General features: G+C 63.8%; 208 protein-coding genes, 12 pseudogenes and 1 riboswitch (1 of these 221 cut by a window edge). Of the genes and pseudogenes, 99 read left to right on the forward strand and 121 right to left on the reverse strand.

All coding sequences use genetic code 11. From position 1 onward, the window contains the following. From EV641_RS29595 to EV641_RS11425, 3 genes are all read right to left on the reverse strand, one after another. Nucleotides 1-256, reverse strand: a 256-nt coding sequence (locus EV641_RS29595) for a hypothetical protein (protein WP_206752019.1), incomplete at its 3' end; no start/stop codon positions are given. 303 nt (nt 257-559) lie between these two features. Further along, a complete protein-coding gene (locus tag EV641_RS11420; RefSeq protein ID WP_132472141.1) occupies nt 560-769 on the reverse strand; it encodes a hypothetical protein in 210 nt (69 codons plus the stop codon). After that, entirely contained in the window at nt 769-1,017 is a 249-nt protein-coding gene (locus EV641_RS11425; protein WP_132471886.1) for a hypothetical protein, read from the reverse strand. Before EV641_RS11425 ends, EV641_RS11420 begins: the two co-directional genes overlap by 1 nt. A 47-nt stretch (nt 1,018-1,064) precedes the next feature. Here EV641_RS11425 and EV641_RS11430 point away from each other — a divergent pair, with 47 nt between their 5' ends. From EV641_RS11430 to EV641_RS11450, 5 genes are all read left to right on the forward strand, one after another. Further along, on the forward strand, nt 1,065-1,661 hold the full coding sequence (locus tag EV641_RS11430; RefSeq protein WP_132471887.1) for an SLATT domain-containing protein: 597 nt from the start codon (nt 1,065-1,067) through the stop codon (nt 1,659-1,661). Nucleotides 1,662-1,663: 2 nt separating this feature from the next. Next, complete coding sequence (locus EV641_RS11435; RefSeq protein ID WP_132472142.1) at nt 1,664-2,977, forward strand: nucleotidyltransferase; 1,314 nt, start codon at nt 1,664-1,666, stop codon at nt 2,975-2,977. A gap of 528 nt (nt 2,978-3,505) precedes the next feature. Further along, nucleotides 3,506-3,745 carry a DUF2188 domain-containing protein gene (locus EV641_RS11440; protein WP_132471888.1) on the forward strand — a complete coding sequence of 80 codons (240 nt, stop codon included), beginning with the start codon at nt 3,506-3,508 and terminating at the stop codon, nt 3,743-3,745. A gap of 489 nt (nt 3,746-4,234) precedes the next feature. Next, nucleotides 4,235-5,389 (forward strand): nucleotidyltransferase, encoded by a 1,155-nt coding sequence (locus tag EV641_RS11445; RefSeq protein WP_132471889.1) that lies wholly within the window; start codon nt 4,235-4,237, stop codon nt 5,387-5,389. Nucleotides 5,390-5,865: 476 nt separating this feature from the next. Continuing rightward, nucleotides 5,866-6,399 carry an SLATT domain-containing protein gene (locus EV641_RS11450; protein ID WP_132471890.1) on the forward strand — a complete coding sequence of 178 codons (534 nt, stop codon included), beginning with the start codon at nt 5,866-5,868 and terminating at the stop codon, nt 6,397-6,399. 110 nt (nt 6,400-6,509) lie between these two features. Here the strand turns inward: EV641_RS11450 and EV641_RS11455 are convergent, their stop codons facing one another. From EV641_RS11455 to EV641_RS11465, 3 genes are read right to left on the reverse strand one after another with little or no spacing between them, the layout of a single operon-like run. After that, nucleotides 6,510-7,067 carry a hypothetical protein gene (locus EV641_RS11455; protein WP_132471891.1) on the reverse strand — a complete coding sequence of 186 codons (558 nt, stop codon included), beginning with the start codon at nt 7,065-7,067 and terminating at the stop codon, nt 6,510-6,512. Next, a complete protein-coding gene (locus EV641_RS11460) occupies nt 7,064-7,870 on the reverse strand; it encodes a hypothetical protein (RefSeq protein WP_132471892.1) in 807 nt (268 codons plus the stop codon). The genes EV641_RS11455 and EV641_RS11460 overlap by 4 nt, the downstream gene beginning before the upstream one ends. Further along, complete coding sequence (locus EV641_RS11465; RefSeq protein WP_132471893.1) at nt 7,863-8,297, reverse strand: HD domain-containing protein; 435 nt, start codon at nt 8,295-8,297, stop codon at nt 7,863-7,865. The genes EV641_RS11460 and EV641_RS11465 overlap by 8 nt, the downstream gene beginning before the upstream one ends. Before the next feature lie 246 nt (nt 8,298-8,543). Between EV641_RS11465 and EV641_RS11470 the strand changes: the two genes are divergently transcribed. After that, nucleotides 8,544-12,575 carry a DEAD/DEAH box helicase gene (locus EV641_RS11470; protein WP_132471894.1) on the forward strand — a complete coding sequence of 1,344 codons (4,032 nt, stop codon included), beginning with the start codon at nt 8,544-8,546 and terminating at the stop codon, nt 12,573-12,575. A gap of 434 nt (nt 12,576-13,009) precedes the next feature. Further along, the gene (locus tag EV641_RS11475) at nt 13,010-13,966 is read left to right on the forward strand and encodes a phosphatidylserine/phosphatidylglycerophosphate/cardiolipin synthase family protein (RefSeq protein WP_132471895.1); all 957 of its coding nucleotides are present in this window, start codon (nt 13,010-13,012) and stop codon (nt 13,964-13,966) included. Nucleotides 13,967-14,192: 226 nt separating this feature from the next. Here EV641_RS11475 and EV641_RS11480 read toward each other — a convergent pair whose 3' ends face one another. Further along, nucleotides 14,193-14,897: an RES family NAD+ phosphorylase gene (locus EV641_RS11480; RefSeq protein ID WP_132471896.1), complete on the reverse strand. Its 705-nt coding sequence runs from the start codon at nt 14,895-14,897 to the stop codon at nt 14,193-14,195. After that, nucleotides 14,897-15,505, reverse strand: a complete 609-nt coding sequence (locus tag EV641_RS11485) for a helix-turn-helix domain-containing protein (protein WP_158289146.1) — start codon at nt 15,503-15,505, stop codon at nt 14,897-14,899. The genes EV641_RS11480 and EV641_RS11485 overlap by 1 nt, the downstream gene beginning before the upstream one ends. A 112-nt stretch (nt 15,506-15,617) precedes the next feature. Between EV641_RS11485 and EV641_RS29195 the strand changes: the two genes are divergently transcribed. Then, the gene (locus tag EV641_RS29195) at nt 15,618-15,773 is read left to right on the forward strand and encodes a hypothetical protein (protein WP_158289147.1); all 156 of its coding nucleotides are present in this window, start codon (nt 15,618-15,620) and stop codon (nt 15,771-15,773) included. A gap of 74 nt (nt 15,774-15,847) precedes the next feature. Here EV641_RS29195 and EV641_RS11490 read toward each other — a convergent pair whose 3' ends face one another. Beyond that, the gene (locus tag EV641_RS11490; RefSeq protein ID WP_132471898.1) at nt 15,848-16,909 is read right to left on the reverse strand and encodes an IS110 family transposase; all 1,062 of its coding nucleotides are present in this window, start codon (nt 16,907-16,909) and stop codon (nt 15,848-15,850) included. Between the two features lie 294 nt (nt 16,910-17,203). On the opposite strand from EV641_RS11490, the pseudogene EV641_RS29720 reads away from it, so the two are divergent. Further along, nucleotides 17,204-17,499: pseudogene (locus EV641_RS29720) on the forward strand (IS3 family transposase); the annotation flags it as partial. 66 nt (nt 17,500-17,565) lie between these two features. Here the strand turns inward: EV641_RS29720 and EV641_RS11500 are convergent. After that, a complete protein-coding gene (locus tag EV641_RS11500) occupies nt 17,566-19,206 on the reverse strand; it encodes an MFS transporter (protein WP_132471900.1) in 1,641 nt (546 codons plus the stop codon). Between the two features lie 110 nt (nt 19,207-19,316). Here EV641_RS11500 and EV641_RS11505 point away from each other — a divergent pair, with 110 nt between their 5' ends. Continuing rightward, nucleotides 19,317-19,811 carry a MarR family winged helix-turn-helix transcriptional regulator gene (locus tag EV641_RS11505; RefSeq protein WP_241997098.1) on the forward strand — a complete coding sequence of 165 codons (495 nt, stop codon included), beginning with the start codon at nt 19,317-19,319 and terminating at the stop codon, nt 19,809-19,811. Nucleotides 19,812-21,114: 1,303 nt separating this feature from the next. On the opposite strand, the gene EV641_RS11520 is transcribed toward EV641_RS11505, so the two are convergent. The 4 genes from EV641_RS11520 to EV641_RS11535 all read right to left on the reverse strand — a co-directional run bounded on the left by EV641_RS11520 (nt 21,115) and on the right by EV641_RS11535 (nt 25,302). Further along, entirely contained in the window at nt 21,115-21,888 is a 774-nt protein-coding gene (locus tag EV641_RS11520) for a 3-hydroxybutyrate dehydrogenase (RefSeq protein WP_132472144.1), read from the reverse strand. 373 nt (nt 21,889-22,261) lie between these two features. Continuing rightward, nucleotides 22,262-23,725, reverse strand: coding sequence for an NAD(P)/FAD-dependent oxidoreductase (locus EV641_RS11525; protein WP_132471902.1), 1,464 nt, complete (start codon nt 23,723-23,725; stop codon nt 22,262-22,264). Between the two features lie 159 nt (nt 23,726-23,884). Further along, on the reverse strand, nt 23,885-24,514 hold the full coding sequence (locus EV641_RS11530; protein WP_132471903.1) for a 3-oxoacid CoA-transferase subunit B: 630 nt from the start codon (nt 24,512-24,514) through the stop codon (nt 23,885-23,887). Further along, on the reverse strand, nt 24,511-25,302 hold the full coding sequence (locus EV641_RS11535) for a CoA transferase subunit A (RefSeq protein ID WP_132471904.1): 792 nt from the start codon (nt 25,300-25,302) through the stop codon (nt 24,511-24,513). Before EV641_RS11535 ends, EV641_RS11530 begins: the two co-directional genes overlap by 4 nt. Nucleotides 25,303-25,614: 312 nt before the next feature. Here EV641_RS11535 and EV641_RS11540 point away from each other — a divergent pair, with 312 nt between their 5' ends. Further along, nucleotides 25,615-26,487, forward strand: coding sequence for a phytanoyl-CoA dioxygenase family protein (locus EV641_RS11540; protein ID WP_132471905.1), 873 nt, complete (start codon nt 25,615-25,617; stop codon nt 26,485-26,487). A 103-nt stretch (nt 26,488-26,590) separates the two neighbouring features. Continuing rightward, complete coding sequence (locus EV641_RS11545; RefSeq protein ID WP_132471906.1) at nt 26,591-27,541, forward strand: alpha/beta hydrolase; 951 nt, start codon at nt 26,591-26,593, stop codon at nt 27,539-27,541. Nucleotides 27,542-27,632: 91 nt separating this feature from the next. Here the strand turns inward: EV641_RS11545 and EV641_RS11550 are convergent, their stop codons facing one another. The 10 genes from EV641_RS11550 to EV641_RS11600 form a co-directional block, all read right to left on the reverse strand. Then, nucleotides 27,633-28,415: an SDR family oxidoreductase gene (locus tag EV641_RS11550; RefSeq protein WP_132471907.1), complete on the reverse strand. Its 783-nt coding sequence runs from the start codon at nt 28,413-28,415 to the stop codon at nt 27,633-27,635. 75 nt (nt 28,416-28,490) lie between these two features. Then, nucleotides 28,491-29,792 carry an aspartate aminotransferase family protein gene (locus tag EV641_RS11555; RefSeq protein WP_132471908.1) on the reverse strand — a complete coding sequence of 434 codons (1,302 nt, stop codon included), beginning with the start codon at nt 29,790-29,792 and terminating at the stop codon, nt 28,491-28,493. 195 nt (nt 29,793-29,987) lie between these two features. Continuing rightward, nucleotides 29,988-31,250, reverse strand: a complete 1,263-nt coding sequence (locus EV641_RS11560) for a Glu/Leu/Phe/Val dehydrogenase (protein ID WP_132471909.1) — start codon at nt 31,248-31,250, stop codon at nt 29,988-29,990. Nucleotides 31,251-31,621: 371 nt separating this feature from the next. Next, a complete protein-coding gene (locus EV641_RS11565) occupies nt 31,622-33,112 on the reverse strand; it encodes an aldehyde dehydrogenase family protein (RefSeq protein WP_132472145.1) in 1,491 nt (496 codons plus the stop codon). Between the two features lie 41 nt (nt 33,113-33,153). Continuing rightward, complete coding sequence (locus EV641_RS11570) at nt 33,154-33,918, reverse strand: gamma-glutamyl-gamma-aminobutyrate hydrolase family protein (protein WP_132471910.1); 765 nt, start codon at nt 33,916-33,918, stop codon at nt 33,154-33,156. Beyond that, on the reverse strand, nt 33,915-35,024 hold the full coding sequence (locus EV641_RS11575) for a Zn-dependent alcohol dehydrogenase (protein ID WP_132471911.1): 1,110 nt from the start codon (nt 35,022-35,024) through the stop codon (nt 33,915-33,917). Before EV641_RS11575 ends, EV641_RS11570 begins: the two co-directional genes overlap by 4 nt. Beyond that, nucleotides 35,021-36,376 carry a glutamine synthetase gene (locus EV641_RS11580; RefSeq protein WP_132471912.1) on the reverse strand — a complete coding sequence of 452 codons (1,356 nt, stop codon included), beginning with the start codon at nt 36,374-36,376 and terminating at the stop codon, nt 35,021-35,023. Before EV641_RS11580 ends, EV641_RS11575 begins: the two co-directional genes overlap by 4 nt. Beyond that, on the reverse strand, nt 36,369-37,004 hold the full coding sequence (locus EV641_RS11585; protein ID WP_132471913.1) for a hypothetical protein: 636 nt from the start codon (nt 37,002-37,004) through the stop codon (nt 36,369-36,371). The genes EV641_RS11580 and EV641_RS11585 overlap by 8 nt, the downstream gene beginning before the upstream one ends. A gap of 942 nt (nt 37,005-37,946) precedes the next feature. After that, nucleotides 37,947-38,984: a dihydrodipicolinate reductase gene (locus EV641_RS11595; RefSeq protein WP_132471914.1), complete on the reverse strand. Its 1,038-nt coding sequence runs from the start codon at nt 38,982-38,984 to the stop codon at nt 37,947-37,949. 121 nt (nt 38,985-39,105) lie between these two features. Beyond that, complete coding sequence (locus EV641_RS11600) at nt 39,106-39,747, reverse strand: TetR/AcrR family transcriptional regulator (protein ID WP_132471915.1); 642 nt, start codon at nt 39,745-39,747, stop codon at nt 39,106-39,108. 294 nt (nt 39,748-40,041) lie between these two features. On the opposite strand from EV641_RS11600, the gene EV641_RS11605 reads away from it, so the two are divergent. The 3 genes from EV641_RS11605 (at nt 40,042) to EV641_RS11615 (ending at nt 44,685) form a co-directional block, all read left to right on the forward strand. Then, a complete protein-coding gene (locus tag EV641_RS11605) occupies nt 40,042-41,949 on the forward strand; it encodes an NAD(P)-binding domain-containing protein (protein WP_132471916.1) in 1,908 nt (635 codons plus the stop codon). 80 nt (nt 41,950-42,029) lie between these two features. Beyond that, entirely contained in the window at nt 42,030-43,487 is a 1,458-nt protein-coding gene (locus EV641_RS11610; protein WP_241997101.1) for an APC family permease, read from the forward strand. A gap of 301 nt (nt 43,488-43,788) precedes the next feature. Beyond that, a complete protein-coding gene (locus EV641_RS11615) occupies nt 43,789-44,685 on the forward strand; it encodes a phytanoyl-CoA dioxygenase family protein (RefSeq protein ID WP_132471917.1) in 897 nt (298 codons plus the stop codon). A gap of 305 nt (nt 44,686-44,990) precedes the next feature. Here the strand turns inward: EV641_RS11615 and EV641_RS30105 are convergent. Beyond that, nucleotides 44,991-45,128, reverse strand: a pseudogene (locus EV641_RS30105) (IS630 family transposase); the annotation flags it as partial. A gap of 168 nt (nt 45,129-45,296) precedes the next feature. Continuing rightward, entirely contained in the window at nt 45,297-45,938 is a 642-nt protein-coding gene (locus EV641_RS29730) for a hypothetical protein (protein ID WP_241997103.1), read from the reverse strand. Nucleotides 45,939-46,320: 382 nt separating this feature from the next. Here EV641_RS29730 and EV641_RS11635 point away from each other — a divergent pair, with 382 nt between their 5' ends. The 5 genes and pseudogenes from EV641_RS11635 to EV641_RS11655 all read left to right on the forward strand — a co-directional run. Next, nucleotides 46,321-47,403: an IS630 family transposase gene (locus EV641_RS11635; protein ID WP_132471920.1), complete on the forward strand. Its 1,083-nt coding sequence runs from the start codon at nt 46,321-46,323 to the stop codon at nt 47,401-47,403. Continuing rightward, nucleotides 47,331-48,287, forward strand: a complete 957-nt coding sequence (locus tag EV641_RS11640) for an alpha-hydroxy-acid oxidizing protein (protein WP_132471921.1) — start codon at nt 47,331-47,333, stop codon at nt 48,285-48,287. The genes EV641_RS11635 and EV641_RS11640 overlap by 73 nt, the downstream gene beginning before the upstream one ends. A 122-nt stretch (nt 48,288-48,409) precedes the next feature. Further along, entirely contained in the window at nt 48,410-49,309 is a 900-nt protein-coding gene (locus EV641_RS11645; RefSeq protein ID WP_132471922.1) for an NADP-dependent oxidoreductase, read from the forward strand. A gap of 286 nt (nt 49,310-49,595) precedes the next feature. Beyond that, nucleotides 49,596-50,078: a VOC family protein gene (locus EV641_RS11650; RefSeq protein WP_132471923.1), complete on the forward strand. Its 483-nt coding sequence runs from the start codon at nt 49,596-49,598 to the stop codon at nt 50,076-50,078. A gap of 303 nt (nt 50,079-50,381) precedes the next feature. Beyond that, nucleotides 50,382-51,578 (forward strand): annotated as a pseudogene (locus EV641_RS11655) (IS110 family transposase); the annotation flags it as partial. Here EV641_RS11655 and EV641_RS11660 read toward each other — a convergent pair. Continuing rightward, nucleotides 51,569-53,146, reverse strand: a pseudogene (locus EV641_RS11660) (protein kinase); the annotation flags it as partial. The pseudogenes EV641_RS11655 and EV641_RS11660 overlap by 10 nt on opposite strands. Nucleotides 53,147-53,807: 661 nt before the next feature. Here EV641_RS11660 and EV641_RS11665 point away from each other — a divergent pair. The 14 genes and pseudogenes from EV641_RS11665 to EV641_RS30260 all read left to right on the forward strand — a co-directional run bounded on the left by EV641_RS11665 (nt 53,808) and on the right by EV641_RS30260 (nt 69,733). Continuing rightward, nucleotides 53,808-55,145: an MFS transporter gene (locus EV641_RS11665; protein ID WP_132471924.1), complete on the forward strand. Its 1,338-nt coding sequence runs from the start codon at nt 53,808-53,810 to the stop codon at nt 55,143-55,145. A 356-nt stretch (nt 55,146-55,501) separates the two neighbouring features. Continuing rightward, on the forward strand, nt 55,502-56,380 hold the full coding sequence (locus tag EV641_RS11670) for a crotonase/enoyl-CoA hydratase family protein (RefSeq protein WP_132471925.1): 879 nt from the start codon (nt 55,502-55,504) through the stop codon (nt 56,378-56,380). Nucleotides 56,381-56,791: 411 nt separating this feature from the next. Continuing rightward, nucleotides 56,792-59,131 (forward strand): LuxR C-terminal-related transcriptional regulator, encoded by a 2,340-nt coding sequence (locus EV641_RS11680; RefSeq protein WP_241997104.1) that lies wholly within the window; start codon nt 56,792-56,794, stop codon nt 59,129-59,131. A gap of 469 nt (nt 59,132-59,600) precedes the next feature. Further along, nucleotides 59,601-60,800 (forward strand): cytochrome P450, encoded by a 1,200-nt coding sequence (locus EV641_RS11685; RefSeq protein ID WP_132471927.1) that lies wholly within the window; start codon nt 59,601-59,603, stop codon nt 60,798-60,800. A gap of 46 nt (nt 60,801-60,846) precedes the next feature. After that, a complete protein-coding gene (locus EV641_RS11690; RefSeq protein WP_199233235.1) occupies nt 60,847-62,400 on the forward strand; it encodes an aldehyde dehydrogenase family protein in 1,554 nt (517 codons plus the stop codon). A 56-nt stretch (nt 62,401-62,456) separates the two neighbouring features. Next, nucleotides 62,457-63,569 carry a Zn-dependent alcohol dehydrogenase gene (locus tag EV641_RS11695; protein WP_132471928.1) on the forward strand — a complete coding sequence of 371 codons (1,113 nt, stop codon included), beginning with the start codon at nt 62,457-62,459 and terminating at the stop codon, nt 63,567-63,569. A 172-nt stretch (nt 63,570-63,741) separates the two neighbouring features. Next, nucleotides 63,742-64,095, forward strand: a complete 354-nt coding sequence (gene fdxA, locus EV641_RS11700; RefSeq protein ID WP_132471929.1) for a ferredoxin — start codon at nt 63,742-63,744, stop codon at nt 64,093-64,095. Between the two features lie 20 nt (nt 64,096-64,115). Continuing rightward, nucleotides 64,116-65,462, forward strand: a complete 1,347-nt coding sequence (locus EV641_RS11705) for an FAD-dependent oxidoreductase (RefSeq protein WP_132471930.1) — start codon at nt 64,116-64,118, stop codon at nt 65,460-65,462. Between the two features lie 124 nt (nt 65,463-65,586). Continuing rightward, complete coding sequence (locus tag EV641_RS11710) at nt 65,587-65,859, forward strand: hypothetical protein (RefSeq protein WP_132471931.1); 273 nt, start codon at nt 65,587-65,589, stop codon at nt 65,857-65,859. 236 nt (nt 65,860-66,095) lie between these two features. Then, nucleotides 66,096-66,989, forward strand: a complete 894-nt coding sequence (locus EV641_RS11715; RefSeq protein WP_158289150.1) for an NADP-dependent oxidoreductase — start codon at nt 66,096-66,098, stop codon at nt 66,987-66,989. A gap of 95 nt (nt 66,990-67,084) precedes the next feature. Next, a complete protein-coding gene (locus tag EV641_RS11720; RefSeq protein WP_132471933.1) occupies nt 67,085-68,080 on the forward strand; it encodes a PDR/VanB family oxidoreductase in 996 nt (331 codons plus the stop codon). A gap of 228 nt (nt 68,081-68,308) precedes the next feature. Beyond that, nucleotides 68,309-69,337 (forward strand): annotated as a pseudogene (locus EV641_RS11725) (NAD(P) transhydrogenase subunit alpha). Further along, complete coding sequence (locus EV641_RS11730) at nt 69,334-69,480, forward strand: hypothetical protein (protein ID WP_199233219.1); 147 nt, start codon at nt 69,334-69,336, stop codon at nt 69,478-69,480. The pseudogene EV641_RS11725 and the gene EV641_RS11730 overlap by 4 nt, the downstream one beginning before the upstream one ends. Nucleotide 69,481: 1 nt before the next feature. After that, complete coding sequence (locus EV641_RS30260; protein ID WP_347238232.1) at nt 69,482-69,733, forward strand: proton-translocating transhydrogenase family protein; 252 nt, start codon at nt 69,482-69,484, stop codon at nt 69,731-69,733. A 117-nt stretch (nt 69,734-69,850) separates the two neighbouring features. Here the strand turns inward: EV641_RS30260 and acs are convergent, their stop codons facing one another. From acs to EV641_RS11825, 18 genes are all read right to left on the reverse strand, one after another. Further along, on the reverse strand, nt 69,851-71,836 hold the full coding sequence (gene acs / locus EV641_RS11740; protein ID WP_241997106.1) for an acetate--CoA ligase: 1,986 nt from the start codon (nt 71,834-71,836) through the stop codon (nt 69,851-69,853). 238 nt (nt 71,837-72,074) lie between these two features. After that, nucleotides 72,075-72,704, reverse strand: coding sequence for a PaaI family thioesterase (locus tag EV641_RS11745; protein WP_132471935.1), 630 nt, complete (start codon nt 72,702-72,704; stop codon nt 72,075-72,077). Between the two features lie 11 nt (nt 72,705-72,715). Continuing rightward, nucleotides 72,716-73,141, reverse strand: a complete 426-nt coding sequence (locus EV641_RS11750; RefSeq protein WP_132471936.1) for a Zn-ribbon domain-containing OB-fold protein — start codon at nt 73,139-73,141, stop codon at nt 72,716-72,718. Beyond that, the gene (locus EV641_RS11755; protein ID WP_199233220.1) at nt 73,141-74,220 is read right to left on the reverse strand and encodes a thiolase family protein; all 1,080 of its coding nucleotides are present in this window, start codon (nt 74,218-74,220) and stop codon (nt 73,141-73,143) included. Before EV641_RS11755 ends, EV641_RS11750 begins: the two co-directional genes overlap by 1 nt. Nucleotides 74,221-74,347: 127 nt before the next feature. Beyond that, on the reverse strand, nt 74,348-75,763 hold the full coding sequence (locus tag EV641_RS11760; RefSeq protein ID WP_132471938.1) for an MFS transporter: 1,416 nt from the start codon (nt 75,761-75,763) through the stop codon (nt 74,348-74,350). A gap of 77 nt (nt 75,764-75,840) precedes the next feature. Next, nucleotides 75,841-77,013, reverse strand: a complete 1,173-nt coding sequence (locus EV641_RS11765; RefSeq protein WP_132471939.1) for an acyl-CoA dehydrogenase family protein — start codon at nt 77,011-77,013, stop codon at nt 75,841-75,843. Next, complete coding sequence (locus EV641_RS11770) at nt 77,013-77,807, reverse strand: enoyl-CoA hydratase-related protein (RefSeq protein ID WP_132471940.1); 795 nt, start codon at nt 77,805-77,807, stop codon at nt 77,013-77,015. The genes EV641_RS11765 and EV641_RS11770 overlap by 1 nt, the downstream gene beginning before the upstream one ends. A gap of 14 nt (nt 77,808-77,821) precedes the next feature. Then, entirely contained in the window at nt 77,822-79,000 is a 1,179-nt protein-coding gene (locus EV641_RS11775) for an acyl-CoA dehydrogenase family protein (RefSeq protein ID WP_132471941.1), read from the reverse strand. A 37-nt stretch (nt 79,001-79,037) separates the two neighbouring features. Next, a complete protein-coding gene (locus EV641_RS11780) occupies nt 79,038-79,820 on the reverse strand; it encodes an aspartate/glutamate racemase family protein (RefSeq protein WP_132471942.1) in 783 nt (260 codons plus the stop codon). 125 nt (nt 79,821-79,945) lie between these two features. After that, nucleotides 79,946-80,695: an SDR family NAD(P)-dependent oxidoreductase gene (locus EV641_RS11785; protein WP_132471943.1), complete on the reverse strand. Its 750-nt coding sequence runs from the start codon at nt 80,693-80,695 to the stop codon at nt 79,946-79,948. An 11-nt stretch (nt 80,696-80,706) separates the two neighbouring features. After that, a complete protein-coding gene (locus tag EV641_RS11790) occupies nt 80,707-81,483 on the reverse strand; it encodes an enoyl-CoA hydratase/isomerase family protein (RefSeq protein ID WP_132471944.1) in 777 nt (258 codons plus the stop codon). A gap of 51 nt (nt 81,484-81,534) precedes the next feature. Continuing rightward, a complete protein-coding gene (locus tag EV641_RS11795; protein WP_132471945.1) occupies nt 81,535-82,290 on the reverse strand; it encodes an SDR family oxidoreductase in 756 nt (251 codons plus the stop codon). 121 nt (nt 82,291-82,411) lie between these two features. Then, nucleotides 82,412-83,602 carry a thiolase family protein gene (locus EV641_RS11800; RefSeq protein ID WP_132471946.1) on the reverse strand — a complete coding sequence of 397 codons (1,191 nt, stop codon included), beginning with the start codon at nt 83,600-83,602 and terminating at the stop codon, nt 82,412-82,414. Nucleotides 83,603-83,750: 148 nt separating this feature from the next. Further along, nucleotides 83,751-83,945: a hypothetical protein gene (locus EV641_RS11805; RefSeq protein WP_132471947.1), complete on the reverse strand. Its 195-nt coding sequence runs from the start codon at nt 83,943-83,945 to the stop codon at nt 83,751-83,753. Continuing rightward, nucleotides 83,942-85,651 carry an AMP-binding protein gene (locus tag EV641_RS11810; RefSeq protein WP_132471948.1) on the reverse strand — a complete coding sequence of 570 codons (1,710 nt, stop codon included), beginning with the start codon at nt 85,649-85,651 and terminating at the stop codon, nt 83,942-83,944. Before EV641_RS11810 ends, EV641_RS11805 begins: the two co-directional genes overlap by 4 nt. A gap of 368 nt (nt 85,652-86,019) precedes the next feature. Beyond that, nucleotides 86,020-86,604, reverse strand: a complete 585-nt coding sequence (locus EV641_RS11815) for a TetR/AcrR family transcriptional regulator (protein ID WP_277874488.1) — start codon at nt 86,602-86,604, stop codon at nt 86,020-86,022. A gap of 328 nt (nt 86,605-86,932) precedes the next feature. Then, complete coding sequence (locus EV641_RS11820) at nt 86,933-87,421, reverse strand: nuclear transport factor 2 family protein (RefSeq protein WP_132471950.1); 489 nt, start codon at nt 87,419-87,421, stop codon at nt 86,933-86,935. After that, the gene (locus EV641_RS11825; protein ID WP_132471951.1) at nt 87,421-88,599 is read right to left on the reverse strand and encodes an NADH:flavin oxidoreductase/NADH oxidase; all 1,179 of its coding nucleotides are present in this window, start codon (nt 88,597-88,599) and stop codon (nt 87,421-87,423) included. Before EV641_RS11825 ends, EV641_RS11820 begins: the two co-directional genes overlap by 1 nt. A gap of 203 nt (nt 88,600-88,802) precedes the next feature. Here EV641_RS11825 and EV641_RS11830 point away from each other — a divergent pair, with 203 nt between their 5' ends. Then, the gene (locus EV641_RS11830) at nt 88,803-89,753 is read left to right on the forward strand and encodes a phosphatidylserine/phosphatidylglycerophosphate/cardiolipin synthase family protein (protein ID WP_132471952.1); all 951 of its coding nucleotides are present in this window, start codon (nt 88,803-88,805) and stop codon (nt 89,751-89,753) included. A gap of 322 nt (nt 89,754-90,075) precedes the next feature. Further along, nucleotides 90,076-90,321 (forward strand): hypothetical protein, encoded by a 246-nt coding sequence (locus EV641_RS11835; RefSeq protein WP_132471953.1) that lies wholly within the window; start codon nt 90,076-90,078, stop codon nt 90,319-90,321. Nucleotides 90,322-91,136: 815 nt separating this feature from the next. Here EV641_RS11835 and EV641_RS11840 read toward each other — a convergent pair. Together EV641_RS11840 and EV641_RS11845 are read right to left on the reverse strand one after the other, a co-directional pair. Continuing rightward, complete coding sequence (locus EV641_RS11840) at nt 91,137-91,406, reverse strand: sigma factor-like helix-turn-helix DNA-binding protein (protein ID WP_132471954.1); 270 nt, start codon at nt 91,404-91,406, stop codon at nt 91,137-91,139. After that, complete coding sequence (locus tag EV641_RS11845) at nt 91,403-92,302, reverse strand: replication initiation protein (RefSeq protein WP_241997114.1); 900 nt, start codon at nt 92,300-92,302, stop codon at nt 91,403-91,405. The genes EV641_RS11840 and EV641_RS11845 overlap by 4 nt, the downstream gene beginning before the upstream one ends. Nucleotides 92,303-92,543: 241 nt before the next feature. Between EV641_RS11845 and EV641_RS11850 the strand changes: the two genes are divergently transcribed. The 4 genes and pseudogenes from EV641_RS11850 (at nt 92,544) to EV641_RS11860 (ending at nt 95,213) form a co-directional block, all read left to right on the forward strand. Next, nucleotides 92,544-92,984 (forward strand): hypothetical protein, encoded by a 441-nt coding sequence (locus tag EV641_RS11850; protein WP_132471955.1) that lies wholly within the window; start codon nt 92,544-92,546, stop codon nt 92,982-92,984. Between the two features lie 115 nt (nt 92,985-93,099). Beyond that, entirely contained in the window at nt 93,100-93,261 is a 162-nt protein-coding gene (locus EV641_RS29210; protein WP_158289151.1) for a hypothetical protein, read from the forward strand. 218 nt (nt 93,262-93,479) lie between these two features. Beyond that, nucleotides 93,480-94,447 (forward strand): annotated as a pseudogene (ligD, locus tag EV641_RS11855) (non-homologous end-joining DNA ligase). A gap of 226 nt (nt 94,448-94,673) precedes the next feature. After that, nucleotides 94,674-95,213, forward strand: a complete 540-nt coding sequence (locus EV641_RS11860) for a hypothetical protein (RefSeq protein ID WP_132471956.1) — start codon at nt 94,674-94,676, stop codon at nt 95,211-95,213. 126 nt (nt 95,214-95,339) lie between these two features. On the opposite strand, the gene EV641_RS11865 is transcribed toward EV641_RS11860, so the two are convergent. The 32 genes from EV641_RS11865 to EV641_RS29455 form a co-directional block, all read right to left on the reverse strand. Next, entirely contained in the window at nt 95,340-96,341 is a 1,002-nt protein-coding gene (locus EV641_RS11865; protein WP_241997116.1) for a GAF domain-containing protein, read from the reverse strand. Between the two features lie 94 nt (nt 96,342-96,435). Beyond that, nucleotides 96,436-97,797, reverse strand: a complete 1,362-nt coding sequence (locus tag EV641_RS11870; protein ID WP_132472152.1) for a cytochrome P450 — start codon at nt 97,795-97,797, stop codon at nt 96,436-96,438. A 439-nt stretch (nt 97,798-98,236) separates the two neighbouring features. Continuing rightward, a complete protein-coding gene (locus EV641_RS29450; protein WP_199233222.1) occupies nt 98,237-98,398 on the reverse strand; it encodes a hypothetical protein in 162 nt (53 codons plus the stop codon). Nucleotides 98,399-98,516: 118 nt separating this feature from the next. Further along, complete coding sequence (locus tag EV641_RS11875; RefSeq protein ID WP_132471957.1) at nt 98,517-99,074, reverse strand: hypothetical protein; 558 nt, start codon at nt 99,072-99,074, stop codon at nt 98,517-98,519. Next, nucleotides 99,071-99,802, reverse strand: coding sequence for a hypothetical protein (locus EV641_RS11880; protein WP_132471958.1), 732 nt, complete (start codon nt 99,800-99,802; stop codon nt 99,071-99,073). The genes EV641_RS11875 and EV641_RS11880 overlap by 4 nt, the downstream gene beginning before the upstream one ends. Nucleotides 99,803-99,869: 67 nt before the next feature. Next, complete coding sequence (locus tag EV641_RS11885) at nt 99,870-100,304, reverse strand: HD domain-containing protein (RefSeq protein ID WP_132471959.1); 435 nt, start codon at nt 100,302-100,304, stop codon at nt 99,870-99,872. 211 nt (nt 100,305-100,515) lie between these two features. Beyond that, complete coding sequence (locus tag EV641_RS11890) at nt 100,516-100,881, reverse strand: hypothetical protein (RefSeq protein WP_132471960.1); 366 nt, start codon at nt 100,879-100,881, stop codon at nt 100,516-100,518. A gap of 345 nt (nt 100,882-101,226) precedes the next feature. Beyond that, complete coding sequence (locus tag EV641_RS11895) at nt 101,227-101,769, reverse strand: hypothetical protein (protein ID WP_132471961.1); 543 nt, start codon at nt 101,767-101,769, stop codon at nt 101,227-101,229. A 175-nt stretch (nt 101,770-101,944) separates the two neighbouring features. Further along, nucleotides 101,945-102,226 carry a hypothetical protein gene (locus EV641_RS11900; RefSeq protein ID WP_241997117.1) on the reverse strand — a complete coding sequence of 94 codons (282 nt, stop codon included), beginning with the start codon at nt 102,224-102,226 and terminating at the stop codon, nt 101,945-101,947. A gap of 98 nt (nt 102,227-102,324) precedes the next feature. Next, nucleotides 102,325-102,717, reverse strand: a complete 393-nt coding sequence (locus tag EV641_RS11905) for a DUF6573 family protein (protein WP_132471963.1) — start codon at nt 102,715-102,717, stop codon at nt 102,325-102,327. Nucleotides 102,718-102,748: 31 nt separating this feature from the next. After that, nucleotides 102,749-103,597 carry a DUF6884 domain-containing protein gene (locus EV641_RS11910; RefSeq protein WP_241997118.1) on the reverse strand — a complete coding sequence of 283 codons (849 nt, stop codon included), beginning with the start codon at nt 103,595-103,597 and terminating at the stop codon, nt 102,749-102,751. A 194-nt stretch (nt 103,598-103,791) separates the two neighbouring features. Beyond that, nucleotides 103,792-104,133 (reverse strand): hypothetical protein, encoded by a 342-nt coding sequence (locus EV641_RS11915; RefSeq protein WP_132471964.1) that lies wholly within the window; start codon nt 104,131-104,133, stop codon nt 103,792-103,794. Next, complete coding sequence (locus tag EV641_RS11920) at nt 104,130-104,513, reverse strand: hypothetical protein (protein WP_132471965.1); 384 nt, start codon at nt 104,511-104,513, stop codon at nt 104,130-104,132. Before EV641_RS11920 ends, EV641_RS11915 begins: the two co-directional genes overlap by 4 nt. Nucleotides 104,514-105,097: 584 nt before the next feature. Further along, nucleotides 105,098-105,277 carry a hypothetical protein gene (locus tag EV641_RS11925; protein WP_132471966.1) on the reverse strand — a complete coding sequence of 60 codons (180 nt, stop codon included), beginning with the start codon at nt 105,275-105,277 and terminating at the stop codon, nt 105,098-105,100. A 118-nt stretch (nt 105,278-105,395) separates the two neighbouring features. Next, nucleotides 105,396-105,992 (reverse strand): hypothetical protein, encoded by a 597-nt coding sequence (locus EV641_RS11930; RefSeq protein WP_132471967.1) that lies wholly within the window; start codon nt 105,990-105,992, stop codon nt 105,396-105,398. Nucleotides 105,993-106,106: 114 nt separating this feature from the next. Next, nucleotides 106,107-106,502 (reverse strand): hypothetical protein, encoded by a 396-nt coding sequence (locus EV641_RS30110; protein ID WP_277874489.1) that lies wholly within the window; start codon nt 106,500-106,502, stop codon nt 106,107-106,109. Nucleotides 106,503-106,522: 20 nt separating this feature from the next. After that, nucleotides 106,523-106,882, reverse strand: a complete 360-nt coding sequence (locus tag EV641_RS30115; protein ID WP_277874490.1) for an ADP-ribosylglycohydrolase family protein — start codon at nt 106,880-106,882, stop codon at nt 106,523-106,525. Then, entirely contained in the window at nt 106,767-107,189 is a 423-nt protein-coding gene (locus EV641_RS30120; protein ID WP_277874491.1) for an ADP-ribosylglycohydrolase family protein, read from the reverse strand. The genes EV641_RS30115 and EV641_RS30120 overlap by 116 nt, the downstream gene beginning before the upstream one ends. Continuing rightward, nucleotides 107,186-107,374, reverse strand: a complete 189-nt coding sequence (locus tag EV641_RS11940; protein WP_132471968.1) for a hypothetical protein — start codon at nt 107,372-107,374, stop codon at nt 107,186-107,188. Before EV641_RS11940 ends, EV641_RS30120 begins: the two co-directional genes overlap by 4 nt. Nucleotides 107,375-107,429: 55 nt before the next feature. Continuing rightward, nucleotides 107,430-109,577, reverse strand: a complete 2,148-nt coding sequence (locus EV641_RS11945) for an ADP-ribosyltransferase (RefSeq protein ID WP_132471969.1) — start codon at nt 109,575-109,577, stop codon at nt 107,430-107,432. Between the two features lie 281 nt (nt 109,578-109,858). Beyond that, a complete protein-coding gene (locus EV641_RS11950; protein WP_132471970.1) occupies nt 109,859-110,389 on the reverse strand; it encodes a hypothetical protein in 531 nt (176 codons plus the stop codon). Between the two features lie 170 nt (nt 110,390-110,559). Then, nucleotides 110,560-110,700 (reverse strand): hypothetical protein, encoded by a 141-nt coding sequence (locus EV641_RS29735; protein WP_241997120.1) that lies wholly within the window; start codon nt 110,698-110,700, stop codon nt 110,560-110,562. Nucleotides 110,701-110,819: 119 nt separating this feature from the next. Beyond that, nucleotides 110,820-112,808 (reverse strand): cutinase family protein, encoded by a 1,989-nt coding sequence (locus EV641_RS11960; RefSeq protein ID WP_132471972.1) that lies wholly within the window; start codon nt 112,806-112,808, stop codon nt 110,820-110,822. Nucleotides 112,809-113,007: 199 nt separating this feature from the next. After that, nucleotides 113,008-113,802: a hypothetical protein gene (locus EV641_RS11965; protein ID WP_132471973.1), complete on the reverse strand. Its 795-nt coding sequence runs from the start codon at nt 113,800-113,802 to the stop codon at nt 113,008-113,010. After that, on the reverse strand, nt 113,803-115,614 hold the full coding sequence (locus EV641_RS11970) for a hypothetical protein (RefSeq protein ID WP_132471974.1): 1,812 nt from the start codon (nt 115,612-115,614) through the stop codon (nt 113,803-113,805). Then, complete coding sequence (locus EV641_RS11975) at nt 115,614-116,834, reverse strand: DUF2637 domain-containing protein (RefSeq protein ID WP_158289152.1); 1,221 nt, start codon at nt 116,832-116,834, stop codon at nt 115,614-115,616. The genes EV641_RS11970 and EV641_RS11975 overlap by 1 nt, the downstream gene beginning before the upstream one ends. A 189-nt stretch (nt 116,835-117,023) precedes the next feature. Beyond that, a complete protein-coding gene (locus EV641_RS11980) occupies nt 117,024-117,449 on the reverse strand; it encodes a hypothetical protein (RefSeq protein WP_241997121.1) in 426 nt (141 codons plus the stop codon). Continuing rightward, entirely contained in the window at nt 117,449-118,237 is a 789-nt protein-coding gene (locus EV641_RS11985; protein ID WP_158289153.1) for an AAA family ATPase, read from the reverse strand. The genes EV641_RS11980 and EV641_RS11985 overlap by 1 nt, the downstream gene beginning before the upstream one ends. Before the next feature lie 331 nt (nt 118,238-118,568). After that, nucleotides 118,569-119,180, reverse strand: a complete 612-nt coding sequence (locus tag EV641_RS11990) for a hypothetical protein (protein WP_132471977.1) — start codon at nt 119,178-119,180, stop codon at nt 118,569-118,571. 102 nt (nt 119,181-119,282) lie between these two features. Further along, on the reverse strand, nt 119,283-120,701 hold the full coding sequence (locus EV641_RS11995) for a hypothetical protein (protein WP_132471978.1): 1,419 nt from the start codon (nt 120,699-120,701) through the stop codon (nt 119,283-119,285). Between the two features lie 409 nt (nt 120,702-121,110). Further along, entirely contained in the window at nt 121,111-121,422 is a 312-nt protein-coding gene (locus tag EV641_RS12000) for a hypothetical protein (RefSeq protein WP_132471979.1), read from the reverse strand. Then, nucleotides 121,419-122,015, reverse strand: coding sequence for a hypothetical protein (locus EV641_RS29455; RefSeq protein ID WP_199233223.1), 597 nt, complete (start codon nt 122,013-122,015; stop codon nt 121,419-121,421). The genes EV641_RS12000 and EV641_RS29455 overlap by 4 nt, the downstream gene beginning before the upstream one ends. A gap of 415 nt (nt 122,016-122,430) precedes the next feature. Here EV641_RS29455 and EV641_RS12010 point away from each other — a divergent pair, with 415 nt between their 5' ends. Further along, nucleotides 122,431-122,946, forward strand: a complete 516-nt coding sequence (locus EV641_RS12010; RefSeq protein WP_199233224.1) for a helix-turn-helix transcriptional regulator — start codon at nt 122,431-122,433, stop codon at nt 122,944-122,946. A gap of 346 nt (nt 122,947-123,292) precedes the next feature. Here EV641_RS12010 and EV641_RS12015 read toward each other — a convergent pair whose 3' ends face one another. The 8 genes from EV641_RS12015 to EV641_RS12050 all read right to left on the reverse strand — a co-directional run bounded on the left by EV641_RS12015 (nt 123,293) and on the right by EV641_RS12050 (nt 133,393). Continuing rightward, complete coding sequence (locus tag EV641_RS12015) at nt 123,293-123,889, reverse strand: hypothetical protein (RefSeq protein ID WP_132471980.1); 597 nt, start codon at nt 123,887-123,889, stop codon at nt 123,293-123,295. Nucleotides 123,890-123,901: 12 nt separating this feature from the next. Beyond that, a complete protein-coding gene (locus EV641_RS12020; RefSeq protein WP_132471981.1) occupies nt 123,902-124,492 on the reverse strand; it encodes a hypothetical protein in 591 nt (196 codons plus the stop codon). 219 nt (nt 124,493-124,711) lie between these two features. Beyond that, nucleotides 124,712-126,322 carry a peptidoglycan DD-metalloendopeptidase family protein gene (locus tag EV641_RS12025; protein ID WP_132471982.1) on the reverse strand — a complete coding sequence of 537 codons (1,611 nt, stop codon included), beginning with the start codon at nt 126,320-126,322 and terminating at the stop codon, nt 124,712-124,714. Beyond that, a complete protein-coding gene (locus tag EV641_RS12030; protein WP_132471983.1) occupies nt 126,319-127,170 on the reverse strand; it encodes a hypothetical protein in 852 nt (283 codons plus the stop codon). Before EV641_RS12030 ends, EV641_RS12025 begins: the two co-directional genes overlap by 4 nt. After that, nucleotides 127,170-129,308 (reverse strand): hypothetical protein, encoded by a 2,139-nt coding sequence (locus EV641_RS12035; RefSeq protein WP_241997170.1) that lies wholly within the window; start codon nt 129,306-129,308, stop codon nt 127,170-127,172. Before EV641_RS12035 ends, EV641_RS12030 begins: the two co-directional genes overlap by 1 nt. A 242-nt stretch (nt 129,309-129,550) precedes the next feature. Then, complete coding sequence (locus EV641_RS12040) at nt 129,551-132,601, reverse strand: ATP-binding protein (RefSeq protein WP_199233225.1); 3,051 nt, start codon at nt 132,599-132,601, stop codon at nt 129,551-129,553. Further along, the gene (locus EV641_RS12045) at nt 132,598-133,044 is read right to left on the reverse strand and encodes a hypothetical protein (protein WP_241997123.1); all 447 of its coding nucleotides are present in this window, start codon (nt 133,042-133,044) and stop codon (nt 132,598-132,600) included. Before EV641_RS12045 ends, EV641_RS12040 begins: the two co-directional genes overlap by 4 nt. 43 nt (nt 133,045-133,087) lie before the next feature. Beyond that, complete coding sequence (locus tag EV641_RS12050; RefSeq protein ID WP_132471985.1) at nt 133,088-133,393, reverse strand: hypothetical protein; 306 nt, start codon at nt 133,391-133,393, stop codon at nt 133,088-133,090. Between the two features lie 1,227 nt (nt 133,394-134,620). Here EV641_RS12050 and EV641_RS12055 point away from each other — a divergent pair. The 10 genes from EV641_RS12055 to EV641_RS12100 all read left to right on the forward strand — a co-directional run bounded on the left by EV641_RS12055 (nt 134,621) and on the right by EV641_RS12100 (nt 143,489). After that, on the forward strand, nt 134,621-136,771 hold the full coding sequence (locus tag EV641_RS12055) for an FtsK/SpoIIIE domain-containing protein (RefSeq protein ID WP_132471986.1): 2,151 nt from the start codon (nt 134,621-134,623) through the stop codon (nt 136,769-136,771). A gap of 111 nt (nt 136,772-136,882) precedes the next feature. Continuing rightward, nucleotides 136,883-137,233, forward strand: a complete 351-nt coding sequence (locus EV641_RS12060; RefSeq protein ID WP_132471987.1) for a hypothetical protein — start codon at nt 136,883-136,885, stop codon at nt 137,231-137,233. A gap of 2 nt (nt 137,234-137,235) precedes the next feature. Next, nucleotides 137,236-138,636: a ParA family protein gene (locus EV641_RS12065; protein ID WP_132471988.1), complete on the forward strand. Its 1,401-nt coding sequence runs from the start codon at nt 137,236-137,238 to the stop codon at nt 138,634-138,636. Between the two features lie 66 nt (nt 138,637-138,702). Next, nucleotides 138,703-139,992 carry an insoluble domain protein gene (locus EV641_RS12070; RefSeq protein WP_132471989.1) on the forward strand — a complete coding sequence of 430 codons (1,290 nt, stop codon included), beginning with the start codon at nt 138,703-138,705 and terminating at the stop codon, nt 139,990-139,992. Nucleotides 139,993-140,016: 24 nt separating this feature from the next. Beyond that, nucleotides 140,017-140,682 (forward strand): hypothetical protein, encoded by a 666-nt coding sequence (locus EV641_RS12075; protein WP_199233226.1) that lies wholly within the window; start codon nt 140,017-140,019, stop codon nt 140,680-140,682. Between the two features lie 47 nt (nt 140,683-140,729). Beyond that, nucleotides 140,730-141,251, forward strand: coding sequence for a hypothetical protein (locus EV641_RS12080; protein WP_241997124.1), 522 nt, complete (start codon nt 140,730-140,732; stop codon nt 141,249-141,251). A gap of 59 nt (nt 141,252-141,310) precedes the next feature. Then, entirely contained in the window at nt 141,311-141,778 is a 468-nt protein-coding gene (locus EV641_RS12085; protein ID WP_241997126.1) for a hypothetical protein, read from the forward strand. Beyond that, a complete protein-coding gene (locus EV641_RS12090; protein ID WP_132471990.1) occupies nt 141,775-142,128 on the forward strand; it encodes a hypothetical protein in 354 nt (117 codons plus the stop codon). Before EV641_RS12085 ends, EV641_RS12090 begins: the two co-directional genes overlap by 4 nt. A gap of 245 nt (nt 142,129-142,373) precedes the next feature. Continuing rightward, entirely contained in the window at nt 142,374-142,847 is a 474-nt protein-coding gene (locus EV641_RS29460) for a helix-turn-helix transcriptional regulator (protein ID WP_199233227.1), read from the forward strand. A gap of 3 nt (nt 142,848-142,850) precedes the next feature. Then, a complete protein-coding gene (locus EV641_RS12100; protein WP_132471991.1) occupies nt 142,851-143,489 on the forward strand; it encodes a zeta toxin family protein in 639 nt (212 codons plus the stop codon). 142 nt (nt 143,490-143,631) lie between these two features. Here EV641_RS12100 and EV641_RS12105 read toward each other — a convergent pair whose 3' ends face one another. Then, entirely contained in the window at nt 143,632-143,901 is a 270-nt protein-coding gene (locus EV641_RS12105) for a transcriptional regulator (protein ID WP_132471992.1), read from the reverse strand. 189 nt (nt 143,902-144,090) lie between these two features. On the opposite strand from EV641_RS12105, the gene EV641_RS12110 reads away from it, so the two are divergent. From EV641_RS12110 to EV641_RS12160, 12 genes are all read left to right on the forward strand, one after another. After that, a complete protein-coding gene (locus tag EV641_RS12110; protein ID WP_132471993.1) occupies nt 144,091-144,672 on the forward strand; it encodes a hypothetical protein in 582 nt (193 codons plus the stop codon). A 56-nt stretch (nt 144,673-144,728) separates the two neighbouring features. Then, nucleotides 144,729-145,751: a DUF3560 domain-containing protein gene (locus tag EV641_RS12115; protein WP_132471994.1), complete on the forward strand. Its 1,023-nt coding sequence runs from the start codon at nt 144,729-144,731 to the stop codon at nt 145,749-145,751. A 103-nt stretch (nt 145,752-145,854) separates the two neighbouring features. After that, nucleotides 145,855-146,007, forward strand: a complete 153-nt coding sequence (locus EV641_RS29215) for a hypothetical protein (RefSeq protein ID WP_158289154.1) — start codon at nt 145,855-145,857, stop codon at nt 146,005-146,007. Nucleotides 146,008-146,063: 56 nt separating this feature from the next. Continuing rightward, nucleotides 146,064-146,699 carry a 3'-5' exonuclease gene (locus EV641_RS12120; protein WP_132471995.1) on the forward strand — a complete coding sequence of 212 codons (636 nt, stop codon included), beginning with the start codon at nt 146,064-146,066 and terminating at the stop codon, nt 146,697-146,699. Nucleotides 146,700-146,756: 57 nt separating this feature from the next. Then, nucleotides 146,757-146,836: riboswitch (ZMP/ZTP riboswitch) on the forward strand. 23 nt (nt 146,837-146,859) lie between these two features. Beyond that, nucleotides 146,860-147,705, forward strand: coding sequence for a bifunctional 5,10-methylenetetrahydrofolate dehydrogenase/5,10-methenyltetrahydrofolate cyclohydrolase (locus EV641_RS12125; protein ID WP_132471996.1), 846 nt, complete (start codon nt 146,860-146,862; stop codon nt 147,703-147,705). 240 nt (nt 147,706-147,945) lie between these two features. Beyond that, nucleotides 147,946-148,158: a hypothetical protein gene (locus EV641_RS12130; protein WP_132471997.1), complete on the forward strand. Its 213-nt coding sequence runs from the start codon at nt 147,946-147,948 to the stop codon at nt 148,156-148,158. A 45-nt stretch (nt 148,159-148,203) separates the two neighbouring features. Continuing rightward, complete coding sequence (locus tag EV641_RS12135) at nt 148,204-148,683, forward strand: hypothetical protein (RefSeq protein ID WP_132471998.1); 480 nt, start codon at nt 148,204-148,206, stop codon at nt 148,681-148,683. Nucleotides 148,684-148,788: 105 nt separating this feature from the next. Then, nucleotides 148,789-149,010: a hypothetical protein gene (locus tag EV641_RS12140; protein ID WP_132471999.1), complete on the forward strand. Its 222-nt coding sequence runs from the start codon at nt 148,789-148,791 to the stop codon at nt 149,008-149,010. Between the two features lie 107 nt (nt 149,011-149,117). Next, entirely contained in the window at nt 149,118-149,555 is a 438-nt protein-coding gene (locus EV641_RS12145; protein WP_132472000.1) for a helix-turn-helix domain-containing protein, read from the forward strand. 119 nt (nt 149,556-149,674) lie between these two features. Beyond that, nucleotides 149,675-150,490 carry an N-formylglutamate amidohydrolase gene (locus tag EV641_RS12150; protein ID WP_132472001.1) on the forward strand — a complete coding sequence of 272 codons (816 nt, stop codon included), beginning with the start codon at nt 149,675-149,677 and terminating at the stop codon, nt 150,488-150,490. Then, a complete protein-coding gene (locus tag EV641_RS29740; protein WP_241997128.1) occupies nt 150,483-151,607 on the forward strand; it encodes an FUSC family protein in 1,125 nt (374 codons plus the stop codon). The genes EV641_RS12150 and EV641_RS29740 overlap by 8 nt, the downstream gene beginning before the upstream one ends. 260 nt (nt 151,608-151,867) lie before the next feature. Further along, nucleotides 151,868-152,896: a PDDEXK nuclease domain-containing protein gene (locus tag EV641_RS12160; RefSeq protein ID WP_132472002.1), complete on the forward strand. Its 1,029-nt coding sequence runs from the start codon at nt 151,868-151,870 to the stop codon at nt 152,894-152,896. Nucleotides 152,897-154,194: 1,298 nt separating this feature from the next. Here EV641_RS12160 and EV641_RS12175 read toward each other — a convergent pair. Beyond that, the gene (locus EV641_RS12175) at nt 154,195-155,997 is read right to left on the reverse strand and encodes a DUF262 domain-containing protein (RefSeq protein WP_132472003.1); all 1,803 of its coding nucleotides are present in this window, start codon (nt 155,995-155,997) and stop codon (nt 154,195-154,197) included. Nucleotides 155,998-156,220: 223 nt separating this feature from the next. Continuing rightward, nucleotides 156,221-158,458: a hypothetical protein gene (locus EV641_RS12180; protein WP_158289155.1), complete on the reverse strand. Its 2,238-nt coding sequence runs from the start codon at nt 158,456-158,458 to the stop codon at nt 156,221-156,223. Between the two features lie 140 nt (nt 158,459-158,598). Here EV641_RS12180 and EV641_RS12185 point away from each other — a divergent pair, with 140 nt between their 5' ends. Next, nucleotides 158,599-159,174, forward strand: coding sequence for a transposase (locus tag EV641_RS12185; protein ID WP_132472005.1), 576 nt, complete (start codon nt 158,599-158,601; stop codon nt 159,172-159,174). Nucleotides 159,175-159,240: 66 nt separating this feature from the next. On the opposite strand, the gene EV641_RS29465 is transcribed toward EV641_RS12185, so the two are convergent. Next, the gene (locus EV641_RS29465; RefSeq protein ID WP_199233228.1) at nt 159,241-159,792 is read right to left on the reverse strand and encodes a hypothetical protein; all 552 of its coding nucleotides are present in this window, start codon (nt 159,790-159,792) and stop codon (nt 159,241-159,243) included. Nucleotides 159,793-160,500: 708 nt separating this feature from the next. Between EV641_RS29465 and EV641_RS12195 the strand changes: the two genes are divergently transcribed. Continuing rightward, nucleotides 160,501-161,064, forward strand: a complete 564-nt coding sequence (locus EV641_RS12195) for a hypothetical protein (RefSeq protein ID WP_132472006.1) — start codon at nt 160,501-160,503, stop codon at nt 161,062-161,064. Nucleotides 161,065-161,085: 21 nt separating this feature from the next. Here the strand turns inward: EV641_RS12195 and EV641_RS12200 are convergent, their stop codons facing one another. The 3 genes from EV641_RS12200 to EV641_RS12210 all read right to left on the reverse strand — a co-directional run bounded on the left by EV641_RS12200 (nt 161,086) and on the right by EV641_RS12210 (nt 164,632). After that, nucleotides 161,086-161,745 carry a hypothetical protein gene (locus EV641_RS12200; RefSeq protein ID WP_241997129.1) on the reverse strand — a complete coding sequence of 220 codons (660 nt, stop codon included), beginning with the start codon at nt 161,743-161,745 and terminating at the stop codon, nt 161,086-161,088. A gap of 172 nt (nt 161,746-161,917) precedes the next feature. After that, the gene (locus EV641_RS12205) at nt 161,918-163,003 is read right to left on the reverse strand and encodes a reverse transcriptase domain-containing protein (protein ID WP_241997131.1); all 1,086 of its coding nucleotides are present in this window, start codon (nt 163,001-163,003) and stop codon (nt 161,918-161,920) included. Between the two features lie 1,113 nt (nt 163,004-164,116). After that, nucleotides 164,117-164,632 (reverse strand): hypothetical protein, encoded by a 516-nt coding sequence (locus tag EV641_RS12210; RefSeq protein ID WP_132472007.1) that lies wholly within the window; start codon nt 164,630-164,632, stop codon nt 164,117-164,119. A gap of 100 nt (nt 164,633-164,732) precedes the next feature. Between EV641_RS12210 and EV641_RS12215 the strand changes: the two genes are divergently transcribed. The 3 genes from EV641_RS12215 to EV641_RS29225 all read left to right on the forward strand — a co-directional run bounded on the left by EV641_RS12215 (nt 164,733) and on the right by EV641_RS29225 (nt 166,455). Further along, complete coding sequence (locus tag EV641_RS12215) at nt 164,733-164,963, forward strand: hypothetical protein (RefSeq protein ID WP_132472008.1); 231 nt, start codon at nt 164,733-164,735, stop codon at nt 164,961-164,963. Between the two features lie 1,028 nt (nt 164,964-165,991). Beyond that, complete coding sequence (locus EV641_RS29220; protein ID WP_158289156.1) at nt 165,992-166,285, forward strand: hypothetical protein; 294 nt, start codon at nt 165,992-165,994, stop codon at nt 166,283-166,285. Then, the gene (locus EV641_RS29225) at nt 166,282-166,455 is read left to right on the forward strand and encodes a hypothetical protein (RefSeq protein ID WP_158289157.1); all 174 of its coding nucleotides are present in this window, start codon (nt 166,282-166,284) and stop codon (nt 166,453-166,455) included. The genes EV641_RS29220 and EV641_RS29225 overlap by 4 nt, the downstream gene beginning before the upstream one ends. Nucleotides 166,456-166,536: 81 nt before the next feature. On the opposite strand, the gene EV641_RS30125 is transcribed toward EV641_RS29225, so the two are convergent. Further along, nucleotides 166,537-166,659, reverse strand: a complete 123-nt coding sequence (locus tag EV641_RS30125; protein ID WP_277874492.1) for a hypothetical protein — start codon at nt 166,657-166,659, stop codon at nt 166,537-166,539. 200 nt (nt 166,660-166,859) lie between these two features. On the opposite strand from EV641_RS30125, the gene EV641_RS12225 reads away from it, so the two are divergent. The 7 genes and pseudogenes from EV641_RS12225 (at nt 166,860) to EV641_RS12255 (ending at nt 170,839) form a co-directional block, all read left to right on the forward strand. After that, the gene (locus EV641_RS12225) at nt 166,860-167,183 is read left to right on the forward strand and encodes a transposase (protein ID WP_132472010.1); all 324 of its coding nucleotides are present in this window, start codon (nt 166,860-166,862) and stop codon (nt 167,181-167,183) included. Between the two features lie 83 nt (nt 167,184-167,266). Next, nucleotides 167,267-167,638 carry a transposase gene (locus EV641_RS30130; protein ID WP_277874497.1) on the forward strand — a complete coding sequence of 124 codons (372 nt, stop codon included), beginning with the start codon at nt 167,267-167,269 and terminating at the stop codon, nt 167,636-167,638. Between the two features lie 279 nt (nt 167,639-167,917). After that, nucleotides 167,918-169,141: an IS110 family transposase gene (locus tag EV641_RS12235; protein ID WP_132472012.1), complete on the forward strand. Its 1,224-nt coding sequence runs from the start codon at nt 167,918-167,920 to the stop codon at nt 169,139-169,141. A 22-nt stretch (nt 169,142-169,163) separates the two neighbouring features. Beyond that, nucleotides 169,164-169,682 (forward strand): annotated as a pseudogene (locus EV641_RS12240) (DDE-type integrase/transposase/recombinase); the annotation flags it as partial. Nucleotides 169,683-169,714: 32 nt separating this feature from the next. Continuing rightward, nucleotides 169,715-170,095, forward strand: a complete 381-nt coding sequence (locus EV641_RS29750) for a hypothetical protein (protein WP_241997133.1) — start codon at nt 169,715-169,717, stop codon at nt 170,093-170,095. 208 nt (nt 170,096-170,303) lie between these two features. Next, the gene (locus tag EV641_RS12250; RefSeq protein ID WP_132472014.1) at nt 170,304-170,579 is read left to right on the forward strand and encodes a type II toxin-antitoxin system Phd/YefM family antitoxin; all 276 of its coding nucleotides are present in this window, start codon (nt 170,304-170,306) and stop codon (nt 170,577-170,579) included. Nucleotides 170,580-170,587: 8 nt separating this feature from the next. Then, nucleotides 170,588-170,839: a type II toxin-antitoxin system RelE/ParE family toxin gene (locus tag EV641_RS12255; RefSeq protein WP_241997135.1), complete on the forward strand. Its 252-nt coding sequence runs from the start codon at nt 170,588-170,590 to the stop codon at nt 170,837-170,839. Nucleotides 170,840-172,318: 1,479 nt separating this feature from the next. Here the strand turns inward: EV641_RS12255 and EV641_RS12260 are convergent. Together EV641_RS12260 and EV641_RS12265 are read right to left on the reverse strand one after the other, a co-directional pair. After that, nucleotides 172,319-173,083, reverse strand: a complete 765-nt coding sequence (locus tag EV641_RS12260; RefSeq protein ID WP_158289160.1) for an N-formylglutamate amidohydrolase — start codon at nt 173,081-173,083, stop codon at nt 172,319-172,321. A gap of 439 nt (nt 173,084-173,522) precedes the next feature. Next, complete coding sequence (locus EV641_RS12265) at nt 173,523-175,355, reverse strand: plasmid pRiA4b ORF-3 family protein (protein ID WP_132472017.1); 1,833 nt, start codon at nt 175,353-175,355, stop codon at nt 173,523-173,525. A 609-nt stretch (nt 175,356-175,964) separates the two neighbouring features. On the opposite strand from EV641_RS12265, the gene EV641_RS12270 reads away from it, so the two are divergent. The 3 genes from EV641_RS12270 (at nt 175,965) to EV641_RS12280 (ending at nt 180,915) form a co-directional block, all read left to right on the forward strand. Next, nucleotides 175,965-176,216: a hypothetical protein gene (locus EV641_RS12270; protein ID WP_132472018.1), complete on the forward strand. Its 252-nt coding sequence runs from the start codon at nt 175,965-175,967 to the stop codon at nt 176,214-176,216. A 2,998-nt stretch (nt 176,217-179,214) separates the two neighbouring features. Then, complete coding sequence (locus EV641_RS12275) at nt 179,215-180,246, forward strand: hypothetical protein (protein ID WP_132472019.1); 1,032 nt, start codon at nt 179,215-179,217, stop codon at nt 180,244-180,246. Between the two features lie 3 nt (nt 180,247-180,249). Further along, nucleotides 180,250-180,915 (forward strand): RES family NAD+ phosphorylase, encoded by a 666-nt coding sequence (locus EV641_RS12280; protein WP_241997136.1) that lies wholly within the window; start codon nt 180,250-180,252, stop codon nt 180,913-180,915. A 293-nt stretch (nt 180,916-181,208) separates the two neighbouring features. On the opposite strand, the gene EV641_RS12285 is transcribed toward EV641_RS12280, so the two are convergent. Both EV641_RS12285 and EV641_RS12290 read right to left on the reverse strand, forming a co-directional pair. After that, nucleotides 181,209-181,502, reverse strand: a complete 294-nt coding sequence (locus EV641_RS12285) for a HepT-like ribonuclease domain-containing protein (protein ID WP_132472020.1) — start codon at nt 181,500-181,502, stop codon at nt 181,209-181,211. After that, the gene (locus EV641_RS12290) at nt 181,499-181,828 is read right to left on the reverse strand and encodes a nucleotidyltransferase domain-containing protein (RefSeq protein WP_132472021.1); all 330 of its coding nucleotides are present in this window, start codon (nt 181,826-181,828) and stop codon (nt 181,499-181,501) included. The genes EV641_RS12285 and EV641_RS12290 overlap by 4 nt, the downstream gene beginning before the upstream one ends. 634 nt (nt 181,829-182,462) lie before the next feature. Between EV641_RS12290 and EV641_RS12300 the strand changes: the two genes are divergently transcribed. Continuing rightward, nucleotides 182,463-182,978, forward strand: coding sequence for a hypothetical protein (locus tag EV641_RS12300; protein ID WP_241997138.1), 516 nt, complete (start codon nt 182,463-182,465; stop codon nt 182,976-182,978). 7 nt (nt 182,979-182,985) lie between these two features. Continuing rightward, entirely contained in the window at nt 182,986-183,522 is a 537-nt protein-coding gene (locus EV641_RS12305) for a DUF6036 family nucleotidyltransferase (RefSeq protein ID WP_132472022.1), read from the forward strand. 217 nt (nt 183,523-183,739) lie between these two features. Here EV641_RS12305 and EV641_RS12315 read toward each other — a convergent pair whose 3' ends face one another. Continuing rightward, on the reverse strand, nt 183,740-184,081 hold the full coding sequence (locus EV641_RS12315; protein ID WP_132472024.1) for a PadR family transcriptional regulator: 342 nt from the start codon (nt 184,079-184,081) through the stop codon (nt 183,740-183,742). 301 nt (nt 184,082-184,382) lie between these two features. On the opposite strand from EV641_RS12315, the gene EV641_RS12320 reads away from it, so the two are divergent. The 4 genes from EV641_RS12320 to EV641_RS12330 all read left to right on the forward strand — a co-directional run bounded on the left by EV641_RS12320 (nt 184,383) and on the right by EV641_RS12330 (nt 187,832). Next, nucleotides 184,383-185,183 carry a transposase family protein gene (locus tag EV641_RS12320; RefSeq protein ID WP_132472025.1) on the forward strand — a complete coding sequence of 267 codons (801 nt, stop codon included), beginning with the start codon at nt 184,383-184,385 and terminating at the stop codon, nt 185,181-185,183. Nucleotides 185,184-185,482: 299 nt separating this feature from the next. Next, nucleotides 185,483-185,620 (forward strand): hypothetical protein, encoded by a 138-nt coding sequence (locus EV641_RS29230; protein WP_158289161.1) that lies wholly within the window; start codon nt 185,483-185,485, stop codon nt 185,618-185,620. Between the two features lie 600 nt (nt 185,621-186,220). Next, nucleotides 186,221-187,486, forward strand: coding sequence for a class I SAM-dependent methyltransferase (locus EV641_RS12325; RefSeq protein WP_132472163.1), 1,266 nt, complete (start codon nt 186,221-186,223; stop codon nt 187,484-187,486). A gap of 19 nt (nt 187,487-187,505) precedes the next feature. After that, nucleotides 187,506-187,832, forward strand: a complete 327-nt coding sequence (locus EV641_RS12330; RefSeq protein ID WP_132472026.1) for a hypothetical protein — start codon at nt 187,506-187,508, stop codon at nt 187,830-187,832. A 130-nt stretch (nt 187,833-187,962) separates the two neighbouring features. On the opposite strand, the gene EV641_RS12335 is transcribed toward EV641_RS12330, so the two are convergent. The 10 genes from EV641_RS12335 to EV641_RS12380 all read right to left on the reverse strand — a co-directional run bounded on the left by EV641_RS12335 (nt 187,963) and on the right by EV641_RS12380 (nt 196,359). Continuing rightward, on the reverse strand, nt 187,963-188,436 hold the full coding sequence (locus EV641_RS12335) for a hypothetical protein (RefSeq protein ID WP_132472027.1): 474 nt from the start codon (nt 188,434-188,436) through the stop codon (nt 187,963-187,965). 249 nt (nt 188,437-188,685) lie between these two features. Then, the gene (locus tag EV641_RS12340) at nt 188,686-190,875 is read right to left on the reverse strand and encodes a hypothetical protein (RefSeq protein ID WP_132472028.1); all 2,190 of its coding nucleotides are present in this window, start codon (nt 190,873-190,875) and stop codon (nt 188,686-188,688) included. Continuing rightward, nucleotides 190,868-191,380 carry a hypothetical protein gene (locus EV641_RS12345; protein WP_132472029.1) on the reverse strand — a complete coding sequence of 171 codons (513 nt, stop codon included), beginning with the start codon at nt 191,378-191,380 and terminating at the stop codon, nt 190,868-190,870. The genes EV641_RS12340 and EV641_RS12345 overlap by 8 nt, the downstream gene beginning before the upstream one ends. Continuing rightward, a complete protein-coding gene (locus EV641_RS12350) occupies nt 191,377-191,661 on the reverse strand; it encodes a hypothetical protein (protein WP_132472030.1) in 285 nt (94 codons plus the stop codon). The genes EV641_RS12345 and EV641_RS12350 overlap by 4 nt, the downstream gene beginning before the upstream one ends. Nucleotides 191,662-191,910: 249 nt before the next feature. Further along, nucleotides 191,911-192,129, reverse strand: a complete 219-nt coding sequence (locus tag EV641_RS12355) for a hypothetical protein (protein ID WP_132472031.1) — start codon at nt 192,127-192,129, stop codon at nt 191,911-191,913. Next, the gene (locus EV641_RS29470; protein WP_199233229.1) at nt 192,086-192,556 is read right to left on the reverse strand and encodes a hypothetical protein; all 471 of its coding nucleotides are present in this window, start codon (nt 192,554-192,556) and stop codon (nt 192,086-192,088) included. The genes EV641_RS12355 and EV641_RS29470 overlap by 44 nt, the downstream gene beginning before the upstream one ends. Nucleotides 192,557-192,686: 130 nt before the next feature. Next, complete coding sequence (locus EV641_RS12365) at nt 192,687-193,616, reverse strand: DUF2637 domain-containing protein (protein WP_132472032.1); 930 nt, start codon at nt 193,614-193,616, stop codon at nt 192,687-192,689. A gap of 93 nt (nt 193,617-193,709) precedes the next feature. Next, nucleotides 193,710-194,195, reverse strand: a complete 486-nt coding sequence (locus EV641_RS12370; RefSeq protein WP_132472033.1) for a hypothetical protein — start codon at nt 194,193-194,195, stop codon at nt 193,710-193,712. Between the two features lie 121 nt (nt 194,196-194,316). Further along, nucleotides 194,317-195,528 carry a helix-turn-helix domain-containing protein gene (locus EV641_RS12375; protein WP_132472034.1) on the reverse strand — a complete coding sequence of 404 codons (1,212 nt, stop codon included), beginning with the start codon at nt 195,526-195,528 and terminating at the stop codon, nt 194,317-194,319. Between the two features lie 612 nt (nt 195,529-196,140). Further along, on the reverse strand, nt 196,141-196,359 hold the full coding sequence (locus EV641_RS12380) for a hypothetical protein (RefSeq protein ID WP_132472035.1): 219 nt from the start codon (nt 196,357-196,359) through the stop codon (nt 196,141-196,143). Nucleotides 196,360-197,173: 814 nt separating this feature from the next. Here EV641_RS12380 and EV641_RS12390 point away from each other — a divergent pair. Continuing rightward, a pseudogene (locus tag EV641_RS12390) lies at nt 197,174-198,378 on the forward strand (IS4 family transposase). Between the two features lie 430 nt (nt 198,379-198,808). Here EV641_RS12390 and EV641_RS12400 read toward each other — a convergent pair. After that, nucleotides 198,809-198,988 (reverse strand): annotated as a pseudogene (locus tag EV641_RS12400) (integrase core domain-containing protein); the annotation flags it as partial. Nucleotides 198,989-199,090: 102 nt separating this feature from the next. On the opposite strand from EV641_RS12400, the gene EV641_RS12405 reads away from it, so the two are divergent. The 3 genes and pseudogenes from EV641_RS12405 to EV641_RS12415 all read left to right on the forward strand — a co-directional run bounded on the left by EV641_RS12405 (nt 199,091) and on the right by EV641_RS12415 (nt 202,701). Then, on the forward strand, nt 199,091-200,320 hold the full coding sequence (locus tag EV641_RS12405; protein WP_132472164.1) for an IS256 family transposase: 1,230 nt from the start codon (nt 199,091-199,093) through the stop codon (nt 200,318-200,320). A gap of 782 nt (nt 200,321-201,102) precedes the next feature. Further along, nucleotides 201,103-201,558 (forward strand): annotated as a pseudogene (locus tag EV641_RS12410) (RES family NAD+ phosphorylase); the annotation flags it as partial. A 192-nt stretch (nt 201,559-201,750) separates the two neighbouring features. Further along, nucleotides 201,751-202,701, forward strand: coding sequence for a phosphatidylserine/phosphatidylglycerophosphate/cardiolipin synthase family protein (locus EV641_RS12415; protein WP_132472038.1), 951 nt, complete (start codon nt 201,751-201,753; stop codon nt 202,699-202,701). Between the two features lie 509 nt (nt 202,702-203,210). On the opposite strand, the gene EV641_RS12420 is transcribed toward EV641_RS12415, so the two are convergent. Both EV641_RS12420 and EV641_RS29760 read right to left on the reverse strand, forming a co-directional pair. Next, nucleotides 203,211-204,272 carry a hypothetical protein gene (locus EV641_RS12420; protein ID WP_132472039.1) on the reverse strand — a complete coding sequence of 354 codons (1,062 nt, stop codon included), beginning with the start codon at nt 204,270-204,272 and terminating at the stop codon, nt 203,211-203,213. Nucleotides 204,273-204,709: 437 nt separating this feature from the next. Further along, complete coding sequence (locus tag EV641_RS29760; RefSeq protein WP_241997141.1) at nt 204,710-205,096, reverse strand: Lsr2 family protein; 387 nt, start codon at nt 205,094-205,096, stop codon at nt 204,710-204,712. Between the two features lie 6,489 nt (nt 205,097-211,585). On the opposite strand from EV641_RS29760, the gene EV641_RS12435 reads away from it, so the two are divergent. From EV641_RS12435 to EV641_RS12455, 5 genes are all read left to right on the forward strand, one after another. Next, nucleotides 211,586-212,293, forward strand: a complete 708-nt coding sequence (locus EV641_RS12435) for a ParA family protein (protein WP_132472041.1) — start codon at nt 211,586-211,588, stop codon at nt 212,291-212,293. Beyond that, the gene (locus tag EV641_RS12440) at nt 212,293-213,219 is read left to right on the forward strand and encodes a peptide transporter (RefSeq protein ID WP_132472042.1); all 927 of its coding nucleotides are present in this window, start codon (nt 212,293-212,295) and stop codon (nt 213,217-213,219) included. Before EV641_RS12435 ends, EV641_RS12440 begins: the two co-directional genes overlap by 1 nt. 134 nt (nt 213,220-213,353) lie before the next feature. Beyond that, nucleotides 213,354-213,644 (forward strand): hypothetical protein, encoded by a 291-nt coding sequence (locus tag EV641_RS12445; protein ID WP_132472043.1) that lies wholly within the window; start codon nt 213,354-213,356, stop codon nt 213,642-213,644. Continuing rightward, a complete protein-coding gene (locus EV641_RS12450) occupies nt 213,637-215,496 on the forward strand; it encodes a hypothetical protein (RefSeq protein ID WP_132472044.1) in 1,860 nt (619 codons plus the stop codon). Before EV641_RS12445 ends, EV641_RS12450 begins: the two co-directional genes overlap by 8 nt. Continuing rightward, complete coding sequence (locus EV641_RS12455) at nt 215,497-216,291, forward strand: hypothetical protein (protein ID WP_132472045.1); 795 nt, start codon at nt 215,497-215,499, stop codon at nt 216,289-216,291. A 231-nt stretch (nt 216,292-216,522) separates the two neighbouring features. Here the strand turns inward: EV641_RS12455 and EV641_RS29475 are convergent, their stop codons facing one another. From EV641_RS29475 to EV641_RS12470, 3 genes are all read right to left on the reverse strand, one after another. Beyond that, nucleotides 216,523-216,735: a hypothetical protein gene (locus EV641_RS29475; protein ID WP_199233230.1), complete on the reverse strand. Its 213-nt coding sequence runs from the start codon at nt 216,733-216,735 to the stop codon at nt 216,523-216,525. A gap of 543 nt (nt 216,736-217,278) precedes the next feature. After that, on the reverse strand, nt 217,279-217,980 hold the full coding sequence (locus tag EV641_RS12465) for an RES family NAD+ phosphorylase (RefSeq protein ID WP_132472046.1): 702 nt from the start codon (nt 217,978-217,980) through the stop codon (nt 217,279-217,281). Further along, the gene (locus EV641_RS12470; protein WP_241997145.1) at nt 217,974-218,561 is read right to left on the reverse strand and encodes a helix-turn-helix domain-containing protein; all 588 of its coding nucleotides are present in this window, start codon (nt 218,559-218,561) and stop codon (nt 217,974-217,976) included. The genes EV641_RS12465 and EV641_RS12470 overlap by 7 nt, the downstream gene beginning before the upstream one ends. A gap of 1,897 nt (nt 218,562-220,458) precedes the next feature. Between EV641_RS12470 and EV641_RS12475 the strand changes: the two genes are divergently transcribed. Together EV641_RS12475 and EV641_RS12480 are read left to right on the forward strand one after the other, a co-directional pair. After that, a complete protein-coding gene (locus tag EV641_RS12475) occupies nt 220,459-221,313 on the forward strand; it encodes an antitoxin Xre/MbcA/ParS toxin-binding domain-containing protein (protein WP_132472047.1) in 855 nt (284 codons plus the stop codon). Further along, a complete protein-coding gene (locus tag EV641_RS12480) occupies nt 221,313-221,723 on the forward strand; it encodes a hypothetical protein (protein ID WP_132472048.1) in 411 nt (136 codons plus the stop codon). Before EV641_RS12475 ends, EV641_RS12480 begins: the two co-directional genes overlap by 1 nt. 62 nt (nt 221,724-221,785) lie before the next feature. On the opposite strand, the gene EV641_RS12485 is transcribed toward EV641_RS12480, so the two are convergent. Next, the gene (locus EV641_RS12485) at nt 221,786-223,180 is read right to left on the reverse strand and encodes an IS1380-like element ISRer1 family transposase (protein WP_132472049.1); all 1,395 of its coding nucleotides are present in this window, start codon (nt 223,178-223,180) and stop codon (nt 221,786-221,788) included. 90 nt (nt 223,181-223,270) lie between these two features. Between EV641_RS12485 and EV641_RS12490 the strand changes: the two genes are divergently transcribed. Next, the gene (locus EV641_RS12490; RefSeq protein ID WP_132472050.1) at nt 223,271-223,705 is read left to right on the forward strand and encodes an RES domain-containing protein; all 435 of its coding nucleotides are present in this window, start codon (nt 223,271-223,273) and stop codon (nt 223,703-223,705) included. 630 nt (nt 223,706-224,335) lie between these two features. Here the strand turns inward: EV641_RS12490 and EV641_RS12495 are convergent. The 3 genes and pseudogenes from EV641_RS12495 to EV641_RS12505 form a co-directional block, all read right to left on the reverse strand. Next, nucleotides 224,336-224,527 (reverse strand): hypothetical protein, encoded by a 192-nt coding sequence (locus EV641_RS12495; RefSeq protein ID WP_132472051.1) that lies wholly within the window; start codon nt 224,525-224,527, stop codon nt 224,336-224,338. A 156-nt stretch (nt 224,528-224,683) separates the two neighbouring features. Then, nucleotides 224,684-224,893, reverse strand: a complete 210-nt coding sequence (locus EV641_RS12500; protein WP_132472052.1) for a hypothetical protein — start codon at nt 224,891-224,893, stop codon at nt 224,684-224,686. 196 nt (nt 224,894-225,089) lie between these two features. Beyond that, nucleotides 225,090-226,304 (reverse strand): annotated as a pseudogene (locus tag EV641_RS12505) (ISAzo13 family transposase); the annotation flags it as partial. A 510-nt stretch (nt 226,305-226,814) separates the two neighbouring features. On the opposite strand from EV641_RS12505, the gene EV641_RS12510 reads away from it, so the two are divergent. Beyond that, complete coding sequence (locus tag EV641_RS12510; RefSeq protein ID WP_132472053.1) at nt 226,815-226,994, forward strand: DUF1508 domain-containing protein; 180 nt, start codon at nt 226,815-226,817, stop codon at nt 226,992-226,994. 1,604 nt (nt 226,995-228,598) lie between these two features. Here the strand turns inward: EV641_RS12510 and EV641_RS12515 are convergent. Further along, nucleotides 228,599-228,850, reverse strand: coding sequence for a hypothetical protein (locus EV641_RS12515; RefSeq protein WP_132472054.1), 252 nt, complete (start codon nt 228,848-228,850; stop codon nt 228,599-228,601). A gap of 893 nt (nt 228,851-229,743) precedes the next feature. On the opposite strand from EV641_RS12515, the pseudogene EV641_RS12520 reads away from it, so the two are divergent. Together EV641_RS12520 and EV641_RS12525 are read left to right on the forward strand one after the other, a co-directional pair. Further along, a pseudogene (locus EV641_RS12520) lies at nt 229,744-230,397 on the forward strand (hypothetical protein); the annotation flags it as partial. Then, a protein-coding gene (locus tag EV641_RS12525; protein WP_347238233.1) for a hypothetical protein crosses the window boundary here: on the forward strand, nt 230,398-230,686 show its start. 548 nt of this gene lie beyond the right edge of the window; the window shows 289 of its 837 coding nt (coding positions 1-289); the start codon lies at nt 230,398-230,400; the stop codon falls past the right edge of the window.

A 230,686-nucleotide genomic window follows, 5' to 3' on the forward strand; every position in this document is an offset into this window, starting at 1 on the left:
CGCGGCGCTCTCCCCGGCGCTCCGCGCCGGGGAACGGGCGGGTCGCTGCGCTCCCCGCTCGGGAGCCGCTGCGCGGCTCGGAGGTGGTCCAGTCACGTTGCCGTCGCCCGCGTCGCTGCGCTCCGCTCGACAGCGATGTTCCATGTGCACCAACATTTTTCATCGTCACCTCACATGCCACACCGGAGAGCATCGACAGGCCGGGACGCGCTGCGCACACCACCGCCGCGCTGCTGACTCCCCGTCCCGACATCATGCTCCCATCATACCCCACGCCCGAAAACAGAACCAGAAAAGCAGAAACACGAACAATCACCAATTACGTTACACACCAAGCACATAACCCGATAACATCAAACCATCATGCGCATTACAACAATAAAACCATGCACATCAACATGATTCACAGCACCCATTGCGCCACAACACATTTCAAAAACACACCGAAAACAACACCCCACCACCTCACCACCCCACACACCCCCGACACCCACCCCCACCACCACCGCCAACACGGCAGAAGGCCGGACCGCCACACACGACCCGGCCCCCCACCCCATCAACAACCGAACAACTCTTCAGCCCCAGGATCAGGCACATCCCGAAACCGCACCACGATCCCCTCCCGCACCACCCCGAGGAAACCGTCATCCTCGAGCGAACCCAGCGCATCACCCAACTCCACGACCTCCGGATCGAAATCCGCAGGCACATTCACCACCACACAATGCGACGACACCCCAGTCCACTCGATCACCGCCGAACGCATCACGCCCCCACCTCCGCCTCGTCCACCGTCGCATCCACCACGACCGCACCACCCAGACCCGCCGTCGTCAGCAACGCCTCCACCTGCCCCTCACGCAAGCTCAGCGTCTCCCCCTCGTCGTCCACCGAGGTGAACACCACCGCACCCACATACCGCTGCCACACGAAGCGGTGGGCCTTCGCAATCAGCGTCGCCACGGTACGCAGTTCCGACCTGTCGGCGGCCACCGCCATACTCAGAACCGGCACGCTCGCTGTCGAGCGTGCTCTCAAGGTTCACAGGCGATCGGAGCGAATTGACCAACGAGCACGTTGCGGTCCCGGACCGCGATCCCTACCTGCTTGCGCAGGTGCGCGAATCATTCGGGCGAGTGGTGTATAGCCACAAGACTCACGAGAAGCAGGCCGACATCTGCTTCACCAAGCATCGATGGCAGCAAGGTATTCTCATCGCCCTCACCGCGGTCAGCTCCGGCGCCTTCCTCGCCGCAGTAGTCGGCCTGCTCGGCAATGCGATGCTGACCACTCTCGCGACCTCGTTCATTGCACTTCTGGTCAGCTGGATGAGCCTGGGGGCGACGACCTTCAATTTCAAGGAGGAGGCCGACGCCCACCGGGACGTCGCCTCCCGCATCTGGGACGTGCGGGAATCCTACATCTCACTCATCGCCGATCTGATGTCCGGCGAGATCTCCGATGCGGACGCCCGGTCGCGCCGCGACAGGTTGCAGGAAGCGGCGCGCGAGGTCTACGCGGCCGCGCCGCGGACAAGCGGCACAGCGTTCTCCCGCGCCCAGGACGGACTGAAGAACAACGAGGAAATGACGTTCACCTCGCGCGAGATCGACCTCTTCCTCCCGACGGCGCTTCGGCTCGATGAGGGCGGGGCGTGACTATGAAGACGTCCGAAATCTTCGACACGCTGCTGGCCAACCTCAAGGTAGGGGAAACCGCAGCAGCGGTGGCCGCGCGCCGGGACGAGATCACCAAGGCACTCAACAAGGACTTCCGCTCCAAGAACGCCTGCACCGACTACAAGCTGATGGTCGGATCGTTCGGCCGGCACACCGCTATCAAGGGCGTGTCCGACCTCGACATGATCTTCATCCTCCCTCCCGGGATCCGCTCCGGCTACAGCAACGAGACCGGCCCGCGCCGGATGCTGGAGCGAGTCCGCGACGACCTCAAAGCTCGGTACCCGAACACCTCGGTCCGGGTCGACCAGTGCGTCGTACGCGTGCAATTCACGAGCAACGCCTTCAAGTTCGAGGTCCAACCCGCGTTCGAGAACGCCGACGGCAGTCTCGACTACCCGGACACGAAGGCCAAGGACTGGAAAGTCACCAAGCCGCGCAAGGAGATCGCGGCGACGAAGGAATGCAACGACCGCACCTCGACGAACATGCGCCACCTCGCGCGGATGGTCCGGGCGTGGAAAAACGCGAACGGCGTGAACATGGGCGGCCTGCTCATCGACACCCTGGTCTACAACTTCTTCGCGCAAACCAACGACTACGACTCGGCGGGCACCGGCTCGTTCGACCTCATGGCCCGCGACTTCTTCGCATTCCTCAAAGACGCACCGGAGCAGGACTACTACCTGGCGCTGGGCAGCCGACAGCGAGTGAACGTCAAGGCAAAGTTTCAACCGAAGGCCAAGAAGGCGTACCACCGCTGCCTCGAGGCGATCGAGGCCGAAGGCAAGGCCGCGGCGAACAAGAAGTGGCGCGATATCTTCGGGACGTCCGTGCCACTGGCCACGACCGCGAGCGAGGCAGCCAAGTCGTACCGGAACACCGAGCAGTTCATCGAGGACCGCTTCCCCGTCGACGTCACAGAGACGGTGGTCATCGACTGCGAGGTAACACAGGCCGGCTGGCGTCCGACCTGGCTCCGAGCAATGCGCCGCGGCGGGCTCCTCCTCAAGGCCGACAAGAGCCTGAAGTTCGCTGTCACCAGCTGCTCGGTCGAAGAGCCCTACACACTGAAGTGGAAGGTACTCAACCGTGGGCCGGAAGCCGAACGACGAGACGCGATTCGAGGTCAGATCGTCGAATCGACCAGGCCCAACACCCGGGTGGAACACTCGGACTTCAAGGGCGAGCACGTCGTCGAGTGCTACGTCATCAAAGACGGCGTCGTCGTCGCCCGCGACCGGATCGAGGTGCCGATCAGCAACACGAGCATCAAAGGCTCTGTCGTTTCGTAGACATCTCGTCACAAGATCAAAGTCGAGCTCAGGGTTCGCTCCGGTAGACGGTCCCGCAGATCCCGTCTATGACTCAGTGCGCCAAAAGGATGGAGCAATGGAACGGCTGGTCAACTTCTCGCGCGATCGGCACATGCTGTGCGGATCGCACAGGCAACGGTTCCTCGTCGATCTGGACTGGCTCAACCGATGGGGACAGTGACAGGAGAAATGCCCCGGCTGTGCCCTGACGTGTGAGTCGATCGCCCCCGCAACACGCCGATAGATGCCGTGAACGCCGAGATCTGAGATGTACGACCTGCGAATATCAACCTTGTAACTCACAAGATCCTGTGTTCTATGTATCCGTCGGACACAAGGTGTAGTGTTTCAAACGACCGAAAGCCCCGGACCATCCGGGAGCCGGATCGGTACGGAGCTGTCGGGTGAACTGTAGGAGGTTCTAGCCCAACGTAACTCCTCGTCCCTGCTTGGCGCAAAAGAACGCGTCGATCAGCCGGCTGGTCTCGCACAGAAAGTGAGCCACCCATGGCCACTTCCAACCGACGGCATGTCGTGCCAGACCCCAATGGAGGCTGGAAAGTCAAGGCGCCCGGCGCCCAACGTGCCAGCGCACACACCAGGACCCAGGCGGAGGCACAAGCCGCGGCTCGCAAGATCCTTGGCAACAACGGCGGAGGCGAGCTCGTCACCCATGGTCGGGACAGCCGGATCCGTGCATCCGACACCGTCGCGCCGGGCAACGATCCCTTCCCTCCCAAGGGGTGATCGCGATGATTTCGCGAGGCATCACGATCAAACCCGGCCAGCGTAAGACCATCACGTTGCCGGCACCCATCCGCAAGGTCACGATCAAGCCGGTCAAGCATTAGGGCGTAGCCGCCCCGGGGCGCCTGTGGGCATCCGGGGCGGCACCCCGTCGCAACATGGGTTCATCTGAACTTCATTGACGTCATCCAACAGCCAGTCACTCATGGTCGTGGGCACCGCGCCGGAGGCCTGCACGCAGGACCACGAGCTGCTGGCGCAGGCGGCGGCCGAGGGACGTATCCGCCGTCCCACCGGGTCAGGCGTCCATTCCCCCGGTCGCGGTCGGTTAGTCGTTGGGTCAATGCTGCCGAGAGCTTGGAAACACAACATGTCGTGTCTGAAATGAGTGCAAGGACGTGATCATCCAACGTATTTCGGACCGGCCGCGGCCTTCTCCCTACCCGTAAACCCAGCAGGCGCATAAATCACCGAGAGGGACCTACAGGTATGACTCTGGTAACCACTCACGCGATGCCGAGTGACCTCGATCAACTGCTAGTTGGGGGTTTGCGCGAGCTGGACATCACCTCCGTAGAACGCGACGCTGTCGTGCAGCGGTACGAGGAACTCGGCGTGGTCCTGGATGAGCTATGGGCTTCCACCCGTGGAGCCAACAAGGTATTCGCGCAGGGATCGTTCATGCTCGGAACCGTCGTACGTAACGTCAACCGAAACGACGACATCGACATCGACCTCGTCGCGGTACGCGACATCACCAAGACCTCGATCTCGCAGGAAGAGCTCAAGGACGAAGTCGGCAACGCAGTCCGGCTCTACGCGACACGCGCGGTAAGTGGCTTCCCCGAGGTCGAGGAGAGCTCCCGCTGCTGGACGCTCACATGGCCAGGCATGCACATGGACGTGCTCCCCGCGATCCCGAACACGGAGGCAGCGGGCGACAACCTGCTCATCACCGACAAGGACGTCCACCGCTGGCTTCCCTCCAACCCCTTGGGATACGCCCAGTGGTTCCGCACACAGGCACGCCGGCGACTGATGGCTAGCCATGAGATGGAGGAGAAACGCCTCGAGGTTCAGCAGGTACCCGAATGGCGGCAGCGATCGGTGCTACAAAGGGCAGTCCAAGCGCTCAAGCGCCACCGAGACATCCATTTCTCAGATCGACCCGACCAACGACCCTCCTCGATCGTCCTCACGACACTGGCAGCGCACGCCTATCGGGGTGGGACGGACCTGCACCAGGCACTGCGCCAGATCGTCGCCTCGATGCCGGAGCACCTCCACGCGGAAGCCGGTCACTGGAGCCTGCCCAACCCGGCCCAGCCCGACGAGAACTTCACGGAGTACTGGGCCACCGAGCCGCAGCGTGCCGCCCGGTTCTTCGAATGGCTTGACGCCGCCGCGACGACGTTCAGCGGACTGGAAACCAAATCTGGTCTGGACCAGACGATCCCGTTTCTCAAGGAAGCATTCGGCAGCCGCTTCGCCACAGGGGCCGTGCAAACTCTCGCTGGCGACCTGCGCAGCGCACGGGACGACGGATCACTGCGGCTGCATACCAACACTGGACTGCGCGTCGCCCCGGACTCGGCCGCCACGCGCCGCGTGAGGGGGCACAGCTTTGCCGGCGGACTGCGCTGAGGTAAGCCTCGCACTCCAAGCCCTGTGGCTGCGACGAAGCTTCCCCGACAGCACAGTCAGTCTGACAGCACGACGCCTGACGTGGACCGCACGCGTCCAGCCCCTACAAATCAGCCGCGCCTACTCCCTGCAGCTGATCGCCGACCATGCAAGGACGCCGTCGATCTACGTCACGGATCCTCCGCTTCGGCCTGATGAAACCGGACGGCTTCCACACGTCTACGACGACGGGAGCCTGTGCGTGGCGGAACCAGGCGACTGGAAGCGCCACATGCTCTTCGTCGAGACTTTTGTCCCGTGGGCACTGGAGTGGCTCGTCTATTACGAGCTGTGGTGCGCCACCGGCATCTGGCACGGCGATGGGCCCGACCGGACCGATCGCTTCTCTCAAGCCCGAGTGCTCCACCCCTATGTGACCCCCAAGATGCCTCGAACACGGCGGGACAACCGCCCCCAGCGACTACAGAGAGCCGTAGATGACTGAGAATGCCGATCACCTCAGTGCCTTGCTCGCCGCCGCGACGCAGGAGCTCGAAGCCCTCGAGGAAGACCTGTTATGGACCGAGAAGGCGCATTTCGCCTCCGCCGAGGTTCTCGCCCGCTGCAACTTCTGGGTGGGTATCGCGTCGACCGTAGCTGCCAGCGTTGCTGCAGCGACAGTGCTCACCGAGGCTGCTCCGGCTGTCACCGGCGTCGCCGCGCTCATCGCGGCCATCGCATCCGGACTGCTCACCTTCTTGAAACCCAAGGATGCCCAGGAACGACATCTCAAGGCCGGGCGCCGGATGAACGCTCTTCGCGTGCAAATTCGGCAGGCTCTACGCCTGGATCTGTCGCCGGCCCTGAACCCAGCCCCGGAATCACTGCGCAACCTCGCGCGGGAATTCGCCCAGGAGAAAGCGCAAATCGACGCCGAGGCTCCAGCCACCTCCAACCGCGCCTTCAGTGCCGCTCGAAAGAAGATCGAAGCCGGCCACTTCCAACATGCCAGCGATACCGCCACGGCCTAGATCGACACCGACGGCAGCACCACGATGGCGGTGTGACGCTGGTCCCCTACTGCGTCCTTTCCTCCCACCGAGGGTTGGGCGTGCGTCCCTTCCGGCCGGAACACCTTCGTTCAAGCGGTGCGGGCGATCTCCACAGCGAAGCGACCATCGACGGTCGAGGTGACGCGGGAGTCGATGCGCAGACCGGACTTGCGGACCGCGGCGATCTTCCCGGTACGCAACTCGCGGGCGGCGACGCTGGCCGCCTTGCGCTTGTCGCGGTCGTAGACCTTGTAGGTCAGCCACTTGCCCGGCGCGGCGGCGGCCAAGGCATTGATCTTCGCCGTAGCGAACTCCTGCGGGGTGGGTATCCGATCGGGCAACGGCTGAGCGCCGAACACCTCGTCCACGGCGCGGCAATCCGGTTCGGCGGCCAACTCGTTCAGAAGGTCACTGTGCCGGCTGCCATCGAGCTGGCCGAGCTGCCCGGCCTCGACAATGCCGTGGCCGGCCGCAGCATCGACCGGGGTCCAGTCGAGTTCGTTGTCCCAGTAGAAGTCCTGACCGAGCTGGCGGTGCAGCACGAACCGACCCAGGTTCGGGACATAGGCGTAGATCCGGGCGGCCTGAGTGTCCTCGTAGGCGAGCCACTGATCCTGACCGAGGTAACTGACGGTGTAGAGGCTCATCGTGCGTCCCTTCCGCGATTCATCTTCCGTGGGGCATAGTTCTTCGGTGTGACCGGGCAACCGCCGAGATCGGTCAGTTCCGCGAGTCCGGGTGGGGTGGGGACCTGCGCCCAGCGAGCGGTCATCTTCTCGATCAGCGCGGCCCGCTCCGCCGCGGGAACACCGGTGTCGCGGGCGCGCTCGTAGTCGACGTGGGTATCGTCCTTGACCTGCTGTGAGGCGTCGGTGTGGAACTGGAACTCAGCGACCAGGCCGTCCGGATGACGGGCAAGCATGTGCAGGCCCTTGTACTGATTGCCGTCGAGATAGGACTGCTCGGCCACGACGATCGTCCAACCGCGATCGGACAACTGTGCGACCAAGGAGGCGGCAGTAGCGACGACCTGCTCTGGGCGCGAGATCGCGGTGTAGCGGACGACGTCGGTGATCTTCTCGACGATCCGTTCCGGATCCACGAACGGCGCTGCCTTGACGCGGTCGGCGAGTTTACGAGCGAGCGAGGCCGGACTTTTCATCCGGAACTCGAGTCCGTGCATCCGGGCACCGTCGGGGAGTACGGCGAGCACGTCAGCAGTCATCGCGGCCTCCTGCTGCTTCACGGCAGTCATCGTGTCGACGACCAGCGCAGCGACGTGGGCCGGATAGTCGACGTAGAGCTGCTGCGGGGTGCTGGCCGGGTCGGTGGCCCAGTCGACGTCCGGCCGGTCCTGTGCCGGGTCGGGGCGCACATCGTCGATCGACGTCGCCTCGTGCTGTCGGTGATCGATGCATCTGCGGCCGCCTTCGTCCTCGGCCCTACCCACCGGCGGTCAGCTCGGCCCGCGCGCGGGCGTATTTGGCGATCAGGCGATCCCGGGTGGCGGCGTCGAGCCGGGCCAGGCGCTGCGGGTCACTGTTGTCGGCCATGTCCGCGAGTTTGACCGTCAGGGCCAACGGCACTGCCCGCACGCGGGAGTAGTAGTCGGCCGGAGCCTCACCTGGGCGGCGGGTCAGCGCATCGACTGCGATGGTGACCTCGGCCGGGAACGATTCCTCAAGGTCGGCGAGGGTGACCGCGGTGTCTTCGACGACGTCGTGCAGCCAGGCGGCCGCGACGGCGTTCTCATCGCCGGCGACGCGGGCTGCGACGCGGGCGGGGTGGGTGATGTACGGCTGGCCGGCTTTGTCGACCTGACCGCAGTGAGCTGCAGTAGCGATCTGCTCGGCACGCGCGGCAAGTGCCCCTCTCATATCTTCCTCCATCTTCCCTCATCATACCGTGTCTTCATTCGGGTGAGAACGGCCGCGGGGAGCGCTGTGCGGATCGGGGGGGGTCCAAACAGGCTCTCGTCTACGAAGCGGTACCGGAAACCCCGCCGACGTCCTGCCGTGCGCGCACTCATTCACCGCTTGAATCGAAAATCTTCACGTGCCGACGGCTACCGCTTCAGAGGCACCTACCAGGATTGCGAAATCTGCACGCTAATCTCCCTCGTTATGGCGGCACTCGGCAATCTGTTGAACCAGTTGGACACCGATCCAGTTCGCCGTGGCAGTCAGTTTGAGCGCATCTGCCAGTGGTTCCTCACCCATGATCCGATCTACGCACATGAGCTACGCCGAGTGTGGCTCTGGAAAGACTGGCCTCAGCGGTGGGGCGCTGACGCAGGCATTGATCTTGTCGCCGAGGATCGTCTCGGGCGTCTATGGGCGATACAGGCCAAGGCATACGACACAGCCGTCTCCATCACCAAACGCGACGTGGATACCTTCCTGACCGAGTCGGGGCGGTCCGAGTTCTCCTTCCGACTGCTGATCGCGACAACCGACCTGATCGGACGTACCGCCCGGCGCACTCTGGAGGCGCAGGAGAAACAAGCCAGTGTCCTTCTTCGCGGTGACCTCGAGGTCGCCGAGGTTGACTGGCCGCCATCTCCAACCCATCTGCAGCCGCCGCGACCGGTGCAGAGCCAGCCGCGCCCTTATCAGCGCGACGCCATCGACAAGGTGGTGAAAAGTTTCGATCAGCACGACCGCGGCCAATTGATCATGGCTTGTGGCACAGGAAAGACCCTGACCGCGCTGTTCGTCAAGGAGACGCTCGCTGCCGAACGCACACTGGTACTGGTGCCCTCGTTGTCACTGCTGGCGCAAACGCTGCGGGAGTGGACCGCGCACAGTACGCAGGCGTTCGATTTCCTCCCGGTGTGTTCGGATGAGACGGTGGCCGAGCCGGATGCGGTGGTCGCGAACACGAGTGACCTGGGTTTCCCGGTAACGACCGACCCCGTAGAGATTGCGACCTTTCTGCGGCGACGCTCGGGCCCTCGGGTGGTGTTCGCCACCTACCAGTCCTCCCCCGAGATCGCCGAAGCGTTCCAGTTGGGTCGGGTACCTGCCTTCGATCTGGTGATCTCCGACGAGGCGCATCGTTGCGCCGGCCGCGTCTCCTCCAGTTTCGGCACCGTCCTCAGTTCTGAGTCGATCAAGGCAGACCGGCGACTGTTCATGACCGCAACCCCGCGCTATTTCACCGGTCGGGTCGTGCGGCAAGCCAAGGAAGCCGACTTCGAGGTCGCCTCCATGGACGACGAAGAGGTGTTCGGGCCGGTGTTCCACCGCCTAGGATTCGCGGAGGCGATCGAACGCGACCTGCTGACCGACTACCGGGTGGCCGTCGTAGCAGTCGATGACCCCACCTACCGGGACTGGGCACAGCGCGGCCGGTTCGTCACCACCGACGGCACCGAGGTGACCGACGCGCGCACTCTCGCCGGACAGATCGGTCTCGCCCAAGCGATGCGCCGCTACGGCTTGCACCGCACGATCACCTTCCACTCGCGGGTCAAGCGCGCCAGAGAGTTTGCCCAGTCCCTCCCTGAGGTGATCGCCTGGATGCCTGAGCAGCAGCGCCCAGTGGGGCATCTGTGGTCCGATTATGCCTCCGGTGAGATGTCAGCCGGACAGCGCCATGCGCTCCTGCACCACCTCGGCGGGCTCGATCGTGGCCAGCGAGGATTGCTCGCCAACGCGCGCTGCCTCGCCGAGGGAGTTGACGTCCCTACCCTCGACAGTGTGGCCTTCATCGACCCGCGCCGCTCCGAGGTCGACATCGTCCAAGCCGTCGGCCGCGCCATCAGGCTCGCCCCCGACAAGACCATCGGCACCATCGTCATTCCGGTTTTCGTCGACGCCGACGAAGACCCGGCGGTCGCGCTCGACAGCTCGACTTTCAAACCGGTGTGGGATGTGATCAAGGCGCTCCGGGCGCACGACAGTCAGCTCGGCGAGCACCTCGATGAACTCAGGCGACAGCTCGGTCGACGGGGTGGACAGCCACAACTGCCCTCCAAACTTCATCTCGACCTCCCTGAAACGGTCGGTGCCGACTTTGCCCGCGCTTTCGATGTGCGGCTCGTGGAGCAGACCACTGCGCCCTGGGAGTTCTGGTTCGGGCTCTTGGAGGAGTTCGTCAAGGATCACGGCCACGTGCGCGTCCCACACTCCTACATCGTCGACGGATACCGGCTCGGTACGTGGGTCAGCAAGCAGCGCAGCCAGCGCACCGGCGGCACCCTCGATATCGATCGCGTGCACCGCCTTCAAGAATTGGCAGGCTGGACATGGAATCCCAAAGCTGATCAGTGGGAGGGAGGCTTTCGTCGACTCCTGGAGTATGTCGATCTTCATGGTGACGCCAGGGTCCCGGTGTCCTGCACAGTTGAGGGTTACCGGCTCGGCCATTGGGTCAATATCCAACGCACAGGACATGCCAAAGGCATCCTTGAGGCTGACCGGGAGCGCCGGCTTCAAGCCGTGACCGGCTGGACCTGGAGCTCTCGGACAGACCAATGGGAAGAGGGTTTCCACCGTCTCCTCGACTACGTCGACATCCATGGAGATGCCCGCGTCCCGGCGTCCTGCACCGTCGACGGCTACCGGTTGGGCCTGTTCGTCAATAACCAACGCCACTTCTACGCCAAGGGAACTCTTCGTACCGATCGAAGGCAACGACTCGAGGCCCTGGCCGGCTGGACGTGGTCACCTCGAGCCGATCAGTGGGAGGAAGGCTCCCACCGTCTCCTCGACTACGTCGAAAACCAGGGAGATGCCCGCGTCCCCGCGTCCTACACCATCGACGGCTATCGCTTGGGTACGTGGGTAAGTGATCTTCGCGGTAAACGTATCGACGGCACTCTCGACGTCGACCGGCAGCGGCAACTCGAGGCGCTGGCCGGTTGGAGTTGGGACCCCAAGACCGACCAGTGGGAGGAAGGCCTCCGCCGCCTCCTCGAGTATGTCGAGCACCACGGAGATGCCCGCGTTCCAGCGACCTACAAGACCGAGGACGATAACTACCGGCTCGGCGTATGGGTCGGCACGCAACGCACGAACCGCGCCAAAGGCACCCTCGACCCCGACCGCGAACGCCGACTCCAGCTCGTGACCGGCTGGACCTGGGACACCAGAGCCGACCAGTGGGAAGAGGGTTTCAACCGCCTCCTCGAGTATGTCGAGCACCACGGAGATGCCCGGGTCCCGGCGCGATACACAACCGACCGCGACAGCTACCGGCTCGGCGTATGGGTCAATTCGCAACGTGCGAACCGCGCCAAGGGCACCCTCGACCCCGATCGCGAACGCCGACTCCAGGTCGTGACCGGCTGGATCTGGGACGCTCAAGCGGACCTGTGGGAGGAAGGCTTCCGCCGCCTCCTCGACTACAGCGAACTCCACAAAGACGCCCGTGTCCCGCGGACCTTTTCGATCGATGGCTACCAACTCAGCGCATGGGTCGGGACCCAACGCGCGAGCCATGCCAAAGGCACCCTGGACGCCGACCGTAAACGGCGCCTCGAGGAACTACCCGGTTGGACCTGGGACACCAGGGCCGACCTGTGGGAGGAAGGCTTCCGCCGCCTCCTCCACTACGTCAACACCCACAAAAACGCCGGCGTCCCTCAGTCCTTCAAGGTCGACGGTTACCGGCTCGGGTCGTGGGTCGCAACGCAGCGCACGAACCGCGCCAAAGGCACCCTGGACGCCGACCGCGAACGGCGCCTCCAAGAACTGCCCGGCTGGAGATGGGACGGCCGCATCGACAACTGGGAAGACTATTTCCGCCGGCTCCTCGATTACATCGAGCGCCACCTCGACGCCCGCGTCCCTTACGCCTACTCGATCGACGGTTGCCAGCTCGGTGCATGGGTTGCCACACAACGCGCGAACCATGCCAAGGTCACCTTGGCCGCCGACCGTAGACGTCGCCTTGAGGAGCTACCCGGCTGGACCTGGGGTGCCCGAGCCGATCAGTGGGAGGAAGGCTTCCGCCGCCTCCTCGACTACGTCAACGTCTTTGAGGACGCCCGCGTCCCTCAGTCCTATGCGATCGACGGTTATCGACTCGGTGTCTGGGTCAGCAAACAACGTGCCGCATATTCCCGAGGAACCCTGACGCCCGACCGGCAACGTCGACTCGAAGAAGTGACCGGCTGGTTGTGGACGCGATCACCCTCCAACCGGCCGTGACTAGAGCCGCCACACGCCTTTCGTACTTGCGGCCCTGCGCACGGGTGATCTCCAGCAACCGGTCCGGTTCGGCGAAGAACACCAGCTGCCAACCGCCGGCGACGAGTTCGGCATCACCGGCGCCGGCCCCCGACCGGCACCGTCCACGCGGCATCGGCGAGGGCGTGCACATCTAACCGAGGTCGCGGCCGGATTCGATCCAGGCACCGAAAAATGCTCCCGGCTCATCCACACTCCGTACATCCCGCTCCTCACTCCACCGGCTCGGCCTGTAGCCGAACCGCCCGCACCCCGCTGTCCGATGCACAGTGTGTCCCAGAGAGTGGTGCCGAGCAGGTAACGGGTCGACACCCCGTCCGCACCGCCGCCGACAGCGATCGTCTCGGTGCTCATCCGCCCCATAGACCACGTCGTCGTTCGATACCGTGCCGACTATGGGCACGACCCTGCGCGCACCCCACCCCTGGCCGCACATCACCGCGACCCTCCGCGGTCCCGGTCCTCATCGTGTGGCCGTCGCCTACCTCGACCACACCGCCCCCGAGCTGCTGTCGCTGCACGCCGGGGACCAGTTGATCGTCAACGCCGCCCGGCCCGCCGTACGTGCGCACGCCACCTCCCCCACCGCCCTCGCCCGATTCCTCGACGCCGGGGTGCGGGTGCTGTCGACCCCGAACCTGCACACCGGCCTGATCGTCACTCCCGGCCAGGTGATCGTCGGCCCCGCCAGCGCCTCACACAGCTCGACTCTCGCCGACGAATCCGCCCTGGCCACCGACGATCCCGACGCCCACGCCGCGGCCCACGTCTTCCTCGACGGTCTCGACGACACCACTGAGGTCGACGAGGTGTTTCTCGACAGCGCCACCGAGATCTGGCGGATCGGCCGTGTCGTGCCGCTGGCCGGGATCGGCAGCAGCACCCGCATAGGCCACGACTTCCTCCCCACCCCGGTGCGCCGAATGTTCCTGCGGCATCTCGGCGACTACACACCGACCGCCGAGGCCGAGGCCGAGCGCACCTGGGCCACGTCCGCACCGGAAACGAATGGCCCGAACCCGCGGTACCGCACCCAGTGGCTGCGCGACGACACTCCTGGCACCGACCGTCGCAGTCGCCTCGCCCCTGGCGACGTCGTGATCCGGATCAGCGACGACGACACCTGCCTTGACCCGCCAGCGGTCGTCGATACCGGGCCGGTCCACATTCCCCATACGCGCAGCGCCGTGGCCTACCGGCTACGCTCCCGCACCGACCTCGATCCTCTCGCGGTGAACGACGCCGCGCGCATCCTCGCCGAGGATGGGCATCCCAACCCGCGCGTGCACCATGACCATCGCGTCATCTCCCCGGGTCTGCGCGCGGCGCTGCTGCGACTGTGGAAGCTGTGACCAGCGGCGGCGGCCCCCTCTGTGCGGCCCCCTTTGTGCGGACGACACGTCGCAGCGACACACCCATAGCCCCATAGGGGTTATAGGGATGGCGCTGATCGGGACTGATCCTGCCAGTGGAGAGCGACCGAAAACCGTTTGAACAGTGGTAATGACACGTCCCCCATAGGGGTGATGACTATGCCAGCCACTGCGCACATCGCATCCAAACTCGTAATATTCCGTCCTACAACGAATTACGGCACTTGACGCAGTCCGCATCCGGGACCGGCGTGACCGGAATACCGGTCCCCTGCAGTGCCTTCAGAAGCAGCCGGCGGCCGAGGCCGTGATCAAGTGGAAGATCCAGCGGCAGCCCACGGCGATCGGTGACCACCTCGACGCCGTCCGGACAGTCCCACAGCGCGAGTGCTCGGCCGCCGCGATAAGCCGACCGGTAGTGAATTCCCTCGACCTTCGCCGTGGCAGGCTGATCCTCCCAGATCGCGCAGGCCCACTGCTGGGTCAGCTCGCGGTTCTCATTGCCGGACGCGAGCGCGGGCAGCGCACCGATCGCCATCGCCGCGCCGGGCCGGTCCAGGTCGTACGTGTCGATCTCGCGCAGCGGACGCAACTGGGCGACCCGCCAGTTCGAGCACAGCGGCGCGACCCCAGCCTCACCGAACACCTCACACGCGGACGTCGCAAGATCGACCGCCAGATAGAGCACCGAGCGCCCATCCGGGTCGACCGCCGGTGCAGCGAAAGGCGGGCTGTGGTGATCGAATCGGGCAAGCGGCCCGAACGACCGGAACACCGCCCCGCTCGGGGTGAACCGATCGCGGTGATAGATCCGGTACCACGGCGCTGCGGCACCATCGGCCGGTGTCCACGCCCACCGATGATCTGCAGCGGGCAGTGGCCGCGCCGGTGCCCCGAGAGGCTTGGCCATCAGGCGGCTGCCAACGTTTCGACAACCGCGAACACGTGGTCACGGTCGCGGACCATCTCCTGCGCGGGCGTGCGGCCACCGAAGTTGTCGTTCGGCCGGCTCATCCACCGCGACAAGCTCACCACCCCGCCCGGGAAGGCCTCGACGAGCCGACCCAGATCCGGCAGCACCGGCTCCGAGTTGTCCGGGGTGAACTGCCATGCCGGGAAACGCCACTCACGCCCGTCCTTCAACCCGACAAGGCGGTGCTGGGCAACCCACTCCGACACCGTCTGCGGAGAAATCCCGAGCACATCGGCCGCCTGCACCCGCGAGAACGACACATTCAACTGCTCGCGCCGCTGCTCCACCTGCAACTGCAGGTTGGCCTGTTCGAGCTCGGCGGCCTCCTCAGCGGACATAGCCGGTCCCCAGTCGTCCTCAACACCACCGGTGTCGGTCGCGGCGTCGACACGCGCGGGCGGAAAGCTGGCGGCCAGGTACCGGATCGCACGCAGCGCCGGAGCATCCTTACCGAGCAACGTCTCGAACTCGGCAGCCAAATCGTCGAGCGACTTCGACACCCGCGCCTGCACCTCGATCGACGTCACCTCTGGTCGTGTCGTCACGGAACTCACCTCCTGATCCCACCACCAGCATACGCGGGATACGCGGGATGTGCGGACACTGCGCCCACCCGGCCTCACCTGGGGGCTCATCACAGGAGCGTGACCTGCGCAAATGCCCTCTCCCTACGCGGTGCCCACCGGATACCGATCCGCCCGGCCCGCTCAGCCCTCCCGAAGCACACGCTGGTTGGACATTCTCGTGTTGTGGCACGCGATCATGGCAATCCCGAATGAGCACGACACCGCGGGATGGGCATTCGCGTTGTAGCGAGGAAATCCAGGCCGGCTCCATCCTTCACAGGTTCGAGAGCCTCCGACAGACCCGGGATGCTTCTATATCTGTCAAGCGTTGCCGAGATTCGGGTGAGCTGCTGAGAGGGTTCGGAAAAGTTGCCTGGTGACGTAGCGTTTGAGGCATCGCATGATCTCCTTCGTCGTGCGACCCTCGGCTCGTCGGCGGGCAACGTAGGCTCTGGTGTCGGAATCTGTTCGCATCCGGACGATCACGATGGTGGTTAGTGCACGGTTCAGTCGACGGTCTCCACCCCGGTTGAGTCTGTGGCGCACCGTGTTCCCCGATGATGCAGGAATTGGGCAGGTGCCGGCGAGGGCGGCGAATGCAGCCTCGCTGCGGACACGTCCCGCATGTGACCAGGCTATGAGAACGGATGCCGCGACCACCGCACCAACTCCCTTGAGTGCAGACAGCTCCGGCGCGGTGGTCTTCACGGCGGCGTCGAGGCTCTTGCGGTTGCCCTTCAACTCGCTGTCGAGCGCCTTGATTCTGCTCGCCAGACGGACCGCTTCGGCTCGGCACGTTTGCAGCGTGCTGCTCTCACCTCGCGTGCGCCAGGATGCGATTGTCGTTATCTGAGTACTGGTCAATGACTTTCGTGCATCCACACCGAGCTCAACTGTGCGTACCAATGCGGTCAGGGCGTTGATCGCTCGGGTGCGTTCGCACGTCATCTGTTCCCTGGCCACGACGAGAACCCGCATCGCCACGCGAGGGCCTTCGGTCCGCGGTCTGCGGAGTCGATCGATCTCGACGGCCAGCACCGATCGCGCGATGCGGACAGAATCGAGAGCATCGGTCTTACCCACTCCACGTCGATCTGCGGCAGCCATCGCTGCAGGTTCGACCACCGGCAACCCCGCAGCGAGCACACGGTCGGCCAAGCCGGCCCCGTACGAACCGATACCTTCGACTACGACCAATGACGGTCGGGACGCGGCGCGGCGTGTGATCCACGCACGCGCACGGTCCAGCCCCGCAGGGTTCGCGGGAAAACTCACCTGAGCATCGACGGCGCCGGTTGCCGTCGTGATGATCGACAAGGTGTGGCTTGCGGCGTGGGTGTCAACTCCGATGACTAACTCGTACTGATCTGCAACGATGGTCATTGCGGCGGGTTGTCCTTTCCCATAGGCGGCGTCGCGTGTCGGCGTCGGCCCGGGAAGAGCACTTCGAGGCAGGCCTGTAACGGGCCACGACCCGAGGCAACGGGTCGGGCAGGCTTCTAATCAAGCCACCGAAGCAAGGCCGGGTCGGCGTCGCCGCCACGACCAGTGGACAGATCCCGGGAAGTGCATCCCATCAGGAGCAACACGATTCATGAGTCACACCGATCCCGGCGACGACACCGATCCTGTCAGCCAGCCGCGGGCTGGCCAACACAAACACTTACAGGCGATTCAATCAGCATCACCCCGTCCACCTACTACAAGGCGGAGACACGCGGACGTGTCTCCGCCGAGGTGGCCGACGTCATGCCGCGAACGCCGTATACGCGGTGTACGTGGCCAATCGGCGTGTCTACGGTGTCCGCAAGATGCGGCACGTGATGAAACACGCTGGTCACGACATCGGCCGCCATCAGGTAGCCCGGCTGATGTCGATCACCGGCTTCACCGGAGCGGTCCGCGGCAGATGACGCACGGTCACCACCGAGAGCGATGAGCGAGCCCACCGGGATCCGGACCTGATCGAGCGGTGCGGCGGTCCCAGGGATTGAAGCTGGGGCCGGATCTCTCGAGATTCCGGCCCCAGTGATCGGAGATCAGGGCCGAGAGTGCACGACGCCCCCTGAGCCATCCAGCAATTCGGTCGGCTCAGGCCGAATCTTCTGCGTATTCGGTATCACCACGGTCGCAATGACTCCGAGAACCAGGAACCCCGCCGCAAGGCATGCACCCACGGCGAGTCCATGCGTCATGGCCTCTCGCGCTGCATCAGCGATGAACGCAGTGGCGGGATTCGCTGCAAGCGGATCGATCGCGGCCCCCGCGCTATCGGTCACGGCGTCACCGAACCTGGCCACTTGATCAGCCGGAAGGCCGGCATCGGAGAGTCGCGCTCTGAGGTTCGAACTCAACGTGGAGAAGAACACTGTGGTCAATGCCGCGATACCGAGTGCGGACCCAAGCTGACGGAACGTGCTCTGAATACCGGAACTTTGACCGTCCTCATCCTCGGGCACATCAGCGAGAACCACGTTCGTGACCTGCGAGGTGGCAAAGCCTACGCCGATCCCATAAGAGAAGAGCACGACAGAGATGAGCCACCATTGGGCATCAGTGAAGGCAGCAACAGCACCGAGCCCTGCGAGGCCCACAACTTCGAGCACCAGACCGATACGAACCAAGCCGAGCGGCGAGATTCTCGCCATCAAAGGGAAGCTGATTCCGCTGGCCACGAAGCTTCCGATAGCGATGGGCACCAAGACAAGCCCCGCCTCGAGCGCAGTGTAATCCATTGTGAAGACGAGCCAGAGCGGAATGACGGCAATGATGCCGTACTCGCCCAATCCGATGATCGTGGTGGCGATGTTGCCGTTGCGGAATGAGGCAATCGAGAACAGTTTCGTGTCCATGAACGGCTCACGTTCGTTGGTGGTCCGACCCGCAACGACTTGACGCCGGACGAACACTGCCGTGAGGATCACCGAGAGCACCAGGGCGACGAATGCCGGCGACAATCCGGAGTTCCAAGTGAAACCGGGTAATTCGAAGGCACGTTCGCTGACGACCCACCCATAGGTGCGGCCCTCTATGAGGCCGAACGCGAGCAGCCCAAGTCCCAGAATCGACAAGATCGCGCTCGACACATCAACCCTCCCCTGCTTGCGTGGCGTGGGAACGAGGAAGAACGCCGCCAGGATGAGAATCAGGACGGTGAGAGGGATGTTGATGCCGAATGCCCAGCGCCACGAGAAGTTCTCGGAGAGCCATCCGCCGATGACCGGCCCGAGTGCAGTTGCAGCTCCAATGGTGGAGCCCCAGATCGCGAAGGCTTGACCGCGCGCTTTTCCGGTGAACATCCGGTTCAACAACGCCAGCGAGGTCGGGAGGATCAGTGCTGCCGCCACGCCTTGGAGAAATCGGGAGAGGATCAGGATCTCACCATTGGGTGCCACACCCGCAAGGAGACTTGTCACGCCGAATCCGATGACACCCCAAAGGAATACTGCGCGTGCTCCGAGGAGGTCTGATACGCGTCCGACGAGCAGTAACAGTGCGGCGAAGATGATCGCGTAGGACTCTTGAATCCACTGCGCCTGGGTCGAGTCGATGCCGATGTCTTCGATCACCGATGGCGTGATCACATTCACGATCGTGGTATCGACCACGATCAGCGCCACCCCCAACGCGATGGCGATCAGCCCCAGCCAACGCCGGGCTTGTGTCGATATAGGCGTCATCCATCAACCTCCATAACACTTCATGAGTAGATATCTTTACCATGAAGCTACTACGCCGCGTGATAACTTGTCGAATAGTTGAGCCGGCGACAAAGAGCGGAGAGACACCAGTGAACCGAGGCCCTGATGAGGAAAACACCGTGGATGTCCCAGACCCTCGAGACCGGGTACTGGATGGCCTTCGCGCCTATGGGGCCATCTCCGCAGAGATCGGCAAGCGCTTCGCTGGAAGCCTCGACCTACATCCGACAGATGCATCTGCGCTGATCGAGATCCTCGAAGCCGAAGAGCGAGGAACACCCCTCTCGCCCGCACGGTTGAGCGAGAGGATCGGCTTGACCTCCGGCGCAACGTCGTCGCTTCTCAACCGACTTGAAGAAGGTGGCCACATAGAGCGAAGTCGCGTGCACGCCGACAGACGCATCGTCACGTTGCGCTCCACTCCGGGCGTACAGGAAGTCGCCGATGCATTCTTCGATCCATTGGCGGTTCAGCTGAACACGATGATGAGCGCTTACCCAGATGATCTCTTGACGCAATTCGAGTCGTTCTTGGCTGAACTGAGCTCCACGACGGAGGCATACGTGCGCAGCCTTCCCTCCTGAGCGTCACCCCGAACGACGCAGCTGGTCTCCATACCTTCGAGGGGCACCGGGATCTTGGAAGTAGATATCGGCGAATGTGATTCTGGGTGAATTTGATGCAGGCATCGAGACGGCGCGGCGACCGAGGAGCCGGGCGCGTACGGACTGTTGTTTAGCGAGGTCGGCCGCGACTACGCGGCCTCGTTCATCGAACGCGACGTGCACCTGGCACACGAGTACAACTCGTGCTCGTGGGAGCACACTCCTCAAGACGCTGCGCGCCTGGTTCGCCTCCGAGGGCAGCACGTCCGGCACCGCGGACCGGCTCTTCGTGCACGTCAACACCGTCTACCAGCGATTCGACCAGCTCCACTCCGCCCTCGCGGCCCCGATTCGCGGACCGCGATCGAGCTCCGCCTGGCGCTGCAATTGTGGGACCTCATGGAGGGCCGACAGCCTCGCTCCAGAGGCTGACTCCTGTACCTCGATCGGCCGTGGTCACGGCCGCCTCCCAATCTATTCGCTACCCACACACCAGGAGTAGCGGCTGTCGCGGGAGGGTAGCGGATCCCAGCGGGGCGTCTTACCAGGAGTCAGTCAGTCCGTCGGCGCCAGCATCTCCTCCTCGAATGGTCGCCGAGAAGCACCCTCACGGCTCAAGCACTCGAAGTTCTCTCACACTCTCGGCGCTCGGCAGCCGGTCATCTCGGCAAATCACCGCACAGCGCCACTCATCGATGACGCCACCTATGGCACGCAGGTGCCGACGGAAGGTGGCGCCCCCGCGATCACGTAGGGACAAATAGTCGGAAAAGTGAACTTGCGTGCGGAAGCTGGTCCCGTTCCGCATGCGGGCCGCCTGTTTCTCGCTCGGTCTCGCGGATTGACTTCGCGGCGGCAACGATATCTGCGGCCCGGGCGAGGGGCAGGAACAACACACCATCGTCGTCGCCGAGAACGAAGTCGTCGGCAGTGATCCGACGCTCCCCGACGTGCACAGCGGTGAGCGTGTTCGGCAACTGGGGTTCCAAGCGCTGGGGGCCGCGGGCAATGCGCCGCAGCTGAATACAGGTAAGCGGATCGGGCGTAACTCACTGGAGTCACGATGAAGTCTCCCAGATGACGATTCCGGCAAGTCGGGCATGGTGCACTTCGAGCACAACGAGGTCTCCGACACAGGCTTCGTCGTCGCGATCGTCGTTGTCGACTACGAGGACGTCTCCGGCGCTTGAGTGATCGACGGCTTCGAGGAACACATCCACGCTGCCGATCTGTCGGGCCGGTTGGGCGGAGTCTCACCCGATAGCTGGACTCGTCGATCCAATCAGCGAGCGCTCCAGCCGCCGTCCATGGTGTAGGATGCACCGGTGATCATCGCAGCGTCCTTGCCGGCGAGAAACGAAACGAGAGCGGCAACTTCATGCGGCTCGATGAGACGGTCGATCGCACTCTCTACGAGCATTACCTTCGTGATGACATCACTTTCGGCAACGCCATGCACTCGCGCCTGATCGGCAATTTGACGCTCCACCAGGGGAGTTCTGACATATGCAGGGTTCACACAATTGCTGGTGACACCATATAGACCACCCTCGAGTGCAGTTGTCTTCGACAGTCCTTCGAGTGCGTGTTTTGCAGCGACATAGGCAGCCTTGTTTGCTGATGCGCGAAGCCCATGGATCGAAGACACATTGATAATCCGTCCAAAGCCGTTGCTGTACATGTACGGCAGGGCGCTTCGGATGAGAAGGAACGGCGCCTCGACCATGAGCGCGAGCATGCGACGAAACATCTGCGGGTCAAACTCATGAATCGGCGAGACATGTTGTACACCTGCATTGTTGACAAGTATATCGACTTCGAGCGGGTGCGATGCCAAAGAGTCGCCGTCCGAGAGGTCCACTGCCCATAGGTTGCCGCCGATCTCATCAGCCAACGTTCGTGCACCATTCTCGTCGCGATCAGCGATCGTGACGCGTGCCCCCTGCGCAGCTAGGTCACGAGCGATGGCCGCCCCAATGCCACTGGCGCCGCCTGTCACCAGTGCAGTGCGGCCTTCATGCAACGGCCGACTGCCAGTTCGCTGCTCCGACTTCATTCCACCGACGTCGCGCACCGTGGAACTCAACTGTCCGTCGACCGAAGCTCCAGTGGGTGGAACGGGGCGGGAAGACCTGTTGTCGATCATTCACAGCAGCCTTTCATTCAGAGAGTTCAAACTCGTAGTGCACTACTCCGCCAGCACTCGATGAGCAAGTTGCAGAACGTCTTTGGTCTTGAACAGGCGTCGAAAACGGACGCCCAATCCTTACCTGCCAGCAGGACTCGCCGTCGATCCCGGCGCCTTCATCATTCGTAGAGGTCGACTGCGGTGAAGCTCACGCCACAGAGGTTCGACCAGAGGCCAGGCCCCAGTTCGGCCCGTCAGTGCCACACGTATTGCTCCATCAGTACGGACGCTGCAGTGGCGGTCAGCAGTGAGCGAACTTGAGCACACCATCATCGATACGCGCGGTAAGCAGCTTCTTGGTGGCAGCGTGGTTCTGCGGGTTGATCCATGGAGCACGGTTACCCTGTCGGGGTAGCACTCCGTTGGCACGTTGAAAGTAGCCTGAGGTGAAGCCCTCTACGAACGACTCTCGTGGCATGAAACTGTCGCCTGGACGCAAAGTCGGGGTCACCGAGGAGGCACCGGCCTTGTCCATGTGGTTGAGAAGTCGGGACACGAACTTCGCAACGAGCTCGGCTCGGACTGTCCATGAGGTGTTGACATATCCAAACGTGAACGCGAGATTGGGAATACCGGAAAAGGCAAGTCCCTTATAAGTCCATCGCTTAGAGAAGTCGATCAGCTCCCCATCCACGACAAAGTCGACCTCACCTAGCGAAACGAGTTCCAAACCGGTCGCAGTAACGATAATGTCGGCGTCGATCCGCTCGCCGGACTCTAGCTCGATACCACTCTCCGTGAACGTACGGATTTTTCCGGTTTCGACGTCCGCTCTTCCAAACTTGATGGCCTGAAAGAAATCTCCGTCAGGTATGAGGCATACCCGCTGATCCCACGGCTGATACGTCGGGGTGAAGTGCTTGTCCAGATAGTCTTGCCCGACCAACTCACGAATGTCCTTGAACAACGTCTCTTTGAACTGGTCCGGTCGAGACTGGGCAAACTCATATGTCCTCTGCTGACGTTTGGTGTTCCTGAAGCGGATCAATGCGTAGCCGATTCGATCACCGAACAGCCTGCGAATGCGGAGGGCTCTCTGATCGATGGCCTGGTCAATCGCCAAGTAGGAAGGTGATCGCTGAACCATCGTCACCTTCTCAGCCTTGGTCGCGAGATTCGGGATCAGCGTGATGGCAGTTGCACCCGACCCGATGACGATGATCTTCTTCCCCGCGTACTCCAGGTCCTCAGGCCAGAACTGGGGATGGACCACCGTTCCAGTGAACCTCTCCCGTCCGGGGAACTCCGGTGTGAAACCTCGGCGGTAGTTGTAATAGCCGGAGCACATGAACAAGAACTTGCAAGTGATGTCGAAGGTCTCCCCTAGATGAACCACGGTCACGGTCCAGACCTGCGCTTCACTCGACCACTCAGCACGCCGAACATGATGACCGAACCTGATGTGCTGCTTGAGCTCGTTCTCAGATACGGTCTCCCACAGGTAGTCGAGGATGGATTCCCCGTTCGCGATAGCCCGCTCCTTGGTCCACGGCTTGAAGCCATACCCCAGCGTGTACATGTCGCTGTCCGAACGGATCCCTGGGTAGCGAAAGAGGTCCCACGTTCCACCTAGATTGTCGCGACCCTCGATTATCGCCAGCTTTTGGTTCGGCGATTCCTTTTTGAGGTGGACGGCAGCACCTATACCAGACAGGCCGGCCCCTACGATGAGGACGTCGAGGTGTTCAGATCTTGACTTGGTCACGGCGGATTCCTAAGGGTTTCTGGTCTGACGTATTAGACTTGATCAACTGATCGTGTTGGGCACGAATTCCCGTCAATGGTGTCGCGAGCTATTGGCCACAAACGTCTTTCAACCGCTGCGTGAGCGATTGCGCGAGAGTCCATGCGAGATCTCGCCGACTCACCAAATCAGCGCGCAACCAGTGGAGGCTTCGACATGTTCTATTCTGACCCCCAGAGCGAGTTCGACGACCCGTAACCCGTCGGGGACAACGTCGATGACGGCTAGGTCAGTGATAATCCGTTCGACAACGCCTCGGCCGGTGTACGGAAGGGTGCACTGCTCGAGAATCTTGGGGGATCCGTCTTTGGCCACGTGCTCCATGAGGACGATGACACGCTTGGCGCCGTGAACCAGATCCATAGCACCGCCCATTCCCTTGACCATTTTTCCTGGGACGAGCCAGTTGGAAATATCACCGCTCCTAGAAACCTGCATGGCGCCGAGGATGGTCGCATCGATCTTGCCGCCGCGAATCATCCCGAATGATGTTGAGGAGTCAACAATCGAGGCTCCGGTTTGCAAGGTGACCGTCTCCTTCCCCGCATTGACCAAGTCGGGGTGCTCGTCGCCCTCATAGGGTGCCTGACCCATTCCGAGCAGGCCATTCTCCGACTGCAGAACGATGTGACGTTCCGGTGGAAGATGTGCGGGAACAAGCGTCGGCAATCCGATACCGAGATTCACATACCAACCGTCGTGTAATTCCGCCGCTGCACGGGCAGCCATTTGTGGTCGCGTCCAGCTCATCGCACAGCCTCCTGATCTGGTCGCGGTTGTGTCACAAGCCGTTCAATGCGCTTGTCATCGGCCTGCTCGGGCGTCAGTTCGACAACTCGGTGAACGAAGACTCCGGAGGTATGGATGAAATTGGAGTCGAGATCTCCGGGTTCGACAAGCTCTTCGACCTCAGCGATGGTGACGGCGCCACACATCGCCGCGACCGGGTTGAAATTGCGTGCCGCATCCCGGTAGACCAGATTGCCGTGCCGGTCACCCTTCCATGCCCGCACCAGGCCGAAGTCCGCGGTGATGGCCCGCTCGAGAACGAACTCTGTCAGCCCGTTTGGGGTGTCGAAGTGCTGCGTCTGCTTCGCCGGAGATGCAAGTGCGACCTCGCCGTACGTGTCGTAGCGCCAGGGCAATCCACCTTCGGCGACGTGAGTGCCGGTGCCCGTCCGAGTGAAGAACCCAGCTATGCCCGAGCCTCCTGCCCTCATCCGCTCGGCAAGAGTTCCCTGCGGAGTAAGTTCGACTTCAAGCTCACCGGACAGGTATTGGCGGGCGAACTCTTTGTTCTCTCCGACGTACGAAGACACCATCCGCCGGATCCGGCGGGCCGCGAGCAACCGCCCCAGGCCCCAGTCGTCGACACCGCAGTTATTGGATACGACTTCGAGGTCGTAGATCTCCGCGCGAAGGAGCGCGTCGATTAGGACCGACGGGATCCCGCACAGCCCGAAACCACCCACCGAGATCGTCATCCCGTCAGCTATATCGGCGATCGCTTCCTCTGCCGAGGAAACTACCTTGTCCATGGGTGAACTCCATTCCGTACCACCACTCGCGCTACCCGGCCGCGATGAGGATGTGATCGTTTGACTAGATCGTTGACTATAAGACCGGCCTCAACGGCAACTTGTCAACCCCCGACGACGGAGAATCGGCCTTGGGAGTCCGCGTCTGAGGAATTCCCCTACTTCTTGTTAAACCTGCGTGTCTTCACCCGATTTGAGCCAGTTTCTCCTTGACACCGAATCCAGAAGGGGTAATCATGGTCACACGATCAAACGACCTAATCATATGATCCACTTCAGGTCGTCACGCCGACGAAGTAGAGAGCACACGCCATGACCAGCACCGAATCCAAGACCGGCCTCACGCTGCGCCACGTCACGCCGGAGACACCTGTCGACGAGATCCTGAAGATCGTTGATGCCGATGGCGGGGTCATCATCGAGCGATTCCTCACCGAGGACCAGGTCAGGCGGGTCAACGAAGAGGTCGATATCCCGCTCGCCGAACTCGATGCCGGTTCCAAGCACGACGATGAGTTCGCAGCCGAGTTCCACGGCGCGCAGACCAAACGGCTGACGAACATGATCACCCTTAGCCCGACGTTCCGCAACGAGATCATTGATCACGATCTGCTCCACGGTCTCGGCGAAGCGGTCTACCGCGAAGAATCCGGTGACTACTGGATGACCACCGCCCAGGTCATCGATATCGGGCCAGGCAACAAGGCGCAGATGCTGCACCGCGACCTCGAGAACAACCATTTCGCTGTAACAATGGGCAAGAGCGGCCCGATGGTAATGGTGAACTTTCTGATTGCACTTACCGACTTCACCGACGAGAACGGCGCCACGCGCATCATCCCCAAGAGTAATCAATGGGATAACTATGAGGATCGTGGCACTCCTGAAATGACCATCCCAGCCGAGATGAAAGCTGGCGACGTCATCTTCTTCAACGGCAAGGTAGTTCATGGTGGTGGCGCCAACGTGACCAAGTCCGAACGCCGCCGCGGCCTGACCATCCCTCTGCAGCCGGCCTTTCTCACGCCGGAGGAGGCATACCCCTTCCTTCTCGACCTGGATCTGGTCAAGACCCTGACGCCACGTGTGCAGAAACTGCTTGGATTCCGCTCTCTCTACCCGAAGGGCTCCCCCGGACTCTGGCAGAGCAACTACGAAGACATCTCTGGTCTACTCGAACTCTGAATCAACCAGTCCGGATAAGGGGTGGAACCGCAATGCGCGTTCCACCCCTTATCTATTCACTCAGCAGAACTCCAATCTGCTACTCACACAGATGGATATATTGATGCTCGATCCCGATGCGAAGGTGGCAGCAGACTCGCTGTCCTCGATACTCCCCGCTCCGATCTACACACTCGGAGTAGCCAAAGCACGTGAATTGCTCGACACTCCATCGGGCAAGGTGCCACTCACGGCCGTCCGCGAGGTCAAGAATGTCACCATCCCGGCCGATAGCCACGACATCACCGTGCGGATCTACCGTCCCTGCGATGCCGACAAGCTGCCGGCGCTCGTGTACATACACGGTGGCGGCTGGACGATCGGAGGACTCGACGGCGCCGACGAACTGTGCCGCGCCCTCGCGACGAAGACAAACTGTGTCGTCGTTTCCGTCGAGTATCGGCTTGCACCAGAGTATCCCTTTCCGGCTGGTCTCGATGACTGTGTCACCGCGTTCAACTGGGTCGCACACACCACCTCCGAGCTCGGCGTCGATCCGAGCCGAATCGCGATTGGAGGGGACAGCGCCGGCGCAAATCTCGCCATCGCCGTCTGCCAGCTTGCGATGCGCACCGATGACCCGCTCCCCTGCTTCCAACTCCTGGCCTACCCACCGACCAACTTCGAATCGCAGCGGCCCTCGTGGACCGAGCACGCCAACGCGCCACTGTTGACCGCAGCCGACGCCCGGTGGTTCATGTCCTTGTACCTCAGCGATGAGAACGACACGACCAATCCGCTGGTGTCGCCTGAGAAGGCACCGTCGCTGGCCGGGCTCCCACCCGCACACATCATCACTGCAGACGTTGATGTACTCCGCGACGACTCCGAAGCTTTCGCCGAACAACTCCGCAATGCCGACGTTAATGCCACCATAACCCGGTACCCTGGTGTGTTTCACGGATTCTTCACCGAGGTCGGCACCTACGCACGCACAGCACAAGCGATCGATGAAGCAGCGGAGCGCCTAGTCGAAGCTTGGTCGATCACGATCGATACAGAAAGCAACCCCTGACACGCGAGCACACCCGTATGACTCGAACCAATGAGGGCGGGCACCACCGGTGCCCGCCCTGCCTGCCTGTCATCACGGAACCCTGGGGTTCTCAGACCAGGGTCTCCTGGATGTACAGGTTCGCGAGCGTTCCTCCATCGACAATCAGGTCTGTGCCCGTGATACCGGAAGCGAGCGGGCTTGCCAGGAAGACTACCGCGTTGGCGACCTCCTCAACCGTCACCATCCGCTTCATCGGTACTCGGTCGAAGTGTTTTGTCATCCGCGCGAGCATCGCCGGTCCGAGTTCCTCGGCAACCATGTCGGTCGACGCATAGCCGGGACTCACCGAGTTCACCCGAAGCCCGAGGGGAGCGAGCTCCACAGCTGCCGACTTGGTCAGGCTGATAAGCCCGGCCTTGGCCGCGTTGTAACTCGCAAATGTTCCGTCCGCGGCGCGAGCATCGATCGAGGAGATGTTTACTACCGCTCCACCCGAGTCCATCCGGCGAGCTGCCTGCTGAATCACCAGGAACGGCGCCGTGAGCATGACCCTCAGATCTTGTTCCCATTCCTCAACCTTCTCGTCAACTATTGGCGCCTCGTGGCCAATGCCTGCGTTGTTGATCGCAATGTCGATCTTCCCGGCCCAGCCGATCACCACATCAAACATTCGCTCGATGGCCGCGAAATCAGATACATCAGTAGGAACGGCCAGCACCTCGACTCCCTCAGCCGCCATGGTCGCCGCAGCATCATCAAGCGTCTCCTTGGACCGCCCGGCGATCACAACTTTGGCGCCCGCCTGGCCAAGGCCTCGTGCCATGGCCAGTCCCAGGCCTCGACCCCCACCGGTCACTACTGCGACCTTGTCTTCCAGCTGTTTCTCGGGCATAGCTCATTTCAGTTCAGTAGATCCTCGGAAGGACTGTCCGTAGTCTGTGTCTGCAACTCGCACGACAAACACCGACTACCCATCGTGGACCAGTTCGTCGACAACCTCACCCAATACCGCGACCGTGCGATCGACATCCGCGAGCGTGTGCTCAGTGGAAAGGAAAATCTTGCCTGTCGGCAGAAATGCGACCCCCCGCGCCAGCGCCCCTGCGGTAATCCGGTCCCAAATATCCTCTGGGGCTGCAACTATCGATCCTGCAGATTGCGGAACGAAGGCGGCGAACGACCCGACGCGACTCAGCGTCGGGCGAAATGGAAGTCGGTCGAAGACCGACTGGATGCCGGACTCGAAGTAGGCCGAGACCTCTTCGAGTCGATCGAAAACTCCTGGTTCAGCAAGAACCTCCTGAGTTGCTTTTACCGCCGCCAGCGCCACGGGGTTGCCGTTATACGTTCCTGCGTGTGACACACCGCGCTGAACCTGGTCGATCAACGTCGCGTTCCCGACGACAGCGCTCTGCGAGAAACCGCCCGCGATAGCCTTGCCGAAAGTGGAGAGGTCAGGGGTCACTCCGTAGCGTTCCGTGGCGCCACCGCGTGCGATGCGGAATCCGGAAATGACTTGGTCGAAGACCAGGACAACACCATACTCATCGCACAACTCGCGCAGGCGCTCGAGATATCCGGGAGCAGGCGGGATCAGGCCGGCGTTACTCATGATCGGATCGATCAGCACTGCTGCGATGTCACGCTCTCGGGCCTCGCTGAGGATTCGCTCAGCAGCCGAAATGTCATTGAATTCGGTGACGATGAGATCGCGGATTGCGTTGAGGCTTTGGCCCGCACTGCTCGGCACGGCCGCCTCGGCTGTGTTGTTCGCGCCCATGCTCGCATACACCGAGTCGTGCCAGCCGTGGTAGCTCCTGACGAACTTGACGATCTTGCTGCGCCCGGTGCCGGCGCGTGCAAGGCGAAGTGCGATCTGGACTGCCTCGGTCCCTGAATTCGTCCACAGCAAACGTTCTGCACCGGGCACAGCATCAAGCACCAACTCGGCGGCCTCGTATTCCAACGTATGTCCCATGCCTACCATCTGCATGCGAGGGACAACCTCCATCACGGCGTCGACGACATGCGGATGGCTGTGGCCGACGATACTAGGGCCCCAGGCCATGACATAGTCGATGAACTCAGCGCCATCCAAGTCCCACACATGGGCACCACTTGCCTTCGTGACGAACAGGGGGTGCGGCTTCGTCGCGGCCCGCATGCCCGAACTTACTCCGCCGCCCACGCTGAGCTTGGCACGCTCAAACGCCATTCGCGAGGCATCCAGCGAACGTAGGCTACTGGGCTGCGTATCCGAACTCGACATCAGATCACTCCTAGTGAGGGCGAACCCTCAGATCGGGCACCGCCGACGCGATGCGACCAGACTTCTAATGTGCCAATCTCATGCCCACCTGACCCAGTGGAGGTCTATCAGTGAAATCGCAGGCGCAGACTCGATCACGGACTTGGTCGAACCCACGACTGATCGACTACTCGTCGATCTGACCTACGGCTCTGACTATGGGTACAGACCCCGGGCAAGGTGTGCGGTGGTGACCGTCTCGACGGCCAACGACGTCGCGGCTAAACGTAACGGGATGTCATGCAGGACTGCATGGTCTCTCACCCTCTCCCACGCCCGGACCATACGCTCCTCCAGTCGCTTCTCGACTTCGGCCTCAGCCCACCAGTACGCTTGGTTGGCCTGGACCCACTCGAAATACGACACGATCACTCCACCGGCGTTTGCCAAAATATCGGGGACTACGAGTTGTCCTCTTGCGGTGAGTATGTCGTCCGCCCCTGGCGATGTGGGTCCGTTCGCACCCTCGACCACCACTGCCGCCCGAACACGCCGAGCATTCGATTCGGTGATGACCCCCTCAACGGCGGCCGGGATCAACAAATCAATCTCCAAGTACAACAGGTCATCGGGCTCGTCCAAAGCTTCCGACTCCGTGAACCCCGCTACAGAACCCGTTGCATCGACATGGGACTCCAGCGCGCGGATATTCAGACCCTGCGACGCGTGCACGGCACCGTATTGATCGCTAGCGGCAACAACCTTGACCCCGGCTTCCTCCAGGAAACGCGCTGCGCCGCGACCAACCTTACCGAAGCCCTGCACCGCGGCCGTCGAGGCGGCAGGCTCGAGGCCTTGGTGCCGCATAGCGGCCAAGGCTACGTACACAACGCCGCGAGACGTCGCACTCGCCCGCCCAAGCGACCCACCGAGCGCAACCGGCTTGCCGGTCACAACACCGAGCACTGTATGACCGCGGTTCACCGAGTAGGTGTCCATCATCCAGGCCATGATGTCCTCGTCGGTACCGATGTCAGGTGCAGGGATGTCCTGCGACGGGCCAATCATCGGCATGATCTCCGACGTGTAGCGGCGTGTAACCCGCTCAACCTCGCTGCGGGAGTATTGTCTCGGGTCGAACCGCACGCCACCCTTGGCACCACCGTAGGGTACGTCGACCAACGCGCACTTCCACGTCATCCACATCGCGAGTGCCCGCACCTCGTCCAACGTCACGTCGTGGCTGTACCGCAGCCCACCCTTGGATGGACCACGGGATAGGTTGTGCTGTACTCGATGTCCCACCAGCAGCTCTACCGTTCCGTCATCGCGACGCAGCGGAACGCTGACCGTCAACTCCCGCCGCGGCGTCGCCAACATGTCATACATCCCCGCCGAGTAGCCCAACACCTCCACAGCGCGCGACAACTGTGTATGCGCATCCAACAGGGGATTCTTCACTTCGACTACAGCAGTCATTTCTATTCCTCTCGTGATCCCATACGCAGCGTTCAGCGACCTGACTCGAATCTCTCACCCGCCTCGCCGACCCGGAATCCCTTTGGGTGCAGCTGCTTCCACACTCACCCTGTCCGAAACGAAAGTCAGTCCCGCATGCGAGATCTTGCCAACCCTGTCGCCGTTATGGAGATCGACGTGCTGGGCCCTTCGAATGGAAGTCTTGACCAACGCATCAATCACCACTACCTCGTGAGGCGCCCTGCATCGGGCGATGTAGCGTCAACCCTTGTCGATACCGCATTCATGATGAGGTTCTCCACGCCCGTGCACGTAAGCTTCATTGCTTACGCACACTCGAAGTTGACGACTATCAGTTGGCCGGCAGTCCATCAGACGGCCATCCAGGTAGTTTTCGTCGTTGTGAACTTCTCGAGACCGTGAACGCTCTTGTCGCCGCCATGGCCCGACAGTTTGCGACCACCAAAGGGAACCGAGTAGTCACCTTCTTCGAAACAGTTAACCCATACCAGCCCGGCGTCGAGCCGGCGTGAGATCTGGGTGGCACGGGACAGGTTGGACGTCCACACCGCGGAGCCCAGCCCGTAGGCGGAATTGTTTGCGATCGCGATAGCTTCGTCTTCGTCGTCGAAGGCAAGGATCGAGACCACCGGACCGAAGATCTCGTGCTGCGCCAGACGGTCATCAGCCTTCACACCTGTGAATATCGCAGGCTCGACAAACCAGCCGGCCCTGTCGAGAGGCTGGTCGCTGCCCAGCACAAGCTTCGCCTGGGTCTGCACACCCTTGCTGATCTCTGCTAGTACGTCGTCGCGGTGACGCCGTGAGGCGAGCGGGCCGAAGTCGGTCTCGGGGTCGAGTGGGTCCCCGACCTTCAGCGCACGGAGATAGTCGGTGACGCCGGTGACAACCTCATCGTGAACGTCACGGTGAACCAGCAAACGTGAACCCGCGGTGCACATCTGACCGGAATTGAACGCGATCGCCCAACCTGCGGTCTTGATGGCCTCGGCCATGTCGGGGGCATCCGGAAAGATTATGTTCGGCGATTTGCCGCCGAGCTCGAGCCACACCGGCTTCGCGTTGGACTCAGCCGAGTAATGCAGGAGTTGCTTACCAACATCGGTGGACCCGGTGAACGTCAACGTCGCTACATTGTTATCGGTGGCCAGTGCCGCGCCGGTGACCGGACCACTTCCGGTAATCACTTGCAGCACGCCATCAGGAAGACCGGCCTCGGTTGCGAGCTGTGCCGCTCGCAGTACCGACAACGGCGATTGGCTCGCCGGCTTGAGGACAACGGTGTTACCCGCAACCAGGGCGGCCGGCATCTTGAACGTCGACAACGTCATCGGGAAGTTCCATGGGGTAATCGCAGCAACCACACCCACCGGCTCACGAGTTACCAATGCAAGAGCGTCGCCCTTACCTCGCGGAGACTCATCCATCAGCTTGTCAGCCAGCTCGCCGTACCATCGGATCAGCCCGATTGTCGTCTTCAATTCCACATTCCAGGCAACCGAGACCGGCTTACCCATCTCCAGTGCGATCAGCAAAGCCATCTCGTCTCGATGCTCCTCGAGGAGTTCAGCCCACCGGATCAACACCAGGCCACGCTCACGGGGCGACACCCTGGACCAGATGCCACTGTCGAAGGCCGCCCGAGCCGAACTCACCGCACGGGCTACATCGCCTGCACTCGCGGCCGGAAGACGTGTGAGGACCTCCCCGTCGCGGGGCGACACCAAGGGGCTCGTCGCACCGTCTTCGGCGCTTACGCTTCGGCCATCGATCCACATTCCACTAGGTAGGTTTGTGTCATCGCGCAGTTTGAGCCAGTCGTCGAGTTGTGTCAGGTTCATCAAGAATCCAATCGGTGGTGCGGAAGAGCGAGCGCTGTCGTTTACGCCGATCCCACGTGCTGGCGTTCGAACGCGGTCGACACGATCCAGTCGAACGCCGGATCCGGAGCGACCTGCCATTCCGGGTGCCATTGCACCCCGAGCACCGGATGGCCCGGCAGTTCTATCGCTTCGACGATTTCGTCGGAAGCGGTTCCGGAAACGACGAGTCCGGAACCGACCAGATCAACAGCCTGGTGGTGCCACGAATTGACGACACGAGTTGGTCCGTACAGCGAGTGCGCAAGGCTGCCCGGCACGAAGGAGACCACATGCTCCGGACGACCTTCCGTGGGCGCTGCATCCGTCAGATAGTGCTCGACCGACGAAGGTGGCAGGTCCGGGATCAGTGTTCCTCCTCGCACCACGTTGAGTAGCTGGTGGCCACGGCAGATACCTAGAACCGGAACCGACTGGTCGATGGCCGCCCGAAGTAAAGCCGACTCGTACGAATCGCGGTCAGCATCGAGCGCGAACCCACTCGTCCGCGACGAGCCGACCGGAACGCTCGCATCTTCCACGGAACCACCCCACATCGCCGGATGCACATCTTGGCCACCCGTGATGATGAGAGCGTCGATACGATCAACCGTTTCCTCATGTCCGGCCTCGTAGGGTAGCAGGACCGGAATCCCTCCTGCCGCTGCAACTTTGCTTGCGTAGTCGGTGAAATAGAAGTCGATGTCACGCTCGGCGTATCGACTGTCCATGTGAGTGATGACCGAGGACTGCAGCCGTCGGCCGGTGATTCCTACCAGTGGCTTCATCGTTTTCCTCCCATGGCAAGGACGACTCTTGTAGCGCCGCCGGCTTTGAGAATCTCAAATCCCTTGTTGATGTCGTCCAGGTCCAGCTGTTCACTGATCATTTCGTCCAACATCAGTCGCCCCTGCTTGTAGAGCTCGACGTACCGAGGGATGTCGACCTTGAATTGGTTGGAACCCATGAATGAGCCTTGCAATTTCTTCTCTTGCAGAAACAGTTCCGATCCCCGGATCTCGATTGGTGTTGCATCGGGGATCATTCCGATCACTGTCGCAACGCCTGCGGGTGCCAACATCGAGAATGCCTGTCCCGCAGTCGAGGCACGTCCGACGGCCTCGAAGCTGTAGTCGACCCCGCCGTCGGTAAGGCTCTGTACCTCCGCAACTGGGTTGATCGTCCGTGAATTGATGACATCGGTGGCGCCGAATCGGAGGGCAGCCTCGAGTTTCGACGGCACAACGTCGATGGCGATGATCTTGCTGGCGCCTGCGATCCGGGCCCCCTGGATCGCCATCATCCCCACCCCGCCTGTACCGATAACGGCGACAGTCGCCCCTGCCTGTACCTGCGCGGAACGGAACACTGCGCCCAGGCCAGTTGTGACTGCGCATCCGAGGATGCTCGCGGGGGCGAAGGGTACGTCATCCGGGATGACCGCTACTGCATTGCGGTGCACCGTCATCGCTTCGGCGAATGCACCGATCCCGGCTGTCGGGCGTACGTCATTGCCGGCGTGGTTGACCAGCCGCGGCCGCGGCCTTGCGTGAGAAAGTTCGTGGCGGTGGATGCACAGCGACAGATGCCCGTTAGTACAGTACCTGCATTGCCCGCAGAACGCGGAAAGGCAGCTGACGACGTGGTCACCGACCTTGATGTCGCGAACATTGTCCCCAACCATCTCCACGATTCCCGCTGCTTCATGTCCTAGGAGAATCGGCGGCTCGGTCTCGAAAGTACCGTCGATTTCATGCAGGTCCGAGTGGCACAGACCGGCATTCACGATGCCGACGAGAACCTCATCAGGCCCGGGCGCGTCGAGCTCGAGAACTTCGAGGTCGAGTTGACCCGGTGCCTTGTTGAGAACTGCTGCCCGTATCTGCCTGCTCATGGCAGCTCGAAGTAGCGGTCGGACTCCCACTGCGTGAGACCAACATCAGGCTCGCCGCCACCGGTGTGGAATTGCAGCCACTCCCACTCTCGGGTGCCGACCCAGTAGTCGATGAGGTCCTGTCCGAGGACTTCGGCCAGTAGGGTGTCTCCTTTCAGCGCTGCGACTGCCTTGCTCAGGGTGTCAGGGATTCGCTCGACGCCTTCGGGTAGGCACCAGGCCATGTCCCGGAATGGTGCGGGTGCAGAGATCTTGTTCTTGAAGCCGGCGATGCCGCCGGCAAGAATGACAGCGAGGACCAGATAGACATTGGAATCGGATCCGGGGGTGCGGTATTCGATACGCGCCTGCGTCTTGTGGCCGACGACTGCCCGGACGGCCGCGGTTTTGTTGGCGATTCCCCACGTCGCAGTGGTGGGAGGGCCGTCGAGGTCGACCAGACGGCGATACGAGGTGATCATCGGTAGCGCGAAAGATGTGGCCGGGACCAGTGTGGCCATGAGTCCGCCGATGAATTCGTCCATCACCGAGGACATTCCGTCCGCGGCGTAGAACGCATTGTGGCCGTCGCGTTCAAGGGAGACGTTGAGGTGTGAAGATTGACCGTATTCGTCCGAGTACTTCGCCATGAATGTGACAGTTTTGTTCATGGCAAAAGCTGTTTCGCGCATGATCTGCCGTGTGCGCGCCCAGTGATCGGCGGTGGAAATCGGGTCCGAGGGCGAAATGTTGAACTCGACCTGACCTGCGGCTGCCTCGTCGTTGTATGCCTCCCAGGGAATTCCCACTTCGTCGAGTCGTTCGACTACCGCTCTCATGTACTCGGTCCAGTCTGCCGACTTGGCAAGGTGGTAGCACGAGCCGGCGGTTCCGCCGAGTGGTGTGAGGTTGCGATATCCCTTGGCGCGAGCCTCGTGGATCGATTCCTCGAAGAGGCTGGCTTCGATTTCGACCGCAGACTTCACCTCGTAGCCCAGTCCGCTCAGATCTTGGACCATGCGTCGCAGCGCTGCACGCGGACACGCCGAGATCGGCTCCCCATTGGGCTTGTGGAACTCACCGATGACGGACGCACATCCAGGCGACCACTCGATGAGCGTATCTGTATCTACGTGCAGGTAGATGTCGAGAAGGTCGCCCCGCCAGTCCGGCATCGCGAATCCGAATTGCGCATTGTTGGACAGGTCCAATCCAAAGGCGACGTCGGCGAATGCGAATCCGGATGTCAAGCCGGACAGGAACTTCGCGGGAGAGACAAACTTTCCGATAAGCGAGCCCTCGAGGTTCGTCCCCTCGACACGCACCTCTCGGATATTGTGATCGGCCAACCATGTGGCAATTGATTCAGACATCGAACCTCATCGTGTTGAAAGCGCCGGTCATCACCGACAACTGTGGAAAACTTCCTTGAACGGCGATGTCTCCGGCGTCTAGCGCTTCGAGAAAGCCCACCGTGCCGGTACACAACCGGGAAAGGACGTCGCGGTCTGCAACGATCCGGTATGTGGGAAGCCCCTCCCCCAACACAACCCGGTCCTGAGTCTGTGCACATTCGAGAATCAGTTCGTTCGGCATCCCCGGCGCACCAGCGGTACGCAGCCAGAACCCGTCCGCAGCAGATTTCCAATCTGACGGCGATGGCGAATTCAGCAGTGTTGCGATACTTTTGATCAAATCAATATCGCCAATCGACGCGTCGACGTCCACAGCAAGATCGTAGGCATCGACCGCCACGGTCGCCATTGCAGCCTCCACGGCTCCGTGGCTGATCTCAATTCGACCATCAGCCAGGATGCACGTCGCCGACTGCGGGCTCCCCTTCGCTGAAATCACCACAGTCTGCGGACTGGTGGGCACGCCCAAACTCGGCGACGTGCCCTGCCGCAGTGCTGAGCGAATAGATCGCGCGACGGTACGAACGAAGGGCGTCGCGTCATCTTCGGTGACGACGCCGGCACCGATCTGGTCAACTTCGGTCATGAACACTTCCCCTCGTGATGGTTCTCTATGGCGACAAGCCCAACAGTCATCTTTGACGTATGACTGGATCATATGATCAGGATGCTGGCAGCGAGCGCAGATGTCAATCGTTGAGTGTCAAATCTTCGTCAAAACGAATAGTTTGACCGATTACGCCATCAAGAGGATCGCGTGCCGTACGACTCCTAATGCCGCACCCATCAACCTTCGCCCCCCTTATAGCCGACACACCGCCTGGTTGCGGTCATGCGGCCAAGGGATCGGTCAGCCTGGGGAGACAACAGAACAAGTACGAGTACGAGTACGAGTACGAGTGCGAGCGCGAGCGCGAGCGCGAGGGAAAGGGCTCGAGCACGACAAACGCTTTGTGCCCGACTCCGGTGAGCCATAGGAGGTCGTCTATCTCGATGAGTTCGGGCCCTTGAAACTGCAACCGCATCCGGGCCGGCAGTGGGCCGAGCGTGGGGGCAAGCACAAGGATCCGGTCCGCGAGCCGAGGCGCCGCCGGCGGGCGACCTACAACCGTCCGCACGGGTGCCGCATTCGTTCGCCGCGTACGACCTCGACAAAGACAAGCCGTACGGGCACGTCAAGACCACCAAGAACCGCACCGCGCTTTCTACCCGGCGGAGGTACGCATGGCGATCGTCTGCGAAAGCTTCTCACCGCACCTGATGACCACACAGAAGTGTCAACGGATCGCTCAGTGGGCGGACAGAGCAATGTCGAGATCGCGTAACCCCGAACAGTTCGTGGCTCAACCGCATCGAGGCGCAGTTCACCGCGTTGCTGTACTTCGCGCTCGATGGCACCGACCACGGCAGTCAGCGGGAGCGGCCGTCGATGATTCGTCGATACATCATCTGGTGCAACAAGCACGCCGAGGACCAGCGCCCACGCGATATCGTCGCCAGGGCATACGTTGCGTGATGCGGCTCTGGATCAAGAAAGCTTGCCGCCGTCAACGTATCGATGGAGCGGGAGCGCCCGGTAGGACAGTGGGGGCATCTCATCGATCGTCACAACCCCGGGTCGGGCATTGATCACGTCGGGCACGCGGTTAACCCATTGCGTGCACGTCGTCGTGTAGCTCGGAACGACACCGTTCCCGAGGTACAGGTCGGGTTCACCGTAGACGTTCCATTCGTTCGTATCGGATTCGCCTGCGCCGTACACGTAACCGGCCATCTCGAACGTGAAGACGGGTCCCTCTGCGGTACGCATCGTGTCCACATCGGAGTATCCGATCACTGTACCGGCGCTCAGGGTCCGACCCAGCGACCGCGAGGTTCGGTCTTGGTCGACAATGACAGGGCGGACCGTTGCCTCCCAGCCCACCGGGGTCAGAGAACTCGCCTGGGCCAGTGCACCGAGGACGTTCCGGCCATATGTCGGGGGCGCATCGCCTTGACCGACCGCGTGTTCGAAGGCTTCCAAGGTCTCACCAACATGCTTTGTCGCAATGACGTCGGGTCCGTAGTCATCGGCGTTCCACGTGGCAAACCCCTTGACCGAGTCGATCCGGTGCGAGGCGCCCATCAGTGCGCCGACCTGGTGAATCCAGAACGAATCCTGATGGCCACCGCCGGTGACAGTCACTCCATGGATCCTTGCAAGGCGATCGAGTTGCGCGGTGAGAGTGGGAGATGTGTTCCACGGGAAGAAAGTCTCTTCAGCGAGCGTCAAGACATTTGCGCCCGATCGGATGCACATGGCCAGCTGATCGTAGATCTCCGGGATAAAGCTCTGAGTGGCCAGCATGACGACGTCGGGACGGACACTCCCCAGGACGCGTTCGGCGTCGGTATCGACCAGGACGCCGAGCTTGTCCACGCCGGCCAGAGTTCCGAGGTCCACGCCCTTCTTGGCATCGCTGCGAGCGATGGCGCCGACGATCTGAGCGCCCTTTTCTTTCAACATCCGGGTAGCGAGCAGGCCCATCGTGCCGGCTCCGTAGACAACAACTCTGACTGGGCGCATGAGCAGACTCCTGGGGAGAGGGAGGTATCCAGACCAAACCTAATCGGTCGACTTGACCAAATGATCAGACGATCATCATGCCAATCCCAATTGGATGTCAATCGGAGCGACGCCCGCGCAGTTAGCTTGCTGCGGCGCGCGCCTGCGCGGCGACCGATTGCGCAGCCCCGCGGGAGGCGCTCACATACGTTGAGATCATGGTGGCCGCAAGTTCGACATCGCCTTGCAGTCGCACGGTGTCTGGGTTGCTCACCCATTGCAGTGTCAGGCCGTCGATGATGCTCAAGACCACCCGCGCTAACGGTTCCACCAGCGCAGGGTCATCATTAGGCCCCACTGATTCCCGCAGGATTCGGACGTAGGGGTCGGTGAACACCCCGTACACTCGCTCGGCCCACTGTTCATCTTTACTCTCCCGGCGGAGACCCCATAGCAACAGATCGAACTGCACGCGGCTGTAATTAGGGTGCTGGGTGGACCATTCCAATGTTGTTCTTACGATTCGCGCAGCGGCTACCGCCAGGTCCCCATGACCACCGAGCGCTTCCGTCTGACCCTCCAGGATGTCGACAGACATGTGTTCGAACACAGAGAAGAACAGTTGCTCTTTGGTGTGGAAGCAGTAATGCAACGTAGCCAGCGGAGCATCAGCCGCTTCGGCAATCTTGCGCGTTGTTGCCCCGTCAATTCCCACTTCCGCGATGACACGGACCGCCGCTTCGATGAAGTCCTGCCGCCGCTGCTGTGCGGGCACCCGCGCCATCACGTCTCCCTGTCCCGTCTAGGTCATCTGACAAAGGAATTCTAGCGTAATTTCGCCAGGTCGCACTGTGCGGGAACACCCAAGACGACGCGTTAAGCATGTGCCGTCGGCGTAAAATCTACGTTTCAGTGCTTGACGTCACACTGCGATGGCTCCACACTGGTCGTGCTCCGTTCATATGACCAAGTCATTCGACCGATTCCTGAACCCTTCCATCTACAACCCCCACCCCACTCGGTCTGGATACAGGTCCGCAGGCCGCCCTTGAGTTTCCATCACGAAAATGAGCTCCCTATGCCCCCGCTGGACACGACAGATGAGACCGCTTCGGCACAGACACCGCGGGTCGCAGTGCCCGGAACCGGGTTGATGGCCAGTGCCATCGCGCGCGCTCTGCTGAATCGCGACAATCCAGCCTCGGTGCGGAATCGCACCGCGTCCCGCTGCGAGCCGCTCCGCGGTCGTGCAGCCCGGCGTTGCGACACCGCCACCGTACGTGACAACGACCTCATCCTGATGTTGCCGGACGACGCGACCACTCGTGCGCTGCCCGCGTATGTAGCTGATGTCCTTCGCGGCAAGGCAATAGTCAATCCGCCCTCCGGTTCGGCCGCTGAAGCGAGCAACCTCGGAGCGTGGGTGAGTGAGCGGGGTGCCAGCTACCTGGACGGAATCCTCGCCTCCAATCCCGACGAGATCGGCCAACAGTCCACGCTGTCCTATTACGCGGGAAGCGCCCGGAACTGGACGCAGTGCAACCTCCACCTGCAATTCCTATCCGCTGCAACGTATGTCGGTCCAGCCCCTTCGGCTGCCAACGCACTCGACGCCGCCATGACGGCCACATTCCACACGGTGTCGCTTGGTGCGTGGCGCCGCGTCCTGATGCCATCGCGGCCGTTTCCCGGGGGAATGTCATGCGCACGCTCCGTCGGTCTTGACCTCAATGAGATCCAACGAGCTCTGTCGTACCGGCTCGATCTGCTGCCCCAAGAGATCGATGCCGCCCTCAACAACGTCCAAGCTGGCTCTCACACCACTGATCAAGCAACGCTCGACACGTATTTGGTAGCGCTACGCACGATCAATTCAGCGATGATCAGTGACGGAGAGCGGGGCAGGGCAACTACAAGGGTTATCCTGCTCTACGGAAAGCAGGCACCGATGGCCGTCCCCACCGAGTTGGTGTTGACGAGCAGACCTGACGGGATATCCTTTTGCGCTGACTTTACTACCGTGCAAGTTCAACCCCCCTCCCTCGGCCCAGGGCAGGTCGAAATCGAGAATCTGCACTCCTCCGTAGATCCGTATATGCGGGGCCGAATGACCGGGGAGAACAGTTATGTCACCGGGTTCAGGCTGGGCGAGACGATAAGCGTCAAAGCTGTCGGACGGGTCACTGCCTCGAAAACTCTCACTCTATCCGTCGGCGACCTGCTCATCCACGACTTCGGGTGGCGCACCCACCTCTCCGTCGATGCATGCGGGTGCCAGCTGGCCACGGACCCTCCCGATGTGCACGCCTCGGCATACCTCGGAGCCCTGGGGATGCCCAGCTTCACCACCTATGTCGGGCTCATCGACATTGCGGCCTTACGGTCCGGTGACATCGTCTTGGACCGCGACGCCTCCGGTGCCGCCGGCCGCGCGGTCGGCGAGTTCGCAAAACTCAGCGGCTCACAACATGTCATCGGCAGCGTCGGATCGGCAACAAAGGCTGCCACGCTCAAGGTCGAGTACGGCTTCGACGAAACCTTCAACTACCACGACCGGCCGTTGCCCGACCTCCTGCGTACCGCAGCGCCCAATGGACTCGACTTCTACATCGGCAACGTGGGCGGCGACCATCTGCAGCCGCGTTCGAAGCGATGCGTACCCGCGGCACGATCACGCTGTGTGACGCAATCGTCGAGCACAACAGCGCGATATCGTCAGTCTTCAATGACCTCAGCTCCGCAATTGACCGCCGAATCTCGTTGTGCGGATTTATTTTCCACGATCATGAACACCTCTGTATCGATTTCGAACAGCAGATTGGTCAGCGGCTTGCCGATCGACAGCTACAGCGCACAGAAACAATATTCGACTCGATCGAAGAATTGCAGTCCTTTTTCATCGGAAACAAAGTGGGGGAAGGTCGTCATCAAAACTTCCTGGGCTACTGCGGCGATGCAATTCTCGATCCCGATACCGTCAACGTAACTCGTTTCCAGAAGGTAAGCGCATTGTTCTTTTTCGGCTGCTTGGTCGGTCCCCTCCCCCTCTTTTCAGGAGTTTTCTAAATGGCCGCTTCTCGCTCTCAGACAGAAGTTGTAAGTAAGGGCTCAGTGTTGAGTCGAAGGCAGCTGGTCGCTCTGGCGTTGTCGTCTTTCATTCCAGCGGTGGGTATTGCTTCATTTCCGGTCTTACTCATTGGTACAGCGGGTTATGGAAGTTGGGTTGCGGCTCTTATCTCTGCGATAGCGGGATTCGCAATTGGTAGGTCGATCATCGTTTTCGCCCGTCGGTACGTTGTCTCCGGATCTCTTTCTACATACGTTGGGGAGGTGTTTGGTCCGTGGGCGAAAGCTGCCGCCGGGGCGGCCCTTGCTTTAGGCTATGTGGGGCAGCTTATGTGCGTCATTGTGTTGTTCTCGATGTACGCCAGTAGCTTTCTGATCGGGATCGGATATGAATGGGCTGGTGAGCCAACCACAATGGTTGCGCTCATTTTGGCCGTAGCAATTATTTCTGCGGTTGTGGCGTGGCGCGGATTGGATACGTCGGTCAAGACCGCTGTCGCACTTACTGTGATATCGGTTCCGTTGCTTCTTGTCGTCAGCTTTGCTAGTGCATGGAGCACAGGACTGGAACTGCCCAAGCAACTGTCTCTGGATGGTTCATCTGTTCCTGGGATCTTCATTGGTCTTGCTGCCGGCGCCGCATGGCTTGCGAGTTTCGAGAGCGCAGCATCACTCGCGACCGAAACCAGTGACCCCAAGAAGAATGTCCCAGCAGCGGTCATGGCATGGCCGAAGGTTTTGGGCCCTCTCTACATTCTGGTGACGGTTCTACAGGTCCCTGGACTAATGAAGACCGGGGAGCAGCTCGAAGCCGGCATGTCAGCACCAGCGGCGCTGGCTGTGAATGCGGGCCTTGGCACATGGTTTGGACAGATTACAGACTTGTTGCTTGCCATCTCGGTATTCGCCGCTGCCATCGGTTTCATGAACTATGCTTCACACGTAACCAAGTCCTTCGCGGCTAGCGGAATGATTCCCCGGAGCCTCGGAAAGAACAGCCCCCGGTTCGGCACTCCATACCGCGCAATCATTTTGAACACGGTACTCGCCGCAGGAATCTTGACTGCAACCATGATAGTCAAGCCGAGTTCGATCTTCGCAATGTATACGATTGTGGCGACTCTGACTGTTTACTTCTGGGTACTGCCATACGTCCTGATCTGCGCTGGCGCCGTTGCATTACTCATTCGCGAAAAAGTACTCACGGCGAGCACCGTTCTTTGGTCGGCTGTCGGCATAGCAACGATGTCTTGGCTTCTCATCAATAGCTTCGTTGATCCCCCGGAATCGCCTGTCGATATAATGACCTACGTGGCGATCATCACCGTGGCAGTATTGGGTGCGGTGTTCTACTTGGGAGGTCGTCGATACTCAAAACGGATAGATGGCAATGCGACTCCCGTGCAGGACGGTCCGCAGCCGGATACCGACCTCTTAACAGCCGACGAACAAGCATGAATCCGACTTGCATTTGCGAAGAGGACGAGTTCTCCGCTTGCCCTCTCACGCGGTTCGATAGCTTTTCGCAGCCTCGCCCGGAGCGTGTCCGACCCTTCGCATCGAATTCACCCGCAAGGACGCCCGGGCGCCGAATGAATACGCCGCAACCGCAGTATTTTTCGAAACAGGAAACAAACTCTTGCCTCGATCACCTTCCAGGACATCACTCGTCCATACGATCCAGTTATCTGATCGCCCACAGTCGAATCAAGTGGATCCGACACCAAAACCACCCACTATCCACCATGGAGTTACACAAATGAGCGAGACACAGACCCCCGAAACGAACTACCGTGACACGGTAATTCGGCGTGTTCCTGCCGACACCAGTCCGCAGCAGATTGCAGAGATCGTGGAGAGTGACGGTGGAGTAATCCTCACCAGATTCTTCACCGAAGACCAGGTTCAGCGCTTCAACACTGAGATCGATCCACATCTCGAGAATCTCAGCCCTGCGGGTTCGCCGGACAAGATCGATATTCTTGAGGACTTTCACGGTGCCAACACCAAACGGCTCACCAATGTCGTGACTCACTCCAAGACGTTCCGCGAGGAAATGCTCCAAGATCCACGCATACTCGCCATTGCAGACGCGCTTCTTCTTCCCATCGCGGATAGCTACCAGATGACGGCCGCCCAGGTTATCGAGATCGGACCTGGGAACAAACCCCAGCCACTGCACCGCGACCTCGAAAACTGGCCCATTTTCCGAGAACTGGGCCCCAATGTCTACAACGTCACCATCAACTTCCTCACCGCGCTCACCGACTTCAGCGAGGAGAACGGTGCGACGCGCGTCATCCCTGGAAGTAGCCATTGGGACGACTACGAGAACCGCGGCACCCCTGAAGAGACCTTCCCGGCTCTTCTCGACGCTGGCGATATCCTGCTGATCGACGGGAAGGTCTCTCACGGTGGCGGCGAGAACAAGACGTCCGACGAATACAGGCGCGCTATGGCGTGGTCGTTCACCATCGGCTGGCTGACCAGCGAAGAAGCGCACGCCTTCCTGGTCCCGCTTGACCTTGTCAGGACACTTCCCCCAAAGATCCAGAACATCCTCGGGTTCCGCTCGTTCCACAACGCCTCGAAAGAGGGCGGTACGTTGTGGCAAGCGAATTTCGATGATATCGCCAAGTACCTGGATCTCCAATAGCCTGCGCGTGAGATTGTTGAGTACCGGGCGAGTGAGTCGCCGATTTCGTCGGCGTGGGGTTGACCCCGTCCAGCGGACACGGGGTCAGGCGGCCTCAGCCGTTTGAGTGAATCGACGCTCGAACTCCACGGGACTGATCATCTCGAGGCTCGAATGACGCCGACGGCGGTTGTAAACCCGCTCGATCCAATCACCGACAGCGACTCTAGGTGTTTCGTGTTGTTGATTGATTTACGTTTGATCTTGTCGATCAGATGACTGGCCGTCTTCGTCCATGCGAACGGCTTCGCGCGATCGTTGTAGCTGTCGATGTAGTCGGTGATCGTCGATTCGAGGTCGGTGACCGACGCGAAGGTGCCGCGCCGAATCGCCTGCCGGGTGATGATGCCGAAGAAGATCTCGACCATGTTCAGCCACGAGCAACTCGTTGAAGTGAAATGCATTGTCACTCGTGGATGTGCGGCGAGCCAGTCGCGAACGTTCTGGTGCTTGTGAGTGGCGTAGATGCCCCTATGGATGTCAAGCAGCCACAGAGTCTGTGGTGGCGTCGGGCCGAGGTTCGGTGAGGATCTGGTAGATCTCTCGGGCGATGTAACGTTTGAGGCACTGGATCACCTCCCGCCGGGTCTTGCCCTCCGCGAGGCGCCGTGCCAGGTAGGCGCCGGTCGGGGCATCCCAACGCAGACGGGACAGGACGATGCGGTACAGCGCGGCGTTGGCCTGTCGATCTCCACCTCGGTTGAGGCGGCGACGTGTGGTCTTGCCGGAGGATGCGTCGATTGGATTGACGCCGCACAGGGCGGCAAAGGACGCCTCGCTGCGCAACGGTCGGGGTTGTCGCCGGCGGTGATGAGCAACGCTGCTGCACTGTCGGGGCCGACACCGCGGCGTTCGAGCAGTTTCGGGGCATGTTCTGCAATGACATCGGTGATCCGGCGTTCCAGGTCGCGGATTTCCGTGCTCAACTCGAGGATGCGGCGGGCCAGCAGTCGCAGCGTGTAGGTCGCGGCCGTGGTGACATCGTGGGGAGTGTGCGCCTCGAGTTCCGCGCAGCGGCGGAAGAGCACAGTGCTGCTCAACCCGGACAGCGCCTCGCGCAACTCCGTATCGGCGGCGACGAGCACCGCCTTGAGTTGGTTGATGGACTGGGTACGTGCCTTGATGGAAGATGCCTTGGCCAGCTTTAACATTCGGGTCATCTCGACCGGCCCGTCGGCGTCCTTCGCCCGGGCGGTGGCGCGGCCTGTCAGCACCGCGTGGGCGGCTGCTTCGGCGTCGAGGGCATCTTCTCCGAACTAACAAATGATCTTGCAAGTGGGGCGAGTGTCGTGTTCGGCGAGGTCAGGGATGGTTCTGGTGGCGGGATGGGGTCGTGACAGACCCTGCAGGCGCTCACAAGAGAGCGCTTCACCCTCGGACTGGGCCGATCGGCAGATTGGCGGCGGAAGGCATACGGTGTGCCGGCGCCGACCATTGCAGTCCTCTCCGACACAGCGCGGATCCTCCGCTCGCTCTGGGCCGGCGAGACCGTTACCTACAACGGTCCCGCGGGCACCTAATCCTTCACTCAGACTCCCGGTCCATCTAGTGGTGTGTCTCTCAAATAAATGATTGTTAGTCCGGTAGGATTCCCGCATGAGAAAGCCGGTACCTGCCCTGGAAATGACCCCGGGGCAACGTGAGGTGCTCGAATCGTTGGCGCGGTCGCAGTCCGGGGCGCACCGAGAAGTGGTGCGCGCGAAAGCCTTGTTGATGGCGGCCGACGGCCTGGCCAACACGTCGATCGCGCGAGCCTTGTCCGTCTCGCCAGGGTCGGTATCGAACTGGCGGGCACGGTTCACCGAGGACGGAGTGGCGCGGTTGGGTGAAGTCCGCAAAGGACGCGGCCGCAAGGCTTCGATCCCGCAGGAGACGATCGAGAGGATTCTCGATCTCACACAGAACTATCGACCCGAGGGTGAAACCCATTGGAGTTGCCGAACGATGGCCGAGGTGGCCGGGGTCTCGAAGGACACGGTGCAACGCGTGTGGTCGGCGCGGGGCCTCAAGCCGCACCGCGTCGAGACGTTCAAGTTGTCGAACGATCCTCGCTTCGAGGACAAACTCGTCGACGTGGTCGGGTTGTACCTGAACCCGCCGGAGAAGGCGATCGTGTTGTGCGCGGACGAGAAGTCGTCGGTGCAGGCTCTCGATCGCACGCAGGCGTCGTTGCCGATGATCAAGGGCCGCGGCGAGACGATGACCCACGACTACAAGCGGCACGGCACCACCACGCTGTTCGCGGCCCTCGACGTTCTCACCGGCACGGTGATCGGCCAGTGTCTGCCTCGGCACCGGCACCAGGAGTTCTTGAAGTTTCTGCGTACTATCGATCGGCAGGTACCCAAGGGTCTGGCGGTCCACTTGATCCTGGACAACTACGCCACGCACAAGCACCCCAACGTGCGAGCGTGGCTTGCGAAGCATCCTCGGTTTCATCTGCATTTCACTCCCACCTCCTCTTCCTGGCTCAACCTCGTCGAACGTTGGTTTCGCGAGTTGACGGACAAAGCGTTGCGGCGTGGGGTTTTTCATTCGGTGCCCGACTTGATCGACTCGATCCAGGAATATCTCGATGCGCACAATGACAATCCGCGTCCGTATGTGTGGACCGCTACTGCCGAGTCCATCCTGGCGAAAGTTGCGCGTGGGCGCGTCGCCTTCGAAAAGATCAGCTAATTCAGAGACACACCACTAGCAGCCGATTCGAGGATGTCGTCAAGGACAATTCCAACGCCATCTATCAGCTTTACTGGGCTGGAACCCGAGACGAGATCACCCAGCGGATCGGCCGTGCCGCGGCAGCGGGCTCCAAGGCACTGATCGTGACGATGGACGCGCTGCCGATCCAGGCCCGTGACTGGGGCTCACCTGTAATTCCGGCACAACTGGACCTCAAGACAATGATCCAATTCACCCCGATGGGGCTTTCTCGACCCGGCTGGCTCCTCAGCTACCTCCGGCGCCGGAAGCTACCCGATCTGACTGTTCCCAATTTCGGGGACGGCACGGGCAGCGTTCCGACGATGGCGCAGGCGTTTATGCAATGGCTGGCCACGCCGCTGCCTACCTGGAAGGACCTCGAGTGGATCAGGAGTCTGTGGCAGGGACCGCTCATGGTCAAGGGCATATGGCATCCGGATGACGCACGCCGCGCGATCGACGCGGGTGCGACCGCGATCGGGGTTTCCAACCACGGTGGCAACAACCTCGATTCGACGTTGTCGCCGCTGTGTGCTCTGCCCGCGATCGTCGACGCTGTCGACGGGCAGGCAGAGATCAGCTTCGATGGCGGGGTTCGGCGGGGTGGTGACGTCTTCAAGGCTCTTGCTCTTGGGGCCGATGTCACACTGATCGGCCGTGCATGGCTGTTCGGTCTGAGCGCAAATGGCGAACGCGGCGTCTCTGAAGTGATCGCTGCTCTGCGATCCAGTTTCGACAAGATCATGCTGGGCGTCGGACATAATTCCCTCTCCGAGATCAGCATTGAAGACCTCGTCGTTCCCGAAGGCTTCGTCCTCGAGAGGTCCGCGTTTGGGGCTCTACCTCGCATCACCACCTAGAGGCCACCGCGAGGGATGCGATCGTCGCCCCCGGCGGAACCATCACGCATCCTCACGCGGCCGAAGTCACCGACCGCCCGGGGCATCCCGGGCATCAACCCAGACACCTACAACTTAGGGATATGAACTTGTTCGCTGTTCAGTTTGGTTCCCCCGGGGACATCGACGTCCTCCAGCTACGAGACATTCCCGTTCCCAGTCCAGGGGACGGCGAAGTACTCATCGCCCTCGAGGCCTCAGCGATCAATCCCGCGGACGTGAAGATCCGTAACGGGTCGATCACCCCACGTCAGGGAAGTACGCCGTTCACTCTCGGATACGACCTCGTAGGCACCATCCGGGAGGCAGGCCCGAGTGCTGACCGATTCTTACCCGGAACCCGGGTCATCGGAGTCTCGACGTTGGCTGTCACCGGGAAAGGGACCTGGTCGGAGTTCGTCTGTCTCCCCGAAACGTCCCTTGCTCGCGCCCCTGAAGGCGTCTCCCCGGCGGTCTTGGCCCAGTTGCCGCTACCCGGGTTGACAGCGCTCCAGGCTGTCGAGGCATTGCAGTTGAGTCAGGGAGCCGAAGTACTCGTTTCCGGAGCCGCCGGGGCGGTCGGACGTATCGCACTGCAGCTTCTCCACACCCGCGGATACCGCGCGCACGCGTTGATTCGACGGGCCGAGCAGACAGAATCGTTGCCGGCCGGCGTAGCCGAGGAGGTACATATCGGTTCACCGCCGGCCTCCTGCGTCGACGGAGTGATCGACGCTGCTGGGATCGATCTGTCCGCCGCATTACGGCCCACGGGACATTACGTCACCGTTGTCCCGGGTAGCCCGCCCCACAGCATTTCAGAGAAGAACGCGACGCTGGTCATCGCTCACGAGTCCGGCGCGATGTTGCAGACACTTGCCGAGCTCCTGACCGCCGGTGAGCTCAACCTTCCCGAGCCGACAACATTCAAGATTTCAGAGATCGAGGCTGCTCACCGCGAGTACGAACGTCGGCTGGGACGCCGCATCGCCCTTGTCGTCTGACCCGCAGCGCCCTCGCTCCTCCGGGAATCACCGGCCCGCTTCATCTCCGAGCGATCCCACGTCGACATCACCCATCTCGTAGAACCATACGCCCGGATGTAGAGATGCAGCACATACCAAATACTGACTCCGGACAATGCGGCCGCAGAACACGATTAAAAAGCACGAGTTCTGCCTCCAGATGACCAATGAGAACAAATGAGATCAGGTGAAGAATTAGGAGAAGGTAGGAGTTGCACCGCCTTCCGGCCGTCCAATTTGCTCGCACGTCTCGAAAGGAACACAAATGGAATCACCGAACGTCTATCACTACGGAATTCTCGTCAAAGACATCGACCGCGCAATTGATCTCTACGGCCAGCTTTTTGGACTTACCTTTCACGAACCGACTGAAATCCACCTCAATAGACTGGTCGATCCCGACGAACACGAGTTCAACCTGCGAGCAACATACTCTCAACAAGGACCCCCTTATATGGAGCTGCTCGAAGCCAAGGGCAGCGGAGTTTACTCCGCTGGTCACGGAGAAGGCCTACATCACATAGGTATGTGGGACCCAAAAATTGACGAAAACAAGAAACGATATATCGATTCCGGAGTGGAAGCGGATGGCGAGGTTTTGAACCCCGATGGAACCACATTTGCGTGGTACACGAACCCGAAAACTACCGGCGGGGTTCGCTTCGAGTTCGTTGATGAATCCGCACGAGAAGATCTCGAGAAATGGATTCAAACCGGGATAATGGGATCCGGAGGATTCGTCGTCTAAGGCCAACAGCCTCCCGGCCTAATGGGAGCTACCGGCCAGGCCACGACTGTGGCAGGGTTCGGTACTGGTAGCGGCCGACGGGACAGCACTCTTCCGGCCTGGCGTGCCCTTCCTTGGGAAGGCGCCTGAAGTCAGATCGTGCGCCCGCCGGTCGTGAGGAAGCCCATGATCGCTGATGGGATGACGTGCCCCTGCTTCCGCGCTCGGGTGAGGCCGGTGAGCACTCGAACCATCAGGTCGCCGACGTCTTCCCCTCGCTGCCGAACAAAAGTATTGAATAGCAGTCTGTTTGGAGGTCACTCCATGTTGTTCATCGGCGATGACTGGGCGGAAGGACATCACGACATCGAGGTCGAAGATGACACCGGGCACCGCCTGGCGCGGATGCGATTACCGGAAGGTGTCGACGGCCTTGCGCGCCTGCACGAGGTGGTGGCCGAGCATCTCGACACCGATACCGTCGGCGGGCCCGAGGGTGTGGTCGTGGTCGGGATCGAAACCGATCGCGGGGTATGGGTCTCGGCGCTGCTCGCCTGCGGGTAGGTGTTTGCGATCAACCCGATGTCGGCAGCCCGCTACCGGGAAAGACACTCCACGTCCGGGGCCAAGTCCGATGCCGGCGACGCCCACCTGCTCGCCGAGATCGTCCGGCTGGACCGGGACCACCACCGCCAGATCGCAGGAGACTCCACCCAGGTCGAAGCCCTGAAACTGCTCACCCGGGCCCATCAGAGCATGATTTGGGACCGCACCCGACACCTGCAACGGATGCGGTCGGCGCTACGCGAGTACTTCCCGGCCGCGTTGACCGCGTTCGACGAGCTCACTGCCCCGGACACCCTGGCACTGCTGCAGAAGGCCCCCGATCCGTCCCGCGCAGCACGACTGACCGTCGGGCAGATCACCGCAGAACTCGCGCGAGCGCACCGGCGCGGTGACCGCACCGCCAAGGCCACCCGCCTCCGGGAGGCGTTGCGGGCGCCGGCGCTGCGGCAGCCGGCTCCGATCGAGGAGGCCTACGCGGTCGTCGTGGCCGGGCAGGCCCGCATGCTCGCGCACCTGGCCGAGCAGATCGATGAGCTCGAGGAGGTGGTGGGGCGCAGTTTTCGTCAGCACCCGGTCGCTGAGATCGTCCGCAGTTGTCCCGGTCTGGGGGACGTGCTGGGCCCCCGGGTGCTCGCAGAGTTCGGTGACGACCCTTCGCGTTATCAAGATGCCAAGGCCCGCAAGAACTATGCCGGTACCTCCCCGATCACCCGAGCGTCGGGAAAGAGGAAGACGGTGCTGGCGCGCTACGCCCGCAACAAGCACCTGGCCGATGCGTGTCACCAGTGGGCGTTCTGCTCGACGAACGCCTCACCCGGAGCTCGGGCCTACTACGACGCTCTCCGGGCCCGCGAGATCGGGCACCATGCGGCGTTGCGTCAGCTCGGTAACCGGCTCGTCGGCATCCTTCACGGATGTTTGAAGACCGGCACCATCTACGACGAGATCCGAGCGATGGTGACCCGGTTCTCCTCGGTGACCTCGAATCCCGGGGCCGCGGCGGCTCCGCGTTCGGCGAACAGGGTGATCGCGTCGTTGCCCGCCATCGCCCGCGGTAGGTGGTCGGGATCCGGGACGCCGAGCGGTGGCACAAGCAGCACCGCTTCCCCGCTGATGCCGAGCGGTTCGCGACTGGTGGCGAGAATCCGCAGCCGTGGGCAGGTTCGAAGCAGGGTTTCGGTGAGCTTGGCGACCGCGGACACCAGTTGCTCGCAGTTGTCCAGGATCAGCAGCTGTTCTCGCCCGGCGAGGAATTCGACAAGCACCTCGCGAAGAGGTCGCGCCGATTGGTCACGTAAGCCCAGCGCGTTCGCCACCACCCCCGCCAACAGCAACTCATCCCGCAACTCCCCAAGTTCCACCAGGGTGGTGCCGTCGGCGAAGTCTCGGCGCACCTTGGCGGCGATACGAAGCGCCAGACGGGTCTTACCCACCCCACCGGTGCCGGTCAGGGTCAGCAGCCGCGCGCTCGACAACGCGTTCCTCGCCTCGGTCAACTCCGTGCGCCGGTCGACGAAGCTGGTCAACTCCAGCGGGAGTTGACCCCCTCGACCCGAATCGGTCGACCACGACGGTACAGGCCACGCATCTTTCTCCGAAGGTGCCTCGCGCCCTGCTTCCGGCTCGGTGGTGACGGCGATCTCGTCGACCGCGAATCCATGGCGTAATTGGGCTTCGCGCAGATGTTGGCTCACCTCCGCGGCGGACGGGCGAGTGTCGGGATCACTGGCCATGGCCTGTTCGATGATTGCGCTGATGTCCTCGGGAACGCCGTGCTCGCGTGGGTTCGGAACCGGCTCGGTCGTGATCCGCAGGAACTGTGCCATCAAGTGCTCGCCGCTGCGGCGTTCGAACGCGGCGTGACCGGTGAGCGCCGCGAATAGGGTGGCGCCGAGCCCGTAGACGTCCGCGGACGCGCTCGGAGGGAGCCCGGCCACCGCGTCGGGTGCAATGAAAGCCGGTGACCCGGTGACGATTCCGGTGGTGGTCTCAAACCCGCCGGTGATGTGCGCGATGCCGAAGTCCGTCAATGCCGGCTCGCCGTAATCGGTGAGCAGTATGTTCGCGGGCTTGATGTCGCGATGGAGGATGCCGAGATTGTGCGCGGCTTCCAGGGCACCGGCCATCTTCACACCGAGCCGGAGCACGTCGGCCAGCGGAAGCGGGCCATGATGCCGGATTCGGGCATCGACAGAGCCCCGGGCGCAGTAAGGCATCACGATGAACGGGCGACCGTTGCCGGTGACGTCGGCATGAAGGATGTTGACGATGTTGGGATGACCGGTCAGCCGGCCAGCTGCGCGCTGTTCTCGCATGAACCGTTCCCGGTGCTCGTCGTCGAGATCCGCAGTCAGGACCTTGACAGCCACCGAACGTTCGAGCGTCGCCTGCGTGCACTTGTACACGATTCCGAACCCGCCACGACCTATCTCGACAGCATCCTCGAACCCTGCCGCGGCGAGCTCCGCCGTGACCGCGCCGGACCCGTCGCGTTGGGTCGCGAATGGATCCACGTTATTCATCGACACATCTCTTCATGGTGCACGCCGAACGGCCTGAGAACCCTATGGAGTAACACCCAAGGATATCGCCAGGCGGTCCCATCGCAGTCGAATCCGATACCGCAGCGTCAGGGCCGGTCGATCGACGCGGGTCGGGTGTAAGTGACTCATCACCTTCGGTGGACTGCGCCCGAACGCCCCCGGATACCCAACCGCGTAAGTACCAGCGCATCTGTCCCTCGTTCGCGAGCGCACCATCGTCTGCGGTGGTCGTCATCGGTCGCGGTACCGATCTATGGCCTGTGGACTTGCGTCTATGGCCTGAGGACTTGCGACACGTAGGTCGGCGTGATGGTCACGGCTTCGCCCGTTCGCACTGAACCTCGTCTACGAGCTCCTATCGAAGACAAGACTATCTGAGCAACTTCGCAGGCGAGAGGGGTGATTCAACCCGTCTCCTCGCCTGCTACCGCCGCCCACGACACACGCAGAATGTGTCTTGACTCACGTTCCCCGCGAACCTACACTTCGGATTATTGAATCGGTTGCTCGATTCAATACTGGTCCACGATGGCTTCTCGACTCGGCGACTTCGTCGAGGAGAGAAGTGAACTGCGCCCATTGCGTCACGTGCCCGCCGATGCCTCAATCACCGTCCGTCAGCACCTACGAAAGGGTCGCCATGGCCGCCGAACCACACATCAAACGACCGCCACTGCACAGGTTCCAGGTGATGATCGTCCTGTTGTGCGCGCTTCTCAACGCGCTGGACGGCTATGACATCTTCATCATGGGATTCGCGATCCCCTACTTTCCGGATGATTTCGCCTCCAGCTCCATGCAGGGGTACCTGATCAGTGCCGCTTTGGCGGGAATGGGCATCGGGTCGGTTGCTTTTGCGCCGCTGGCAGACCGATACGGTCGTCGCCTCGTACTGATGGCGGGGCTCACCCTCAACGCTGTTGGCCTGACCGTCTCTGCTCTGGCGCCGAACTATTGGGTTCTCCTCGGCTCACGGGTCATCACGGGAATCGCGGTCGGAACGATCGCGACCGTTGTCGTAGTCCTCGCACCCGAAGTGGTTCCTCGGGCCTGGCGAAGCTTTGCGGTCGGCACCGTGATGTGCGGATATCCGCTGGGCAGCACCATCGCCGGCTTCGCCGGTGCGGCGCTCCTCGCCGCGGTCGGAGGGTCCTGGCAGGGCATGTTCTGGGTGGGGCTGGTCCTGTGCATCATCGCGCTGATCGCCACGGTCGTGTTCATGCCGGAATCGACTGCCTTCCTCCTCAGTAAGGGCGATCCAGAATCGTTGCAGAAGGCGGCCGTCACGCAGAGTCGTCTCGGCTTGGAAGACGACGCGCCGGTGGTTCAGGCCGACGAAGACGAGGTGCGCAAGAGTCCCGCGACCGTCCGGTTGCTCGGACGCGAACTCCGTACGCTGACATTGCTGCTCTGGACCACCTACACCGCACTGTCCGCGTCCTTCTACTTCATCAGTTCGTGGACACCCAAGCTGATTACGGATGCAACGTCCGACAAGGCAGAAGGAGCACTTGCCGGTCTGATGATCTCGTTCGGCACATTGGCAGGAGCCGCGTTGTACGCGACCGTCGGACATAAAGTCTCACCACCTCGGTACATCGTGGCCGGGTCGGTCGTTGCAGTGGTGGCGTTGATCGGATTCGCGTCCACACTCAATGGGGGGTTCGCGCTCATGATGGCTGCAGTCATGGGGATCACCGTGTATGGAGCGATGGCGGCAACGGTGACGAGCACTCTGGTTTATCCGGTACTTGCGCGAACACGCGGCATGGGCACGATGATCGGCGTGGCACGAGTCGGTGCGATCCTCGCGCCGATCCTCGCTGGCTATGCTTTGTCGTTCGTATCCATCCGTAGCCTGTACTTCTCGGTCGTCGTACTTCTGGTCCTCGCCCTTCTCGCTGCCGTTTCTCTGCTCAGCCTTTCCCGGAAGACCAAACAGTCCAGCGAAGTGCAAAGTCTGCAGACCAGTCGGTGAGCTGCTCCACAAAGCGAGTCGACGTACCCCATCCGGGATGACGGTATGTATTGCACACGATGTGTGGTGCGGGGGGCACCGCCAGTGCCACCATCCGGACTGATCGGCCGAGCCACAGTATGAGCCGAGCCGCCCGGCCCTCACATTCCAACGAGGACCGGGCGACATCGTGTTATCGACGCCGTGAAACGGCGTCGGATAGGTGTCGACCTATCCTCGGCGGCCAGGCAAAACACCTCAGCGAAGCAGGGTTTACCTGCACGACAATTACTTCGGACGCCTTTTGTGGCGTCGAGTCGGCCACCGGCAGGCGGAGCGAGAACCTCGGCGGCTGACCTAGAGCACTGGGAGTGGACATGCAATTCACCACGATCCGACATGAAATCGAGGATGGAATTCTCACTGTCATCCTCAATCGGCCGGAGAAACTCAATGCCTTCACCGTCGAAATGGCCGACGAGCTCGAACGCACCTTCGTGGCCGTCAACGACGACGACTCCGTGCGGGCAGTGATCGTCACCGGTGAGGGGCGCGCATTCTGCGCCGGCATGGACCTGTCGAGCGAAGGCAACGTGTTCGGGCTCGACGGGTCGAAGACGCCGTCACTGGATGACATGACCGACCTCGACGACCCCGAGCTGGCTCGCGTCCGTGACACAGGAGGCCGGGTGACACTGGCGATCTACGCATGCCGCAAGCCGGTGATTGCCGCGATCAACGGCGCAGCCGTCGGAATAGGCGCGACGATGACGCTGGCCATGGACGCGCGCCTCGTGTCGACCCAGGCTCGATTCGGTCTGGTGTTCGGGAGGCTGGGTATCGTCCCGGAGGCGTGTTCGACGTGGTTCCTTCCCCGGATCGTCGGTCTGCCCACCGCGTTGGACCTGGTGTATCGCGCCGACATCCTCGATCCGAACGCCACATGTGAGACCGGTCTCGCACAGGCCGTACACGAACCGGACACACTCCTCACCGAGGCACGGGCGCTGGCGAACTCATGGACGAGGAACCGATCCCCGGTGTCCGTCGCACTCATGCGTCAGATGCTCTACCGGAACTCAGCCGCGCGGCACCCCGCCGAGGCGCACCGGGTCGATTCACTGGCCATGTTCTACACGAGCATTGGCGATGGCAACGACGGCGTACACGCCTTCCTCGAGAAGCGCGACCCACTCTTCCAGGGGCGGGCGTCGGAGATGCCCCCGTTCTACCAAGAGTGGATTCGAGACGAGTAGCGGCGATGCACGAACCGCACCGCAACCTCCATGGGGTGTGCGACGGCACACTCCAGGCCCGGCGACTGCAGGTTACCGATGATGTGATACTGGTTACACATGGAGCGATTGTTGTATCGCCGAGGGTCGAGAGGAAAACGTGCGGAGCACATTCGAGCCGAGTATGACAGCCACCCTGGTCGGCCCCGCCCCGACTGCACAGTTACCTCTGAACTCGAAATTACTTACCGCCACCGGTCGGGCTTCACTGACTGTCGCGACGCCGGAACAACAGGGCACCACATCACGTCTTTTACGTCTTCATATTGCGCCCCACAGCAACTTGACCAGAACGATCATCACGCATGAATTGTTCGATATTGCGGAGCGCTGCTCCGAAGATACCGACGACCATATTCCAAGGAGAATGTGATGGCGGCGGATAACCAACTCCTTCCCAACACCCACGGGTTTTCGTGCGAAGTGACAAGTTTCGTCGGACGCCGAAATGAGGTCGCCGCGGTAAAGACGCGTCTGTCGGGCTCTCGGATACTGACGCTCACCGGATTCGGTGGGGTAGGAAAAACCCGGCTGGCTTGCCGGGTCGCCTCGGAAGTACGCAGGAGCTATACCGACGGCATCTGGTTTGTGGACCTCGCCTCGATCTCTAATCCTGAGCTTGTCACCACCACAATCGCCGAGGCGCTCGACATTCGGGAAGGGTCGAGTCCGGGCCATATTCACACTCCCTTCGAATTCCTTAGCGGAAGACATGCGCTCATCGTTCTGGATAACTGCGAGCACGTGATCGAGGCCTGCGGAACGGTCGCCGCCGAGATCGTTCGACGGTCAACCGGCGTGCAGATTCTGGCAACCAGTCGGGAGCCTCTCGGAGTGCTGGGCGAAACCGTGTTCGAGGTCCCCCCCATGTCGGTTCTGGACGGCACGCAGTTAGCCGAGGGACGAGAAGGTAAAAGCTTCCATAGCGAGGCGGTCGATCTTTTCGAGCAACGCGCTGCCTCGGTTGTCCCGGGATACACCATCGATGATGAGAGCCGCGTGGCGGTTGCCCGTCTCTGCCAGCGACTGGACGGCATCCCTTTGGCTATCGAACTCGCCGCCGTCCGGATCAGGTCCCTTCCCCTCGATCGAGTCCTGTCACGAGAGGGTCCACTTTTCGATCTTTTGACTCAAGGGAACCGGGGCGGCCCGGTGCGGCATCAAACGCTGCGGGGCGCCATCGATTGGAGCTTCAATCTGTGCTCGCCGGACGAACGGGCCCTATGGGCCCGGCTGTCGGTATTTGCGGGTGGTTTCGACTTCGATGCAATCGAGAACGTGTGCACTGATCCGGAAATTGTTCCGGACGCCTTCGAAGTAATCTCCAGCCTTGCCGAAAAATCGATCATTGTCACTGCTCACTCCGGGCCTAAAGTTCGATATAAATTACTGGAAAGCATCAAGGATTACGCGGCCGAGAAGCTTGCCGCCCAAAACGACGAAGAGACCTGGCATAGAAATCACAGGGATTATTTCCTGCGTTTGTCCGAACTCAGCGAGAGTCAGTCACTGGGATCAGGACAGCTGGAGTGGAATCGTCGACTCCAGCATGAGCGGGCGAATCTGCGTGCGGCGCTGGAGTACAGCCTGTCCACCCCCGGTGAGGCCCGCACCGGTCTCCGGATGGCGAGTTCGCTGTGGTTCTTCTGGAATGCGAGTGGCCTGCTGCAGGACGGGCGGTACTGGTTGACCCGCGCCTTGGAGACCGACCGGCAGCCGAGCCGGGAGAGAGCGAAAGCGCTCTGGGTGATCGGTTGGTACGCACTGGTCCAAGGCGACAACGCCACCGCCAAGCGATACTTGCTGGAAAGCAGCGCCGTAGCGGAAGCGATCGGTGATCGAACCGCCCAGGCGTTTGCACTCCAGTTCCGGGGCACGGTAGAGCAGATCGACGGCAATCTCGACGTAGCGTTGGAGCTTCTCAACGCCGCCATGGAACATCACGCCGCGTCCGGGGACGTCAATTCACTGACGCTGCTGGGCGGTGCTCAACTCGCTTTCGTGCACTGCCTGTCCGGAAACCTGGACCAATCAATCGCTTCGGCGGAGGACACCATCGCCCTGGGCAAGTCGCTGCGGGAGCGTTTCGCCACCTCGTGGGCGCTGTGGTCGCGCGGACTTGCCCTGTGGACCCAGCGCGAGTTCGCGGACGCCTCGGACTCGCTGAAAGAAGCGATCGAACTGAAGCAGTCCTTGAGCGACTGGTTGGGCGTGTCTGTATGCACTGAGATTCTCGCGTGGATCGCGATCGAGGAAGGAAACCCTGTTCGATCCGCACGTCTGTTGGGGATCGGGCGGACGCTGTGCGGCGAAATGGGGAGCTCTCCGCTCTTCGGAAGTGACGCGTTGGTCCGGACACGGACCCGTTACGAGAAGCGGACCCGTCAGTTGCTTGGTGGTCCGGCGTTCGAGAGAGAATCCCGGGCGGGTGAAGGGCTCGAACACCACGAGTCGATCGAATTCGCTTTGCAGAAGCGCACATCGGAGCCGGCTACGCCCGCACCTGCTTCGGCGGAGGTGAAACTCACCCCGCGCGAGAAGGACGTCGCGAAGCTGGTGACGGAGGGGCTGACGAACAAGGAGATCGCGGAAAGATTGGTCATCTCCCGCCGTACCGTCGAGGGACACGTGGACCGCATCCTCGCCAAGACCGGCCACAGGTCCCGCTCGCAGCTGGCCGCCTGGATCGCCCGCGACGAGAGCGTCGAGTAGGCCCCGAACCTGTAGTTCGTGTTCCGATTAGGACGACCCTCCTGCCGCAACACCTGCTGGCGACGAGCTCCGGGTCCCCGTGTTGCGGCGCTTCATTCCGGCGACGACAACGCTGCACTGCGCCTGCTTGCACAGATCGGTTTGGTCCTGCAGTGGGTCCACGGCCCGGCGACCGTGACTCTCCTGCTGTGTGCGACCCGGCCCGGGTTCTGGCCGGTTGGCGCGCACAGGGGGTGACTCCGCGTTCCACGGACATACCTGCGTAGGGAATACAGGTAGTGAAGCAGGTATATCTCGCCCATCACCCCGGCACCACAATTGAGATCCTCATCACTGGATGTGGCAGTGACTCGGACTTACGTCAGAGGCCAAGCACGACTCGTCGGAGCGAAGTGCACCGGTCAGGTCCTCGACCACCTCTTACCCTACGAAGAGAAGCGAGAATGTGGTGACGACAAGTATCCCCGCGATGCCGGACATCCTGTCGGATGAATTCGCCCGGGACCCACACAGGTACTACAAGATCATGCGCGATCACTATCCCCTGCTCCATCACGAAGCTAGTGGTTACTACTTCGTCAGTCGGTACGACGACGTAGCACGGGTGTACCGCGATTCCGATGCCTTCAGCAACGAGAACTACGCGTTCCAGATGGAACCTGTGATCGGCCGGACGGTCATCCAAATGTCTGGCCGGGAGCACACCGTCAACCGGCAGCTGATCACTCCGGCTCTGCGGGGAACCTACCTGGATGACCTTCTTCCGCAAGTCGATCAGCTCGCGACCGACATGATCGCCGCCCTTCCGGACTCTGGACCGGTCGACATTATCGAGGATTTCACGAAGTGGTTCCCGATCAATGTCATCGTCAAGATGCTGGATCTGCCCAAGCAGGACCTACCCAAGTTTCACGAGTGGTACTCCTCCCTCATGGCATTCCTCGCCAACCTCACCCAGGACCCTGAGATTCAGGCGTGGGGCATGCGCACCCAACAGGAGTACCCGGCATACATCTTGCCGATCATCGCCGAACGACGCCGGAACCCTGGAAACGACCTGATCTCCCGGCTCTGTCAGGCCGAGCTGGAGGGTGAACAGCTATCTGATGAGCAGATCAAAGCCTTGATCGGACTTCTTCTCATCGCTGGCGGCGAGACGACCGACAAGGCGATCGCCAGCACACTCAAGCATCTGCTGCAGCATCCCGACCAGCTGGAAGCGGTGCGCGCGAACCCAGCACTGGCCACCAATGCCCTCGTGGAAAACCTGCGCTACCACCCTCCCGTCCAGATCATTCTCCGAACCGCGACTGCAGACGTCGAGGTTGCAGGTGGAATCATCCCGGCCAACAGCGTCGTTGCCTGCGTCAACGGGGCCGCCAACCGGGACGAGCGCAGGTACGCCGACCCGGACAAGTTCGACATCTTCCGCGAAGACATCAACATGGATCGTGCCTTTGTCGGCGCTGCCGATCACATCGCATTCGCACTCGGCCGACATTTCTGCGTGGGATCTCTTCTCGCGAAGCGCGAAGCCGAAACCGCGCTCACGCAGTTGTTCGAGAAGTACCCCAACCTTCGCTTCGCGGACGGTTTCGAACCTGTGGACGTTGGTTTGTTCACTCGTGGACCAGAAAAGCTCCTCCTCGAACTCGGTCCGGAGCGTTGAACGAGTCGATGGATCAAGCGAACACCAGACGGAGGCGGACAGACCGATGACCACCACGGCGCAACCAAGTACTCAGGACAACTCTACTGTCGCCCCGACCCACTACCAGATGTTTATCGACGGTAAATGGGTCGACAGCGATGACAAGTACAACCTGACCGAGCCGGCCACCGAAGAGGTATTTGCCACGGCGGCCAAGGGCGGAACACAGCACGCCGAGGCTGCGGTGCAGGCGGCGAAGCGGACCTTCGAGGCGGGGGTTTGGCGAGACATCTCCCCCAAGGGTCGAGCCGAGATCCTCGATCGGGCTGCTGACGCATTGGAGGCCCGAGCTGACGAGCTGACTATCTTGGGGACTCGAGAGGGCGGTGCCCCCCACTACCTCTCCCACGCATTCAGTGTCGGCATGCCGGTGAGCAACACCCGGTATTTCGCTGACGTACTTCGCAGACAAGATTTCGAGCGGCCGGGGCCTCTCGTCGGGCCTGTTCTGTCCGGTGGGCTGGTTCGGCGCGAGCCGATCGGTGTCTGTGTGGCGATCGTGCCCTGGAACTTCCCGTTGGCTCTGGCCGTATGGAAGGTGATGCCGGCCCTCGCCGCAGGCAACTCGGTGGTGCTCAAGACGGACGAAAAGACGCCTATTGGAGCACTTCAGCTCGCGAAGGAGCTGCAGGCCGCTGGTGTGCCCGACGGTGTATTCAACGTGGTGACCGGGGACGGGGAGGACGTAGGAGCTCACCTCGCCGCCCACCCGGACGTCCGCAAAGTCTCGTTCACCGGCTCGACCGCAATTGGTAAGGAGATCGTCCACGCGGGCGCCGGAAACCTCAAGAAGGTGACCCTCGAGCTCGGCGGCAAGGGCGCCAACATCATCCTCGACGACGCCGACTTGCGGACGGCTGTCGACGGATCGATCTGGGCCTTCCTGATGCACGCCGGCCAGGCCTGTGAATCGGGAACCCGGCTGCTGGTCCCGTCCTCGCTGCACGACGAGTTCGTGAACCGGATGATCGATCGGCTGCAGACACAGAAGATCGGCGACCCACTCGAGCCCGATACTCACATCGGACCGCTCATCAGCGCAGCACAGCGCGACAGGGTGCTCGGCTACATCGAATCCGCGAAGAACGAAGGCGCCACGGTCGCGTACGGCGGCGGCGTCCCCGCTGGCGAACAGTTCCGACGAGGTTTTTGGGTCGAGCCCACCATCCTCACCAACGTGACCAATGACATGACTGTGGCACGCGAGGAAGTGTTCGGCCCCGTCCTTGCAGTGATCCGCTACGACTCGATCGAAGAAGCAGTCAAGATCGCCAACGACACCGAATACGGACTGTCAGCCGGTGTATGGAGCCAAGATCTCAATCAGGCGCTTTCGGTGGCCCGCCAGCTTGAGGCCGGCTCGGTGTGGATCAACGATTGGCACATGGGCAATCAGGAATACCCATTCGGAGGATACAAGCAGAGCGGAATTGGTCGGGAACTCAGCTCGCACGCACTCGACGAGTACACCGAACAAAAATCGATCCAGATCTGCCTGGAGCCGAAGCTCGAAAACCGAGCATACGGCCTGGTCCTGCCAGCACCGACGTCCGACTGACCTCTGTTGTCTCTCGCCGCTGTACGCCTGACGTTGTTCAACGAAACGGAGTAAGCATGAAAACCACAGCAGCAGTACTCTACGAAGCAGGCAAACCCTTCGAGATTGAAGAACTCGAAGTCGTCGCCCCCGATGAGAACGAAGTCCTCGTCCGATACGACTACTCGGGGCTCTGCCACTCCGACCTGCACATGGTCAAGGGCCACTTGCCCTTCCGGGCCCCTATGGTGTTCGGCCACGAAGCAGCCGGAGAAATCCTCGAAGTCGGCTCCAAGGTCACGAACGTCAAGCCCGGTGATCATTTCGTCGCATCATTCTTCCCGGTATGCGGGCGATGCCGATGGTGCGCGACCGGAAACTCGCGGTTGTGCGACATGGGCGCTCACGGGCTCGAGGGTTTCCTGCCCGGCGGCCGGTTCCCGTTCAAAGGAAAGAACGGCGACTACGGGTCCATGATGACCGTCGGCACGTTCAGCCAGTACGCGACCATTCACGAAAACTCGGTGATCCCGATCCATGATTGGCTTCCGTTGGACAAGGCAGCTCTGGTCGGCTGCGGAGTCCCGACCGGATGGGGATCGGCGGTCAACTCTGCCAATGTACGGCCGGGCGACACCGTAGTCGTTTACGGTATCGGCGGTATCGGCATCAACGCTGTGCAGGGAGCCGCGTATGCGGGCGCACAACACCTCATCGCCGTCGATCCGGTCCCGTTCAAGCGGGAAAATGCCAAGATTTTCGGAGCTACCCACACGGCTGCATCCGCCGAAGAAGCTCTCGCACTTGTGCAGGAACTGACGTGGGGTGTAGGCGCTGACAGCACCATCATCACCATCGACGAACTTACCGCGCAATCTGTTTCGGACGCCGCCGAGGCGACGTCGAAGGGCGGCACAATCGTCGTTACCTCGATGGGGCAGTACGAGGATGCCACGATTCAACTGTCGGGCGTGCAGCTTGCCCTGTGGGGCAAACGTATTCAGGGTTCACTCTACGGTGGTTGCAACCCTGTCTACGACATCCCAAAACTGCTGAGCCTGTATCAGAGTGGCCATGTGAAGCTCGACGAGCTCATCACCCAGACCTACTCTCTCGAACAGGTCAACCAGGGCTACGAAGATCTCGAAGCACACAAGAACATCCGCGGCGTCATCGTTCACGAACACTGAGCCGACTCCCCCGGCAGCTCTCGGGCCAGGTCGGACACGTCCTCGACGAACCGACCACTGCAGAGTCCGACGGCGCCCAGGGTTCGAAGTCACGAATTCGGCCCTGGGCGCCGACCGCCCTCAACCGGGCACCTACTCGGGTGGGCGAACCCCGACATCAAGGAGAAAGAAAATGGCCTACGTCATCTCGGGCACCTGTACCGACGTCATGGACAAGAGCTGTATGGAAGTGTGCCCGGTGCATTGCATCTACGAAGGCGCTCGCAAGTTGTACATCCACCCCGACGAATGCATCGATTGCGGGGCATGTGAACCGAATTGCCCGGTCGAAGCGATCACGTACGAAACCGAGGTTCCCGCAGCGCAGGAGCAGCATGTCGCCGACAATCGAGATTTCTTCTGGTCAGTTCTGCCCGGGCGAGATACCGAACTCGGATTGATCGGCAGTGCCCGGGATTACGGCCCGGTCGGTGTCGACACGCCACTCGTGGCAAGCCAGCCACTTCACCCAGCGAACCAGCAGTGATCTGCGTTTGAGGACCTCCCATGAGAAGCGCTCGCATAGCAGTAATCGGCTCCGGCCCCGCCGGCCTGTTCGCCGCTGATGAACTGGTTCGGCAACACGACGTCGACGTCGAGGTCGACATCATCGACCGGGTTCCGGCCCCATACGGACTTGTCCGATACGGCGTTGCACCAGATCACCCCCGGATCAAGTCCGTTATCGGAAGCCTGCAACGCATCCTGGAACATCCCAAGGTCCGATTCCTCGGAAACGTCGAGTTCGGTACCGATATCGACCGCTCGTTCCTTGACGAACACTACAACGCGACGATATACGCGACCGGCGCATCGCGCGATCGCTCGATCGGAATAGCAGGAGAAGAGCTGCCCGGCAGCCGCTCGGCGACCGCGTTCGTGTCCTGGTACAGCGGTCACCCCGACAGTCCGAACGATTTCCACCTGCGGGAGGACACGGTCGCCGTGATCGGCGCCGGAAATGTCGCTCTCGACGTAGCACGAATCCTGGCAAAAACCCCCGCAGAGCTCGACAGTACCGACATGCCGCCGCATGTCCTGGACACGTTACGCGACAGCCGAGTCCGCGACATCCATGTGATCTGCCGCCGTGGACCGGAATTCGCCAAGTTCACTACCAAAGAACTGCGTGAGCTCCGCAATCTCACCGACGCAGACATCATTGTCGATCCCGCTGAGCTCACCAGCTCAACTCGCGAGGGTCTGGACAGAGCCACCCTCGCCAACCTCGCAGTCCTCGACGAGTTCGCGTCTCAACCGCCAACCGGTCGAACTCGCAGAATTCACTTTCACTTCTGGAGAAATCCGGTCGAGATCAAAGGCTGCGAGCATGTTGAGGGTCTCCGGATCGAGCGCACTGGCCTCTTGCAGGATGGAACTGTGCACGGAACCGGCGACATCGATACTGTCCCAGCCCAACTCGTTCTGCGATCCGTTGGTTATCGCAGCGTTCCCCTCGACGACCTGCCGTTCGATTCTGCCCGAGGGGTCATTCCCAACCAGCTCGGACGGGTTGTCGATAGCGACGGGCACGTTGTTCCGACCCAGTACGTCACTGGGTGGCTCAAGCGCGGACCGTCAGGGGTGATCGGAACCAACCGCATCGACTCGGTCGAAACCGTTACCAGTGTGATGGAGGACCTTGTGTCCAATCCTGGAAATACCAGCGTGTCCGCCGATGCCGTAGCCGCTGCATTGCATACACGAGGGGTCAAGGCGATCGAATACGACGGCTGGCTCAGAATCAACGATGAGGAGATCGAACGGGGCCAGGTGGCAGGTAAGGATCGGACGAAAATCCCCGATTGGGAAAATCTGCGCCGGGTCGGGATCGAAACACTTACTTCAGAGTGAGCCGACTTCCCTGTTCGATCCGCTAGGGGACGACTCTCGGTCGGCGTACGAGGGCTATGGCGGGCGTGAAGTCCTCCCCCGGGACGTGAAGCAACTACGTTCGCATATTTGAAGGAGGCCGACAGTGTCTGTCACCGTCGTCGAAGACGAGCTGGCTCCGGAAATCGGGCTGCCGCGCGAAGCGCATGGGGAAGGATTGCCTCCGGTGCTCGAATCACAGGTCAGTCAGGTCATGCAGTGCGAACTCACCCTGCTGTTTCGTCGGTTGGCCTTGACCAACGAGGAACGCAGCGTCATCGAGGAAGCCGTGCAGCGCGTCTGCCAGCTCGTGGTGCTGGACCCGGTAGCGAAGTGGCGCGGCGACTCTGGTCTGGTGGAAGAACTATTGTGCGAATGATCTACCGTGAGGGCACATCACAGCGAGGCTTCGAATCTCCTGAGTCACGGCAAGCAGGGAAGAGCAGCAATTGTTGCGAGAGCCACAGCGGCCGATCCGACGATGGACAGCGTCCGCAAGAGGTGCGGCCGGGCGCCGAACACGCCGGAGATCGATCACCCGGCTGTGATTCGAGCCGCCACGAGTTCTCCACGGAGGAGATCGCCGTCGTCCTCCCAGACGAAAGGGGTATGACCATGTTTTCGATTCAGTTCGAGGCACCCGGAGACATTGAAGTTCTCCAGCTGCGAGATGTTCCGGTTCCCAGTCCAGGGGACGGCGAAGTACTCATCGCCCTCGAGGCCTCAGCGATCAATCCCGCGGACGTGAAGATCCGTAACGGGTCGATCACCCCACGTCAGGGAAGTACGCCGTTCACTCTCGGATACGACCTCGTAGGCACCATCCGGGAGGCAGGCCCGAGTGCTGACCGATTCTTACCCGGAACCCGGGTCATCGGAGTCTCGACGTTGGCTGTCACCGGGAAAGGGACCTGGTCGGAGTTCGTCTGTCTCCCCGAAACGTCCCTTGCTCGCGCCCCTGAAGGCGTCTCCCCGGCGGTCTTGGCCCAGTTGCCGCTACCCGGGTTGACAGCGCTCCAGGCTGTCGAGGCATTGCAGTTGAGTCAGGGAGCCGAAGTACTCGTTTCCGGAGCCGCCGGGGCGGTCGGACGTATCGCACTGCAGCTTCTCCACACCCGCGGATACCGCGCGCACGCGTTGATTCGACGGGCCGAGCAGACAGAATCGTTGCCGGCCGGCGTAGCCGAGGAGGTACATATCGGTTCACCGCCGGCCTCCTGCGTCGACGGAGTGATCGACGCTGCTGGGATCGATCTGTCCGCCGCATTACGGCCCACGGGACATTACGTCACCGTTGTCCCGGGTAGCCCGCCCCACAGCATTTCAGAGAAGAACGCGACGCTGGTCATCGCTCACGAGTCCGGCGCGATGTTGCAGACACTTGCCGAGCTCCTGACCGCCGGTGAGCTCAACCTTCCCGAGCCGACAACATTCAAGATTTCAGAGATCGAGGCTGCTCACCGCGAGTACGAACGTCGGCTGGGACGCCGCATCGCCCTTGTCGTCTGACCCGCAGCGCCCTCGCTCCTCCGGGAATCACCGATCCGGCTTCATTTCTCCGAGCGTCCCCCCATAAACATCGCCAATCTCGCAGAAGGCCAGCAATGAATCCCTTACCAGTACAAGATCACACCATCGCTTCCCCCACCGCGTCCGGTCCGACTGGCCGTTTACGGGTGCGGGTTTCGGAGAGAGTCACCGAAGCGGCCGACGTGATCTCACTGCGGTTGGTACACCCTTCCGGTGAACAGTTACCGACGTGGGATCCGGGAGCGCACATCGACATCGAGGTCGCAGGTGTAACCCGTCAGTATTCGTTGAGCGACGCTGTACCGGCACCGGGTTCCTGGCGCATCGCGGTATTGCGGGAGCCTACGAGCCGCGGGGGTTCACGAGCCATCCATGCGACGGTGCATGCGGGGACAGAGCTGATCGCCAGCGCCCCCAGGAACCGCTTTCCATTGCTTCCCGCGCAAAAATACATCTTCGTTGCCGGCGGAATCGGTATCACTCCAATCCTGCCGATGATCGGCGAAGCGGAACGGCGAGGCGCCGAGTGGTCCTTGGTCTACGGTGGCCGCAAACTGGACTCGATGGCTTTCGTGGATGAAGTCATGTCCTACGGTGACCGCGTCACGATCGTCCCCGAGGACACCAAGGGCCGGGTGGACTTCTCGGAGCATCTCCGACAAGTGCTCGATCACACCCTGATTTACGCATGCGGCCCCGCCCCGTTGCTCGATGCCCTCGCGCAAGCATCCAATCACTGGCCCACAGGCAGCCTGCACGTGGAACACTTTGTCGCACAAGAAATCGACAGCACCGATGATGTCGAATTCGAAGTTGAGTTCGCGGCGAGCGGTGTCACGGCGATGATTCCACCGGATCGGTCGATTCTGGATGTGGCGAATGATCTTGGCTTACCAACGTTGTCGTCGTGCGAGGAGGGGGTCTGCGGTACATGCCAGACTGCCGTGTGGGAGGGCGACGCAGACCACCGCGACTCGGTCATGACCGATGAAGAGAAGGCATCCGCTTCATCGATGTTCATCTGCGTCTCCCGGTCAAAAGCTGGCAGTCGGTTGAAGCTCGACCTGTGAACACTGGTACCGGCCCCGAGTAAGCACCCGAATGGTCGACTTCATCCCCAGTGAATAGGCTTCAACCAAATATTCAATCGGTTGCTAGATTTATTACAAGCAACAACGAAGCATACGCGAGGCCAACGGGTAGACCCGTCATCAAGACACGTCCACACCTCCTCGCGCTCCATATCGGGCCGTACCACCACCAGCGTAGGAAGCCGAAACATCGTGATTACCGAGTCAGTGGAAACACAAAGGGGGACCAGGACGCGTCCGACCGTCGGCGTCGTTCGAGAGACGAACGACGGTGAGCGACGTGTCGCGCTGGTGCCGAAGATTGTGCCGTCGCTGATCGGCAAGGGCCTCGACGTGGTTGTCGAGACCGGCGCCGGCCTCGGCGCGCTCATCCCCGACGAGGCATACAAAGGAGCCGGAGCCCAGATCGGTGACGTCTGGGCCGCGGATGTGGTCGTCAAGGTCGCACCGCCGTCCGACACGGAAATCGCGCGCCTGAACTCGGGCCAGCGGCTGATCGGGTTCCTCGCGCCGCGCAAACGCCGACAACCAGATCGCCGCCCTCGCAGCGGCCGGGGTCGAGGCGTACGCGGTCGAGGCGATCCCGCGTATCTCCCGGGCGAAGGTGATGGACGCGCTGTCCTCGCAGGCGAACGTGGCGGGATTGCAGGCCCTCGCGACCGCGAAGCGTCTCGGTGGCCGCACCACTGGCTACGACGTGCGCCCCGAGGTTGCCGATCAGGTGCGCTCGGTGGGCGCGCAGTGGCTCGACCTCGGAATCGACGCGGCTGGCGAGGGCGGCTACGCCCGCGAACTGAGCGACGCCGAGCGGGCGCAACAGCAGCAGGCGCTCGAGGATGCGATCAAGGGCTTCGACGTGGTGATCACCACCGTACTGGTGCCGGGTCGTCCCGCGCCGCGACTGGTGACGACCGCCGCGGTCGAGGGCATGACGCCCGGTTCGGTGATCGTGGACCTCGCCGGTGAAACCGGTGTGGCAACTGCAAGCTCACCGAACCCGGGCAGACCGTCGTCAAACACGGCGTGACCATCAGCTCGCCGCTGAACCTGCCGGCGACCATGCCCGAGCACGCGTCCCAGCTCTACTCGAAGAACGTCGCTGCGCTCCTCGAGCTCATGCTCGACGAGAACGGCACGCAGGCCCCGGACTTCTCGGACGAGATCCTCGCCGAGTCGTGCGTGACCCGCTCGGCCGAGCAGTCTTCCACCCTTCCGACGACAGGAGCATCGCAGTGAACACGCTGATCGACAAACTCTTCACCACACCGATGTCGTGGCTGTTGGCCGTACCCATCGTGCTTGCCGACCGTCTGCTCTCTACCGATTTGGCCGACTCACCGCACCGGGACGCACCGAGCATCTCCGGATCACGGTTCTGAGATGTACAACGAATTGTTGGCGAACATCGCGATCCTGGTGTTGTCCGGGTTCGTCAGGTTCGCCGTGATTTCCAAGGTGCCCAACACGCTGCACACGCCGCTGATGTCGGGCACCAACGCCATCCACGGCATCGTCGTTCTCGGCGCCCTCGTGGTGCACGCGCCCGCAGGTAGAGCATCCGCACCGCAGCAAGAGAAGCCCGGGTTTGCCAGCGTCCGGCCACCATCGGTCACACGACTACACGATCTATGAGCAGGGAACCAATGAGTCCTTCGATCCACTGGATCGGCTCGCGGTCCGCGGCCACGGGCGAACGTCCTTCCAGTGACCCTCGCAGCACCACAGATCAAAAGTCGCTATCGATGCGGGCTAGCCTTCCCAAAGTGTGCTGGTGTCCTGCGGCCCCCTTGATGCGCTAATCAGTGGGCGTGCTGGCAGCAAGCGCGTCGACACCTTCGGATCGACGAGGGTCGAGGTGTCGCCGAGCTCGCGTCCCTCAGCGACGTCGCGGAGCAGGCGTCGCATGATCTTGCCGGAGCGGGTCTTGGGCAGCTCGGGCACGACGGTGATCTGCCGCGGCTTCGCGATCGGGGAGATCTCGACCGCGACGTGATCGCGCAGTTCCTTGATGAGCTGATCGCCGGTGTTCTCGACGTGCTCGAGCAGGATCACGTACGCGACGATGCCCTGGCCGGTGGTGTCGTCGGCCGCTCCGACAACCGCGGCTTCCGCGACAGAGGAGTGGCTGACCAGGGCGGATTCCACTTCGGAGGTGGAGATGCGGTGCCCGGAGACGTTCATGACGTCGTCGACGCGGCCGAGAACCCACAGCGCGCCGTCCTCGTCGTACTTGGCGCCGTCGCCTGCGAAGTACCAGCCCTTGTCCTCGTAGCGGGACCAGTAGGTCTCGCGGTAACGCTGCATATCTCCCCAGATGCCGCGCAGCATCGCCGGCCACGGCTTGTCGAGCACGAGGAATCCGTTGCCGCCGTTGCCGAGGGGGTTGGCCTCGTCGTCGACGATCTTCGCGGAGATGCCGGGAAGCGGTGCCATCGCCGCACCGGGCTTGGTGGCGGTGACGCCGGGCAGCGGGGAAATCATGATCGCACCGGTCTCGGTTTGCCACCAGGTGTCGACGATCGGTGCGGAACCCGCGCCGATGACCTCGCGGTACCAGCGCCACGCCTCGGGATTGATGGGCTCGCCGACCGAACCGAGCAGGCGGATCGACGACAGATCGTGGGCGTCGGGGATCTGGCGGCCCCACTTCATGAACGTGCGGATCAGGGTGGGCGCGGTGTAGTAGATGCTCACGCCGTACTTCTCGATGATGTCGAAGTGACGGTGCTCGTCGGGCGAGTTCGGGGTGCCCTCGTACACGACCTGGGTGACGCCGTTCGCGAGCGGGCCGTAGACGATGTAGGTGTGCCCGGTGACCCAGCCGATATCGGCGGTGCACCAGTACACGTCCTCGCCGGGCTTGTGGTCGAACACGTAGTGGTGGGTGTACGACGCCTGCGTGAGATAGCCGCCGGAGGTGTGCACGATGCCCTTCGGCTTACCCGTGGTACCCGACGTGTACAGGATGAACAGCGGATGCTCGGCGTCGAACGGCTGCGCGGTGTGCTCCGGTGAAGCCTTCTCGACCGTCTCGTGCCACCACAGATCCCGGCCCTCGGTCCAGTCGACGTCGATGCCGGTGCGCTTGACGACGAGCACATGTTCGACCGAAGCGGCCCCCTGCACGGCCTCGTCGGCGGCAGGCTTGAGCGGAGCCGCCTGACCGCGGCGCCACTGCCCGTCGACCGTGATCACGAGTTTGGCCTCGGCGTCGTCGACGCGAGAGCGCAGCGCCGAGGAGGAGAAGCCGGCGAACACCACCGAGTGCGTCAACCCGAGGCGTGCGCACGCGAGCATCGAGACGATCGCCTCGGGAATCATCGGCATGTAGATCGCGACGCGGTCGCCGGCGACGAGACCGAGCTCGGTGAAGGTGTTCGCGGCGCGGGAGACCTCGGCGAGCAGATCGTTGTAGGTCAACGCGCGGGTGTCGCCCGGCTCGCCCTCGAAGTGGATCGCGACCCGATCGCCGTTGCCGGCCAGGACGTGCCGGTCGACGCAGTTGTACGCGACGTTCAAGGTGCCGCCGACGAACCACTTGGCGACGGGCGCGTCGGACCAGTCCAGGACTTCGCTCCACGGGGTAGCCCAGTCGAGCCGGCGGGCCTGGGTGTCCCAGAACGCCAGCCGGTCGGCGTCGGCGGCGGCCTGCAACTCGGGACCTGCGTTGGCGGTGGCGGTGAACTCCGCGCTCGGGGGAAACACCTCGGCCAACAATTCTGCGTTATCGGACATTGGAACCAACTCCTTCTCACTGCAGTCACGCCTGGGCCGGTACTTGCGCCTTGGCGCACACTCCCACCCGGTCGATGCCTCGCGATTCCTCGTACCGCTTGCACCGGAAACTTCGGGAAGCCTTGCAGGATTACGAAAGTCGCCCATACCTTATTGGGCGGCGATGAACGAGTAAGTGATGCGGGCGCACCTGTATGAGCGTCACAGGGTCATTGACGCACTTCCTTCGACGTTCCACTCATTGACGCGGTTCGATGAACAAACCCCGCGCCTCCACAGTCCGAGTACCGTCGCACTCTATCCATGAATTCACCCAAACCTTGCGGCCCTCCGTCGAATCCACGGTTGCGTGAAGATCGAGCGGTCGATGCAAGGGGGTTGGAGCCAGGTACCTGAGTTCGAGTTGGGCGGTGACACACACTCGGCCGGTGGACTCCACCATGAGGCCGAGCATGCAGTCCATCAGCCACGCACTCAGGCCACCGTGCAGGCAGCCCTGGGGACCTTCGGCGAGAGCGTCCACAGCCAATGTCGCGGACGCCCTCGCCCCATCTACCGAAATTTCCAACGGAAGGCAAAGGGGATTGTGCGCACCGATCTGCCGAATGCGGGTAGCCGTCACTTTCTCGGGATTCCCGAATTCTCCGAGCAGCACACCCGCTCGCAACTCTGTCTGTGCCAGGTCCGAGGCACCATCGACCAAATCCATAGCCTCTCGCAGGTCTTCGATGCTCGTTGCGGTCGTGGCCGCCGCATGCATCAGCCGGCGCACGGATGCCACCAGGTCACGGTGAGTCTGTAACCACTCTTCCGGGAGATCGGCAATATGGCTCCGCTCCTGGGTGACATTCTCGTCGATCTGCTGCATCGTCTAGTTCCTCACCGCTGCCGGGGATCGAGAACCGGCTCGAACACGGGTACTCGGATCTCGTTGCGGTGTTCGAAGCGCACCTGAAGTGGCATGCCGATCGCAAGGTCGGTCTCCGCGCAATCAACCACGTTCGACATCATGGTGGGACCCTCTGTGAGGCGCACCAACGCGACCGTGTATGGCGTCATTGCTTCGAATTCACCAGCGGCACGGCGAACTACACTGAAGGTCTCCAATGTGCCTGTACCGCTCGCCGCGCGCCACACCACATCCAGGGATGCGCAGTGACTGCACAGGAAGCGCGGATAGAACTGCCACTGCTCGCAGTTGCGGCAGTACTGGATGAGCAGCTCACCGCGTTCACAGGAGTTCCAGAACGTCGCCGCCAGGTCCTCGTGAGAATCGACCGTCTCGAGTGTTTCTTTCGGTGCCATCAGGCCCTCCCCAGGATCAAAAATCCGTTGTTAGCCAGCCAGCTTCCCTGGCCGTGTACCAGTCCGAGTTCGGCGTCGGCGACCTGGCGCTCGCCGGCCTCACCTCGAAGCTGGGTCACGGCTTCGACGACCGAGTCGAGAGCGGCACCCATGCCTGGGTGCCGGAATGCCATGGTGCCGCCGTGTGTGTTCATCGGGAGCGGTCCGCCCAGTTTGATCCCGCCGTTTTCCACGAAGGCTCCGGCTTCTCCCTTCTCACAAAAGCCCATGTCTTCGAGCAGAATCAAGGGCACGATCGCGGCAGGATCGTAGACCTCGAGAAAGTCGATGTCTGCCAACGTCACGTCGGCGCGTGCAAGAGCCTGCCGCGTCGCGCCACCGATATGGTCGAACTTGGCAACGTTCGCCGCCTGACTCAAGCTCATGAATGCCGAAGCTTCCCCGTACCCGAGTATCTGTACCGCCCGGTCGTTGCGTGGACGCTTGGTGATCAGGAACCCCTGGCCTCCGCCGGTCGAGATCAAAGCCAACATCGAGCGGGTGAGCGGGCTGCTCGTCACTACATCGTTGAGCACCGATTCTACGGTGAGCTCGCCCTTGACCTCGGTGTGCGGGTTCAACAGTCCATGCTGACGGATAGTGACGGCCAGGTGGGCCATCTGTTCCAGGGTGGTCCCGTAGTCGTGCATGTGGCGGGTGGCCATCAGTGCAAACGCTGTCGGGATGATCGGGCCGAACGGGCGTTCATAGGTCTTGTCGAAGCTCTTCATGTAGAGGTCGATCGCACCGTCGATTCCCAACGTCGTCGCGAAATTATCAGCGGACAGCACCAGCACATTGGAAGCGAGACCTGCATCGATGGCGGACTCAGCCATATGGATGACGTCGATCGCAGGTCTCCCACCATAGGGAGCCATCGTCGTATACGTCGGTGAGATTCCGAGGTATTCCGCGAGTTCGGCCGGATTACACTCGAACGGCTGAGGGATCGACGAGGACAGCACCACACCGTCGACTTCTTTCAGATCGACTTGGGCATCGGCCAGTGCGCCCAGTGCTGCGTCGACGAGAAGTTTCATGTACGACGGCGCCGGGCGGCCGCGGCCGACAATCTGCTGCGACACGCCCGAGATGTAGGTCGGTGCGGCCTCTGTTTTGTTGGTTTTCATGGTTCCACTCCCTTGTTGGAAGATAACGCTTCCGGCATCAAACCTCCGAGTCCGTCATTGAGCCCGGGTTCATTTTGGATGTAGAGGCCTCTGACAGGGATCCCTGACGACGGGCGCGGAAGCGGATAACGACCATCGCGGCCGTTGCGAGGAGCGCGAGCAGGGCGGAGACCCTGAAAGCTCCCGGATAACTCGCGAGACCGACCCGACCCAAGGCACCCCCGGTGGAGGCATCGAAAACAAGGGCGAGTCCGGCAAGCCCGAGACCGCCACCGATCTGACCCGCCGAGTTGAACATCGCACCACCGATTCCAGCCGAATCCACACCGACCAGAGTCACGACCAGGTCGCTCTGTGCAACGAAGGCGACAACCTGCCCAACAATCGCCAGCAAGAGGACAAGGAGATACAGGACCGCATGCGACCCCGCAGAGAGGTAGGAGGCCGCGAGGGGGCCGAGTGCGCATACCGCTCCCCCGGCGATGATCAAGCTGTCCCGCGACTGTCCACTTGAGAGGGCTCGGGCCGCGACGCGGGAGCCTAAGAGCGCTCCGACGGCGAGCGGAGCCAGCCACAGCGCCGCGGAGGTCATACTCAACCCGACAAGCTCCTGGAGTGCGAGCGCACCGAAGTAGTAACTGCCCGCCCAGGCCGCGTAGAGCAGCCCCGTCGCGAGCAGCACGCCGACAAGTCCCGGGACACGCCACAGGTGATGAGGAATCATTGGGCGCGTACTACGCCGTTCGTGGACTGCAGCACCTACCCACAACGCTCCGGCGAGAGCCATCACCGTCAGGGCACTGATCCCACCCCACCCGGCCCTAGAACCCAACGCCAGCCATAACGCGAAAAGCAACAGCGCCGTGGAGGTGAGCACGGCTCCCCAATAACTCGGGGCGGGTTTGCTCGGGCCGGTTACCGACGGTAGCCGCCAGGCCAGCAGGCTGAGGATCACCACGACGATGAACTCGAGGACGAACACCGATCGCCAACCCGCAGCGTCGGACAGGACGCCACCGGCGAGGGCTCCTACTCCGAACCCGATCGCGCCTGAGGCGGCGAACGCCGCCAGGCGGCGCGATCGCCGACGTGGGTCGGTAGTTGAAACAGCCAGCCACGCGAGCCCGCCCGGAACCGCCAATGCAGCACCGATACCTTGAACGATCCGGCCGCCGATCAGCACCCACATGGCCGGTGCGGCGGCAGCAAGTGCGGCGCCGGCTGCGGAGACCATGAAGCCGATCACAAGAATCCGACGGCTACCCACCGCATCTGTCAGGCGCCCTCCCCAGAGGACCAATGCCCCGAAGACGATGGCGTATGCCGACACCACCCACGACAGGCTTGATGTTCCGCCGCCCAACGCGGCGGCAATGCCCGGGACCATGAGCGGGCAAGCGCCGATATTGATCGCATTCATCATCTGGGCGGCGCAGGCGACAGCGACCGGCATCCCAGCCCTCGGCTTCGAGTGCGCTCGAAGCCGAGGGCTGACCGTCCGATGCGGCGGCCGACGGGGGTCCTCGGATTTCACTTGCGGGTCCGGGACCACTTGTGGATGTTGTTGCGTTGGATGGCGGACGAGCCGCCGATGATCGGCATGACAAGGACGTCGCGAACGTAGCGTTCACAGTCGAAGTCCTTGACGTATCCGTATGCGCCCATGATTGTCTGGGCGTTCAGGACCACCGTTTTCGACGCCTCGGTGACGAACAATTTGGCCATCGAGGTCTCGACCCCACATTGGACACCGCGTCCGGCGAGCACAGCCGCGTCGTCGAGAACCAGCCGGGACGCGTGCAGCTGAACCTGCATGTCGGCAAGCGTGTGGGCTATCGACTGGTGCTTGCTGATCGGCACCCCGAACTGTTCCCGCTCCTCGCTGTAGGCGAGAGCATCCTCGTAGGCGGCGGTGGCGATACCCAGCGACATGGCGGCCACCTCGAGTTTCTCGATATCGAGGCCACTGCCGGTGATGAGTTCCCAGCCACGGTTCCACGCCTGCTCACCTCCCATGAGGTTGTCGACAGGGATCCGCACGTCCGTGAAGGATACGTCGGTCGTGTGAGTACCCTTCAACCCCATTGTGTCGATCGGGGTGATCGTCACGCCCTCGGCGTTCGACGGGATGACGATCGTCGAGAGGTTGTGGTACTTCGCGCCGTCGGGGTCGGATTTTGCGAGCGTGTAGATGTAGTCGCTCAGTCCGGCACCCGTACAGAACCGCTTGGAGCCATTGACAACGAGCTCGTCACCTTCGCGACGGACGGTGGTCTTCACGCTCGCGAGGTCGGCGCCGACATCGGGTTCGGTCCAACCGTACGCGAAGATCATTCGCCCCTCGGCGATTTCGGGGAGCCAGCGCTTCTTCTGTTCCTCGGTGCCGCACTCGACGACGGTCATCCCCGCGTAGCAGCTCGCCATGATGTACGGGACTGCGACCGCGAGACTTCGTTTGGAAAGCTCTTCGATCGCCATCAGCGTGGCCGGGATGTCCGCGCCTGAGCCGCCGTACTCTTCGGGGATCGCCAGACCCATCACTCCCAGCGTTGCCAGGCGATCGAATACCTCACGGGGGAAGGTGTTGTTCTTGTCCCACTCGGCGACAGCAGACCGAGGCATCTGTTCGGCGACGAATCTGCGCACCACTTTCCGGAGCTCGAGGGCGTCCTCCGACAACGCGCGTGGTGAATTGTCAGCCATCATTTGCCCTGGAACTTCGGTGTCCGTCCTTCACGGAACGCGGCCACGGCTTCGGCATGGTCGGCCGTGCGGTTGGACAGGCTCTCGTAGGCCATCGACGTATCCATCATCGAATGTGCCAGCTGCTTCAGGCCGATGTTGACCGAAATCTTGCTCCAGCGAATGGCTTTGGTGGCTCCATTGCGCAGACGGCTGGCGAATTCGTCGACCCGCGCATCCAACGCTTCCTTCGGCACCGCATGGTTGATCAGGCCGATGTCTGCCGCGACGGTAGCGGGGATCAAGTCGCCGGTCAGCAGATACTCCTTGGCGCGGGCGTATCCGACCAACTGTGGCCAGATCACTGCGCCACCATCACCGGTGACGAAGCCGACCGAGACGTGGGGATCACCGATCTTCGCGGACTCGGCGGCGAAGATGACGTCACAGAACAGAGCGAGTGTCGCACCGAGGCCGACGGCGTGACCGTTGACCTTCGCGATGATCGGCTTCTCCAGATCGAGCAGGGAGAAGATGATGCGCTTCGCCTCGCTGACGGTCTGTTCGAACGATTCCGGATCGTCGACGGCTTCCTGCATCCAGTCGATATCTCCGCCCGCCGAGAATGCTCGACCAGCGCCGGTAAGTACGACCACGTCGACGTCGGCATCGCGTTGGAGATCGTCGAAAATGGTGGACAGCTCGGTGTGCAGGCGAGCGTTGGCGACATTGAGCTTATCGGGGCGGTTCATGGTTACCGTCGCCACGCGATCGACGACATCGACGATGAGGTACTGGTAATCGGTGTAAGACATGTTGATTCCTTCGCTCAGCGGGACTTGGCTGCGTCCTTGTAGGTTTCGCGGGCAATGATGATCTTCTGGATTTCGCTGGTGCCGGCACCGATCTCGTGGTGCTTGGCATCCCGGTAGAGTCGCGCGGCCGGGTACTCCTCCATCAGGCCGTAGCCACCGAGAATCTGCACCACTTCTCGGGAGGCCTCGACGGCGGCCTCCGAGCTGTACAGCTTGAGGATCGAGGCGGCACGGGTGACCTCTTCACCGCGCTCGAGAGCCCTGATCAGGTGGTAGAACATGACCCGGCTCATCTCGACACCGGTGGCGATCCGGGCGATCTTGTCCTGCGTCAACTGGTAGTCCGACAGAGACTTGCCGAAGACATTTCGCTCGCTCGAGTACGAGACGGCGAGGTCGAGGCAAGCCTGCGCGATTCCGGTATTGGACGCGCCCTCGAAGACCCGCTCAAGATCAAGGCCCTCGAGCATGTAATAGAAGCCCTTCTCGGCCTCGCCGAGAATCTGCTCGTCGGACACGCGTACGGAATCGAAGAAGATTTCCGCGGTCGGCGAGCTGCGCAGCGACATCTTGTTGAGTGGCTTTCCGACCGTCAATCCTGGGGTGCCGGCGTCGACGATGAAGCAGGTGCCGCCGTGGGCGCGCCGGTTTTCGCCGCTGGTCCGGGCGAACACCAGGAAATGGTCGGCGATGGGGGCGTTGGTGATGAAGGTCTTCGAGCCGTCGATGATCCAGTCTGAGCCGTCGCGCCGGGCGGTAGTCTTCGGGCTCAGTGCGTCGGATCCGCCGTGCGGTTCGGTGAGGCAGATCGATGCGGATGCCGTGCCCGCGATCAGGGGGACCAGGTAGCGCTGCTTCTGCGCCTCGGTGCCTCGCTTGATCAGATGGCGGGCGACCAGGCTCATGTTGACGAAAAGGGTTGCGTCCAGGCCGGCGTCGGCGCGGGCGGTTTCTTCCGCCACGATGGCGCGCGTCATCAGACTTCCGCCGCCACCGCCGTACTCCTCGGGCGCAAACGAGCCGAGAAGCCCCTGCTCGCCCATCTTCTTCAACAGTTCCGCCGGCGGACGCCCGTCACGCTCCATATCGTCGACGATCGGCCGCACGTGCTTGTCCATGAACTTCTGGACGACTTCTTGGAAGGCGCGCTCTTCTTCGGTAAGCAATGAGTGCGCAACTGATTTGGTCGACATGGTATGAAAGTCCTTTCAAAGCAAGGGGCAGACGGCCTTAGAGACCGAAAAGGGAACGGACACGATCGGCGTCCTTGTCGGCGAATCGTTTGGTGTAGCCGGCGCGGCTCGTGGGGAGGAGCCCTCCCCTGGTGGTGAGATCCACACGCATCTCGAGTGTCTTGAGGCCGACGACCAGGGTGTCGAACACCGGCACATCGAGGCCTGTGACCTGGGTGTACCCGGCCGCGGACGCGATGGTGCTCAATCCCGCGCTGCCGAGGACGATGGCGGTGGCACCCTGGTCCACGAGTTTGTGGGCCTGCTTGTCCAGCTCAGCGACAACCTTGTCCGGATTGACGAAACCGTCCGTGAAGGCTTCCGCGGAGGGGATGTCGATGCGCTGCACGCCGGCGCAGCGGCCGAGCAGTCCGCTCTTGGCGACCAGGCTGTGGCACACCTCGGCCCAGGCACGATCCTCGACGGTGATGACTCCGAAGCGGTACGCGTACATCGACGCCAAGTGGAGCGAGGCCTCCCACGGTCCCACCACCGGGACATCGACGAGGGCCCGCGCTTCGATGACGCCCGGGTCGCCACTGCAGGCGACCATGCAGCCATCGACACCCTCGCGGCCGGCATCGGAGATGTTGTGCACGACATCGATGGCGTTGAGGGCGTATGGGTAGCCGAACACGGTGTCGGTGGCACGCTTGAGCTTTGCCCATCGATGAACGATTTCGGTGTCCGGCCGCTTGTACTTGTCGAAGACTTCGTTGACCAGCTTCGTGTACGGCTCGGATCCCTGCTGGGAGTTGATGTGTACGACTGAGAGTTTCATGGATTCACCATTCTATCGAGCGACCGTTCGATTAATGTAATCACGGGAAGGCCGGGGAAACAAGGGTTGAGCGGGCGACAATCTTTGTCAGTGCCGAAACATGCTGAAGATTCGGTTGTTTTCGTTCACTTCAGGGCTCCGACCGACAGTCCTCCGCAGGCGACGAGCGTCTGCCCGGTGATGTACCCCGCCCCGGGGGAGGTCAGGAACTCGACGCACGCGGCGATCTCCTCGGTCGTCCCGGCCCGGCCCATCGGAATTCGGGAGGTTTGCTCCTCACGGAACTCTGCGGGGGTGGACAGGAACATCCCTGTAGCGATGATCCCCGGTGAGACACAGTTGACCGTAATCCCGTGGCGGGCGAGTTCGATGGCGGCCGACCGCGTGAGCCCTTCGATCCCGGCCTTCGCCGCACTGTAGCTGATGCCCGCCACTGTTCCGCGGGAGGCGATCGAACTGGTGTTGACGATGCGGCCGAATCCATGTTCCTTCATCCCGGGCGCGAAGGCACGCAGGGTGTTCAGGGTCGATTTCAGGTGCGTATCGAGAACGAGAGCGAAGTCCTCGTCGGTGATCTTCGACAGCACGGCGTTGCGCACCGCCCCGGCCAGATTCACCAGGACCGTGGGGGCGGCGAACTGCTTGGTGACGTCGGCAGCGAGACCATCGACGTAATCGCGACGGGAGACGTCACCGGCGTGCGCGGACGCGCTCAGCCCTGCGGCCGCCAGTTCCTTGGCCACCCGCTCGGCGCCGGAGGGGTCGATATCGACCACGCATACGTGCGCGCCGGCGCTGGCCAAGGTGTGGCACACGGCCGCCCCGATGCCGCCGCCGCCGCCGGACACCAGCGCGACTCGATCGGACGAACTCATAACGGTCTCCTTCATCGGCCCTGATATTCGGGGGCTCGTCCCTCGAGGAACGCGGTGATGCCCTCGCGGTGATCGTCGGTGTCGAACAGCGCGGAAAAAATGTCCACCTCACGTCGATGTCCCTCGTCGAGCGAGTGACGAAGTCGGTGATTGGCCGAGCGCTTCGCGGCCTCCACAGCGAGCGGGCCTGCCTTGTTGATCCGCTCGGTGACCTCGAGGGCAGCCTCGACGACTGTTCCGGAGGGACAGACCGAATCCACGAGACCGATCCGCTGTGCTTCCTCGGCGCTGATTCTGTCGCCGGTGAACAGCAATCGCTTCGCGGTACCGGAGGGGAGCGCGGTGAAGAGCATCTGAGTGCCACCGGCTCCTGGAATCAACCCGAGCTGCACCTCGGTGACACCGATCTTGATGTGTTCCTCGGCGATCGCGAAGTCACAGGCGAGCATGAGCTCTAATCCACCACCGAGGGCGTGGCCGTTCAACGCGGCGATCACCGGCACTCGGAGTGAGAACAGTTTTTCCTGCATCGCCTGTACCCGCAGCGCCATCCGGGCCGCTCCGGCGCGGTCGATGCTGGTGAAGTATCGGATGTCGCCGCCGGCGACGAAACACTTGCCGAGTCCGGTGAGAATCATGGACCGGTAGGTGCGATCCTTCTCCACCTCGCCGGCGGCGCGGGCGATCGCGTCGGCAACATCCGGATGCAGAGCATTGACCGGCGGATTGTCGATCGTGACTACCGCGGTCTCACCGCATCTCTTCACTGACACGTATTGGTCGATCACGTTCTTCACCTGCTTCGAATGGGGCGTGTAACGCCATCGGGGCTGAGATTTTCAGAGAATGCGCTTGACGAGCGGATCGGGGGCGAACCGCAGTACCAGGTCGAAGAGGGTCCAGGGCCACCAGGGCACGCACGCGTCCTTTACTTCGCGCTCGATCGCGCCGACGAGAGACTCCGCACCGGCGGAGGCCTCGACCAGCAGTGGGTGCCGCTTTCCCGTCCGGTCCTGCATCTCCGACTCGATATACCCGGGCCGGATCGTGCTCACCTTGATGGCGGCCTTCTTGGACTTGACGTCCGAACGGATACCTTCAGCTAGATGAGCGAGCGCTGCTTTCGTTGCCGCATATACGTTCATCGGCCCCGGCAGGCCGCGTCCCGCAGTCACCGACGACATCAGCACCAGGTGGCCGGAGCCTTGTCGGTAGAACAACTCCATCGCCGCTTCGCACTGTGCGAGGCCGGCCACGAAATTCGTCAGGGCGGTGTCCCGGTTGGCGGCGAACCGCCCGCTACCGATCCGCCCGCCTTTGCCGATTCCGGCGTTGACGATGATGCGGTCGAGTCCTCCCATCTCCGCGGCCGCCTTGGCGAACACTTCGAAGACCGCGTCGTGGTCGGTGACGTCGAGCTGATGCAACACCACGCGTCTGCCCGGTGACTGTTGCTCGATCTCGGCCTTGACCTTCTCGAGCAGTTCGAGGCGGCGAGCGGTCAGAACCAGGTCGCAGCCGCGCGCCGCGAACGCTTTGGCCATGCCGGCGCCCAGCCCGGAGCTGGCACCGGTGATCAGAACTCTCGTGTTCACGAATTCTCCTCGAGTCTGCGGAATCTGGGAGCGTTGCGCCCGATGGTGCGATCACGGAATGGGTGAGTGATCCGGGCATGTCGCTCGTCGACGACGCTCATTTGTCGCGGTTACCCGCCGCTTACAGCACCTCGACAATGGTGGCGTTTGCCATTCCACCGCCTTCGCACATGGTCTGAAGGCCGTAGCGACCTCCCGTGGCCTCGAGGTGGTTGACGAGGGTGGCCAGCAGCCGTGTTCCGGATGCTCCCAACGGGTGGCCCAGCGCGATCGCTCCGCCGCGCGGGTTGAGCTTGGCCGAATCCACGTCGAATTCGCGCTGCCACGCCAGGGGCACAGGCGCAAATGCCTCATTGACCTCGAAAGCATCGATGTCGCCGATGGTCAGACCAGAACGCTTGAGTGCCAATTCGGTCGCCGGGATAACCCCGGTCAGCATCAACAGCGGGTCCGATCCGGTGACGGCGAAGGTGTGGAAGCGGGCGCGAGGCTTGAGACCGAGGGCTTGGGCACGCTCTTCACTCATGATCAGCGCCGCGGAGGCTCCGTCGGAGAGCGGAGAGGAATTGCCAGGGGTGACAGACCAGTTGATCTCCGGGAATCGTTGTTCGACACTGGCGTCGAGGAAGGACGGGCGCAGCCCGGCGAGGCCTTCGGCGGTGGTGGAGGCGCGTACGGTTTCATCGCGCACGTGCTGGACGGTGTGACCGTCGTCCGTCGCAATGTCGACGGGAACGATCTCGGTGTCGAATCCACCGGAGGCGGCGTGGGTGGCGGCCCGTTCGTGCGACCGCGCGGCGTAGTCGTCGAGTTCGGCCCGCGACATCTTCCACCGCGCGGCGATGATCTCGGCGCTCACGCCCTGGTTCACCAGTCCGTCGGGATAGCGGACGCTCAAGGGCCCGAGGGGATCGCCGCCATGTGTCCCGGAGAACATCGGGACCCGGCTCATCGACTCGACGCCACCGGCGATGACGACGTCATAGGCCCCCGCAAGTACACCCTGGGCGGCAAAATGCACTGCTTGCTGGCTGGAACCGCACTGCCGATCGATTGTCGTGCCGGGGACCGACTCGGCGAAGTTTGCGGCAAGTACTGCAGACCGGGCGATATTGACACCCTGGTCCCCGACCTGGCCCACACATCCGATGATGACGTCCTCGATCACGCTCGAATCCACACCGGTGCGGGTGAGCAGTTGCTGCATGGTGCTGGCGAGGAGGTTGACGGGGTGCACTGTCGACAGTGCACCCCCCGGCTTGCCCTTTCCTGAGGCGGTACGGACGATGTCGACGATTACTGCAGTTGGCATGTGGTCCCTCACAGAGGTGGTAAGTGGTGCTGGATGTCTGAGGTGGCGGTTCGCTCATCCGGGCGGTGCCGGGCATCGAGGGTGGCAGTCACGGTCCTCGGGATACTTCCTGCGCGATGAATATGACGACGGCTGCGCGAAGCACCGGTCATCCTTCGACCGGGAGACCGCCCCGGTTTGCGGCGAGGAGATTGATCCCGGCATGGTCGGTAGCGAGTGTCGCTGTCGCGAATGCACGCGACACCGGTAGTGGGCCGTGGGTCGCGGTTCGCATCCCGACAAGCCCACCCGTAGGCCCCTTGGTACTGGCGGTGGTTTCTTCTCGGATGAGTGGTTCGCTCATCCGTCGACTCCTACCGTGGTGCCGTGCGCAAGTTGATCGGACAGAACGAACTTCTTGATCTTCCCCGAGGGGGTACGCGGAAGCGAGTCCGCCACAACGAGTTTCTGCGGCCAGAATTGCTTCGACATCCCGACCTTTTCCAGGTGCTTGACGAGGTCGTCGAGGGACGGCGCGGGACCGGCGGGCACGACGACTGCGCACACGCGCTCACCGAGTCGTTCATCGGGATAGGCGACAACGGCGGCTTCTTGCACGTGCTCATGGGTGAACAGCGCGTTCTCGATCTCCACTGCAGAGATGTTCTGGCCACCCCGGATGATGATGTCCTTCGTTCGTCCTTCGATGCGGATACCTCCATCCGGGGTGATCCGGCCGAGATCGCCCGTGTCGAACCACCCATCGGCGGTGAACGCCGCCGCAGTAAGCTCCGGTTGTTTGAAGTAACCGGCGAAGACACTGGGGCCGCGGACCTGCAGGCTTCCCGTGGCACCGGTCTCGACGAGCTGACCGTGCTCGTCGACAATCCTTACGTCCTGCCACGGAACCCTGAATCCGTCGCTGGCTCCGAGAGTGTCCACGGCGGCACCCAGCTGGTGGATCGAGGCAATTCCGGTCTCCGAACACCCCCACAGCGAAACCAGACTGGTCCCGAAGAGATCATGCATGGACTCGGCCAACGATGCGGGAATCGCGGCGCCTCCGCAGGCGAACGCGCGGAAAGTCTGCTGCGACCGAGGGGTCCGCTTCTGTGCCTCGATCATGTCGAGTGCGAAAGTGGTCGCCGACAGCGTCCAGGTGATGCCCTCGACGGCGATCGCATCGAGCAGTCCCTCCACGTCCCATACGTCCTGATAGACGATCTTCTGCCCACCGGAGAGCGGAACCAACATGCCGTGAATGAAACCTGTCAGATGACCGAGGGTCGACGCCATGAATGCGACGTCGTCCCCGGTGAGCTCGAGCGCACGGGTGATCACGCGGTGATAGCCCGACCATGCCGTGTTGTAGGTATGCATGGCGGCCTTGGGTGTTCCCGTGGTACCGGAGGTGAACACCAGCATCGCGATATCGTCAGGACCGGGGCGGCGGCTGTTCAGGGCATCGCTCACGTCGGCGGCGATCCGTCCCGGCGTGTCGAGGAACGCTTCTTCGAACGATGAACATCCGGGTGTTTCCCGTGACGTGTTGAGCACGAAAACATGTTCTAGGGTAGGAATTTCAGCTTTCAGTGCGCTCGCCATGGTCGCGTAGTCGTAACCGCGGAACTCCTCGGGTACGAACAGGACCTTGGTGCCGGCGTGGGAGAGCATGAACCGGAGCTCGCGCTCGCGGTAGATGATGGGAATCGGGTTGGGCACGGCACCTACACGCATGGTCGCCAGGGCCAGGGCGGCGCCCTCCCATCCGTTCGGCACCTGGATGGTCACAACATCGGCCGGCTGCACTCCGAGTTCGAGTAGCCGCGCAGCGAAACGATCGACGAGCGCGCCGAGCTGTCCGTAGGTGACGGTGGTCGGTAGCGTGGTCCCTTTTTGGTACGAGACTACGGCAGCCTTGTCGGGATGCTGAGCGACCACGGCCAGGAAGTCATCCAGGAAGGTCTCGTCACGCCAAAGGTCCTCGGCTTCGAACCGAGCCACATCGTCGGAGCTGAACGGCCTCCGCGCCGACTCGAATACCGTGCCCTTGTGCTGCCGCATTCGCATCTCTGCCTCCTCTAAGCAATCCGGCGCACTCTTTTCGAGCGGGCGATTGATTTAATAACTGTAAGCCGTGTCATAACCAGGGTCAAGATCTGTCTTGTACCAACCGACCTCAAGTCGGGAGCCTCGGTGGCTGTGGTGGGCAGGCGCCCCATTCGGCGCACTATCGAGCCCGCCGCACCCCAGGCACGCCTGAGATGTCGGCCGGGTCTGCGCCACGTGGGCCATGTGAAGCCAGCTCCACCAGCAGGAGCCCCCAGGGAGGATGCGGTGGCCGAACGAATCCCCGCTCCGACGATCGCCCCTACGGAGTCGAAGCTGATCACCGCTGCGTCGTTAGAAGTGTGCGCCCGAACAGGACGGCGAAAAGATCAGGTACCCACCATGCGCCGCACCAGCAGCACAAAATCGGAGGTGATTTCCTCGAGCCCCAACGGTCCATGGGGGTCGTACCAACCCGACAGTGCCGTGATCATCGAAAGTATCGAGTTCCGAGTAACGGCCAGTTCGACGATGTCGAATCGACTCAACAACGTCCCGTCCCTGAGGATCTCGTGCAGCATCGAATCGAACCGGTCGCGGAGTTCGATATAGGACTCGTGGCGCGCCCTGGACAATGCGCGAGTCTCGATCGAGGCGATAAAAGTTTCCTTGTGCCGGGTAATATGCCACTTGACAAGAACCCGCACGAACGTCTCGAGACGGGCCTCGACGTCATCCGGGTCGATCGCGCCCAGTTCGAGTTCGAGATCCGCAACGATCTCCTCGAGAAGATCGACCAGCAGCCGATAGAGAAACTCTTCCTTGCTACGAAAGTAGTAATAGAGAGATCCCGGCTTCAGTTCGGCGGCTTCGGCGAGTTGTCGCGTATTCATCGCCTCGTAGCCATGCTCGAAAAGCAACTCGACACCTGCCGATCGAACCCGCCTCCAGGTTTCGTCGCGACTAGAGCCCACCGTCCTCAACTGAACATCTCCTCGTCTTCGGCCTTCATGTTGTCTCTACATCCTGTCAGCAGCTGCCCGGCATCGTGCACGACCTGCATGTCCACGGCCATTCTTCCCGTAGACGACGAAAGCCTCAGTCTAGGGACACTCCGCCAGCAGACGTCCCCTTCACCACGTCGTACGCCCGCAGTTTGGTAGATGATGCTGGGCCCGGCAGCTGATGATGCAGGCGCGGCGGGCGGGAATCGACGACATGACAACCATCGCGTTCCCTCCAACCTGGCTATCACGGCACTACGTCTTTCGGACGAATGCAATGGAGTTCATGGACGGGTCGCTAGCTGCTTCGGTCCCCCACTGGAGGCGGGGTGATGAGAGCAAGATTCATGGGATCGGAGACGAACCACCGGTTAACCACCCTTTCGAGGAGCTTCCACTGCCCGTCTCGCCGTTCATACTTGTCCTCATACGTTGCAGACACCAAGCAAGGAGCGCCGCTGTTCGTGATGCAGATTGCAAAGGAATCGCTCACGGCTCGGGCACGGTAGGGAAGATCGAAATCGATGATGTGATTTGTGGTCCAATGATGAGTATTCACATAGCTTTCGGCGACAAAGTCAAGGGCATCTTTCAGCTCGGCAAGACCTTTGAACCGGCCGTTCCGGCGTCCCACGATGTACTCTGCTTCCTCGTGCCAGATCGACAGGAATGTGGTGGGATCACGACGGTCGATGCCCAGACAGTATCGGGCACCCAACTCGATAATTGCGGCTCGGCTGTGAACCTCATCAAGTCGCCCTGCCAATTCCGTCAAGTTCTCCGTCATCACATTCTCCCACTTTCGGCCGACTTCAAGGATTCACCTGAGACGGTGCCCGGCACGGCGGCACCTACCCGGTCTAGCTGACGTCTGCGCTTCCCGATCCAGGATTTGCTCTGCACGGGAAGAAGATCGAACCGATCTCCGTCAGCGAACTGTCCAAGTTGCTCTCGCGCGGCCACCGGCCACGATGGATTGACAAGCGCCTCGCGACCCAAGGCGACCAAGTCGGCAGCAGCGGTTCGAATGACGTCATCGGCTTGCCACGCATCGGCGATGAGCCCGACCGCTAGAGTCGGAATCTCCACCCGCCGCCGCAGTTCCGCGGCAAGATGGACCTGATAACCGGGTCGGATCTCGTGGTGATAGGAACCGATTCCTCCAGAGGAGCAGTCCACCAGGTCCACTCCGACCTCTTTCAACCGCCTCGCGAACTCGATCGAGTCTTCAAGGCTGATACCACCTGGGGCGCCGTCGATCACGGAAAGTCGCACGAACAGCGGCCGCTCGTCCGGCCACACCTCACGGACAGCTTCGACGACACGAAGCGGATAGCGCATGCGTCCCTCGAGGCTGCCCCCGAATTCGTCTGTACGCGTGTTACTCAGTGGCGACAAGAAGCTATGGAGCAGATAACCGTGTGCCGCGTGAATCTCGATGACGTCGAAACCCGCCTCGACGGCGCGCTTGACAGCAGCTTTCCACCCGTCGAGCTGATGTTCCAGTTCGGCGGTGGTAAGCGCGGACGGCCGTTGCCATCCCTCGGAGTGCGGTTCGTCTGTTGCCGAATAGATGTCCCATCGGCTGTCCTCGGGGCGCTCCCCCTCAGAAACCCAAGGAGGGAGAGTGGCAGCTTTCGCGCCAGCGTGGCCCAATTGCAGCCCGATACGAGCCCCGTGCCCGTGCGCGAAGTCGACGACACGGCGTAACGGCGGAAGCTGCGAATCGTCCCACAACCCAAGGTCACCGTAGGTGAGCCGGCCCTCAGGACTGATCGCGGTCGCCTCGACCATGACCAAGCCGAAACCCCCGAGAGCGAAGCGACCTAGATGCACAAGATGATAGTCGTTCGCGATCCCCCCCTCCGCCGAGTACTGACACATCGGCGAAACCACAGTCCTGTTCCGGAAGGTGATGCCGCGAAGGGTCCAGGGATCGAAGAGTCGATCAGACTTATCTTGCATCGTTCGGTTCCTACCTTCTCTTCTTTCCACGTCAACCGCTGAGACGGACTACCCCGTTGCATCCCCACGGTCCTTCAGAAGTATTTAATCGAGTGACCGATTCAATAATAATCTAGGCCACCTCTTCGAACAGGTCAATGGGCAAGCCGACCTCCCTCGCGCTCATTCCCGTGGACCCCGCCGTCCTCCGCTACCGTTCCGCTATGGGCACGACCCTGCACGCACCCCACCCCTGGCCGCACATCACCTCGGCCCTGCGCGGTCCCGGCCCCCGCCGCGCCGCCATCGCCTACCTCGATCACACCGCACTGCAGTTGCTGCCGCTGCGCGCCGGGGACCAGTTGATCGTCAACGCCGCCCGCGCGGCCGTGCGTGCGCACGCCACCTCCCCCACCGCCCTGTCCCGCTTCCTCGATGCCGGGGTGCGGGTGCTGTCCACCCCGAACCTGCACACCGGCCTGATCGTCACCGGCGGCCGGGTGATCGTCGGCCCCGCCAGCGCCTCCCACAGCTCCACCCTCGCGGACGAAACCGCGCTGATCACCGACGATCCCGACGCCATCGCCGCGGCCCACGCGTTCCTCGACGGGCTCGTCGACACGATCGAGGTCGACGGGGTGTTCCTCGCGGGCGCCACCGCCATCTGGCAGGTCGGGCGCGTCGTGCCGCTGGCCGGGATCGGCAACCGCACCCGCACAGGCCACGACTTCCTCCCCACCCCCGTGCGCCGGATGTTCCTGCGGCACCTCGGCGACTACACCCCCACCGACGAAGACGAGAACCATTGGGCTGCAACCGCTCCCGTTTCGATCGTCCCGAACCCGCGCTACCACACCCCATGGATCCGCCAGAACACCCCCGGCCCCGACCGCCGCAGCCGCCTCCAACCCGGCGACGTCGTGATCCGGATCAGTGACGACGACGTGTGCCTTCATCCGCCGGCCGTCGTCGACACCGGCCCGGTCCACATCCCTTACACTCGCCACGCCGTCGCCTACCGGCTACGCGCCCGCACCGACCTCGAACCCCTGACCGTAGCCGGCGTCGCGCGCGCCCTCGCCGACCTCGGGCACCCCCACCCGCGCCTGCACCACGACCACCGCGTCGTCTCCCCGAGCCTGCGCGCGGCGCTGCTGGAGCTGTGGACGCTGTGACCGATGGCGGCGGCCCTCACCTGCGCAGTGGCCACGTCGTGGCGGCGAACCCATAGCTCCCATAGGGGATATAGGGATGGCGCCGATCGAACCGGCCCCGCCGGCGAAGCGGAACTGCCTCGACGAACACCGTCTCCGATCAGCGGTGAGGACACGTCCCCGGTGAGGGCGGTGGAGGCGGCCGAGCCGGCGCGTACCCCGGCTTTGGCCACCGGCGGCACGAAGATCGACGAGGATGCTCTCCACCTTCCGGGCCGGTGCTTCCCTCGGTTCCGCAAGACCGAGATGCACCGATCGCCAGCCCGGGACCTCGAGGTATTCGATGAATCCGGCCATCCCGTCGAACGTCAACATGACCCGCTGCGTGCCGCTCGGACGGCGAACCGTCCTCGTCGCCACAACCGCACCCTCGCGCAGTAGCACCGCTTTGTCGGTCAGGTACCGGAGCGTCGCCGAATGCTCGCCGACGGTGACCTCCCCCCGGGTGTACGACATGGAGGGTCCGGTGCTTGTCGTGCTTCACCAGCTGGTGGAGGACCCAGAGCCGGTGATCCTCGCGCTCCTTTGATAGTGAACGGTTGCGCTGCGCCAATGCAGTCGGCAACCGCCGGCACGACCCACTGCGGGTACTGCTTCAGCCAGCTCGCCCACTTCGACTTCTCGACATGGAGGGGGAACTGGATACTCTGCGCTTGCTCCTCGGGGAGGGTGTGTCGTGAGGTGAGGTAGCCGAAGAAGCCATGGCCCAGGGCGGCACGAAGATTCGGGAGAATGTCGCCGACGATCAGGCCCCGTTCGGTCGGGGGCTCTTCGTTCACCCACGCGACGCACTCGACAATGAGCCGCGTGTCGTCCTGCGGATCGTTACGCTGCCGGTACGTGAAGTCGATGGGATCCCGGCCCCGGTACGCGTGAATCTCCGAGCTCAAATTCGTCAGGTGATGCCAGGCCCTCGACAGCGTGCTGCATGCGCTCTGCACCCGGAGCGGAACCTCGCCGAAGAGAGATCGACCGGATCATCACCCACACCCTCGCCCACTCGTGGGACAACGCCGACGCCCGTAACGAGGGGCGCGCCGTGCCACGGCATCGGTCTTCCGCGATTTCGGGCTCAAGCCGGTGGGGAACCGTACGACTCCGCCGCCGCCTCCATCGAGGCCCACTACCTCGTCGGCTGACGAATGCGCCGAGGTCCAGCCACCTGCGGCGGTTGCTGGACCTCGGTGCTCGGAACGAGAGATATCGGGTGTACGTCGGTCCCCACATCGGCACTACGGCCAAATTTCGGACGCGCCGGCCTTGGGTGGCTGGCGGAGTTCTTCTGTACGACGCGGGAGCGCCTCCCGCAGGCGAAGGCCATCGACCCCCATCGTCGGTGAAGCACTACCGCAACTCCTCGACCTTGCGGGCATCGTGCAGAATCCGCCCTACCGCTCCGGTCGAGATCCCCATCTCCTCGGCGATCTCGCGGTATTTCATCCCCTGCTCACGCAGTCCCACCACCCGTCTGCGCCGAGCCTCCGCTCGCTCGAGGAAGTCTTCTCGGGGCTCGGCGACCAGCCGACGTGCGGTCCGCTCGGACGAGCCGAGCCGCCGGGCCAGTTCCTTGGCAGTGATAGCTCGGCGTTGTTTCGCCCGCGCACCGCCGCTCACAGCGCGTACTCCAATGCAGTAGCCAGGTCGAACTTGGTAGCCCGCTTGCGGTTGGCTTCTCGTTTCGCGGACGTCATGATCTTGGCACTGGCCTTGCCACCTTTACTGCCACGCGCGGCCTGACGGGCCCGGAAGGTGGCCTCGTCGAAGTTACGCCAGATCCACTTGCCGATGGAGTGCGCGGTGGCGCGGACCTCGACGAACGGCAACGGGTCGGCGAACTCGGTGTTGACCGCGTGACACCGCTGCAGCACAAGCTGGAGCCACTGCTCGGCAGTGCCGTCGCGGTGGCTCCACCACTGCGGGTAGGCCCATTTGCGGGCGGTATCGAACATCGTGACATTGCGACCCAGACCCGCCGAACGGTCGGGCCGGCGTGGTGCCTGACGAGGCGTGTGGATGGTGGCCAGGTCTCGCAGCGCGTACGGATCCGCAGGCCCGTAGAGGGTTTCCCACTCGGGATGGATCGGGTTCTTGGTCAGCTGCCCGCCGTAGGAGAAATCCCCACCAACGGAGATGCACAGACCTCGCTCGATGCGGTGCGCCAAGCGCAGCGGGCTCAAGCGTGCGGAGTCGGTGCGGCAGACGCGATGGTCGCCGAGCCACCAGCCCAGGTGCGCCCGGCCAGAGGGTGACTGGGAGACCCAGCTCGGTGCCGGATGATCCGACGGCTTCTCGAAGGCACGCAGCGCCGCATCGGGGTGGTCGCAGTCGATGACAATCGATCCGAGCAGGGCATGCGGGGAGTGCTGGATGTAGCGCATCGTCAACGCCTCGTCGCGGCTCATCCGGTACTGGCCGTGCTCGAGTTGGTTCGTCGCGAACGGTCGGTGCGGCAGTAGCACCTCGCTGCCCCACTGCTCGTCACTGAGAAGCAGCGCCTTCGCGGTATCCATACCGAGCATGGTGCACCATCAAGATCGGCTATTCGGGTAGGACACGCCGAAGCCATATAGAGGATTATTCGGGTAGGACACGCCGAAGCCATATCAGGTATCCCTAGAAATCCTCTTCTTGATTGCGTCTATTCGCAGAGCAACGGCACCCCACCGACAAGACACTCGGAGAAACCAGATCGGCCGGTTCCGCAAACTCCGACCCTGCCATGGCCGGGGCCTGCCCACTTAAAGTTGATGTATGACCACAACACGTGCCGAGTCCGCACCCTTCGTACAGAACGTTGCTGCCGAGTTAGCCGCGTTCCTCAAGCACTACATCACCTGGCACGACCGGCGCACAGCCGTCGAGGCCGCGGCGCGCGCCGCGGTGAAAGCAGCCGGCGGACGCATCATCACCGGCGGGCAAGACAGGCCGTGGGTGGACGGACGGACCACGGAGACCTACTACGACCAGGAAACCGGGGAGAAGCTGGGCGTCATCGTCTGGCAGAACAACGATATGAACGTGCCGGCGTCGAGCACCATGGAATTCCACGACGCCGACGTGCACATCGACCTTCTGGTCGACGACGAAGACCTCGGCGAGGACATCCCCGACCCGTTCGGGTTCCGGTCGTGGGCCGATGAACAGGACATCGACGAGCTGCGCCACATGCTCGCTGCGTCACCGAATCCATAAGACCTGAACGTTCGGCGACGCCGGACCACGAGATCCACAACCTCCGCTGGATAGACAGCACACCGGTGAGCCGGCGAGATGGAACCGATCTGCGACACGCTGCGTCCAACCAGGTATGACCGAAGACGAACATCAACGCATCGCCGAACTCCACGTCGACAGTGACCCTGTCGTCCTCGCGCAGCTTCGCCGAGACCCCGACATCGCGTCCTTCCTGGACCAGCTCGACCTCGTAGTCTGGGAATTGCAGATGCTGCGCGACCGCGGGAACCCATAGGCCGGCAGTGGAAGACCAGACGCAATACCGGCCTTGGACAGCACGAATGACACGTCCCTGACCGGGACATCCAACCGCTCCACGAACTGCCCATACACTCGACCGCTGCCTCGATATGTCCCCGGAGCATTCTTCGGCGCCGGAGGCGCGGTGTCCCGGTGAGGTTTCTTCGGTCTGTTCGCCGAACACGGTGCGGCCCTGTGCCACAGACTCGATACATGCCGTCCACCTCGTCGGAGCTGTCCCCGATGCTGGCCACCCTCGGCCAGCTCCCGGCCGGGGACAGCTGGGCGTGGGAGATGAAATGGGACGGCGCCAGAGCAATCTCCCAGGTCAGAGCCGGTGCCTGCCGGTTCTACAGCCGCAACGGCAACGACATCACCGTCTCCTACCCAGAGCTGCCCGATCCGCTGCTGGCCGCACTCGACGGCCGCGCCGCGGCCTCGACGGGGAGATCGTCGCCCTGGACCAGGGCCGGCCGTCCTTCACCCTCCTACAGCGCAGGATGCACGTACAACAGGTGACGCCGCAGCTACGCGCCGAGGTACCGGTCACGCTCTACCTGTTCGATGTCCTGGCTGTCGACGGCCACTCGACCACGGGACTGCCGTACCTCGAACGCCGCTCCCTGCTCGACGATCTCGTGGAGCAGGGCACGCGGGTGCAGGTGCCGCCGTTCTGGACGGAGACAACCGGAGAGCAGATGCTCGCGCTCGCCCGCGAACACCACCTCGAAGGGGTAGTCGCCAAACGGATCGACTCGAAATATCAGCCGGGCCGCCGCTCCCCCGACTGGATAAAACACCCGCTCAGAGCCAATACAGAGGGAATCATTGTCGGCTGGCTCCCGGGGTCCGGGACCGCCGCGGGTGGGATCGGTTCGCTGATCCTCGCCGCACACGATGACGACGATCGGCTCACGTATATCGGCGGGGTCGGAACGGGTTTCAGTTCATCCACCCGGCGGGAGCTGCGCGTACAACTCGAATCGCTCGAGCGGCCGACCAGCCCGCTGGCGGTGGCGGCACCGGCCCGCGAGACCCGAGGGGCCCATTGGGTCGACGCCGTCCTCGTGGGGGACGTCGAGTACAGGGAGTATGTCGGCGGAAGCCTTCGCCATCCGAGTTGGAAAGGGCTGCGGTCCGACAAGGTTCCGGGCGAGGTCGGCTTACCGGGCCGGCACTGATCCGCCGGCCTTGTTCGAGGCAACGACACCGGGCGCCGAAACCCCCACCGCTACCGTGGCTTCATGTTTCCGAGCAGTGCCATCACGACCACAGCAACGCCCACCGCGGGACTGTTCTCTCTACGGCTTTCCGAGAAACGTTCCGAACACGCCCACAATTCGGATCTCGGCACTGACCACCACAGTGCCCCTTCTGCGCTGTAGCCGACCTCTTCCAGGAGCGTTCATGTTCAAGTTCTTCCGCCGCAAGCCGCGAATCGCCACCGCGCCCGAGCCTGAGCCACCCATTTTCGGTGAACGCATCAGTACAGCGCCACCGGCCGCCCGTGAGCACGCGAAGCGGTTGCTGACCAATCTTCAGGTCACAGAACCGTTTACTGAGCCCGACTGCGACGAGCATGCACTGTGGAAGGCCGGCAAACTTGTGCCCTTCTACATCACCTATCTACTCGATGCCGGCGGCCATGTCGGCCCCAGCGTCGATGCAGCCTGCCTTGCAGAAGAACCCGCGGTCGACCGGTGGGAGACGGGCGTGGAGTATCCCCGTTGGGAGCAGACCGTGGCCCTGGCCCGATTCCTCGACGTCCGTGTCCGGGACCTGACTCATCCCGACGTCGAACCTCGTCACCATGAGATCCGGCCGAAGATGCGACTTCCTGGACTAGCGATCATGTCGTTCGAGCCGGCCGCAGTCGAAGAAGCCACCAAGTCGTCGCTTGCGGAAGGCCCTGCCCTGTCGGCACCGGACAACGAGCCCGTTCGGTAGCGGCTGAAGCACAGCATCCCTGCACACCGCGTGTGGCCTGCACCGCGAGGGTGCAGGCCACACATGCATGGAGATGCGCATAGGCCGCGCGGGCGCGGCCGCAGGCCGAGCGCGCCGGGTCCGAGATCAGTACAGGTCGTCGGCAGGGGCGACTTGAATGAGCATCAGTTCCGCATGGGCGGGACGGTCTTTCAGCTGGAACGGGCGCATGGTCACCGAGGACTTCACCCACTCGTCGTCGCCGCGGTGCAGCCGCACCAGATCCACGGTATAAGGCTCCTCACCGGCGCCGATTCGTCGCGCGCTGGCTTGCAGCTGGGGCAGATCGTCCGGATGCACGACCGGTCCGGTCAGGTGCGCATATTGCCATTCCAACCACTGCGGAGCGCGACCGATCCACAGCACGACAGAGCCGCGCTGCGCCTCGAACACTGCGACGTGCACATTGGAGCCGTCCAGCCCTTCCTGGAGCCCCAGTTCGGCGAGAGTCGGCACGGACGGGGAGTACACGTCGGAAAAGTCGTGGTAGAGCACCATTACGCCGGAGCCATCGGGTGCGGGGCGCAGAACCGCCTGCCACTGCATGGCATGGCCGTGGTCGTGCCTGACGGCAAACCATGTGCTGAGCGCCATGCCGGGTTTCGGGGTCAGGGTGATTTCCAGGAACTCTTGTTCCTTCTCGAAGTGGATCGCGCGATTGATGTAGTCCGACGACAAGGCCGTCGGGACCCAGTCTTCGAGAAGGGTTCCCGACATCGCCCCGGACTCCCAGGTCTGGTAGATCAGCCAGTCGGTCGTCGACCAGAACACTCCCGAGGTCAGGCGCCGTGGCGGGATTTCCTCGTCGGGATTCCCGATCCATAGCTGAATGCCGTGTACATCGCGGAACGGTCCGATGATCGGCCACGCATAGTACCGCCACGAGCGGCCCTGCTTCTTCGAGCCAAGTACTCGATCGAACGGTTCGCGTGTGCGGCGAACGTGTTCCACGATCGGCTCGATCAGGATGTCCGCTGCCGGTGACACATTCCTACTGCGGATGGAGGTCAGTTCTTTTGCTTCGTCCCCCGAAGCGACCAGCGTCGCTGCGCCCTCCACCAGTGTTTCGATCAGATGCCACTTTCCCAATTTTTTTCGGCCCCCGCCTATTTCGTTTCGGTCTCAAATCCTTGGGAAGTGTAACGAAGTGAGTCCGTGAGCGATCGGGGGCCGCTCTTGGGGGTCAGGAGCGTGGGCTGATATGCAATCGAAGGTTTTCGGGCCGGATCGTCAGCAGTTCGGCGACCGACAGTTCGTAACCGGGGACCGGGGCGATGTCGAACCGGGTCAGGATCTGTGCCAGCGCCAACACTGCTTCGTGCAGCGCGAACTGCCGGCCGATGCAGGCCCGGGCACCCACTCCGAACGGCTTGTACGCGTGTGCAGGACGTGCGCGAACTGCCGCCGGAAGGAAACGGTCCGGATCGAAGTCTTCGACGTTGTCGCCCCAGAGTTTCGGGTCGCGGTGCAGTGCCAGCAAAACGACCAGGATCGTCTCGCTCTTGTTGATCGGGTAGCCGGCCAATGTCGTGGCCTGTCGGGCTTTGCGGAAGAAGGCCGGTCCGGACGGCCACAGCCGCAAGGTCTCGTCGATGATGCGCCGGACGTAGCGCAGTTTGGCGATCTGCTCGAAACGCACCGGTGCGCCGTCGGTGCCGATGACCTCGTCGATTTCGGCGCGGGCCCGCTCGATCATGCCTGGATTCAGGGACAGGTAGTGCAGGGCGAACGACAGTAGTCCGGCGGTGGTTTCGTGACCGGCGATCAGGAATGTGAGTACCTGGTTGCGGATGCTCTGATCGGACAGCAGCTCGCCGGTGTCGGGATCGGGGTTCTCGAGCATCCGCTGCAACAGGTCATCCTGCCGAGGCGAGTTGCCGCTGCGGCGGGCGGCAATGACCTCGTCGACTGTGCGCTTCATCAGCGCGATGTCTTTCGGATTTTGGCGCAGGGCCTTCCATCCGAGTATTTCTCGGACCACCGGAAGGTCGTTCGCTGTTTGCGAGACGAACGACAATGCCCGGGTCATGGATTCGACGAACGGGTGCCGATCGGATGCGAACGAATCGAAACTGTGCCCAAATCCTGTGCGGCCGATAACTTCCAAGGTCAGGCGGTTCATGTCCGACGAGACGTCGACTGTTCCTTGTCCGGCATTGTCGGTCCAGTAGTCGCATAGATGGTCGACGCACTCGACCATCGCGTCGTGGTAGTTGCGCATCGATGTCTGGCTGAATGCCGGCATCAGGACGTTGTGTGCCTGTGCCCAGGCCGGTTCGCTGTTGAAGGCGGTGAATAGCCCGTCCCCGGCCAGTTCTCGCAGGGTGCTCACTGGTGGCACCACAGCTTTCGCGAAGCGGGATTCGTCGAAGACCTCGGCTGCGGCGTCGCCGCCGCCGACCACGACGACCTTGCGGCCGATGATGCTGATCTCGAATACGTCTCCCAGTTCGCGCACGAACTGCGTTTCGCGCTGCACCGGGCGTTGCGGGTCGAGGCGCAGCACATCCCCGATCAGCGGCAGGCGCCATGCTGGATGCGGCATCTGTTTGTCGGCCACGTTGCTTCCCCCTTCGCCTGCCGGCGAGGTGTTCTCGTCGGAACGGGCGCTCCCCACAGAAGTCATGCCCAGAGTCTGCCTCACCATGCAGACGAGCGCCGAACCCCATCCCACGAGGAATCGATCCCCGAAGCTCGTCGACGTGACGATCGCGCCGTAAACGAGTCGCTCGAACACGGCACCCGATCCCGGGCCAGAACATTCCAAGGGGGACGTGTCATTTTGCCTGTTCAATGCCCTTTCATGAGAGACGTTGGAGTGTGGTTCCGACCAGGATGATGAGTGCGTGGAACTGCCGACCATGTCTTTCGGTAGGGCCGTGGGTGACAGGTACCGACAAGCAGGTCGACGCGGGACCGTGTCCCGAAGGATCGCAATAGTCCGGCCGGCCGTTGCGAGGCGGGACCTGCGCAGCACGAGCCGCCTATTGCTCCACTGGTACGAGACTGCTGAGTGGGGCAGGGTATTTACCTGGGGCATCGACGGCCGATTCGATAAGGGCGGTGCCATCTTCCTCGTCGATGCTGATGACGGCGAAAACGGAGACACCGTCCTTGTGGACTTTGACCAGGTCGCCTGGCTTCATGAGTCCTCCTCGCCTAGCGCTTACGCCTAGTCATGATCCCAGATCAAGCCGGAACCTTCGCCGATCTAGGCTGGGTGCCCAGAAGGGGGACATGCCGTTTCAGCAGGTCATGCGACCTTTATGCAGTCCGAGTGATCTCGACGATCAAGCGGCCATCCGCGGTGGGTGTGACCCGGGAATCGATGTGCAGGCCGGACTTGCGGACCGCTGCGATCTTGCCGGTACGCAGGTCCCGGGCTGCGACGCGTGCGAGTTGACGCTTGTCGTGCGTGAAGGTCCGATAGGTGACCCACTGTCCCGGTGCCGCGTGAGCTACCGCGTTGACTTTGGCGGCTGCGAACTCCTGCGGCGTTGGTGTCCGCACTGGCAACGGCTGGGCGCCGAACACCTCCTCGACGCCGCGGCAATCAGATTCGGCGGTCAGCTCGGCGAGCAGGTCGCCGTGCCGGCTGCCGTCGAGCTTGCCGACGAGGCCGGCGTCGACGATCGCGTGGCCGGCGGCGGCGGTGACGGGGGTCCAGTCCAGTTCGTTGTCCCAGTAGAAGTCCTGGCCGAGCTGGTTGTGGAAGACGAACCGGTGCAGGTTCGGCACATAGGCGTAGATCCTGGCGGCCTCGGTGTCCTCGTAGGCGAGCCACTGGTCCTGGCCGCGGTAACTGACGGTGTAGAGGCTCATTGCGCGTCCCTTCCTCGATTCATCCTGCGTTGCGCGTAATGCTTCGGTGTGACCACGCATCCGCCGAGTTCGGTCAGCGCAGCGAGGCCGGCAGGGGTGGGGATCGTCGCCCATCGAGCGGCCATGTTCTCGGTCAGCGCAGCCCGCTCTGCGGCCGGCACGCGCGTGTCGCGCGCCTTTACGTAGTCGCCGTGGGTGTCGTCTTTGAGCTGCTGCGAGGCGTCGGTGTGGAACTGGAACTCTGCGATGTGGCCGCTGGAGTGGCGGGCCAGCACGTGCAAGCCCTTGTACTGATTGCCCTCCAGATAGGACTGCTCGGCCTCGATCACGGTCCAGCCACGCTCGGCCAGTCCCTCGACCATCATGCGCGCAGTGGTCACGACCTCACTCGGATGTGAGATCGCGGTATAGCGCACGACGTCGGTGATGTCGGCTGCATGCAGCTCGGGCGGGATGAACGGCGCCTTCTTGTACCGCTGGTCGAGCTTGCGAGCCAAGGAGTCGGGGCTTTTCATCCGGAAGGCGAGGCCATGCATCCGGGCCCCGGTGGGAAGCGCAGCGAGCACGTCAGAGGTCATCGCGGCCTCCTGTTGCTTCGCGGCGGTCATCAGGTCGACAACCAGAGCCGCGACGTGATCCGGGTAGTCGTGAAACAGCTGCTCCGGGGTGCTGGCCGGGTCGGTGGCCCAGTCGATGACGGGCCGGTCCGATACCGGGTCGGGGCGCATGTCGTCGATAGACGTCTCCCGGTGTCGTCGGTGATCGGTGCATCTGTGGCCGCCCTCCTGGTCGGATCTACACACCGGCGGTCAGCTCGGCCCGCGCACGGGCGTACTTGGCGATCAGTCGTTCCCTGGTGGCGACGTCGAGCAGGGCCAGACGTTGTGGGTCGCTGTTGTCGGCCATGTCGGCGAGCTTGACTGTCAGAGCCAAGGGCACCGTGCGCACTCGGGCGTAGTACTCGGCCGGAGTTTCGTCGCGGCGGCGGGTGAGTGCATCGACAGCGGCGGTCACATCTGGTGGGAAGGCCTGTTCGAGGTCGGCGAGGGTGATTTCGGTGTCTTCGACGACGTCGTGCAGCCAGGCTGCGGCGACGGCGTGTTCGTCACCTGCCACGCGAGCGGCCACCCGGGCGGGGTGTGTGATGTAGGGCTGGCCAGCTTTGTCGACCTGCCCGGCGTGGGCTTCCGCGGCCATCATTTCGGCGAGTTCTGCAATTGACGCTGCCATATCATCCTCCATCTTCTTTCATCTTACTACGTCTCCCCCGGACGACCATGCGTGCTCTGCAACAGGTCAGGACGGACCAGGGTGCGAGATCCGCAAACCAGCACGGCGCGTTTCCGCCAGCCGCTACCGGAACTGGATTGACCCGGAGCAGAGTCGTGGGCTGTGAGGGAGGTCGTTTGCGCCTTCCCCACAGCCCACGAGCAACCCTCGATCAGCGCTTGGGATGCTGGCCGAGTGCGGCCAGGACGGAGTTGAGGTCCACGGCGAGGACGAGGGTCGCACCATTCGGTCCGGCCAAAGGAGCGGAGGCGGAGGCCGCAGAGGCGGGTGCCTGGTGTTCGATATCGCCCACGTGGGCGCGGATCACAACGACGCGATATGCGTCCCTGCCGGTCAGGCGGGGGGTGATTGCCTCGGGGTGCTCGGCGTTCCACTCGGCGGCGCGTTCGATTGCGCGGCGGATCCCGCGACGTTCGGCCTGCCCGTAGCCCTCGGGGGCGGTGACCGTAATGGTGAAGGTCTGACTCTTGAACTCGTATCCGGTGCTGGCCTGGATCTCGACATCGTAGGTGTCCATGGGTCCTCCTGAGAATCATTGGATGTGGTTGTTGTTCGTTTAGCGGTTACCCACCAATGCGATTCAGATGGAGGGAGGTTTGCCTCCCTTCGACTCTGCGTCGCTGAACACTTCACCACTTTACAATGTTTATTTGTAATGTTGCAACTCGAATCTTTGGCCTCGGAAGGTTGCACGCCACGGACGAGGGCATCAGATCGGGGAAATGACCGCGCCCCTGTCGGCCGAGGGGGGAGGACGGGCGACAGGGGCGACTCACTCGCGTGGCCGGGGGGTCACCACGCGCGGCGATATAGCATCACACGAGGCGGCAATCGACCAACTAGGTGGACTTGACCTGCGATATCACCGCGAAGATGGTGCAGTCGCAGACAAGATCGCCCATACGCCGAAGCTCAGGACGACCAGTATGAACAGTCCCACTCCCATCGAGAGAGCGGCGGCCGCGCGATGGATACCGTCCACAACGAGTACACCGATCGCCAAGACCGCTGAGACACCAGTCGGGATGCCCCAGGCCCTGGCCGGAACCGGCGGGGTGTAGTAGGTGGCGTCCTGGCCAGTCAGGTCTGCGCGGACAGTCTGATAGGTCAGCGTCGCAATGACGACGACGACGAGCAGCGCCAGAGCTATCGCCCACCCGAGCTGCTCGATGTGCCGGACGAGCGCCCACAGCGCGTGTACCTGGATACCGCCGGCGACGATGCCGAGAGCGAAAGCCCACGCGGACATACCTCCTGCGGAATCACGCGCGGCGACAATCCACATCGATACCGCGAATGTCGCCACTCCTGCTGCGATCCCAAGCAGCAAATACCCGACCGCCCAATTGATGGCCGACCAGTCCGAGTAATGGCTGACCGCAGCGCCCGACGAGCTAGAAAGCATACGTATCTCTTTCTGAGAGAAGAGGACTGGAAAGTTGATCAATATGGACGCTACCTGGAACAGGGGTCATTTTTCTTGCTGAGGATTCGGGCATGGACTGCGGTCTGCCGAGCGCCGCCCGGAAGGACTCGAACCGGGGAAGGGGACATGCCATTTTCCCTGTTCACTGCATGTTTCACGGTTTGTTTGTGGCTGTGCCGAGCGCGAGGAGGGCGTCGATTCGTTCCGTTTTACGTCCGCGGCGGCGGGCGCGAATGAGGTGCAGGTAGATTCGCGCGCCGATGCCGGCCTGGACGAGCAGGCGATGCATGCGCCATTCGGCGAGAAAGCTCGCGTCGAGGGCGTTTTGGTTCGCTGTGGTGACCTGGTGGTTGAGCAGTTCGATGATGCTGACAAGGTCTGCTTTGTCTCGTGTGAGCCAGTCTTCACGGAGGATGTGGCCGTTCCACTGCTTCACCCGGGGGCGGTTGTCCCAGTTCGGCGGGAAGTAGTTGGTCGGTGGTTCAGGTGTGTCAGCAGGCACTATGCGTCCCTCCGGTGTTATTTCGGTCGTGGTCAGTGGTCGGCGGCCGCGGTGATGGTCACGACGGGCCCTCCCGTGTCGCCGGGGCCGATGTCGACGGCGAGGGTGAGCAGGTCTTCTCCGTCGAGCGACGGCGTCGGAATGAAGTTGAACAGCTGGAGACCGTCGCGACCGCTGGCCTGAGCGCGCAGGAGTGCGCGGGCAGCGTGGGCCAAGACAGTCCAGGTGCGGCCAGCCTCCCAGCGAGTTGCAGTGTCGAGGTCCGGCCAGGCGATGGCCTGTTTCCAGGCCCGATCGGTGATTGCGGTGGGCAGAAGGATTCCGAAGTTGCGAGCGTCCGTGGTGACGTCGCGCAGGGATCCACGGGCGATGGCCTCGGCACGGGTCATCTCAGCCGTGTGGGTGTCGGTCAGAAGATCGGTCATAGTGCCTTCCAGTGGGTCAGGGATCGGGTGATCAGTGCAGTCGGCCGGTCTCGGCAATTGCGACGAGACGCTGTTGCTGCTCGCCGATTCCTTTTGTTCCGGCGAGCGGGGTGTGTGCGTGCGGCCAGACTTGCTGTGCAAGTGAGGTGTAGTCGCGGCCGCCGAGCAGAACGACGCTGCGGCGGTCGAGAAGGCCCTGGTCAGCGGCCTGTTCGTGGAGCTGCTCGGCGGTAATCGATCCGGGCTGACCGAGGCGCAGATTGTAGGGCTCGACCAGCTGATGAAGGGGCATCAGGCCGAAGCGTGCGGACAGGATGCGGGTGGTGTTCGGGCCGGTGAGCGCCGCGGCCGCACGCAGTCCGAGCCGGTGGTAGGTGCCGGTGTAGCGCAGTCGCGCCGGGATCTTCGAGGGTGTCGGGTCTTTCGTGGCTCCGCAGGGGACGATCACCAGCGGCGCGTCCACGCGGATAGTGGCGGCGTCGTGTGCGAGATGGTCGGCGACGGTCCAGCACAGCCAATTCCAGCCCGGACGTGTGGCCAGGTCGAAGCAGTTCTGTGCGTGACCCGCAACGACGAACGGGGTGCACCACGGCCGGAGGTCGGTGTTGGGCAAGGTGGTTTCGATGCCGTCGTGGGGCCGGAGGAAGCGTGTGTGCAGGGGACCGATCGTGATGGGGACGCCGATGTATCCGCCGCCGGTCTTCGGGCCGAGTCCGGGCAGGGATTCGACGAGTCCGATGTCTTCGATCAGGGCGCGACCGGGTATCGGTGCGGTCAGTGTGGGGTCGTTGTAGCGGTAGGTCGGGGTGTAGATCGGCGGCATTGAGTTGTGCGCTGCTTTCGTCGTTCGGGTGATGCGCGGCCGCTCATCAACTTCCATAACATTACAATATCTAATTGCATTGTTACAACCGGGTCCCGTTGCTGCCGAACGTCAGTTACGTGCACCTCGCCGTTCCAACCGCATCCAGAACCGCGCGGACTACCGAGAGAAAGGGGAGCCCGCCCAACTCCGGGGACGTGACATCTATGCAGGTCATGGCATTCTTTCTTGCGCAGGCAGGAACGCTGCGCTCACCGCTTCTGATCGACCGGAACGACGTATGACGACTCCACCCACAGCCACAGATCTGTGCTGCTGAGGCCATTCGCAGAGCGCACCGGAAGGTACACCTGGGCGAGCCACCGACCGTCAGCGACCCGCAGCCAGGCCCACAAGTCCGCTGGCATAGCCGCTTCGAGCTGAACACCTCCAGCACGCACGCGTAGCGGAAGTTGGTCGGCGCGAGCGAATCCGAGACTTCCCGGCAGGACATGGGAGATGTCGACAACGACCGCGACAGGTTCGCGAAGTCGTCGCAGGATCGGCGCTTCAGGGAACGGCTCCACCCAACCGTCAAGACCGGGTCCGGTCACTGGGCGACTTTCAGCCCCGGCTGCGCGGCCGGGCCGGATCCCCAGGTGACGCCACCGGAGTGGCCGGTGAGCGTGACGACGCCGCGATGCGGTTGCCGGCCCGGCATTCGGGCGTGCACGGCGACATCGAACCCGGCAACGCGGCCGCGGTCAGTGTCGATGCCGCGGTAGCCGGCCACTTGGGCGTTGAGGTGCAGGTCAACAGTCGGCCAGCTGCCGTCAGTGACGATAAGGACCGCGCCGCTACTCCGGACCCTGGCGGTGACTGCCCGAGCGCGGCTCGGCGGGACGTTGGCACCACCGAGCGAAAGGACGACCAAATCGATTCCGTCGAGGAGCACTGCCGCCACGGCAACCGGGTCCGGACCTGGGTCAGGCACGAGAGCACATCGCGCGAGGTCAGCTCCCATTTCCGAGGCGGCCACCAGGCCAAGATCGGGGCATCCAATCACCGCAGCCCAGTTCCCCGAACTCGTCACCGAGGCCACCAGACCGATCCGGAGAGTGGTCGCGCCGGAGACGTGCACTGTCGTTCCGCGAACGAGGCCACGGTGCGGCAGCAGCCGAGCGATCGGATCGGGCGCAGGTAGGACCCTCAGAGTCGATGCGGTGTCGTGCGTCGCGTCAGCTTCGATGCGGGTGGGCGCGATCGCAGCCGATGGCGGCCGCGTTGAGCCCTGTGTCCGAGCAGGAATCTCAGCCATTCGACGGCGCAGATGCGCGATCGTATCGGCCTTCGACTTCATCGGACTGCTCATCTCAACTCCTACCTACCATCCAATTAGAACATACGTTCGATACCAGGAAGGGCGGAGGATGCTTCACTGCGCACTACACGTCCAACGGCAACCAGAGGTGAGTGCAGTTCCCCTATGGGCGCTTATGCCCCATATCCACTCGCGAACTTCTGAATCACGTCAGCAGGACGTGCCATCTTCGCAGTTCACAACGGTTTCTTCGAAAGTCAGCGATGCATCTCCAGTGCCCCCGCTCCTACCCAGCGTTCCGCGCGGCTTCGAGCGCCGGGGCCGAAGAACATTCGGTGGATGACCGAGTTCTCACTGACGTGCGCGTATGGAATGACGGCCATCATGCGGCCGGACTGCACGACCCAACGTCCATACGCGGTACGAGACGGATTCACAGCTTCCCTTCCTTGCCGCTCCCCTGGCTCGGAAGCACTCGGCGTCAAGACCGACCGCAGCCCCCACATAAAGGGGGACGTGCCGTTTAACCTGCTCAATGGCTCTTATCGACGAGGTTCAGGCCGCAACGCTCAGCGCGGCACGCCACTCGCTGCGGTAACGCCACCACCGCCACAGGCCGACGGCTGCGGAAACCGGTACGAGAGCGAAGACGCCAGCAGCAATGACGTTGGCGAACGCCTGCGAGGCCCTCTCGACCTCTGCTGCGGTCTCGAAGGTGACCAGGGCACCGATCCCGGAGGCCACCGCGAGTCCCCCGAGGAGGACCGCCGGGAACCCGAGCGCGAGAGTCACCCCGAAGATCGCCCATGGTGACCAGAAGTACCGCGGCGGAACTGCGCCTTGCTCGACACACTGACGCTGGCGCTCCCGGAACTCGGCTCGGCGAACCCTCATACCCGCAACGACGAACCACACGGCGGAAGCGAAACCGGCCGTAATCACGACCGCGGAAACCGCGTCCTGCGACCGCGCAGACAGACCCAGCCCCGCCACGAGGGGAAGCGCCCCGAACGAAATCATGAACGACAATGCGGCTCGCACATCGAACACCGCGGCACGGCCGTAACGGTGAACGCTCCGCGGTGGCCAGACGAACCCGCACACTCCGGCGACGACAAACACGGCACCAAGTGCCATTGCTGCGATCTGCATCTCTCTCCTTCGCTGTACTGGTTGGAGCCCGCCCTTCTACGCACTCATATGAGCAAGAGGGGATATGCCATCTTCACAGTTCACAGCCCATTTCACCTACCAGGTGACGACAGATCAGCTCTCGACGCCGTCGCCTGGAAGTCGGTTCGATGCCGCGGCGATCGCGTCGGTGTAGCGGGGCTCGAACCGCGGTGTCAGCCCGCCGCTGCGCCAGTAATCCGGCGCGCTCTGTGCCGCACCGATGAGAGCACCGGCGATGCAGGCAATCGAGTCCGAGTCTCCGTTGCTGGTTGCCGCCCATGCCAGGGCCTGCGGGCCTTTCCATGCCTCGTCAGGGGTGACCTTCTGATCTTCCGGAACGGTCGCCAGATCGGCAGCGAGAAGGCCGAGGGCGAGCGCGCTGGCCGACTCCCAGCCTTCGCCGATGTCTACACACGGGTCGCCGTACTCGGCGGGGTCCATCCCTATGAGTCGGTCCAAAGTCTCCGCGGCGGCGACAAGGATGTCCACGACATCATCATTCAGCCCGTCTACCAGTACAGATGACACGTCCCTCGGTAGGGGGCCAGGACAGCGGCGAGGTAAGGGTCGGTCAACCAGTCGCTCACGCCGTCGAAGATCCGCTCCGCTTCGGCGAGGGCGTGCTCGAGGAATCGGCCGCGGCGGTCGGGCGCATGCCGAATCGCGTCGGCGAGCAGCAGCGCCGGCACGATCGCACGCGGGTGCTTGTGGGTGATCACGGCCTGAAGCGCGGTCAATCCCCGCCAGTAGAGCTCAGGGGCGAACGCCGCCGGCACCAGGCGCATCACGGCACCACAGCCGGCGGATTCGAGCGCGCCATCGGCGTCGTACCAGCGGGCCCCGGCTCGCAGGTTCGACAGCGACCCCATACAGGCGGCGATTGTTGTCGGGATCGAGCTGCCACAGGATGAAGTGCCGGACGATGGTCTCGGTGACCTCAGTGATGTCGTCGAAGTCGGTGACCTCGACGAGTGCGTCGTGTAGGGCAAGGGTCATCTGGGTGTCGTCACTGATGATCCACTCCCCCACAGGCGCGGGTACCGGATATGCGGGCATCGCGGCGTACGTGCGGAACTCGACCTGGTAGCCCCAGGCGTCGCCGGCTGCGAGACCGGTCAGCGCGTTGCCGTAGCGCGCAAGCTGCGCGGCCCGCTCGATCGTGGTGGGTGCGGTCACGGATTCCCCCCCTGTTGCTGTCGCTGTTGCTCGAGTTCGTTGGCGGCCGCGCGGACGTACTCGATCTCGATGAGATCGAGGTCCGCGACGCGACCGATGTAGTTAGCGATGTCGTCCGGACTCATGCCCTGATCGAGGTAGCCGCGGATGTCATCGAGTTGTTCGTCGGTCAGTTTCGAGTTCATGATGGCTTCCTTCTCCATAAGGGGACGTGTCGTTTTCCCATGTAGATAAGCATTTCTAGGCTACTGCCTGGAGTGGTGGGTGCGAGCTTCCGTCTGCTTCTGCAACCAGATCCTCGGCGACCAGCCACACCGTCGGCATGCCGTGAATGCCGTTGTGGTCGACGCGAACGCAGCGCAGGTCGGTTCCCGTGGGCACGATGACCTCATCCTCGCCACTGTGCATCGAGATCGACTTGACCGGAAGGCCGGAGCGGGTACGGATGACCATCATGTACGGCGGCTGGCCGGCGAATCCCTTCGCGGTGCTCTGCTTCGTTGTGGTGCTGGTGACCTTGCCGATCTGCATCTTCGAGCCGACCGTGAACGTGGAATCGATGTATTCCGCTGCCGTTCCCTTCCATCCGCTCGGCACGCGGGTGCCGCGCATCACGGTCATCGGTTCGATGTTCGGATTGTGCTCGTTGAACTTGTCGAACGCCGACTCGATGCCCGAGACTGTCGTTTTCGTCGATGCAGCCGGATTCGGATCACGACCTGTCACCGCAGCGTTGATCGCGTGGTAGCTGCCGCCGGTGTAGGTCTTCAGCGCGCTGCGCTCGGACTTGTCGAGCACCTTCTTCACGAATGCGGAGTTGTGCTCCGTCAGCGCGGACAGGTTGGAGGTGTGCACCTTCTGCCCGCTGACCGAAAACCCCCATGCCTTCAGATCGCCGGCCCGCTGGTGAATCACCGCGTAGTCATCAGCAGTTTCCTTACCGAAGGATCGGATTCCGCTGCGGTACAGGCTCTTGTGCTTCTCCACGCCCAGACTCTCCGGCGGGATCTTGTGCTCGAAGTGCGGGATCACACCGCCGCCGCGTGTTTCGGTGCCGAGCGCGCGGCGATGAGCGTAGGCGTATGCCTGCTCCGCTTGCGTCTTGGTTTTACCGGCGGCCAGCGCCTCCGTGCGGGCTTTCTCCCCTGCCGTGACCGCGGCTTGTTCCCGAAGGCGCTTGTTGTGTCGTTTGACGCCGTCGTAGATATCAGCGCGCACCGGGCCGGCGCCGACCGAGTCAGTCAGTTTCTCGACCGCACCGCTGTAGCCGTCATTGATGATCTTCTGCTGGACCTCGGCAGTGGATGCTTTGCCTGCGGCCGACTGGCGTGCGACATCGAGCAGCACGTCGCCCTGGATCGCATGGGCCTGCCGCTGCATGTCGGTCGCGCCCTCGGGTAGTGCTCCGGGGTCGACGAGGATCGGGATGCGGTTTGCTTTGACCAGGGCTTCTTGCTTGCCGTTGGCGATGGCCACGGGGTAGTACGCCTCGCCTTTGCGTTGAAGGATGACGAAGTCGCTGTAGCCGCGGCGGACGATGGCGGTGCCGCCGTCGAGATACCGGCCTTCGGCCTGTTCGACGCCCGATCCTGTTTCCATCGGAATGATGCCGGACTTGTAGACGGTGGTGTCCCGCTCGATGCCGGCCGGTGCCAGGACCGGTCCTTCGGCGATGGCCGTGGTCGCCTCGGCGGCGTACTTGCGGTTGTAGGACCGTCCGATTGCCGCGACCTCGTCGTCGGTCAGGCTCGCGTAGTAGGCGTCGCGTTCTTCGTCGCTGCCCATGTCGTCACGCATGCCGAACTTCGCTGCGACGAGGTCATCTCGTGCTTCGCTCTGGCGGCGCTGGGCGTCGATGGAAGCGGCCTTGGCGGCGTCGAAGTCTTTCTGCTTCTCCGCGACAGCGTCTTCTGTACCCGTTCCCTCCTTGAGCTTGCGCTTGGCGGTGGTGAGTCGGGCGCGGAGCCGCTTGGCTGTTTTACTTGCCTCTTCGGCGTCGGCGTCAGCCTTGGCAACGTTCTCCTCAGCGGTGTCGAGAGCGGCCTGAGCCGGGGTGATCTTCGGGCCGGCCAGCTTCTCTTTTTCTGCCATCGCCTGCGCGATCAACAGTTTCGCGCTCGGCGGGTTCGCGTGGGTGCTCGGCATCGGGGTCTTGCCCAGAATTTCTGGGTCGATCCCCAGCCCTTCCATGAACTCTTTGAGGACACTCGGCGGCGCAGCTTGGATCGCGGCCGCGGACTCGATCAGTCCTTGTTCCTTCAGGTGGTCGACGACCTTTTTGCGAGCCTCGCGAGCGAGCCGGCGGTTTCCGTTGGCCTTGGCGGCAGCTTTGTAGCTCCCGCAGCCCGGGCACCGGCGGCCAGATCCATGAGCTTTAGAACGGCACATAGGCGGATTGTACTGGGAAGACGACACGTCCCCCCTCTGGCCCCACCCACCGACTCGAGTGTGTGCGGCGGGTCGTTTTCCGGGGAGGAGACCGGGGTCTGCACCGGCATGCAGGTAGCCGGCCATATGGTCACCTCCGTCTCGCTCGATCAAACGACAACAGCTCTTCCCGTGGACTTTCTCCAATCAACCTTACAATGCTGCATTGCGTTGTTACAACTCGGTTCCGAACATCCGATGCCCCGGACAGACCCAACGCCAGTAATCCTGATTCCGCAGCCTCATTTCAGAGCGGAAACCGCCTCCACCGCCTCGACCTGCGACAACAGCGCATCGGCATGCCCGCGAAACACGACAGACAGATCCCGCTCGGATTGGCGTGCCGCCGCCCACACGAGCGTCACGACTACCGCGGTCGCCAGGGCGGTCACCAATATCCTGCCGGCCAAGCCAGACGCGGTGACAGCTCCCGGATCATCGCCAAAGTCGAAGAACATCAGACACACGATCAGCGCAAGGACACCCGCGATCATCGCCGGGAAATGAGCTTCCGTGCTTCGAGAAGAGTGCCGGCGGCGCACAACCGACAATGTGCCCTCGAGTTCGTCCACATTCGCAGGCAGCCGCCCTGTATCCCGCAGCGCGCAGTAGCGTTCGACGATCTCCCGATCCGAGGGCACTTCGAGGTCGTCGCAGCCGTGGTACATCACACGAAGCTCTTTGGCACGCTTGGTAATCCTTCGCTCACGGGCAGTCACTCGGCGCTGCTCCGCGCGACGCTCGGCTTTGGTCAAAGTGGTCGATGTGGGCATGCTTTTCTCCTCGTCAATCAAGGGTTATCGGATGGTGGTGTGCGCCGTGGGTACGGCGTCGATGCCTCCGGTGGCGGATCGCCGCGAGGGGCAGGTGGCGGGCACCGATGAGCCTTCCTGAGAGCGAGCGGCACCAATGGCGCAGGCACCGGAAGTCCCTTCGGCCCTGTTCACGATGACCAGCGGCCCGCGGCGGCCTGCACAGCCTGATGTCGCAACAGACCCCGGTCTATTTCCCCGCTGCTCAGCGCATCGGGGCGGTGTCCGACGTGGAACAGGCCCTCGGTGTGCGGGCATGGGAACACGGCCATCCCCTTCTCCCCATGGTGGCGTTTCCGGACCGCCTTCGCGTCACCGCGAGTGAGATATCCCCGGTGTTCGCAACGGCCGCACCACGTCCAGCGGGCAGACGGGTTGTGGGCACGGGGACTCATACAGCACGTCCGATCTGGAGGTTGAGCCAGTCCGAGAGCCACTCGATGGCGTCACGGCCGGCATTGTCGACAACGAGAGCGTTGTAATTGGTGTGAGCGCCCGAGGTGAAGAAACTTGCCGCATTGAGTCCTTCACCGACCAGCGAGGCGAGGTCATCGGCGCCTTGGGACTGCGAGAGCGTGACCAGCGAGTCCGACAGCTGCGGAAGGTCGAGGCTCGCGGCCTGAGTGGTGATACTCGTCGAGAGAACATTCGCCTGCTTACCCAGCAGTTCAGGAGCGGTCTTGGCGGCCTTGCCCGAGAGCATGTCGACCGCCACCGACGCCAGGTCCAGGCCCACCGGGACCAAGCCGGTCATCGCTGCTCCAGCTCCGAGAGGATCAGGGACGATCCCAGGTGGAGGGAACAGCTTTTCGAGCGCCGACCAGGCGATCTCCTGAATCTGACCGACGATGTTGGCCAGCCTGATCACGTCGACGTTCGACAGGATCGACGCGACGAGCGCCGCGATCTGTGTTGCGCCGGACGGGTCCGGGATGACCGCCAAGATCTGCGAGACCCATCGCATGTCGACGGCGGCAGCCATCTTCACCAGCGGCGCAAACTGATTGTTCAACTCGCCCGCAATATGGTGTGCCCCTTGCGCATCGAGCGCGGCAACCTTCTGCGGCAGCAGCGTCAGATTGTGGAGGATTCCGGGCATATCCAGCGAAGTCACGCCGGTGGCGACGTTGAGGACCTGGTTGACCACCACGGTCGGTTTGAGCACCGACAGCACGCTGGCGGCCGAACTGAACGCATCTGCAGGAGTGGAGGCCAGCGGCGCGATCTGCCCGGTCAGCACGTCCGCGTTCGCGGCGAGTGTCTGCACCTCGGGAGCAGAGGCCGGCAAGCTGAGCGAATCACCACCGGCAAGCGCGCTCGCCGTATCGGCGATATCAACTACGGCAGTGAAGGCACCAGCGAGATCGGATTGCCCTGCCCGGGTGAGGACTTCGCCGGCATTGTGTTCGGCCGAGCCGATCGGCGCAGCCATGAGCTGGCCGTTCGCTGCCGGGTTCGCAGCACCGGAACCGAGGAGATCGGCCAGTGGAGCGAGAGTCTGTGCGATCGACCGCGCAGAGGAAGCGACCTGATCGATGTCGACAGTTGGTGCGGTGAGTTGCTGTCCGAGGGCGGCCACGTCGGTGCCCAGCGCTGGCAGGTCCGCGTCGGAAAAGTCGGAGGTCAAGGCCGTGGCGAGCTGTGTGTTACCGCCGGGATCTGCAGTGGCGTCACCGGCGCCGGCGCCTTTGCTCAGGATCGAGCCGAGTGAGCCGAGCAGTGGGCTCGAGCCTTTTTCGATCGAGCAGTACAGATCGCCGGGGTCGCAGATCGAGGCGACGCGGCCGGACAGGGCGCCCATTCCTTGTGGCCGCGGATCGGCGATGCCTTGCCCTGAGGTGCGTGGTCCTACGGTCGCTGTCCCCTTCGTACCGGCTCCTGGGTCTGCCAGGAGCCCGACCGCAAGCACACGGCTCGCATCGATGGGGCCGTTGCCGTTGCCGATGGCCGAGGCGATGTCGCCGGCGGCGTCGGCGCCCTGCGAGTAGCCGACCATCGTGAACTTCGTACTGGGACACGAGTTCGCGACGTCCGCGAGCACCTGGTTGGCCCTGGACACTGCGTCGGCCTTGCTGGCGGCATAGGTGTGGCCGTTGTCGAATGCGCTGGCCATGTACGGCAGCGTGTAGACCTCTGCCTGGTTGCCGTGAGCGGTCTGGAGTGCGTCCGCGATCGGTTTGAGCATGCCCACGGGCTGGTTGGGGTCAGCGTTCTCGTCGGTTTCCCATGTTCCGGGGATGAACAGGTTGAACGTCGATGTGCAGCTGGCCGGCGCCGCATGAGCAAACGCGGGAGCAGTGAGCAGTGCGCCGCCGCTCGCGACGGTCGCGGTGGCGATCAGTGCGACTGTGCGGCGGGACCTCGAACGTCTGACAGGCATGGGCACCTCATGACCGGAAGGGAATGTGCCCGCATACGTTCACCCATACGTGCTGTTTTCCCCAACGGGGTGAACCGCTTTTCTCACCCGTTTTTACTGCCCTGATCTGCGGAAACAAACAATTTTTAGATGCACGCACGACCTGCGCCGAGGGGCCACCTCCACGTGCAGCGGAAGCGACCCCTCGGCGGGTGTGGTCTCAGTGCCAGGTGACCTCGAGTTTGTCGATGGCGTCGAAGTGGAATCCGAACTGGTCGCCGTAGACGTCGAAGCCTTTGTTCTCCGGGTAGTCGAGGGTGGCGTGCCGTTCGAGGATCGCCACGACGCGGGCCTGGTCGTCGTTGGCCAGCGCCGCAGCGATCGCTTGTGATTCCTCCGCGCTGAAGGGGACATCGGAGTTGCCGAAGTCGAGTGTGCGGGTGCGGTAGTCGTATCCGGCCTCGTCGCCGTTGCGCACGTGCACGCGGCCGGTGACGCGGATGGTGGCGACCTTCGGTGTTCCATCCGGATTGAGGACACCGGCCTTGTGCATGATGACCTGTGCCTTCGCGGCTTTGAGCTTGGACTTTGCGTCGTTGCGCAACTCGTTGGTCTTGCCGGAGACGTACTTGCGCACCGACGACGGGCTGCGGCCGATCTTCTTTGCCACCTCGTTCACGCCGCCGAGCCGCTCAATTGCGGCGCGGCGCTGGGCGAGTTCGGAGAGCACCGCATGCGGGATGCGGTCCTGCTGCGCCCAGCGGCGCAGCGTCCGATCGGAAGGCGGCGTGCCGCCAGCGTCGATCGCGGCCTGCCGCAAGCCCTCGTTTCCGATCTCCTTACGCAGCTCTTTGACCGACACCGTCGAGGTCAGGCCGGCCAGACCACTGCTGGTTTCCTGCGCCTTGGCGATCCCCGCGGCCGCAGCAGCGGCGACCTTGACCTTCATGCCGTCGAGGCCGGTCGTCTTCTGTGGCACGGACTTCGAGCGGGGCTTGGGCAGATGCAGCGCCATCTAATCCTCCTCGTCCTGTGCACCGTAGGCCGCGGCGATCGCGAGGCGAACCTCGTGGGTGGTCTCTGCTGCCGCGAACGACAGGATCATCTCGTCGGTCAGCTCCACCTGCTTCTCCAGAGTCATCTTGCCCAGTGCGTCGCTATCATCGGCGATGCGCTGCCCCTCCCCCACCAGGTACACCCACGAGTCGGTCATCGTGCGGATCGGCCACCGGCCGGTCTCGCGGGCGATGCGCATCGCCACGCGGCGGCCACGCCACCGGCAGTGCGCCATGATCGCCGCGCGCCACAGCGGCTGGTGGTGGTGCTGCATGCGGGTCGCGGTCCACATGTCCGGGTTGACCATCCGGCCCACGTAGCCCTTATAGCAGGCGCCGAGAAACCGCTTCATCGCCACATCGTCGGTGTCGACGGCCACAGTCCGTGCAGCGCGTAGGACCTTGGCCCACTTGTCCAGGGCTCGGCCCTGTTCCTCGTAGACCCATGCTTCGGTGATGTCGAGGTCGTCGACGTCCAGGCCCATGCCGCCGTCTGCGATGGAGGCGCATAGGCCCTCCAGGCTGACCGTGGTGATCCATGTCTGGACGGGCTGGTCGTCGAGCATCGCCGGGTGCGGCAGTGGGAGTTTGTCGGGCAGGGCGTACTGCCCTGCGGCGGGCAAGGTGACCCGCCAGATCCCGAAAGGGGGCTTGGCCTCCGAGGCGGCGGACGCCGCGTCGATGCCGAGCAGGTTACGGACCCGGCCGTAGCCGAACGAGAGCATCCCGGCCGAGGCGAGATAGGACGCCCGCTGGTCGATGGTGACCAACGCGGCCGCGTCGTCGAGGTCGTCGGTATCGGGCACGCGGGACCAGCCAGCGGCCGGCTCGAAGTCGCCGCGGGGTATGCCGTCAATGGGCGGGATCGGCCCTGCTGCGGTGACGACGATGCCCTTGCTGGTGCGGAGGCGTTCGCGGCGGATCTTGTCGAGGATCGCGGCGCCGGTGCGGGCCGGGGTGGGGCCGGGCAGGGTGTCCAGGTGGTGGACCGACCAGGCGAGACGGCGGCCGAGTTCGCGGGCGGCGGGCAGGTCGTCGTCGGGCAGGTAGGTACCTGCGGTCGGGTTGCCGAGGATGCCCATGTCCCCGACGCGGTTGCCCCACCCGAAGTCCTTGTTCCAGTACGTCCATACGTACGGCTCGAGGATCAGGTCGACCATCTGAGTGGCTTTGCCGACCTTCCGGATCAGGTGCACGACGAACCCGGGATCGCCGCGCAGCTCCCATCCGGCGGCGATCAACGGTGGCAGTGTCGCTGCGATGGCTTCGGTCAGCTCGGAGGCTGCGTGTTGACGCAGCTGTTCGAGGTCGTCGACGTCGTCCTCGCTGCCCGGATCGATCGTCCAGCCGAGCTGGGCGCATGAGTCGATGCCGACGAACCACACCTGTGCGGTGAGTCCGTGGGGGGTCAGCGCGGCCCAGTGGAGGAGTTTGTCCAGCTTCTCGATCGAGTCGACAGGACCGGTAAGCCGGTTCCCCGAGGGTGCGTAGGTGGCCTCTGCGGTCACGATGAGCGCATGACCGTCGGCGTCCCCGGTGACGGGCAGTGATTCCCACGGCCGCAGTTCCTGTACAGGCTCCTCCCCCACGTCCCCGCCGTCGGGCTCAGCGATCTCGGTGGATTCCGGCGCAGTCACTTCCCCATCTAGAGCCGTGTCGGTAGCAGGTGTGGACGGCTGGGACTGGTTGGGCTCAGGGATCTGGTCCGGCTCGTTGTCGGCGCCGACGTCGAAGAGTGAGAACTGCTCTGCGCCGTTCTCGTGCGGGGCCATCAGGACCTCACCAGCTCGTGGATCTCGCCCAGGTCGAGGTCTGCGGCGAGGGTGTTCTCACCGAGGTCGGGCAGCGGAGGCATCTCGAAACCGGCAACGAGTGCAGCCTCCTCTGCCTTCTTGTAGCGCCGCATCGCGGTGCTGGCTGCGACACCGCCGGTCTCCTCGGCGATGGCGGCAAACGACAGTGTCGGCTCAGTGATCTTCAGGCGAGCTGTCGTACGGACGTTATCCGAGAGATCCTGGGCGTTGTTGATGAACTCCAGGAGTGCAGCGGTGGTCTGCTCCGGCGCGATCGTTGCATCCGGCGCGGTGCGCTCGGGTTCCGGAGTTGCATGGTGCATCGCAACGTTGGACGCAATGACGTCGGAATGCGCAACATCATGCGCAACGGTGCGTGCACTCGACGCAACAGGCGCAACAGGCGCAACAGGCGCAACAGGGGACGCAACGCGCGCAACGGGGGGCGCGTCAGGGACAACGGGGGGCGCGTCGGCGGAAGTAAGCATCGGACCGGCCGGCGCAGCGACGGCGTCGATGGCGGGTTCTGTGGAGGTCTGAGTCGCGGCGGTCGCAGTTGGTGCGATGGGTTCTCTGGTCACGTAATGAGGGGTTGCAACAGTCGGTGCGACGTCCTCTGCAACGAGTGTGTGCCGCTGCGCAACAGCTGTCGGCGTTGCGTCGTGTGTTGCGTCAGTAGTGTTCGCCAGCTCGTTGTACTCACTGTAGGCGGTGCCGATCGCCTTGATGAGGATGCCGATGCCGTGGGTGAACGCGAGCACCAGAAGCGGCGGGATGACCGTGATGAGCGCGGCACCGATCGGATGCAACGGCGTGAAGCCGAGGTCGATACCGGCCGCAATCAGCGCTCGAGCTTCCTCGGCCGCACGCCAGGCGTGGTATCCGTTTCCTGCGACGCTGGCTACGACGACTGAGACCAGCAGGCACAGGAAGAAGGTACGGCCCGGGCTCGGGCCGGTGACCTTGTTGAGGACGACTGAGGAGATCGTTGCCGCCAGGATGGCTCCGTCGACGATGGCGGGAAAGATCCAGGTGAGCGATGCAGGCAGCATGCCCTGTAGTCCCAGGTCGCGCAGCACGTGGAACGAAAGCACAAAGGCACCGGCAGTGATGCCGGCAGCGATGAGAATCGCGAATACGAGCGCGGCGATCAGCCCGTAGAGCTGAATGCGTGCGGCGCGGAGATTAAGGTCAGTCATTGATCGGGGTTTCCTTCCAGGGTGGTCCCGGTCATAGAGGCCCTGCCGGATACCAGCCGGCGGGGTCTCATTGCATCTTTGGCCGTCGGAGGATGCATCAGTGCGCAATGGCGCAACGGTGCTGGTAGGGACGGTGCAATCCATGCAATTCCCCATATTTGCACTTATATCCCCTATGGCCCATATGGCTTACAGTTCGATGCTTTTGGCGGGCGGGGGGAATGCTTCTCCGTTGTTGTACTCGGCCTCCAGACGCTTGCACAGCTGGTCGATTGCGATGCGAATGAACTGCTGCTGGCTGGTGATGCCCGTGCGTGGTCGGGTGTACTCGAGCGTGGCCACCATGCGCTCTTTCAGATCCTCGGAGACCGAGAGCAGGATGTCGGTTGTTGCGACCTTGCGCTTCTTCGGGGTCGGCGAGGTCTGTTGCGCAACGGGCGTAGGTGTTGCGGCGGACTGTTGCGCAACAGGTGCAGGCGTTGCAGCAGGCTGTTGCGCAACAGGTGCAGGCGTTGCGGAGGTTGTGTCTTCGGCCTTCATGGATTCCGCGGCTTGCGCGAAGGTATTGCGGGAACGGCGCGGTGCCGGTCGTACAGGTTCGGGAATGCCACTCATCAGTGAGCCACCTTCTCCAGGATCTCGGTGAATGTTTTATGGAGGTTGCGCGCCCAGGCCGGAGAGTTGGGGTGTTGGTCGAATCCCATGCCGACAGTTGTGAGCTTGGAAATGTCGGTGAGCTGAGGAATGGGGTCGCCGAGCAGGTCGATCCCGTCCTCAGCTGCGTACTCCCTGAGGTAGCCGAGAGTCTTGGAGTGGTCAGTGCGGCGGCCGTCGACACGGTTGACCACGACACCAGCGATCGGGAGCACCTTGTCCATGTACTCGGCGATGTCCTCGATGGCATCGCGGATCGCGTCGAGTCCGTCCAGCGCATCCTGCTCGGGCTGCACCACGATCAGGACGTTGTCGGCTGCGTACAGAGCGCTGCGTGAGACCAGATCGATCGCAGGACGGCAATCGATCAGGATGTGCTCGTAGTCGCCGGAAATCTGCTTGAGCGCCCTCGCGAACGCCATCTCTCCCCCAGCCTTGGTTCCGAGCTGGTCGCTGACTGCCTGCAATTCACCGAAGCCGCTGGGGATCACGTGGATCGCTTCGCGGCGTGCAGCAATGATGGCCTCACGAGTAGGAAGGTCGATGCTGCGGTCGAGGACATCGGCGAGCGAGTTCGGTGCAGGCTCCTTGGATGAGTACCCAGTCAGATGTTTGGTGGAGTTGCCCTGCATGTCGGCATCGACGAGCAAGCAGGATTTACCGCTGGCTGCCGCAGCATGGACCAATCCGTTAGCGACGGTGGTTTTACCGACCCCACCTTTGAGGTTGGCGATCGCGGTGATCGTCATAACCCCTCCTTTCATTCCCATATGGGTACTTATATTAGCTTATATATGTTCAGTGCACTATATCTTGGCTAAGCGTATCTCTGCTAAGCAGCTATTGGGCTAGTTACCGTCAGCTGTTGTACGCATAGATGCAATAGCAATACAGAAGGAGAGATGTACTGCATTTATATGTGCTGTGCTGGGCTGAGCTGTGCTGAGCTTTCATCTTCTCGACTCATGCCAGATGCCGAGCGATTCCGGGATGCTGACGCGGCGATACTGCCGCAAGCTCCAACGCCCGGCGAGCATCACCCTATATCCCCCATATGGGCTATAGGGGTACTGGTGATTCTTATGCAGAACGTGAGGGGAGGGTGACGTGAAGGTTCGATCGGGCAGGCCCGGTGACTCTCACGCCACGTACCACGGAGGCATGAGCGTCTCCAGAGAGATGTACGGATGAGGAGTCGACCGCCGTGACTTGAGCGCGGTTGCTCGCGTACACACGTGCACTGTCGTAGGCGGAGATCTCTGCGTCGTCGACAGCGATAACCGCGGCCGAATCACAGGCACTGACGGATGCGAAGTTCCGCGCATGGACGGTGCATTGGTCAAACGCGTGCACGGTGGCATGGGTGTAGGCGTGGACGATTACGTGGCCCGTAACCTCCACGAACGACCGGCCGGTCGCGACGATCTGCGCGGTGTCCGGCAGGGGAGTGGCGAGGTGAATACGGACCGTCGACATACCCACGATCCGCAGCGTCCAGTCGTGTGTAGCCGGCGCCAGCTCCTTGTCGGACAGTTCGATGACCTGGTCGCCACTGTCGACCACAACCAACCGCGTTCCGTTCCGGAGCCGCTCCCTGACCGAGTCTGCGTTGTGGGAGACCTTCTGCCGCTCCTCGACAGACCGGCTGACCAGGACGCGCGGATGCGACCGGTGGGTCTTCCTGTTGCCCATGGTCACTTCCGTCCTCTGCGCGTTCCGGGCTCGTGCGACTCGTTTCGTAGCCTATGCACCAGCTGTCTTCGGGCAGTGCATTTGGCCTGTCGACGGAGTGGTTCACCGAGCCTGAAATGTATTCTTACCTGGGCTGACGACATGTCCCTTCTCAGAGCATGCGGTTCGCGCAGCAGCTTGCCTCCTCGCCTCCAGGTCCGCTGCCAGCTGCGCACGAAGTGCCCTGCGAAGCTCGGCAGACGCCCGGGGAGCTTGCGTGGCCGACGTATCGGCGAGAGCGCGGCGACGGGCCTTGACCAGCCGATGTGCCGTCGCAGCCGGGGTCTCCCCGGGTAAATCACGGCCGCCGATCTTGCGCTCGGTCAGCGAGGGGCCTGTCCAGTCGAGTTGAGACAGCCTGTACGCCACCAGACGCAGCGGGGAGGTCATCGCATCAGTGGTCGGCCACGTCCACCCGCGAGCGGTGCCGTCGTGGTTCAGGGCCTGCGCGATGTCAGCACCTGTCCAGCGATCGGTGTCGATACCCGCGTCGACCAGAAGGTCACAGACCGATCCGATGTGGCCCCGACGGCGTCCGGTCGAATCATCGAAGCCGACGGCAGCGCGCAGCGCCGGGATGCGGTCGAGCAGTTCAGCGGCCGCTCGCTGAAGCGTCAACGGTCGAATCATCGTCGAAGTTGAGTTCTCTTCGCCTGCGCGCTCGCGCGCTTGGTGATCTTTCCTAGCGGAAAGATTCACAGGAAAAGAACCACCAGGGGATTGGGGTGCGGAACGGCTGGACCTGCGTTCTGCTCGCGAACCAGGGCGGGCGGCCGTCCCCCGGGGGGCGCGTGTGGGGCGACGCCGTGACCGCCGCTGCGGCTTCTCTGGAGCGGGCATGGCTTCTACCGCCCAGTGAGGTGCAGACAGCGCCCATACGCTCGCAGCGCCGACCTGGAGCCGTGCAGGGGCGTGCCCGTGGGCCTGCGAGTAGAGGCGGGCGGCAGCCTCGCGCTCGATCCCATTCAGCTTCTTACCGCGGGCAAGCTCGACGCCGAGGCCGGTCGCCTTGAGTACCCGTCGACCACGCTTGAGCTTGTCGGTCGAGAGATCCCACTTGCTGGCGAGGGTGGTCAGGCTTACCGATACATGACGTCCGGTCGTGGACTCGGCGTACTCGGCGTGAGCGGCACAGACCCGCAGAAACGTGCCTGCGGCGATGCTGTGGCGCTTGAGGGCCTCACGGCCGCGATCGGTGTGGGTGACGATCCACTCGCACAGCTCCAGCCAGGTCCGGCGGCTGTGCCAGGTCGGGGTCCGGGCACATGTACCTGCTGGGACAGGGAGCGACAGCGCGGCGCGTGTGCCTACGGGCTGGGCCTCGAGCAGGTCATCTACCGCGGCCTCAGCGGGGTCGTCCTGTGCTTGTGCGGCCTCGATCTCGGCGACGTTCGCCACGGCAGCAGCAACGATCGCTTCCCACTCGCCGGCCGCGAAGGGCTGGGGCAGAGCAGGGTCGATAACGCTGACCTCGGACGACACGCCGAGGGTCGTAGAAAACTGATCTGTTGAGCCTGTTTCAGGGTGTGCGCTACCCTGAGACGTACCAACCAAGGTAAGTCCCTTCGGGGAAGCAGTAACGAGTATCTGAAGCTCTAACTTCGGACACTCACCCAGAGCGGATCGTCCTGCCAGACGATCTCCCTCAAGTGATGAAGGATCTACCAAATCCTTCCGCGGATCTCCTCTTGAAAACCCACCCCCACCTGGGGGTTTTTCTCTTTTTGGGCTATATCACTGCACTGTTTAGTTGCTGGATAGTTCGGTTGGATCACTCAGTCATGGGTGCACCTCCTGTGTTTTCGACCCACTTCAGCACCCCACATCACACCACGCGCAGGACCCTCCGGAGTGGAGGCACGCATGGGAGAAATATGGCGAGTGAAATCGGTCATGCGCTCTGTCGACCCTGTGGCAGGACGAGCGACATTGCGAAGGCGGCGACCTGCTTGATCTGATCGATCGAGGCAGTTTCCGGATCGGATGCGACGAGACCGACGGTGTCGGCGATCGCCGCGAACCCGCCAGTGACGGCAGGACGGGCAGAGGTCATGATCAGCGGTCCGTGCGCATCGATCAGCTCGGCGAGGTCCATGACCGCCGGAGTGGCAGTACCGCCGACGAGACGTCCTTTGAGGGTGGCGCCCACGGAGATCACCGCCCACCTGCGGCCTTCGCGGTCTGATGCGATTGCATGGCTCATGCGGCCACCGACTCGAAGAGAGCCAGCTGGTCGCCTGTGTCTGCTGTGAGCGTCTTTACCGGTTCTGGTGCGGTCCGGGCCACCACCGTGCACCGGGTCGACCGCCGAGCTGGTGCACGGTGGTTCCGGTCCCGGGTCTTCATTCCACATCGGTCTGCGTACTGCTCTATCTTCTCGACCTTGACCTCGACACCCTGGGTGGAAAACAGCCGCCCGGCCAGGATCTGATTGGTGATCTTCTCCCCGCCAGCCAGCCGACTCTCCAGATCTGCGGTGCACTGGGCGAGCAGTGGGCACTGGGTGCACGCCGCCGCGGCCTGTCGCCACGCCGAGGACTCGTTCCCGGTGACAGTCCAGGCAAGTCCTTTACCGGCGCACATGCCCTGACCCACTCGGGTCTCGCTCATCGGTGCTTTGAAGCGTGACTCGAGTTCGAGAGCGATACGGCGGGAGGTGGGGCAGAGGCGCGCGCTGGGGGTATAGGTGAATCCGCACCGGCGGCACCGGCCGGTGCCGCAGTGCTCTCGTTCCATCGTGCGGAGCTGGTCCGTCGAGTAGGCGCTCAAGGATCTGGCGTCTGTGCGCGTCGCCATCTTGCGCAGTGCTCGAGCGACGGGCGGGCACAATGGCCGGTCTTTGGAATAGGCGAACCCGCAGGTCGAGCATGCGGTGGCGGCAGGATTCGGCAAATGCTCGGCAAGGGTATGTCGAGGATCTTTGCCAGCAGAAGATGTGTCGTGAATTCCCCTTAGCGGGGGAGCGGGGCTGTCCGCTACTAGGCGTGTACGCCCAGTACCAACTAACGTGTTCATAGCAGGTCTCCATCTGCAATCGAGGTCGCGGGCGGCAAACCCGCGTGCCTCTGGCTTGTTCGACTGCGGCAAACAGTCGGCTGGCTTCAACTGACGGTCCCTCAGCTGCCCTAACAGCTGGGGGACCGTTTGCACCTCTTAGGCAATTCCACCACCCCCGTATCCTTCATCTATTAAACCACTTGAATCAACCCGTATGCGCGCATCGTATCGAGAGGACGGCACAGTGTCTACCGATGACGACTTCACAAGGAGGGCGCGGACGGTGAGCCGTCGAGTAATACGGGGGTTCAATCAGGACGCTCTGCGCCACGCTCGTCACGAGTCCGGCTTCGCGCAGACGGAAGTCGCACGACTCGCGAAGATCGGCACCGAAACACTTCGGCGCTGGGAGAGCGGTACGGCCTCGCCTCAGGTAGACCTGCTCGCGCGGGTCGCCGAAATACTCGGCGTGGCGATCTCTGACCTGGTGCGGGTTCCCGAAACTGAACGCTATCCGGGAGACTGGCGTGTGCTGCGAGGTATGACGCAGCCTCAACTCGGCGCCAAGGCTGGCATCACTACCCAGACTGTGAGCTGTGTGGAGCGTGGAGTGATCTCGCTCTCGGATTCCGTGGCCCAAAAAATGTCCGCCGCGCTCGGAATTTCGGAAAGCGAACTGCGTGCAGCTCATGCGCGCGCTCGAAATAGACCGCCGGGTGCACCCGCGTAATTGTCCTGCCCGGAAATTGGTGGTGCGACTCTCGATGCTGGTGCTTGCACTGCGCATGTCGTCCTCCGATTCCGGGTAGCTGGAAGCAGACCTCACGATTTTCGTGGGCCCTCTGCTTCCAGCCGGGAATCACTCAACCGACTGGCGCGCGCGCGAAGAAGACACTCCCCCGAGCAGAACGAAACTTATCCCGGGGGCGCATGTGACGCAAATGATGTGGCGCCCGTCACAATTGCGCGATATCTGACCGCGCTGGCGGGGCAGGACGCCTGCCACCCGATATCGAAATGCGCCAGAAAACTACTTTGACCAGGTTTGACGACACGTCCCCGGGGGTGGGTGGGAATTACTGCGCGTTGCGCAGTTCCGTGTACGCGGACTCGGCGATGGGGTGGGCCTTGGCGTACTCCGAGGCGGGGGTCTCGCCGTTCTTGTAGTAGCGGTCGTCCTCGACGTACTCGCGCTCGTCGGCGTGCTGCACCGCCAGCGCATACGCCACCGGATCGGCTGGGTCGGCGTTCACGGCTGCGGCGTTGTCCATGAACGTGTACGTCGCGGCGCGCACAGCATCCGTGGAATCGGCGCCGATGTTGTACGCGAACCGCCACCCGTAGATGTCTGAGATATCGGCCGCCGGCGCCGGTAGAGACAACCCGGACCTCCAGCCCGTCTCGGCCTGACCAGCGAGAAGAGCAGCGACCGCCTGCTCCGGTGTCCCCCCGCGTTCTTCCACGGTCTCGATGATGGCCGTCGCGTTCTGTTCATGAATTCGGAAGAGGATGTCGGAGCTGTCCTCACCGAAGACCGATATTTCCGCCGGCGCTTTCGCCGTGCTCGGGGTGACGGCAGGAGCGGGGGCTGCGGGTTCGTCGCTACCGCACGCCGCGAGACCGGCTGCGCACGCTGCGGCGATCAGGACGGCAGCAAGGTTTTTCAGCTTCACAGGACCTCCGGGTCAGTAACGGATCTCGTCGATGAGCCAGCGGTCGCCTTCGCGCACGATCGTGACCCACACCGTGGTGTCGGGCTCGACGGTATCGGTGCCGCTGCCGGACACCGCGGTCTGCTTGATGGTGGCCACCCGCTGGACGACGGTGTCCGTGTCCTCCGGGCAGCCGGAGCATTCGATACTGACGTCGGCGATGACCTTCGCTTGCTGCTCGGCCCACTGCGCCCACTGCACACCGGGCCCGCGTTCGGTGCGGGCGTCGATGACCATGCGCTCGGCCAGGGACTCGGTCAGCCACTCGCGGGCACGTCCGTATGCATCGTTCTGGGTGGCATCGGTGGCCGGGTACCAGGTGAACGCCACGGTCAACCCTTGCCTCGCGGCGCCCTCGGCTGCCTGAGCTGCCGGCGACGGTGTCGTGATTTCCGCAGCCGCAGGAGGGGAGACGACCGTCGTGGTCGGCGCCGGCGAGCTGGTCGTCGTCGAGCCGGCCGTCGCCGAGCCCTCGACCTCGCCCTGGCGGGGCACACACGAATACGCGACGAGGCCGACGACCGCGACAGCCAGCACCCCGACGACAAGCTTCTTCGCCCTCACAAGTCCCTCCGATTCGTATCACACAGCAGTTGACCAGCATAAACGACACGTCCCCTAATGCCCGAACAGGTGAACCCCACCGCCCCTCGCTCCCTCATTCCCGCCGGCAGACCATGAGAGGTCCGCACTCGATGTTGCACAACAAGGGTGCAGCTGCCACCGAAAGGGCTCGGTATCCGCCGGAAAATGCGCTATGAACAGTAAAGATGACACGTCCCCTCACATCACCCTGCGGGCTTTCATCCCTGCTTGCAGGGGAGCTTCTTTGACCACATCGCCGGTGGTCGGCGCGTGGACCATCTGGCCGTTGCCGGAGTAGATCCCGACGTGGCCCGGCCCGTTCGGGCCCCAGCTGCCGAAGACGAGATCCCCCGGTTGTGCCTGCTCGATCGGGACCTCGACCCCGACGGTCCATTGCTGTTCGGAGGTGCGGGGGAGCGAGACCGTGCCGGCGCTGGCTGCGTGGACGGCGAACGAGGTCAGGCCCGAGCAGTCGAACCCTCCACCGCTGGGACCACCGGTTCCGCCGCCGCCCCAGACGTACGGGGTGCCGAGGTACTCGCGTGCCGCGGCAACGACCTGACCGTTGTCACCCGCGCTGTTCGGCAGGAACCGGCCCCGCGAGTTCGGGTTGGTGAACGCCGCGCGGGCCGCGGTGATCTTGGCGACGTAGTTCTGTGTTTCGGCATACGGCGGGATTCCGCGGTGCATCAGCACCGCGCCGGGACCGGCGTTGTAGGCCGCAAGCACCAGTTCGATCGGATCACCCGACACGCTGGATACGTCCTGGTGGAGCGTGCACATGAAGTGGGCTTGCGACATCACGGCGTCCCCGATGGAGTTCGGATCGATGGTGCCGTCGCCGTCGTGGTCTTTGCCCCAGGTGGCCCAGGTGCCGGGCATGAATTGGGCTGGTCCCATCGCGCCGGACGGTGAGACGGGGGCGTTCGGTCCGTGGCGGAAGTTGTTTTCCTGTTGGAGTTGCGCGGCCAGCAGGGGCGAGTCGATTTCCGGGCAGACCCCGCCTGCGCGGCGCAGCCACGGCTCGAACTCGGCCGGCACGGTTCCGAAGGCGAGATCGCCGCCGCCGGCCATGCCGAATCCGGAGCAGTCGGCGGTGGACCGGGACGCGGAGACGAGCTGGATGTTGCTGTCCTGGTCGCCGTCGCTGTCGTGCTGGTCGTCGACGGGCTCCGGTGTCCCGCCGTTCTGCTGGGCGATCTCGGGCAGGACGGTCACCGGGTCGATCGGGGTGCCGCCCTGCAACCGGCCGCCCTGCCAGTACTCGAAGTGCAGGTGCGGCCCGGTGCTGCTGCCGGCGTTTCCGATGTCGGCGATGTGCTCTCCTGCGGTGACCTGCTGTCCTGCGGTGACGTGGATGCCGTCGGCGAACATGTGTCCGTAGACCGTGCTCACGGGGGAGCCGTCGACGTTCGAGTCGATGATCACCCAGTTCTCGAATCCGACTCCAGGTCCTTCTCCCGAGGATCCTGCGGCGACTACGATGCCGTCGAGTGCGGCGAGGATCGGTGTGCCGACCGGTCCGGCGAGGTCGTCGCCCTGATGTTGTGTGCCCCAGCGGGCACCGAATCCGGAGGTGTGGGTGGTGGTTCCAGGACCGACTGGTAGTTGGATCGGGCCGGAGACCGACAGCGCTGCGTCCGGTGAGGCTGCCGCGGAGCTGCCGGTGTCGGTGTTGGTGTCGGTGGGGATGGTGCGGCACGGGTCCCGTGGAATCACCGGCGCCCCCGTCGAACACGCGGCTGTGCCGATGACGACGGAGGCCGCGCCGCTGAGTAGCAGCGCCTTGCCGGCGCGGCCGAGGTTCACAGCTGTCCCGGGATCGGGGTATCGAGTTCCGGAATCGGGATCGGACCCGGTACCGGAACGGGGGTGGGCTCGACCGTGCGACTCGGCTCGGACTCAGGCGCGTCGGGTTCGGACGACAACGGAGAGGTCGTCGGTGCCGAGGTTGGGGTCGAGGTTGGCGTCGACGTCGACGTCGGCCGGGGTGCGGTCGCGACATGCGTGGGCGCAGGGGCCACTGCGAGCTTCTCGACCTCGGACAGATCCAGTGTCGGCAGGGGAGTGTCGACCACCCACCGCTGGGTGCCGTCGGGCAGCTCGTCGACCACGACGGAGACCGACAGATCCCCGGCCTGCGTCGGGACCGTCACCTGTGCGCTCGGTGCTCCTGCGGCGCCGGTGATCAGGGTGCTCTCTGTGGGGCCGGTGATGACCACGGGCGTGCGGGGCCGCGCCGCCGCCGTGGTGGCGGCCGGTGTGTCCGCGGTGTAGCGGCCCAGCGCGCGGGTCCACTCGGTGTCCGAGAGTGTGGTGTCGACGAAGGTGTGCGCGTATGCCATCGCGGTGGCCGGCGCACTGGCTGCGGCCCAGGTCGCTGTCTTGGTGACCACCGCGGACTCGCTGACCTCGTCGAGGTCGTGGCTGATCGCGTCCCCAACCGCCGCAGCCGCGACTCCGGGGGCTGTTGCCGCGGCGGCTGCTGGTGCGGTCGCGTTCTCCACGGTCCGTGGCTTCGGGTCCTCCCCGAACACCATGCCGACCAGCGACAACACCGCGATCGCACCGACCACCGAGACAACCAGATTGGTGCGTGAATAGAGCACCCACCGGCGGATCGGCGCGAGCACAGGGTTGGGTCCGGACCGAGTCATCAGAGGTACCTGTCTCTCGGGGTGGTCTCGGACGGGGCAGGGGCATTCCAGACCCGTGGCCGGGGTGCCGGGACCGTCGTCGACTGCTCGCCGCTCAGGGCAGCGCGGCGTGACTGCCGAGGACCGGTGCTGGCACTGGTGCTGGCGGCGGCGTTGGTGGTGGCGCGTGCGAAATCGCGACGGCGATCCGGGGTGTAGACCTTCATCGGCGCGATCGCCGATCGATCCCCACCGTCCCACCGCTGCCCGCTGCTGGCGGTCAGCAGTTCCTTGCGGGCCGTCCGTTCCTGACGGCGGCTCTCGGCCTCGTCCTTGTCCAGTCGCCGCCACGCGGAGACGCCGGTCGCGGCGGCCCGTTCGGCGGCTGTGCCCTCGACCGGGGTCTTCCCACGGGCGAGGTCCCGGCTGGCCACAGCGGCGATCCCGGCGATGCGGGCATCTCGTTCGGCCGCGGTATCGGCAGGACGGCCGCCGAAACAGCCATCGAGGCCGAGGCGTTCCTTGCGGGCCTCCACTCTGGACTTCGAGAGGGCCTGCTGCCGCCGGTTCGTGAGCCCGCGGCCCTCGGGCCTGGTCGGAGTCCGCTCTGCGCCGTCGGCTCGGTGATGGCTTCCGTCGTCGCTCTCGGTGCCACGACCGGTGCGGCGTTCCCACCGGTCGGCGGCCTTCTCGGCGATCAGATGGCCGCCGGGTACTCCGGCGGCGGCGCCGGCAGCAGCAAAGGCCTTGCGCTTGATGGACTGCTTCACACTGCGGGCCTTGCGGTTGACCATGCTCGCGCTGTTCTGGGTGAAGGTCTGGCTCATGCGTTTGAACGGGCGCATGATCGCCCAGCACACGACGGTCAGCAGGATCATGAACCACAGCCGCCAGGTGCCGTCGACCTGCCCGTCGTCGTTGACATACAGCTGTACGAGCGCCATCAGGTAGAGCGCGACGATGACCGCGCCGGCCACGCCCCACATGTAGGCGGCGGCGAGCATGCGCAGGATGCGGGCCAGCCAACCTCCACCAGCGAGCGCCAGCGGCACCCACAGCGGCGCGAACAGGATGGCGAACCGGATCGCGAGCAGCGCAGTGATCTTCAGCAGAGAGGCACCGATCCACAGCATCGACGGCAGGGCCAGCTTGATCATCCCGAGGAAGCCGGTGGAGGTGCGCCCGGAGTCCTTGCCCTGGAACTGGTAATAGGACAACTGGTAGTCGGATTCGAGGGCATCGACGATCTCGCGGAACTTGTCGGCCTTCTGCTCGGCCAGCTCGGCCTGGGCTTGCGGATCGTTCTTGACTCGCTCCTGCTCCGCGTACGAGAAGGCCAGCGCATCGCGCAGCTTCGGACCGAGCCCGGCAGCGTCCGTGGCGTCGTAGTTGGCGCCGAACCAGCCTGTGCGCCAGTCCGGCAGAAAGACTTTGTCGATCAGCACGTTCTTCGGGTCGGTGGGCCCACCCGAGAGCGTCCCGCCGCCCGGCCCGTCCCCGAACTGCACCGAGAAGATCTGATCTTGGGTTTCGGTGATCAGCGAGCCGAATGTCTCGTCGGCGACCTGGACTGCCTTCTGCGGGGCGCCGACGAACAGTGCGCCGAGCATCAGCCCGGCGGCGGCGATCGCGGAGGTTTTCGTGACTCCGGCAGCGTCGGCCTTCAATGCTTTCCACAGCACGATCGCGGCGACCACTGTCAGGGCGATTCCCAGCCACTGTGTGTAGACCCCGCTCATGCCGTCGGAGATCGAATAGATGATGCGGTCGAACTGCGTTATCGCGGGCGTGATGCCCGCTTCGGCGGCGCCCTGTCCGGTCTTGGTCTGGTCGTCGAGCCAGAATGCCGCGGCCGCGAGCGATTTGCCGATCGTCAAGAAGGTGTTGCCCAGGGTGGTGTCACCGACTGCGCCGGGGGCTTTGACCAGGTCTTCACCGCAGCCGAGGTCGTAGGTGTGCCATTTCAGGCCGGCCCACCCGTAGCTCTCGTATCCGGTTCCACCACCGGTTTCGAGGGGAGCGCGGTTGGCGCTGGACGAGTCGAAGGTCGTCTCGATGGTCTCGTTGGGGAACTCCGGTGACGGGACTTCCTTGCAGTCGAATCCGCTGGCCGCGGCTACGCCGGTGCCCACGCCGATCAGTGAGATCGCCGCGAGCATCAGCACGGTCAGAACACGCACTATCAGTCCCGTAGGCCACCCGACACGGCGCGGGGCAGGGCGCAGCCCGTTCAGGGCGGCTCGGGGCGGCTGCGGGCTCGTGATGCGCCATCCGACACGGTGCAGGGACGTGGGCTGCCCACTCATGGTGGATCGAGGCTGCTGCGGGCTCGTGATGCGCCACCCGACACGGCGCAGGGATGTGTGCTGTCCGCTCAGGGACGCGCGGGGCCGCTGCGCGCTCACGACGCGCCACCCATCGCAGCGCGGGTCGCCCGCGAATCCAACGCCTCGAACACATGCGCCAGGTGCACGAAATGCGTCCAGTCCGACCGGATCAACTCGATGTCATCGGCCATCTTCACGATGAACCGCCGTGCCTGATCCACACGCTCGGTATTGGTGTCCGGATCGAAAGTGTCCTCACCGCCGCCACCGAGATCAGCCAACAGTGCTTCGTAGCCTTCACCGGCCGGCAGATTCAACAACTTCAGCGCGCCCGCGATGGCGTGGGCGTTGCCCCCGAGATCACCGATGATCACCTCGTACGTCAGCGCCGACTTGTCGTCGGTGCCATCGACACCGAGATAGTCATCGGGCAGTTGTGAGCACACCAGGGCGCGGACCTTGTACTTGCGCGAATCGCGTGCGATGCGCAGGTTCAAGGTGCGCCCGGCACCGGTCTGCTCGAGGTACTTGTTCTCGTCGAGGAACAGCACCTTGCGCTCGTAGCGGGGCAGCTCGTAGACGAGACGGTTGGCCAGCCACGCGGCCATGTGCATCAACGGGCCGGCCATCCGCTGCTGCGGCGTCCACTGCGCCGGGTCGGTACCTTCCGGGGGCAGTTGCAGACCGGGCATCGTCAACACGGTCAGGCGAATGCGGTCGTTGACAACGTCATCCGCGTCTCCGGTGGTCCCGCGCCCGGGGAAGAGCACCCGTGCCTCGGCGAGATCGGACATCATCGTCAAGTCCTGATACACGCTCTTCGCGCACGTGCGTAGGTCGATGTTCTCGTCCTCACTGGCGAGTGTGGCGATGGCCTCGAGGACTTCACGCAAATTGTGGTGCCGCTGCCCGCCGACCATGTTCGCCGCAGTCTGAAGCACGGTCTCGGTCCACTCGTGATCGAGCCGCGCGGGGGTGAGCATCATCTTCAGGACCGATACCGCGACCGAGATTCGCTCCGCGGCCGCGGCCCGCACATCGGCCTCGTACTGCGATTGTGCGGCCGCCGCCGGGTCGAGGTCGTCGGCATAATCCGGATTCGCGGGGTCGTAGTCGGGGTCGTCGCGGCGCGGATCGACGATCACCCGGTACGGGTTGAGCGAACCGGGACGCGACGTGCGGCCGGTCAGTGCCTGAACCTCGGCGATGCCGCGGAACTCGGGCAGCTGCGCGAGCTTTTTGAGCGGTCCGGACGGGTCGAGCACCACACCGTAGGCGCCGGCACGCACGGCCTGGTAGAGGAGCACACCCGCGAGGAAGGTCTTGCCCGAACCGGGCACCGCGACGATCGGGGTCAGACCGGATTTGTCTTTCGTCTCGTGCGCGGCGAACAGATCCCACACGGCGGGCCGCGGTGCGATCGACGCGGTCTCGCCGATCACCACACCGGTGCGATCCCCGATACGGTCGCCGACCGCGGCCATGCCGGCCGAGAGCGATTCGACGTTCATGCGGCGGCAGTGCGCGACGTTCGCCAGCGGCTCGCCGGGCATGAATTCACGCAACAGCTGGTACTGGCCGTGCTCCTGTTCGAGGCGGATGTGCGGGGCATACATCTCTTGGAGCATCGAGACCTTCTCCTTGGCCTCTGCCGGTGTCGAACCCACCACGACGACCCGATACCAGCCTTCGGTGCGCGCCGACAGACCTGAATGGTCTTCCTCGATGTCGGAGATCACCCGCTGCGCGAGCGCGTGCTGCTCGGCGAGTTCCTGCGGCGGCACCTGATCGTGCTCGACGGTGTAGTGGTCGAACTGGGCCTCGATGCTCGAGGTCAACCGGCGCAACTTGTTGACGGTCTGATTCTTGGTCTTCAGGCGGATGCGTTCGGACCATTCGAGCGGCTCACCGGACTGGTCACCGATGACCTGCCACGGCAGCATCCGCTCCGGGATCGGCAGCGGCGCCATACGCCCGACCGTCAAGACGATCGCGTAGCCGGTGTAGTCGCGGCCCCCGACCTGACCGCGGACGGTGGTGTAGCCGTCGCCGGGGGTCAGTGCGAGGTCGGTGAGGTCTTCGAGCGCAGCCACGTCGGACTGCTCCCAGTCGCCGCCGCCGGAGATCACACCCTCAGCGTCGAGCGGCAATCCGAGCGACGCCGAGCGCAGCAGCAAATAGTCCATCTGTGCGGCGGTGGCAGGCCGAGCAGCCGCGCCTTGGCCTGACAGGATGCGCTCGATCGTCGCGAGGTGATCGGCAATGGCCTTCTGTTCGTTGAGGAACGCCGTGCGCGCCCATCTGCGCACCATCTTCGCCACACGCCCCACCAGCGGGGCGTCGACGACGGGAAGCAGCCACGCGGAGACGGTGTCGAGCCCGATCGCCAGCGCCCCGCGCGGCGGTAGCTCCACGCCCCAGTAGCGGCCCTTCTGGGTCGGGTTGCCCCACAGCAGTGCGTGCTGCTGACCGCGCAGGTAGTCCGCCCACGAGAGCGCTCCGGGGACGTCGGGGATCGGTTCGGCCCACGTGTCGTGGGAGTGGGCCCATTGGCGCACGGGCCAGGGGGTGCGCACCAGGCGGCGGTGCAGTCCGGTCACGCCGGCTTCGGCGAGGTTCGCCAGTACCAGGGCTTCGTGTTGGATGTAGCGGCGCTGCCGGCCCACCGGGCGCATGTTCCACGGGCCGGGCGGCTGGACGAACCACGCGGTGGACTGCGTGCGGGTGCGGGTGACGTTGCCTTCGACCCCGACCAGCTCGAGTCGCACGGCTTTGCGGTCGCGGTCGGCGCGGTTGCTCGCGGCTTTGGCCTGCCGAGCGAACTCGGCGCTGGAGTCGGCAGTCTTGCCGCGCTTTGTGCGCCTGCGCGAGCGTGTGCCGGTCGGTGGTTCGGCGTCGAGCGGGGCCGCCGGAGCGGGCGGCGCCATGCTGCTGTCGGGCACCCGGGACCACGCCAGTTCCGGCGCCGGCATCGGAGCGGACGCCGCGGGTGTGGGGCCGCGTCCTGCCGCCATTGCGGCCGCCCATGACGGGGGGAGCGCGCCCGGGGGAACGACCGCGGGTTCGGGCTCGTCGAAGTTCGGATCGAACAGCGCGGCGATGTCGTTGTCGGACTGCATGGTCATCGGGAGAAGTTCCCTTCGTTCGACGAGGTGTCGGTGTCGCGGGTGACGAGGTCGCCGGAGTGCAACCCGCTGTCGTGGACCTGTGCACGACGCGAGGTACGGAAAGCGGCGGGGATGCGGACCGTGACGGTCTGACCCGGCTTGGGCGGGCGCGGTGCGTTCAGGTCGTTCCACGCGGCCTTGACCACCGACCGGACCGGGCGATCGGCATTGACGTACTTCGTCACCTTCGAGGTCAGCACCGCGCTGACCCCGACGATCAATACGAGCGACGTGTAGCTGAGCGGAACCTGCACGAGTGCGCGAGCAATGACGAAGACGGTCACGAAGATGACCGCGCCGAGCCCGACCGCGGCGTAGCGCAGCCGAAACGGCAGCGTGAAACCGGTCGGGCCGAGATAGTGCCGATCCACGCGGTGCAGCATGTCGTCGTTGTCGATCACCGTCGGTGTCCTTCGCTGGTCGGTCGGTGCTCGCGCATGGTGCTCACGCGACCTGGATGCCGATCAGACCGAGCACCCAGTTGCCGATTCCGGTCGCCGCGTCCGGGTTGGTGGCGATGCCCATGTACGCCATGCCGATGAGCGAGAGACCGCCGACGGTGACGACCTTCGAGAAGTTGCCGCGCAGACCGCCCATCAACACCACACATGAGATCAGCGCGAGGATCGTGACGACGATGTTGTCTTCGATCCACGCCCGGACACCGGTGGTGCTGACCTCGGTGGTCTGGGCGAGCGCGTCGCCGCGCGGGATGGTCGCCAGTTCGACAAAGCTCGATGCGAGAGACATGAACACTCCAGTGGTGGTTCGGCCGGTACACCCGAGATGGGATGGCCGAGACCGTAAAACGGCACGGCGAATTCCCCCAACAGGGTGAACGCTCCGACCGCGCGCATCCGCCGAGGTCGACGGGCAGATCGAACCCGAAAAACGCGCATCGACACACATCACCGAAAACCGGTGCAGACATGACGCGGGTACCGGTGCGTCGCAGTGGCGTTCACATACGCGCTCGCATGGTTCGCAGTGGCGGTCCACGCACACGCTTTCAGCGCACACGAAAGGGGCGCGTTCGTGGGCGCGCTTCGGATGCCTATGGGGCGGTAGTAGTTCTATGCCCATATAGGGGGGCTCAGTACGCATATACCGGCGCCGTACGCACACAGTGCGAGAGCGGGGTTCGGCGAGCGGTGAGCGGACCGTGGGCGGCAGGGTGCGCGGAGGGCGCCGACTGAGCACAGGAAAAGCGCTCGAATGAGCGCTCGAAAACAGCGATGGATTCGGTGATGAATTTCAGCGGTGGATCAGGCCGCTCGAAAAAGCGCTCGCGGGGGCCACCCCTCCGGGGTCACTCCCCCCCGGCGTTCCTTGGGGGGGAGTGTAACTCAGAATTCCGCCGGGCGCCAACGCTATTCGCAACCGCCCATGTCGAACGCTATCCGAAGCGCTCGATACACCGGTCGGGACTGCGCTTGCTGGTGATGTGAGTCGGCGGTGTGGGGAGCGCCCCCGACACCGCTCGCGAGAGCATGTGCGCACGCTCGGTCGAGCGCTCACCGCAGCGGTGAGCGACCGCTATATGCACCGCTCGAATGAGCGCTCGACACAGCGTGATGCGAGTGCGTTCTCGACCGCTCGATTGAGCGCTCGCCGTAGCGGTGTGCGACCGCTGTATGCACCGCTCGAATGAGCGCTCGACACAGCGTGATGTGAGTGCGTTCTCGACCGCTGTGCCGAGCGCTCACCGCAGCGATGCGTGAGCACTGTGCACGGCTGCGGTCAGCGCCCGAGACGACGGTGAATCGAGCGCCGAACATGCTTCGCTCTCGACACACTTCGAACATGTTGGACGGCACACCAATCGGCCGGGCACGGCCGTACCCGAAATCGGCTCATCCGAGCGTGCTGGAACGTGTTCACCCTGTTGGTGAAAACGGGGACCCTCTGCAACTCTTCTCGCGGGCACGAACAGAACCTCGCCCCGAACGAGACCGACACGAGCGAAAGGCGCAGGCAGTGAGCGGAACTCCAGACCCACTCAAAGACTGGGCGGTCGCTGCGTGGCGCGACACATTCGGCGACAACGGCACCACTCGCGGCGGTCAGGTCGGCGACGACGGCCGGCCTACTGGTGTCCGACGCTTCGTGCCCGCCTCACCGCTGACGGCGGTGCCCGCTGCCGCGGCGTTCTCCAGTCCGAACCTCATTGCCTCCGCCGCCGGCAGCGCCGCTGTCGTCGAGGCGCTGACCCAGCTGCACGACTACCGGTGGCCGCTGGCGGCGGCTACCGTCCCGCTGATCGCTGCTGATATTTCCCGTCACCGTGCTCGCCGGTGGTCGCAGATGCTCGAATCGATGGTTCGGCAGAGCACCGGTCACATCCCGACGAAGGTCACGGTCCCGCTGCCCACCAGCTGGCGCACGATCCGCCGCGCAACGATCAAAATGCCGCGCGGCGCGGTGATCCGGCCTCGGCAGTTCGAGGAGCTGTCCCGCGCGGTGGAGTCGGCGTTCGGTGGCAGCGAGTCATGGGCCATGACGGTGCGGCACGAGGCCAGTCGCGACCGGCTTGTTCTCACCCGCACACCGATTGCCCCGGACACCCGCAGCGAGCGGCAGAAAGCTCTTCAGGATGCGCTCGACGGCGCCTCGATCTTCACCAACCCCAAGGTCTGCGTCGAGACCATCGACGAGAACGGTATCGAGACCGGATACCGGATCGAGTTCGAGAAGTCGATGAACACCGGCTCACCCGGTTTCCAGATGAAAGTCGAGGAAGCCCTCGCCTCGCTCGCCGGTGAGCACGAATCCGGCCGCAACTGGACCAGCGACTGGTACCCCGACAAGGGCTACCTCGTGATGCGCCTGGTCACCGCCATGCCCACCCGGGTGGACCACCCGCTCGACCTGGTCGACGAGAACCTGCGCCACCTTCCCTACGCGACCGGCAGCGCCGACCGAATCATGTTCTGGGATGTATCCACCAGTTCCAACAAGCCGCACTGCCTGATCGTCGGCCCCACCGGTGGCGGTAAGACCTCGGTGATCCGCACGCTGCTCACCGAAGCCGCACGCCGCGGCATTCCATTCGTGGGGGTCGATCCGAAGATGATCGAACTCGACGGACTCGAGGGCTACCCGGGGTGCGGCGCAATCATCTACGACGCGCTGCGCGCAGCGATGTTCGTGCGCGCCCTGCACACCGAGATGATGGCCCGCAACGCCTACATCCACCAGATGAAAATCGAAGGCTCACAGCTGCCGCTGATGATCGCGGTGCTCGACGAATTCTTCATCCTCTCGGGCAAGTGGCAGCGCCTGGCCAAGACCGGCGACGACGAAACGAAAGCGTTGCTCAAAGAACTCGATCCGCTCGGGGCATGGGCCGATCTCGCGGTGCTCGCACGCTCGGCCGGTATCCGCCTGCTGCTCGGGGTGCAACGTCCGGACGCGTCCCTGTTCGGCGGCGCCTCCGGCAACGCGCGAGACAACTTCGGCACCCGCATTTCGCTCGGTAACCTCTCGCAGGACGGCGCGCTGATGATGTGGGGCGATTCCACCGTCGGGCGTGAGGTCGACACCTCGGTCAAAGGCCGCGGCATCGCACTCGGCGACGACGGCAACCCGGTCGACGCGCAGATGTGGTGGACCCCGAACGTCGACAAGCATCCGAACAAATGGAATCAGCTGTCCGACGGTGAGAAAGCGATCATCGACGGCTTGATGCCGACCGAGGCGCCGCAGTTCACCTGCTACTCGCCGGAGCTGGCCGAGTTCATCGAATCCGAGCGCGCGCTGGCGAAACGGGCCCGCAGCCACGGCAGCGTGCCGGAACCGATCGTCATCGGTGCAGGACGACCCGACGATGCCGCGGTGTCGATGACCAAAACCGCGACCGACCCCGCACCGGAGCCGGAGGACGACGACTTCGCCGACGTGATCCCAGCATCGAGCGTGCAAGCAGGCCAGACCGTGCTCGTCGACGACGAGGACGGCGAACTGGTGCCGGTCACCGTCGACGAGGTCGATGTCCGCCGCAGCCCCAAGGGAGAGGTGACCTCGACCGTCCTGACCGTCGGCACCGGACGGGTCAAGACCCGCATCACCTTCGACGCCACCGGCGTCGTTGTCCTGCCCGAACCCGACCTCGTGGGAGCGCCCGCATGAGCACCTCGAAGGACGACATGTACCGCCCGGCGTCGGCCGCCACTGCTGCCATCGAAGTGATGCTCTTCTACCCCTGACCCATCCAAGTAGTCACCCTCGAAAGGACGCTCCATGACCCGCCGCATCTCCCAGTCGATCACCCCCACCACCGAGGACGTCGCCGCGCTACGCGGACCGTTCGTCGCCAAGGGCGCCAACGACCCCGTCATCAAGGCCCTGCGTGACTACTTCAAGGAGACCTCGCCGGTGTGGCTGGCCAAGCTCGACGAGAAGCAGGAACTGACCCGCGACCGACTCGCCGAGATCCGTGATGCCTCGGCCAAGCGCCGCGCGGTCATCGAGGCGCTGCCGGAAGGCAAGGCCCGCGAGAAGGCCCTGGCCGAGCTGGAGGCGACCGAGGCCGTCGTCGAGGACATGGACACCGCGCTGGCCGGCGCCGGCGCCTTCGGCGGGATCAACTAACGATGGCGCCGACCGTGGAAATCGAGGCGACCTCCGCGACGACCGCGCGCGCGAAGCTCGCGGGCGCCGACGTGCCACCGATGGAACTTCTCGCCACCGAGGACAAGGCGCTGTCCGCTGTCGTGCACGAGTTCGTGCGCACCATCGCAGTCGAGCAGCAGTCCGCCGTCGAGGTCGTCTACCGGACGGGCAAAGATACTCGGTTCCTCACGGTCGGCACCGACGGCAAGCTCACCGAAAGCGCTCCGAGCGTGCCCATCCCTGTCGTGGCGGTTGAGCCGCAGCCGGCGGCCGCGGAGCCTGTCTCCGCGCCGCCGGCCGGGCCGGTGACAGTGGCCGCCGAACCGATCACCTACGCGATGCCCACCGCACCGGCCACGGCGCTCGCTGGGGACACCGAGGCGCCGACACGGCCCACGCCGACCGCAGCGCCCGCTCGGCCCGCAGACACGGCCACAGGCCCGATCCGTGGCCCGCAGTCCGTACTGTCCGCGCCGGGCGTGAACCCGGCGGCGAACCGGCCCGCGCGCAACGGGATGCGCGGCCGACTCAACGCGATGCTCGGCCTGACCCTCGCCCCGAAAGCGGACTCCCTCGAGATGCGACTGCGCGACGCGCAGGCCACGATCGCCTGCCCGCTGCCCGACGGCGCGGTGATCACCTTCGTCAACCTCAAAGGCGGCGTCGGCAAAACCCCGATGTCGATCGCCCTGGCCGAGACGATCGCCGAGCACCGCGGCCCCGCCACGGCCGCATGCCTGGACCTCGGGGAGATCGGCGGCAGCTTCGCCGACCGCGTCGCGGTGCCCCCGGCCGCAGGACAGGACGCGGCGGCGCTGCTCGCCGACCTCGGCCAGACGCCCCAACAAGTGCGTCCGTCCACCCTCACCCGCTACCTGACCCGCCAGCCCAGTGGTTCGTACGTCGTGGCCGGAAAGGCCGATGCCGCGACGCCGTTGAGCTTCCAGGACGCTGCCACACTGGGCGCGATCCTCGAACGCCACTACGATCTGCTGCTCGCCGACACCGGCAACGCCAGCCACTCCGGCAGCTGGCAGTGGGCGATCACCGCCGCGCACACAGTCGTTGTTCCGGTCCCGCTGCGCCGCGACGCCGCCGTGGCCGCGCAGCGCACCCTCACCGCGATCTCCGCGGTCCGCCCCGATGTGCTCGCCCGCACCGTCGTGGTCGTCACCGACGGACCCGGGGATGCGCCGATGGTCGAGACCGAAGCCGTCGAGGCGTTCACCGCGCTCGGGGTGTCGGTGTGCCGGATGCCGTTCGAGCCGGTCTTCGCCTCGGGGGAGCGGATCGCGTACTCCCAGCTGCGCCGCGAGACCCGCGACGCGTTGACCGTGCTCGCGGCGACCGTCACCCGGATCGGCAGTGGTGCTGCTGGCTGAGTCGTTGCCCCCGCTGCGCGGTGGGCCCGTCTTCATTTCTTCACTGACTTTCACCGAGGGGTACAGATGAGCATCGAAACCTATTCCGGAAACCGCGCCGCGCGCCGCGCACAGGGTCGGCACCGCCGCCGGTCGGCGCGGACCACTGCGACGGCGCTGGCGGTGGCCACCGCCGCGTTCGGGATGTCCACGATGGTGGCGGGCCCGGCGGCGGCCGAGCCGATCCAGGGCGGAGTGACCGGAGGTACCACCCAGGAGGGTGTGACCAGCGAAGCGCAGACCGGCGGCACCACCACCGAGACGCCTGCGCCGAGCGCCGCGGAGCCGAAGGCCGACAGCAGCTTCTGGGTGGCGCCGCCTGCGCAGTACAACCAGGGCACGCGTGAGTACGACCCGCAGACCGGGGGCGGTGTCACCGTCGTGGACTACTCCACCGATTACTCGACCGACTACTCCGGAGGCGGCGGATACAGCGGCTACGACAACTCGGGTGAAGCGACACCAGCAGTGGACTGGAGCCAGTTGCACGCCCCGGCGCCGGTGCTCGATCCGACCGTGCCGATCCAGGCACCCAAGGACAAGATGCGCATGGGCCGTGTCGTATTCGAGCAGCCCAACTGGGTCTCCGACATCGACGCCGAACGCACCAACAACTCCACCGCAGTGATCGAAGCCCAGGTCACCGACGCGTGGCGGTCGGTCGGCCTCGACACCACCGAAGCCGAACGCATTGCCTCGGCGCAGGTCGCCGGCACTGCCCTCGGCGCCGGTGCCGGCGCAGCCGCAGGGTGTCCCGCGGTGGGCGTCCCGACCAGCCTCGCGGTCGGCACAGTCGCCGGGATCGGCGGCGCACTGGCCGGGACGATGGTGCCGCTGCCGATCCCCGGTGCTGCCCCGGTCACCAGCGGCGTCGCCGCAACCGCGGCCGGTGCGGCAGGTGGTTTTGCAGCCGGGTGTGCGCTCGGCGGCGCCGTCGGTGCCGGTCTCGGTGGTGCTGCTGGTCTTGCTGCCGGTACGGCCTACGGCGCCGGCGAAGATGCCACGCCGATCGAGGCAGAGGTGCCTGACGTCGAGGCCGACGCCGTCGGCGAGCAGGTCGATTCCACGTTCGAGCAGTGGTCGCAGGACCCGGTCGGGGAGGTCGTCGTCGACTCTGTGCAGACGTTCACCACCGACACGGCCCCGGCGATCGACACACAGGTCCGCGACTTCGTGGCGGTCCAGCCGGGCGGTGAGCAGATCATCGAGCAGGTCGACCAGGGGCTCGAGTCGTTCTTCAACGACGCCACCCCGGGATTGGCCGGAAACCTCATCACCAACGCCATCGGCGACGGAATCACCCAGTTCGGTATCTGAGCCAGAAAGAAAGTGGGCAGCGTCATGAGGAAGCCGAACATCAAGCGGCGGACCCCTCGCCATCCCGCGGTGGTCGACCTTCTCGCCGGCGCACCCACCGCACCTGCGGCGAGCGGCGGTGGTGGCGGTCGGCGGCGACCCGGTCGCACCGCCGCCGTCGCCGCGGCAGCCGTGGCCGCGGTGGTGGCCGGGGTCGTCGCCGTCGGCCAGATCACCGCAGATCACAGCAGCGCCGCCGCACCGGCCGCGCCAGCGGACACCACGGACACCGCATTCGGCCCGACCGGCGACAACGGACTGCCGGTACTCAATCTGCCGGCCGACACCGAACCGGTGGCCACCACGGATCCGGAGACGGCCGATGAATGCCGCGCCGATCGCGGCGATCAGCGCAGCGGTGCAGGCGTGATCGCCGCATTCAACTACGCGTACTACAACCGACGCGACGCGGCCGCCGCGCGGGCGTTGGCCACACCGACGTCGACGGTCAAGCCGGCCCCGGAGTTGCAGCGCTTCATCGACAAGCTCCCGCAGGGCACGAACTACTGCCTGCGCACCGTCGAGCTGTCCGGCGGGGTGTTCCTGGTCGATCTGTCGGTCATGCGTCCCGATGTCCCGGTCGAGCGTGGCACCCAGACCGTGACCACCGCGAAGATCGACGGCCGCTGGTACGTCGACGTGTTCAAGTGACCGGCCAGCGCCCCGGCCGAACCACTCCACTGAAAGGAACACCGAGAATGTCTGCCACCTCACCGCTGCGCCGCGCGGCGCTCGCCGTACCGGCTCTCGCGTGCGGGCTCGCCGCGCTGACCGCATGTGGCGACCAGCCGCGTGATGCCGCGGCAGTGTCCACCTCGTTCAGCGGCCAGGTCGTCACCGGCACCAGCACCGATCTGGGCAGCATCGTCATCGGTTGGGGAGATGCGCACTCCGACACCGAGATCACCACCCCGCAGCCCGAGGCCGTCGCCGCGCGGTGCACCGGCCGCGGCGATGACCTGACCGTCGAGATCACTGCTCCGCACGGCTGGACGATCCGCGCTGTGTACGGCTCACCGGTGCTGACGGTGGGCAACACCGACCAGCAGCTCGCGGCCGCCGAGATCGACACCACCAATCCGTTGATCGCTGCGCCCGAACCGGTGGACTGGTCCGAGCCCGATCAGCTCGACATCGCCGCGGCCGTCGAAGGCCCGGACGGGTGGAACGCCGAACACAGTGGCCGGGTCTACGTATCGATCCACGTTGACTGCCGCTGAACAGGGGACACCGGACACTCCCACTTGCTGAGGTGTTACTTTTAAAGTACCTTGAAAGTATGTCTGTGAGTGAGGTTCCGTTCTCGGATATCCAGAACAAAGGGAAGTCGACGTTGTCCGAGTGGCAGCGTTCCGGTGCACGCCCACTGCGGGTGACCCGCCGCGACGCCGAGGATCTGGTCCTGATGACCGCAGTGAGGGCGGATCAGGAACGCGAGGTCCTCACGGCCGCGACGGCCATGGTCGGCGCCCTGCTGCACTCGGACAACCGCGATCTGATCCGCACGGTCGTCGAGGCGGCATTCCCGTGGGTGAGCTACCTGTCGAGTGAGGAAGCCGCCGACTTCGTCGACGAGCTGGTCGCGTCGCTGCGTGCAGGATCGTCGCTGGACAATCCGGCTCCTCCGGCTCGCACGATCGAGACGTGGCGTCACACCGCGGAGGTGTATGCCGATCCGGAACTCGCTCGTATCCTGTCGACGCCGTCCGAGGGTGACTTCGGGGCCGTCCCGGCACCGGAACTGTGAGCCCCAAACGCGGGGATCGGGTCGCGCCGCCGGCTACGGGGTCGCTGTGGGATCTGAGATTTGCGACCAGCGAGGCCGCGAAAGGCTGGGACGAGCTGTGTCGACAGGCTGCGGCGAACACGTTGGTGGCGTACGAGGAGATGCGTCGCCGCGAGGTCGAGCAGGAACCGACGACGCGACATCACCAGTTGAAGGGCAGGCTCGCAACCGGAGTGCACAACGGACTCGAGATGGCGCAGTGGCAGTACGAGGTTACTGCTGGCGGCCGGATTTGGTACTTACTGGACATTGAGCGGCGCACTTTATGGCTGAAGTACGCAGGTACAGCTCACCCCAAGCACACCGAATGATCTGGCTGCACGTGGGCTGGCTGTTCATGCATTGAACGTCCTCGCTCGGCGAGGTCGAGGTTAGGGCGCAGTGGCGTTCGGAAATCTGTTGTGACATGGGAAGATGACACGTCTCACGCGGCGAACATCACCTCGCGCACGCCGCAACTGAGACTGGGATGCGCTTCCGCGACCTGGGTTTATAGGTTTTCCTATACCCTGGTAGGTGGGATAGTCGACAGTGTGACGCCAGCAGGAGGTGCGCCATGACGACGATGATGAACCCCGAGGAGCAACTCGTCGCTGATCTGGGCCGGGAAAAAGCCCGCGAAACCGCTGCGCACATCGCCTACCTGCGGCACCTGCGCCAGCTCCACGAGCGAGGTTTCACCCAAATGCGCCTGGCCAAGATCGTCGGCGTGAGCCAGCCGACGATCAGCGACATGCTGCGCCGCGCCCGCATCGACGCTCCCGACCTGCGACCCGGCACGCATGGGGGAACCGCATACGAGATCGCCGCCCGCTACGCCGCCGGCGAGATCACATCCGCCACGATGATGCGCGAACTGACCGACTGGGAGTACGAACGCCCCGCGGAAGTAAATCCGTTCGAATGGGCTGACGGCGGAAACCCTGCCGTGGAAGGAAGTTTCACCATGCAGGTCGGACGTGCCTTGCGTGACGGGTTCCTCATAGACGAGGACTACGACGCTCTGCTCGAGGCGCTGGCAGATCACTGACCTGTGCTCACTCCCCACGAGCGACGCCCGCCGTATCTACCTGGCGTCCCTCTCCACCGGAGACGGTCCGCTCCAACCCGATGCGCCCCATGCCACGGTGAACAATCGCCGCTGGTCCATCGCGAATCGACCGACTTTCTGTTCGCGGCCGCGCAGCGCGATGCCGTCGCCGACGGCGAGAACCTCATCATCGATGGCACTCTCGCGTGGAAGGGGCACGCCGAGCGGCTGCTCACCCACCTACAACACGCTGGGTACACGATCCACGTCGTCGATGTCGAAGCGCCGCAGCACGTGGCCGCGGAGCGGATCGTCACCCGATGGAGCCACGGAGTGCTGCGGGCATTGAGCGATCCCGCCGACCTCGCCGCTCGACTCGGTGGTCGATGGGTGCCGGCCACCGCGGTCGATGCGTTGTTCACCGAGTTCCGCGAACCCGATCACCTACCGCTCCGCGGCCGATCCGTCACACAAGTTAATGCGCTCGAGGTGAGCGAGGCGCATACCGCGGTCGGGTGCTACGACCTGTATCGCACCGAAGATGCGGGCCACGGCGCCGACCACATCGAACGTCGTGAGCGACCGGCCGCCGACGGCGAATTGCTCGTGACATGGACAGCGAGCTCGACTCCGGTCGAGTAACTCAGTGCCCTCGGCATCGCCGACCCGCGCATCCAGGGGTTCCGTGTGCGAGCGCCCGTGCTCCGTCGACGCTGGAGCGCGGGCGCGGCGTGAGCATGCAACATGCTCTGACCTGGTGAGAAGGTACGTCCCGGCCGAGTCGTTACTCGGTGGTGCTCGGTTGGTCGGCTGCCTTGGTGCGCCGGCGTGGCTTCCGTAGGTCGGTGCGTGCGCCGCGGCCTGGCCGGTTGCGGGCCCATTCGACGATCTCGCTGCGCTTCCACAAGGGGGTGCTGCCGATCTTCTCGACCGGTTTGGGGGCGTGGCCGCGGTTGACGTACGCGTGGAAGGTCACCGGCTTGATCTCGTCGCCGGTTTCTTCTTTGAGCAGGTCCACGCACTGCTGTGCCGTGAGGCGGTTCGGGTTCGCCATCGCTACTGGCCTTTCGTGTCTCGGGCACGGCCGTCGTGGTGTGCCGGGGTTCGGTCCCTGAAACTTTACATATCAGTATTGCTTTGTGGAAACGTGCGTGTGCATCTCGAACAACATCCGGGGTTGCAACAATACAATTAGATATTGTAAAGTAGGAATCGGAAGAACAGCCACGGGAAGGGAAACCGAATGTCGATCATCATCGTTATCGCGGCACTCGCACTGGCAGCACTGCTCATCTGGACGATCGGCGCCCCCATCGCCCGCATCGGTGGCGCCCTGCTGACGATCGCCTCGCTGATCTGCATCATCTCCGGTGACTCCATCGCCACCCGCGCCCCGCTGCTCATCGCCGGTGTGGCGCTGTGGCTGGCCGGACACTTCCTGGCCGCCTACAAGAACCGGGTCTGGTCCTCACGCCTGGCCGAGGGCATCGTCACCCGCACACCGCTGCGCTACCTCGACCCGGTGAGCGGCCGCGAGCACCGCCAGGCGCGCCGCGCTGCCACGGGCGACAAGCCGAAGCCGAGCACAGGCCGGACCCTGGTCGACGACTTCGCGCAGTGGGAACGCGAACTCGCCGCTGACGCCGCGCCTGCCGCACCGGCCCCGACCTGCCGCCCCGTGGCGAAACGCGTCCCCGCGCGCCCTGCCGGTAAGTCCCGCGGCGCCGTGTACGGCACGCGCGCCGCCAAGGCCGCCGCCAACCTCGCCGTCCGCAAAGTCCCTGGGGCCCGCGCCGCGCGCTCGGCCTGGCGGTTCGTCAGCTGACCCGCAACCCCGACCTTCTGACCTGCACAACATCGACTCGAAAGGACGGACCGCCCATGTCCGCACTGACCATTACCCACTCGCATACCGACGGGACTCTCATCGACGGCACCACCAAGAACGATGGCTCCGGCGAGGTCCTGAAGGCCAACCGCTGGCGCTGGTCCCGCAACTTGGGTTCCTGGTACATCCCGCAGTCCCGCGACCGCCGCGCCAAGCTGGCCCAGATCAACGCCACCGCCTCCGCGCTGCGCGCCGCAGGCTTCTCCGTCGACCTCGACATCAACGACGACTACCGCACCACCGCGCAAGTCGAAGCCGATAAGATCGCCCGCCAGGCCAGCCGTGTCGACGCTCTGGGCGCCAAGGCCGAGCGCAAGGCCGGCGCCGCCGAATCCGCCTGGGCCGCCGACCAGGCCGCCCATGAGGCGTTGCCCGAAGGCGGCGAGCCGATCAAAATCGGTCACAGCAGCGAGGCCCGCCATCGCCGCGCGGTGGAGAAGTCCTGGAGCACGCTCGGCAACGCCGTGGTATCCGAGCGTGAGGCCGCCGCCGCGCGGGGCCGCGCCGATGCTGCCGCGAAGACCACGCAGGCGCGCTATGCCCCGGTCACTGTGGCCCGGCGGATCGACAAGCTCACCGCCGAGCTGCGGCGCCTCGAACGTGACCGTGACGGCTACAGCCGCACGCTGCACACCAACGCGCAGACCGGGCAGAAGTACGTCGAGACCCACGAACCGGCGACCGGCAGCTACCGCGATCGGGTACTTGCCGAGATCGAGCACACCGCCGACGAACTCGCCTACTGGGAAGGTGTACGCGCGGCGCAGCTCGCCGAGGGCGGCGCCACCGCCTACAGCCGCGAGGTCGTCGCCAAGGGCGATCTGGTCCGCTATGCCGGGCATCACCACCGGGTGCTGAGAGTCAATGCGAAGTCGGTGACCATCGGCTCGATCGTCGGCGGTTCGTGGACAGATCGCGTCCCCTACAGCGAGATCCGCGGGCTGCGTGACGCCGACGGTCATGTGGTGCGCATCGTCGACGGCGCGCGGGTGATCGACACCGACACCGCTGCCTGACCTGCATGTTCTCCTGGGGTGCTCGGTTACACCGAGCGCCCCGGAAGGAACTGCCCTGCGCGTCGACGGATTCACCGGCGCCGGCCACCTCGGTGCCCGCGCGGTGTGCACCGTCATCGGATCCCATGACACCGACACCGGGCAGGCCACCGAACCCGGCCGCGTCGTGTCGATCAACATCGACAGCCTGCACACCACCGCCGGTGGCCGCGGCTACCGCCTCGCCGCCGTGGCTGATCCGCGTCCCTCGCGCTGATGTCGGAGCCGTCCACCATGATCGAGAGCCGAGGAGGAGGAGGAGGAGGAGGGATCATGTCGTTGCCGATGCTGTCCCCGCGCGAGTGGGCCGCGGCCGTGCTCGCCGACGAGGCGGCGTGCATCCTCGATGTCGAGACGTCAGGGCTCGAAGGTTCGATCATCGAGGTCGCGGTCATCGACGCCGCGAGCGGCGCGGTCCTGCTCGACACCCTCGTCGACTGCGGCCCGGTGCAGATCGAACCCGACGCGCACGCGGTTCATGGCATCACCGCCGCCGATCTGGTTGGTGCGCCGCGCTGGCCGGAGGTGTTCGCGCAACTGGACGCGATCACCTCCGGGCGTCTGGTGTTGGCGTACAACGCCTCGTTCGATCAGGGCCGTGTCCTGCAGGACTGTTACCGGTCGGGTATCGACCCCGGCCATCTCGCCGAGGCGTCCCGGTGGCAGTGCGTGATGGCGCGTCGCTGTGAAGCGCTCGGGCTCGGGGCAGAGGGGCGTGTGAGGCTCGGGGGCGGTCACCGCGCGCTCGCCGACGTGCGCGCGACCCGCGCGCTGGTGCAGCTGCTCGCTGCGGGACGTGCCGACACCGCCGGGCTGGCCGCGCTCGCGCACCGCGCTGCCGACGAAGAACGCATGAACGATGACCAGATAACCGCAGTGCACCTCGACGAAACTCGAGCCGCGCGATGACACCACTCGGAATCCGGGCCGACTCCGTCATGGTGATTGGCGAACCGCGTCGTTACCCTGGGGATGCACAACTGGCGCAGGTGGGCAACCACCGGGGAGTGCGAGCAGAGTAGACATCGACCGCCTGGGTGTCCTCTCGATTCGATCGAGAGGACCGACCTTGACCGCACAGATCATCGACGGGCGCGCCGTTGCGGCGACGCTGCTGGGAACCATCGCCCGCGACACTGCACACTTCACCGAAACCCATGGCCGTCGCCCATGCCTTGCCGCTGTGCTGGTCGGTGACGATCCTGCCTCGCACACGTACGTGCGCATGAAGCGCACCCGGTGCGCCGAGGTGGGGATGGACTCGCGCTACATCGAACTCCCGACAACCACCACCACAGCGTCCCTCGTCGCCGAAATCTCAGTGCTTTCTGCAGATCCGACTGTGGACGGGATCTTGTTGCAGCATCCGGTTCCGGACCACATCGACGAACGCGCCGCGTTCGAGTCGATCGCGCCGGGCAAGGACGTCGACGGTGTCACTATGCACAGTTTCGCCGCGATGGCCTTCGGTGGGACGGGATTCCATTCCTGCACGCCCGGTGGGATTCTTCGCCTCCTCGATGCCTACGACGTCCCGCTCGCCGGTCGGCGCGCGGTGGTGGTGGGCCGCAGCCCGATCCTCGGAAAGCCGGTGGGCATGCTGCTGCTGGCCCGGGATGCGACCGTCACCTATTGCCATTCGCGTACACGTGACGTGGCCGATCACGTGCGGGACGCGGACATCGTCGTCGCCGCAGTCGGCCGGCCCGAGCTGATTCGCGGTGAGTGGATCAAAGAGGGCGCGGTGGTCATGGATGCCGGATACAACCCGGGCAACGTCGGGGATGTCGAGTACGCAGGTGCAGCCGAGCGGGCCCGACTGATTACCCCGGTGCCCGGTGGTGTGGGGCCGATGAAGATCGCGGTACTCCTCGAGCAGACTCTCGCCGCCGCACAGTCGGCTCACTCCGGCTAGTCGACATGCCGATGCCGTTGGGTGGTAAGTCGACCTGATCGCTTGGTGCCGGGTATCGAGTCGCGCGCTCGGTACCCGGCATTCTCGTCGAATTCGGCGTCCTCGAAGGCGCTGTGACGTGCGCGGATGGCACGTCCCGCGCGAAGTCATCGCGGCATACCCAGCTTCTGGGGTTGCAACATTACAAATAAGACTTGTATAGTTACCACTGTCGGAAAACATCGTACGAAGGAGCAGGACATGTCGAATACCTCTGTTGCAGAACTCGTTACCTACACCATTACCGGAACGCCGGTGCGCGCTGAGATCGTCGAGGTACTCGGATACCGCACCGATTTCTTCGGTGGCAGGGTCGCCGACGTGCGCCTGACCGATGGCACCGTCGCCCGGCACGTGGACCTCCTCGATATCGAGGGGGGCGCCGCCGCGCGCGGCGTACTCGCTGCCGCCTGACCGTTGCCGCATTCGAATCCCTCACTCCAGCACAGGAGGACATCCATGACTGCATCCATCACCGCGCTGCCCGCCGGTGTCGCTGCCGAGGTCGACGGGGCCGCCGCGCTCGTCGTCGGCTACCTCCACGCCTTCCCGCGTCATCCGCAGCGCGGCGCGCTGGTGCAGCCTTTCGGCGGCGCGCAGACGTCGGTCTCGGAGACCGGGGTGATCGGCGTACCGCTCTATGCGCTCGTCTCGGTCGACTGGGCCACCGAAGTGACCACTATCGAACCGGGTGGCCGCACGCGCACGGTGTTCGCGACCGGGTGGCCGGGCACCCCACAAGGGACCACCTGGTACCTGTATCCGGCCGAACACCACGCGGATCTGGGCATCTACGTGCTCGATACCGAGGCCCGGTACGCCGCGAGCGGGCGCGCCGCCGAGGTGCCCGCGCGGGTGCGTGAGTCGGTCCGGTCGTGGGGCTTCGGCGGCGACGAGGGTGTCCCGGCTCGTGTGGCGGTGCACAACTTCGCGCTGTAGCGCAGGCGAATGCGCTGGTCATCGCCTCGACCACATCCTGAAGTTGTCGAATGACAACTTAAAACGTACTATAAAGTTGTCAGATAACAACTGAGGTGGAAGAATTTGGGCAAGCACAAGGGAATCGACAAGGACACCCGCGCAGTCCTGGCCGCACTCGAGGAGGCAGGCTTCGTGATTCGCCGAGCGAAGAGCGGCCACCCGATGGTCTACAAGGACGACGTGCTGATCAGCACGTTCTCGGGTACCGCGAGCGATCGGCGTGCCTTCCTCAACTCCCTCGCGCCGCTCAAACGCGCGGGATTCCAGTGGCCGCCGCGCCGCTGAGATCGACAAAGGGCCGGGGGTGCTGGAATCACCCCCGGCCCGATCCCATTGTCCACCACCACAGCCACCCGACCCGACAGCCAGCACAGAGAAAGGACTACCGCGCCATGGCCGCACAGTCGTACAACGTCATCGCCGAACTCGACGCACCCTTCGACGAGGACACCGCCGAGCAGTTGCTCGACCCCATCGCCGACTACAGCGGAGCCGCCGGCCGCTCCGAACTCGGCCACACCGAAGTCGTCTTCACCCTCCCGGCGCAGACCCTCCGGCAGGCCACCACCACCGCCCTGGCCATCCTCGAGACCTACCGGTGGCCGCTGCGCTCACTGCGCGTGCTGCCCACCGACGATTACGACCGGCTCGTCGACGCGATCGACGTCCCGCCGCTGGTCTCCGTCCAGGAAGCCGCCGACCAGCTCGGCATCAGCCGCCAGGGCGTCCTCAAGGCGATCACCACCGGCTCGCTTCCCGCGATCCGCGTCGGCAGCACCTGGATCGTGCGCGAATCCGCCGTACGCGCCCGCGCGCAGCGCAGCGCCTGACCACCCCACCTGCTTGGTGAATCGCCCCCACCTCGAGGACAATTCGCGTCCCCGGGTGCACCGTCGTGCCCCGGCCCGCCGCGAGGTCGCCACCTCGACACCCGAGAAGGGGGACACACGTGCCCAGTCCAGCGCTCGTCACACCAGGAGACGACCGGTCGCCGGTGCTCATTCACGTCCCGCACGCCTCCCGCGTCATCCCACCCGAGGTGCGCGCGGACCTGCTGCCCACCGACGTCGCCCTTGCCGCCGAACTCGACGAAGCGACCGACACCGCCACCGACGAGATCGCAGCGGCAGCACTGCGCCACACCGGCCTGAGGCCCACGACCGTGGTCAACACGGCCTCGCGGCTGGTGATCGACCCCGAACGGTTCCCCGACGCCGGGGAGCCGGCCAACGGGTTCGGCCGGGGCGCGGTCTACACCCGCACCTGCACCGGCACGCCGCTACGACCCGAGCCGTACCCGCACGCCGAGCACCTCATCGACGGCTATTTCCGTCCCTACGCCGACGCCGTCACGACAGCGGTCGAGGAGCGGCTGCGCACGTGCGGGCGCGCGGTGATCATCGACCTGCACTCCTACCCCGAGACACCGTCCAGCTTCGAGGACCCCGCCGCCGCACGCCCCGCGCTGTGTATCGGCACCGACCCGGTCCACACCCCCGGCTGGCTGGCCGAGGCGACCCGTGGCGCATTCGCGTCCCTGGTCGAGATCGATGAGATCGGCGAGAACACACCGTACGGCGGGTGTTACGTGCCGCTGCGACACTACGGCCGCGACGAGCGCGTGGCCTCGGTGATGATCGAGCTGCGGCGCGATGTCTACCTCACCGATCCCCGCACACCCGATCCCGAGCGCGTGGAGCGGCTCGGCCGCGCCCTGGCCACCCTCATCGACGAGGTCACCGCGCAGGTGGCCGCCGATGTGTAAACCCAAACCGGGCCCGCGCTGCACCCCGCACATGCGTGCCCGCCTCGATCAGGTCGCCGCGCGCGTCCAGGTTGCCCGCGCGCGGCTGGCCGAGAACCCGACACACGGGCGTCTGCACCGCCGCCTCGCCGCCGCCGAAGCCGACCACGCGCACACCCTCGCGCTGTACGACTCCACCCCGGGCGGCCAGCACGAACTGCGCGCGGCGATCGAGGCGTCCGGAGACCTGAGTGACCGGGACGCGCTGACCGCCCGTCTGAGAGACGCTGAAAGGCTACGAGCCGAGCAAACCGACGCGTTGCGCCGCGCCCGCGCAGGACAGACCGACGAGGAAGGAACCGACGATGTACCACGAGGAACCGATGACGCAGGAGCGCCGAGAGAAGTTCTGGCGCCAGTACGGGTGGAGCCCGGAGCTACCGGAGGACCAGCGCAAGAAGATCGAGCAACGCTTCACCGACCCGAAGATCCAGGAGGCCGAAGCACTCGGCTTCTGATCAACGATCGCGCGATCACCCCGGCAGCCGAACACACACTCACCGAGGCCGAGCGCGAACGCTTCACCGCCGCTGGAATGTCGGCGCCGACGCTCTACGAGCTGGCACCGCACGACTCCGGCGTCTACCGCGCCCAGATGCTCGAACTGACCGAAAAGAATCCCTATGCCGCGTCGGTGTACGTCTACGACGAGGACGAATACCGGCAGATGCGTCTGCTGGTGACCGATGACGGAAGGGCCGGCGTCGCGCTCAAAGGCGACGAGATCGTCTCCGCGTTCGCACACAAAGACTGCGCGCACCCCAAGTCCGTGCAGTCGATGCTCTCCCAGGCCACCGCGCTCGGCGGCCATCGTCTGGACTGCTTCGACACCGTCCTTCCTGATCTGTATGCCGACGCGGGGTTCGTGCCGGTGGCGCGGTTGAAGTGGAACGACGACTACGCCCCCGACGGGTGGGACTACGACACGTTCCGTGCGTTCAACGACGGTCGCCCGGATGTGGTGTTCATGGCCTACGACCCTGATCGTGTCGGCGGCGACTACACGCCCGGGGCGGGGGAGTACGTCGATGAGTACGACGACGGCATCGCCCGTGCCCGGCAGTACCGCCCGCGTTGACGATCTCCACGAGAGCTGTGGTGCAGTTCATCGTGGAAATGTCATATGCCAGCCCGCTCTCATGCCGGCTGGCTCGACCGGTGTGTGTGCTCGAGATTGCGCTGCTGGTGCCTGACGAGAACCTGCAGCAGGTAGGAGTGGACAGGGGCGTTGCTGCGCGGTACCGACGGGCTGGAGCCGCTGAGTCAACGACAGGATGGGCCGATGGAAGGCGTCCCCCGAGACCTCGTCGGGTCAGCTCGGTCCATTAGCGTCGAGGAATGTCCTCACCTGTCCCTTCCGACTACGCAGACACGCTCGAGAGCATCAAGCAGCTCGTGCATCGGGCGCGTTACATCGCCCAGCGTCGAGTGAACACCGAACTGCTCAGGCTCTACTGGCAGATCGGAGCGACGATCATCGAGCGGCAGAAGACAGCGCCCTGGGGTAGCAAGGTGCTGTCTCGGCTGTCGGCGGATCTGCGTACCGAGTTTCCCGGGGTGAAGGGATTCTCGTCGGCCAACCTCAAGTACATGCGCCGGTTCGCTGAAGCGTGGCCCGACCCGAACGCAATTGGTCAACGACCCGTTGGCCAATTGCCCTGGGGGCATGTCATCGAGCTGATCGAGAAGCTCGACGACGCGGGGTTGCGCGACTGGTACAGCGCCAAGGACGCCGCGCATGGCTGGAGCCGTCCGGTGCTGGCGCACCAGATCAAGACCGGTCTGCATCTGCGGGAGGGTGCGGCCCCGTCCAACTTTGCGCATGCCCTCGAGCGCACTGATTCCGAGTTGGCTCAGCAGATCACCAAGGATCCGTTCACACTCGAGTTCCTCGCCATCGATGGGGACGCTGCTGAGCGACAACTTGAGGATCGGCTCGTCGAGCGCATCATCGACACCCTGCGCGAGCTCGGTCCGGGCTTCGCGTTTGTTGGTCGTCAGGTTCACTTCGATGTCGAGGGAGATGACTTCTTCGTCGATTTGCTCTTTTTTCACGTCGAACAACTGCGTTATGTGGTTATCGAACTCAAGACTACGAAGTTCGACCCGCGTGATGCCGGTCAACTCGGGTTCTATGTTGCCTTGGTTGAGGACCGGCTGAGGAGACCGCAGCATCAGCCCACTGTGGGGATGCTGCTGGTGGCGGACAAGAACGAGTCCGTTGTCCGGTACGCCTTGGCCGGCACCACTCAGCCGATCGCGGTTTCGCGTTACGATCTCTCGCCCGCCGAGCAGGCGGCGCTCCCAGCCGAGGACGCGCTCACGCGGGCGGTTGCACTCGAGCTCGACGGCCACATTCCGCAGTGATGCGACGACTGTCCGTTGGCTAGGTGTGAGTTCGACGTCGGCATCGTGGCAGGTGAGCGTTCGAAGCCTGCTCAGAGTGCATCTGAAAACTTCGGGTCGGAGTCAAGCAGAACGGACAAGCCGACGTTACGTCGTGACGATCATCGCGGCGTAGACCATCGCCTCATGATGGTCAGGGCAGGTCTGGGTCTCGTAATCCAGGACGAGGCGACGATGTTTGCGTGATCCACGCGAACGTCCGTGCGATCACCCACCGACGGGGCAGAACCCCGACGGGTACAGAGCGATGATGTCCGGCAAGGCCGGGTCGCTGTCAACGGCGACGAGATCGTCTCCGCGTTCGAGCACAGGGACTGAGCACACCCCCGCGCGGCCCGCCCATGCTCCGGCACGCCACCGCGCTCGGCGGTCACCGGCTGGACTGCTTCGACACCGTGCTTCCGGGCCTGTATGCCGACGCGGGGTTCGTGCCCGTCGCGCGGCCGAAGTGGAACGATGACTACGCCCCCGACAACTGGACTACGACACCTTCCGTGCTTTCAACGATGGCCGCCCCGACGTGGTGTTCATGGCCTAGGATCCGGACCGCGTCGGCGGCAAGTACACGCCTGGATCGGGGGAGTATGTCGACGAGTACGACGACGGCATCGCTCGCGCTCAGCAGTACCGCTCGCGTTGACGCCGCCGTCTTGCCGTCGGGATCGGCCTGAAACGACAGGTTGGAGATGTACTGCTCTGCGTAGCGTGTCTCCGCGAGCCACGGGCACCTAGGCGAGAGGTTTCGGACCAGTGAACTCCCACAAGTGGCCACCCAGTGCGGAACAAAGAATTCACAATCAAAGTCGAATTCACGCACCGGGCGCCGCGCAGCAGCCTCAACGCAGGACTGTTCCTCACCAACATCATTCTCACAATGTGAGGGTCCGATTTCCACCGCGCCCGCGACGCGATCGAGGCACATCTGACCATCGTGTTCGCGGCGTTGGCCGTCGCTCGCTGCGTTCAGGATCTGAGCGGTGTTGCGATCGCGAGGGTGGTCAAGCGGCTGCGGCCGTTGCGGACTTCGACGATCGCGATCAACGGTGCTGTCCAGGATTTTCCACCGCAGATTCCTGGTGCTGAGCAGGAAAGTTTGTCGGGTTTGGGGTTCAAAACGGGGTACTAAGCGAAATGTCCTAAGTCAGGTCGGACGGGAGCGGCGTAGGAGGAGTTGGTCCAGGGATATGTGGTCAGCCGGCTCGGACGATCGTGAGTCGAGGACCCAGATAAGACATCCAATTGTCAGAAAGGAAACCTGCTCATCTCACTAACCAAACCGAGTTAAACGCGAGATTTGCGAGCGCCGTGGCGCGGTCTTTTATAGACTTAACGGAGGGCTCGAATCCATCTTCGCCTTCCATCCATTCAACCAAACTCGCGTCCTGGGGGCAGGCCGAACTTTGGAGAAGTGTCCTCTTGTTGGCAAGGGATCCATGGCCTAGTCCGGAGTTAACCTTTGCGCTTAGCAACACCAGATTCCCGATGGAGAACACCGGGTCGCTGAACGAGTTTCCGGCGCCGCGCTGGGGAACGATGTGCTCTATCGTCCACCCAGAAGTGTCTTGAGGAGAGGGAACATTTCCTAGGTGCTTTGCTATCGTAATCAAGACGTACCTTATAAGATCGCTCGATCCCCTTTTTCTTTGTGCCGCGGTGAGCTTTAGCTTTGGGGCGTAGGCAAGTTTGGTGAACTCCCTGACGACGAGAGCCCTATCGGGAAGGCTATCCTTCAGCCGCAAAGTGAAGTTGTTTATCGTTTTATCGACGTCTGCTTGAGTTGTGGAATTTTCTAGCGCGACAGAGAACCTGTTGTACCGTCCTCTGGTCCCACCCGTGGATCCACCGTTAGCCATAGCAGTAAACTGAAAGTGGAAGTTTTCGATAGACCTGACCGCACGCTTAAGTTGCTTCTCTGATATGAGGGAGGTCTGGTTAAACTTTCTTATTAGCGCGATAATCGCGGAATTCGCGACCGTGACATTGAATAGTTCAAGTGCTTGAATTGAGTCCTGGACCTCAGGAATGGCTAGCCCCTGTCGGAGACCCAGCGATGTTTTTGGAAACTCAAATCGGGAAGTGTCAAAATGTCGGAAAATTTGCGAATCTGTCTCAACTTCCGCAAGGTAGCCGCTGTGTGTCAGCTTCCCGTCGGACATAAGGGACTTGATCTCTTTGTAGAGCTCAGGCTCTTTTACCGCATCCCTTCTAGAGTTCCACGACTGCCAAATAAACCTATCGGCCTCGGCTTGGTTATCATCACGACTGGCTGCGTTACCTACAACAGTTTTCCATCGCGAAGCTACGGCGTCGCGATCTCTGGGATCGGGTGATAGGCCGCGTACAAGCATGTTCTTGAGTAGGTCTGTAAGTCGTAGGTCTGCTCCACGTGTGTTTAGCGTCTCAAAAATCAGAAACGCGTCTTCCTCCGACTTTAGTTCGACCTGAATGACTCTTGCCTGCAGAATATTATTTCGAAGTGCTTTTAGTCGCTCAACTTTCGAATTTGTGTCGCTAAGAGTTTCAAGTTCATTTATTGCCTTCTTCTCGAAGAACGTTCTCGCTTTACCTACGAGCTTGGCGCTGGCATCCCACTTCGCTCCGGAGGGGATTGCTGCGGGCTTCTGAATCGCCTCCCAGAACATCGGCTCGGGGCGAGTGATAACCGGATACTCCTTTGAGTTGTCATCTTTCGCTACTAAGTACTTCTGAGTATTCTTTTTCTGTTCATGGGCAAGGCCTCTTGTTTCTCCGTCATTTCCCGGGTCGGGCGATGTTTCGATTATTTCGAATAAATCTCGCACGACGGACAGTGCAACGGCGCTCGTGGTGAGTCGCTGTTGTCCGTCTATTAGGGAGAATTTTTTTCTAAATAGGTTTATTTCTGCGCTTATCCATGTGACTGTAGTTCCAAAGAAGAAGTCGCCTCTGGCTAGCGCTACGTCATTCCAATAATCCTCTAACTGATCATCTTCCCAACTATATGGGCGCTGAAAATTGGGTACTTCGTAAAGGCATTCGAGGAAGCACTGCTGTATAGTCTTAGTGCTTGAAGTTACTTCCATTGTTTAGTCTCCCATTCGTGTAGGTGACTGATCGTCAAACGCCGATAATATGTGGTCGTGGACTGGACCGACTACGACCGTCTGTGCATGGACAGTGTTGTCGGTGTGCGGGCGGCGGCGCCGCGGTGGCAGCTCGGCGTGTGGCTGTCATATGCCACCGACCACTGCGTGGCCTGGCGGCGCGGTTGTGTTCGACGTTGTCGCCGACTGTTGACTACAGGACTCATAATTCCCACTCAAACCGCGGCTGCCCATCCGTATCTTCTGGCCAGGTGACGTTCAACAGGCCGAGGTTTCGTTTGTTCGATTCGAGTGCAATCCCGACGATTCCTGTTCCGCTTCCCGGCTTGAACCACCGATGTGGGTGATCCTCATGGTAGTGCGGAAGAGACATATCTCGGTGTGTTAGAAGTAAGGGAGTCAGCGGCACTTGCCGGCCGTGGAGTGATATAGAGCGTGGTTCTGCGTCCATTGCCGTACGAATAACGTCCCGCTCTTCGGCGGAGAACGTAGCCTTGAACGTAGCGAACAGAGGTATCGCGGGAATCTCCTTGCGGGAAAGTGCTCCGCAGAGGGCAAAGAGGTTCTTTACGTCGTTCGAGTCGATCGGATTGTGATTTTTGACCTCACCCAGGAGGACTATCCAGCGGTCTTCATGCATGATCGTCGCTATGTCGACCTCGACCTGGCCGTGATTTGATAGTTGTATCTCCAGGCCGAAGACGTGGACGGCTGGAGGTCCCTCGAGGCGATACATGCTGCCGAGCACTGAGGATACAGCCATTGCCGGTAGGAATGCCTTTACTCGAGACTCGGAGAGATGCCCAGCGAGCCGATACTTCCATTCCGGCTTGGTCAAGGCGAGCGCGAGGGCAAGTCGGACGTCGGAGCCGCAAAATTCGCATTGGATTGTGGTGGCAAGTTGTTCGGGTGCGAGCCGAAGGTCGATCCGGCACTCGTGACATTGAATCTGCAGATGCGGAACCAACATGCCGGAACTCAGGAGCAGATGGGCCTGGCGCTCGGCGTACTGCCGCGGTGTCTGGTGGAACGCGCGAAGAGAGTCTGGCCACTCCCCGCGTTGAGAGAGGATGACATTCGTGAGCTGCTGCCACCTAATACCGGTAGTCTTTGCGCCGGACTCTTGGATCGCTGCTCGAACTCCTGGCTGAGCGAGATGCGATGTCAGCGGCCCGCCGAAGAGCTCGGCGGCGCGCGTCTGGAACTTGCCTTCGTCGGACTGACCGACTACGGCTTTCTCGTCGTCGAAGAGTAGCTGCATCACCTCAAGCTGATAGGCGTTCGGTACTGAGAGATCTTCCAGAGCTGCTTGTACTCCGAACACTGGCCCGACCGCCGAGATGCGTACCTGGTCGGCACCATATCCAGGCCGATCGATAAGCGCTGCGTGCCGTCGATAGGGAGGAATCGCAACAGTCAATCGAGGGTCTACTCCTGACGCTTCATGAAATTCGACTTCCGCAGCGACGACCCCGGGAAAGTCATCCGACGGGTCATGGAGTGGGAGACGCGGCAGGTCGACTGAAATCAGTCGCGCTGAGGGCCGGGTTTCTACTCGGAACTTGGTCGAAGCGATCCGTGAGAAGCCTGGGAACCAAGTTCCGGCCAGGGCGTCACCGCGTGAGTTGGGTGCCAATTGGACGTGTCGTTCCTCAGCCCACGACTGCAGGCGCTGTTGCTCAGCTGGCGTCAGGTCGTCGTAGCCCCACACGGGTATGCACAACGGTGGTGTCTCAAGGGATTTTCCTGGAGAGAATGGGGTGAAGATCTTCACGTCAATGGCATCAGCGAGAACTGCGGTGTTGAAGTCTTCTGCGTCCGCTAAGAGCGGGTATACGGCGTTGGAGACGACTCGGCAATTCCAGAACCAGATGGTGTCACGGGCGTTCCCGTCCCGCATGACTACAAAGCCTCGCGGTGCAGGTCGCCCGTAGTGTGTATTCAGGTTGATTAGTCGCGTTGTATCGAGGATTGGTCTCGGTGCCGCCGGTTCATCTGATGGGGATCTCCGTCCCAAATATGCAGCTACTGCGAGGGCCGGATCGCTTGGTCCTGACCACGGGAATGCTCCAATCTCACCGGACGTTGCCAGGGCGCGTGCGGGGAGGATCCCTTCTCTGAACCGGCTTTCCTCTGCGAAGGGGCCGAATTTGCCGAGGCTCCTCCACCTGTAATGGCTGCTGCGAAGGAACTCTTCCAGTTCTTCTGGAGGATTCTCTGCGTAGACATCGTCAACGTCGAACACCCGGATCGCAGCGCGCAGGGGGTCTGGGTCTGCGTTCATGTCGAGGATTGGCATGTAGAGCCCGCCCCAGACCTCCGACAGTTGTGTAATTGCATGAATGACCTGGTCTGCGTCGTCGACATCGACTAGGACACCCACCCTCCATGGCCGAACCGAAACGCGGCCGCGGTACAAAGCAGTCGACTTCTCCGGCACTTCGATTCCTATTCTTCTGTCACTTTTCGGTTCAATGGTGCTGCTGACCATATCTGCTGATACCGACGATGGCCTGAGGTTCCCCCTGAGTAGTGGACACCGAGATAGCGGGAGCAGGTGCCCGCTGGGAGGATGTTCACATGTCGCGGAAGCATCGGTCGTTCACGACCGAATACAAGGTCGATGCTGCGCATCGAGTGATCGATTCCGGCCGATCGATCGCCGAGGTCGCCCGCGACCTCGGCCTCAACGAGGGTCTGCTCGGCCGCTGGGTCGCCCACGAGAGGCGCCGACTCGAGGCAGCACACCGCGAAGGCGATGAACCACTGACAGCTGCTGAGCGTGACGAGTTGACCCGGTTGCGCCGGCATGTCTCCGAGCAGGAGAAAGACATCGCCTTCCTGAAAAAGCCTCGGCGTACTTCGCCGCCCACCATCAACGGTAGAGAAGTATGCGTTGATGGCCGCGGAGTGCGCCAGCACAGCGATCACCCGGATGGCAACCTTGATGGATGTCTCGGTCTCGGGATACTACAAGCACATAAAAACAATGACAGCAACGCAATTGAATCCTGCACGGCAACGTCGAGAAGAGTTGGCGTGCGGATAGCGTCGATCCACAAGCCGTCATGGAGAACTTCGCCGCTCATAGCTTCATCCTTCCCTGGTGCTGCCGACAAGCCAGCGGTGTGGCGAGTTCGCGGCGAGCATTCATGATGTGGTTCCGTTGCGGCCTTGTCGTTTCGGGCGATCGGGTCTCCGGGCGGGTGGGTCGATGCGTTGTTAACGCTCGACCGGTTCACCGGGATGCAGTGCGTGTTGCAGCTGGTGCACGGCGTCGTCGAGGGCCGGACCGAGAGTGGCGGCGGCCCAATCCCACTCTGGGGTCGACCAGAGGTAGTGCACTCCGCCCCACCGCGGCAACCATCGGTCGTCACGACGTCGACGTCGTGAGAGCGACGTCTGGCTGTTGAACTCATCGAACTCACCGGTAACCGGGTCGCGGAACGGTACGGATTCGGGCGTGAACTCCACCAGTACCCGAGTGGTGACCGGGTTCGCGGTGACGGTCTGCTCGAACCATGACTTCTGCTCGTGCTCGCGTGCCACACGTTGATCGGTGAGCATCTGCTCGTACTCTTCGGGCGTGTAGACGGGGCCGTTCCACGTGAACAACTCCTCGTCGCACGCGCCGCCCACCACGAGATCGGTGAATTGTGCGCCTTGTCCGGCGGTTCGGAGCGGAAGCCGAGCATCTGTTCGGACTCGCTGTCCACCCAGATCCGCAACGGGTACGGCTTGCGCGGCGGGGGAGCGAGTTCGATCGTCCAGCACCGTCGGCCGGCGAACTCGGTTTCGTCCACCTCGCCGGTGGGGCGGGTGAAGTCGTCTCCGGCCCAGTCTGCGGCGGTGCGCGGTCGCACGAGGAATTGGTTACGACCCAGGTAGTGGACGCGGTCGGTCGAGCCGGTGCGGGGACGTTGCGCCTCGGCGGTGAAATCCCAGGCGGAGATGCCATCGGTGACGAAGATCAGGCGGCCGTCCTCGTGCTCGACCCGCAGCCGGCTGCCGTGGCGCCAGATGCGGCAGCCGTCCCCGGCGATGACGTGCAGGGGACGAGGGCCGGCCCATGCGAACGACACCTGTTCGGGTTGCTTGTCGGTGCGCATCTCGCGGATGGTGCCGTATATCGGCAGGGTCGGGCCGTCGGTGAGTGCTGTGAGGACTTCGATCCACGCCGTCATTCCGCTCTTACGATCAAACCTGGTTCGGAAGTCTCCGGAAAGCGGGGGAACCTCATCTTCGAGGAGAAGCTCGTAGTTGGCGCGGAACGATGTACGTTCCCGTTCAGCTTTCATCATGGCGGTTGCCTCGGCGACGAATACTTCGCGTGGCCATGCCAGTGCGTATTCAGGGTCGGTCAGGTCCATGCACTCCATTCGCAGTGTTCCGGATAAGTCTGACCGGCCGGGCCTCCTCGACCGGCCAGGGACCCATGCGGTCGAGGAGGCTGTTGTCGGACAGGCGTGTCAAGATCACGCCATGAACGCACAGACGAGCCCGATTCTGGAGTCGACGGTGGTGCTGGCGATGGACTACGGACAGTTCTGTCTCGACGGTGGGCTCGGGGACATCGACAACGAGATGGAGCTGCTCGACCAGGCCCAGGAGCAGCAGCCCAGTGCCGGTGACGGAACCATGGTCGTGGTGGTGTGTCCGCACCAGAACAACTTCGAGATGAGCGTGAACGTGCAGGTCTTCGACTGCCGCCCCGCTGGCGACCGTTCGCAGTGGCAGCAGGTCAGCGAAGATCACCTCGAGATCGACGCGCCTGGTGTGCTGAGCCTGTCGTCCCCGACCACCGAACCGGTCACCGTCGCGGTGCCGCACGGCGAGTATGTGGTGGAGGTTTCCGGCCGTGGTTTCGTCAACTACGGTTGGCCCGGTTCGACCACCCCCGGGGATGTGTGGAGGCTGCGATTGTGGCCCGACGACGGCAGCGTTCTCGAACCCGCGCAACTGTGGGAGATGCCCGAATGCGGCACCCCGGAGAACATTCCGAGCTCGATGGACGGATCCGACGGCTCGGTGACAGGCGGATCGTGAACCCGCAGCCAAGCTCGGCGATCATGACTGTGTGGATGGCCGCGGTTCGCGCCGATGACCTGCCGCATCTGCACCGCTTCGTCCGAGGGCTGGACACCGACCATGATGCGGTGCGCACTGCTCCGCAAACGCATCCTGCTCGCCCAGTGACGGTTGACCGGGCAGAGCGATCAGCCGTTCAGCTCGCCCAAGACGAGGCGTTGCTGCACAATTCGCCGATCGGCGACACCACCGGTCGCCGTGGAGGTCGATCCAGACAGGCGCTCCGTCAACCTGTCGCGGCCGCAGCAGGTGACGCCCGCGCGAGGGCCACTGCACGAAGTCGTAGCCGGCCAGTTCGGTCTGGGCGGTATCGGCGACCCAGACCGCTGCTTCGACGAATGAGGTGTTCATCGACAGTCCCCGGCACAGACCGAATCCACTGATGCCCGCAGTGCCGTGCCAGCCGATCGTGACGGCGTAGGTAGGGCTGATGGACAGCTCCCAGATCAGTCGGTCGGGGTCGACATCGCGGCCGTAGCGCAGGCACCGCAGATGGCGCCCGGTGGCGACGACCGCGTCGATCCACGCGTCCGGGACGTCGAGCTCTGCCCCAGGCTTGTCGTAGAAGTCGACGGCGTTGCCGACCACCCTGAAACGCCAGGTCAACTGCTCCGTGTCTCCGGGACACCAGATCGACATGAGCTCTACTGTGGCACAACCTGGTAAGTATCCGGCCTTCGCGACACCGCACCGCTGTCGCTGAGTAGGCCCGGGGCGCGGTGACGGGATTGCTCCCACTCCGTTTCCCCGGACCTCTCGCCGAACCCGCCGTGCGCCTCTCAACGCAACGGGCTCTCCACGGTCTCTGCCATCAGACTGTCCGCAGGGTCGTCCATCGGTTGGGGATCGTGTTGCCTCGCCATCGATAACGGGTGACCGCCACGCTGGCCATGTCGAACAACACGGTCCCGTCCGCCGCCGTGATAGGCAACCACCGCCCATCACGGGTGGTGTATCGGCGACGAATATCTTTCCACCCCCAGCGATGCCGGGTCTGCAGCATCCGAATCACCCGCTGCCACACAAAGTGTTGCAGCGCGGTGAACCGGTCTTTTGCCACGGCATGCTTGAAGTAGTTGGACCAGCCGCGCAGAATCTGGTTGAGCCGCACGATCACGTACTCCAGACTCAACTGCGACTGCCGATGGGTCCGGGCACGGACTTTCCCCTTCAACGACCGGATGGGCCGGTCGCCGATGAAGGTGTAGACGAACCACTTGTCCGAGCCTCGCTTGCGACGCCACCGGATGTGGAATCCCAAGAAATCGACCCCGTCGCTGAGGTGTCGCACCCGGGTTTTCTCCGGCGAGAGCCGCAGACCCATCGGTGCGAGAACCTCGCCGACCTGTTCACGCATCGCCTTCGTGTCGTCTTCGGTCCCATGGACGAGGACGACAAAGTCATCGGCATAGCGGATGAGCCGCCACGTCGGTGACCCCTTGCGGCGACGGTATGCCCGCTTGCCCTCGGTGGACATCGTGCCGCCCGGCTTCCACGGCGCCATCACATGCTCGTCGAGCACACGGGGCGCGATGTTGGCCAACAACGGCGACAGGATGCCACCCTGGGGCGTGCCGGTCGTGGTGTCCCGTCGATCGCCGAGTTCGGTGAGAAACCCGGCCTTGAGGAACGCCTTGACCAGCGCCAGGACCCGTTTGTCCTTGATCCGCAACCGGACACGATCCATCAATGCGACATGCTCGATCCGATCGAAGCACGCCTCGATGTCCGCATCCAGCACCCAGCGGTAACCGCGGGTGCCGTAGTAATGGATCTCGGCTACCGCGTCCTGCGCCCGCCGGTTGGGCCGGAACCCGAACGAGACCGGCTTGAAGTCGGCCTCGAAGATCGGTTCCAGCACCAACTTGAGCGCGGCCTGAACAACCCGGTCTGCCACCGTCGGTATCGAAGAGGCGGCGCACCTTCCCCGACCCACCCGGCTTGGGAATCGTTCTCTCCCGCACCGGTAACGGCCGAAACGAACCATCCTTCAGGCTGGTTCGTAGGTCATTCAGAAACCCCGGAGCCCCGACATATTCCTCGACGTCGGCGACGGTCATGCCGTCCACGCCGGGAGTCTTTGCTCCACGGTTGCCCGCGACCCGGTCGAACGCCACGATCAGCGTCGCTGGGTCGTGCACAAGATTGAACAGGTCGCCGAACCGGCGGCCGGGATCGGCCACCGCCCAATGGTGAAGTTTGGCCTGTATCTCCGATACCCGTCGGCGCGGTCCCATCGGGTCCGCCTCCGAAGTGGCGTCACCGTTCGGTGGCGCATCTTTCGGCATTACAGTCTCCGCCTTTCTCGAAACCGCTGCCGCCCTTCGCCATGTGACCGGCTTTCCCGGCCTCGGACTACTACGGCGGCTCCGCCCCACCCGACACGTTCGACGGTCGATGCGTCTATCCCGGCCCGGCGAGCCGGCTGCCCGCAAGGCCGGGAGCCGTGACGGGCGGTTCCCGTGTTCACTGTGATTCGCTCGACGAAGGAGGAGCCCAACTGTGTCCCTGCGGCATCGCCACGAGTACGCCGTAGACCTTCCTCGTGGCCTCCCGGCCGACTTTCGTAAACCAACCCAGGAGTTCCCCGCCGATCTCGACGGGTGCGCACCGCGTCCTGCCCTGATCCGCCAGGTTCGAGCAGGTGGCCCATTGAGGGACGTAACAGCGCTGGTTCCTCGCGTACTCCTCTCCGTCTCGCTTGCCGGACCCGCGCCATCTGGCAGTGCTGGCCACGTCCCGGCGTTGTCAGGGCTGCTCCCACCCTCTCCGGCATCACCCGGATCAGGCTGCCCTCAGCTCCACCGACCTGCTACGACAGGCCGGCGGTGAAGGTCTCTCACCTCCACTCGAATCACAGCGCCTCACGGCGCAAACGGAAAATGGGCCAGAACCTGAAAACTGACCCCTTTCCGGACAGTTTCACTCCTCTGAGGGTTCTGTGTGATCAGAGGCCCGCTACAGACCCGTGTGCGCCCCGTTCCGTCGTACTCAGCCCATCTCGACGTAATCAGTTCAGGTTTACCCCGATGACCTGGACAACCAGTCCTGCCGCCGAAACGAAGAGCCCCCACACGGCGGGTCGCAACTGAAGGACCGCCCCCGCGCTCTGCGTGACCCGCAACTCCGCGAGAGCGCCCGCCAGGTCCCGCTCTCCCCGTTTCCGTACGCTCTCGATCTTCTCCCCGTGATCATGCAGCGTTTCCCCCACCTCGTACAGAGCCTTGCGGAGGTGATTCAAGTTCTGTTCGAGGGCGAGGACGCGGAGGTCCACCGGTTGTGTCGGATCCGGCACCACCTCCACCAGCGCAGATGCACGCCCGCCGAACGTGTCGCTGGCCGAGATCGTCCGCACGATGGGTGGTCTCCGCCAACTGGCCGGCAACCATCGAAACCGTCGCCGTACCCATTCCGGCCAGAAGCGGGACTCTCCGGCAGCATCGCGCCACGTAACGAACAAGCCATACCCGGCCAGCAGCAAGCCCGACAGCTGCATCACCACGCCCACCCATTCCAGGCCGTTCACAGAAAATCTCCTCTACTGCATAGTGTTCGGGTCAGATGTCCAGCATCGGCTGGGCCGCAAGCGAGGCGTGCCATACAGCCCTGGTACCGATTGTGAGCACATGTCGAAGCCGTACCCTTCCGACGTCCGCGAACGAGCGCTGCAAACCGCGCTCGACCGGCTGCACGAGTATCCGTCACCGTATGCGGCGGCGGTCGCCTTCGGACCTTCGTTCGGAGTGGAGGCCGAGATCCTCGGCGAGTACCTGCGGCTACCCGCCACCGACCACCTCATAACCGACATGGCGGCCGCAATCCCCGGCACGAACTGCGCACACCCGTCCAGTTGCTGATGCTCGCTACCGGCTGCTGCTCACCGACCCGGACCGAACCTCAGGGCCTGCTCTGAACAGCATCGATGACACGTCCCGCCGCCGCGCGCGGCGATTGCGACCGTCGAGCTCGCCCGGACCGGCGCAGGGTGTCGAGCCGAGCGTCCGTCACCCTGATGCAGATTCGATGTCTTCCCGGCCCCGCACTCCCCGAGAGAGCGGGGTCGAAAACATGCCTTGAACTGTGCAGATGGCATGTCCACGGGTGGGGTGGCGCAGCGCCGGCGACCGCGCGGCCGTGCGTCGATTACTGCTGTGAGTTGCGGAAACGACACGTCTCACGGTGGTCAAACAATACAAATTAACATTGTTAAGTGTGTCACGCCGGAAGGGAGTTTAACCGGCATGGATGATGGCCACTGACGACAGCGGAGAACAGGGTTGACGATGGCCAAGACTGTGACGGCAGTCCGGCTCGATGTGGACGGGATCGCAAGGGTGATTGAGCTGGAGAAGGCGGAGTCGGGCGTCGGCGAGGCCCTGCACGCGGCGCTGGACTGAGTGCCGGGACATGTGGCGCGGCGAGGAGGGCCTGTGGGGGCCGAGCCGGTGGTGAAACCGGGTGACGACCCGAGTCGCTGCCACGGCTGGAAGTGGTGATGTTGCAGGGCGGTGTGACCCGTCAGGGGCGTGGAAGCGGCTCACTCTCGGGCACCTCGAGATCGCGGACTGCGTGCTGACGATCGTGATGTACCTACTGGCCCGCGCGTCATCGCGCACGTGACGGCGGCCGAGGTGAGCAGACGCTGGCCGAGAACTTCGCTCACGCAAAGTCGATTCTCAGGAGGTCGTAGCGCCGTCTACCGGACCGGCCCTCGGGTCCGCCTTCGGGCGGGCGATCGCCCGATGGTACTGCTCCGGCAACAGATCCGGGCTGGCGGCAGCTACATTTCCGGTGAGCAGGCAACCGTGACCCGGTCCCTGCGGCAGCGAGCGGTCAGGAGTGGGTATGGGCGAGGAGGCTCAGAACAGGGCAGGGGTGCGGGCGCGTGCCGGCGATCGAGGCGGCCGACGGGTTCGATCCGGGCGAGTTGGTGTTCCCGGAGACCGACGAGGCGCGGGACTCGGTGACGTCGCGAGCGCTGGCCCAGGCCAGGCGATCTGCACCGCGGACCGAGGCCCCGCCACGACGGACGCCCGGGCGGCCGTTGCGCACGTGGCAGGACGCGGAGGACTTCGCGGAGCACTGGATGCGCAACAACGGTTATCCGGACGCGCACAAGACTCCGCCGGGAGCGGACGGAGGTATCGACGTCACGTCAGCCCGGCGATTGCTCAGGTGAAGTTCCAAGCGGCGAAGGTTCCCTTGCGCGAGGTTCAGCGTCTCAGCGGAATCGCCCATGCCGAGGGTAAGGACGCGATCTTCTTCTCCGTCAGTGGATACACGGCCCAGGCCAAGTCGTGGGGGGACCAGCATGGGGTGCGGTGCCTGAAGTACCGGGCGCGTGGATAGCGCGCTCCTCGACGTCCGGCCGGAATCCGCGGATGGTGCAAGTCACCTCGGCGGTGGTGGTGTGGGACACCTAATGTGCGCCTAGTAGGTCTGATGGTCCCAGTAGCATTCCTCGCTCTCTTCCCTGTTCTCGTACCGGATTCCGATCTCGCTCATCCACTGGGAGAAGCGCACGCACACCGCCTCGAGAGTGGAGGTCAGCAATTCGTGACTACAGGGTTCGTCGGCTGCCGGTACGGCGGTACGCGATCGCCGTCGTCGTCGGGGGCACTATCCTGTGGGAGCACGTTATATCATTCATACGAGCTAGTCGATCGGTGGAAATGCTCACATGCATTTGAGGTTCACCCCGGAATGTGGACACCGAATTGGCGGGACACCGTTCCCGCTGGAAGGATGTCCGTATGCCCCCTCGTAAACGCCGGTCGTTCACAGCCGAGTACAAGGTCGAGGCTGCCCATCGAGTGATCGATTCCGGACGCACCATCGCGGAGGTCGCCCGCGAACTGGGCTTGAACGAGAGCCTGCTGGGTGAATGGGTCAAAGTCGAGCGGCGCAGGATCGCCGCCGCCGACGCCCAGGGAGAAAAACCACTCGACGCTGCCGAACGTGCCGAGTTACTCCGATTACGAAGGCACGTAAGCGAACTCGAGAAGGACAACCAGTTCTTGGTAAAAGCTTCGGCGTACTTTGCCGCGATGCAGAAGAATCGACCCGGTTCGATCTGATGGTGAAGTACGCCTGCCCCGAGAACATCGAGGACACCGCCGGCACTGCCGCACCGGAAGGTGCACGGTTTTCGATCAGGCGGATGGCGAGACTACTGAAAGTGTCCACGTCCGGCTATTACCAGCACGTCACACGCAGGGCTTCGGTGGTGGCGACGCCGCGGCAGCAACGGCGAGCCGATCTCGAAGTCAAGATCGTCGATATCCACCGGGAATCGAGGGGAACGTACGGGTCACCGCGGGTGACCGCCGAGCTGCGGGCACGCGGTGAGGTGGTGACGAAGAAGACGGTGGCCAAGATCATGGCGTCGGCGGGGATCGAAGGTATCAGTCCACGCACGTTCAAGGTCAAGACCACGGTGGTCGATCCGCAGGCGTCGTTCCCGCCGGACCTGGTCGAGCGGTGCTTCGACCAGGGCCGTCTCGATGCGGCGTGGTTCACCGACATCACCTAATGGGAGGGTCGGAATCCGATCCGACACGAGGAAGCGACCGGCAGGTGGTCACTGAGATTTCACCGATCCGGGCGCAGTCTGAAGCGGTGAGCTGCTGGAAGGTGACCACTGCTGTTGATGACACGGACTGCGTGAGAGGTCTGTACGTAGACGGTGGCCCTGCCAGTCCCCGGGGCACGTGATCGGCTTGTGAGATGCCGCGCCGCGAGCGCTGTCCATTAGGTCGCCGCACCACCCCGAGCTCCGCAAGGGAACGACGCCGACACGGAAGGATCGCACATGAGGATCACCTGCGGGATCGACTGGGCCGAGGCACACCACGATGTCGCGCTCGCCGACGACACCGGACAGATCGTCGCGCGAGAACGAATCAATACCAGCGCAAGAGGATTCAACGAACTGCTCGCGCTGATCGCCGAGAACGGAGGCACACCCGAGCACACCCCGATCGCCATCGAGACCGATAAGAACCTGCTCGTCGTCGCCCTCGCCGAAGCCGGCTTCACCATCCACCCGATCAACCCCCGCGCGGTGGCCCGCTACCGCGAACGCCACGGGCAGGCCGGCGGCAAGTCGGACCCCGGCGACGCCGCGGTCCTGGCGAACATCCTGCGCACCGACCCCGAGGTGCACCGGGTGCTGCCGGCGGTCAGCGAACATGGGCGGGCGGTCAAGGCCCTGGCCCGTCAGCACCAGGAGGCGATCTGGGCACTGCACCAGACGATCAGCCGGCTCCGCTCGGTGCTTCTCGAGTTCTATCCTGCTGCACTGCAGGCATTCCCAAACCTCAAGCACCGAGCTGCGTTGACCGTGCTGACGGCGGCGCCAACCCCCTCTGCGGGCCGGAAGCTGACCCGGCGGCGGCTGGAGTCCCTGCTGCACCGCAGCGGCCGCCGCAACGACCCGGGCCTGGTCGAGCAGATCCTCGCCGAACTGCAGGCGCCGGCGCTGCGGCAGCCTCCGCAGGTCGAGGCGGCCCTCGGCCGGGCGGTCACCGGGCTGCTCGGCATCGTCGCGTCGATGCACCGGGCGGTCGACGACCTCGAGAAGGAGCTGGGCCGGGTCTTCGACACGCACCCGCAAGCGCAGATCCTGCGCTCGGCCCCGGGCCTCGGGCCGATCCTCGCCGCCCGGGTTCTCGCCGAGATCGGCGACGACCCATTACGATTCGGAAGTCCTGCCGGGCTTCGGGCGTTCGCGGGAACGGCGCCGATCACCCGCGCCTCCGGACGCTCGCACTACGTCAAGGCCCGCAAGGTCCGCAACAAGCGCCTCGGCGACGCCTGCCACTGGTGGGCGTTCTCGATGCTCACCAAGTCCGCCGGCGCCCGCGCCCACTACGACAAACGCCGAGCCGCCGGAGACCACCACAACGCCGCCCTGCGCAACCTCGCCAACAAGCTCCTCGGACGCCTGTGGTGGTGCCTGCAACACGGCAAGCCGTGGGACGACCAGGCCGCCTGGCCCCAGCCTCACGACGGCCCGAAACCGGCCGCCGCTTGACACCTGACCGGCGTGGGATGTCTACGTGCGGATGGTGCCGTGCTTCGCGTATACGGCGTTCGTGATCGATGCGTTCGCCGGCACGATCGTCGGTTGGGAGGTGTCGACGTCGAAGGAAACAGCGTTCGTTCAACGGGCGGTGAATCAGGCCTGCAGGCTGCGGTCGGTGCAAGGTAATCCTTTGCGCGGGAGCACTATTCACCACTCGGATGCAGGCTCGCAATATACGGCTCTGCGCTTCGGGGAAACCCTGTTCCTGCAAGGGCTTCGGCCGTCGATAGGGTCGGTGGCCGATGCCTACGACAACGCCCTCGCGGAGACGACGATCGGGCTCTACAAGGCCGAGTGCATCGCCGACGATTCCCCGTTCCGCAAGGGCCCGTTGCGCACCGTCAGTGACGTCGAGGAGGCCACCTCGGCGTGGGTGCATTGGTACAACGCCGGCCGGCTCATGCATCGTCTCGGGCGGATCCCACCGGTCGAGTACGAAGCCAAGTACTACGCTGAACACCGTGCCGATCAACCGGTCGCACACAAATGACAGTGTGTGCATGAGACCCGGGATGGTTCACCATGCCCCTGTCCACCCTCGGCGCGGCCATCGCGGCCCTCACCGAAGTCGCCGCCCTCACCGGCACCCACCACGGCCCCGGCGAGCCGGCCGCGGCACTGTCGCTGATCTCCACCCTCGGCGTCCTGACCAGAAACCACGACAACGACCTGCCCGTCATCGGGGTGCCGGAGTCACTCGTCATGCGAGCGATCCGGCTCGTCGCCAACACCGCCGACCTCGTCCACCGCGGCTGCCCGCTACCGGCAGGCGTCGCCGAGGACGTACGGCCCCACCTGCACCAGGCACTGGAGGACGACGTCGCCCGCCTCCGGGCGCTGCTCCCCCGCCCCGGCCGACGACCCCGCGCGGTCCTGTGGGCAGTTCCCGACACTCCCTCATGAACCCGGGACGCGTGCACACCGGGAGGTCCTCGCGAGGCGCATACGTGTCACACGACACCCGCGCGCGGAAGCGTTCGACGAGCACCACGACAGCGGGGCTGCGCAGCAGCATCGTCCGATAGGCGTCCGGTAGTCCGCTCACGCACGAGACCACCTGCACACCAAGCAGATTGACAACACGATTCGGTCAGTGACGTACGATACGCGCATGTCCGATACCGCGGCCCTGAGCATCTCCGACGCGCGTGCCCAACTCGGCGCGATCATCGACCGCGCACGCACCGACCACCACCCCGTCTACATCGCGCGCCGCGGACGCCGGATCGCGGCGGTCATCGACGCCGACGACCTCGACCGCCTCCTCGCACTCGCCGAGGACATCGCCGACCTCCACGCGGCCGAGCAGGCCCGCACCGAGATGCATTCGGCCGGCGCGTCGCCGATACCGTGGGACGAGGTCAAGGCCGATCTCGGCCTCGCATGAGATACCAGGTGGCGCTGACCCCCGCCGCGGCCCGGCAACTGCGCACCTTCGAGCCGGCGGGTCACCGACGAATCCACGCGGCCATTGCACTGCTCGCCGCCGAACCACGGCCACCGGCAGCGACGCGACCGGTCGGCGGTCACGGGCAGTGGCGGGTGCGCACCGGCAACTACCGGATCGTCTACGAGATCGACGACACCCGGATCCTGGTACTCGTGTTCCGCGTCGGGCAGCGCCGTGAGATCTCCCCGCGACACTGACACGACATGCCTGCGCCCGGGCGCCGGGCGGCCCGAGTGCGAGCGGATCCCGCACCGGCTCCGGCACGGTCGAGGATCTTCTCGACCGGCTCACCGGACAGGGCGTCGAGCGAGGTGATGGTGCCCTGGTCCGCGAGACGGACCGGCCGACGCTCCTACCCGTCACCCGGCCGACCCGGCCATGCCGATCAACGACCGATCTGCTGATCACCGCGAGCCCCCGGGGGGCAGTCGCCGCCGAGACGCCACACCATCGGCGCCTCACCGCATCTCGGCGTTCCGACCCCCGACCTCGGCAGGCGGCGGACCGGTGATGCCGGCGAGATCGGACACTCACCCGCAGGACCGAACTTGGACCACGGGCGGCGGCAGGCCGCGACGCGGAACTGTGATGACCCGGACACCGTGGCGGGCAAGGAACAGTCGCGGATCGGGCGGGTGATGACTTCGAGGTGGGTGTGCCCGGTACTGGCGGGCACGGGGTCCCGTGCGGACACGCTCCGGAGGTACAGCTGCTCGCCCAGCCGAGAGCCTCCATCCGGATTCGACGATCATGCGTGGAGCGCATCGACGATCTCAACGATCTGGCCACCCTGCCTGTGGCCTCCGGCCTCGAGCTGCTCGACGCGCGACTCGCCACCGCCAGCCCAGACCCTGCTGCGTGCACTGCTGTCGACATTCATCCACGCCCTGGTGGCCGCCGAAGCCGACGCACACGGTTATGGTGCCGGCGTCGGCCAGCGCTGCGGAGAATGCGAGATGCTCCTGAGTCGGCGCCCGGACGCCGTCATGGTCGTCGGACCGATCGTGCGGCTCGCTGCGGTGGTCATCAGGGTGGCCGGGGTGCCGGGCAACGGCGGCGACGGGCCCGCATCGACGACAACTCACGGCGTTCGAGTATCACATCACCAGGTCCACCGGCGACTCCATCGTGCCGTGGGGTATCGACCGCGCTCAGGCCGGATCGAGCGCCGCGGACTCGTCCAAATCTGACACCTGCAACCATCCCCCTCGACTCCGGCCCGCACTCGCGACCCCAGGCGTGGGCCAGGACGATCCACCACGGCCACCCCCACCATGCCCAGCGATGCACCCTCCACGGGGGTACCTCCGAGTGTCTTTCACCCGTTTCGGCACCACACTCTTCACCCGCTCCACACCGTCGGACGACACCATTTCTTTTCCTAACCTGCTGTTTCCTCCTACTCCCCCACTCCCCACGCACTCTGCAGAATCGGGCGGCGCGACGGTCCGCCCGCACCGGTCCGGCACCCGAGAAAACCCCTCTTCCCTCCCGACCCACCGACGCCCGCGAGGACCGTCATCGGGGTCCGACCGGCCGGCCGCTGTTCCATCGTCGTCCTGGCCGCCGGCAGTGGAGTCATACAGCGCCAGCGCCAGCGCCGGCGTCTCGGCGAGGTGATCTCACCGAGAAACTCTGACGCACGTGCGGGATGCAACGCGGGCCCGGGTTCCGGTTTACACCTCGACGGCCCGTGCGGTGGCGGTGTCGATCAGGGCGGCCAGGGCACGGCCGAGCCGCTCCACCCGCTCGGCATCTGGGGTGCGCGGATCGATCAGATAGAGATCACGGCGCAGCTCAATCATCACCGACACCACGCGCGCGTCGCGACCGTAATACGCAGCGGTACATAACACCCGCCATACGGCGTGTTCTCGGCGATCTGGTCGACCTCGGCCAGGGACGCGAATGCGCCACGGGTGGCGTCTGCCAGCCAGTCGGGGGTGTGGACCGGGTCGGTGCCGATACACAGCGGGGGGCGCGGCGGCGGGGTCCTCGAATCCGGACGGCTTTTCCGGGTAGGAGTGCGGGTCGATGATCACCGCCCGCCCGCACACACGCAGCCGCTCCTCGACCGCGGCGGTGACCGCGTCGGTGTAGGGACGGAAATAGCCGTCGAGCAGGTGCTCGGCGTGCGGGTACGGCTCTGCACGCAGCGGCGTACCGGTGCAGGTGCGGGTGTAGACCGCGCCCCGACCGTATACGCCTGCCGGTTCCTCGGCGTCGGCGAACCGTTCGGGGTCGATCACCAGCCGCGATGCCGTGTTGACCACGGTCGTGGGCCTTAGGCCGGTGTGGCGCAGTGCTGTTGCTGCGATCTCGTCGGTGGCGGTGTCGGTGGCTTCGTCGAGTTCGGCGGCGAGGGCGACATCGGTGGGCAGCAGGTCCGCGCGCACCTCGGGCGGGATGATGCGGGAGGCATGCGGGACGTGGAGGAGCACCGGAGACCAGTCGTCCCCTGGCGTGACGAGTGCAGTGCTGGGCAGGTCTTTCCTTCTCGGGTTGTCCCGCTTCTCAGGTTGTCGCGGTGGTGGCCCCGCGGCGGCCCAGGCACACCGGTAGAGCCCGGGGACGGGAATTGTCCTCGAGATGAGGCAATTCACCAATCGGGCAGCGATCAGGCCAGCGCCGACGGGGTGCCGGAACGAACATAGGGCTCGCAGTGGCCCACGAAAGAACGAAGAGGGGCACCTCCACACCGCTGCGGGGGCCGAAGAACATGCTGGGCAGTCTAATCCGTCAGGCGCGGATCGGATCAGCGGAAGGAGCAAGCAACCTCAGCACCCTGCCCGCAGGACCAGTGGCCGACCAGAGGCTCTGTGAACTCATCGCAGCCCTGCGCGATGACAAGTCCTGCCGAGCTCGACATGTCCTGCGGTGCTACCCGAACATTCTCCGCAACCGCCCGTTCGCCGCGTCGAGGTCGAACACGCTCGGATCCACACGTTCCCCCGGTGTCAGACCGAGCCAGTCGCGCATGTCCTCATGCTCGTCCGCGGTCGGATCATTGACCGTCGCGACGAGGTGCGCCCACCCCCACGATCCCCCACAGTCCTCGGCGGGTGCCCTACCTCGTCCGGTCCTGCATACCGCGCGTGGAGCATCCGGGTCGATATCACCGATCGCTTCGACAACGATCTCATGGGTCCAGTTGTCGCCGAAGTCGTACTCGTAGGTCAGCGTCGCACCGACCTTCGGAAGTGCAGCCGCGATAGTGACGGTCTCCTCCGCCACGGTATCGCGACGGGTGAACACGACATCATCGGTCAACTGGTGTGCCGGTAGGTAGGTGCGGCCCGTCCGATTCCGTGTGCCGTCGGTGAACTGATGCAGATGGCTGTCGTCCCACTCGAAGCACGCCTGGATGATCTCGTGCAGGCAGCACAAAGGTAGTCCGCTGTCGACGATGATCCGCCGCCACACCGGCGGTTTCATATCGCACAGGGAGATCTTCAGTGTGTAGAGGCGACCCCGCTCGGGTTCGACGACCGCGTCCTCGCCGACGAGCACGGTGAGCGCGCGGTGCACCGCCGGTGCCAGCGGATCGGGGACCCGGTAGACGCCGCCGGTCGTGTCGAGGAACCCGTCGGCGACCCAGGTCTCGGCGCGGGTGTCCGCGACCAGGTCGATGAGACCGAGCAACCCGTCCGGGGCCGACTCGAACGCCGCCTGTCGCTCGTCCCGGTCGCACGGTACGGGCATGTCGCCCATTCCCATCATCAACACGACCGTGACCGCCTGGTCCAGCATCTCGAGGTAGGGGGTCAGGCGCGTGGTGCCGCGCGTGGACAGACTGGTGATCAGCCAGCCGGAGACGACCTCCCGGCACAAGGCGAGAAACGCGTCGGGGTCCTCGTCCGGATCGTGCCAGAGCGCTACGGCGGGACCGGGCACGGCGGCGGTGGAGCTACTCGTGAGAAGACCGGTGTCGTGTGCGACCGTCCACGCTTGCGACAGGCCCGCCACATCCCACATGGACCTCACGGACCGCGGCGGCACGTCGGGGGACGCCGCGGTGTCGTCGACGAGGGCGGCAGTGGTGGCGCCACGGGCTGCGGCGGTGACCGTGTGACCGAACAGCGCCGCCGCTTCCGGGACCGCGGCGAGCTTCAACGCACCGGTCGAGGTGACCGGTCGCGACGAACCGACCCAGTCGAGCAGTGCCGACATTCGCTGCACTGGTGGCAGCGCCGTCAGCGCAGCAACTTCGATGTCGGGGTCGACGGTGGGAACGGGCTGATCCCAGAACGTCTCCCCGGCCTCGTCGAGGTACGCGTCCACCGTCTCGATACAGTCCTCGAAGTCGTCCTCCGACCCCGTCCACAACCCCGACTCGCCGAGGAACAGGAGATAGGCCGCAACCTCGCCGGCGATCAGAAGCTGGTCGTGCCCGCCGCCCGGCACCGTCTCGAGCAGATGGTCGAGGTCCGAGGTGCGCCACGCGGTCGCCGAGAACCCGGTAGTGTCCTGAGCGAGGACGTCCACGGCCTGCCCGACACCGGCGACGTGCGCCGCGGCAATCTCCACCCCGGTGCTTATGTCGCTGTCGAGCAGCCACGCATGGAATGCGGGTATGAGCCGCTGGTAGTCGTCGACCGCGGTTCGGCGAGAGCGATCTGCGAGCGAGACCACCGTCGCGTGGTTCTTCTGCTGCCGCTTCTTGGCTTTCGCGGCGCGTTTCTGCCCGGCGGATGCTCTGTTCTTGTGGGACATGCGCGGCAGGAGAACCTTTCATCGGGCGACCGGCTTTGTGGAGCCCACCCTATGCTTTCCGGTCGACACGTGGGCACCTCGTGTCGGACACTGCTCGACAGAACCCGCCGAGCGAAAAGGTGCCGAACCTCGTGGACATCGTGATCGCACGCAACCCGGACCCCGACTCACGGTTGCCGTTCCTGCTGCGGCCGCCTCTGTCGGGACCTCATGGCGCACAAGGCTTCCGAAACCATCCCAGGAGTTGACCTCCCGCCGCGGGGTCGCACTGTCGCACGTCCGGAGTCGAATGCACCTCGACCACGCGGCGCGTGGCGGTCCGACAACGAATTCGGTCCCACGCTCTACGAAGATCTCGTAGAAGCTCTAGATCTCTGGCCAGGGGCATCGACCGCCCGAATCGGCGCTCGTGCTCCGACGGGCGCTTCACGGCCGCGGTTCCCGTCACCTCCGGTGGCGCAGATCCGGGCCTGACGCTGATCCGGACACCGTCGATCCAGGTCCTCTGGGAGGGCCATGGTCTCGCTCAGCCTCGCCGCACACGATCCTCAGGACCGGGGGCTGCGGTGATCGTGGCCTCCGGCGTGTCCTCGGGCGATACCGTGAGGTGTGGGCATCCGGCACGTCTCGCTCGACCTACCGTTCACCCTGTCCGCCGACGGGGCGATCAACGCAGCGGAAGCCGAACTACGTCACCGTGGCATCGCCGGATGGACACGACTGCATCTGCAGTCGACGTCCCCGACACACCAGGCCGGCATCAGCACATTCCGGTTCGCCTACTGGATACCCAACCGGGATCCGATCATCGACAGGGCACGCAGCGACACCGACACGACCCACACCGACCCCGACAGGTGACGACATACGGTAGCCACCGGCACGGCGTAACGCCTCACGCACCAGCCCGGGAGAGCATCACGTCACGACCTGCGGACTGCGAAAACCAGCTCTTGACCGACGTGAGCACAGCGGCGGAACCAAGGAAACACCTGCCGAGCACGTCGAACGTCAGCACGAACTGCCCCCTCTCCCCCCGTTCACTCACCCATCTGCCCCGGCCGGGCGCGCGGGCCCCCCACGAACCCTGCACCCCATCACCACACCCCGCACGCGCGAGTCGGGTCCCCCGACCACCAGCGGGCGGCACCGCCTCCGCCGGAAACCCCTCGACTCGACACCCGATCTTTCCGCCGGAAAGATGCCTGGATCTTTCCGGCGGAAAGATCCAGCGCAGACAAGCGTCGTCGTGTCCTCCGAAAACGGTGCACATGCACCCGGCACTCTTTCCATCAGAAACACACACCCTGCCCGCAGCCTCCCCCAGTTCCACCCGCACCGACGCTGCCCTCATCACCGACACCACCTCCTCACCCGCCGCTTCATCGACGACCTCGACGACCGCACCGGCGTCGACGCACGAGTTTCCGGCGGAAACCTTCGCCGGCGGTGACCCAGGCTCGCATTCGCGGAGCGGCACCGACGGACACACCCGCGGACATGTGCACACGAGACTCCCAGCCACCGACCATCCCGCACGTGCGCGTGTCGGGGCAGGAGCCGGGTCGGGCACTCCGACAGGCACACAGTGCAGTATCGTCCACGGCGGTCACCCACATACTTGTCGGGCGACCCTTGGTTCACCGCGACCCCCCGCGCGGTGAACCCGGCCCCGCCGCCCCGGTCCTCACCCCGGCGGCGGGGCCCCGCCGCCGGGGTGGGAGCCGCCGAACCGCAGGCTCCGAACGAGAAGCCCTCGACGTCGAGCAGCGGCCGGAGGTGCGCGCGCTGCTCCCTGGTGTGCGGTCCCCGGAGACGAGCTGCTACCACGTGGCGGCGGAAGAGCGCGTGCTGGAGCGAATATTGTTCACCGTCAACAGTAATGGTTCCAGAAACTCCTCGACGATCTCAGAGTTCTCGTCGACGTTCAGCCGGAAATATTCGTAGACCGCTCTTCCGGCTGGGGCGGCGCTGCGCGCAGCGCGGGCCCTCGAGGACACCCTTGACGTGGGTACGCGATCCGGCGACTCTGCTCACCGGTCGCCGGATCACCGACCGACGACGAAACACACACCTCCGCACGCGCCGCGGCGCCGCAGCGTGGTCGACGCGCTACGACGCGGCACGATCACCAACCCGCACCGGCAGGCCGTGGCCGAAAGGAGACCTGCAGTCTTTCCGGCGGAAAGACTCAGCGGTTCGTGACGCGATGAGTCTTTTCGCTGCACCCTCGCTCCGGTGCCCACGCACCCGGGTTCGAGGGCGAGGCCCGACGGAGGCGCTCACGGAACACAGAACTCCGCTGTGCGGCACGATCTTCGCCGGCAGGACGCGGGGTCGCCGTCAGCGGCGCGAGCAGGGCGCGTACCGCACTGCACCACGGTTTCGAAGGGACCTCGCCCCGCGATCGACACCATCGCACCTATTCTGCGAACCTGTCAGCTGCACGGCGCATGTCCACATGACGCAGTGGCAGCGTTTCTCGTCGCTGCCCGCGACCCCGGTCAGGATCAACAGCAATCACAGCTGCTGCAGGGATGAGGCGGGCCACGTACGGTTCGATCAGACGGTGGACCTGGACGCATGCACGTGCCGCGGCCCGCTGGACGCGACACTACAGGGGACGCAGGGAACATGGGCGAAATGCGTGAGTGTGCCAGCGGACGATGCACCGAGGGACACATACCATCACCCCACCAGCACGCCGACCGGAATCCAAATCTCCCCTCCAACTTTACTTTTCGAGATGGGTTCACCGTGCACGGTGATCGCGCCCACCGAATCGAAGATCCCTGGCGATGCGCTGATGCGCCCTGCTGTCCGTTCTTCGCCAGAGGTGAACCAGCGAGCGCATCTCGAAAACCGCCCGACCACACAGGCAGCGCGTCCGGCGGGCGCACTCGACCCCGGAGGATGACCGTTCCCGCCGCGCCGCTCAGGTCCCGCACTGCCTTTCGGGCTCCGGCCTCACCGGTGGTGTTGCCCGAGAGTCCCGTTGACCCACCGGGCAACCTGTCTTACCGCGTACCCGAACACCCATTGGACGTGATTGCGCTGCTGAGTGATTCCGCCCGCCAAGCAATGTCGAAGGCGTATCGACTGCCGCTTCCAGCCGGACAAAGATCGGCAATTATCTTCACCGAGGGAAGCGTCTCCCAGTGCTGTGCGCAACCCTGCGACGACACCACCCCAGCGGGGGCGTCGATGACGACGCTGTTCTCCCGCCGCCTCGGATGTTGGACTGCTCGACCAGAGTCGCGGTCGAGCGGCTCACGATGAACTGATCACCGCGGCGCAGGCACGCTCACTGATCATCCAGGTCGGCACGTTCACTGCCCTGGTGACGAGGAGGAATGCACCGACGACTCGTAATCCGAGAACAACGCGCGGTGGATGGTCTCGGTGGTGTCAGATCCGGCGGCCGAAATCTCTGCCGATGTCGCGCCAGGAGCATGCTGTCGATCACGTGGATCGAGGCGGCGGTCGCGTCCTCGGGTAGTGCGATGGTCCATGGGTAGAGGGTGGCCTTCCGCTCGCTACATGATGTTCTCGGATGCGATGATGTCATCTCCCAGCCTCGGGTCCTTCTCGACACGCGAGTCATATCTGCCTGCGGATCGCGCGTCTTCACCATCGCACTCTGACAAGAGTCTGTTCACGGCCGCCGGCCGCGATGCCGAGCGTCAGGCCGGTCAGCCGGGCGACCTCACCTCACGCCAAGGCACAGTGGGTCAGCGGCCGGTACTTACGCGGACGGTTCGGTGCAAGAGCCCTCTCGACCTCCGTCACTGCACTACGAATATTACGACTGATACGATAACCGTAGAGCGTAAGAAATGTATCGTACGAAGGAGTGGTCATGCCCAACGCGACAAGCTCCAGCAAAGCCCTGGGGCTTCGTAAGACACACACGGAAGCAACGTCGCATCGGTTCGCCGGCCGAACTGCCATGGTCACGAAAATTCGACATGGCACCACGAAGAAATGGGCTGCCCGGCCTCCCGACGGCAGCCCATTCAGAGCCCGTTCCCGCCCCCGCCCGCCGCACTACCCTGCCGCCACCAAGCAGGCGGTCGACGCAGCCACGAATCTGCTGGCATGGGAAAAAGAGATCAAGAATGTGGTCTCCTCCTTCGAAATCGCAACCCAGGACGTCGAAGGAGAGATAGGCCTGAACTTCGCGGTCACCTTCAACCTGCGGGAAACCGGACTGACCTTGCAGTGGCTCACCAAGACGTTCCGCAACGAACTGAAGACCGTCGAAGTACCTGCACTTCGCGATATTGTCATGCACGCAGCTTTCGACACCGCCAACACCGATGAGGTGGTCATCGAGCTGCTCTCGGCGCGTCGCCGAGCTCGCAATACCCTCGTCCACGGGGTCGACGTGCTGCATTCGGCCGTGGCCGAAACCGCCTCAATAGCCTGTGCAGGCGATCAGGGGAAGGATGCCACGGACCTTGACCAGCCCGACGCGGTCGAATTGGAGACCACGACCGGGAACCTGACCTATGAACTGCCCATTTCGCTGTCTCGCGATGCCATCTCGTCGATGCAGGTCTCCGAAATCCTCTCGCCCCAGGGCAAACCGAATCGAGCGCTGGCCAACAACAAGAGACGATCGCATCAGCTACTCGGACTCAAGGTCGGTAACCAGTACCGCTATCCGTTGTTCCAGTTCGATCGAGGACACAAGCGGATCCGCCCGACCGCCGAGTACGCCAACCGGGCGATGGAATGCGACCTCGACCCCTGGGGCACGCTCGACTGGTGGTTCACCGAGAATGCCTTCATCGGCGGAGAGCGGCCTGTGGACCGGCTCGAGCAGGGTCACCTGACCGAGGAGGACGTCGACCTGATGGTCGAGGCCGAGCAGCTGGGCATGGATTGATCGGTGGCCACGGAGCGATACAACGGGAGGCCCCCTCAGACACAGCGGATCCGCGCGGGGACCGAACTGCACCGGATCTCGAGCACATCGTCGGCGTACCCGCCGAACTCGTTCAATAGGAACGGTATCCGTGTCCTCGGCGATCCGCTCCAGGGCAGATTCGAGCCTATCGATACCTCACACGGCGGGTATCTGTACGTCGCGTTCTCGCTCGCCGGTGCGGTCGCGGAGGGCGTCCTGCGCGACATGACCATTCCCCGCAGCGGTATTTTGCGGCGCACGCGCCTCGCAGACAAGACCCACACGGTGATGCGTCTCGAACGCGACATCGTTGTTGCTTCACTGGTGGATGGGGATCTGCAATCGCTGAACCTGTCCGGAACCCTGGTCGGCTGCGACCGCGACGGATACAGCTGGTGTCGATCGACGTGCCATTCCATTCTCGACACCGCCCCGCACACAGACGGGGTGATCTATCGCTGCCGGAACAATCCGGCAGAGAAGGCCGTGATGCTGCTGGACCGCAACGACCTCGACTCTACCGGGCTGCAGGTCGTCAGTTCTCGCGAGGTGCTGTCCGACCCCGATACGCTCGAACAGGTGGGCAAAGTGCTCGACGAGGTCCATCACCTCAGGTACGTCGGTACCGGACGGGCACGACGTCTCTGACCCGGGATGCAACCGCTCATCGGATACGCCCACCGATTCGATCACCACACCCGGAGCAAGCGCAGACTGAACTACCGAGTCCATTCGATGCAGCGACGCACCGCTCCGCGGCTTCCGTTCATCAGACCCGGCCCAGATCCGCCTACGACGGACCGCAGGCCGGCAACGTCACAGCAGCGCGCCGATCGGGATGCATCTACGGCGGCCGCAGTCCGATCTGCCCGTGCCCGCCGTGCTCGATCTCGCCGCGGCCGTGCAGGCACGTGGGAGGGAGCGTGCGGCCGAGTCGCCCGTCAGGGGTGCTCGACAACATCGCGGACAACGTCCGCATCGACCCCGAAGTACTGATGGACGAGGGCGTTCCGGAAGCCGCGGATCTGCGGCCAGGCGATCTCAGGGTGCGCATCAGTGATCTCCGCCGGAAGGTGGTTCGCTGCCTCGCCGATGATCTGCAGGTTCCGTTCGATCGCATCCTCAGCCATCTCCAGGAGATCAGCGTCGCCGCTGTCGAGCGCGCCGACGTACCGCGTGCATCGGTCGATGGCGTGCAGGACGTCGGCGATGCGCTGACCGGCATCGCGGCTCACAGTGCGACCGCATCCTCGAGCGCCGACGCTGCAATCGGCCGCTTGAGCAGCTGGACCGGGAACACGTCGATGTCGTCGCGGCCGAAGAGTGCGCGGGTTTCTTCCATGAGCCCGGACGCCCGCATGAGCAGGTTTCCCTCTGCGGGATCCATCTCGACGAGGATGTCGATGTCGCTGTCGGCGTGCGCGGTGCCGCGGGCGACGGAGCCGAACAGCTTCGGGCTCGTCGCGGCGTACTTGACCAGTAGCTTCTGGAGGTCGTCGCGACGCGCGTCGATGAGCTCGTGCAGGGCGAGCGTCTCGGGCGTCACGGCGGGTTTCGTCATGTCCCCAGGATATCGGGGACGTGCCTGCGCTGGTCGACGGCGAACTATCGACACAGACCTGGTTCACGGCGTGTGCCCGATCCTCGACGACCAACCGCCAGCACCTCGCAGCTGCACGCCAGTTCGCCGCTGGCGGGTGACTGCTGCCGCCGCCACGCCCTGGCCTCTGCCCCGCGGGGCGTCGGCATCGTCCACGCGCGGAAAGACTACGGGCGCTTTCCCTGCCGGGTGGGAAAGATCCAGCGGATGTGGCGAACCCTCTGCCGAACCCACGCAATCCGATACGGCCTCGCCGACCTCGACACAGCAGCGATTCGCGACGGCCGCCCCCATGGACTCACCCAGGCGATCTCGCCGTGGATCAACACTCCCATCAACTCTGAGGGAGCATCGGTAGCGGGGATCCAGTTCGATTCTCGGCACGGCGACGACTCACGTCACACCACTGAGTTCTGCCCGCGTCGACGCCGATGACCGGACTCGATTGACCGGACTTGATGAAGCGACGCGCCTGCACACTCTGGGGTGGGGCGAGCATTGATCTGCTGCGCAGCGACAGCACGGCGTACCGACGGACAGTACCCTTGATGTGCACCGACACGGTCCGACAGGCGAAGGCGGGAGGTCGACAGTCATGCCCCTCAACAGCGAGAACATCAGTTGGGTCACCGGAGATTCCCCCCTCGCTCCCCCGCCGGCCAAAGCATCTGATCTGCGTCAGCAGATCCTCGACCGCCTCGACTCCGACTCGGAGATCCTCACCGGGAACTTGACTACCTACGCCCAGTTCGCGACCCTCGTCCCGGCCGATCCGGACTGGCCGTTCCTGGTGCGGGTCCTGCGCGAGTGCAGACTTGCTGCTGACCGACTCGCCAGCGACGCAGACATCGACGCATTCCACCTCGAACCGCCCTCGACCGGCCATCGCGGCTGGGACGCCATCCTCGCCGGCGTCGCAGAGATCACCGGCGTCGATCGAGTCAGCGACAGCAGGATCCTGCAGTGGTGCCGCAACAGCGACCGCTTCAGCCCCGACCTGTTCGACCCCCTGAACACCGGGAAGTACCGGTGGCTCGAGTACCTACGCACACCGATCCAGCTGCGCGAACGCAACATCATTCTCTCTGCCGGCAACCTCGAAGGAGTCTGATCCATCTGTGAACGACGTCGAACTCAATGCCGCCCGGATCCGCGAGCTTCTCGCCGAGCTCGATGCGCACCTGGCCAGCAAGGGAATCGAGGCGAAGGTGTTCATCGTCGGTGGCGCCGCGATGGCACTGGCCTACGATGCGCGCCGCACCACCATGGATATTGACGGTGTGTTCGTGCCTCGCGACGTCGTCCTTGACGCCGCAGCGAAGATCGCCGCCACGCATCGGCTGCCGAAGCATTGGCTCAGTGACGGCGTCGTGCAGTTGATGCCGTTGCACGATGATGATCATCCCCGGAGCGAGAAGATCGGCCGGTCCCTGACCATCGAAATCGCTTCACCGCGATACCTGTTGGCTATGAAGGCGATGTCGTCGCGGCAGTCGCAAGGGGACCTTGACGACGCCGCGGTGCTATGCAACGAGCTTGGCATCACGAAGGAATCGGGGGTCGAGGAAGTGGTCGCCCGCTACTTCGGCGGCGGTGCGGTCGGCGCGCAGGAGCTGTTCTTCGAGCGAATCATCGAGCGCGCCGTTCAATTGTGACCCGGTGCCGACCAAGCGGGTCTTCATTCCGCGGGGCGGACCGCGGTGGCCGGGCACCACTGATCGACGTCGAGGTGGCCGGGACCATTTCCTGTCGGGATCGTGAACGACACCCGGCAAACCCACCCGCCCGTACTGGTGCGTGCCCGGCGCGAGCAAGATGACCGACAGCCGCCGAGGCGATAACAAAGTTCCGATGCGGCTATTGAGACGTTCATCAGGCGCTCGCATCCGGCGTGTTCAGCAGCGCGGTTACGGGTGCCGCGACGGCGTTCCATTCAGTCCTGCCACTGTCGAGGGTTTCGCGACCTTGATCAGTGATCGAGTAGTACTTACGTGGCGGGCCGGATGGCGAGGGGCGTCGCTCGGAGCGCACCAGGCCTGCTTTCTCCAGTCGTGTCAGCAGCGGATAGGTAGACCCCTCAGCAATGAGAAGACCTTGGGCGCCAAGACGTTCGGTGAGTTCATATCCGTACACCGGTTGTCCGTCGTCGAGGAGTGTGAGCAGACAGATGTCGAGCACTCCACGCAGAATCAGGCTCCGCCGTTCAGCTACCATGTTGAACATGTTAGCTGACGTTGCTGCTGCCATATCGGTGGGCACCGCTATAACGGGTCCCGGCTGGAATGGCTGAGAAATAGGCGACCATGTAGGCCGAGCGGCAGCAGTGTGGATCGCCGCTGGCGTCGGTTGCGTAAGCTCTGACCTGGCTATCCGCCGATACTGAGGCTTTCTCACTCGGAAATGCGAGAAGTTGATGTAACCAGCGGTGCCGGAGTGTCACGAGAGTAGGACGTGGGGTCCATGCAGCAAGCTCGGTTTCGACCAAGATCCCGAACTGCCCCTACGAGGACCCCACGTGTTCACCTACTCTGCCATCTGCGACGTTCCCGAGGAAACCCTGCGGCACGTGACCTCGCTGTTGCAGGCACATCGCCGCCGACCCGGCACCCGATCCGATCGACGGGCCGGCACAGTCCGCACCCAGGCGAAGCTGGTCCTGCGGTGGTTCCGCGACGACGCGCCGCTACGGATCCTCGCCGGTGAGGCGGGCCTGCCGATCTCCACCTCGTACCGGTATCTGCACGAGGCGATCGCCGTGATCGCCGAACACGCCCCGGACCTGCACAACGTTCTCGATCGAGCCACGCAGGAAGGCTGGTCGCACATGACGTTGGACGGAACACTGATCGAGATCGACAGGGTCGCACAGCGAAACGACAAGGGTCATCACCTGTGGTATTCCGGCAAGCACAAGACGCAGGGCGGAAATGTGCAGGTCCTCGCCGACCCGTCCGGGTTTCCGGTGTGGTCGAGCCCGGTCGATCCGGGCAGTGTTCATGATCTGACTTCGGCGCGGAGTCACTGCTTGGGTGCGTTGTACAAGACCGCCGCCGATGGGGTACCGACTCTGGCCGACAAGGGCTACGAAGGTGCCGGAATCGGGGTGCACACACCGATCAAGGGCCGCGGTCTCGGGGTGGAGAACCGCAGCTACAACATGTTGTTGACCGCGGTTCGAGCGATCGGGGAACGTGCCAATGCCGAACTGAAACAACGGTGGAGGTGCTTACGTCGAATCCGTCTGTGTCCAAGTAGGATCGGGTCGATTGTGGCGGCGGCCATCGTTCTGTCGACTCTCCAGCGAGGCCGCTACTGAGAAAGCCTCACTGTCGTGACTACCACTGAAGCCCGGAATCCCTCGCACTGATTCGGAGGTGCCTCGTTCCCGCTGACCTTTGGTGGCTACGTTGCACCTGACCACCTGCCGCCCGGCCGGTGACGACCCCACCTCATCCGAGGAGCTGCCCGTTCATGCGTGCATCCCGCACCAGCTGTGCCGTCCTGGCGGTTGCGACCGCTACCGCCGTAGCGCTGACGTCCCACAAGGCGCGTTTCGACAGCGGACGGCTCCGCCAGGCGTAGAAGGTTCTCGGGGCGATCGAGCACCCGTGCTCGGTGAGCACACGGCAGATCGATGCGACCGAAGAACTCCTCGCGGTGTTCGGCGATGAATCGGCAGATCATTTGCGTGGCGGGTCGCACTCCCGCGCGAAGAAAGACGTTGCGGCTTTGAGTATTTCGATGATCTTCTGAGCTCCGCGTTCTTCCGGCGCAATGCCCGCAGTTCGATCTCCGCCTCGGACGCCGACGCCGTACGGGTGCCACCACCGGCCGCTTCGGCCTTGGGGCCCACACCCGTACGGCCTCCGTCTTCAGTGACATCCGTTCGGCGATTGTGCGGATCGCCTCGTATTCCGAGGCGTAGTCACCACGGTGTTCGAGGACCAGGCGCACGGCCTTCTCCCGTACCTCGGCTGGATAGACATTCGGCATAAGGATTACCTTCCCAAGAAGGAGGGTGTGCACCAAACCCGGGACGATTCATTGACGTACCCCGTCCGGGTCGACGAGCGGGCGACCGAAGGAAGGCCTCAGCGTCAGCGCGGGCGATGCGCTGTCCCCTATCTCAATTACCGCCAGGCGCCTCCGGCAAGGCGGCCGACTAACTCAGCAGATCGGGCCGAACAATGTTGGGGTGGAATGCGATAGCGTTTACGTGGCAAACGAAATCGGACCCGAGGGGAAGTAATGACACTGCAAGAAACGAGGACGAGCGCAGTGGGAGAGCAGCCCACTACGCAACCGCAGCACGCCACAGAACGCCCGGCGGAGGTTCCCCAGCGCCCGGGGCAGATGACAGTGGCGGGTGTCCTCGGATTGTTCACCGATGGCACTGCGCCGCTGCGGATTACAGCGTTCGATGGCAGTGGGGTGGGTCCGCAGGACGCTCCGGTCGGCATTCATGTCAAAAGCCGGCGGGCGCTGGCGTACCTGGTGCAGGCGCCCGGCGAGCTGGGTCTGACCCGGGCGTACGTGTCCGGGGATCTGAACCTGCTCGGTGCGCATCCCGGCGACCCGTATCCGCTACTCAAAGCGGCGATCGCGTTCCGTGAGGTCCGTCGTCCGTCGGCGGCCGAGTTGGTCGAGGCGGCAAGGGTATTGGGACGCGACGTCCTGCGACCGGTTGCGCCGCCTCCGCAGGAGCTGGTGCCCGGGTGGCGGCGGCGCCTGCACGGCCTCACGCACTCCAAGGCTCGCGATGCTGAGGTGATCCATCATCACTACGACGTCTCGAATGCGTTCTATGAGCGGATGCTCGGCCCCTCGATGACCTACACCTGCGGGGTCTACACGACGCCGGAGACGACCCTCGAGGATGCCCAGGACCGCAAGTACCAGCTGATCTTCGACAAGCTGGGACTGCGCGAGGGGGATCGGCTGCTCGACATCGGCTGCGGGTGGGGCGGTATGGCCAGGTACGCAGCCGCACGGGGCATCCGGGTCCTGGGTGTCACCCTCGCGGCCGAGCAGGTCGAATGGGCACGCCAGGCCACCGAGGACGCGGGATTGTCGGACCTGGTGGAGATCCGCCACTCCGACTACCGCGATGTGCCCGAAACCGGGTTCGACGCCATCACCAGCATCGGCATGACCGAGCACATCGGTGTCGGCCAGTACCCGACGTACTTCGGGTTCTTCCGCGACCATCTGACGCCGGGCGGCCGGATGATGGTCCACACCATCACCCGCGCCCGCAATGATGTGCGCGGCCGTGGCCGTGCACTCATGGACCGCTACGTGTTTCCTGATGGTGAGCTGACCGGTTCGGGGCGTCTGATCAGCGAAATCCAGAACATCGGGCTCGAGGTCGTGCACGAGGAGTGCCTACGGCCGCACTACGCATTCACGCTGCGGGACTGGGCGCGTAATCTGCGTGACCACTGGGACGAGGCGGTCGCGGAGGTTGGTGAAGGCACGGCCCGTGTGTGGGGCCTGATGCTGGCCGGTGGGCGGATCGGCATGGAACGCGGATACCTTCAACATCACCAGATTCTTGCGGTGAAGCCACTGGACGGAGGCGGGACCAGTCTCCCACTCGGCCAGTGGTGGACCCGCTAAAAGCGGAGGGAAGAACACAATGACACAGGTAGAGGCGTTTTACACAGCAGAAGAGCTGGTCGCGCTCGGGTACGCAGAGGAAGGGCTGCGGGAGGTGTTCGGCGACCCGGACACTACTGCTGCCGGCGAGGACCGCTGGTCACAAGAGACTGTCATCGCGATTGAGCGCGATGTCCTTGCTCCCGCTGCGCGCATCATCTTCGGCGCCTTCGCGCCGGACCTCGAAACCCGAGTGGGGATGATCGCGGGTGGTCTGAAGTTCGGGTGGCCACAGATGGAGCAGTTGATGGGGCGCGTGCAGGTACGCGCCGACGCCGACAGGGAGGGCGCCCTCAGCACACGCTGAGCCTTCACCACCCGGTGGGGGTCTCACGGACACAACCCAAAAGGTCTGGTCGAACTTCGTTCGACCAGACCTTTTGGGTATTCGTAGTTCAGGAAGCCTTACTCCCTACCGTGGTTCGGGGCACGGTACGTCAACGATGATTAGGTGTCGGACCGCCTTCCAGCGAGATGACTGTGGGATCCCGCCGACTTTCCCGCCACGCTCGCGATTCGTCCATGGCATCTCCCCAGGCGAGTTCGGCCTGCCATATGGCGATGAATAGCTCCCGCTCTTTCATCTGGTCGCGGTTGTACTGGTCCACCTCGTCCGGTGTCATGCAGTCCTCCGGCCAGGTCTCGCCCGGCTCCAGGTCCAGGGAGCTACGAACGTGCGGACGACTGGGTGAAAGCGGCTGAGGTTCGCAGAACGGGTCGTTCGGGTCCATCAGCGGCGTGCCCGCCTCCAGTTCCTGTATCCGCGCCGTCAACCGATCATCAACCGGAGCATCCTTGGGGATTAAGCCGTAGCCGGCGACACATCCCACCGCGATCGCCGCCGCACCCACCGCGATGCCTCCCCGTACAGCCCACTCGCGCCGAGTGGTCGTTTTCTGAGCCGTTTCCATGCCGTCCCCTTCGTTGCATCGTGCAGATACCGCCATCTTTACCACCCAGACATTATCTGCATATCGTGTAGATACACAGTAGTTTACATGGATTGAATGCAGATTTCTTGCTCATCAAACCCAGAAACCGAGGGGGTAAGCAGATCGTGGCGTTGTGCAAATTCAAACCACACCCGTATTAGAAGGAACCTGTCCGGCGCGGCCCCTGTAGGGGCCGCGCCGGACAGGAGAAATCGAACAGCCCTGCTGTCAGGACGCGAGCAGACGCTGCGCGACAGCGAGCTGGTCGGGAACCGGCTTCCCATCGGCGAGTGCTGCTGTGACGTCGCGGGGCGCGACATAGATGGCCTGCGCGAGCTCCATTCCGCCATCCTCCGTCGCTGTGATGCAGCGGCCCTTCGTCGACTTGGGGATCTCGGTGGGTCGCGGAGCGCCCTCAGGCTGCTCACCAAGGACTGCCGTGCCTGCCGCTCGTGTCAGCACCCTGAATGCGATCCGCTCCCCGGCGTTGTCACGGATGACTGTGGGAATGCTTTCGCTGGTCGGCTTCTGCGTGGTCAGAACGACAACGATCCCGGATGCGCGGCCTTTTTGGACGATCTGACGTACCCCCTTGGCAATGGATGAGGAAATCGTGCGCTCCTCCTTGTCCATGCCGGAGATGTCCAGCCAGGTCTGGCACTCGTCGATCACCACCACGACCGGATATATCTCCAGTTCCTCGCGCTTTTCCAGCGGGACGTCCCAGAAATTCGAGATACCGGTGCGCTTGTAGATCGCTTCCGCCCGGGTGACTCGTAGCTGATCGACCCGCTCAAGCGCATCGGCGAGCGGTCCGTCGATGTCGCCGCTGCGATCGAACGTCCTCGCGATCGGCCGCAGCGGTTCCAGGTCGAAACTCGCTTTTCCGTCGAAAATATGCAGCTCAGCACGCCCAGCCATGCCAGCGAAGACTGGCAGCATCGACGCCGTTTTGCCGGACCCTGGAGTGCCTCCGACCACTACCCCGGAGTTTCCGGACCAGGTAATCCATGCGGCCGCTCCCGCTTCTGTTTGTCCCAGGTACGAGCGGCCGGTGACCGCGTCGTACGACACCGGACGTCCCTTGACCAGCGCGGTCGGCATCTCCGGTGCAGTTGCGTCGTGGGTCGCCACGACGACGCGGCGGCCCCGCTGCTCCACAGTCAGGGTGGTCAGACCCAGCTCGACACCGAGGACACCCAATGCGGACTGCCAGGTGGCGATCGACTGCCCGGGCAGCGGAGTGAACTCGAGTTCAATCCCGTCGGTGACCTCCGCGATCGCGGCGAGCGTCGGCAGCTGCTCGGACACCACTTTGGTGGTCGAGCCGTCCCGGTTTTTCCTGGTCGAAGTTGTTTTCACACCCAAGCCGGCAGTCCGGAGCAGTTCGGTCACCGGGCGGTGGCCACGGGTGAGGATCGACCGTACGAGCGGATATTGCTGAGTCAGATCAGCAGCAATGGTGCGCCACTCGGTCACCGCAGCCTCGGTCTCGGCCTTCGCCTTCGCTGCTGCCTCTGCGGCTATGTCCGCGGCGCGCACAGCGGCAGCGTCGGCCGGTGACATGCGGCGCAGGACAGCCTCCCGTGCTGCGTGCTGACGCTCCTGCGGCGACATTGCAGCCAGCCGCGAATGGGCCTGCACGCGTGCCCGTGCGAGAGTGTGAGCGGTAGATCCCGGCTGCCCGACCTCTTCTGCCTTGTCTGCGATCGCCGCAAACCGGCCGCGCAGATCCCGGGCGAGCGCCTTCCACGGGTCGGCCAGGTCGGGATGCGAGGTCGCCAGCCGGGCGGCGAGACCAGCCACTTCATCGACCACCGACTGTGCCTGCGCGATCGCCGGACGCAGCGCCTGGCTCAGCAGGCACGCCGCCGATTGTGAGGTGGACTCCGCAAGGTGTGGCTCGGCGAACAGCGGTGCCCAGTCGGCCTCGATGACCGAGAGCCAGGCCATCGACACGGCGTCCACTCGCGATTCGAGCTTGTCGAGCAGCGGGGAAGCGATCTGCTCGCACGCTGCATGAGCAGCTTCCGATGCCTGCTCCGGTGCCGTGAGCAGCCGCGATTCGAGCGCCTGGAGCGTCGCGGTCAGATCGCCGCCGAGATCGGACCAGCCGCCGGCCACACGCATCGGAGAATCGGGATCGAACGCATCCTGGTGCGCGGTCGTCAGACGCACTGACCAGTCCACGGCCGGAGTCGCCGGAGCCGGTTCGGGCTCAGGTGGCAGGTCCTCGACCTGCCAGTCGAGCTCCGGTTCCGGCGCGGCTGTGGGTCGCACGGGCTCGACCTGCGGTTCCGGCTCTGTACTGGGCTCCATCGCAGGCACAGGTTCGGGCGTCGGTTCGGGCGCTCGCTGCTTCTGGATTTGCGCCCGGCGTGCCTGCAGCGCAGCGAGGAAGTCGTCATTCTTAGCCACGGTCGGCCTCCTGCCGGACAGCCACCTTCCACCGGCCTGCTTCGGCGGGCTTCAGGGTGGCAGGGCGCGTTGCTCGGTGCGAGCGCAACTCGATCGGGGAATCCGGGATCGGAGGACCTGGCACTTCCTCGGCCGGATAGTGCTCGATCCGATCGTTGGTCAGGATTCGAATGACTCGCGCTGACCGATCTACACGCTCGGTTTTCAGCACCCGGTTGATTCGCAAGCTGGTCAGCAGCTGGTCCGCCACACTCGACAGCACCGCCTGATGCGCCTTCGGTCCCAGCAGCTCCCACTCGATGATCACCGAGTCCGTGTCTCCGACCATGCGCTGGTACATGACCGGCAGGCACCCCGTGTAGGACCGCTCCGGCGGACCATTGAGGACCAACTCCCAGAACCCTTGGGCGGGCGGTTCCGTCCACCGGAGGATGCCCACCTGCCCCGCGAGCTGACGCAACCCCTCCAGCCCCAGAGCATCCACCTCACCAAATGCAGTCCTCACGGCTTCCCCGCCTCCCGCAGCACCTTGCCGACCCACCACGGGGACATGCCCACGACCACCGCCAGCTCCTCATGCGTGTACACGCCCGCCAGCACCATGACGATCTCCCGACGCACCTTGGTCGTCGCCTCATCCATCACTACGAACAGCTCAGCGGTCTGCGCCGCCACGTCCATCGAGAACGGCGCCGCCGGGTCCACCGAGTCGAGCAGCGCGGCCGACCGCTCTTTCAGCTCCTGCGCTGTCTTCGCGATCGCCGCCTGCGCGGCTACCCGACCCATCGCGATCTCCTCTGGACTACGCGCTCGATACCGCCCCATGCCAACCACTACCCTTCCGTTGCAGCGTGCAGATACAGCTTTCACGCCTTCCCGCTTATATCTGTATTTAGTATAGATAGACCCCTTTTTAATTGGGTGAATTACAGATTTTTGCCCGCAACACCCCCGCTTTCAGGATCCTGATGTGTGAGGGGGATGTGCAGATTCCGACCGGCTCCCTATTAGAAAGAAGGACGGCGCCCGAGCCTGTCACTCAGGGCGTGTCATGTCGTGTCCATCCAGTCCGGCGCGGCGCAGCACGTAGGCGATGGTCTCGGGAGTCGGCGCAGCCCGCATCACCACCGCGGTCGTGCATTGCCCCCCGTTCGTCCAGACGCGGCCGAGTCCGTGCGGTGCGAGGTTGCTGTCCGCCCGGTACAGAGCGTCACGGCCGAACTCGGCGGCGACGTCCTCCCACTCGCCAGTCAAGGTGAGAGCGTCTCCGTCGCGGGTGACGAGGTGCCACTGCTGCGCGCTCACGCCCGACCTCGAAGTACGCGGCGAACCCTGCCAGGAAGCCGGTCTCGTAGGTGTCGACGTCGGCCTGCCCCGGCGTCGCCGTGAACCACGTCCCGGCGTCGTCGGCGCTGGTGGCATCGTCTTCGCGTTCACGCTCGACTGCCTCGGCGTACCCGGCGGCGCGGCCCTGCTCGTAGGCGTCCGTGCCGGGCGTTCGACGTCCAGCGGTCAGCGGCAGCATGTCCAGATGCCCGACATGCCATGTGACCTGGCGGAGCGGCTCCTCGGAGCGGCGCAGGAGGTCGCGCACATCGGCGAGCGCATCGACCCAGGGCGAGGGCTTCGGATTCGTTGCGAGCAGGCCCCTGGGGAAACGTCGATGCTTCAGAGCGTCCACGGATCAGGTCTCAATCGGTCGTTTCTGACACCGGGACCGACGCCGGGATCGACGCCGGAGCCGTAGGTGATGAAACGACTGTCCCCGGCGCCGGCAACAGAAGCCGGGCGCCCGGGGACAGTGGCCTGCACTACGCCACAGGCTGGGCGATGCTGTCGACTTCCGTTGCCAGAGCGGACTCATCCAGGTCCGGCAGCGGCGGGATCGTGAAGCCTGCCGCCAGAGCAGCCGCCTCGGCCTTCTTGTACCGGCGCAACGCGGTGGAGGCAGCCTTGGCGCCCGTTGCGGCGGCGAGGTCAGCGAACGGCATACCGGGGTCGCCGATCTTCACTCGCGCCGTTTCTTTGACGATCAGGTCGGGGTCGGCCTGGTCGAGAAACCGGAGGAGGTCATCGACTGTCAGCACCTCATTGCGCGCGCTGACCTCGCACGTTGCCGGTGCCGGCGCAGCAGGAGCAACGTCGTGCGCAACGCGGGCCCGTGTTGCACCGGCCTGCGAAGGGTGCGGGCGCACGACGTCGGCCCCGTCGGCCGACGTTGCTGCAACGGACACTTTGAAGTCGGCGTAGGCGTCACCGATGGCCTTGATGACCAATCCGACCCCGTGGGGCCAGGCCAGGACCAGCAGCGGCGGAATGACGGAGATCGAGACGGCGAGCCTCGGGTCCAATGGGACGAATCCGAGGTCGGCGCCCGCCCCGATCTCACGGAGAGCCGTGGTCGCGGCATGGTAGGCGTGGTACCCGTTACTCCAAACGGACACAGCGATCACAGCGCACGCGAGGAAGACGAAGAAGTTTCGCCCTGCCGCGTTGCCGTCGATCTTGTTCAGGACCACGACGCAGACAGTGGAGACGAAAATCGTCGTATCGACGATGGCGGGGATGATCCACGCGAGATCGGGCGGCAGCATCGCCGTGTGCGCGAGGTCCCGCTGCACAGCGAAACTGACCGCGAACGCGCCCACTGTGATGGCGAGCGCGGCGAAGATGGCGAGGAACATCGCGCTGACCAGGCCGTAGAGCCGGACCTGTGCTGCGCGGACGTTAAGGTCGGTCATGATCGGGTGTCCTTTCAGTGGTCCCGGTCGCCGAGGCCCTGCCGGATACCAGCCGGTGGGGCCTCTCTCTGTATGTGGATGAAGGCGGACGCACTACTCGCCCCGACGCTCCTCAGCGATCTGCCGGTGCGCTTCCTGCACCAAGTCGTCGAATAGAAGCTGGTCAGCTGCCTTTTCGGCCGCCGCAACTCGCGCTTGCTCCGCCTCCTGGGCTGCGGCAGCCATCTGGGCGTCCCGAGCAGCCTGCTCGGCCGCAGCGCGCTCGAGCGTTAGCTGGTCGGCACGCTCCTGTTCGGCCACAGCCTGCTGCTCGACAGCTGCCCGTTCTGTCGCAGCATTCGCCCCCATGGTGGCCTTTTCGATCAACCAAAAGGTCACCGCCCAGATAAAGATCCCGAAGGGAATCCACTCTTTGCCAGCATTCAGCGCCAGCAGCACAGTCGCCACCAGTGTGATGAATCCGGACACCTTCAAGATCCGGGATACAGGCCAAGGCTTTTCCTGTGTCACGTCGTCCTCCCCTTCGTTAGTCGTGCTGATACGACTCTCAACCATCGATTTTATCTGCATCTTTTGCATATAAAGCCGAATTTATATGTACGGTTTGCATATATATCACCCCTGTGGCGCTCACCCGGGACGCGAACGAGGAAACGTCCGCCTTCGCCGGCGGGAACGTGAAGCTGAGAACGGGGTCCGCTCAGGCAACTCGCCCCGCGGCGCGGGCCAGTTCGACCATGGCCCGATGCTTTGCGTCACGCCGTGCCGCCTGAATCGCGTCGACGATGTCGTCTACGGTCTCACCCGCGTCAATACCGTCCGCCACGGCGGACCGTTCACGCTCCCGAATCCCCCCAAGCTTCGTAGCGACCTTGCGGGCAATGTGTCCGCGACGCTGCGCCTCGACCTCGGCGGCGCGGGGTGCTTCGTAGGCCTCGACCAGGGCGGCGACCTCGGCGCGGTCGGCCTCGAGGTCCGCGGGTGCGGGGAAAACTGCGGGGTCACTGGTCCAGGTCCATCGGCGGGCGGTGCCCTCGACCAGCTCGACCTCGACGACCGCCGAGGGTGTGTAGCCGCCCCCGCGGGCCTCGACAGTCTCGGGGGCCACCTGGGTAGCACCCGAGGGAGCCTCGGCCGCGATGCGGCGGATCAGAACACCGGCGTAGTCCATGCCATCCCAGCGGCCTCCGGCGCCATCGCCTGCTCGGCAGGCCTTAATCCACGCGCCCAGAGTCTTGTCCCAGCTGGCAGCCCGCTTGCCGTAGTCGTACGACCACTCGCGCATCGCCTGGACGGCCGCTTCGAGGTTCACACCGGCCTCGGCCGCGATGCGGCGGTGGGTCTCGGCCGGCATCCAATCGGAAGACATCTTCTCGGGCCGACGCGCTTGCGCGCCGGTAGAGCTTCTATCTCTTGAATTGGACTGGTGGTTAAGGGACTGGTACCCCGTCATAGCTCTGACGGGTGGTGTGGCCTCGATTGACGGGTGATGTGGGGTCGTTTGACGGGTGATGCCGTCGCCATCCTCGCTATCACCCGTCATCTGGGTGACGGGTGATGTTGCCTCGACGGGCGCGGGCATCGTCAGGCGCCAGACGCTCGCGGCCTTGACGACCTCGCCGCCGGTCTTGCGTCGGCCGCCCTTTTTGGTCTGCAGGATGTAGCCGAGCTTCCGACCGGCCCGTAGGGCGCGCTCGACGCTTGAGAGTGAGATGTGGTCGCCGCCCGGGCCGGTGGCCAGGTGCGCGGCGATGCGCTCGTTGCCGGGGTGGGCGTTGGTGCCATCAGGGTTGGCGTAGGACTCCAGCTCGAGCAGGACACGGCGGTCGGCCTCGGTGAGCCTGTAGTCGCGATTCAATGCCCGGCGCCAGGCGTAGCGGATCGAATCGGGGGTCTGATGGGTCTCGGTCACGGTTCGGGTCCTTCCCCCGTCCGTGCACCCCTGCCACTGCAATCACATCGGGAACGACACGGCCGCCAAGTGGCGCTTGTGTCATCCGAGGCCTGTAAGCTATCCACTGAATGGGCGGATGGCCTGCAGCTCGTAAGGGCGCAGCATCTGAATTTCGGAACCCCCCGGCTGTGGCGGCTGGGGGGTTTCTGCTTGACAGGGTGTGGCGTCCCCCTGGCCCGCAGACCAGTCGATCATATCCGGGCGGATCGACACCGGCGGACGACGCGCCGCTCTATCAAATCGGGCGACTTCCCAAGTGGCCGAACACTTCCCTTAGATGGATGACATCATCCATCTAAGGGAGGTGTTCGGCCTATATGGGGATAGCGACAGTGTGGCTGGGCTCTGAACCCAGCAGCGCAGTCGTGGTCATGTGGGGCGGAGTGTGCGGTCAGGACGCCGGTCCGCACACCGATTGCACAGAGTCTTGCACCAGCGAGAATCGGTACGCAGCCGCACTTCGACGTCGGTATTGCCGCATTCCTCGCAGGTGTGCTCTGCGGCGGTCTCCGCAGCCTCGACAAGATCGTTCATCGGTCCTCGAAGCTCGTCGATGTCGGTGCGAAAGTGCTATCTCAGTCCCCCGAACTTCTCTTTGACCCGCAGCACTTGATACTCCGGATCGAGGGCTGCAAGCTCCTCGTCGAGTCGGGCGATAATTGGGTACCAGCCCTTGTCCGTCGAGATCCGGCGTCCCCGCCCATCGGGGATTCGCAGCAGGATCCGCCGCAACCTATCGGTGTATTCGCCGGCGTCCTCCCGCGTTGGGGGCTGCTCATGACCTGCCATATCTGCCAGTATCCCCTCGCTCCTGGAATCAGATCAGATCCCACCGCGGCACCAAGGAAGGGAGGCGCCGAGCGTGGGGCGCACCAACACTCGACCACCTAACGCTTCCATCTAGCGTCTCGAGTTGTCACCGCTGACCGCCACAATGGGCGCGATGCCGTTCGATTCGCCAGCACTTCTCACACTCCGCCTACGGCGGCGGCCGACGCATGAGTGAGCCGTTGACCGTCGGAGACCAGGCCGAGCAGGATCGGTTCTGGTCCCACGTCGTCCGAGGTCCGGTTCACTGGACTGCTGGATTTGATCCGGCGCCATCGCCGACGACGGCTACGGCCGCTGGTGGATCCGCCGCGGACACGTCGAACGCATCATCCGTCCCCACCGGTACTCCCTCGCCCTCGCTCTCGGCGGGCACCTCCCGGGCAGCGGTGTCGCGATGCACCTGTGTGACAACCCCATCTGTGTCCGCGTCGACGTCTCGCCGGCGGGAACCGCGGCGGACGGGGGTGGGGTGGGGGAAGCGTTAGGTGTAGGTGGTCAAGTCGGATGGGGTCATGTGATGGCCGGCACCCAGTCCCATAACCTCTCGGAGATGGCGCGCAAGGGCCGCGGCAACGGCTGGGCTGGTCCCACCCGCGCGGACCGCGCCGCCGATCCCGTGCCCTGGATGCCGCGGTCCGTTCATGGGACTAGGCGATCGCCGAGGGCCTAGAGATGACCACGCCAGCCACACAGGCTGCGTGACACTATCTGTCACCATCTATCCCTAAAGGCAATACGGTTCAGTTAGTGACGTATACGGTATCGTGTCGGCGTGCCTCGTACTGGATGGGTGAAACCGGAATCGGATCGTCGGTTGTCGGACCTGGTGTCGGTCGGGTTGTTGACCAGGGTCTTTCCTGCCGATGTGGTCGACGAGGTAATCGCCGGGCGGGGCGCACCGAGCAGCGGCATCGGGCGTTGCCGGCGCGGGTGATGGCGTACTTCTCGATCGGGATGGCGCTGCATTCGGAAGGCTCCTACGAGGACGTGTTCGCGGCGTTGACCGACGGATTGTCCTGGTCGTCGGGATGGTCGCAATCATGGACGGCCCCTTCGAAATCGGGGATCTTCCAGGCACGAGCGCGGCTCGGGTACGAGCCGGTCCGGGATCTGTTCGCCCGCACCGCCCGTCCACTCGCGACCGACGAGACGCCCGGGTCCTGGCTGGCGGGCCGCCGACTGGTGGCCCTCGACGGCACCTGCCTGGATCTGCCCGACACCCCGGCCAATGCGGAGCACTTCGGTCGGCCGGGCTCGGCCCGAGGTGAGAAGTCCGCGTACCCGCAGGCCCGCCTGGTCGCGGTCGCCGAATGCGGCACCCACGCCCTCTTCGATGCGGTCGTCGGCCCCTGCACCACCTCGGAGATCGCGGCGGCGAGGGAGCTGGTCGACAGGCTCGAACCCGGCATGCTGGTCCTTGCCGATCGGGGTTTCTACGGCTTCGAGCTGTGGTCCCGGGCCGCCGCGACCGGCGCGGACCTGCTGTGGCGGGTCAAGACGAACCTGCGGCCGCGGCACGTGCAGACGCTGCCGGACGGGTCCTGGCTGGCAGAGATCGCCCCGACGTCGGGACCGGACCGACGCACGAAGAAACCCCTGACCGTGCGGGTCATCGACTACACCCTCGACGACGGCCGGGACAACCCCGAGCAGTACCGCCTGCTGACCACGATCCTCGATCCCGAGCAGGCCGACGCCGCCGATCTCGCCTTCGCCTACGCGCAGCGGTGGGAGATCGAGAACACCTTCGACGAGCTCAAGACCCATCAGCGCGGGCCGCGGGCGGTGCTGCGCTCGCAATCGCCAGGTCTGGTTCTGCAGGAGATCTGGGAACACCTGTGTTGTCACTACGCGATCCGCACCCTGATGCTCGACGCCGCCCGCGCCGGCGGGCACGACCCGGACCGGATGTCCTTCGTCGCTGCCCTGCGGATCACCCGTCGATCGCTGTCGCACAACGCTTTTCCCCCCTCATGACCGTGACGCCGTCGCGGTGTTGTGGCGATGCGCCATCGACAAACTCCTGCGCCGCCTCAACCCGGTTCGCCGACCACGATCCAACCCCCGCGTGGTCAAACGCAAAGTCCTCAAGTGGGCAGCCAAACGCTCACACCACCAACATCATCCGCAACCCACTCACACGGCGGTATGCACAGTGACCTCACCTAACTGAACTGTATTGTCCCTAAAGGAGGTCCCCGCGAGGGCGGGGCGGACGCCGGCAACATCGCCACCGCCATCAGTGAAGTGGAGTGGAGTGCTCCCCGCATGTGCGGGGCAGACTTCGCCCGCGCGCGCCCGCGTGGCGTTTGGTGAGGAGCGATCCCCGCGTGGGCGCGACAGACACATTCTAACCTGAGGCCGTTGACGTGGCATGAGGTTGCCCCTTGAGAGTGGACACCGGATTTCATGCGGCGAGTGCGAACGCAGCCGATGCGGTCAATCGTCGTGCGAACTCGAACGGCAGCAGATAGCCCAACGCGGAATGACGCCGTCGCCGGTTGTAATACGACAACCACTCGAACAACTCCAGACGCGTCCGCGCCTTCGACATCGCGGCACGGCCATGCAGCCATTCACGCTTCAAAAAATTCGGGACTGTCTGAATAACGGTGGATCCGGGTTGGCCTGACACGCCGAGCAGCGAGCTTGGCGGGAAGGATCGACCGTGACGGAAACACTGGAGCCCATGGCGGACGAGGTGAACCAGCTGGAGTTGGCGCAGCAGCTGCTGGCCCAGGCCAAGGAGCAGGGCATCGAGCTGATGGGCCCGAACGGACTGCTCGGGCAGTTGACGAAGAACGTGCTCGAAACCGCACTGGATGCGGAGATGACCGAGCACCTCGGCTACGAGAAGAACGACTCGGCCGGACGCGGCAGCGGCAACTCCCGCAACGGCACCCGATCGAAGACGGTGCTGACCGAAATCGGCCCGGTCGAGATCGACGTCCCGAGGGACACCGACTCGAGCTTCGAACCGAAGATCGTGCGCAAACGCCAGCGGCGGCTGACCGGCATCGACGAGATCGTGCTCTCGCTCAGCGCCAAAGGATTGACCACCGGCGAGATCTCGGCGCACTTTCAGGATATCTACGGAGCATCCGTGTCGAAGGACACCATCTCCCGGATCACCGACAAGGTGCTCGAGGAGATGACCGAATGGCAGAACCGGCCCCTCGATCGGGTGTATCCGGTGGTGTTCATCGACGCCATTCACGTCAAGATCCGCGACGGGCAGGTCACCAACCGACCGATCTACGTCGCGATCGGGGTCACCGTCAACGGCGAACGCGACATCCTGGGGTTGTGGGCCGGCGACGGCGGGGAGGGCGCAAAGTTCTGGCTGGCGGTGCTCACCGAGATCAAGAACCGTGGAGTGGCTGATGTGTGCATCGTCGTGTGCGACGGGTTGAAAGGTTTGCCGGAGGCGATCAACACGGTGTGGGAGTTGGCGGTGGTGCAGACCTGCATTATCCATCTGATTCGCAACACTTTTCGGTTCGCACCGCGCCAGCATTGGGACGAGATGTCCCGCGATCTCAAGCCGGTCTACACCGCCCCGACGGAGGCTGCGGCCAAGGAACGGTTTGTCGAGTTCTCCACCAAGTGGGGGCCGAAGTATCCGGCGATCGTCCGACTGTGGGAGAACGCGTGGTCGGAGTTTGTGCCGTTCCTCGACTACGACGTCGAGATCCGGCGGGTGATCTGTTCGACGAACGCGATCGAGTCGGTCAATGCCCGCTACCGGCGTGCGATCCGCGCCCGTGGGCATTTCCCGACCGAGCAGGCTGCTCTGAAATGCCTCTATCTCGCTACCCGGGCGCTGGACCCCACCGGCCGGGGTAGGGCACGATGGGCGATGAGGTGGAAGCCTGCCTTGAACGCCTTCGCGATCACTTTCGAAGGACGCATCAACTAACCGATGCCAGGCCGGATCCACCGTTTATCGGACACTCCCTCAAATTCTGAAAGAACGACTCCGCCAAAGCATTGGTGTGTCCTGAAGATGATTGCGAAGTGTTGACCGTCTCGCTGGGTGACGACGAGGTGGGGGCCGTCGGGCTCGATGCCGATGGGGTAGGTCGGGTGCGTGGTGGGGTTGATCGTGATCGTCTGCACCGTCAGTGTGACGAGGAACTGACGGTTGCGCGGCGCCCCCGCCCGTGATCCTGGCAGATTCTCGCGGGGGCGTCGCCGTGATGCGAGAGGCATCGATGGTCACGGTAGAGGTCGATCCTGTCCGCGTCGAATCCCGCCTGGCGGCCGGTGGGATCGGCTGTCCGGGCTGCGGGGCCGGGCTGCTCGGCGGCTGGGAGTATGCCCGCCCACGCGTGATCGCCGGGACCGATACTCGGGTACGTCCGCGACGTGCCCGTTGCCGCTCGTGTGGGGTCACGCATGTGCTGTTGCCGGTGTCGTTGTTGCTGCGCCGGGCGTATCTCGCGGAGTTGGTGTTCGCGGCGTTGGTGGCCAAGGCCCTGGGTTCGGGCATCGGTCGATCGCCGCCCGGACGGGGGTGCCGTCCTCGACGGTGCGGGGCTGGCTGCGGGCGATGGCCGGGCGACTCAAGGCGGTGCGGGTGTGGTTCACGGCGGTCGCGATCGCGGTCGGGATCCATGAGGTGGCGGGCGGTTCGACTCGGGCGGAACGGGCGCCGAGCTGCACAGATCGCTGCCGTGATCGTACCACTACAGCTATTTCGGGGAGGACATATCCACCTGCATCGCGGAAACCTATTGCCGGTCGCTACCGTTGGATGACCACGTTCCGAGAATCCTGAGAAAGGCCAAACTGGCAGGCCGGGTCCTCTCCCAGATCACGGTCACCGACGATATCCCGGTCGCGTCGGCCCACGGCGCACATCTGGCGGCGATCGGACAGGACACCTGGCTGACGAAATGCGACCCCGTCGACTACCGGACCACCCGCGACTGGGCGGCAGCCATCCTCCGCGGGACCGACGGGATTCTCGGGATCAAGTACCGGACACGCAACGATGAGGACAGGTTCTCCGTCGTTATGACGATCACCCCCGATGCCGGCGTGGGGCTACGTGATCTGATGGCCGTGTCCCACGGTCCGATCACGCTCGATGACAGGGCCGGGGTAGAACTGGTCCGATCTCACCTCGCGGCGTACAACGCCACCGTCCTCTGAGGCGAACCTCGAGCAACCAGTCGTAGGGGATTCCCTACGGCGGGAAAAGGTGCGGGCGGAGACTGGTTCCGGCAGGTGGCGCCCCAGCCTCCGCAGTCAGACCGAACTCAACGGGACAGGTCACTGCTGCATATCAAAGGCGGCCGTCGACACTCGTCCAAGTTTGGGCCGCGACGCGCTACCGTGCCCACCATGGGCACCAGCTTCCACGCACCCAACCCCTGGCCGCACATCACCACTGCTCTCCGCGGCCAGGGACCCCGACACGTCGCGATCGCCTACCTCGATTACACCGCACCCGACCTGCTACCGCTGCGCGCCGGCGACATTCTGATCGTCAACGCCGCCCGCGCTGCACTACGTGCCCACGCCACCTCCCCCACCGCCCTCGCGCATTTCGTCAAGAGCGGGGTACGGGTGCTGTCCACACCGAACCTGCACACCGGCGTCATCATCACCCCCGACTGCGCGATTCTCGGACCGGTCAGCGCCTCCCGCAGCTCCACCCTCGCCGACGAAGCCGCCCTTATCACCGACGACTCCGACGCTCTCGCCGCGGCCCGCCGCTTCGTCGAGAGTCTCGATGACCTCACTGAAGTCGACAACGTGTTTCTCGACAACGCCACCGCCATCTGGCAGAGAGGACGAGCCATTCCCCTACCCGGAATTGGCGCCCAGCGCCGCGCCGCACCGGACTTCCTCCCCACCTCTATCACGCGAATGTTTTTGCGGCACATCATCGAATACACCCCAAGGGCCGATAATCACGAGCTCGTGGACCACACCGACCCCGGCCGCTACACCATAGGACCAGCGACGAGCTACCCGCTCGAATTGCTACGTCTCGACACCCCCACAGACCGCGACCACTTCCGGCCGGGCGATGTGCTGATCCAGGTCACCGCCGACAACACGTGGATCCATCCACCGGCAGTCGTGCACTCCGACCCGATTCCGATCCCGCACACCCGCCACGCGATCGCCTACCAGCTGCGCACCCGGGCCGATCTCGACCCACTCCCGGTACCCGACGCCGAAAAGGCACTCGCTGACCTCGGTCATCCCAACCCGAGACTGCGCACCGATCACCGCATCATCTCCCCCGGCCTGCGGGCTGCACTTCTACGCCTGTGGAACTTGTGACCTGAATAACGCTTTCTATCAAGCGATCCCGCAACGCTCAAGTATACTGACCGACCACAACGCCTGCCGCATGGGCGCCTTGCAGGTGCATCACCGACAGGTGACGCCCTGCAACCGGCTTGGCAATCCCGGATCAGCCGAGAAGGCATGCAAGCTCGATCAACAGGCAGGGACATCGCAACGGGCGGAACACCCCCGCCCATTTCGTCACATGACATGAGCGCCAGCGAGGCGGGCTGGTTTACCGCGGTAAACCAGCGCTTCCCATCCAAGCGTTCGCGACGTGGACGCTCGCGCCATCACTAACCTCGGGTCGTTTTAATTCGTTAGTTAACTATCATTTTCATTTCTCCGGCTCATGAGGTGGCGCGATCCTCCATCGGAACCCAAGACTCAGCCCTGCCACCGACCTCACCGCAAAACACCTGACGTCGACGCCCGCAGGATCCTTCACCCCCCTGGGTGTCGAACGTGGGTCGTGGACACAGAATCCGTGTCTTCACCATTTTTTAGCCGAGCAGTGACGCTTGAGGCGCAGGTTCGGGAGTGTTGATCTTCCGGGCACAGCGAAGCACTATCGCCCAAAGTCGGTCGATGTCGATATCCGCGACGGGAAAGTCCTTCATGACGCCTTCGTGGTCGTGATCGACGAAGCGGGCAAGTTCGGCGAATCCGGAATGTGCGCACACTGCCGTGTACTGGCGCCAGTTGCCGTAGGCCATAAGCTGGCCGACCTTGTTGACCCACAGTTGAATCGGAGCGAAACGCAGCCCGTAAACGTGGAAGAACACTCCTCCTTGCCCGTAATTGCCGAACCACAAATCGTCGTGGGATCCGAGTCGTTTGTCGAGGTCATCGAGCAGCGTGAAGAGCCGCTCGGCGATGGCGTGTTCAGATGGTGAGGTGATCGCGTCGAGGAAGGATTCCTTGGTCCACTTATCATTCTGGTGCGCGGCATAGGTCTTGGCGTGAGCGATCTCGCCGCCGTAGGTGGACGGGACAAGAATTTCGACGGTGCCGTGCCGGGCGTAGGTCAGTTGCAGTGCGGTCACGCGTACGTCGTCGCGGGTGGCGAGGTTGAGGTATTCGACGAGGCGACGCAGATCGGCGTCGATGAGGTCGACGGCCAGACACAGGTGGATCCGGCCGTCGGTGATGTTGCGGTCGAGTTGATCGCGGCTACCCTCGTCGAGTTCGGACAGGTCCGGGCCGCCTTGACGTGACCACTGCCGCTGGAAGGCCTCGGCACCGGCCTGCCAGATCGCGGCGGCATAGTCGAGGACTTGGCCGATGACCATGCGTCGGCGTTCGGAGTTGGAGGCGAGTTTGCATTCGACGATGGTGATCTCGCCGTTCGAGTCGATAATGCACACGTCGGCAGGGCCGGCGGATGTGGACAGCTCTCGCAGGGCCAGGGCACCTTCGGGGACACCAGGCACGCGATGTGGTGCGTCGGCGATGATCGCTTGAAGGTGGTCCTCGTTGGTGTACGCCGTCATCTCCGGGGACGACCATGAGCTGTCGGTGCTGGCGTCCCGTATCAACAGTGGCCTGTCACTCGTTCCCGCCACGCCTGCCTCTGTCCTTCGTCGGTTGGGTGGACTGTGTTCACCGTATCCAATCGCTCGGACTCGCATGCCTAGAGTCATGTTCCGGTTCAGGTCTGGGTGACCGGTCGATGCTGCGCGCCGTCGGGCAAGGGCACGGTCGACCAGTCACTGAACCGAAGCTTGTGAGCGATTTCGCTCGTGCTGCTGGACGTGCAGATCACAGAAAGTCAACGAGGACAGGCATTCACAGAGATCACCGCATACCGGCGAGGGCTCATAACTGTGTTCGCCGACGTGGATGCAAAACTTCACCCTCGTGATGTCGGCGAGCGTGCCCTCATCGACAGTGGTGACATGGTGATCGCACAGTCGAGACGCCTGGGTCAGTGCAGCTACCCGTGGTCACGTGAACCGCACAGGCACCAGGCTTGTGCCGAGCAAAGACCACTATGTCCTCATCAGTAGACGGCGTGGGCAGCGTCGAACTGCTCGAGCACACGGCGCGAAACCCGGCCGCGGGAGCTGACCGCGATACCTTGCCCTCTCGCCCAGTCACGGACCGCAGCAAGCTGATACCGGTCCCGGCCAGCACCAGCACCAGCACCCATCGACGGCACCGCGGTCGCGGTGGCGCGGCGCGTGCGCCCCGAATGCGGGTCCCGAGCGCCCAGGCGAGCTGCAGCAATCCACCGCGCCATATCCGCTCGGAACTGCTCGACGTGCGCAGGACGCAGGTCGATCTCGTACTGGACGTCATCGACGGTGAATCTGATCGTCTGGGCCAAGCCCTCGTCGATCGGTCTTCCGTCGAGGTCGTCGAAGTACTCGACGATCTCCTTCTGCACCGCACACCTCCTGTAACGCCGCCACTGAGGGCGATGACCACCGTAGAGCACCGACGGCACCGGAGCAGCATCGTGGCCGCGGCACACCGAGCCAGTCGATCCCGCGCCCTCAGTCTGACTCCTGAGCAAACATGTGCGAGTTCGGGGTCTCCGCGCCTGCCCGCAGGAGGGCCATGAACAGCCGATGGTGCTGGCGGCCGAGTGCTGTCGTGACCTGGAAGGAAGTGGCATCGAGCGAACAGCATCGGCCTGTGCTCGGCAGTGGCAGACGAACTGGAGGTCGATGAGCCGACCGACCTATCGGAACCGAACGAAAATCGGTCGCAGCACGATGTGAGTGAGCGACCAAAGTCACGCGCCGAGAGCGCCGCCAGCCGCGCCCTGCTCAGCTGCCGACGAACCATCCCAGCCGCCGCCCGGCCGCAGACCACACACTGCTGCGGCCTGAGCATCGTTACAGCCCTCGAAGGCACCTCGTGGCACGCCAGCCTGAGTGGAGGTCGCGAGGTACTCCCGCGAGGAGTCGATACGGCTGCCGTATATGTGCGTTCCGCTCACCAGCCCTGGCCGAAAACACGTGCACGTCGTTGAGTGCTCCGACAAAGTCGCTGCCTACGGGATCACTGCTGCCCGAGCGTTGATGTGGGATCACGGGTTCGTGCGGATGTGTTTGCACCAGCGTGTACCAAATAGAGGACGACTTCGTTCGGGCATGGACTGTGAACCAGCGTGGCCGTTGAGTACCGGCGACGGATGTGTCCACCAGCTTACGAGAACATCGCGCTCACCGATCGAAGTATCTGGCAAGTGTTCACCCCTCCCCTCGATCCAGTGGTCGACGCGAGTGTCAAGCGCGGCTACCCTCTGCGGCAACACTTTCAGGTTGTGAAGAATCGCGGGCGTATCGAGCACAGTCCCACGGTCGTTGCGTGGCGAACCTGATTGCCCAGCATGTTCGCCATGAGCATCGACAGCACCCTCGTGGCGAAGCGAGCATCGCCTGGAGCCGCATCGCCGACTCAACCCGGCTTCGAGAAAGCCGGCAATGGCTGCCCATATCCGCAACGTCGGTGAAGTCGCCAGTAACAGCAGCGAATCATCGACAATGAGCGTGCGGAGTGCCAGCGAGGCTCGTGACGGTGGCAAGAGCACCGGCGAGATCGGACTGTTTGCCTTGGCGGGGCACTTCGAAGTCGTAGCGCTCAGCGATGCTGAGGATGTGCGACCACGAGGTACCCGGTCGCGGCGGATTCTCCGCACCGAGTCCAACAGGCCCTACTCGCCGTCCAGGAGCGGCAGGCCACCAAAGACACTGCATTTGCGGCGATGCTGTGGACCGGGCCGATCAAGATTCCACGAGCCATTGCCGCGGCAAGAGGCGACGCTTCCAGCGTATGTACCGGGTGAGCAGCGCGCCTGCCCTCGAAGCAGCGGGGTTCGCCGATCATCTCGATGGCATGGTCGCAGGGGTGTGCCCGATCAACGATCCCGCGGTGTCGCATACGGACATCGTATTTGCAGGGAATGAGCGACTGGTGCGTCGAACTTGAAGTCTCGGGCGTGCTCGATCTGGCTCAGAGCTATCGTGCGGACACTTTCTCGAGGAGTCGCATGAATATCTTCCGGACTGGCCGATGCGCCGATTCTGACACGCCAAAATTAATTGCGGGTCGCTGCACCATCACAGCCGAGCGGTGTGGTGGAATAACGGTCAGCAATATCCATCCAGGACAAGGAGAAGATAACTTACCGAGGAGTAACAAATACATATTCTAGAGAGCAGTACATGACAAAACCCCCTTTCGGGGGCTTGTCATTTCGTGAATCCTTGACCAGGTTCATCGAGTTGTAGTGCAGCTAACCGTATTTAGTTGTCACCCCGTTAGCGCTCTACATGAAGCCGAAGTCGCCTCTTCGCCTCCAAGTACTGCTCCCATCAGGGCTTACCGACACTCGGTAGGCTCCGCTCTCTTGAAGGGACTTACCGTGCTTGGTACGTCTCAGGGTAGCTTATGCCCTGAAGAAGAAACAACACTAGCGACAACGACACGCCGCGAAGCATCCGAATCCGCTCAGACAACGAGCGCTGCCCATCACTGCATAGCGGCGACCGATAACGCCTATTCGAATGCCGCTGCGCGCGCTAAAGAGAATGTAGACCGCATCGAAAGAATTAATTCCGAAAGCGATCAACGCGGCCGAACTTGGTCAATTCCCGTGCCCTCAGAATTGCAATCGAGCACACCCATCTGGTCCGGCAGAATTCCATGGCAACGCCAAGTTCGAGAAGTCCTCAATAAAGACGACGGAATTCAACTCTGTCGACGACACAATATCGATCCCGAACGCGTATTTGCCGTCGCAGTAAGCATGGCTGCTGTCGCAGACCAACGCACCGGCCGCCGGGTCACAGCGTCACGAGATCGACTCTCCGAGCGCGCCGGCGTCTCCATCACCGTCCTCAAACGCGCCAGACGAGTTCTCTCCGAACTCGGCATGGCCCACGAGATGGTCAGGGGACGCTACCTTCGCACGATCGAACAATGGGCAGCCGAAGCGCACCACGGACGTACACAAGTGAAGGCAACCAGCGTGTGGGCCTTGATCTCCCCGAAGTCGGTCGTCGTTCCTGAAGACCCCCCAGCCAGCTCCTCAACGACACTCGCAGACGAGAAGCCGGCCCCCGCGAGCACCCCTCCCCCGCCACTTCATCCACAACGCGGCAACGATGGCCCCCAATCTGTTGCTCTTGCTTTTAGTACTTCTACTTCCGTTAGGAAGTACATAACAACGCGCGCGCGCGCGTACACGGGAGAAAATTCTTCAAATTCCAGCCCAAAGCCCCGACCAATCGGCCTCCAAAAGGCCGCTGCCGCCCTAGTTTCACTCGCCCCGGCACTAGACACCAAAAGGCACATCGGGTCAGTCTGCGACGCTCTCAGGGCCCATTCTGTCGATACGACTCGATGGACTGGTCAAGATATCGCAAGAACCCTCACTGCGGACACCCAACGACGTGGGTGGACATGGCCCCGAGCCGACGCCCTTGAGAACCCACTCAAGTTCCTACATTGGCGCCTCGCTCGAATCGACTGGTCTGGGCCATCCCCCTCTGAGCGCGCGGCGGAAGCCAAACGCCGAAGTGACTACGAACGGCACACTGCTGCGATGATCGCATCCAGTCGCGATGCGAATGTAGCCTCGGAGAACACTCGGGATGCTTCGATGCGAAGGATCCGACAAGTACTTTCCTGCCAACGGCGCGGCGCAACCGCAGAAATTGGATCTTGAGAGATGTTTGGAGTCGTGTACTACCCGAATTCCTCAGGTGAACCTGACGATACCCCCACTACGGTGGGTCGGCCGTGCGGCATTTGACGCGCGAGATCTGTGACCATTCCGAGGTCGGACTGTGATCAAGTTATCTGCGTGGGGGCCTTGCTTTTCGGACTCCGGCTGATGAGGGGTCGGGTTTACCGCGGTAAACCACTCCCCCGGAGGCGCGCAGGTAGATCCGCAAAGACTTGACCGTGCGCCGAGAATTCCCACTCAGATATATGAGACGTCTGTTTACCGCGGTAACCAGACGTCACTAAGGCGCGGGTCGAGAGCGTCGAAACCCCTGAGCGCCACCTGCTGAGCTAGCCAACTGCTGGTTTACCGCGGTAAACAAACGGTTAACGTAGGGCACATCCGCTATCCTCCAGAGCTCCCGCACCCTGCTGTCGGGAGAAGACGTTAATTGCCGCGCTGGTTTACCGCGGTAACCAGCCAAACTTTGCGGCGCACTCCCCCGCTATAGACGAGGCCGCAGTGGGCGAAGCTGAAATCGGATTGCGTTCCAGCCCCGTCTTCGTCGGCACTGAACGTTCGGTCGGCGTGGTTTACCGCGGTAAACAACCTTGGTCAGACCCGCAAACTCGGCGAGGTGTGAACCGATGCAGGGTATGGCACGATCTAATGTCGATAACGATCGGCGCAAGAGGCTGAGTGCAAGCTGCCGGAAACGCGAAGATCGGAGTCTGCGCTGGTTACACTCGACCACCGACTAGTCCTTCGATAACAGTGGAAGCAGACTGTGAAGTCCTGGTTTACCGCGGTAAACCATATCGATCTCAGTGCGGGGCCAACCAAGTCCCGGTACGTTCGCTTACGTCGGCTGCCTCTCTCTCGGTGCTGAGCGAGACCAGGACACTCCCCTGTTGCCGGCTATTTCCTTCGGACTACGCGAACGCGTCCGCGCTACAAGCTTCAGTCCTCGGATTTTCAAGAGATGCGTTCGCGATCTCCGGAAGTTTACCGCGGTAAACCGCTGTACTATCGCCAGACATCTCGATGCTCAAAGTCACGCTTGGTCCGTCACGAACTGAACTGACACGAGGATAGCGCCATTCCCTGGATGAAGGTTCTGTGGTTTACCGCGGTAAACACCGCCAGCAAGAGTCTCCAGATCCCACTGGGCGCAGTAAGGCGAGAGTGCACCGCGGCTGTAGGTAGCGGTTTACCGCGGTAAACCGTCGGGCTTCGGAGGGAGAGTTGTTCGTGCGGCGAAGCGGGCCCTTGCTGCGTGTAGCCGGATCTAGCTGCTGTCGCTATCGAACGCTTCCCGAAATGTCTGCGAATCTGCACGGGAACGCCCGCCGATGAGAATTCAGTGAAGGGCAGCAAGGTGGATAGCGGCACGGTTCAGAACTGTAGAACACCCGGCGGATCATTAGACTTCAATGCCGGAAACGATGCCGATCGCGAGCGAGCTATGTCGCTACTTGTGCTGTAGTTTACCGCGGTAAACCAGGGGAGCGCCCCGCTGGCCCAGCTGCGCAAGAAATCAGGGGCGGTAAGGTCCCTCGTCCGGTCGGCGGGTAACCGAGATTAACCAGCACAGTTCCTCACATCACTCTGGTTTACCGCGGTAAACCAGAGCCGAAGCTGTACCAGCGGCTCAAATGGATCGGGCATCTCTGTATGCATTCGACGCGAACACACCTGCTTCGACCATCCCGATCTCTCGCCGGAATCTATTCCGTCGGCAGAGTCCTGAAGTAGGGGCTTACCGCGGTAAACCAGGGGAGCGTCGTTGTCTTCGGTCGAGCTGATCGATAATCGATCCAAGCTTGGGTGTTCAGTGACTGTCCCCGAGAGTTGATACTCTCATCGCCCAGTCCATCGATCAGACGACTGCTGCCGCGAGACGTCGGTTGCCGTTGCCAGGCAGTTTCTTGCCATGCGATACCTGGCGGCCGTCACCGAATTGAGGGCCCGACCCTGTCACTACTTGCCCTTCCGAAGACCAGGATGCTTCGAGCGACCTTCATGGCTACGCCAGAAGAGTTCGAGGCGCGCCATATCGGCGGGCGGGATCGGCGACCGACTACCAGTATGTTCGTGACTATTGACCTCTCCATACTGAAACCGAGTCGGCCCACGAATGCATCCGAAAGACCACACAAGTAGCACTCCGTGTCGCTCAGAGCGTCTGCATTGTTCTGATTCTTCAGTCCGGGAACCATGATGCGCAGGCGGGATCCTGGGGGAGGGGAGTGCTTGGGCTACTTCGACTTGTCGCACTGGATACCCGAAATCTCACTCGCTTCCCGCGGCTTCCTTCGCCGCTGCCTGTCGCGGCGCTCGAACACGAGCTCGATGGTTTACCGCGGTAAACTGCGTGGACCAGATACATGGCTGTGCTGGGATATCCGGGGAATGTGGGAGCTCGGCGATCTCTCGCAGCAAAGCCTCAAGCTCCTCGAAGCAATTCGCTCACGGCGAAGCACCCATGGGCCTCACCCGGCATGACGGAAGATCGCCCTTCGTGGGTCGAGTGAGTGCTTCGCCTGAGAAATTTCTAGCCGTGTGAAGCCAAATATAAGTGTAATTATTATACTTATATACGCAAGGTCTGGAATGTGCACCGAAACTGACGAGTACAGCGCCCCGCTCATTTTGTCACTGTGACGAAATAGGCGTGAGTGCCTGGTCGTCGTAATGTTGCGGTGGTGTCTACCTGAGATCGGCGATCATAACGCCTCGTGTCAGGGTGTAGATGACACGCCGAATTGCTCAGATAATTTCTGCAAGTTGACGAGGCGAAGCTCAGTGAGGGGGAGCGTCGTCACGCCCCCACCGTCCGCGTCCGGGGCGCGTCTCCATCCACTCATCGACAGTTTGTGCAAGCCACCCACATTTCGGCCCGATCGTTGCATCTGGCTCTGGCAGAACGCCTTTGCGGAGGTACCCTTTCGCAGTGTTGTAGGTGATGCCGACACGATCAGCGAGCTCGTGCAACGTCAGGTAGCGGACCATGATCGGTGATCTTACGCCCTCCTCTTGCTCAATAGACCTCTGTGGGTCTATTGTACGGAGAGCGCAATCCGCGAAACTTGGTCTCGCACCGATTACAGTAGTGGTGGCGCAATCACCGCCTCGATTAGAACGTGGTGGTGAAGTCCGAAGTAGCCCCGGGAGGGGTGAAGCATACGGAGGTAACTGATGACTGTGCATGTCATGTTGAACCAGAAGGGTGGAGTCGGAAAGTCCACCCTCACAATGAATCTTGCGGCCGTGAAAGCGGACGTTCTCACATCGGGTGACGACGACGTCCAATCGCCGGTCGCGGCGATCTCGGTTGACCCCCAGGGATCCGCCGTTTGGTGGGCCTCACGCGTAGAGGAACTCCCGTTCCTCATCGACCAGGTCCACGACAATCTCGAGGTTCTCCGCAACCTCGATAAACTCCCCGGAATCAAACACGTCTACGTCGACACCCCGGGTTGGATTGACCTGTCCGGCAACGACGACGGAACAGACGTACTGGGCGCCGGCTCCTCAGGCGACGCGCTCCGCGCAGTCCTCGACGTTGCTGATCTTGTTATCGTCCCGATCGAACCCGAACCGCTTTGCTTTGATCCGACCGCCCGTACTATCAAGCAGGTTCTCGAGCCCCTAGGCAAGAAATTCATTGTCGTGGTCAACAATTGGGATCCGAGGGACGGCAAGGTCGACCTCGAGCAAACGCGAGAGTTCGTTCAAGCCAATGGTTGGCCCCTTGCGCGAACTGTAGTGCGGCACTACAAGGTTCACACACGAGCAGCTGCTGAAGGCCGCGTCGTCACCGAATACGAAGCCAACCGTGTCTCCCTACAGGCGCGAGAGGACTTCTACAAGCTCAGCCTCGAACTCGCGGACGGCGGCCGCTGATGCCCCCCAAGGGAGGGCGAGCGAACTTCGCTTCACTGGTCGGAGCGGTAGGAGACAACTCACCGGTCGATCGTAAGCGAACCACCACCAGCCCCAAGACCGTCGACGCCGAACCCGTCGATGGCCAGTTCATGGCTGATGTCCCCGTAAAGCAGCTTGTCGCGAACCCCCGCAACCCCCGTGACGAAGTCGGAGACCTGTCTGATCTCGCAACGATCACCGACCGACAGCTGCAGCCAGGAACTGCTGTCAGTCGCGCCGCATGGCTCAAGCTGTGGCCCGAAGACGAAACCGAGATCGGCACAGCACAGTATGTCGTTGTCAACGGCAACCGACGTCTCGCCGCAGCAGTCAAATACGGGCGCGAAGGACTTGATGTCGTTGTCCGAGACAGCATCGCCGCCAGTCGGGGAGAGGTCCTCTGGGCTGCCACCAGCGAGAACATCGATCGCCGAGACTTCGACGTTGTCGAAGAGGCGAAGGCTGTCGAACTCATGGTCAAGGAGTTCGGGAGCGCCGACGCGGCAGCAGCAAAACTCGGACGCTCCAAAGGATGGGTGTCCCAACGCCGCGCACTACTGAAACTCGCCCCCGAACTCCAAGCAGCGCTCCGCGCAGGTGATCTCGCGGTCCGGCACGCACGTACTCTCGCCAAGGTCCCTCTCGAAGAACAGGTCGCTGCCTGGGAAGCCGCCCAGAATCCGGACCCGGACAAAGCAACAGCTGAACCAGAACCGAATGATCCTCAGACGGACGCTCCTGAACGGAAGCAGCAAGAAAAGCCGACGGGGGCGGAACCGGCCAAAAAGGTGGTTCAGGCGCTCAAAAAGTTGGGAGTCGATCCGGCAGTACTCGCAGCCGCAGTTCGCCAGCACTACTCCAGCGACGAGCAGCGGAAGCTCATCGACGCACTCGAACTCGGTTAACAGAATTCGGACGTTGAACAGATGATGCCGCCAACCAGCCGGTCTCCCGCCGGCTGGCTGGGTGGTTGGCGGCCTGCACACAGGCGAACGACCTTCTCACGCAGACAGTCGAGGGCACGATGACCATGACTCATATGGACGCCTCGTCCGAATCACTGTTACACCACACGTACTTCGTCGAGACACGTCACTATTCGCATCAGGTGCACCAGAAAATCAGCGGAACAGGGCATTCCACGAAAGCCGCCAGATCAATGATTGCCGGCAGCATCGCGCATATGCGACCGTGCGACGATTGCAGCCTGAAGCACCCCGGCATCCTGCGGCTCTCGCCGCAATCCGCTGGACCCGAACCCTCGACCGGTCAGGGTCAATACAACACCACCACATCGCTGTTCGAATTCGCGTGGGGCATTGATGAATAAAGATGACACACAGTTCACCCTCTTCGACGTCGAAGCCTCAGATGAACCAGAGGCCGTCGATGAGATCATCACGCCTGGAACCCAACTCAACAGTGAATCGGTAGCGTCCGATATCGGTACCGTCGATCCTCCCCGATCAGAAATCAACACACTTGTGGACGTGCCGGTCGCCGCCGCCCCCGAGACCACCGACGACGAACAGGCAGAGGGGGAGCATCCAACTGATGGCGACGACTCCGACCTGAAGCCCTGGGAATCCCTCCCCGCAGGCACCGACGCAGACGGACACGCCCTCATCGTCACCGCCGCCGCCACCTACACCCCCTCCGGTCAACGGCTGACCGGCCCGGTCGACTCGATCGACAAACTCGACAAACTCCTGCACTGGGCCGCACTGGCACCCCACGGCCTCACCGCACAGGTATGGTTCGTCGGCATCGACTCTTGCGCCGGGCTCGGCTGGACCATCGACCCCGGCAGCGAAGACGACGTCGACGACCTCGAACAACTACGCCAACACGCCGCCAACGAGCTGACCCACACGATCACCGCGACCCTGCCACCGCTCCTTGCCGCCGGCTGGGAACTGCGCGGAGACCCCGGCTACGTCATCCACCTGACCCGCAAAGTCGGCAAAGCCACCCAGATGGTCGACCTCATCCTCGAACCGTACGTCTGGACCTACTGGAACAAAGACTTCGGCTGGGGCAACCGCATCGGCGACATGGGAATACTCGGCAACCCAGCCGCTGGCACATACCTGCCCGACGACGACCTGCCCGCCGCCCGCGAACTCGGCCGTCGCCTCGCGTGGTCAGTCGAGCACCTCGACACCCTGCCCGGCCCCACCCCGGCCCGCACAGGCGCCGCGATCCTCGACAAGATCCGCCGCGAACGCCTCCGCACCGGCAAAGGCATCGTCGTCACCGCCGCCGGCCCCCTCCCACCGATCGACGGACCGCCCCGTGGCGACCTCGAACCCCCGGCCGGCTGGTCCCGGCTCCCCGACACCGACGACCTCGAGGGCGCCGCCGCGCTGGTGACCATCGACCAACGCGCCGCCTACCTCGCCTCCGCCGGCATGCTGTCCTTCGGCTACGGCCGGGTCCGCAACCTCCTCGGCGCCGACGCCGTAAATGCTGCCGCCGATGCCAAGCCTGCGTTCGGCATCTGGCGCGTGACGCTCCCCGCCGCCGGCCAGTACGCCCTGCCGGAGAAACTTCCTTTGCCGCACCCAGCGATGCGCGACGACCAACCGGTGCAGACCTGGATCACCACCGTCAGTCTCGACGGACTCTGCGCCCCGATCGCCGACGGCGGCATGGGCCTCGATGTCGACGACCTCGACGTCACCGAAGCCTGGGTCTACGAAGAGCAAGGTCGGGCACTCGACAAGTGGGCCAAGCTGATACGCGCAGCGCGCACCGTCGCCGTCGACACCGATGATGTGGCGATGAAACGCTTCCTCGGCGCGTGCTACAAAGGCTATGTCGGGCGTATGGTCAACCCCGACATGTGGACCGCCACCCGCATGCAGCACCACCACCAACCGCTGTGGCGGGCAGCGATCATGGCGCACTGCCGCTGGCGCGGCCGCCGTGTGGCGATGCGCATCGCCCGCGAGACCGGACGCTGGCCGATCCGCACCATGACCGACTCCTGGGTCTACCTCCTCGGCGACGGCCAACATATTGCCGACGACAGTGATGCGTTAGGCAAGATGACCGTGGAAAAACACACCCGGCTCACCGATGAGATGCTGTTGTCGTTCGCGGCCGCCGAGACCACCCACGAGATCCGCCTCGCGATCGCCTCCGCCTACGGCACCGATGTCAGCGAGGTGGGGGAGTAGATGGCACTGCACCTACCCACACCACGCTCGAAGTCCGTGCCACAGAAAACCACCGGCCTCGACGGCCTGAAGGTCACGGTCGCCGCCGCCGCAGCCGCCGGGGTCGCCAAATCCCAGGAAACCAGCCGCGGCCTGGCCGGCCTGACCGCAACAGTGTCCATTGCCCAGCTGCGCGCCGAAATCGGCAACGACGGACTGCGCCAGGCCGCGATCGACGCCGGCCGCACACCCCCGTCCGATCGCACCCTGCGCCGCTGGGCCCAGCAGGACCGCATCCCGCATCCCGAGGTCGCCGAACTCGCGCAACGCCGCGCAGCCATCACCCGGCTCGGCGGTGTCAATGCCGTGGCACAGCGGATCGGCCGCAGTCCGTCGTCGGTGCGGAAATACGTGGCGGGCAAGACCAACGAGCTGCGTAATGACGCGAAATCTAAGCTCACGGCGGCGAGGGCGACGGACACCATGCGCAAGGCCGGTGTCCTCAACCCCGACGGAACACCGAAGGTCGCGACCATCCGGGTCACCGGCCGCGTGCATGTCCGTAACGGCGACGAAGCGGGTTACGACTACCGCACCCGCACCTTGGATTTCGGGAACTCCGATGTCCCGTTCAGTGCTGACGAGTCCCGCGAGATCGCCGCGGCATTGGCCAACGACGACCAGGCCCGTGTTGTGGCGATTCTGGAACGTCATGCCACGCTCGATTATCCGGAGAACAAGGGTTTCGACGTCTACGGAGACCAATTCGGGTTTCATTTCGATGCAATCGAGAAACTCGACGTCACCTGGCACTGACCGGTGGGGACGCGCTCGGTGTCGCGGCATTGATGTGGGATCTCGGTCCTGGCGAGGTCGAACTGAAGGTCTTCGAGCGCGTGATGCGTCCGTTCGTCGAAGTCTGCGGTGATCTGCCGGAACAGCTGCTCTGACCGCGGGGTCCATCGTCCGGTCGTCAACCGATCGCACTCTCCACGGCGACGCCGCCACCCGAGCAAAGCGCCGGAGCAGTCTTCTGCTCTGCGCATCTCACTGCACGTCCTTCGGAACAGGGTGCACGAGCGTTGCTTCTCGCGCATTGCAGACGGCGACCAGGAACAAGCCCAGCGGTATTGCGCTGATGCTGGCTACAAGCGCGAGGCCGGGGTGGAACCATGCAGGGAGATCGGTGAACATGTCGCCGCCGAAGACGATGCCGCACAGCATGAGCGGCGTGAGCACGATGCCGGACCACATGAGCACGAAGCTGCACCCGGCCAGGAAGCCCACACGCGAGCACGCACCCCGCCTGGTCCCTCGTCCCGGACTGGTCGAAGGGCATTCCTGACCTCGAGCGGCCACCGGACGACGAGGATGTCCTTGACGTAGTCCGGGTCGAACGTGGTGTGGCGGAACGTGATGGTCTGGCCCACTAGTCTGTGGCCGCTGCGGGGCATCTCCAGAGGGCACGACGTCGTTCGGTGGAGGGTGCCGTGCCCTGGCGCTTCCGCCGTGATGACGAGTGTGTCGGCTCCCTGCGCCTCGCTGGGACCATCCTCAATCGCGTCGTCGATCATTCCGACGGCAAGGTGGCCTTCGGTGAGCTGCTCCTCGTTCGGGGTTGGGCGCGGAATCGGTGGTGGGGTGAACTCGCTGACGATCGCTTTCTGGACGCGTCGGAGCATGGCCGGCTGTTCGTGCTTGCTGGGATCCGTGGGGTTCATCGTCGGCCTCCAGCTGGTGTGCGCACGCGAGTCTGTGTGTTCGTTCCTGGTCATGATCGAACTGTCCTCGGCGGCCGGGTAGTTACGGGCATTGCGGGCAGCGGGGCACGAGGTCGGCGCGCATTCCCAGGCCGACCGCGGCGTCGACGACCCGCGGCCACATTCTCGGGTCGGTGAGCGCGAAGTCCTGGAGGTCGCCGCGGGTGTTGTGGACTACTTCGATGCGGGATTCGGTGTTCCACAACGCTAGTGCGGGTCCGTTCGAGTGCGCCGCGTCGTAGTAGATGCCGTGTATACGACGGCGGGCGACTGGTTGGTCCTCGTAGATCGCCCTCGCCCACTGCTGGGTACGGGGCCGCGGGTAGTCGCCGGTGGCCAGCGAGGGTAACGCGCCGATCCGCATCGCGGTTCCTTGTCCGCGTAGATCGAGCACAGCCAACGGCACGGTGGGCCGCAGCAACGCGATCCGGTAGCGCGGGCACACGGCGGCGGCGGGAAAGTCGCCGAACACTTCACCGATGGCGGTGGCGATGTTGCCGGCGACGTACAGCACGGACCGGCCGTCCGGGCACACCCGCGGCGCGCCGCCGGAGACGGGCAGGTGCGGATCGAGTCGGTGCAGCGGCCCGAACGTGCGGTGCGTGATCCCGTCCGGGGTATGCGGCGACGGATGGTAGATGCGGCACCACGCCCACAGACGGCGGCTGGTGGGATCACGCCACCGCCACATCCAGGCGTGTCCGCCGCGTAGCGGCCGTGCTGGTGCGGCGAGTGTGGCTACCACGCGGCGGCAGTACCGGCATGTGCTGCGCGCACCACGTCCTCGACCCGCCCGGTGGCGAGGGCGTCGGCAGGGGTGGTGCCCTCGAGATCGCTGTTGGGGGTCTGTGCCCATTCGGTCAACGACACTGCTCCGCCGGGGAACACGGCACCGACCTGGGAGAGGCCGGGCACGACTCCGGTCTCGGTGTCGGCGTGGAACTGCCATGCGGGCAGTCTCCATTCACGGCTTTTCTTGAGCCCGATCAGGTCTCCGGTCTTGAGGCGGTCGAGGATGGCTTGCTCGGACACCTCCAGCAGTTCCGCTGCTTCCGTCCGGGTCAGGGACGCGTCCGCCACGGCGCGTCGTGCGCGGTACTGGCGGCGCAGGTTCTCCAGCGCGGCGCGCTTACGATCGGCAGATGTTGGCGGCGGTCCCCACAGTGCTGGATCGAGTCCGTCGCCGTTGGTGTCGTCGCCGACCACGCCGAGCACGAAGCTGTCCCGTTCAGTGTCGGGAACGGCGGCGAGCGCCTCCTTCAGGGCCGCTGAGAAGTCCGTCGCCCGGTGGCGGGGTGTGGTGTCCGCGTGCGCCTTGGTGCTCATGCCCCCAGTCTACTCTCCTAAAAAGGATAAACAAGATAGGCAAGGTGCCCTGTTTAGGGCGCGCACACACGCCCTGTTGCCCTCCTGTCGGGCTGTTTGCGCGGAGGCCCTACTGGGTCTTTCCGCCGGAAAGATGCTCCGGGCGCTACCGGGTATCGGGACGGGCTGGTCGGTCGGTCGAGAGTGGCCGGGCGCTCGTTGCCAGGGCCTGTGTCGGATCTTTCCGCGGAAAGTCGCGCAGTCGAGGGGCGGTGCGCAGTGTTCCCGCGGCGGACAAAGCCGGGTACGTTCCGCGGTATCGAAGGTGGCATCGGTGCGTGCGTGTGCGACGCGGGTTCACGCCAGGGTATGGCACTCGCTGGACGTGCGATGTCCACACAGTGCGCTGCCGAGAGGCGGACGTATGTCAGTGAGTGGGATCCGCGTTGGCGGCAATGGGCATGGCGGCCTGAAGAATCGGCCGCGGCCGCGACCAGCGCAGGGTGACGTTCCAGCGGACTGTTGAGCGCGCGGCCGCCCCGGTCCATTGGTACAATCACACGAGAAGTAATGCAGTACAACATAAGTCGATATGGCACCCCGCGATCATGCTGCCGGTGTCGCGTGTCTCGATCCCTTCTGATTCGCGCGACGCGAGCCGTCTGATTGTGCTGCAAGCCATATGAATAAGGGGGAGATGTGAGCGTCGCCGATATTGATGCCGAAAGGCAGGTTCTTCAGCGCACCCTGGATGGGCTCCACGGGTTCTTCGGCGGTGACATGCCGAGTGTGGCGGATGGCTCGCTGGAGTGCGCGGCGCAGTCTGCGCGACACGGGGGAGTGGCAGAAGAATTCGCTGTCGAGCGAGGTGCGCGACCAGGTCGGCACCGTAGGCGAGATAGCAGGACGGACGCTGCACTGCCGTCCCGCCGAATGTGGTCGCTGACCAACGGCAAGTACACGGCGCGAGCTGAATACAGGGGAGGCGCCGCGGTATGGTCCGTCGTTGCAGCCGACGGTCCGACCACCCCGGAGTCTGCCAGTGGGATCGCTGAGACCATGGGCGAAGCGAAGAGGGCTGCAGAGGTGGCGTTACGCCAGCACTGCACTCATCGGGAGTGAGTCGCCGAAACTCCAGGACGCGCAGGCTCGTGATGTGCACTCGCGCAGCAGCGAGCCTGCGTCGTGTCTGCATAGGGTTGGAATTATGGTGCTGTGAAAGGGTATTCGTACCGGTCTGCCGCGCCCGCAGTCGAGATAAGTCGCCTGTGGTGGATCGCAGGACGAATGACAGGGACGCAGGCGCACGCTACGTAGACGAACAGGGTAAGGGGCGGGCCGGACTGGACTGCCGCGGTGCTCAGTGCACAGCCGGCGTCAATCGTTGCGTGTGCGTGCTTTCTGCCGGAGTACATCGAGTACGCGACCATCGGTGGTACCCACGCGGTCCAGCGGTTTGTCGAGGTGCCGGACGCGTCCTCCCGAGCATGCGTTTCGGTGCGGGTAGCAGGGCCTGAGGATGCTCTTCTGCCTTGTTGAGTGCGGCGTCGCCGGAGTGCATGTGCTGGGGAATTCGACGTAGACCGCCGAGGGCAACAGGTTGCTTCGATGGCTCAACGGCAGAACCTGCATACCGCTTCCGGACGGGCTGGTGACCAGCCGCGGTAGTGGGGTGCCGAAGTCGATGCCGAGCGTCCAGCCGTGTGTCGCAGCGTGCCCTTTCGTGCCTGGTCGAAAAGCACATGTCCTGTTTCCGGTCGTCGCTATGTGTCGCTACCCAAGACGAGAGAGTTACCGGTGTGGCGTGCGTGAACCTCACGCATGGCTGGTGCGAAGGCCATGGCATCGAAGGCTCCTCTACGCATGACCCGCACAACCCGCGTATACTGGTGGTGAGTGTGGAGAGGTGGGATCACAGATGTCACGAGGACCCGAATCGGAACCGCAGGATCTGCGTCCATTCGACGAGGTGGGCCAGTTGCTCGAGGACATCGCCGACCATAACGGACACTTCGTCTTGCTGGCGTTGCCGAAGTCGGCGCCGTCGTTCGTTGCGGACCTGCGTGCCGAGGGGACGAGCTTCGAAGGGGTGGATCCGGGGCTGTGGAAGACCGATTTGCACAGTTTGCGCGCCGCCCTGGACACCCCCGGTCTGGCGGAGGCCATGCGAGGGATTCCCGTGCCGGATGCCGCTGCCCTCATCCTAGGGGCCGCCGACGAGACACCCACCGCGATGCGGGTGGTCAACCAGAAGATCCTGGGCGTGTTCGTGAGGCAGTGGATGGCCGTGGCCGCAGGTAACTCGGATGACGCCGAGCTTGCCGACGCCGAGGCGGCGCACGTGGTCGCTGATGATGGCTGGGGGCCTGTCATCTCCGCAGCGGAAGCCGAGGGCCTCGAGCGGCAGAACCGGATCCTTCAGGTCGAACAGCGCCGCGAGCAGCTGGCCGACTCGTTCACCCGCCCGGAGGCCGCCGATCTGCTCGGCGTTGCACCGCAGACGGTGTCGGACATGATTGCCGAGCGCCGACTGGTCGCCATCAAGGACGGCCGCGCGTGGAAGCTACCTGCGTGGCAGTTCACCCCGGACCTCGCCGAACCCGTCCTTCCCGACGTGGGGCGCTTGGCTCAGGAGTTCCCCGGTGGTGTGGTGAGTTTGTCGCGGTGGATGAGTCGGCCGAACGAGAACTTCGGTGGCCGTACCCCCGCGCAGGAGATGACCCGAGATAGTGCCCGGGTCTTCGCTGCCGTTCGTTCCTTGATGGCGGTCTGATGGCGAGATCCTTGGAGGGGCCAGACCGCCCGCTGCCGAAAGCAGACCATCGGTGGGTCTGGACACCGTCCGGCGCCGCCCCGCGGCCGTGGTACCGCATCTATCACCGTGATCGATACACCGCCGACGGCATCTCGTTCCGTCAGTTCGGGCCGCTGCACCGGTTCGACCATCACACGCCGCCGTATCTGGACCCGGATGTCGATCCTGACGGCCGGGCAGTGCTGTACATCGCAGAGGACATCGCGACCGGTGGCTGCGAGGTGTTCGGAGAGGTCGGTATCGCGCCGCTGTGCTCTAACCTCAATCTTTCGCGCGGATCACGTGCCGGCCTGAGCGGATTCGGATTGGATACGGAGACCGTGGATCCGGTGTGCATCCACGGTCGACTGCCCGACACGGTCGGGTGACGCCGAGGTCCACGGCCTCGAAAATGGTTTCCTTTCGTCTTGATCGGACAGATACGTGCAGGTCACGCAGGCGCAGGAAGTGCCTCCAGCCGGTTCAGGCCGGCCACGAGGACATCGATATCGGGAGCTGTCGCGGCCAGCCGCAGCCGAACACGGCGGGCATGCCGGGCGACGCGACCGGCGATCGACAACAATCGCAGCCGCAGCCGCTTCGGCTCCCACCGCCGGGCCGCGACATCGGTCAACGCGAGCATCTGCATCCACGCGATCAGTTCACATGCGAGTTGCACGAGCGCCAACCAGATCCGATTCTGATCGAAACCGTGCAGCGGAAGATTCTGCAGCCCGGTGACTTTGGCTGTCCGAATCCGGTCCTCGCACCGAGCCCGACGCCGATGTCGCAGCTCCAGATCCGGGAGTTGCCCTCGGCGGGTATTGGTCACGAACGCGGTCAGGCGTAGGCCGTCACGGTCGGTGAACCGTAACTGCGCACCCGGATGCGGGCGCTCCTTCCTGACGATTACCCGCATGCCTTTCGGCCACGACGACAGATCGAGCAGGCCGGTCAACTCCGTCACCCAGGCGCCGTCGCGGACCTGTCCGTCCGAGTCGTAGGCCGGGCTCCATGCCTGGTCCGGGACGAGTTCGAGTGCGGCGGTCATCGTCTCGGTCAATCCGAACCCCACCGAATACGACAGCCGCCGTTTGGTCAGATACTCGATCAACCCGTGGGTGCCGCCGGCCCCGTCGATACGCACCAGCACCTTCTTCCCGACCCGATATGCCGGGTCGACCGGCAACTGTGCGAGGGCGTCCTGCACCACGGTGATGTGATCGGCGGCGGTATTCGACCCCGAGTTACCCGGCCGCAGCAGCATCGCGACGGGTTCACCGGTGCCGCCTGTGCCGTGGTCGACGAACGCGCACAGCGGGTGGAAACCGAAGCCTCGCTTGAACGTCGGGGCGGCCTGTTCCTTCTCGGAGTGCGCGGTGACCAGCGTCGCATCGATGTCGAGGACCAGCGGATGCGCTTCGTCGATGGCGTGGTCCGGTGCCGACGTGCCGGCGGCGGCCCAGGCGTGGGAGCGGGCGGTGGCGCGGGCGCGTCCGATCGCGGCGAGCGCGGTGTCGGCGTCGGTGGCCAACACGCTGATCAGGCGGGAGACGGTCGGGTCGGAGGCCACTGCGCCGAAGATCTCCGGGTGAGCCCGCAGTTGTGCGATGTCGGCGAGGCAGTCCCCACCGATCGCCAATGCTGTCGCGAGATCGAGCACGATCTTGCCGGGATCGTGTCGGGCCAGCGGTTTTCGATACGGTGCGAGCTCGGTCGTCAACGCCGCAGCGAGGCCGGTCTTCTCCGCGGTGCGCAGCAGCAGGACCGTTCCGGCCTGCGACACGACGCCGGTCCCGGTGGCCGATGCGGACACGCGTGGGTAGGGGGACGTAGACTTGCTCACCTGAATGGTGCTCCTCGAACTGGTTGAAACTCGACCCTCAGCAAGTCGAATTATCCCAGTTCAGGGCACCATTCTTCGTATTCGACACGGGTGTCCGCTCGATCAGCACGAAAGCCCGAGGCTAACTGGCGGGTCTCGCAGGTGATCCCTGTGCGGGAAGTGGTGCTGTACGACCTCGATCAGCCCGGTGCGGCGATGGCGATCGGTGCCCTGCCCGCGCTGGCGTCGGGTAGCGAAGACCGTGAACTGACTCAGCAGTGGGCCCGCGCGATCTTCGAGGACCAGCCCGCCGCGGACAAGGTGAAAGGCATCCACTACAGGACCGCCTACAACCACGGCCACGCTCTGGCGCTGTGGGACTGCGCTGGGGCAGTGGCAGTACCGACGGATAGTGCCGGCGACCCTCGGGATGTGCCGCTGCGCGACCGGCGAGTTTTCGACCAGCTGAAGAAGGAACTGATCCCGCGGCGAATCATCGTCACGCAGATCGCCGATGAGGATTGTGAATCGTGCAGTGTGGCATAGAGCCGTATGGGGCTCGTCGCGTCTGATCCGGCCGATCCGGCGAGGCCCGTGGGCGCCGGCGACTGCGCAGGCTTCCACACCACCGTCGGGCGACTTGTGGCACGCGAACATCGGCGCATCGACAGAGGCCTCCCTCCCCGCCACCACTGAGGTGGAGGCAAGCGCGTCGAACCGCTGCCGCTCGAACATTCCTGGCTCTGTGTCACACCGCCACGGACACTCGGATACCGGCGGTGAGGTATCGAACTGGTGGGCATGGGAACTCCGATCATGTGTAGTGAGGCAGCCGATCTCCTCGGAATTAGCGTCGCCGCACGTTATCTGCGGGATCCTGTCAGGGTTGAGGGGTGTCGCCAAGAGATCATCCTCCGCTCGGATGAGTGGTCAGCGGGAGAGGGCGCAGGCGAGGAGGTGGCGCCGCAGGGTGATTGCTCGATCTCGGGACGCGCGGTTCGGGCATCGCGACGGCAGTCGTGGATGCGGCACACTGATGTCCAGCGTGTTTACGCCTTCGGTGTGAGCGTTCGACCGGTTGTCGCAGAGAGATCGTGACAGGTTGTGTGGAGTGGTTCCACCGCCCCCCGGCCATCCATTTGTGGTGGCGTGGGTTCGGAACATGCCCGGTGTGATTCAGCGTCTGTGTGCCGCGATGGCCTTGTCGAACTCGTCGGCCATTCCGAACGCGGAGTGCCGGCCACCTCCGGCGTCGGAGAAACCGTCGCGGACGATGCCGCTGATGTTGTAGTCGGCGGGATCAAGGCCACGCCCGACGAGGGTCGCTGTGGTGACTTCGGCAGCTTCGGATGTGCTGTAAGAACTCATCGTTCCTCCGTGAGAGTAGGTGGGCGCAGCATCGGCAAGGACCGCGAGTGCGAGGTGAATGGGACGAGAGCGCGGCGCGCGCGTGGGTGAGTCCGCAGGGTATGACCGGAGGCTGGTCTCGCGAGAGTCCTGCTCCAGTTCCAGGATTTCCAGGCGTTAGCGTTCGATGACGTAGATCCTGGAGAAGGCGTGGGCGGCCATATTCTGTGGGGACTTGATCCCGACGATCTGGCCCGCGGTGTCTCCGACTGCGATCACACCGTAGACCCGCGTGCTGCCGTAGCCGCCGTGCTCGGCAATGATCGACAGTGCCTCGTTCTTGGTGATGTCACGCTCGTGGGAAGCGCCGAAAATGTGGTCGGACATGGTGTTGCTCCTTCACTTCGGTCCACGTCTCGGTGCGAGTCGTGGATAGGGAGGGGGTATGGCGAGGTGGCCGAGTATTCGAGGAGTCTCGACGTAGAAACTGGTGCGGCGAACTGGCATTCGGACTGGGTCGCTGCCTCGTGCTCCCATGTTAGGGATCACGCAATAATTAGGTAGGTTCTGTTGGGCGTGTCGCGGGGGCGATGGTGTAGTTCCAGTCGCCATGGAAGTCGTGGCGGGTCAGGATCCCGCTGGTTTCGAGGGCTTTCATGTCCTTGTCCGGGATCTTGATGCCGCGTTCATAGGTGTTGGTGTCGAGTTCTGCTTCTACCGTCAAACCGGTCGATGTTGTGACCGCTCTGATGGTTTCAATGACGACCTCGTGCGATTCGAGGGGGCGGGCACGCCAGTTTCTGCTGATCGCGGAGAACAGCCGGTGCTCAATCTTGTTCCACTTGCTGGTACCGGGCGGCAAGTGGCAGACGGTGATCTCGAGGCCTGTCTGCTCGGCGAGGGCGGCGAGTTCGGTCTTCCACAGTCGCAGTCGCGAGCCATTGGACCCACCGGAGTCGGCGCTGATCAGCAGGCGGGTGCTGCCAGGGTAGGTGTTCGCGCCCATGGTGTTCCACCACCGGCGGATCGATTCGACCGCGAACTGTCCGGTATCGGCGTCGGTGCCGACGTTCACCCAGCCGGTGTTCGCAGCGATGTCGTAGACGCCGTACGGGGCGACTTTCCCCAGGGCCGGATCCACGAAGTCGTGGACCTTGACCTTCCGGGGCTCGCCCGCCGGTTCCCACTCGCGGCCGCCGGCGGCGTAGTTGCCGACGAGTTCTTTCTTCTTGGTGTCCACGCTGATCACCGGATCCCCGGCGGCCTGGAATTCGCAGGCCCTCGAGTTGAGGTACTCGAACTGAGCATCCCTGTCCGGGTGTTGCTTTCCTTCGATGGTTTTCGCGTTCGCCTGCAGCCTGTACCCGGACGCCTTCAACAGTTTCGCCACCGTCCGCGCCGACACCCGATGACCGCGCGCGGTCAACTCCGCCGCCAGCGTGGAGGTCGATTTCGTCGTCCACCGCAAGGCAGACTCCGGGTCGCCACGGGTGACGGGATCGACCAGGGCATCGAGCGCCGCAATCAAGGCGGGATCGGTGGACGCCAATGCGGGACGCCCCGCACCGGGGCGTCGGATTCGGCCCGGGATCGGTACCTCGTAGTCCAACTCCCGCACGCCCTGAGCGACGGTGTCCGGATGGGCTCCGGTCGCCTGAGCGACCGCTTTGATTCCGCCCCTACCAAGAGTTTTGGCCTCCGCGCCCAGCGGTAACCGCCATGCCCGTTCGTCCAGATGCTCTTTGATCAGCGACAACCGCGCCGCCATCGGTTCGGTGAGTGCATCGGGAAACGGCATACCACAGTCTATCCACGATCAACGCGATAAACCTACTCAATTAGTACGCGCACCCTTAGATCCCCGGGAGGCCCGGCGGGCAGGGCGCATGTTGCGTCTCCGTGGTGGACGTTGTGGGATGCTCGAGTACTGTGCGTACCCGGCGATCCGCCGGCAAGTGGTCCCCGTGGGGCGCTGCCGTAATGACCTGGATAATCCATCGATGAGTTGTGAAAGACTGTGTCGTGGTGTGGAAGTCGTTTCCTAGTCGCGCGAATGCGGGCGTGCGTGGCCGGAGTCAGGGGGTGTGACTCCCGACGCCCCACTGGTTCCCGGCCCGAAAGTTCCGTCTGATCGTCCCTGCCGGTCTATGGAGGTCCCGCGGGAGCGCAGCATCCAGCTGCAGGTCCCACACTGCGCGGTCGAGCTGGTCCAGGAAGATCGCGAGTTCGGGGTCGCGTCGAAGCTGGTCGGCTTATCGTGATGGCAGGGGTACGCGACTGTCGTGGACACCCGTGCGGAGGAGGGGCGATGACTGCGAAGTTCGAGCTTTTCAAAGACGCCGCCGGCAAGTTCCGGTTCCGTCTGAAGGCAGCCAACGGGGAGATCATCGCGGCGAGCCAGGGGTATATCTCGAAGGCGGCGGCGCAGACAGGGATCGCGTCGATCAGGGACAATGCGGCATCTGCTCCGATCGAGGATCTGATGTGACAATTGGCGGCCCTCTTCTGCATGATCGCTCAGGCGTGGTGCGCGAGTCCCTCGCGGAGTGCATGCACCCGTGCAGCCGAGAGGGTCGCAGGGGATCTTTCGTCGAAGCCGGGTGCAGCGCGGCGCATGTCCTGCGCGCGCGGTCGATGGTGACATGTGACCTGCCAACGAACATCATGCAGCACTAGGGAATTCGGATGCCCCTGTGACGCCTTTGTGGGCATCGGCCCCCGGAAGCGGACTCGATCGCGCTGGCATCGGCTCGAGCGTGCAGCGATGGACTCATCGTGACACGATCCGTCGAGTCTTTCCGCCGGAAAGAACGCAGGCCTTCTCGGCACGGCCCACGGGCCACCGCGACGCTGCGGCGTACGTGCGGAGGATGTCTGTGTCGTCGTCGGTCAGTGATCTGGCGACTGGTGAGCACAGTCGCCGTATACCGGCGAGAAGGCGTGTCCCCGCCGGGCTCGCGTTGGCGCCCTCGCGCCCCCTGTAGAAGGGCGGTCTGCGAATACTTCCGGCTGGACTTCGATGAGATCCCTGTGCTCGTTGAGGAGTGGGTGGCTCCACTACCGTCGACGGTGAACAAGAGTCGAACCTGGTCAGCGGCTTTCTGCGCGGTCCGGCACCACGTGGTCGCAGCTCAACTCCGGGATCGGCACGAGGGAGCAGCGCGGCCGCCGCCGGCCTCTGCTCGACGGAGAGAGCTCCTCGTTCGGAGCCTGCGGTCCGGCAGCGGGGCCGTGGTGAGCTGGAGGCCCCGCCGCCAGGGTGGGACCGGGGCGGCGGGGCCGGGTTCACCACGCGGGGGGTCGCGGTGAACCAAGGGTCGCCCGACAGGGTCTGTGGGGTTACCGCCGTGGACGATACTGCACCCCTGGACCTGTCGGAGTGCCCGACCCGGCTCCTGCCCCGACACGCGCATGTGCGGGGTGAGTGATGTCGGTAGCTGGGAGTCTCGTGTGCACACGTCCGCCGGTGTGTCCGTCGGGCCGCTCCCCGAATGCGAGCCTGGGCCACCGCCGGCGAAGGTTTCCGCCGGAAACTCGTGCGTCGACGCCGGTGCGGTCGTCGAGGTTGTCGATGAAGCGGCGGGTGAGGAGGTGGTGTCGGTGATGAGGGCAGCGTCGGCGCGGGTGGAACTGGGGGAGGCTGCGGGCGGGGTGTGTGTTTCTGACGGAAAGAGTGCCGGGTGCATGTCCACCGTTTTCGGAGGACACGACGACGCTTGTCTGCCCTGGATCTTTCCGCCGGAAAGATCCAGGCATCTTTCCGGCGGAAAGATCGGGTACCGAGTCGAGGGGTTTCCGGCGGAAACGGTGCCGCCCGCTGGTGGTCGGCGGACCCGACTCGCGCGTGCGGGGTGTGGTGATGGGGTGCGGGTTCGTGGGGGGCCCGCGCGCCCGGCCGGGGCATATGGGTGAGTGAGGCGGGGGAGATGGGGGATAGTCCGTGCTGACGTTCGACGTGCTCGGCAGGTGTTTCCTTGGGTTCCGCCGCTGCGCTCACGTCGGCCAAGAGCTGGCTTCGCAGTCCGCGGGACATGACGCTCTCCCGGGCTGGTGCGTGAGGAGTAACGCCGTGCCCGTGGCTACCGTATGTCGTCACCTGTCGGGGTCGGCGTTGGTCGTGTCGGTGTCGCTGCGTGCCCTGTCGATGATCGGATCCCGGTTGGGGATCCAGTAGGCGAACCGGAATGTGCTGATGCCGGCCTGCTGTGTCGGGGACGTCGACTGCAGATGCAGTCGTGTCCATCCGGCGACGCCACGGTGACGTAGTTCGGCTTCCGCTGCGTTGATCGCCCCGTCGGCGGACAGGGTGAACGGTAGGTCGAGCGCGAAGTGCCGGATGCCCACACCCCACGGTATCGCCCGAGGATGCGCCGGAGGCCGCGATCGCCGCAGCCCCCGTCCTGAGGATCGCGGGCGTCGAGGCTGAGCGAGACCATGGCCATCCCAGAGGACCTGGATCGACGGTGTCCGGATCGGCGGCGGGACCGGATCGACTCCACCGCGGGAGGTGACAGGAACCGCTGCGGCGTCGCCTGCCGGAACACGACCCCAATTCTGGCGGTCATGCCCCTGGCCGGAGATCTACAGCTTCTACTAGATCTTCGTAGAGCGTGGGACCGAATTCGTTGCCGGACCGCCTCGCGCCGCGTGGTCGAGGTGCATTCGACTCCGGACGTGCGACAGTGCGACCCGCGGCGGGAGGTCACTTCCGGGGACGGTTCCGGAAGCCTGGTGCGCCATGGGGTCCCTGTGTCGGCACGGGGGGCGGGGCGCACCGGTGCGAGGGTTGTGGGTTGTGGGCGAGTGGTTCCCGGTGTCTTCAGGCCCTCCCGCCCTCGTTCTGGCATGGTCGCGGTACTCGAGTTTTACCTTTGGATGGGCAATATTATCCAGTTATGGGACGTGATGCCGGCAGCTTCCTCCGATGCGTATCCGCCGCTCGAAAGAGTGTGTAGACAGCTCCTCCCTGCGGGAACGCCTGTGCAGACGCGCGCCCGAGGCGTCCTGGTGAGCGGACCTCGGCCCTGCTGCACCACGTGGGCGGTGTGAGGGTCCTGACCGGTGTGTGGTGGCGCCCACCGGGAGGGTCTGCGACTGCAGCTGTCCTGGCAGGGCTCCAGTTACGCAATCAGGACGGCGCGATGTCAGCGCGGGCGATTGTCAGCGAGAGGGTCTGGCGGACAGTGTGGAGGTGAGTGCCGCGACGTCCCAGACACTTTCATGTCGACGTCACCGTGACACTCTCTGAGAAGTTGCCGCTGCCGCATCCCGCTAGGCGCGCTGATCAACCGGTGCAGACCTGGATCACCACCGTGAGCCTCGACGGACTCTGCGCGCCGAACGCCGGCGGCGGCATGGGCCTCGATGTCGACGACCTCGACATCACCGAAGCCTGGGTCTACGAAGAACAGGGCAGGGCACTCGACAAGTGGGCCAAGGTGCTCCGCGCAGCCCGCACCGTCGCCGTCGACACCGACGACGTGGCGATGAAACGCTTCCTCGGCGCCTGCTACAAAGGCTACGTCGGACGCATGGTCAACCCCGACATGTGGACCGCCACCCGGATGCAACACCACCACCAACCTCTGTGGCGAGCCGCGATCATGGCCCACTGCCGATGGCGCGGCCGCCGCGTCGCGATGCGCATCGCCCGGGACACCGGACGCTGGCCGATCCGCACCATGACCGACTCCTGGGTCTACCTCCTCGGCGACGACCAACATATTGCCGACGACAGTGATGCGTTGGGCAAGATGACCGTGGAAAAACACACCCGGCTCACCGAGGAGATGCTGTTGTCGTTCGCGGCCGCCGAGACCACCCACGAGGTCCGCCTCGCGATCGCCTCCGCCTACGGCACCGACACCGACGTTCGCGAGGTGGGGGAGTAGATGGCACTGCACCTACCGAAACCACGCTCGAAGTCCGTGCCACAGAAAACCACCGGCCTCGACGGCCTGAAGGTCACCGTCGCCGCCGCCGCAGCCGCCGGGGTCGCCAAATCCCAGGAAACCAGCCGCGGCCTGGCCGGCCTGACCGCAACAGTGTCCATCGCCCAGCTGCGCGCCGAAATCGGCAACGACGGACTGCGCCAGGCCGCGATCGACGCCGGCCGCACACCCCCGTCCGATCGCACCCTGCGCCGCTGGGCCCAGCAGGACCGCATCCCGCATCCCGAGG

This window comes from Rhodococcus sp. SMB37, from assembly GCF_004345605.1.
GTDB lineage: Bacteria > Actinomycetota > Actinomycetes > Mycobacteriales > Mycobacteriaceae > Rhodococcus.

Excerpts from the sequence above, each read along its gene's own strand:
- EV641_RS11820 (WP_132471950.1), bottom strand. The coding sequence starts at position 87,421 with ATGACGGAGAACTTGACGGAATTGGCAGGGCGACTTGATGAGGTTCAC.
- EV641_RS11705 (WP_132471930.1), top strand. The coding sequence starts at position 64,116 with ATGAGAAGCGCTCGCATAGCAGTAATCGGCTCCGGCCCCGCCGGCCTG.
- EV641_RS11445 (WP_132471889.1), top strand. The coding sequence starts at position 4,235 with ATGACTCTGGTAACCACTCACGCGATGCCGAGTGACCTCGATCAACTG.
- EV641_RS12050 (WP_132471985.1), bottom strand. The coding sequence starts at position 133,393 with ATGTCTCTCGCATCGAGCTTTGTCGAACTGGCGACCATCCCGCGCGGC.
- EV641_RS12495 (WP_132472051.1), bottom strand. The coding sequence starts at position 224,527 with ATGAGTTCTTACAGCACATCCGAAGCTGCCGAAGTCACCACAGCGACC.
- EV641_RS11670 (WP_132471925.1), top strand. The coding sequence starts at position 55,502 with ATGCAATTCACCACGATCCGACATGAAATCGAGGATGGAATTCTCACT.
- EV641_RS12455 (WP_132472045.1), top strand. The coding sequence starts at position 215,497 with ATGGCACTGCACCTACCCACACCACGCTCGAAGTCCGTGCCACAGAAA.
- EV641_RS12120 (WP_132471995.1), top strand. The coding sequence starts at position 146,064 with ATGTCGTTGCCGATGCTGTCCCCGCGCGAGTGGGCCGCGGCCGTGCTC.
- EV641_RS11985 (WP_158289153.1), bottom strand. The coding sequence starts at position 118,237 with ATGACGATCACCGCGATCGCCAACCTCAAAGGTGGGGTCGGTAAAACC.
- EV641_RS11810 (WP_132471948.1), bottom strand. The coding sequence starts at position 85,651 with ATGCGAATGCGGCAGCACAAGGGCACGGTATTCGAGTCGGCGCGGAGG.
- EV641_RS11560 (WP_132471909.1), bottom strand. The coding sequence starts at position 31,250 with ATGACTGCTGTAGTCGAAGTGAAGAATCCCCTGTTGGATGCGCATACA.
- EV641_RS11885 (WP_132471959.1), bottom strand. The coding sequence starts at position 100,304 with ATGGCAGCGTCAATTGCAGAACTCGCCGAAATGATGGCCGCGGAAGCC.
- EV641_RS12405 (WP_132472164.1), top strand. The coding sequence starts at position 199,091 with ATGGCGGACGAGGTGAACCAGCTGGAGTTGGCGCAGCAGCTGCTGGCC.
- EV641_RS12480 (WP_132472048.1), top strand. The coding sequence starts at position 221,313 with ATGGCGAGATCCTTGGAGGGGCCAGACCGCCCGCTGCCGAAAGCAGAC.
- EV641_RS11570 (WP_132471910.1), bottom strand. The coding sequence starts at position 33,918 with ATGAAGCCACTGGTAGGAATCACCGGCCGACGGCTGCAGTCCTCGGTC.
- EV641_RS11965 (WP_132471973.1), bottom strand. The coding sequence starts at position 113,802 with ATGGCGCTGCATCTGCCCAAGCCCCGCTCGAAGTCCGTGCCACAGAAG.
- EV641_RS11565 (WP_132472145.1), bottom strand. The coding sequence starts at position 33,112 with ATGAACCTGACACAACTCGACGACTGGCTCAAACTGCGCGATGACACA.
- EV641_RS11500 (WP_132471900.1), bottom strand. The coding sequence starts at position 19,206 with ATGACGCCTATATCGACACAAGCCCGGCGTTGGCTGGGGCTGATCGCC.
- EV641_RS11455 (WP_132471891.1), bottom strand. The coding sequence starts at position 7,067 with ATGAGCCTCTACACCGTCAGTTACCTCGGTCAGGATCAGTGGCTCGCC.
- EV641_RS11585 (WP_132471913.1), bottom strand. The coding sequence starts at position 37,004 with ATGACCGAAGTTGACCAGATCGGTGCCGGCGTCGTCACCGAAGATGAC.
- EV641_RS12315 (WP_132472024.1), bottom strand. The coding sequence starts at position 184,081 with ATGGTAGCTGAACGGCGGAGCCTGATTCTGCGTGGAGTGCTCGACATC.
- EV641_RS11905 (WP_132471963.1), bottom strand. The coding sequence starts at position 102,717 with ATGACCGATCTTCTGACCGACACCCACACGGCTGAGATGACCCGTGCC.
- EV641_RS11755 (WP_199233220.1), bottom strand. The coding sequence starts at position 74,220 with ATGAAACTTCTCGTCGACGCAGCACTGGGCGCACTGGCCGATGCCCAA.
- EV641_RS11545 (WP_132471906.1), top strand. The coding sequence starts at position 26,591 with ATGCTCGATCCCGATGCGAAGGTGGCAGCAGACTCGCTGTCCTCGATA.
- EV641_RS12275 (WP_132472019.1), top strand. The coding sequence starts at position 179,215 with ATGCCCAACGCGACAAGCTCCAGCAAAGCCCTGGGGCTTCGTAAGACA.
- EV641_RS12070 (WP_132471989.1), top strand. The coding sequence starts at position 138,703 with ATGAGCATCGAAACCTATTCCGGAAACCGCGCCGCGCGCCGCGCACAG.
- EV641_RS11745 (WP_132471935.1), bottom strand. The coding sequence starts at position 72,704 with ATGCAGCAGATCGACGAGAATGTCACCCAGGAGCGGAGCCATATTGCC.
- EV641_RS12160 (WP_132472002.1), top strand. The coding sequence starts at position 151,868 with ATGTCCTCACCTGTCCCTTCCGACTACGCAGACACGCTCGAGAGCATC.
- EV641_RS11680 (WP_241997104.1), top strand. The coding sequence starts at position 56,792 with ATGGCGGCGGATAACCAACTCCTTCCCAACACCCACGGGTTTTCGTGC.
- EV641_RS11875 (WP_132471957.1), bottom strand. The coding sequence starts at position 99,074 with ATGAGCCTCTACACCGTCAGTTACCGCGGCCAGGACCAGTGGCTCGCC.
- EV641_RS12500 (WP_132472052.1), bottom strand. The coding sequence starts at position 224,893 with ATGTCCGACCACATTTTCGGCGCTTCCCACGAGCGTGACATCACCAAG.
- EV641_RS12010 (WP_199233224.1), top strand. The coding sequence starts at position 122,431 with ATGCGCGCATCGTATCGAGAGGACGGCACAGTGTCTACCGATGACGAC.
- EV641_RS11880 (WP_132471958.1), bottom strand. The coding sequence starts at position 99,802 with ATGCGCCCCGACCCGGTATCGGACCGGCCCGTCATCGACTGGGCCACC.
- EV641_RS12000 (WP_132471979.1), bottom strand. The coding sequence starts at position 121,422 with ATGAGCCATGCAATCGCATCAGACCGCGAAGGCCGCAGGTGGGCGGTG.
- EV641_RS11435 (WP_132472142.1), top strand. The coding sequence starts at position 1,664 with ATGAAGACGTCCGAAATCTTCGACACGCTGCTGGCCAACCTCAAGGTA.
- EV641_RS11470 (WP_132471894.1), top strand. The coding sequence starts at position 8,544 with ATGGCGGCACTCGGCAATCTGTTGAACCAGTTGGACACCGATCCAGTT.
- EV641_RS12105 (WP_132471992.1), bottom strand. The coding sequence starts at position 143,901 with ATGGCGAACCCGAACCGCCTCACGGCACAGCAGTGCGTGGACCTGCTC.
- EV641_RS29460 (WP_199233227.1), top strand. The coding sequence starts at position 142,374 with ATGACGACGATGATGAACCCCGAGGAGCAACTCGTCGCTGATCTGGGC.
- EV641_RS12030 (WP_132471983.1), bottom strand. The coding sequence starts at position 127,170 with ATGACTCGGTCCGGACCCAACCCTGTGCTCGCGCCGATCCGCCGGTGG.
- EV641_RS12185 (WP_132472005.1), top strand. The coding sequence starts at position 158,599 with ATGTCGCGGAAGCATCGGTCGTTCACGACCGAATACAAGGTCGATGCT.
- EV641_RS29750 (WP_241997133.1), top strand. The coding sequence starts at position 169,715 with ATGCCCCTGTCCACCCTCGGCGCGGCCATCGCGGCCCTCACCGAAGTC.
- EV641_RS11600 (WP_132471915.1), bottom strand. The coding sequence starts at position 39,747 with ATGGCGCGGGTGCCCGCACAGCAGCGGCGGCAGGACTTCATCGAAGCG.
- acs (WP_241997106.1), bottom strand. The coding sequence starts at position 71,836 with ATGTCCGATAACGCAGAATTGTTGGCCGAGGTGTTTCCCCCGAGCGCG.
- EV641_RS29210 (WP_158289151.1), top strand. The coding sequence starts at position 93,100 with ATGACCGAAGACGAACATCAACGCATCGCCGAACTCCACGTCGACAGT.
- EV641_RS12060 (WP_132471987.1), top strand. The coding sequence starts at position 136,883 with ATGACCCGCCGCATCTCCCAGTCGATCACCCCCACCACCGAGGACGTC.
- EV641_RS11825 (WP_132471951.1), bottom strand. The coding sequence starts at position 88,599 with ATGCAAGATAAGTCTGATCGACTCTTCGATCCCTGGACCCTTCGCGGC.
- EV641_RS11580 (WP_132471912.1), bottom strand. The coding sequence starts at position 36,376 with ATGTCTGAATCAATTGCCACATGGTTGGCCGATCACAATATCCGAGAG.
- EV641_RS11605 (WP_132471916.1), top strand. The coding sequence starts at position 40,042 with ATGCCCCCGCTGGACACGACAGATGAGACCGCTTCGGCACAGACACCG.
- EV641_RS12450 (WP_132472044.1), top strand. The coding sequence starts at position 213,637 with ATGAATAAAGATGACACACAGTTCACCCTCTTCGACGTCGAAGCCTCA.
- EV641_RS12135 (WP_132471998.1), top strand. The coding sequence starts at position 148,204 with ATGACTGCATCCATCACCGCGCTGCCCGCCGGTGTCGCTGCCGAGGTC.
- EV641_RS11480 (WP_132471896.1), bottom strand. The coding sequence starts at position 14,897 with ATGGCCAAGCCTCTCGGGGCACCGGCGCGGCCACTGCCCGCTGCAGAT.
- EV641_RS12510 (WP_132472053.1), top strand. The coding sequence starts at position 226,815 with ATGACTGCGAAGTTCGAGCTTTTCAAAGACGCCGCCGGCAAGTTCCGG.
- EV641_RS12065 (WP_132471988.1), top strand. The coding sequence starts at position 137,236 with ATGGCGCCGACCGTGGAAATCGAGGCGACCTCCGCGACGACCGCGCGC.
- EV641_RS11890 (WP_132471960.1), bottom strand. The coding sequence starts at position 100,881 with ATGGACACCTACGATGTCGAGATCCAGGCCAGCACCGGATACGAGTTC.
- EV641_RS11750 (WP_132471936.1), bottom strand. The coding sequence starts at position 73,141 with ATGGCACCGAAAGAAACACTCGAGACGGTCGATTCTCACGAGGACCTG.
- EV641_RS11960 (WP_132471972.1), bottom strand. The coding sequence starts at position 112,808 with ATGCCTGTCAGACGTTCGAGGTCCCGCCGCACAGTCGCACTGATCGCC.
- EV641_RS11850 (WP_132471955.1), top strand. The coding sequence starts at position 92,544 with ATGACCACAACACGTGCCGAGTCCGCACCCTTCGTACAGAACGTTGCT.
- EV641_RS12440 (WP_132472042.1), top strand. The coding sequence starts at position 212,293 with ATGCCCCCCAAGGGAGGGCGAGCGAACTTCGCTTCACTGGTCGGAGCG.
- EV641_RS12380 (WP_132472035.1), bottom strand. The coding sequence starts at position 196,359 with ATGGCAGGTCATGAGCAGCCCCCAACGCGGGAGGACGCCGGCGAATAC.
- EV641_RS11765 (WP_132471939.1), bottom strand. The coding sequence starts at position 77,013 with ATGGCTGACAATTCACCACGCGCGTTGTCGGAGGACGCCCTCGAGCTC.
- EV641_RS11610 (WP_241997101.1), top strand. The coding sequence starts at position 42,030 with ATGGCCGCTTCTCGCTCTCAGACAGAAGTTGTAAGTAAGGGCTCAGTG.
- EV641_RS12445 (WP_132472043.1), top strand. The coding sequence starts at position 213,354 with ATGGACGCCTCGTCCGAATCACTGTTACACCACACGTACTTCGTCGAG.
- EV641_RS11785 (WP_132471943.1), bottom strand. The coding sequence starts at position 80,695 with ATGAGTTCGTCCGATCGAGTCGCGCTGGTGTCCGGCGGCGGCGGCGGC.
- EV641_RS29195 (WP_158289147.1), top strand. The coding sequence starts at position 15,618 with ATGCCCTCTCCCTACGCGGTGCCCACCGGATACCGATCCGCCCGGCCC.
- EV641_RS11805 (WP_132471947.1), bottom strand. The coding sequence starts at position 83,945 with ATGAGCGAACCACTCATCCGAGAAGAAACCACCGCCAGTACCAAGGGG.
- EV641_RS11975 (WP_158289152.1), bottom strand. The coding sequence starts at position 116,834 with ATGACTGACCTTAATCTCCGCGCCGCACGCATTCAGCTCTACGGGCTG.
- EV641_RS11645 (WP_132471922.1), top strand. The coding sequence starts at position 48,410 with ATGAACTTGTTCGCTGTTCAGTTTGGTTCCCCCGGGGACATCGACGTC.
- EV641_RS11540 (WP_132471905.1), top strand. The coding sequence starts at position 25,615 with ATGACCAGCACCGAATCCAAGACCGGCCTCACGCTGCGCCACGTCACG.
- EV641_RS12115 (WP_132471994.1), top strand. The coding sequence starts at position 144,729 with ATGTCCGCACTGACCATTACCCACTCGCATACCGACGGGACTCTCATC.
- EV641_RS11465 (WP_132471893.1), bottom strand. The coding sequence starts at position 8,297 with ATGAGAGGGGCACTTGCCGCGCGTGCCGAGCAGATCGCTACTGCAGCT.
- EV641_RS12415 (WP_132472038.1), top strand. The coding sequence starts at position 201,751 with ATGGGCACCAGCTTCCACGCACCCAACCCCTGGCCGCACATCACCACT.
- EV641_RS11450 (WP_132471890.1), top strand. The coding sequence starts at position 5,866 with ATGACTGAGAATGCCGATCACCTCAGTGCCTTGCTCGCCGCCGCGACG.
- EV641_RS12130 (WP_132471997.1), top strand. The coding sequence starts at position 147,946 with ATGTCGAATACCTCTGTTGCAGAACTCGTTACCTACACCATTACCGGA.
- EV641_RS12235 (WP_132472012.1), top strand. The coding sequence starts at position 167,918 with ATGAGGATCACCTGCGGGATCGACTGGGCCGAGGCACACCACGATGTC.
- EV641_RS11980 (WP_241997121.1), bottom strand. The coding sequence starts at position 117,449 with ATGAGTGGCATTCCCGAACCTGTACGACCGGCACCGCGCCGTTCCCGC.
- EV641_RS11910 (WP_241997118.1), bottom strand. The coding sequence starts at position 103,597 with ATGGAAGTTGATGAGCGGCCGCGCATCACCCGAACGACGAAAGCAGCG.
- EV641_RS11940 (WP_132471968.1), bottom strand. The coding sequence starts at position 107,374 with ATGAACTCGAAACTGACCGACGAACAACTCGATGACATCCGCGGCTAC.
- EV641_RS11490 (WP_132471898.1), bottom strand. The coding sequence starts at position 16,909 with ATGACCATCGTTGCAGATCAGTACGAGTTAGTCATCGGAGTTGACACC.
- EV641_RS11615 (WP_132471917.1), top strand. The coding sequence starts at position 43,789 with ATGAGCGAGACACAGACCCCCGAAACGAACTACCGTGACACGGTAATT.
- EV641_RS11650 (WP_132471923.1), top strand. The coding sequence starts at position 49,596 with ATGGAATCACCGAACGTCTATCACTACGGAATTCTCGTCAAAGACATC.
- EV641_RS11760 (WP_132471938.1), bottom strand. The coding sequence starts at position 75,763 with ATGCCGGTCGCTGTCGCCTGCGCCGCCCAGATGATGAATGCGATCAAT.
- EV641_RS11895 (WP_132471961.1), bottom strand. The coding sequence starts at position 101,769 with ATGCTTTCTAGCTCGTCGGGCGCTGCGGTCAGCCATTACTCGGACTGG.
- EV641_RS12475 (WP_132472047.1), top strand. The coding sequence starts at position 220,459 with ATGTCACGAGGACCCGAATCGGAACCGCAGGATCTGCGTCCATTCGAC.
- EV641_RS12335 (WP_132472027.1), bottom strand. The coding sequence starts at position 188,436 with ATGGAAACGGCTCAGAAAACGACCACTCGGCGCGAGTGGGCTGTACGG.
- EV641_RS11475 (WP_132471895.1), top strand. The coding sequence starts at position 13,010 with ATGGGCACGACCCTGCGCGCACCCCACCCCTGGCCGCACATCACCGCG.
- EV641_RS11770 (WP_132471940.1), bottom strand. The coding sequence starts at position 77,807 with ATGTCTTACACCGATTACCAGTACCTCATCGTCGATGTCGTCGATCGC.
- EV641_RS11715 (WP_158289150.1), top strand. The coding sequence starts at position 66,096 with ATGTTTTCGATTCAGTTCGAGGCACCCGGAGACATTGAAGTTCTCCAG.
- EV641_RS12200 (WP_241997129.1), bottom strand. The coding sequence starts at position 161,745 with ATGTCGATCTGGTGTCCCGGAGACACGGAGCAGTTGACCTGGCGTTTC.
- EV641_RS12085 (WP_241997126.1), top strand. The coding sequence starts at position 141,311 with ATGTCTGTGAGTGAGGTTCCGTTCTCGGATATCCAGAACAAAGGGAAG.
- EV641_RS12370 (WP_132472033.1), bottom strand. The coding sequence starts at position 194,195 with ATGCAAAAGATGCAGATAAAATCGATGGTTGAGAGTCGTATCAGCACG.
- EV641_RS11440 (WP_132471888.1), top strand. The coding sequence starts at position 3,506 with ATGGCCACTTCCAACCGACGGCATGTCGTGCCAGACCCCAATGGAGGC.
- EV641_RS12225 (WP_132472010.1), top strand. The coding sequence starts at position 166,860 with ATGCCCCCTCGTAAACGCCGGTCGTTCACAGCCGAGTACAAGGTCGAG.
- EV641_RS11535 (WP_132471904.1), bottom strand. The coding sequence starts at position 25,302 with ATGGACAAGGTAGTTTCCTCGGCAGAGGAAGCGATCGCCGATATAGCT.
- EV641_RS12195 (WP_132472006.1), top strand. The coding sequence starts at position 160,501 with ATGAACGCACAGACGAGCCCGATTCTGGAGTCGACGGTGGTGCTGGCG.
- EV641_RS12350 (WP_132472030.1), bottom strand. The coding sequence starts at position 191,661 with ATGGGTCGGGTAGCCGCGCAGGCGGCGATCGCGAAGACAGCGCAGGAG.
- EV641_RS11665 (WP_132471924.1), top strand. The coding sequence starts at position 53,808 with ATGGCCGCCGAACCACACATCAAACGACCGCCACTGCACAGGTTCCAG.
- EV641_RS12145 (WP_132472000.1), top strand. The coding sequence starts at position 149,118 with ATGGCCGCACAGTCGTACAACGTCATCGCCGAACTCGACGCACCCTTC.
- fdxA (WP_132471929.1), top strand. The coding sequence starts at position 63,742 with ATGGCCTACGTCATCTCGGGCACCTGTACCGACGTCATGGACAAGAGC.
- EV641_RS29740 (WP_241997128.1), top strand. The coding sequence starts at position 150,483 with ATGTGTAAACCCAAACCGGGCCCGCGCTGCACCCCGCACATGCGTGCC.
- EV641_RS11800 (WP_132471946.1), bottom strand. The coding sequence starts at position 83,602 with ATGCCAACTGCAGTAATCGTCGACATCGTCCGTACCGCCTCAGGAAAG.
- EV641_RS11555 (WP_132471908.1), bottom strand. The coding sequence starts at position 29,792 with ATGTCGAGTTCGGATACGCAGCCCAGTAGCCTACGTTCGCTGGATGCC.
- EV641_RS12080 (WP_241997124.1), top strand. The coding sequence starts at position 140,730 with ATGTCTGCCACCTCACCGCTGCGCCGCGCGGCGCTCGCCGTACCGGCT.
- EV641_RS12365 (WP_132472032.1), bottom strand. The coding sequence starts at position 193,616 with ATGACCGACCTTAACGTCCGCGCAGCACAGGTCCGGCTCTACGGCCTG.
- EV641_RS11595 (WP_132471914.1), bottom strand. The coding sequence starts at position 38,984 with ATGCGCCCAGTCAGAGTTGTTGTCTACGGAGCCGGCACGATGGGCCTG.
- EV641_RS11860 (WP_132471956.1), top strand. The coding sequence starts at position 94,674 with ATGTTCAAGTTCTTCCGCCGCAAGCCGCGAATCGCCACCGCGCCCGAG.
- EV641_RS11835 (WP_132471953.1), top strand. The coding sequence starts at position 90,076 with ATGAATCCGGCCATCCCGTCGAACGTCAACATGACCCGCTGCGTGCCG.
- EV641_RS11550 (WP_132471907.1), bottom strand. The coding sequence starts at position 28,415 with ATGCCCGAGAAACAGCTGGAAGACAAGGTCGCAGTAGTGACCGGTGGG.
- EV641_RS12265 (WP_132472017.1), bottom strand. The coding sequence starts at position 175,355 with ATGTCCCACAAGAACAGAGCATCCGCCGGGCAGAAACGCGCCGCGAAA.
- EV641_RS11930 (WP_132471967.1), bottom strand. The coding sequence starts at position 105,992 with ATGCAGATCGCAGCAATGGCACTTGGTGCCGTGTTTGTCGTCGCCGGA.
- EV641_RS11420 (WP_132472141.1), bottom strand. The coding sequence starts at position 769 with ATGCGTTCGGCGGTGATCGAGTGGACTGGGGTGTCGTCGCATTGTGTG.
- EV641_RS12075 (WP_199233226.1), top strand. The coding sequence starts at position 140,017 with ATGAGGAAGCCGAACATCAAGCGGCGGACCCCTCGCCATCCCGCGGTG.
- EV641_RS11520 (WP_132472144.1), bottom strand. The coding sequence starts at position 21,888 with ATGAAGTCGGAGCAGCGAACTGGCAGTCGGCCGTTGCATGAAGGCCGC.
- EV641_RS29735 (WP_241997120.1), bottom strand. The coding sequence starts at position 110,700 with ATGGCCGTGTTCCCATGCCCGCACACCGAGGGCCTGTTCCACGTCGGA.
- EV641_RS11720 (WP_132471933.1), top strand. The coding sequence starts at position 67,085 with ATGAATCCCTTACCAGTACAAGATCACACCATCGCTTCCCCCACCGCG.
- EV641_RS30115 (WP_277874490.1), bottom strand. The coding sequence starts at position 106,882 with ATGGGGTCGCTGTCGAACCTGCGAGCCGGGGCCCGCTGGTACGACGCC.
- EV641_RS12435 (WP_132472041.1), top strand. The coding sequence starts at position 211,586 with ATGACTGTGCATGTCATGTTGAACCAGAAGGGTGGAGTCGGAAAGTCC.
- EV641_RS11870 (WP_132472152.1), bottom strand. The coding sequence starts at position 97,797 with ATGCCGCATCCAGCATGGCGCCTGCCGCTGATCGGGGATGTGCTGCGC.
- EV641_RS29455 (WP_199233223.1), bottom strand. The coding sequence starts at position 122,015 with ATGGCGACGCGCACAGACGCCAGATCCTTGAGCGCCTACTCGACGGAC.
- EV641_RS11830 (WP_132471952.1), top strand. The coding sequence starts at position 88,803 with ATGGGCACGACCCTGCACGCACCCCACCCCTGGCCGCACATCACCTCG.
- EV641_RS12175 (WP_132472003.1), bottom strand. The coding sequence starts at position 155,997 with ATGGAAGTAACTTCAAGCACTAAGACTATACAGCAGTGCTTCCTCGAA.
- EV641_RS11970 (WP_132471974.1), bottom strand. The coding sequence starts at position 115,614 with ATGGCCCCGCACGAGAACGGCGCAGAGCAGTTCTCACTCTTCGACGTC.
- EV641_RS11695 (WP_132471928.1), top strand. The coding sequence starts at position 62,457 with ATGAAAACCACAGCAGCAGTACTCTACGAAGCAGGCAAACCCTTCGAG.
- EV641_RS12040 (WP_199233225.1), bottom strand. The coding sequence starts at position 132,601 with ATGACCATGCAGTCCGACAACGACATCGCCGCGCTGTTCGATCCGAAC.
- EV641_RS11845 (WP_241997114.1), bottom strand. The coding sequence starts at position 92,302 with ATGGATACCGCGAAGGCGCTGCTTCTCAGTGACGAGCAGTGGGGCAGC.
- EV641_RS11950 (WP_132471970.1), bottom strand. The coding sequence starts at position 110,389 with ATGCCCACATCGACCACTTTGACCAAAGCCGAGCGTCGCGCGGAGCAG.
- EV641_RS11530 (WP_132471903.1), bottom strand. The coding sequence starts at position 24,514 with ATGAGCTGGACGCGACCACAAATGGCTGCCCGTGCAGCGGCGGAATTA.
- EV641_RS11685 (WP_132471927.1), top strand. The coding sequence starts at position 59,601 with ATGCCGGACATCCTGTCGGATGAATTCGCCCGGGACCCACACAGGTAC.
- EV641_RS11690 (WP_199233235.1), top strand. The coding sequence starts at position 60,847 with ATGACCACCACGGCGCAACCAAGTACTCAGGACAACTCTACTGTCGCC.
- EV641_RS11575 (WP_132471911.1), bottom strand. The coding sequence starts at position 35,024 with ATGAGCAGGCAGATACGGGCAGCAGTTCTCAACAAGGCACCGGGTCAA.
- EV641_RS12250 (WP_132472014.1), top strand. The coding sequence starts at position 170,304 with ATGTCCGATACCGCGGCCCTGAGCATCTCCGACGCGCGTGCCCAACTC.
- EV641_RS11780 (WP_132471942.1), bottom strand. The coding sequence starts at position 79,820 with ATGAAACTCTCAGTCGTACACATCAACTCCCAGCAGGGATCCGAGCCG.
- EV641_RS11635 (WP_132471920.1), top strand. The coding sequence starts at position 46,321 with ATGAGAAAGCCGGTACCTGCCCTGGAAATGACCCCGGGGCAACGTGAG.
- EV641_RS12035 (WP_241997170.1), bottom strand. The coding sequence starts at position 129,308 with ATGCTCGCGGCGATCTCACTGATCGGCGTGGGCACCGGCGTAGCCGCG.
- EV641_RS11990 (WP_132471977.1), bottom strand. The coding sequence starts at position 119,180 with ATGGGCAACAGGAAGACCCACCGGTCGCATCCGCGCGTCCTGGTCAGC.
- EV641_RS12325 (WP_132472163.1), top strand. The coding sequence starts at position 186,221 with ATGACAGTGGCGGGTGTCCTCGGATTGTTCACCGATGGCACTGCGCCG.
- EV641_RS30130 (WP_277874497.1), top strand. The coding sequence starts at position 167,267 with ATGGCGAGACTACTGAAAGTGTCCACGTCCGGCTATTACCAGCACGTC.
- EV641_RS12470 (WP_241997145.1), bottom strand. The coding sequence starts at position 218,561 with ATGAGCACCAAGGCGCACGCGGACACCACACCCCGCCACCGGGCGACG.
- EV641_RS12290 (WP_132472021.1), bottom strand. The coding sequence starts at position 181,828 with ATGACGAAACCCGCCGTGACGCCCGAGACGCTCGCCCTGCACGAGCTC.
- EV641_RS29450 (WP_199233222.1), bottom strand. The coding sequence starts at position 98,398 with ATGAAGCCAGGCGACCTGGTCAAAGTCCACAAGGACGGTGTCTCCGTT.
- EV641_RS12215 (WP_132472008.1), top strand. The coding sequence starts at position 164,733 with ATGTCGAAGCCGTACCCTTCCGACGTCCGCGAACGAGCGCTGCAAACC.
- EV641_RS12300 (WP_241997138.1), top strand. The coding sequence starts at position 182,463 with ATGCCCCTCAACAGCGAGAACATCAGTTGGGTCACCGGAGATTCCCCC.
- EV641_RS11945 (WP_132471969.1), bottom strand. The coding sequence starts at position 109,577 with ATGTGCCGTTCTAAAGCTCATGGATCTGGCCGCCGGTGCCCGGGCTGC.
- EV641_RS11775 (WP_132471941.1), bottom strand. The coding sequence starts at position 79,000 with ATGTCGACCAAATCAGTTGCGCACTCATTGCTTACCGAAGAAGAGCGC.
- EV641_RS30260 (WP_347238232.1), top strand. The coding sequence starts at position 69,482 with ATGTACAACGAATTGTTGGCGAACATCGCGATCCTGGTGTTGTCCGGG.
- EV641_RS12110 (WP_132471993.1), top strand. The coding sequence starts at position 144,091 with ATGTCGATCATCATCGTTATCGCGGCACTCGCACTGGCAGCACTGCTC.
- EV641_RS12330 (WP_132472026.1), top strand. The coding sequence starts at position 187,506 with ATGACACAGGTAGAGGCGTTTTACACAGCAGAAGAGCTGGTCGCGCTC.